This is a genomic window from Sporomusa sp. KB1, from assembly GCF_007830295.1.
In the GTDB taxonomy this organism is placed as follows: domain Bacteria; phylum Bacillota; class Negativicutes; order Sporomusales; family Sporomusaceae; genus Sporomusa.
Map to the genome: position 1 here is coordinate 925,982 of NZ_VLKC01000002.1, position 230,686 is coordinate 1,156,667.

The 230,686-nt window shown below is 44.1% G+C and carries 221 protein-coding genes, 2 pseudogenes, 3 riboswitches and 1 other annotated feature (2 of these 227 cut by a window edge); of the genes and pseudogenes, 28 read left to right on the forward strand and 195 right to left on the reverse strand.

Features of this window, described 5'->3' with window-relative positions; all coding sequences use genetic code 11:
* A protein-coding gene (gene hutH / locus SALPA_RS08065; RefSeq protein ID WP_145092088.1) for a histidine ammonia-lyase crosses the window boundary here: on the reverse strand, positions 1 to 53 show its beginning. The gene continues 1,477 nt to the left of window position 1, outside the view; only the first 53 of its 1,530 coding nucleotides appear in the window; its start codon is at positions 51 to 53; the stop codon falls past the left edge of the window.
* Positions 54 to 228: 175 nt separating this feature from the next.
* On the reverse strand, positions 229 to 1,653 hold the full coding sequence (gene ltrA / locus SALPA_RS08070; RefSeq protein ID WP_145092090.1) for a group II intron reverse transcriptase/maturase: 1,425 nt from the start codon (positions 1,651 to 1,653) through the stop codon (positions 229 to 231).
* Positions 1,654 to 1,895: 242 nt separating this feature from the next.
* Here ltrA and SALPA_RS30215 point away from each other — a divergent pair, with 242 nt between their 5' ends.
* Positions 1,896 to 2,102, forward strand: a complete 207-nt coding sequence (locus tag SALPA_RS30215) for a hypothetical protein (protein ID WP_145092092.1) — start codon at positions 1,896 to 1,898, stop codon at positions 2,100 to 2,102.
* A gap of 47 nt (positions 2,103 to 2,149) precedes the next feature.
* Here SALPA_RS30215 and SALPA_RS08085 read toward each other — a convergent pair whose 3' ends face one another.
* Entirely contained in the window at positions 2,150 to 2,647 is a 498-nt protein-coding gene (locus SALPA_RS08085) for a HutP family protein (RefSeq protein ID WP_304624547.1), read from the reverse strand.
* A gap of 365 nt (positions 2,648 to 3,012) precedes the next feature.
* Here SALPA_RS08085 and SALPA_RS08090 point away from each other — a divergent pair, with 365 nt between their 5' ends.
* From SALPA_RS08090 to SALPA_RS08100, 3 genes are all read left to right on the forward strand, one after another.
* Entirely contained in the window at positions 3,013 to 4,647 is a 1,635-nt protein-coding gene (locus tag SALPA_RS08090; protein WP_145092094.1) for a PAS domain-containing sensor histidine kinase, read from the forward strand.
* 169 nt (positions 4,648 to 4,816) lie between these two features.
* A complete protein-coding gene (locus SALPA_RS08095) occupies positions 4,817 to 5,938 on the forward strand; it encodes a GNAT family N-acetyltransferase (protein WP_145092096.1) in 1,122 nt (373 codons plus the stop codon).
* Positions 5,939 to 7,669, forward strand: a complete 1,731-nt coding sequence (locus SALPA_RS08100; protein WP_145092098.1) for a B12-binding domain-containing radical SAM protein — start codon at positions 5,939 to 5,941, stop codon at positions 7,667 to 7,669.
* Positions 7,670 to 7,829: 160 nt separating this feature from the next.
* Here SALPA_RS08100 and SALPA_RS08105 read toward each other — a convergent pair whose 3' ends face one another.
* The 9 genes from SALPA_RS08105 to SALPA_RS08135 all read right to left on the reverse strand — a co-directional run bounded on the left by SALPA_RS08105 (position 7,830) and on the right by SALPA_RS08135 (position 12,400).
* A complete protein-coding gene (locus SALPA_RS08105; RefSeq protein ID WP_145092100.1) occupies positions 7,830 to 8,459 on the reverse strand; it encodes a flavodoxin family protein in 630 nt (209 codons plus the stop codon).
* 80 nt (positions 8,460 to 8,539) lie between these two features.
* Positions 8,540 to 9,220: a type 1 glutamine amidotransferase domain-containing protein gene (locus SALPA_RS08110; protein ID WP_145092102.1), complete on the reverse strand. Its 681-nt coding sequence runs from the start codon at positions 9,218 to 9,220 to the stop codon at positions 8,540 to 8,542.
* A gap of 63 nt (positions 9,221 to 9,283) precedes the next feature.
* Complete coding sequence (locus SALPA_RS08115; RefSeq protein ID WP_145092106.1) at positions 9,284 to 9,643, reverse strand: cupin domain-containing protein; 360 nt, start codon at positions 9,641 to 9,643, stop codon at positions 9,284 to 9,286.
* Positions 9,644 to 9,684: 41 nt separating this feature from the next.
* Positions 9,685 to 10,116 (reverse strand): Lrp/AsnC family transcriptional regulator, encoded by a 432-nt coding sequence (locus SALPA_RS08120; RefSeq protein WP_145092109.1) that lies wholly within the window; start codon positions 10,114 to 10,116, stop codon positions 9,685 to 9,687.
* A 238-nt stretch (positions 10,117 to 10,354) separates the two neighbouring features.
* Positions 10,355 to 10,525 carry a hypothetical protein gene (locus SALPA_RS28875; RefSeq protein ID WP_186450972.1) on the reverse strand — a complete coding sequence of 57 codons (171 nt, stop codon included), beginning with the start codon at positions 10,523 to 10,525 and terminating at the stop codon, positions 10,355 to 10,357.
* A complete protein-coding gene (locus SALPA_RS31415; RefSeq protein ID WP_255451011.1) occupies positions 10,506 to 10,628 on the reverse strand; it encodes a hypothetical protein in 123 nt (40 codons plus the stop codon). The genes SALPA_RS28875 and SALPA_RS31415 overlap by 20 nt, the downstream gene beginning before the upstream one ends.
* Positions 10,629 to 10,641: 13 nt before the next feature.
* Positions 10,642 to 11,256 (reverse strand): flavin reductase family protein, encoded by a 615-nt coding sequence (locus SALPA_RS08125; protein ID WP_255451012.1) that lies wholly within the window; start codon positions 11,254 to 11,256, stop codon positions 10,642 to 10,644.
* A 211-nt stretch (positions 11,257 to 11,467) separates the two neighbouring features.
* On the reverse strand, positions 11,468 to 11,656 hold the full coding sequence (gene dmpI / locus SALPA_RS08130; protein ID WP_145092115.1) for a 4-oxalocrotonate tautomerase DmpI: 189 nt from the start codon (positions 11,654 to 11,656) through the stop codon (positions 11,468 to 11,470).
* Positions 11,657 to 11,854: 198 nt separating this feature from the next.
* Entirely contained in the window at positions 11,855 to 12,400 is a 546-nt protein-coding gene (locus SALPA_RS08135) for a flavodoxin family protein (RefSeq protein WP_145092118.1), read from the reverse strand.
* A gap of 455 nt (positions 12,401 to 12,855) precedes the next feature.
* On the opposite strand from SALPA_RS08135, the gene SALPA_RS08140 reads away from it, so the two are divergent.
* Complete coding sequence (locus SALPA_RS08140; RefSeq protein ID WP_145092120.1) at positions 12,856 to 13,491, forward strand: LysE family translocator; 636 nt, start codon at positions 12,856 to 12,858, stop codon at positions 13,489 to 13,491.
* 51 nt (positions 13,492 to 13,542) lie between these two features.
* On the opposite strand, the gene SALPA_RS08145 is transcribed toward SALPA_RS08140, so the two are convergent.
* The 29 genes from SALPA_RS08145 to SALPA_RS08275 all read right to left on the reverse strand — a co-directional run bounded on the left by SALPA_RS08145 (position 13,543) and on the right by SALPA_RS08275 (position 39,969).
* Positions 13,543 to 14,394 (reverse strand): DUF2889 domain-containing protein, encoded by an 852-nt coding sequence (locus SALPA_RS08145; RefSeq protein ID WP_186450973.1) that lies wholly within the window; start codon positions 14,392 to 14,394, stop codon positions 13,543 to 13,545.
* Between the two features lie 83 nt (positions 14,395 to 14,477).
* Positions 14,478 to 15,719, reverse strand: a complete 1,242-nt coding sequence (locus SALPA_RS08150) for a DUF1343 domain-containing protein (RefSeq protein WP_255451015.1) — start codon at positions 15,717 to 15,719, stop codon at positions 14,478 to 14,480.
* A gap of 34 nt (positions 15,720 to 15,753) precedes the next feature.
* Entirely contained in the window at positions 15,754 to 16,020 is a 267-nt protein-coding gene (locus SALPA_RS08155; protein WP_145092126.1) for an HPr family phosphocarrier protein, read from the reverse strand.
* 44 nt (positions 16,021 to 16,064) lie between these two features.
* Positions 16,065 to 16,814, reverse strand: a complete 750-nt coding sequence (locus tag SALPA_RS08160) for a carbohydrate deacetylase (RefSeq protein ID WP_145092129.1) — start codon at positions 16,812 to 16,814, stop codon at positions 16,065 to 16,067.
* Positions 16,815 to 16,836: 22 nt separating this feature from the next.
* Complete coding sequence (locus tag SALPA_RS08165) at positions 16,837 to 18,150, reverse strand: 6-phospho-beta-glucosidase (RefSeq protein WP_145092133.1); 1,314 nt, start codon at positions 18,148 to 18,150, stop codon at positions 16,837 to 16,839.
* The gene (locus SALPA_RS08170; RefSeq protein WP_145092136.1) at positions 18,138 to 18,479 is read right to left on the reverse strand and encodes a PTS lactose/cellobiose transporter subunit IIA; all 342 of its coding nucleotides are present in this window, start codon (positions 18,477 to 18,479) and stop codon (positions 18,138 to 18,140) included. The genes SALPA_RS08165 and SALPA_RS08170 overlap by 13 nt, the downstream gene beginning before the upstream one ends.
* Positions 18,476 to 19,744: a PTS sugar transporter subunit IIC gene (locus SALPA_RS08175; RefSeq protein WP_145092139.1), complete on the reverse strand. Its 1,269-nt coding sequence runs from the start codon at positions 19,742 to 19,744 to the stop codon at positions 18,476 to 18,478. Before SALPA_RS08175 ends, SALPA_RS08170 begins: the two co-directional genes overlap by 4 nt.
* Positions 19,745 to 19,756: 12 nt before the next feature.
* A complete protein-coding gene (locus SALPA_RS08180; RefSeq protein WP_145092142.1) occupies positions 19,757 to 20,062 on the reverse strand; it encodes a PTS sugar transporter subunit IIB in 306 nt (101 codons plus the stop codon).
* On the reverse strand, positions 20,059 to 21,021 hold the full coding sequence (gene murQ, locus SALPA_RS08185) for an N-acetylmuramic acid 6-phosphate etherase (protein WP_255451019.1): 963 nt from the start codon (positions 21,019 to 21,021) through the stop codon (positions 20,059 to 20,061). The genes SALPA_RS08180 and murQ overlap by 4 nt, the downstream gene beginning before the upstream one ends.
* Positions 21,000 to 21,923 (reverse strand): BadF/BadG/BcrA/BcrD ATPase family protein, encoded by a 924-nt coding sequence (locus SALPA_RS08190; protein ID WP_186450974.1) that lies wholly within the window; start codon positions 21,921 to 21,923, stop codon positions 21,000 to 21,002. The genes murQ and SALPA_RS08190 overlap by 22 nt, the downstream gene beginning before the upstream one ends.
* A 160-nt stretch (positions 21,924 to 22,083) precedes the next feature.
* On the reverse strand, positions 22,084 to 22,542 hold the full coding sequence (locus SALPA_RS08195; protein WP_145092147.1) for a chemotaxis protein CheX: 459 nt from the start codon (positions 22,540 to 22,542) through the stop codon (positions 22,084 to 22,086).
* Complete coding sequence (locus SALPA_RS08200; RefSeq protein ID WP_145092150.1) at positions 22,539 to 22,961, reverse strand: bacteriohemerythrin; 423 nt, start codon at positions 22,959 to 22,961, stop codon at positions 22,539 to 22,541. The genes SALPA_RS08195 and SALPA_RS08200 overlap by 4 nt, the downstream gene beginning before the upstream one ends.
* Before the next feature lie 239 nt (positions 22,962 to 23,200).
* Positions 23,201 to 23,365: a hypothetical protein gene (locus SALPA_RS30220; RefSeq protein ID WP_222427911.1), complete on the reverse strand. Its 165-nt coding sequence runs from the start codon at positions 23,363 to 23,365 to the stop codon at positions 23,201 to 23,203.
* 368 nt (positions 23,366 to 23,733) lie between these two features.
* The gene (locus SALPA_RS08205; protein ID WP_145092153.1) at positions 23,734 to 24,090 is read right to left on the reverse strand and encodes a hypothetical protein; all 357 of its coding nucleotides are present in this window, start codon (positions 24,088 to 24,090) and stop codon (positions 23,734 to 23,736) included.
* A gap of 15 nt (positions 24,091 to 24,105) precedes the next feature.
* A complete protein-coding gene (gene murI, locus SALPA_RS08210; protein ID WP_145092156.1) occupies positions 24,106 to 24,957 on the reverse strand; it encodes a glutamate racemase in 852 nt (283 codons plus the stop codon).
* Positions 24,958 to 25,146: 189 nt separating this feature from the next.
* On the reverse strand, positions 25,147 to 25,485 hold the full coding sequence (locus tag SALPA_RS08215) for a DUF3870 domain-containing protein (RefSeq protein WP_186450976.1): 339 nt from the start codon (positions 25,483 to 25,485) through the stop codon (positions 25,147 to 25,149).
* 67 nt (positions 25,486 to 25,552) lie between these two features.
* A complete protein-coding gene (locus SALPA_RS08220; RefSeq protein ID WP_145092162.1) occupies positions 25,553 to 26,815 on the reverse strand; it encodes a dicarboxylate/amino acid:cation symporter in 1,263 nt (420 codons plus the stop codon).
* A gap of 112 nt (positions 26,816 to 26,927) precedes the next feature.
* Entirely contained in the window at positions 26,928 to 28,190 is a 1,263-nt protein-coding gene (glyA, locus tag SALPA_RS08225; protein WP_145101817.1) for a serine hydroxymethyltransferase, read from the reverse strand.
* Between the two features lie 264 nt (positions 28,191 to 28,454).
* Positions 28,455 to 28,796, reverse strand: a complete 342-nt coding sequence (locus SALPA_RS08230) for a DUF3870 domain-containing protein (RefSeq protein WP_145092165.1) — start codon at positions 28,794 to 28,796, stop codon at positions 28,455 to 28,457.
* A gap of 62 nt (positions 28,797 to 28,858) precedes the next feature.
* Complete coding sequence (locus SALPA_RS31420) at positions 28,859 to 28,981, reverse strand: hypothetical protein (protein ID WP_255451023.1); 123 nt, start codon at positions 28,979 to 28,981, stop codon at positions 28,859 to 28,861.
* A gap of 364 nt (positions 28,982 to 29,345) precedes the next feature.
* Positions 29,346 to 29,810: a hypothetical protein gene (locus SALPA_RS08235; RefSeq protein WP_145092168.1), complete on the reverse strand. Its 465-nt coding sequence runs from the start codon at positions 29,808 to 29,810 to the stop codon at positions 29,346 to 29,348.
* Positions 29,810 to 30,304 carry a hypothetical protein gene (locus SALPA_RS08240; protein ID WP_145092171.1) on the reverse strand — a complete coding sequence of 165 codons (495 nt, stop codon included), beginning with the start codon at positions 30,302 to 30,304 and terminating at the stop codon, positions 29,810 to 29,812. Before SALPA_RS08240 ends, SALPA_RS08235 begins: the two co-directional genes overlap by 1 nt.
* 310 nt (positions 30,305 to 30,614) lie before the next feature.
* Positions 30,615 to 32,582, reverse strand: a complete 1,968-nt coding sequence (locus SALPA_RS08245; RefSeq protein WP_145092174.1) for a methyl-accepting chemotaxis protein — start codon at positions 32,580 to 32,582, stop codon at positions 30,615 to 30,617.
* Positions 32,583 to 32,888: 306 nt separating this feature from the next.
* Positions 32,889 to 34,220 (reverse strand): gluconate:H+ symporter, encoded by a 1,332-nt coding sequence (locus SALPA_RS08250; protein WP_145092178.1) that lies wholly within the window; start codon positions 34,218 to 34,220, stop codon positions 32,889 to 32,891.
* A gap of 63 nt (positions 34,221 to 34,283) precedes the next feature.
* Positions 34,284 to 35,636: a D-serine ammonia-lyase gene (locus SALPA_RS08255; RefSeq protein ID WP_145092181.1), complete on the reverse strand. Its 1,353-nt coding sequence runs from the start codon at positions 35,634 to 35,636 to the stop codon at positions 34,284 to 34,286.
* A gap of 100 nt (positions 35,637 to 35,736) precedes the next feature.
* On the reverse strand, positions 35,737 to 36,111 hold the full coding sequence (locus SALPA_RS08260; protein ID WP_145092184.1) for a RidA family protein: 375 nt from the start codon (positions 36,109 to 36,111) through the stop codon (positions 35,737 to 35,739).
* A gap of 168 nt (positions 36,112 to 36,279) precedes the next feature.
* Positions 36,280 to 37,536 carry a serine hydroxymethyltransferase gene (gene glyA / locus SALPA_RS08265; protein ID WP_145092187.1) on the reverse strand — a complete coding sequence of 419 codons (1,257 nt, stop codon included), beginning with the start codon at positions 37,534 to 37,536 and terminating at the stop codon, positions 36,280 to 36,282.
* A gap of 247 nt (positions 37,537 to 37,783) precedes the next feature.
* The gene (locus SALPA_RS08270; RefSeq protein ID WP_145092190.1) at positions 37,784 to 38,473 is read right to left on the reverse strand and encodes a response regulator; all 690 of its coding nucleotides are present in this window, start codon (positions 38,471 to 38,473) and stop codon (positions 37,784 to 37,786) included.
* Positions 38,470 to 39,969: a histidine kinase gene (locus SALPA_RS08275; protein WP_145092193.1), complete on the reverse strand. Its 1,500-nt coding sequence runs from the start codon at positions 39,967 to 39,969 to the stop codon at positions 38,470 to 38,472. Before SALPA_RS08275 ends, SALPA_RS08270 begins: the two co-directional genes overlap by 4 nt.
* A gap of 431 nt (positions 39,970 to 40,400) precedes the next feature.
* On the opposite strand from SALPA_RS08275, the gene SALPA_RS08285 reads away from it, so the two are divergent.
* The 4 genes from SALPA_RS08285 (at position 40,401) to SALPA_RS08295 (ending at position 42,806) form a co-directional block, all read left to right on the forward strand.
* Positions 40,401 to 41,324, forward strand: a complete 924-nt coding sequence (locus SALPA_RS08285) for a LysR family transcriptional regulator (RefSeq protein ID WP_145092196.1) — start codon at positions 40,401 to 40,403, stop codon at positions 41,322 to 41,324.
* Between the two features lie 180 nt (positions 41,325 to 41,504).
* Complete coding sequence (locus SALPA_RS28880) at positions 41,505 to 41,666, forward strand: hypothetical protein (RefSeq protein WP_186450977.1); 162 nt, start codon at positions 41,505 to 41,507, stop codon at positions 41,664 to 41,666.
* 36 nt (positions 41,667 to 41,702) lie between these two features.
* A complete protein-coding gene (locus SALPA_RS08290) occupies positions 41,703 to 42,107 on the forward strand; it encodes a CidA/LrgA family protein (RefSeq protein ID WP_255451027.1) in 405 nt (134 codons plus the stop codon).
* Between the two features lie 3 nt (positions 42,108 to 42,110).
* Positions 42,111 to 42,806 carry an LrgB family protein gene (locus SALPA_RS08295; protein WP_145092200.1) on the forward strand — a complete coding sequence of 232 codons (696 nt, stop codon included), beginning with the start codon at positions 42,111 to 42,113 and terminating at the stop codon, positions 42,804 to 42,806.
* Positions 42,807 to 43,263: 457 nt separating this feature from the next.
* Here SALPA_RS08295 and SALPA_RS08300 read toward each other — a convergent pair whose 3' ends face one another.
* The 18 genes from SALPA_RS08300 to SALPA_RS08385 form a co-directional block, all read right to left on the reverse strand.
* Entirely contained in the window at positions 43,264 to 45,342 is a 2,079-nt protein-coding gene (locus SALPA_RS08300; RefSeq protein ID WP_186450978.1) for a methyl-accepting chemotaxis protein, read from the reverse strand.
* Positions 45,343 to 45,531: 189 nt separating this feature from the next.
* Positions 45,532 to 46,983, reverse strand: a complete 1,452-nt coding sequence (locus SALPA_RS08305; protein WP_145092205.1) for an aspartate/glutamate racemase family protein — start codon at positions 46,981 to 46,983, stop codon at positions 45,532 to 45,534.
* A gap of 208 nt (positions 46,984 to 47,191) precedes the next feature.
* Complete coding sequence (locus SALPA_RS08310) at positions 47,192 to 48,460, reverse strand: dicarboxylate/amino acid:cation symporter (RefSeq protein ID WP_145092208.1); 1,269 nt, start codon at positions 48,458 to 48,460, stop codon at positions 47,192 to 47,194.
* A gap of 296 nt (positions 48,461 to 48,756) precedes the next feature.
* The gene (locus SALPA_RS08315) at positions 48,757 to 49,668 is read right to left on the reverse strand and encodes a LysR family transcriptional regulator (protein WP_145092211.1); all 912 of its coding nucleotides are present in this window, start codon (positions 49,666 to 49,668) and stop codon (positions 48,757 to 48,759) included.
* A gap of 167 nt (positions 49,669 to 49,835) precedes the next feature.
* Positions 49,836 to 51,116 carry a serine hydroxymethyltransferase gene (glyA, locus tag SALPA_RS08320; RefSeq protein WP_255451030.1) on the reverse strand — a complete coding sequence of 427 codons (1,281 nt, stop codon included), beginning with the start codon at positions 51,114 to 51,116 and terminating at the stop codon, positions 49,836 to 49,838.
* A 289-nt stretch (positions 51,117 to 51,405) separates the two neighbouring features.
* Positions 51,406 to 52,818, reverse strand: a complete 1,413-nt coding sequence (locus SALPA_RS08325) for an aspartate ammonia-lyase (protein ID WP_145092213.1) — start codon at positions 52,816 to 52,818, stop codon at positions 51,406 to 51,408.
* A gap of 62 nt (positions 52,819 to 52,880) precedes the next feature.
* Positions 52,881 to 54,107, reverse strand: coding sequence for an NADP-dependent malic enzyme (locus tag SALPA_RS08330; protein WP_145092216.1), 1,227 nt, complete (start codon positions 54,105 to 54,107; stop codon positions 52,881 to 52,883).
* A gap of 263 nt (positions 54,108 to 54,370) precedes the next feature.
* On the reverse strand, positions 54,371 to 55,723 hold the full coding sequence (accC, locus tag SALPA_RS08335) for an acetyl-CoA carboxylase biotin carboxylase subunit (protein ID WP_145092220.1): 1,353 nt from the start codon (positions 55,721 to 55,723) through the stop codon (positions 54,371 to 54,373).
* Positions 55,724 to 55,773: 50 nt separating this feature from the next.
* The gene (accB, locus tag SALPA_RS08340; RefSeq protein WP_145092223.1) at positions 55,774 to 56,223 is read right to left on the reverse strand and encodes an acetyl-CoA carboxylase biotin carboxyl carrier protein; all 450 of its coding nucleotides are present in this window, start codon (positions 56,221 to 56,223) and stop codon (positions 55,774 to 55,776) included.
* Positions 56,224 to 56,284: 61 nt separating this feature from the next.
* Positions 56,285 to 57,292 carry a biotin-dependent carboxyltransferase family protein gene (locus SALPA_RS08345; protein ID WP_145092227.1) on the reverse strand — a complete coding sequence of 336 codons (1,008 nt, stop codon included), beginning with the start codon at positions 57,290 to 57,292 and terminating at the stop codon, positions 56,285 to 56,287.
* Positions 57,289 to 58,047: a 5-oxoprolinase subunit PxpB gene (pxpB, locus tag SALPA_RS08350; protein ID WP_255451033.1), complete on the reverse strand. Its 759-nt coding sequence runs from the start codon at positions 58,045 to 58,047 to the stop codon at positions 57,289 to 57,291. The genes SALPA_RS08345 and pxpB (SALPA_RS08350) overlap by 4 nt, the downstream gene beginning before the upstream one ends.
* A gap of 50 nt (positions 58,048 to 58,097) precedes the next feature.
* A complete protein-coding gene (locus tag SALPA_RS08355) occupies positions 58,098 to 58,889 on the reverse strand; it encodes a putative hydro-lyase (protein WP_145092230.1) in 792 nt (263 codons plus the stop codon).
* Between the two features lie 30 nt (positions 58,890 to 58,919).
* A complete protein-coding gene (pxpA, locus tag SALPA_RS08360) occupies positions 58,920 to 59,684 on the reverse strand; it encodes a 5-oxoprolinase subunit PxpA (RefSeq protein ID WP_145092232.1) in 765 nt (254 codons plus the stop codon).
* A gap of 54 nt (positions 59,685 to 59,738) precedes the next feature.
* Complete coding sequence (locus tag SALPA_RS08365) at positions 59,739 to 60,932, reverse strand: NRAMP family divalent metal transporter (protein ID WP_145092235.1); 1,194 nt, start codon at positions 60,930 to 60,932, stop codon at positions 59,739 to 59,741.
* Positions 60,933 to 61,200: 268 nt separating this feature from the next.
* Positions 61,201 to 62,142, reverse strand: a complete 942-nt coding sequence (locus tag SALPA_RS08370) for a biotin-dependent carboxyltransferase family protein (protein ID WP_145092238.1) — start codon at positions 62,140 to 62,142, stop codon at positions 61,201 to 61,203.
* Entirely contained in the window at positions 62,142 to 62,897 is a 756-nt protein-coding gene (pxpB, locus tag SALPA_RS08375; RefSeq protein WP_145092240.1) for a 5-oxoprolinase subunit PxpB, read from the reverse strand. Before pxpB (SALPA_RS08375) ends, SALPA_RS08370 begins: the two co-directional genes overlap by 1 nt.
* Positions 62,898 to 62,941: 44 nt before the next feature.
* The gene (locus SALPA_RS08380) at positions 62,942 to 63,838 is read right to left on the reverse strand and encodes a LysR family transcriptional regulator (protein ID WP_255451036.1); all 897 of its coding nucleotides are present in this window, start codon (positions 63,836 to 63,838) and stop codon (positions 62,942 to 62,944) included.
* A gap of 172 nt (positions 63,839 to 64,010) precedes the next feature.
* Positions 64,011 to 64,478 carry a protease inhibitor I42 family protein gene (locus tag SALPA_RS08385; RefSeq protein ID WP_186450979.1) on the reverse strand — a complete coding sequence of 156 codons (468 nt, stop codon included), beginning with the start codon at positions 64,476 to 64,478 and terminating at the stop codon, positions 64,011 to 64,013.
* 295 nt (positions 64,479 to 64,773) lie between these two features.
* Here SALPA_RS08385 and SALPA_RS08390 point away from each other — a divergent pair, with 295 nt between their 5' ends.
* Positions 64,774 to 65,322: an NADH peroxidase gene (locus SALPA_RS08390; protein ID WP_145092249.1), complete on the forward strand. Its 549-nt coding sequence runs from the start codon at positions 64,774 to 64,776 to the stop codon at positions 65,320 to 65,322.
* 70 nt (positions 65,323 to 65,392) lie between these two features.
* On the opposite strand, the gene dapA is transcribed toward SALPA_RS08390, so the two are convergent.
* The 16 genes from dapA to SALPA_RS08465 all read right to left on the reverse strand — a co-directional run bounded on the left by dapA (position 65,393) and on the right by SALPA_RS08465 (position 83,128).
* A complete protein-coding gene (gene dapA / locus SALPA_RS08395) occupies positions 65,393 to 66,274 on the reverse strand; it encodes a 4-hydroxy-tetrahydrodipicolinate synthase (protein ID WP_145092253.1) in 882 nt (293 codons plus the stop codon).
* Between the two features lie 383 nt (positions 66,275 to 66,657).
* The gene (locus SALPA_RS08400; protein ID WP_145092256.1) at positions 66,658 to 68,439 is read right to left on the reverse strand and encodes a carbon starvation protein A; all 1,782 of its coding nucleotides are present in this window, start codon (positions 68,437 to 68,439) and stop codon (positions 66,658 to 66,660) included.
* A gap of 18 nt (positions 68,440 to 68,457) precedes the next feature.
* Positions 68,458 to 68,724: a 4Fe-4S binding protein gene (locus SALPA_RS08405; protein ID WP_145092259.1), complete on the reverse strand. Its 267-nt coding sequence runs from the start codon at positions 68,722 to 68,724 to the stop codon at positions 68,458 to 68,460.
* Between the two features lie 184 nt (positions 68,725 to 68,908).
* On the reverse strand, positions 68,909 to 71,869 hold the full coding sequence (locus SALPA_RS08410) for a hypothetical protein (RefSeq protein ID WP_145092262.1): 2,961 nt from the start codon (positions 71,867 to 71,869) through the stop codon (positions 68,909 to 68,911).
* Positions 71,870 to 72,010: 141 nt separating this feature from the next.
* Positions 72,011 to 72,175, reverse strand: a complete 165-nt coding sequence (locus SALPA_RS28885) for a hypothetical protein (protein WP_186450980.1) — start codon at positions 72,173 to 72,175, stop codon at positions 72,011 to 72,013.
* A gap of 128 nt (positions 72,176 to 72,303) precedes the next feature.
* Positions 72,304 to 72,510, reverse strand: a complete 207-nt coding sequence (locus SALPA_RS08415; RefSeq protein WP_021169725.1) for a twin-arginine translocase TatA/TatE family subunit — start codon at positions 72,508 to 72,510, stop codon at positions 72,304 to 72,306.
* Positions 72,511 to 72,589: 79 nt separating this feature from the next.
* Positions 72,590 to 74,065: a methyl-accepting chemotaxis protein gene (locus SALPA_RS08420; protein ID WP_145092265.1), complete on the reverse strand. Its 1,476-nt coding sequence runs from the start codon at positions 74,063 to 74,065 to the stop codon at positions 72,590 to 72,592.
* A 368-nt stretch (positions 74,066 to 74,433) separates the two neighbouring features.
* Positions 74,434 to 75,132 carry a DUF5714 domain-containing protein gene (locus tag SALPA_RS08425; RefSeq protein ID WP_222427913.1) on the reverse strand — a complete coding sequence of 233 codons (699 nt, stop codon included), beginning with the start codon at positions 75,130 to 75,132 and terminating at the stop codon, positions 74,434 to 74,436.
* Positions 75,133 to 75,273: 141 nt separating this feature from the next.
* Entirely contained in the window at positions 75,274 to 76,305 is a 1,032-nt protein-coding gene (locus tag SALPA_RS08430) for a 4Fe-4S dicluster domain-containing protein (RefSeq protein WP_145092271.1), read from the reverse strand.
* Positions 76,306 to 76,358: 53 nt separating this feature from the next.
* The gene (gene nrfD, locus SALPA_RS08435; protein WP_145092274.1) at positions 76,359 to 77,384 is read right to left on the reverse strand and encodes an NrfD/PsrC family molybdoenzyme membrane anchor subunit; all 1,026 of its coding nucleotides are present in this window, start codon (positions 77,382 to 77,384) and stop codon (positions 76,359 to 76,361) included.
* Entirely contained in the window at positions 77,384 to 77,953 is a 570-nt protein-coding gene (locus SALPA_RS08440; protein ID WP_145092277.1) for a 4Fe-4S dicluster domain-containing protein, read from the reverse strand. Before SALPA_RS08440 ends, nrfD begins: the two co-directional genes overlap by 1 nt.
* Positions 77,954 to 77,966: 13 nt before the next feature.
* A complete protein-coding gene (phsA, locus tag SALPA_RS08445; protein ID WP_145092280.1) occupies positions 77,967 to 80,267 on the reverse strand; it encodes a thiosulfate reductase PhsA in 2,301 nt (766 codons plus the stop codon).
* A 20-nt stretch (positions 80,268 to 80,287) separates the two neighbouring features.
* Complete coding sequence (locus SALPA_RS08450; RefSeq protein WP_222427914.1) at positions 80,288 to 81,223, reverse strand: SPFH domain-containing protein; 936 nt, start codon at positions 81,221 to 81,223, stop codon at positions 80,288 to 80,290.
* A 19-nt stretch (positions 81,224 to 81,242) separates the two neighbouring features.
* Complete coding sequence (locus SALPA_RS08455) at positions 81,243 to 81,617, reverse strand: GntR family transcriptional regulator (RefSeq protein WP_145092283.1); 375 nt, start codon at positions 81,615 to 81,617, stop codon at positions 81,243 to 81,245.
* 252 nt (positions 81,618 to 81,869) lie between these two features.
* Positions 81,870 to 82,631: a 4Fe-4S binding protein gene (locus SALPA_RS08460; protein WP_145092287.1), complete on the reverse strand. Its 762-nt coding sequence runs from the start codon at positions 82,629 to 82,631 to the stop codon at positions 81,870 to 81,872.
* A gap of 53 nt (positions 82,632 to 82,684) precedes the next feature.
* Entirely contained in the window at positions 82,685 to 83,128 is a 444-nt protein-coding gene (locus SALPA_RS08465) for a MarR family winged helix-turn-helix transcriptional regulator (RefSeq protein ID WP_145092289.1), read from the reverse strand.
* Positions 83,129 to 83,582: 454 nt separating this feature from the next.
* On the opposite strand from SALPA_RS08465, the gene SALPA_RS31425 reads away from it, so the two are divergent.
* Positions 83,583 to 85,559: a methyl-accepting chemotaxis protein gene (locus SALPA_RS31425; RefSeq protein WP_145092293.1), complete on the forward strand. Its 1,977-nt coding sequence runs from the start codon at positions 83,583 to 83,585 to the stop codon at positions 85,557 to 85,559.
* A 122-nt stretch (positions 85,560 to 85,681) separates the two neighbouring features.
* Here SALPA_RS31425 and SALPA_RS08475 read toward each other — a convergent pair whose 3' ends face one another.
* The 6 genes from SALPA_RS08475 to SALPA_RS08500 all read right to left on the reverse strand — a co-directional run bounded on the left by SALPA_RS08475 (position 85,682) and on the right by SALPA_RS08500 (position 92,916).
* Positions 85,682 to 86,380, reverse strand: coding sequence for an N-formylglutamate amidohydrolase (locus SALPA_RS08475; protein ID WP_145092295.1), 699 nt, complete (start codon positions 86,378 to 86,380; stop codon positions 85,682 to 85,684).
* A 68-nt stretch (positions 86,381 to 86,448) separates the two neighbouring features.
* Positions 86,449 to 88,194 carry an ABC transporter ATP-binding protein gene (locus tag SALPA_RS08480; RefSeq protein WP_145092298.1) on the reverse strand — a complete coding sequence of 582 codons (1,746 nt, stop codon included), beginning with the start codon at positions 88,192 to 88,194 and terminating at the stop codon, positions 86,449 to 86,451.
* Between the two features lie 15 nt (positions 88,195 to 88,209).
* On the reverse strand, positions 88,210 to 89,376 hold the full coding sequence (locus tag SALPA_RS08485) for a CCA tRNA nucleotidyltransferase (RefSeq protein WP_145092301.1): 1,167 nt from the start codon (positions 89,374 to 89,376) through the stop codon (positions 88,210 to 88,212).
* A gap of 126 nt (positions 89,377 to 89,502) precedes the next feature.
* The gene (thiE, locus tag SALPA_RS08490) at positions 89,503 to 90,132 is read right to left on the reverse strand and encodes a thiamine phosphate synthase (RefSeq protein WP_145092304.1); all 630 of its coding nucleotides are present in this window, start codon (positions 90,130 to 90,132) and stop codon (positions 89,503 to 89,505) included.
* Positions 90,125 to 90,937 carry a hydroxyethylthiazole kinase gene (thiM, locus tag SALPA_RS08495; protein ID WP_145092307.1) on the reverse strand — a complete coding sequence of 271 codons (813 nt, stop codon included), beginning with the start codon at positions 90,935 to 90,937 and terminating at the stop codon, positions 90,125 to 90,127. Before thiM ends, thiE begins: the two co-directional genes overlap by 8 nt.
* A 262-nt stretch (positions 90,938 to 91,199) precedes the next feature.
* A riboswitch (TPP riboswitch) is annotated at positions 91,200 to 91,314 on the reverse strand.
* Positions 91,273 to 92,916 (reverse strand): autotransporter outer membrane beta-barrel domain-containing protein, encoded by a 1,644-nt coding sequence (locus SALPA_RS08500; protein WP_186450981.1) that lies wholly within the window; start codon positions 92,914 to 92,916, stop codon positions 91,273 to 91,275. Its footprint overlaps the riboswitch before it by 42 nt.
* 340 nt (positions 92,917 to 93,256) lie before the next feature.
* Here SALPA_RS08500 and SALPA_RS08510 point away from each other — a divergent pair, with 340 nt between their 5' ends.
* Complete coding sequence (locus tag SALPA_RS08510) at positions 93,257 to 93,904, forward strand: dienelactone hydrolase family protein (RefSeq protein WP_145092309.1); 648 nt, start codon at positions 93,257 to 93,259, stop codon at positions 93,902 to 93,904.
* Positions 93,905 to 94,068: 164 nt separating this feature from the next.
* Here SALPA_RS08510 and SALPA_RS08515 read toward each other — a convergent pair whose 3' ends face one another.
* The 7 genes from SALPA_RS08515 to SALPA_RS08545 all read right to left on the reverse strand — a co-directional run bounded on the left by SALPA_RS08515 (position 94,069) and on the right by SALPA_RS08545 (position 102,919).
* Positions 94,069 to 94,614 carry a DJ-1 family glyoxalase III gene (locus SALPA_RS08515; RefSeq protein ID WP_145092312.1) on the reverse strand — a complete coding sequence of 182 codons (546 nt, stop codon included), beginning with the start codon at positions 94,612 to 94,614 and terminating at the stop codon, positions 94,069 to 94,071.
* Between the two features lie 134 nt (positions 94,615 to 94,748).
* On the reverse strand, positions 94,749 to 95,498 hold the full coding sequence (locus SALPA_RS08520) for a sulfite exporter TauE/SafE family protein (RefSeq protein WP_145092315.1): 750 nt from the start codon (positions 95,496 to 95,498) through the stop codon (positions 94,749 to 94,751).
* 766 nt (positions 95,499 to 96,264) lie between these two features.
* Positions 96,265 to 97,500 (reverse strand): Ger(x)C family spore germination protein, encoded by a 1,236-nt coding sequence (locus SALPA_RS08525; RefSeq protein WP_145092318.1) that lies wholly within the window; start codon positions 97,498 to 97,500, stop codon positions 96,265 to 96,267.
* Complete coding sequence (locus tag SALPA_RS08530) at positions 97,485 to 98,597, reverse strand: GerAB/ArcD/ProY family transporter (protein WP_145092320.1); 1,113 nt, start codon at positions 98,595 to 98,597, stop codon at positions 97,485 to 97,487. The genes SALPA_RS08525 and SALPA_RS08530 overlap by 16 nt, the downstream gene beginning before the upstream one ends.
* A complete protein-coding gene (locus tag SALPA_RS08535) occupies positions 98,597 to 100,246 on the reverse strand; it encodes a spore germination protein (protein WP_145092323.1) in 1,650 nt (549 codons plus the stop codon). The genes SALPA_RS08530 and SALPA_RS08535 overlap by 1 nt, the downstream gene beginning before the upstream one ends.
* 93 nt (positions 100,247 to 100,339) lie before the next feature.
* On the reverse strand, positions 100,340 to 101,287 hold the full coding sequence (locus tag SALPA_RS08540) for an alcohol dehydrogenase catalytic domain-containing protein (RefSeq protein WP_145092326.1): 948 nt from the start codon (positions 101,285 to 101,287) through the stop codon (positions 100,340 to 100,342).
* A gap of 63 nt (positions 101,288 to 101,350) precedes the next feature.
* A complete protein-coding gene (locus tag SALPA_RS08545) occupies positions 101,351 to 102,919 on the reverse strand; it encodes a DUF4127 family protein (protein WP_145092329.1) in 1,569 nt (522 codons plus the stop codon).
* 205 nt (positions 102,920 to 103,124) lie between these two features.
* Here SALPA_RS08545 and SALPA_RS08550 point away from each other — a divergent pair, with 205 nt between their 5' ends.
* Positions 103,125 to 103,631, forward strand: a complete 507-nt coding sequence (locus SALPA_RS08550; protein WP_222427915.1) for a hypothetical protein — start codon at positions 103,125 to 103,127, stop codon at positions 103,629 to 103,631.
* A 167-nt stretch (positions 103,632 to 103,798) separates the two neighbouring features.
* On the opposite strand, the gene SALPA_RS08555 is transcribed toward SALPA_RS08550, so the two are convergent.
* The 9 genes and pseudogenes from SALPA_RS08555 to SALPA_RS08590 all read right to left on the reverse strand — a co-directional run bounded on the left by SALPA_RS08555 (position 103,799) and on the right by SALPA_RS08590 (position 116,146).
* A complete protein-coding gene (locus SALPA_RS08555) occupies positions 103,799 to 105,028 on the reverse strand; it encodes an NADP-dependent malic enzyme (RefSeq protein ID WP_145092334.1) in 1,230 nt (409 codons plus the stop codon).
* A gap of 80 nt (positions 105,029 to 105,108) precedes the next feature.
* Positions 105,109 to 106,446: a 2-hydroxycarboxylate transporter family protein gene (locus SALPA_RS08560; RefSeq protein ID WP_304624548.1), complete on the reverse strand. Its 1,338-nt coding sequence runs from the start codon at positions 106,444 to 106,446 to the stop codon at positions 105,109 to 105,111.
* 120 nt (positions 106,447 to 106,566) lie between these two features.
* Entirely contained in the window at positions 106,567 to 107,271 is a 705-nt protein-coding gene (locus SALPA_RS08565; protein ID WP_145092337.1) for a response regulator, read from the reverse strand.
* Complete coding sequence (gene dcuS, locus SALPA_RS08570) at positions 107,264 to 108,874, reverse strand: DcuS/MalK family sensor histidine kinase (RefSeq protein WP_145092340.1); 1,611 nt, start codon at positions 108,872 to 108,874, stop codon at positions 107,264 to 107,266. The genes SALPA_RS08565 and dcuS overlap by 8 nt, the downstream gene beginning before the upstream one ends.
* Before the next feature lie 32 nt (positions 108,875 to 108,906).
* Positions 108,907 to 111,927, reverse strand: coding sequence for an EAL domain-containing protein (locus SALPA_RS08575; protein WP_222427916.1), 3,021 nt, complete (start codon positions 111,925 to 111,927; stop codon positions 108,907 to 108,909).
* A 399-nt stretch (positions 111,928 to 112,326) separates the two neighbouring features.
* Complete coding sequence (locus tag SALPA_RS31430; RefSeq protein ID WP_255451407.1) at positions 112,327 to 112,560, reverse strand: AraC family transcriptional regulator; 234 nt, start codon at positions 112,558 to 112,560, stop codon at positions 112,327 to 112,329.
* A 108-nt stretch (positions 112,561 to 112,668) separates the two neighbouring features.
* A pseudogene (locus SALPA_RS08580) lies at positions 112,669 to 114,315 on the reverse strand (2-isopropylmalate synthase); the annotation flags it as partial.
* Between the two features lie 162 nt (positions 114,316 to 114,477).
* Positions 114,478 to 114,705: a binding site (T-box leader), on the reverse strand.
* 438 nt (positions 114,706 to 115,143) lie between these two features.
* Positions 115,144 to 115,470, reverse strand: coding sequence for an AzlD domain-containing protein (locus SALPA_RS08585; protein WP_255451050.1), 327 nt, complete (start codon positions 115,468 to 115,470; stop codon positions 115,144 to 115,146).
* A complete protein-coding gene (locus SALPA_RS08590) occupies positions 115,457 to 116,146 on the reverse strand; it encodes an AzlC family ABC transporter permease (RefSeq protein WP_145092348.1) in 690 nt (229 codons plus the stop codon). The genes SALPA_RS08585 and SALPA_RS08590 overlap by 14 nt, the downstream gene beginning before the upstream one ends.
* Before the next feature lie 225 nt (positions 116,147 to 116,371).
* On the opposite strand from SALPA_RS08590, the gene SALPA_RS08595 reads away from it, so the two are divergent.
* Together SALPA_RS08595 and purB are read left to right on the forward strand one after the other, a co-directional pair.
* On the forward strand, positions 116,372 to 117,883 hold the full coding sequence (locus SALPA_RS08595; RefSeq protein WP_145092351.1) for a PLP-dependent aminotransferase family protein: 1,512 nt from the start codon (positions 116,372 to 116,374) through the stop codon (positions 117,881 to 117,883).
* A 213-nt stretch (positions 117,884 to 118,096) separates the two neighbouring features.
* Positions 118,097 to 119,455: an adenylosuccinate lyase gene (gene purB, locus SALPA_RS08600; RefSeq protein ID WP_145092354.1), complete on the forward strand. Its 1,359-nt coding sequence runs from the start codon at positions 118,097 to 118,099 to the stop codon at positions 119,453 to 119,455.
* A 232-nt stretch (positions 119,456 to 119,687) separates the two neighbouring features.
* Here purB and SALPA_RS08605 read toward each other — a convergent pair whose 3' ends face one another.
* The 7 genes from SALPA_RS08605 to SALPA_RS08635 all read right to left on the reverse strand — a co-directional run bounded on the left by SALPA_RS08605 (position 119,688) and on the right by SALPA_RS08635 (position 127,637).
* Positions 119,688 to 120,542: a UbiA-like polyprenyltransferase gene (locus SALPA_RS08605; protein ID WP_145092356.1), complete on the reverse strand. Its 855-nt coding sequence runs from the start codon at positions 120,540 to 120,542 to the stop codon at positions 119,688 to 119,690.
* A gap of 31 nt (positions 120,543 to 120,573) precedes the next feature.
* A complete protein-coding gene (fdhE, locus tag SALPA_RS08610) occupies positions 120,574 to 121,305 on the reverse strand; it encodes a formate dehydrogenase accessory protein FdhE (protein WP_186450982.1) in 732 nt (243 codons plus the stop codon).
* Entirely contained in the window at positions 121,302 to 121,970 is a 669-nt protein-coding gene (locus SALPA_RS08615) for a formate dehydrogenase subunit gamma (protein WP_186450983.1), read from the reverse strand. The genes fdhE and SALPA_RS08615 overlap by 4 nt, the downstream gene beginning before the upstream one ends.
* Positions 121,963 to 122,763, reverse strand: coding sequence for a 4Fe-4S dicluster domain-containing protein (locus tag SALPA_RS08620; protein WP_145092363.1), 801 nt, complete (start codon positions 122,761 to 122,763; stop codon positions 121,963 to 121,965). Before SALPA_RS08620 ends, SALPA_RS08615 begins: the two co-directional genes overlap by 8 nt.
* A 13-nt stretch (positions 122,764 to 122,776) precedes the next feature.
* Positions 122,777 to 125,764: a formate dehydrogenase-N subunit alpha gene (fdnG, locus tag SALPA_RS08625; protein WP_145101831.1), complete on the reverse strand. Its 2,988-nt coding sequence runs from the start codon at positions 125,762 to 125,764 to the stop codon at positions 122,777 to 122,779.
* Between the two features lie 162 nt (positions 125,765 to 125,926).
* Positions 125,927 to 126,124 (reverse strand): hypothetical protein, encoded by a 198-nt coding sequence (locus tag SALPA_RS08630; protein WP_145092366.1) that lies wholly within the window; start codon positions 126,122 to 126,124, stop codon positions 125,927 to 125,929.
* Positions 126,125 to 126,254: 130 nt separating this feature from the next.
* Positions 126,255 to 127,637 (reverse strand): amino acid permease, encoded by a 1,383-nt coding sequence (locus SALPA_RS08635; protein ID WP_145092369.1) that lies wholly within the window; start codon positions 127,635 to 127,637, stop codon positions 126,255 to 126,257.
* A 199-nt stretch (positions 127,638 to 127,836) separates the two neighbouring features.
* Positions 127,837 to 127,932, reverse strand: a riboswitch (glycine riboswitch).
* A 580-nt stretch (positions 127,933 to 128,512) separates the two neighbouring features.
* Between SALPA_RS08635 and SALPA_RS08640 the strand changes: the two genes are divergently transcribed.
* On the forward strand, positions 128,513 to 130,183 hold the full coding sequence (locus SALPA_RS08640) for an ABC transporter ATP-binding protein (RefSeq protein WP_255451055.1): 1,671 nt from the start codon (positions 128,513 to 128,515) through the stop codon (positions 130,181 to 130,183).
* A 672-nt stretch (positions 130,184 to 130,855) separates the two neighbouring features.
* On the opposite strand, the gene SALPA_RS08645 is transcribed toward SALPA_RS08640, so the two are convergent.
* Together SALPA_RS08645 and SALPA_RS08650 are read right to left on the reverse strand one after the other, a co-directional pair.
* The gene (locus SALPA_RS08645) at positions 130,856 to 131,299 is read right to left on the reverse strand and encodes a chemotaxis protein CheW (RefSeq protein ID WP_145092372.1); all 444 of its coding nucleotides are present in this window, start codon (positions 131,297 to 131,299) and stop codon (positions 130,856 to 130,858) included.
* 24 nt (positions 131,300 to 131,323) lie between these two features.
* A complete protein-coding gene (locus SALPA_RS08650) occupies positions 131,324 to 133,015 on the reverse strand; it encodes a methyl-accepting chemotaxis protein (RefSeq protein ID WP_370516701.1) in 1,692 nt (563 codons plus the stop codon).
* Positions 133,016 to 133,273: 258 nt separating this feature from the next.
* On the opposite strand from SALPA_RS08650, the gene SALPA_RS08655 reads away from it, so the two are divergent.
* Positions 133,274 to 133,714 (forward strand): tyrosine-type recombinase/integrase, encoded by a 441-nt coding sequence (locus tag SALPA_RS08655; RefSeq protein ID WP_255451057.1) that lies wholly within the window; start codon positions 133,274 to 133,276, stop codon positions 133,712 to 133,714.
* 555 nt (positions 133,715 to 134,269) lie between these two features.
* Here SALPA_RS08655 and SALPA_RS08660 read toward each other — a convergent pair.
* The 3 genes from SALPA_RS08660 to SALPA_RS08670 all read right to left on the reverse strand — a co-directional run bounded on the left by SALPA_RS08660 (position 134,270) and on the right by SALPA_RS08670 (position 138,534).
* Positions 134,270 to 136,306: a methyl-accepting chemotaxis protein gene (locus tag SALPA_RS08660; RefSeq protein ID WP_145092375.1), complete on the reverse strand. Its 2,037-nt coding sequence runs from the start codon at positions 136,304 to 136,306 to the stop codon at positions 134,270 to 134,272.
* A gap of 121 nt (positions 136,307 to 136,427) precedes the next feature.
* Positions 136,428 to 136,512, reverse strand: a riboswitch (cyclic di-GMP riboswitch).
* Positions 136,513 to 136,557: 45 nt separating this feature from the next.
* Complete coding sequence (locus tag SALPA_RS08665; protein WP_255451059.1) at positions 136,558 to 137,784, reverse strand: EAL and HDOD domain-containing protein; 1,227 nt, start codon at positions 137,782 to 137,784, stop codon at positions 136,558 to 136,560.
* A gap of 87 nt (positions 137,785 to 137,871) precedes the next feature.
* Positions 137,872 to 138,534, reverse strand: coding sequence for a GGDEF domain-containing protein (locus SALPA_RS08670; RefSeq protein WP_145092381.1), 663 nt, complete (start codon positions 138,532 to 138,534; stop codon positions 137,872 to 137,874).
* A 342-nt stretch (positions 138,535 to 138,876) separates the two neighbouring features.
* Here SALPA_RS08670 and SALPA_RS08675 point away from each other — a divergent pair, with 342 nt between their 5' ends.
* The 3 genes from SALPA_RS08675 to SALPA_RS08685 all read left to right on the forward strand — a co-directional run bounded on the left by SALPA_RS08675 (position 138,877) and on the right by SALPA_RS08685 (position 142,787).
* The gene (locus tag SALPA_RS08675) at positions 138,877 to 139,398 is read left to right on the forward strand and encodes a V4R domain-containing protein (protein ID WP_145092385.1); all 522 of its coding nucleotides are present in this window, start codon (positions 138,877 to 138,879) and stop codon (positions 139,396 to 139,398) included.
* 44 nt (positions 139,399 to 139,442) lie between these two features.
* Positions 139,443 to 141,044, forward strand: coding sequence for a PAS domain S-box protein (locus SALPA_RS08680; RefSeq protein WP_145092388.1), 1,602 nt, complete (start codon positions 139,443 to 139,445; stop codon positions 141,042 to 141,044).
* 414 nt (positions 141,045 to 141,458) lie between these two features.
* Complete coding sequence (locus tag SALPA_RS08685; protein ID WP_255451061.1) at positions 141,459 to 142,787, forward strand: FAD-binding oxidoreductase; 1,329 nt, start codon at positions 141,459 to 141,461, stop codon at positions 142,785 to 142,787.
* Positions 142,788 to 143,048: 261 nt separating this feature from the next.
* Here SALPA_RS08685 and katG read toward each other — a convergent pair whose 3' ends face one another.
* From katG to SALPA_RS08780, 21 genes and pseudogenes are all read right to left on the reverse strand, one after another.
* A complete protein-coding gene (katG, locus tag SALPA_RS08690; protein ID WP_145092394.1) occupies positions 143,049 to 145,244 on the reverse strand; it encodes a catalase/peroxidase HPI in 2,196 nt (731 codons plus the stop codon).
* A gap of 376 nt (positions 145,245 to 145,620) precedes the next feature.
* A complete protein-coding gene (locus SALPA_RS08695) occupies positions 145,621 to 146,304 on the reverse strand; it encodes an NAD(P)/FAD-dependent oxidoreductase (RefSeq protein ID WP_145092397.1) in 684 nt (227 codons plus the stop codon).
* A gap of 306 nt (positions 146,305 to 146,610) precedes the next feature.
* Positions 146,611 to 147,696, reverse strand: coding sequence for a glycerol dehydrogenase (locus SALPA_RS08700; protein ID WP_145092400.1), 1,086 nt, complete (start codon positions 147,694 to 147,696; stop codon positions 146,611 to 146,613).
* 183 nt (positions 147,697 to 147,879) lie between these two features.
* Entirely contained in the window at positions 147,880 to 149,895 is a 2,016-nt protein-coding gene (locus SALPA_RS08705; protein ID WP_145092403.1) for a Na+/H+ antiporter, read from the reverse strand.
* Positions 149,896 to 150,277: 382 nt separating this feature from the next.
* On the reverse strand, positions 150,278 to 150,424 hold the full coding sequence (locus SALPA_RS33190) for a reverse transcriptase N-terminal domain-containing protein (protein ID WP_145092405.1): 147 nt from the start codon (positions 150,422 to 150,424) through the stop codon (positions 150,278 to 150,280).
* A gap of 135 nt (positions 150,425 to 150,559) precedes the next feature.
* Positions 150,560 to 151,075, reverse strand: a pseudogene (locus SALPA_RS08715) (site-specific DNA-methyltransferase); the annotation flags it as partial.
* A 15-nt stretch (positions 151,076 to 151,090) separates the two neighbouring features.
* Positions 151,091 to 151,288 carry a hypothetical protein gene (locus SALPA_RS30235; RefSeq protein WP_222427920.1) on the reverse strand — a complete coding sequence of 66 codons (198 nt, stop codon included), beginning with the start codon at positions 151,286 to 151,288 and terminating at the stop codon, positions 151,091 to 151,093.
* A gap of 73 nt (positions 151,289 to 151,361) precedes the next feature.
* Positions 151,362 to 151,940 carry a hypothetical protein gene (locus tag SALPA_RS08720; RefSeq protein ID WP_255451064.1) on the reverse strand — a complete coding sequence of 193 codons (579 nt, stop codon included), beginning with the start codon at positions 151,938 to 151,940 and terminating at the stop codon, positions 151,362 to 151,364.
* Positions 151,937 to 152,494, reverse strand: a complete 558-nt coding sequence (locus tag SALPA_RS08725) for an N-acetylmuramoyl-L-alanine amidase (RefSeq protein ID WP_145092408.1) — start codon at positions 152,492 to 152,494, stop codon at positions 151,937 to 151,939. The genes SALPA_RS08720 and SALPA_RS08725 overlap by 4 nt, the downstream gene beginning before the upstream one ends.
* Entirely contained in the window at positions 152,487 to 152,831 is a 345-nt protein-coding gene (locus tag SALPA_RS08730) for a hypothetical protein (protein ID WP_145092409.1), read from the reverse strand. The genes SALPA_RS08725 and SALPA_RS08730 overlap by 8 nt, the downstream gene beginning before the upstream one ends.
* Positions 152,777 to 152,980 (reverse strand): hypothetical protein, encoded by a 204-nt coding sequence (locus tag SALPA_RS30240; RefSeq protein WP_222427921.1) that lies wholly within the window; start codon positions 152,978 to 152,980, stop codon positions 152,777 to 152,779. Before SALPA_RS30240 ends, SALPA_RS08730 begins: the two co-directional genes overlap by 55 nt.
* A gap of 60 nt (positions 152,981 to 153,040) precedes the next feature.
* The gene (locus SALPA_RS08735; protein WP_145092412.1) at positions 153,041 to 155,317 is read right to left on the reverse strand and encodes a hypothetical protein; all 2,277 of its coding nucleotides are present in this window, start codon (positions 155,315 to 155,317) and stop codon (positions 153,041 to 153,043) included.
* 9 nt (positions 155,318 to 155,326) lie between these two features.
* Positions 155,327 to 156,001, reverse strand: a complete 675-nt coding sequence (locus tag SALPA_RS08740) for a hypothetical protein (RefSeq protein WP_145092415.1) — start codon at positions 155,999 to 156,001, stop codon at positions 155,327 to 155,329.
* Positions 155,998 to 157,059, reverse strand: coding sequence for a baseplate J/gp47 family protein (locus SALPA_RS08745; protein WP_145092417.1), 1,062 nt, complete (start codon positions 157,057 to 157,059; stop codon positions 155,998 to 156,000). The genes SALPA_RS08740 and SALPA_RS08745 overlap by 4 nt, the downstream gene beginning before the upstream one ends.
* Complete coding sequence (locus SALPA_RS08750; protein WP_186450984.1) at positions 157,052 to 157,486, reverse strand: GPW/gp25 family protein; 435 nt, start codon at positions 157,484 to 157,486, stop codon at positions 157,052 to 157,054. The genes SALPA_RS08745 and SALPA_RS08750 overlap by 8 nt, the downstream gene beginning before the upstream one ends.
* 4 nt (positions 157,487 to 157,490) lie before the next feature.
* Positions 157,491 to 157,811, reverse strand: coding sequence for a PAAR domain-containing protein (locus SALPA_RS08755; protein WP_145092423.1), 321 nt, complete (start codon positions 157,809 to 157,811; stop codon positions 157,491 to 157,493).
* A gap of 9 nt (positions 157,812 to 157,820) precedes the next feature.
* A complete protein-coding gene (locus SALPA_RS08760) occupies positions 157,821 to 158,219 on the reverse strand; it encodes a phage baseplate assembly protein V (protein WP_145092426.1) in 399 nt (132 codons plus the stop codon).
* A 10-nt stretch (positions 158,220 to 158,229) separates the two neighbouring features.
* Positions 158,230 to 159,309: a phage late control D family protein gene (locus SALPA_RS08765; RefSeq protein WP_222427922.1), complete on the reverse strand. Its 1,080-nt coding sequence runs from the start codon at positions 159,307 to 159,309 to the stop codon at positions 158,230 to 158,232.
* A 4-nt stretch (positions 159,310 to 159,313) separates the two neighbouring features.
* Positions 159,314 to 160,369 carry a hypothetical protein gene (locus tag SALPA_RS08770; RefSeq protein WP_145092429.1) on the reverse strand — a complete coding sequence of 352 codons (1,056 nt, stop codon included), beginning with the start codon at positions 160,367 to 160,369 and terminating at the stop codon, positions 159,314 to 159,316.
* Positions 160,370 to 160,374: 5 nt separating this feature from the next.
* On the reverse strand, positions 160,375 to 162,426 hold the full coding sequence (locus tag SALPA_RS08775; protein ID WP_145092432.1) for a phage tail tape measure protein: 2,052 nt from the start codon (positions 162,424 to 162,426) through the stop codon (positions 160,375 to 160,377).
* Positions 162,427 to 162,526: 100 nt separating this feature from the next.
* Entirely contained in the window at positions 162,527 to 162,928 is a 402-nt protein-coding gene (locus SALPA_RS08780; protein ID WP_145092434.1) for a hypothetical protein, read from the reverse strand.
* Positions 162,929 to 162,989: 61 nt separating this feature from the next.
* On the opposite strand from SALPA_RS08780, the gene SALPA_RS08785 reads away from it, so the two are divergent.
* Positions 162,990 to 163,337 carry a hypothetical protein gene (locus SALPA_RS08785; protein WP_145092437.1) on the forward strand — a complete coding sequence of 116 codons (348 nt, stop codon included), beginning with the start codon at positions 162,990 to 162,992 and terminating at the stop codon, positions 163,335 to 163,337.
* 27 nt (positions 163,338 to 163,364) lie between these two features.
* Here SALPA_RS08785 and SALPA_RS08790 read toward each other — a convergent pair whose 3' ends face one another.
* The 36 genes from SALPA_RS08790 to SALPA_RS08960 all read right to left on the reverse strand — a co-directional run bounded on the left by SALPA_RS08790 (position 163,365) and on the right by SALPA_RS08960 (position 185,626).
* Positions 163,365 to 163,844 (reverse strand): phage tail tube protein, encoded by a 480-nt coding sequence (locus SALPA_RS08790; RefSeq protein ID WP_222427923.1) that lies wholly within the window; start codon positions 163,842 to 163,844, stop codon positions 163,365 to 163,367.
* 14 nt (positions 163,845 to 163,858) lie between these two features.
* On the reverse strand, positions 163,859 to 165,271 hold the full coding sequence (locus SALPA_RS08795; RefSeq protein ID WP_255451408.1) for a phage tail sheath subtilisin-like domain-containing protein: 1,413 nt from the start codon (positions 165,269 to 165,271) through the stop codon (positions 163,859 to 163,861).
* Between the two features lie 23 nt (positions 165,272 to 165,294).
* Positions 165,295 to 166,023 carry a hypothetical protein gene (locus tag SALPA_RS08800; RefSeq protein ID WP_145092442.1) on the reverse strand — a complete coding sequence of 243 codons (729 nt, stop codon included), beginning with the start codon at positions 166,021 to 166,023 and terminating at the stop codon, positions 165,295 to 165,297.
* Positions 166,020 to 166,631, reverse strand: a complete 612-nt coding sequence (locus SALPA_RS08805; protein WP_145092445.1) for a phage virion morphogenesis protein — start codon at positions 166,629 to 166,631, stop codon at positions 166,020 to 166,022. Before SALPA_RS08805 ends, SALPA_RS08800 begins: the two co-directional genes overlap by 4 nt.
* A complete protein-coding gene (locus SALPA_RS08810) occupies positions 166,625 to 167,059 on the reverse strand; it encodes a phage protein Gp36 family protein (protein ID WP_186450985.1) in 435 nt (144 codons plus the stop codon). The genes SALPA_RS08805 and SALPA_RS08810 overlap by 7 nt, the downstream gene beginning before the upstream one ends.
* A gap of 15 nt (positions 167,060 to 167,074) precedes the next feature.
* Positions 167,075 to 168,088 carry a major capsid protein gene (locus SALPA_RS08815; protein WP_145092450.1) on the reverse strand — a complete coding sequence of 338 codons (1,014 nt, stop codon included), beginning with the start codon at positions 168,086 to 168,088 and terminating at the stop codon, positions 167,075 to 167,077.
* Between the two features lie 24 nt (positions 168,089 to 168,112).
* Positions 168,113 to 168,475 carry a head decoration protein gene (locus SALPA_RS08820; RefSeq protein ID WP_145092453.1) on the reverse strand — a complete coding sequence of 121 codons (363 nt, stop codon included), beginning with the start codon at positions 168,473 to 168,475 and terminating at the stop codon, positions 168,113 to 168,115.
* Between the two features lie 49 nt (positions 168,476 to 168,524).
* Positions 168,525 to 169,529: a phage protease gene (locus tag SALPA_RS08825; protein WP_186450986.1), complete on the reverse strand. Its 1,005-nt coding sequence runs from the start codon at positions 169,527 to 169,529 to the stop codon at positions 168,525 to 168,527.
* A gap of 176 nt (positions 169,530 to 169,705) precedes the next feature.
* Positions 169,706 to 170,560 carry a minor capsid protein gene (locus SALPA_RS08830; RefSeq protein WP_222427924.1) on the reverse strand — a complete coding sequence of 285 codons (855 nt, stop codon included), beginning with the start codon at positions 170,558 to 170,560 and terminating at the stop codon, positions 169,706 to 169,708.
* On the reverse strand, positions 170,547 to 171,851 hold the full coding sequence (locus SALPA_RS08835; protein WP_145092461.1) for a DUF935 family protein: 1,305 nt from the start codon (positions 171,849 to 171,851) through the stop codon (positions 170,547 to 170,549). Before SALPA_RS08835 ends, SALPA_RS08830 begins: the two co-directional genes overlap by 14 nt.
* Before the next feature lie 9 nt (positions 171,852 to 171,860).
* A complete protein-coding gene (locus tag SALPA_RS08840; RefSeq protein ID WP_222427925.1) occupies positions 171,861 to 173,585 on the reverse strand; it encodes a hypothetical protein in 1,725 nt (574 codons plus the stop codon).
* Positions 173,572 to 173,721 carry a hypothetical protein gene (locus SALPA_RS28890; RefSeq protein ID WP_186450988.1) on the reverse strand — a complete coding sequence of 50 codons (150 nt, stop codon included), beginning with the start codon at positions 173,719 to 173,721 and terminating at the stop codon, positions 173,572 to 173,574. Before SALPA_RS28890 ends, SALPA_RS08840 begins: the two co-directional genes overlap by 14 nt.
* Positions 173,722 to 173,725: 4 nt before the next feature.
* Positions 173,726 to 174,304, reverse strand: coding sequence for a phage protein Gp27 family protein (locus SALPA_RS08845; RefSeq protein WP_145092467.1), 579 nt, complete (start codon positions 174,302 to 174,304; stop codon positions 173,726 to 173,728).
* A 6-nt stretch (positions 174,305 to 174,310) separates the two neighbouring features.
* Complete coding sequence (locus SALPA_RS08850; RefSeq protein WP_222427926.1) at positions 174,311 to 174,685, reverse strand: hypothetical protein; 375 nt, start codon at positions 174,683 to 174,685, stop codon at positions 174,311 to 174,313.
* The gene (locus SALPA_RS08855) at positions 174,633 to 174,971 is read right to left on the reverse strand and encodes a hypothetical protein (protein ID WP_145092474.1); all 339 of its coding nucleotides are present in this window, start codon (positions 174,969 to 174,971) and stop codon (positions 174,633 to 174,635) included. Before SALPA_RS08855 ends, SALPA_RS08850 begins: the two co-directional genes overlap by 53 nt.
* Position 174,972: 1 nt before the next feature.
* A complete protein-coding gene (locus SALPA_RS08860; protein WP_222427927.1) occupies positions 174,973 to 175,125 on the reverse strand; it encodes a hypothetical protein in 153 nt (50 codons plus the stop codon).
* A 154-nt stretch (positions 175,126 to 175,279) separates the two neighbouring features.
* Positions 175,280 to 175,846 carry a hypothetical protein gene (locus SALPA_RS08865; RefSeq protein ID WP_145092480.1) on the reverse strand — a complete coding sequence of 189 codons (567 nt, stop codon included), beginning with the start codon at positions 175,844 to 175,846 and terminating at the stop codon, positions 175,280 to 175,282.
* 43 nt (positions 175,847 to 175,889) lie between these two features.
* Positions 175,890 to 176,141, reverse strand: a complete 252-nt coding sequence (locus tag SALPA_RS08870) for a hypothetical protein (RefSeq protein ID WP_145092483.1) — start codon at positions 176,139 to 176,141, stop codon at positions 175,890 to 175,892.
* Positions 176,142 to 176,162: 21 nt separating this feature from the next.
* On the reverse strand, positions 176,163 to 176,381 hold the full coding sequence (locus SALPA_RS08875) for a hypothetical protein (protein ID WP_145092486.1): 219 nt from the start codon (positions 176,379 to 176,381) through the stop codon (positions 176,163 to 176,165).
* Complete coding sequence (locus SALPA_RS08880) at positions 176,353 to 176,796, reverse strand: regulatory protein GemA (RefSeq protein ID WP_145092489.1); 444 nt, start codon at positions 176,794 to 176,796, stop codon at positions 176,353 to 176,355. Before SALPA_RS08880 ends, SALPA_RS08875 begins: the two co-directional genes overlap by 29 nt.
* A 146-nt stretch (positions 176,797 to 176,942) precedes the next feature.
* Entirely contained in the window at positions 176,943 to 177,455 is a 513-nt protein-coding gene (locus tag SALPA_RS08885; RefSeq protein ID WP_222427928.1) for a hypothetical protein, read from the reverse strand.
* Positions 177,455 to 177,736 carry a hypothetical protein gene (locus tag SALPA_RS08890; protein ID WP_145092492.1) on the reverse strand — a complete coding sequence of 94 codons (282 nt, stop codon included), beginning with the start codon at positions 177,734 to 177,736 and terminating at the stop codon, positions 177,455 to 177,457. Before SALPA_RS08890 ends, SALPA_RS08885 begins: the two co-directional genes overlap by 1 nt.
* 11 nt (positions 177,737 to 177,747) lie before the next feature.
* Complete coding sequence (locus tag SALPA_RS08895) at positions 177,748 to 177,984, reverse strand: AbrB/MazE/SpoVT family DNA-binding domain-containing protein (RefSeq protein ID WP_145092495.1); 237 nt, start codon at positions 177,982 to 177,984, stop codon at positions 177,748 to 177,750.
* The gene (locus SALPA_RS08900) at positions 177,985 to 178,551 is read right to left on the reverse strand and encodes an ASCH domain-containing protein (RefSeq protein ID WP_145092498.1); all 567 of its coding nucleotides are present in this window, start codon (positions 178,549 to 178,551) and stop codon (positions 177,985 to 177,987) included.
* Entirely contained in the window at positions 178,548 to 178,841 is a 294-nt protein-coding gene (locus tag SALPA_RS08905; protein ID WP_145092501.1) for a hypothetical protein, read from the reverse strand. Before SALPA_RS08905 ends, SALPA_RS08900 begins: the two co-directional genes overlap by 4 nt.
* Before the next feature lie 2 nt (positions 178,842 to 178,843).
* Positions 178,844 to 179,449, reverse strand: a complete 606-nt coding sequence (locus tag SALPA_RS08910) for a hypothetical protein (protein WP_145092505.1) — start codon at positions 179,447 to 179,449, stop codon at positions 178,844 to 178,846.
* Between the two features lie 11 nt (positions 179,450 to 179,460).
* Positions 179,461 to 179,970 carry a hypothetical protein gene (locus tag SALPA_RS28895; RefSeq protein WP_186450989.1) on the reverse strand — a complete coding sequence of 170 codons (510 nt, stop codon included), beginning with the start codon at positions 179,968 to 179,970 and terminating at the stop codon, positions 179,461 to 179,463.
* A complete protein-coding gene (locus tag SALPA_RS08920; protein ID WP_222427929.1) occupies positions 179,955 to 180,206 on the reverse strand; it encodes a hypothetical protein in 252 nt (83 codons plus the stop codon). Before SALPA_RS08920 ends, SALPA_RS28895 begins: the two co-directional genes overlap by 16 nt.
* Positions 180,207 to 180,237: 31 nt before the next feature.
* Positions 180,238 to 181,308, reverse strand: a complete 1,071-nt coding sequence (locus SALPA_RS08925; protein ID WP_145092511.1) for an AAA family ATPase — start codon at positions 181,306 to 181,308, stop codon at positions 180,238 to 180,240.
* Between the two features lie 20 nt (positions 181,309 to 181,328).
* Positions 181,329 to 183,425 carry a Mu transposase C-terminal domain-containing protein gene (locus tag SALPA_RS08930; protein ID WP_145092514.1) on the reverse strand — a complete coding sequence of 699 codons (2,097 nt, stop codon included), beginning with the start codon at positions 183,423 to 183,425 and terminating at the stop codon, positions 181,329 to 181,331.
* Positions 183,426 to 183,466: 41 nt separating this feature from the next.
* Positions 183,467 to 183,754, reverse strand: coding sequence for a hypothetical protein (locus SALPA_RS08935; RefSeq protein ID WP_145092516.1), 288 nt, complete (start codon positions 183,752 to 183,754; stop codon positions 183,467 to 183,469).
* Positions 183,714 to 184,040 (reverse strand): hypothetical protein, encoded by a 327-nt coding sequence (locus SALPA_RS08940; protein ID WP_145092519.1) that lies wholly within the window; start codon positions 184,038 to 184,040, stop codon positions 183,714 to 183,716. Before SALPA_RS08940 ends, SALPA_RS08935 begins: the two co-directional genes overlap by 41 nt.
* Positions 184,027 to 184,551 (reverse strand): hypothetical protein, encoded by a 525-nt coding sequence (locus SALPA_RS08945; RefSeq protein WP_145092521.1) that lies wholly within the window; start codon positions 184,549 to 184,551, stop codon positions 184,027 to 184,029. Before SALPA_RS08945 ends, SALPA_RS08940 begins: the two co-directional genes overlap by 14 nt.
* Before the next feature lie 65 nt (positions 184,552 to 184,616).
* Complete coding sequence (locus tag SALPA_RS08950; RefSeq protein ID WP_145092524.1) at positions 184,617 to 185,201, reverse strand: hypothetical protein; 585 nt, start codon at positions 185,199 to 185,201, stop codon at positions 184,617 to 184,619.
* Complete coding sequence (locus SALPA_RS08955; protein WP_145092527.1) at positions 185,194 to 185,415, reverse strand: hypothetical protein; 222 nt, start codon at positions 185,413 to 185,415, stop codon at positions 185,194 to 185,196. The genes SALPA_RS08950 and SALPA_RS08955 overlap by 8 nt, the downstream gene beginning before the upstream one ends.
* Before the next feature lie 13 nt (positions 185,416 to 185,428).
* The gene (locus SALPA_RS08960; protein WP_145092530.1) at positions 185,429 to 185,626 is read right to left on the reverse strand and encodes a helix-turn-helix domain-containing protein; all 198 of its coding nucleotides are present in this window, start codon (positions 185,624 to 185,626) and stop codon (positions 185,429 to 185,431) included.
* Between the two features lie 273 nt (positions 185,627 to 185,899).
* On the opposite strand from SALPA_RS08960, the gene SALPA_RS08965 reads away from it, so the two are divergent.
* The 4 genes from SALPA_RS08965 (at position 185,900) to SALPA_RS08980 (ending at position 189,321) form a co-directional block, all read left to right on the forward strand.
* Positions 185,900 to 186,439: a helix-turn-helix domain-containing protein gene (locus tag SALPA_RS08965; RefSeq protein WP_145092533.1), complete on the forward strand. Its 540-nt coding sequence runs from the start codon at positions 185,900 to 185,902 to the stop codon at positions 186,437 to 186,439.
* Between the two features lie 78 nt (positions 186,440 to 186,517).
* The gene (locus tag SALPA_RS08970) at positions 186,518 to 187,576 is read left to right on the forward strand and encodes a nucleoid-associated protein (protein WP_145092536.1); all 1,059 of its coding nucleotides are present in this window, start codon (positions 186,518 to 186,520) and stop codon (positions 187,574 to 187,576) included.
* Positions 187,577 to 187,595: 19 nt separating this feature from the next.
* Positions 187,596 to 188,585, forward strand: a complete 990-nt coding sequence (locus tag SALPA_RS08975) for a GTP pyrophosphokinase family protein (protein ID WP_145092539.1) — start codon at positions 187,596 to 187,598, stop codon at positions 188,583 to 188,585.
* A 166-nt stretch (positions 188,586 to 188,751) separates the two neighbouring features.
* Entirely contained in the window at positions 188,752 to 189,321 is a 570-nt protein-coding gene (locus SALPA_RS08980) for a site-specific integrase (protein ID WP_145092542.1), read from the forward strand.
* 1,602 nt (positions 189,322 to 190,923) lie between these two features.
* Here the strand turns inward: SALPA_RS08980 and SALPA_RS08985 are convergent.
* The 23 genes from SALPA_RS08985 to SALPA_RS09100 form a co-directional block, all read right to left on the reverse strand.
* Positions 190,924 to 191,781, reverse strand: coding sequence for a sulfotransferase domain-containing protein (locus SALPA_RS08985; protein WP_222427930.1), 858 nt, complete (start codon positions 191,779 to 191,781; stop codon positions 190,924 to 190,926).
* Between the two features lie 28 nt (positions 191,782 to 191,809).
* Positions 191,810 to 193,720 (reverse strand): asparagine synthase-related protein, encoded by a 1,911-nt coding sequence (locus SALPA_RS08990; protein ID WP_145092548.1) that lies wholly within the window; start codon positions 193,718 to 193,720, stop codon positions 191,810 to 191,812.
* Positions 193,717 to 194,616 (reverse strand): hypothetical protein, encoded by a 900-nt coding sequence (locus SALPA_RS08995; protein ID WP_145092550.1) that lies wholly within the window; start codon positions 194,614 to 194,616, stop codon positions 193,717 to 193,719. Before SALPA_RS08995 ends, SALPA_RS08990 begins: the two co-directional genes overlap by 4 nt.
* A 54-nt stretch (positions 194,617 to 194,670) precedes the next feature.
* Positions 194,671 to 194,955 carry a lasso peptide biosynthesis PqqD family chaperone gene (locus SALPA_RS09000; RefSeq protein WP_145092553.1) on the reverse strand — a complete coding sequence of 95 codons (285 nt, stop codon included), beginning with the start codon at positions 194,953 to 194,955 and terminating at the stop codon, positions 194,671 to 194,673.
* 37 nt (positions 194,956 to 194,992) lie between these two features.
* Entirely contained in the window at positions 194,993 to 195,784 is a 792-nt protein-coding gene (locus tag SALPA_RS09005; RefSeq protein WP_145092556.1) for an aldolase, read from the reverse strand.
* Between the two features lie 134 nt (positions 195,785 to 195,918).
* On the reverse strand, positions 195,919 to 196,449 hold the full coding sequence (locus SALPA_RS09010) for a nucleotidyltransferase family protein (RefSeq protein ID WP_145092559.1): 531 nt from the start codon (positions 196,447 to 196,449) through the stop codon (positions 195,919 to 195,921).
* The gene (locus SALPA_RS09015) at positions 196,427 to 196,765 is read right to left on the reverse strand and encodes a nucleotidyltransferase family protein (RefSeq protein WP_186450991.1); all 339 of its coding nucleotides are present in this window, start codon (positions 196,763 to 196,765) and stop codon (positions 196,427 to 196,429) included. Before SALPA_RS09015 ends, SALPA_RS09010 begins: the two co-directional genes overlap by 23 nt.
* Positions 196,762 to 197,208 (reverse strand): lasso peptide biosynthesis B2 protein, encoded by a 447-nt coding sequence (locus SALPA_RS09020; protein ID WP_222427931.1) that lies wholly within the window; start codon positions 197,206 to 197,208, stop codon positions 196,762 to 196,764. Before SALPA_RS09020 ends, SALPA_RS09015 begins: the two co-directional genes overlap by 4 nt.
* A 333-nt stretch (positions 197,209 to 197,541) precedes the next feature.
* Positions 197,542 to 198,648 (reverse strand): HD domain-containing phosphohydrolase, encoded by a 1,107-nt coding sequence (locus tag SALPA_RS09025; protein ID WP_145092568.1) that lies wholly within the window; start codon positions 198,646 to 198,648, stop codon positions 197,542 to 197,544.
* 338 nt (positions 198,649 to 198,986) lie between these two features.
* Positions 198,987 to 199,616 carry a transposase gene (locus SALPA_RS09030; protein ID WP_255451080.1) on the reverse strand — a complete coding sequence of 210 codons (630 nt, stop codon included), beginning with the start codon at positions 199,614 to 199,616 and terminating at the stop codon, positions 198,987 to 198,989.
* A 707-nt stretch (positions 199,617 to 200,323) separates the two neighbouring features.
* A complete protein-coding gene (locus SALPA_RS09040) occupies positions 200,324 to 204,709 on the reverse strand; it encodes a metallophosphoesterase (protein WP_145092571.1) in 4,386 nt (1,461 codons plus the stop codon).
* A gap of 625 nt (positions 204,710 to 205,334) precedes the next feature.
* Positions 205,335 to 205,814 carry a 23S rRNA (pseudouridine(1915)-N(3))-methyltransferase RlmH gene (gene rlmH / locus SALPA_RS09045; protein ID WP_145092574.1) on the reverse strand — a complete coding sequence of 160 codons (480 nt, stop codon included), beginning with the start codon at positions 205,812 to 205,814 and terminating at the stop codon, positions 205,335 to 205,337.
* A 4-nt stretch (positions 205,815 to 205,818) separates the two neighbouring features.
* The gene (locus tag SALPA_RS09050) at positions 205,819 to 206,937 is read right to left on the reverse strand and encodes a S1C family serine protease (RefSeq protein WP_145092577.1); all 1,119 of its coding nucleotides are present in this window, start codon (positions 206,935 to 206,937) and stop codon (positions 205,819 to 205,821) included.
* An 11-nt stretch (positions 206,938 to 206,948) separates the two neighbouring features.
* Complete coding sequence (locus SALPA_RS09055) at positions 206,949 to 207,731, reverse strand: MBL fold metallo-hydrolase (protein ID WP_145092580.1); 783 nt, start codon at positions 207,729 to 207,731, stop codon at positions 206,949 to 206,951.
* A gap of 164 nt (positions 207,732 to 207,895) precedes the next feature.
* Positions 207,896 to 209,245, reverse strand: a complete 1,350-nt coding sequence (locus SALPA_RS09060) for a phosphomannomutase/phosphoglucomutase (RefSeq protein ID WP_145092583.1) — start codon at positions 209,243 to 209,245, stop codon at positions 207,896 to 207,898.
* 171 nt (positions 209,246 to 209,416) lie between these two features.
* Positions 209,417 to 210,793 (reverse strand): nickel-dependent hydrogenase large subunit, encoded by a 1,377-nt coding sequence (locus SALPA_RS09065; protein ID WP_145092586.1) that lies wholly within the window; start codon positions 210,791 to 210,793, stop codon positions 209,417 to 209,419.
* 6 nt (positions 210,794 to 210,799) lie between these two features.
* Positions 210,800 to 212,035 carry a hydrogenase small subunit gene (locus SALPA_RS09070; RefSeq protein WP_145092588.1) on the reverse strand — a complete coding sequence of 412 codons (1,236 nt, stop codon included), beginning with the start codon at positions 212,033 to 212,035 and terminating at the stop codon, positions 210,800 to 210,802.
* A gap of 180 nt (positions 212,036 to 212,215) precedes the next feature.
* Complete coding sequence (locus SALPA_RS09075; protein ID WP_255451084.1) at positions 212,216 to 213,097, reverse strand: collagenase; 882 nt, start codon at positions 213,095 to 213,097, stop codon at positions 212,216 to 212,218.
* 95 nt (positions 213,098 to 213,192) lie between these two features.
* Positions 213,193 to 213,861, reverse strand: a complete 669-nt coding sequence (gene deoC, locus SALPA_RS09080) for a deoxyribose-phosphate aldolase (RefSeq protein WP_186450992.1) — start codon at positions 213,859 to 213,861, stop codon at positions 213,193 to 213,195.
* 85 nt (positions 213,862 to 213,946) lie between these two features.
* Positions 213,947 to 214,378 carry a Fur family transcriptional regulator gene (locus SALPA_RS09085; protein ID WP_145092592.1) on the reverse strand — a complete coding sequence of 144 codons (432 nt, stop codon included), beginning with the start codon at positions 214,376 to 214,378 and terminating at the stop codon, positions 213,947 to 213,949.
* 203 nt (positions 214,379 to 214,581) lie between these two features.
* On the reverse strand, positions 214,582 to 214,890 hold the full coding sequence (locus SALPA_RS09090; protein ID WP_145092595.1) for a spore coat protein: 309 nt from the start codon (positions 214,888 to 214,890) through the stop codon (positions 214,582 to 214,584).
* A gap of 14 nt (positions 214,891 to 214,904) precedes the next feature.
* Positions 214,905 to 215,102, reverse strand: coding sequence for a ferritin-like domain-containing protein (locus SALPA_RS09095; protein ID WP_145092598.1), 198 nt, complete (start codon positions 215,100 to 215,102; stop codon positions 214,905 to 214,907).
* Between the two features lie 195 nt (positions 215,103 to 215,297).
* Positions 215,298 to 217,688: an MASE3 domain-containing protein gene (locus tag SALPA_RS09100; RefSeq protein ID WP_186450993.1), complete on the reverse strand. Its 2,391-nt coding sequence runs from the start codon at positions 217,686 to 217,688 to the stop codon at positions 215,298 to 215,300.
* Between the two features lie 187 nt (positions 217,689 to 217,875).
* On the opposite strand from SALPA_RS09100, the gene SALPA_RS09105 reads away from it, so the two are divergent.
* The gene (locus tag SALPA_RS09105) at positions 217,876 to 218,913 is read left to right on the forward strand and encodes an HD-GYP domain-containing protein (RefSeq protein ID WP_186450994.1); all 1,038 of its coding nucleotides are present in this window, start codon (positions 217,876 to 217,878) and stop codon (positions 218,911 to 218,913) included.
* Positions 218,914 to 218,948: 35 nt separating this feature from the next.
* Here SALPA_RS09105 and SALPA_RS09110 read toward each other — a convergent pair whose 3' ends face one another.
* Positions 218,949 to 220,277, reverse strand: coding sequence for an MATE family efflux transporter (locus SALPA_RS09110; protein ID WP_255451087.1), 1,329 nt, complete (start codon positions 220,275 to 220,277; stop codon positions 218,949 to 218,951).
* 179 nt (positions 220,278 to 220,456) lie between these two features.
* Here SALPA_RS09110 and SALPA_RS09115 point away from each other — a divergent pair, with 179 nt between their 5' ends.
* Positions 220,457 to 222,631, forward strand: coding sequence for a Tex family protein (locus SALPA_RS09115; protein ID WP_145092606.1), 2,175 nt, complete (start codon positions 220,457 to 220,459; stop codon positions 222,629 to 222,631).
* Between the two features lie 43 nt (positions 222,632 to 222,674).
* Here the strand turns inward: SALPA_RS09115 and SALPA_RS09120 are convergent, their stop codons facing one another.
* The 3 genes from SALPA_RS09120 to SALPA_RS09130 are packed head-to-tail and all read right to left on the reverse strand — an operon-like array spanning position 222,675 to position 225,870.
* A complete protein-coding gene (locus SALPA_RS09120) occupies positions 222,675 to 223,319 on the reverse strand; it encodes a cyclodeaminase/cyclohydrolase family protein (RefSeq protein WP_145092609.1) in 645 nt (214 codons plus the stop codon).
* Between the two features lie 47 nt (positions 223,320 to 223,366).
* A complete protein-coding gene (locus SALPA_RS09125) occupies positions 223,367 to 225,001 on the reverse strand; it encodes a DAK2 domain-containing protein (RefSeq protein WP_145092612.1) in 1,635 nt (544 codons plus the stop codon).
* Between the two features lie 23 nt (positions 225,002 to 225,024).
* On the reverse strand, positions 225,025 to 225,870 hold the full coding sequence (locus SALPA_RS09130; RefSeq protein WP_255451089.1) for a DegV family protein: 846 nt from the start codon (positions 225,868 to 225,870) through the stop codon (positions 225,025 to 225,027).
* Positions 225,871 to 226,063: 193 nt separating this feature from the next.
* Here SALPA_RS09130 and SALPA_RS09135 point away from each other — a divergent pair, with 193 nt between their 5' ends.
* Positions 226,064 to 228,199 (forward strand): cell division protein FtsA, encoded by a 2,136-nt coding sequence (locus tag SALPA_RS09135; RefSeq protein ID WP_145092615.1) that lies wholly within the window; start codon positions 226,064 to 226,066, stop codon positions 228,197 to 228,199.
* Between the two features lie 165 nt (positions 228,200 to 228,364).
* Here SALPA_RS09135 and SALPA_RS09140 read toward each other — a convergent pair whose 3' ends face one another.
* Together SALPA_RS09140 and hemL are read right to left on the reverse strand one after the other, a co-directional pair.
* On the reverse strand, positions 228,365 to 229,390 hold the full coding sequence (locus SALPA_RS09140; RefSeq protein WP_145092618.1) for a sensor domain-containing diguanylate cyclase: 1,026 nt from the start codon (positions 229,388 to 229,390) through the stop codon (positions 228,365 to 228,367).
* Positions 229,391 to 229,593: 203 nt separating this feature from the next.
* On the reverse strand, positions 229,594 to 230,686 hold the 3' portion of the coding sequence (hemL, locus tag SALPA_RS09145; RefSeq protein ID WP_145092621.1) for a glutamate-1-semialdehyde 2,1-aminomutase. The gene runs 221 nt beyond the window's last position; the window shows 1,093 of its 1,314 coding nt (coding positions 222–1,314); the start codon falls outside the window, past its right edge; it ends in the stop codon at positions 229,594 to 229,596.

A 230,686-nucleotide genomic window follows, 5' to 3' on the forward strand; every position in this document is an offset into this window, starting at 1 on the left:
GCCACCTTTACCACATCTGCCAATGTCAAAGAATATCCGTCTACTATTATCATTTTTTCCAGCCTCCTATTTAATTTGCGAATCAGTCTGCGAAATACCTGGCAATTTATTTATTATTCATAAGTAGTATCTCCTTTATTACTAATCGGGTAGGAAGCTGACCCTTAGTGAGTCAGCCGACCTCCCACAGAACCGTACGTACCGTTCGGTATACGGCTCCTCCTATGTTTACGCACAAACAGACTCGTAGTAATCAAGAAAATTGAAATATCCTGCCTTCTTAAGTCTCTCGGCAGAGATGGCTTTGGCAACAATCGGGTTACGGGCAACATGCCAGTACCCTTTTCTTATGTTTGCACCTTCCCATGCTACCCAGTCCACTATTCCCAGTTTCTTAAGCATAGCGTATCGCGTCCTTATCCTTTTCCACTGTTTCCAGACAACCATCCGGATACGTCTCCGTAACCACTGATCTGTTGTTTTCAGTAGATTCTTCATATCTGCAAGTTTAAAGTAGTTCACCCATCCAGTTACAAACTGTTTGAGTTTTTCCTTCCTCTGCTCATATCCCATTCCGTTGCTTCTTGATGTAATTTCGCGAATCCTCGCTTTCATCTTTATAATGCTTTTGGGGTGTACTCGCAGACCCACATTTCTGTTCTTGTTGATATAGAACGCGTAACCTAAGAATTTGACCTTGCCTACGTAGGCTACTGCTGTCTTTTCCTTGTTCACTTTGAGGAATAATTTCTTCTCTATGAACGGGATTAGATTTTCCAGTGTCCTTTGGGCCGCTCTTTTGCTTTTGCAGAAGATGAGCATATCGTCTGCATAACGGACGAACCTGTGCCCTCTTCGTTCAAGTTCCTCATCTAGCTCATTCAGAAGGATATTTCCACAAATTGGACTTAGAGGTCCCCCTTGCGGTACTCCTAGTTCCGTTTCCTCGAATCTGCCCACACGCGTAATAACTCCCGCTCTGAAATATTTATGAATTAGAGATATGACTCTCCCATCCTTTATACTCCGTGACAGTACCTCTATCAGCTTGCTTTGGTTCACAGTATCAAAAAATTGTTCCAAATCCATATCCACAACGTACTTATACCCGTCGCAAATATTATTCTGACATGCTTTGAGAGCATCATGGGTGCTTCTTCTTGGTCGGAATCCGTAGCTGTTGTTCGAGAACTTTGGCTCATAGATTGGCGTCAAAACCTGCGCTATTGCCTGCTGTATGACTCGGTCTACGGCTGTTGGTATTCCCAACTTTCTCATTTTCTTCCCGCCATCTTTGGGTATCTCCACCCTCAGTACAGGTTGAGGTCGGTATTTTCCGTCCTTGATGGTTTGCCGGATTTCCTCCCCGTTGTCTTTGAGATATGATAGAAGATCTTCCACCTGCATCCCATCGACTCCGCTTGCCCCTTTGTTCTTCTTAACCCGCTTGTATGCTTGGTTAAGATTATTTGGGGCAAGGATTTCTTCCAGCAGTCCACATTCTAGTCTGTTGGCATGGGTGCTGTTATTTTCAGTTATCCCTGAACCAGTAAGCGCTCCCGCATACTCTTTGTGCTCCGCACTATCCCTTTGCGGCCAACCACCTTTGTCACAGTGTTTTCTGCTATTGTTCCGATTCCTGGTAACATTCATTTACTAACACCTCCAAGGGTTCCGCCCTTCACAGTACCGTCGACGGTACTGCTAGTATGGCTTCATCTGACTCCTCACGACAAATCTTATTTCAACCGGCTTTCGCAAATATGCTTCCACCGTCCGTGAGGCCTCCCCGGGTAAGAACGCAGTCTTTCGCTCCATCTACCTGCCGCATTTACACAGACTGATTCCGTGTAGTTATTGGACTTCGACTTGTTTAGCAGCCTTATCCTCAATTTGTGCCTGATGCGGTTTCTGTTCGTCAGGCCAGAGATTTGCCGCCGCCTTCCTTCACACTCCATCTCACGATGGACGCACTTGGCCTTGGCTATACACTTCCCACTACCGGGCGTGTTCGGGACTTTCACCCGTTAGACTGCGCCCATGCCGGGCGCACTAAAAAGGGGGTAAACTCAGTACTGAGTTTACCCCCTTATGTCTCATAACTTTGGGCTAGCTTTATTATTACTGCTTTATTTTTTTATTAAGCTGATCAAATTGGATTCATCCCCAGGCCAAGCACTTCATGCTCAAAACCCTTCATGGGTGCACCCATATAACCGTACAAGGCAACCGCAATCCATTCCCCGTCATCAGCACAACCGACTGTCCTGGGTCCGCGGACTATGCTATATAACAAACCCGCGCTGCGCAACACATTACCTAAGCCTGCATTGCCCCGGCAGATACCCTGATAGGCTTCCAGAATACTGTGGTATAAAGCGTGTTCTTCCCGATAATTGCTGCTAATAAAGCCTTCGCGCTTTGCTGCTGTTTCGACAGCTGCAAAAATCTTAGCTGAATCCATCGATCCCACTTTGCTTTTATACACCTTGTAGCCTACTGGCAAACTCTGATCAAGCAACCTGACCTCTTCAGGTTCTGTTTGCAAGACTGATAACACTGCTATTTTTCCCAAACTCATCATTGAACGATATCCATACTTTCTCCCTATTTCTGCGGGCAAATTAGCACCTGCCGCTACACTCATATCTCTTATCTACGGAAGATATCTTAGTTGCATCATAAGTCAGCTCTTGGAAAAAGTCAAGGCTAACGTGAACCTATGCTTTCAAACTACTAGCCACCGCTTTTACATTTTCGCCTTTTTTATTGTGTACCAACATGTAATACAAAATAGGATGAACAGCAGCAATGGGCCAAATAAAAAAGAGCAAAACTCAAAATAGAGTTTTGCCCCCTACTATCTAATAGCTATAGGCATAGCAAATAGGAATATGATACAAATTTCGAACTTGTTATACCCAAGCAAGTGAAAATATGTAGAGGAATTCCGGGAAGTTTTCTAGAAGTTGTCGAAAGTGCTGAAAGTGAACGCACCTAGGAGGAATCTGCATGTCGCTTGATACGGCTATCACAACAAACATTATTGCTACTACCTTAATGGTATTAACCTATACCTACCTATTTATTCAATATAAGCAAAGTTATCTGGCAAAATGGGTGTTGGTATGGATCTTACAGGAGATCAGGCTGGTCTTTTTGGACAAACCTTTTGGCGAACAATTAATTGTACCATCCTTTCTCTATATTGGACTGTCTTTTGCCAACAGTCTGCTTATGATTGCAGGGACAGTAGGTTTTGCGGGCAGACGCTTATCAGCGAAGTGGCTGGTAACTGCCTTAGTATTTTCCACGCTTTCCTTTCTTGGTATTTTTCGGGGACTGACACCCAGTCTATACATGCTGCCTGGCGTAGCGTTTGTTGGCTCCGCCTACATCTATACCGGTTTTGTTATTTGGAATAGTTGTGCCCCTGGTATGGGAAAATGGCTAACCGCTTCGGCATTTATTCTTTTAGGAGTGCATGCTTTCGATATGCCATTCTTGTATAGCCTAGGTTGGTTTGCACCATGGGGCTATTTAATTGATGGTCTACTCAGATACGCTATCGCTATAGGAATTATCCTCGTCTATTTTGAAAAAACCAGGAATGAACTAGAACAATACTATCAGTTGCTTGCTAGAAATACCACAGATGTTATCTACCGATACAACTTCAATTCACCTGCAGGATTTGATTATATTAGTCCGGCCGTGACTCACCTGACAGGCTATCCTCCAGACTACTTCCGGACACTCCGGCAGGTTATGCGTATCATTCACCCCGATGACCGCGCTAAATTGAAGAAAATAGCAACTGTCCGCAGTCTCCCTGACGGCTTCGTGACTCTACGGGTAAGAGCAAGAAATGGGGATATCGTCTGGGCAGAACAAAAAAATTCATTAGTTGTTGATTCCACTGGCCGTCCCATAGCTGCGGAGGGCATTGTACGGGATATTACCAAGCGAATACTATTAGAAGAAGACGTATCGCGGCTTGACCGGCTAAATATTGTTGGCGAAATGGCTGCTAATTTTGCCCACGAAGTCCGCAATCCTCTGACTACCGTACGGGGTTATCTGCAGCTTCTGGGGAAGAAAAGTGAATTCAGCAATTATAAGGAGCAATTTACTCTTTTATTGGAAGAACTTGACCGCACCAATCAAATCATTACTGAATATCTATCTCTTAGCAAAAATAAAATCGTTGAAATGAAAAAAGGCGATTTGAACCATATTTTATTGGCACTCCATCCTTTAGTGCAGGCAACTGCAGTACCGTCGCAAGTCACCGTAAATTTAAACTTGGGAGATATTCCATTACTGTATATTGACGATAAAGAAATTAAGCAACTTATACTTAACCTCACCCGTAACGCTATTGAGGCAATGACATCAGGTGGAAAGCTGGAAATTAAGACATTGGCTAGCGAAGATAATACCATTCTTACTGTCACTGATCAGGGCAAGGGAATTCCCGGCCATGTCATGAACAACCTGGGTAAGCCCTTTCTTACGACTAAGGAAAATGGCACAGGCTTGGGAATGGCTATCTGCTATCGTATTTGTCTTAGACATAATGCTAAACTGGATATTAACACTGGGCCAGCTGGAACAACGATAAATGTAATATTCCCTAACAGCTAGCTCCTTACAACTGGAAAAAAGGCCGAAAGGTCTTTTTTTTATTCCTGCAGCCAGAGATAATTTCACGCTGGCAGCACCAAGAGGCAAGAGAAAGGCGGTGATTCTGTGGATCCTCCAATTAGAACCATATTCCCTTGATAAACAACAAAAAATAAGAGGTGAAGAAAGTATGCTAAATCAGCAATACTCCACGCAAACAAACCTGGATTGTGAACACGTCCAAATTAAAGATGCTGTCACAGACCAGGAACGACAGGCAATCTATCAATTTCGCTATAAGATTCAGGTTGAAGAAATGAAAAGATGTATCCCCGGGGCCGACCATGTAAAAAAGTGCATCTCTGAAGAAATGGATTCCTGGAGCCAGCTTGCATATGCAGAGTTAAATGGCCAAATAGTTGGTACTGCACGGGCTGTGATTGGTGGTGCCGAAGACTTTCCCGCAGAGTTGGGCCAGATATTTCAGTTAAAACGCTATCAAGAATTTGACCCGGCAAGTAAAAACATGTGTTTCGCCACTAAACTTATGGTTGATCCCCGCCTGCGCAAAACCCCGTTATCTTTCAGACTCATGGCTAAAGTCTATGAGTTGTCGCGTCAGCATAATGTTCAGTTTAGTTTCAGCGGTTCGAATCCTTATCTAATTCCGATGTACGAGCAACTAGGCTATCGCCAAATTGCTCCGGGCTTCCAGGATTCCGGATATGGATTTATTGTGCCGACATTACTGCTGACTGAAGACATTGACCACCTTAAAGCTGTGAAATCTCCGTATCTACGCCTGGCAAGAAAATTAATAAACTCTCCGGCAGCCAAACAATGGCTGGCAGTCAATTTGCCTGAGGCCTTCAAATATCCTGTCGGTATTCTTACAAGCAGGCAAGACCATTGGAATACCATTAAACAGTTAGTTGGTGACCCTGTTGCCAATCTGGAGGTTTTACGTGACCTAAATGACGAGGAAGCTGGCCAGCTCCTAAAAATTGGCACCCTTATCGAATGCAGCCGTGAGCACTATTTCATTCTACGGGGGGACGTCTGCAATGAGGTAAATATCCTTCTTTCCGGTCAAATGAGCGTGCTTAACGGCCAGGCTTTACCAATCAAACCTGGTGGCATTTTGGGAGACATCGGTATCATGGAGCAGACCCATCATCATGTTGATGTCATCGCGACTGAGCACTCGGTGATTTTGGTACTATCGCGTGCTCCTTTCGAAAAATTATGTCGTTCTTTTCCCGAGATTCCAGGAAAACTGCATTTTATCAACCAAAATAGGGAGGTTAAATAAATGAATAGCACACTTGAAATCCTGTTGGTTAACAGCTATGCACCCCGGCAGCGGGTTGTGTCCGATACCGCACTTGAAAACAGTCTGGCGATACTCAGAACCTACCTCGAATCAAAAGGTATTCTGGCAGAGGTTATCGACGATCAACGGATAACCTCTTTGGAAAAAAGAATACCTTCCGGGTGCGTGCTTCTCTTACGAGCAATGGTCAAACTGCAGCTAAAAACCTACCATAACAAGTTGCTTGGCCGCGGGCTGCTACTGGCAGCTTGGCCGCTTCACGCCTATACGCTGCATTGCAGACACGAATATATGCAAGCCAGGATTGAACAAATTGTCAAGGAGATAAAATCCAAAAATATCCCGTTACTGGGACTCAAGCTTTGGTACGGGGATGCTTTCAAATGGAGCTGCGACTTGGCAACTGCAGTCAGAAATCACTGCCCTGATACAACAATAATCGTTGGCGGACCACAGGTTAAGGTATATGGAGACTTAGTACTGCATGAACCTTGCTTTGATCTTGCCATCATGGGTCCTGGTGAAGAAATACTTGCCAAACTTGTTAGCCTGCGCCGCCAGAACCATTCTAAGAGCAAATTTCTTGACCAAGTGCAGACGACCTTTGGCGGGACTCTGCTCAAAACTGGTGGCTTTGCCGGTGACAAAGCGGAGCTTGTACAGAGTTTAGCCAGCCAGACAATCCCGGAATACCGGGATGCAGATCTTGAAGATAAAATTCACTTTCATACGATTGTCGACGGTGTTGGCTGCAGCTGGAATAGTTGTAATTTTTGCTCCCATACCCGCTGCACAGTTCCCTTTACCCCCCGGCCGGTAGCCGATATTATTACTGAAATAGAAACAATGCTGCAGCGTGGAATTGCTTTTTTTCGTTTTAGCAGCTCGGAAACCACTGTCGAGCATGGCCGGAATATTGCAGAAGCCATTCTGGCGCGTGGCCTTACTATCCGGTACTCCATGTTTATCCGCGCCGGCAAACCCAGTCAAGAGATGCTTACTGCCTATCGCCTTATGATTCAGGCGGGATTAAGAGCAGTATTTATGGGTGGTGAAACCGGGCATGATGATGTTAATCATCTGGTCATGAACAAAGGGGTAACAAAACAGGACATTGTCGGTACTATCGCGACGATTAGGCTGGCCTCAGATGCTGCCGGCTTACCGTGCCGTATCGGGCTGTCACTCATTTACCCTTGCCCGTTGCCTCCAGGAGTTGAGTTGAATGAAGTGTACAACGCCAATGTTGCTCTTATTGATGCAACTCTGCCTGATACTGTCATTGTTAATCCGCCGGGACCGTTTCCGGAAACAAGCTGGTATAGTAATCCTGAAAAATACGGTTTCACATTCGCGGAAGGAGCCACTGCTTTTGCGCAGAATTTCATGCGTTACGAATACTCTATTTATAAACCTGCCGAGCTATGGAAGGATATGGGGTTTGCTCTCAACACCATGGAAGGTAAGGCTTTGCTCAACGAGACAGGCAAGCTGCGAGCCTACGCGGCAAGCCTTGGTATCCCCACAGATATTTCGGATGAATACTTAATGATGACAGAGGCGATAGGACTTAGTTCTAAGGCCGATCTACTTCTCTTTAAACAGCGTACGCTTATTGACATCATGAGCGGCAGCACTGACTATACACGCGAGATTGCAGCAGCCATCAATAAAGCCAGCAGGCAAATTGCTGCAACAAATACACTTTAATACAGACCCGGGCTTTGCACTAGCCTGCTTTTTCTTAGGCTATCAGTTGCCACTATCACTCCCCGTATTGGACTTTCACCAAGAGTAAATGCCCAAATGCTGGGTGCACAGAAAAACGAGGCATGAACCACATTAAATGGTTCATGCCTCACTTATTTCACTATCGAATAAAGTTTGTAAGTATTTTATTTTCTCTTTCTGGTTCTTTTATCGTTTGTCGTCCATTTTCAACCAGTTTCATTAGCCAGGCCATGTTTTTCCCAAGCACTCTCATTATTTGTCTTCCTTCTTCATCTTCTAGAGCTTCACCTGGTCTCATCCCATGGATAACATTCCAGTAATTTGTGCTTGGCATAAGCATTTCAGCATAGTTAATATAATTATTTAGCTGGTTAAACGTAGTAACTCCACCTGATCGCCTAACAGCAACAACAGCCGCTCCTACCTTATGCCTTAAAAAACCTGTATTGGCAACATAGAATGCTCTATCCAAAAAGGACTTCATCGTTCCGCCTATAGCCGAGTAATGGACAGGCGAGCCTACTATTATACCATCTGCCATTTTCATTTTCTGTATCCATTCATTTACTTCATCATTATCAATTATACATTTCTCATTATTATTTTTTACACAGGCGTTACATGCAAGGCATCCTCTTATTGTTTTGTTTCCAACATGAACAATTTCGACTTCTATACCTTCCTTTTCAAGTTCCTCAGCGACCATTTTTATAGCATGATAGGTGTTTCCTTCCTTTTTAGGACTTCCATTAAATGCAACTACTTTCATAACAATTACCTCCTGTACAATTTATTTCAAATCTCTCTCTATTTTGTTTTAGAAACATTATATCAGTTGCTTTTGCAGAGTCAAATAACCGTCCCCCGACTCAGCGCTTCAAGAATTGCTTTTGCAAAACTATCGCTGGACTGAGGATTTTGCCCAGTAATCAGATTGCCGTCAACGACAACATAATCCCCCCAAGGATTTGTTGATACAAAGTCGGCTCCAAGTTCTCGTAATTTCGTTTCCAAGGCGAAAGGAACCATTTTGTCTCCTCCACCAATTCTCTCCTCTTCATTCGTAAATCCGGTCATCCTTCTCCCAGCAACCAAAGGTTTCCCATCAGTTGTCGTTGCGCTTATTAAGCCAGCAGGGCCATGACATACAGCAGCAATAATATAGTTGTGCGAATCAAAATAGTTTAAGATGTTAGCAAGAAGCGGATCACCTGCTAAATCGAACAAAAGTCCATGACCACCGGGCACTACTACAGCAGCATATTGTGTATAATCCACTTGTGAAAGCTTCACTGTAGACTGTAGAACTTTAGCAGCAGCACTCCATTCGGCAGGAACTCCTCCCTTTATACTATTGGGATCGATTGGGGTAACCCCTCCTAATGGGCTTGCTACCGCTACCCCATATCCAGCAGCACGAAAAATCAGATATGGTACAGCAAATTCTTCCATCCACAGTCCTATTTTATGAACCTTGTCGGAATAGTCCCTACTCGTAACAATCATTAAGATTTTTTGTGAAGGTTGCATATCATTTTTCTCCTTGAAATTAGGATTAATCTTTAGTTAGTTTTGCTATTTGGGCCTCACTATCTATATTCTATTCAAGTTTTCAACTGTCCTCTCGTTTACTATATTACCAGTATTCAAAGTAGTTTTAGGTTCGATAAGCATCACATGTACTTCGTGCTCTGCAATAGGAAGGTGCTCAACTCCTTGGGGAATAACAATCAGTTCACCTTCATCCAACACAACATCTTTATCTTTGAACTTTATTACTAGTCGTCCTTTTACAACAAAAAACATTTCATCCTCGTTGTCATGGTGATGCCAAACAAATTCTCCTTTTAATTTGGCCAGTTTTATATATGAATTATTTAACTCACCTACTATCTTCGGACTCCAATGTTCTGCAAAAAGACTAAATTTCTTAGAAAGAACTATTTTCTCCATAAATTACACTCCTTATTATATTTATGCAAAGCCTAGATTAATTATAAAATAGTATCAATAATAAAGGTTGTTGAAGTTTCTATTATCCCTTCAAATTGCCATATCCGATCAAGTATCTTTGTAGTATCTTCCGGCGTCGAAATTCTCGTTTTTATTAGTATGCACCAGTTCCCAACCAGTCGATGGCACTCCTCTATAACTATTCCAGGGATGTCCATAGTAGCTATCTCATTTGCAATTTGAGCAAAATAGCCTCCATTAATTTTTATAAATAGTAAGCATCGGATACACGGTCTAACTTTACGCCAATCAATTAACGCCTGATACCCAGTTATTATCCCCCCTTTTTCTAAATTCTCAATGCGCTTATGTATGGCTGGTCTAGACATATGTAATATTTTAGCAATTTCCTCATGACTAATCCTGCCACTTTGTTCCAATATCTTAACAATCTCAATATCGACACTATCCACAACGATCCCCCTTTATCTAATTGTAACATATTTAGCATTATTTTTATCTATAAGTAATTATTTCAACTAAATATTATACTAATAGTAAATAAATCTTGCTAATTATTTATTTTTGCTTAAATAGAACAAAAAAGTAGCAACAAAATAACTACTCTGCATTACGATTCGTAAAATCCTAAAATAATTATGGGCATAAAAAAATCTGAAGCTTTATCAAAAAACTTCAGATTTTGCTAATTTAATTATCAAAATAATTGACGCCGCGCCGGTATGCATAATCAAGCATCTTCTCCGCTAATTCCTCGTCAATCTTATTCTTGGGTTGATCTTTGAACGTTGGAAGTCGCATAGCACCAAAGCCCAGCATGGACAGTTTATCTCCATTTGTCTTAAAGACTCTTTTTGTCAATTGGCAGCGGCTCCGTCTCCTCCGCTTTTTTAGCACCATGATTCAAAAATGCCAAAAGCTCGTTGCGGTTCATGCCATAGGCAAGCCTTGCAAGTACATTCACCTTTCATTTCCCCCTAAAACATCTTCCCTTTTATCTCATTGCCGATAGAAAATGCCTGGGCAATTTGGTTCCCTACAGCATAGTAATTTCTACTGTCGGGAGCAAAAATTAAAGGTTTTATTTGTTCAATAATCGGCTGATCTACTTTTTCTTGTATGGTCTCATCAATTTTAGCATCCATGACCTCACCTATAAACTGAGTATGTAGGCCAAGCTCAATAATCTGTATAACTTTACACTCCAAATTAACTGGAAATTCCCTTATATAAGGGGCGTCAACAATATCACTTTTCACCGCTGAAAGACCAGTTTTAGCAAATTTATCTTCCTTATTTCTGGAGGCTATGCCAAAGTAATCGGCTTCTTTTACATAGTTTTCTGAAGGAATATTTATTGTGAAAGCCTTTTTTAGCATTAGGTTACTATAAGAATAAGTAGCTTTACGTAGTGAAATCGCGACACAAGGCGGAGACGAGCAGCAAATACCTCCCCAAGCAGCAGTCATGGCATTGGGATTGCCTTCATTGTCATAGGTACATACAACTAAAACTGGGGTAGGATAAACCAATGTTTTAGCACCCAAACTTTTTTTCATTAATTTCACCTCTAAGTTATTATCTGTACTCACCGATTTCTTTTTTCATACTTATCTACCAGTCCAAGCTGCCTTCAACCATATATTTTATTTTCATTTTCTCTTACGGAAATATAATCCCTTAGCAGTAAATTAATTGCTATTTGGTAGATTCACTTTGAAGTTAGCGTTGAGTAGCAAACTTGGAGCCACGAGTATGTAAATTTTTCCTTGACCAATTCAGGAGTACTGAAGTCTTCTTATATTACTTACCTTTTTCGGATAGTAGTACTCCACCGACCCCAATATTGTCGGTTTCATTTTCTTTCACAATTACAACATAAGCTTGTTCAGGGATATTCATAATACTGCTTGCAGATTTAGTTAAAGATGCAACTAATTCACGCTTCTGTTCTTTACTTAATCTAGCTGCTTCAATTGTGATTACTGGCATTTGTTTCACTCCTCATCATACGTTACTCAATATTTTTAAATTCCTGCTAATTGGAAAATCCAAGACATTCAAACTTAATGTTCCTTATATATACCCCACGGCCCCAAGTTTGGTCACTACACAGCTATAACAACTGATTAAGGCTAGAAGGGATTGAGTAGTGCGGTCAGTCCTTCTAGCGGCATTTACTTAGAAAAGTTAAATTTCCCCCCCCAATGCTTCAGCCCTCTTTAGTCCGTCGGTCTTCAGAATATCATCTTTATCATGAAGGCCCGGTACAATGATTATGCCGCTATCCTTCCAATTAAGAAATTCAGCAATTAGTTTATAGGACTTAACAATACCTTCGAACTTAGTTTCATCGTTAACACCTCCGCTGACTAGAAGCGCGCATTCTTTTATCTTCAATGTCCTTTTCGATATTAAATAAGAATAGAACTTGTCAATAGCAGCTTTCAATTGTGCCGGAAACGAGAACCAGTACATTGGTGTTGCGAATACAACCATATCGGCTTGTTCCAGAAGCGGCACAAGTTCATTAAAATCGTCCGAAACAGAACAAGCAGTACCTTTTTGGAAGCAATTTTTACAGTCTATACATCCCTTAATTTTTTTATCTGCGGTTGTATATTTTTCAGCCGTGTGTCCCGCCTGCCGGGCACCGGCAATAAATGCATCTGCCAACTTATCGGTATTGCCACCTTTTCTAGGGCTACCTGTTAAAACGAGTATATTTTTTGACATATATAGATTCCTCCCTTCATAAACTATCAATTTCTTCATTTTTCCCTGATTTGTCGCAGTATCTCACTTTAAACATTAAGTTTTGTTCATGGAATCGCTATCCGTACCATAATAATACATACTAATATCCCAACTTGCAAGTAAGCACTTTTTTGTGTTATAGTATCCATTTTTATACCGTACGTATAAAATCCGCTATTCACAGTATAATTCGCAAAATTTTGCGCGATGCCACACATACTTAATACTATTTTACGTTATGTCAAAAGCTATTCATGTTTCTTAGGGTATTGATAGTGTATAATAGTAACCGTGGTGGAATATGCTGGATATCCTTTAGAATTACGCTGGTTCATTCACTGTGGTTTAAAGTTAACCCTTTCCATCTGGAAAGTGAACTCGTTTCAGCATAGCTGAAACATTGGGATTCAGTAAAAAATCGGAGGCGAAAATTATTGGATGATCTTACCTATTGGCTACTATTCTTTTCAGCTTCACTAGCGATAAACATTTCACCAGGCCCTGATTTATTCTACATACTCTCCCGAACTATCGCTTGTGGTAAAAACGCAGGCATGGCTTCTTCGCTTGGCGTCGGCACCGGTGCTTTAGTACATGTGACTGCTGCCGCATTGGGGCTTTCTGCTATTCTTGCAACCTCAGCTATTGCCTTTTCTGTTGTAAAATACGTAGGAGCTGCCTATTTAATCTACTTAGGAATCAAAAATTTGCACAGCGCCGGAGCTATCCCGGCGTTATCTGCAGCAAAAATAGTAGAAATATCCTCATGGGCTGCATTTAAACAAGGAATGCTTGTTGATATTCTAAACCCAAAGGCTGCTATCTTCTTTATAGCTTTCTTACCGCAATTTATTCGTCCGGAAATAGGGGTTGTACCACTTCAGTTATTTGGACTAGGCATTCTTGTTATTTTAATGGGCTTTGTCGTCGAATTCTCTTTTATTTTTTTAGCTGCAAAAATCACTGGCTGTCTAAGGAGAAATCAGTCAATTAGCTCTTGGCTTGACCGTGCTTTAGGTTCGATTTTAATTGCTCTGGGAATACGATTGGCATTTGTGGAAAAAACGTAATAGCAGGTAAAAAACAAGGCATGAGCCGTATTGAAACGGTTCATGCCTTGTTTACTTACTGCCATTGCCTTGTGTTAAATTATCGTATTTATCGGCCTGATTTATTGTTAGCTTGATATGATCAAGTATGTCAAGCAGGTGGCTGCAGCCCAAGGGACCACCAATGTAGCGGCCAAGTTCTTTTTTTGTCAATTCATTTAATGATTTTCCGATCAGAGCATTCAGTTGACCAATACATGCAAGACAGCTTGAGTCCGGGTAGCGTAAAAACTGTCCGTCACAAGCCACAATAATGCCTTTGTCGAGAGTTACGAGTATGGATAATTCATGATAAAAGTCGGCAAGCGTGCCGCACACTTTTATTTGGCCAGAGTCATCACTGAAGATGGTGGCGTTCTTAGTACGGTTGAACAAGTAATCAGTCCAGCTGCGGTTGCCCTCAATGTAACCGGACCAACTTTGCGTCGATCTATCCATATGGGCAAAACGATAACAAGAGGTAGCCTGATTTTTCCGCCAGAAATGCTCCAACTCATCAAGGTTAGAATAACCTCTTTCTTTAAGAAGGCCAACTTCGCCCAACACAATACCGGCGATGCAGTCGGTCAAAAGATAGCGGGGCATTGGTCCTAAGGATTCAGTTGCAGCTCGCAACACCGGACCAACGTCAATATAAGCCTCAGCGCCACGCAGACCGACTACTTCGCCGCCATCATTCAGTTTTCCGCCAGGCGAATGGTAGATATCCCATCTGGCATCGGAAATCTTAAAGCTATTGGCTGATGCCCTGATTTTGGCGCTCGCATTCATAACGGTATCAACGAGATGACTTTGTGCTACTACTTCTTTCTCGCTGCTTCGTTGTACTGTTGTAAATATGTTGCAGTGAAAATTAAATTTCATTAAATTAACCTCCGTTTGCCGCTGGTGATACAATCCCGTTAGTAAGCTTATTATCAACAACCGCATAACCTTTTCAATAACTGCTACCGGTAAATATAATAGGCTTTTGCCATTTCTTTAAAAGCATTGGCTTCTTGCTCCCAACTCACTAGCAATTCATCTAATGTATACCTACCAAGTCGCAGTCCGTCATCACCGGTAATCAAGTCAATCATCGGTGCTCCCTTACCGCTGAAGGTATAAGCAAACTGGCCCTCACTTAGATCCTCAACAGTAAATAACAAGCTCAAGCCTGTCCTTACAGGCTTAAATGCCTTACGGTCAGTTACATGAAGTTGAACCCCACCGCACGTTTCACCGGAAAAGTTGCCAAAACGGGGAATATAGTACGCCGGACGGAAAACTACGCCCGGCAGTTTCATGGCGTTCATACGCTCAGCAAATTTCTCAGCGTCCAGCCAGGGAGCACCGACAAAGTCAAACGGTCTGGTTGTTCCTACGCCTTCCGATATATTGGTACCACCAAAGATACCTGTCGCCGGATAGGTTAGCGCAGTATCTGGTGTGGGAATATTAGGTGATGTCATTACCCACGGCAAGCCTGTTTCTTCAAAATACATCTCCCTGTTCCAGCCAGTCATTTCTACAACCGCCAAATCACAGCCAATCCCAAATTCCTGGTTAAATAGTCTCGCCAGCTCGCCTACAGTCATACCATGCCTGACAGGAATGGGGTACATCCCAATAAAGGATTCAAAACCATTTTTAATAAGACCACCTTCCACCGCTACTCCCCCGATCGGGTTGGGGCGATCAAACACCACAAAGGTCTTGCCATTTTCCTTAGCTGCTTGCATCGCGTAAGCCATAGTGTAGATATAAGTGTAAGAACGTGCGCCGACATCCTGAATATCGAAAGCAAGTACATCTATATTGTTGAGCATCTCTGGTGTTGGCTTTTTGGTAGCACCATATAAACTATATACAGGCAAACCAGTCTTAGCATCTGTAAGGCTGCCCACCTTGTCACCAGCAGGAACTGCGCCGCGAATGCCATGTTCCGGGGAGTATAAGGCTACCAGATTCGTTTTGGCTGCCAAAACATCAATCGAGCTCTGATACTGGCTGTTCATACCGGTAGCATTAGTGATAAGACCAACCCTTTTACCGGCAAAGAGCGCCAGGTGTTGATCAATATTGTCAATTCCCAGTTTAACCCTGTTTTTTTCCGGTTGTGAAGAACTGGCAAAGCCGGTAACACTTCCTATTAGTAATAGCGCGACCACCATGGCAGTCATCCATGTACTATACCGCTTATTTTTCAAGCCCTCTTCCCCCTTGCTTCCTACAATTTATTACTTAGTTTTCACCAAATCCGGATTTGATAAGAGCAATAACCGATTCCAGAACCTGGGCTTCCCCTTCACCATTTATCCTGACCACAATGATATCGTTTTGCTTAATTCCAGCGCTCATGATCGCAAGAATACTTTTAGCATTATAGGTTTTATCATCCTTTACCAACAGCACTTCACCGGGAAAGTCACTGGCTGTTTTCACCAACAAAGCCGCTGGTCGGGCGTGTAAACCTACCTTATTTACAATGGTTACAGTCTGTTCTAACATGAAAATTCTCCTTACTGTAATTTTTACCCCTACTGACAATATGCCTACAAAGCGTCAAACCCGACCAACCGGACGTTATTATTATTAATGAACTCTCGTATTTCCACCGATGTCATGACTGCCAATTCTTGTTCCCGCCATCGATTATAAGAGCTTATATCATAAAGCAGTTGATCCGGCTCAGCTGGGTGACACATAATCTCCAGTGTACCCTGTGGGTGACTTTGGATAATTTGTTTTAAATTATTCATATTCGCACCCTGCTCATAAAATTCAAGTGCAATGGCATCAGTAGTTGCAACACCTGCCTTGCTAATGGCTTGTTGAACAACCGCATTGCCTTGCCGCAGCGGTGTACCGAGCTGCTTTGCCAGTTCGATGGCTATTTCCAGCACCTCGGGATAGGTGTGGATATGATGGTGGCTGTCTAAATGAGTCAAGCCAAGTCCGGTAGCCAAGAATTTCTCAACCTGGGCATTTAATTCGCGCTTTATATCAGCGGTCTTCATAAAGGTTACCGCCTCAGCCGCCTTACGCCGGAACCGTCCCTGAGCATCTACCAGACTAGGAACTTGAGCCGCCGGTATAATTGGTTGGCCAAATGTAAGGTTTAGGTGAAGACCAACCCGCTTTACCCCATGCTGCTTAAGCTTTTCTACCGCATCCTGCGTATAGCTGGTGTTAACCATCAGGGTAGTTTCCGTAACAATCCCCGCAGTTAGTGCCTTGATAATCCCTTGGTTACAGCCGGGTGTTAACCCGAGGTCATCAGCATTTATTATTAAATCAAGCATATCTTATCCCCGCTTCCCCTAATCAATCTTTAAATTGCGGTAAATACGCCGCATGTAAGGACAGCAAATCAGCCAGCAGTTGTTTGGCTACCCTGACAGAGGGAATCAGCGGATGGTTAGCCAAAGCCTGCAGCGCTTTATTGCTATCCCCATGCACGCCAGCCTCTACAGCCAGCATTTCATAGGCCTTCACCTGTTGTACCAAGCCAGCAATCTCCGGCGGCAGCGTACCCACCGTTAACGGCATAGCACCATTTTTACTAATAACGCAGTTGGTTTCAATAACACAGTTGGTTGGCAAACCACTGATGGCTCCCTGATTTACAGTGTTTACTGTATGTATTTCCCGTTTGTCATTGTAGATGGCACTAATCAGAGATACCGCCGCATCTGAATAATAAGCACCGCCCCGTTTTTCCAGTTCTGCCGGTTTTTCCGCCAGTTCAGGATTCTGATATAGTTTGAATAAGCTTTCTTCAACAGCCTGAACTATCTCTGCTCTTGTCCCCGCCCCCCCTGCTGTCGCAGCGGCCTGCTCTTCGGCAAGAATCGAGTCTGTCATGTAGTAGTAGCGATGATAGGGACAAGGCACCATACCCAAAGATCGCAGGAAATCGCCGTCCCATTTGAGATCCGGGATATTTTTCATTGTGAGGGCCGCTCCATCCTGCATCTTTTCCAGAACACTAGCCGTAACATCAATACCTTTGTGCCATACCTTCCGTCCCCAGACCAGATGATTAAGGCCGGCGAAATCTATAAAAACATCGTTTGCATCGGCATCCAACAGTTTGGCAATCGTCATCTTCATATGAATAGGAACATTACATAAGCCAAGGCATTTTACCTTGGTATATTTTTGCACACTTTCGGTTATCAGACCTGCCGGATTAGTAAAGTTTATCAACCAAGCCTCAGGGCATATTTCCGTCATGTCGCGGCAAATATCCAGAATAACAGGAATCGTGCGCAACGCCTTGGCAAAGCCCCCGGGGCCAGTAGTTTCCTGTCCTAATACACCATATTGCAAAGGAAACCGTTCATCCCGGGCGCGCGCGGCCAGCCCCCCAACCCGAAACTGGGTAACCACAAAGTCAGCTCCTTGCAGCGCTGCCGCCCTGTCCATAGTAGTGGTAATTTTACTGTCCAATCCGACCCGGGCAACCATCCGGCGCGCCAAGGCAGCGACAATATCCAGTTTATGCTGCCCAGCCAAAATATCGACAAGACAGATTTCAGCAACAGGCAGTTCTGCCGCACGCCGGATAAAACCGTCAATCAATTCCGGCGTATAGCTGCTGCCGCCGCCAATAACAACAACTTTTAATCCTGACATGAGGTCGCCTCCAGCTTGGCAGAAAGCTGTCTGATGGTTTTGTGCATTTCGATCATACTCTCAATTAGATTTTTCTCGGACATTGCTGTCATCAAGTGATCTTGCGCATGTACAGTCAGCAGCGTAAGCTCCACTTTATTGCCCTGCGCTTCCTGTTGAATCATATCAGCCTGAACCCGGTGGGCAGCGCCTACTTCTTCCTCGGCTTGCTGTAGATGCTCGGCAGCCTTGATAAACTCTCCAGCCTGGGCGGCTCGCAGTGCATCATAAGCTTCAGCCCTGGCATTGCCGGCATGGAGAATAATTTTAAAAATTACTTCTTCTGTCATTTTAATTCCTCCTCCAGTTCCCCTGCCATGCCTTCTCTGCTGAGTTTGCGTTCATAGGCTCTGAGGAACGGATAATAAAGTGCAGCAGCAATTATAATGTTAACAAATACCAACACAATTGCCCGCCAGTCACCGCCTGTGGCAAGGTATGCCCCGACAGGTGCAGGCAGGGTCCAGGGTACAAGTATATAAGGCTTATTCACTAAGCCAATATCCATAACAAAATAAGTAAGAATCGCGATAGCGACCGGACTAAGCAGAAACGGTAAAAACAAAAGCGGATTAAGCATAATTGGGACCCCAAAGATAACTGGCTCATTGATATTGCAGATTCCCGGCAAAAAAGTGACCCGGCTCATACTTTTGAGATAAGGAGCTTTAGAAAAAAGCATAATCAGTACTAAACCGAGAGAAGCTCCTGAGCCGCCAATCCAAACAAACCACTGAAAAAAAGGCTCTGGCGCAATATTAGGAATAGGCTGCCCGGCAGCCGCGGCCGCGATATTCTGGTCAAGCAACACCAGCCACACCGGCCGGGCTACGCTGCCAACCACCGAATCACCATGAATACCGGTTGCCCAAAGCAAAGTTATAATAACAATGGGTACTAAGATCCCGGCTAACGTGTTGCCTGCCAGCACTAACGGCTGAAATAATTCCAATACAAAATGATGAATATCAAACCCGATAAAATCCCGCACGAACCAGACTGCCGGTATAATAACGGCTGCCGGTATGAGAGCCTCAAATGACTTGGCAACCGATTCCGGCACTCCGTCCGGCATCTTTATCGTTAGCTTGCGGGTCTTGGCAAACCGCAGCACCTCTACAGCAAAAATCGCCATGATAATAGCGACAAACATACTGCCGCCTCCGAGATTTTCCATTAGCAGTGCCATTCCCTTATCCGGGTAAGTAACCGGCACGCTTGTCAGTAAAAAGGCAGCCATTGCCAAAATTCCGCCTGACACTCCATCAAGTTTATATGATTTTGCAAGATGATACCCAATACTGTGACAAGCGTAAAGAGCCATCAATCCCATAGTTAACCGGAAAGGTATGAGGATTTGGCCTGTATAGGGTTTGATAGCCGCCGCCAGGGCCGGAAACGGGGGAAAAGCCAGGATCAAAAAGAAACTACCAACAATAATGAGTGGTATAGTAGAAATAATCCCATCACGCACTGCGCGAAGATGTCGCTGCTCTGACAGCTTGGTCATAACAGGTATCAGATATTTATCAAGCAGTGCAAAGAATTTGTGCATCTTCTCTCCTGCCTAACCCAATATCTTCTTAACTTCGGCTAAAATGATGGCTCCGCCCATCGGGTTATACCCTTGCGGCGGAATAATGGCCACAGGAACATTATATTCTGCCGCGGCCTCCTGGAAAAAGGCAGCACGGTGCCGCACCTGAGGCGCTACCAACGCTATATCCCAGCCATTTTTGAGCTCCTCGCCAAATTCACCACTGCCTACCGACTTAACAGTAACCACCTGACCCGTCTTAGCGGCTTCCTTTTCAATTGCTTTAACTACAATAGAACTCGACATGCCGCCAGAACATACCAATAATAACTTCATCTTTCCATCCTCTTTTCATCTATGATCGCCCTACGAATAAAACCACCAACTGCCGCCAGATAGCAGGAAGCCTGTACGGCAGAACAATCCCGTTTAATCATGACAATAGCTGTCTTGGGATTCATCCCTGCCTGAACAAGAATTTCGCCAGCCCGCTCACAGCTTACTCCTGTTGCCTGCGCGACAATCTGTTTGGCTCTTTCGACCAGTTTGGCATTAGTCGGCTTTACATCGACCATTAAATTGCCGTACACCTTTCCCAACCGAACCATGGTTGCCGTTGTCAGCATATTAAGTACCAGCTTCTGGGCCGTGCCAGCCTTCATCCGGGTAGATCCGGTGATTACCTCCGGCCCAACCAATGGAGTAATGGCAAGCTTAGCCACCTTGCCAATCTCCGAATTCGGAGTGCAGCTTATGGCGACCGTACAAGCGCCAACCGTATTGGCATATTTCAAGCCACCAAGGACATAAGGAGTTCTGCCGCTGGCTGCCAGACCAACAACCACATCCTTCGCTGTAAGTTTCACTAATTGCAATTGAATAACTGCGCCGCTAATCTCGTCTTCGGCTCCTTCTATCGCCTTTACCAGAGCTGTATCACCCCCGGCAATTAACCCGATTATCCGATCCGGCTCAACGCCAAAGGTCGGCGGACACTCGGCGGCGTCCAGTACGCCTAGCCGCCCGCTGGTTCCGGCGCCTATGTAAATCAATCGTCCGTCAGTTTGCAGTGCTGCTGCTATTTTATCAACCGCTAAGGCAATATGGGGTATTTCCTCTGCCACCGCCGCAGCCACTGTCTTGTCCTCCGCATTGATGGCTTCGAGCAATTGGCTTGTAGTCAGCTTATCCATATTCACCGTTTGCGGGTTGACCGCTTCGGTAAGCAAGTCTTCTATTTTTACACCCAATCTCATCGCCCCCAACCGAATTTTCAAACCTTGTTCTGCACCCATTCAAGCCCCAGCCGTACAGCCCCTTCTACCGGTTGGGTTTTACAAGCTACAAGGTTGGCCCTTTTAGCCAGAGCCTCTTCCAGCCGCTCACGAACCATCAGAATATTGGTTACTATGCCGCCATACATGCATACTTGCACTGGTTCTCCCCAACCAAAACCACGGGTGATAACCGATTCTACCAAGCTGGCAAGCGCATCGCCTGCTTGCTTTACTATCTCGATCGCCACTTGGTCTCCCTGCTTGGCTGCGTCTCCTACCACCTGGGCAAATGCTGCAATATTGCCTTTCGACGTTGATTGGTTATTAATATAGCCAATCATATCATTCCAGCTTGTTAGGCCTGCGTATTCCATTATCATGTCCATTAATACCGTAGCTTTATCGCGCCCCTCAGCAGCCCGAATCCCCCTTACTACTGCCTGACGGCCAATTGCATAGCCACTGCCTTCGTCACTGGCAAGGTGTCCCCAGCCACCGGCACGAATGACAGCGCCCTGCCTATTTATCCCATAAGCAATTGAGCCTGTCCCGGCAATCAAGACAATGCCTTCGGCTTTCCCTAAGCCCGCGACCAGCGCAATTTTGGCATCACTGTTTATCAGATAGTTGCAAGTTAGACCTAATCCTGCCAGTGCCCCTATAACAATATCCTTGTCTCTTATCCGATCAGCACCGGCCAATCCAAGGCTTACTACTAGTAAATCCACCTTCTTTAAATTAAGGCTAACGGCCAGTTCGTCAATGATACTAGCAATAACTGCCGTAAATTTGGCCACCCCGGTAATGTGGTAGTTGCTAGGCCCCTTTTCCACCCAGCCTAAAACCTTGCCGGTAACATCTGCAGCACAGCCTACGGTTTTAGTTCCGCCACCATCTATCCCTATAACCCATTGCATCATTATCACCTGACATAACATTTCTACTTCTCAGCAATATTTGACACAGACCACTTTCTTTCCTGTTACTTTGTTCGAAAAACAAAAAAATAACCGCTCCCCTACTAAGGTTTGCGATTATTTCAGTAAGCCAAATTTAGCATCGAGCATTTTAATTCATACCTTATTTCATTTCGTTAAGAGAAATACATATATTCATATCTCCTATATTGGTATGCAAGGGGATACTCAAGGTTTCATGAGAAAAATGCGCTGAAACAACGGCATCAGCTACAGCAATTTGCGGCGGCATAATATCACAACGATAATTAAGCTTTGATAGATAGCTTGCTGCATTACCGCTAATAATATTAGATATTTCCCCCATGGCCGAAGTAACAAAATCATCTAATTCCTTCAATTCCATGCCTGACATGATTTGCACAATATTTAATGTCGTATCTTGCGGAAATTGAAACAAAATGGAACCAGAAACATCACCTGTCACATTAATCCGGATATCTACCCCCTGGCTCCCACCAGCTACAGCCCCTGTTGCTCCCCGGCTTACTTCAATATCGAGCATAGCCTTAAAAACATCCGTAACAGCCTTAAAAACCGGATTGACATATTCTGCCTTCATATTCTTTCCAACCCCTGTTCTGTCACATATTGTGCCATCTTCTGGTCTGCCGCAACCACATGATTTATCAACCAAGCCAGCAGTCTGCCCGCCAGTATTTGCACAGCTTGCTCATGATAACCTGCATCCGCAAATTCTTTCGCCGCCTTTTGGATATCCGCCTTAAATGCCTCATGAATGTTATGGTGCTCTTCACAGTCTGGGTAACCTAATGTTTGTTGATACTGTTCTTCATAATTAAAATGTGTCACTACATACTCCTGCAGAAACACCATCGTATCTTTTACCTTTTCTATTTTTTCCTCCCAACGGCCTTCCTGACGAATAGCTTGCACAAAATCAGCAACACGGCTAAACAGTTCCTCATGTTGTTTATCAATAGTCGGAATTCCAATTTTATATTTTTCTTTCCATATCATAGGATATCCCCCTTGAAATCAATAATAATTGTTTGTTAGTCATTATAGTCTATTTTTCAAAAATAGTCTAGTTAAAATTACCAATAAGTCCTCAATGAGGAGAACTTATTTATCTATCGGTGGCTCATTAGTAAACCGATCCCTCTCCGCTCTTCATAAATAGGGAGATAAACCACTTTGAATGGCTCATCTCCCTATTTATCTTACTATTATTTTATCGACTTGTTGTTACGTTATTTCTAGCATACCGCTGTTTTAATTTTGACTAATAACCAACCATCCAGCTGTTGCACCTGCTGATTAGCAAAATTGGCCATATCGGTATTAATTTTCGCTGCAAGTTGATTTTTAGAATTCCAATAGCCAAAGCCAGAAACAACTACTAATAAAATACAGGTTAACACCAGAACATATGCTTATATTTTATTCATAAGCCATGTCTAATCCTCCAAATACTCTTTATTAGAATTTTTTGTTAAGATCGCTTTTACTGGATAAATCAGAATAATTACTGCCGTATTTTAAGACTATACTGACAGATTAGGCTGTATTAATTCCAAAAAAACGATAAACAGATAGACCGCAATTTACCCAGTATGCTCCATCTATTGTATAATATTTAGTCATTTTGGTGTTGAATCCCTGAACTGCTGCCGTAGATAAAAAACCTGGTCGAATTATGCGAACAAAACTAATAGACCTTCCATTAGTACCAAACTTTACACCAAATTGATAGGCGTCTGTCATCTCAAAAAATGCACCTTGCGAACTACTACCCGAACTGGGAGTCTGCTGTATGTTCTCTTTTGTATTTTTCATTATAAATGAATGATCCAATTATTGAAAAAATACCATTTCCAGGTATATTTATAGTTATTATATTATCGCTAAAAGCAATAATAATTCCATTCAACAGGCGATAGGCATTGCCTTGCTCACTCGCAGGAATCAGAGTATACGTTCCTGGAACGGGTGACTGTGAAACTGTCGTAATAGAAACAGCGTTATGAAACAACGCGGCACATGAACCATCAAATCCCGCCTCACCATCATACATTCTCTCTCTTCTGTTATTACACTCAAAAGCTATGTCTTTGCTAATTTTTCTTTCCCTTTCGTGTAAAATCATAAAAAGACCTCCGGCTCAGCCTAAATATGATGCATTAGCAGATAGATTATTGGCATAATATCTAGCCAACGGTGTAATATCCAAAAGACGAAATTCACATTTAGTTGTGTCAAAAAACTTACCTGTGATATCGCGGACCTGTTCGGGACGATTGGAGAAATACAAGTGGCTGGAGCCTTCGCCGTTGATTTTTAGCCCGTTGTTCTCTGCCAGATAATCCTGGACTTGGCGCGCCGTTTCTACCGCCGGATCAATGATGACCACTTCTTCGCCCATAACTTCCTGCAACAAGAGCGTAATATATGGATAGTGGGTACAAGCCAAAATTAGCGTATCGATATTTGCCTCTTTTAGTGGCGTTAAATAGTGATAAGCGGCTTGACGCAATTCGTCTCCTTCAAGGCTGCCGGCTTCAATCAGTTGGGCAAAGAGTGGACAGGCACGTGGAAATACAACGGCACGCGAGTCCAGCGCTAGGATATCGGCGCGGTGTTTGCCACTGGCTATCGTGGTTTCCGTGGCAATAACCCCAATACGCTTGGATTTACTGTCGCGAAGCGCTGGCACTGCACCCGTGTTGTTACCAATTAGTTCAAAGTTATAATTCTTAGAAAGCATAGCAGTTCCTAAGACAGTAATGGTATTGCAGGCCACAACGCCAACTTTGATACTACAAAGCGACATGAGTTGCATAATTTCATCTACAAAGTCGCAAATTTCTTCTTTGGTCCGGGAACCGTAAGGTGCACGAGCAGTATCGCCAAAGTAGATAATATTTTCTTTAGGCAGTAGCTGACGTAGTTCCTTGTACACGGTAAGTCCGCCAATGCCTGAATCAAAAATACCGATAGGTAAGTCTCTATGCATTTTATATTCCCTCACATCCGTCAAAATTGTTATAACACCAATAAGAATAGAGAGACCAAGAATAGTGAGCAAACTCACATATCTTGGTCTCACCTATCTAGGTAAAATGGAGAGCTTCCAAATACCAATAAATAAGACTTTATTTAATTTATCCGCAGAATTACATATTAGACTGAACGGTACAACTTCTCAGATTTCATTTTTCTTAATTATCATATACCGATTATGCGCGTCTTTCAGGGCGACAATCAATGTTTTTTGCACCAACCCAAAGAACCGTTGACGAATGTGCTGTACTATATCATCAATTCCTGTGACCAAGTTCTGGCCGACAAGCATTGACAGGATGAAATCCCCCGTCATATCCCGAACAGTATTACACGTCGCATCAACTATAATATCTGTTTTCTTGTCAACAACCATACTCAAAAAAAACATACTGTAGAGAATGGAAATGGCATCTTCCTTACTCGGTTTTGCCTGCCCGGTGATAAAAACTGTACTTGGCGCATATTCCACATTGCTCATTCCTATGTCAATCCCCTTTCTAAAAAATTCCGAGGAAATACTGACTCGCAATCCGCTATTTAATCGATCAAATAATGCTTGACTCGGCTTGGTCTGCATCATCAGACAAGCCCTTGCCAAATAACCTGTTGAGAACAATTGTACACGTGACATTGCCAAACACATTTATGACACACCGCACACCATCAATAAGCCTATCTACACCCGCGATAATGGCAATTCCCTCGACCGGAAGTCCTAAAGTAGTAAGGATTAGGGATATTACAACCAGCGATGCCGAGGGAACGTTAGCAGTGCCTTTATTAGCGATTACTGCGGTAATGAGAATGGTGATGAGGGTGGGGCCATCTAAGACTACACCATAAACATCGCAAAGAAAAGATACGGCTAAGGCTTGATAAAAAGCAGATCCATCTAAATTAAAACTGTATCCTAAAGGAATAGAAAATGCAGAAATTCGATAATTAATGCCCATTTCATCTAATGCTTCAAGAATAGATGGCAATGTAACCTCAGATGAACCAGTCGCAAAAGCCAATAGCAGCCCTGTTGATATCTTCTTAAAGGTATCTAATGGGTTGTAACCAAGGATAATAAGCAAAATGCAGAAGACACCAGTGAGAACCAGCAACCCCAGGTATGCTGCCATAACTAATTGGGCTAGTGCCATAACCATCTTCATTCCTTGCGTTGCAAAAAGCCAGGCCATAATGGCACCAGTGGCAAACGGTGCAAACGAGATTACCCCCATCGTCATTTTGAGCATTGTATCTAACAGTGCTTCAAGAATATCGGCAATTGGCTTAGCTCGTTCTTTAACTGCGGCCAAAGAAAGGCCAAATGCAATGCAAAAAACCAAAAAAGGAATAATTTTATGATTTGCTGCTACGCTTACTACGTTGTCAGGAATCATATCAAGAAAAAATTTTACCCAGTCAATCGAACCTGCTAAATTATTGGGTATGCTGCCGGTAGCTTCTATCGGCACACCAATGCCAGGGTGAATGAGTTGGTTAAGGCCGATTCCTACTGCCATGGCGATACCAGTGCCAAGATAAAACCAGCCAAAGGCAGTTAAACCCATTTTACCCAGTCGCTTAATATCAGCCCCCATTCGATAAGTTGCTAATGTAACGGCAGCAAATAGTAGTGGGATTATGACCATCTTTATGCCTTTAACAAAAGCTGTGCCGATAGGCTCTAGTAATTTACCAAAGCTTGGCCACATAGCACCTATAAAACTACCAACTATAAGCCCTACGATGATTTGAGCCCACAACGGAAAGCGCTCAGTTTTTCTAGACGAAGACTCTGCTGGTAACGCATTCATTTAGATCACTCCTTAATATTTTGTGGCTTATTCGCAAAATATACTACGAGAAACTAAAGTAGAAATCGCGATTCCTAGGTATTATTGCTCGAATCCATAAGAATCAAAATGCTTACCGTTCCTTAGGCAGCCATTCATCTGCAAAAAGCGGATATTTTGCAGCTATCTCGGCAACTTGCTTACGGATTTTTTCTAATATATCAGGCTGATTATGATTTTGCAAAGCTCTTCCTACAAGAACTCCGATGTCATACATTTCCTTTTCTTTTACACCGCGTGTAGTTAAAAATGGGCTGCCAATACGTATACCACTGGATATATTCGGCGGCAAAGGATCGAACGGTATCATGTTTTTATTTGTGACAATCCCCACCGAGTTCAATACGTCCTCTGCCTCTTTTCCTGATGGAATTAATGCAGTAACGTCAGCAACAATGAGATGCGTCTCTGTACCGCCGGTAATTAACCGCATTCCCTGCGATAAACAACCTTTGGCAAGTGCTTGTGCATTCCGGAGAACTTGCTTGCTATAAAGCTTAAATTCTTCTGACATGCACTCTTTGAAAAGTACTGCCCGCGCAGCAATCATATCCATTTTAGGCCCGCCCTGTATGTTAGGAAATACCGCTCTGTCAATCTTACCTGCTAATTCCTGCCGGCAAAGAATGACGCCACACCCCCGCGGCCCTCGCAATGTTTTTTGCGTCGAAAAGCTAACAACATCAGCATGCGGTACAGGCGATGGAATTACCCCGGCGGCTACTAAGCCGACATCATGCGCAATATCGACCCATAAAAATGCCCCAACCGATTTGGCAATAGCAGCAAAGCCAGCATAATCAATCAATCTTGGATAAGAAGAAGCACCGCATACGATGATTTTGGGTCTATGCTCTTCCGCGAGTTTTCTAACTTCCTCAAGATCAATACGTTCTGTTTCTTGATTTACGCCATATTGAACAACATTGTACATTTTTCCACTGACATGAAATGCTGCACCATGGCTTAAATGCCCGCCATGACTTAAACTCATGGATAAAATAGTATCACCTTGCTGCAAAAGCCCACGTAAAATAGAAATATTGCCAATAGTAGCATTCGCAGCTTGTAGATTAGCATGTTCACAACCAAATAGCAGTTTGAGTCTTTCTATCGCTAAATTCTCAACGTCATCGGCAAATTCACAACCGCCAACAAAACGCTTCCCTGGATAGCCTTCTGTATTCTTATTGGTAAAAACGCTGCCTTCCAGGAAAGTCGCCAGCGGAGAGGCATAGTTTTCTGATGCAATCAAACCAAGAGTATTTCTTTGTCTGTCTTCTTCTTTTTGAAGCAACTTTGCCATTAAGGGATCAAATCGTTTAAGCATATTCATCATTTTATCCTGTTCCATAAAGACACCTCTTTCAATTTTAATAGTTGTTACGGTAACTCTCTCCTTATCAACACGACTACGTATTTCCTTTGTATCTTTTCATAATCACCTCCTAACAACTCCTTGAAAATAAAAAGACCAAGAATAGTGAGATTTGCTCACACATCTTGGTCTTAAATATCTCAGTAAAATGAAGAACTTTCATCTACCAACAAATAAGACTTTATTAAATTTGTTTTTATTATAGCATATTAACTGAAAATTTCAATTATTTTGTTGGATAATATTTTTCTTAACCATCATGTACCGGTTGTGCGCGTCCTTCAAAGCAACAATCAATGTTTTTTGTACCAAGCCGAAAAAACGATGCTGGATATCCTGCACCATAGCATCAATTCCAGTTGCCAAGTTCTGTCCGACCAGTAATGATCGGATAAAATCCTGGGTCATGTTCCGGACAGAATTACACGTCGCATCTGCAATAATATCTGTCTCTATGTCGACGATAAAACTCACAAAAAATACATTGTAGACACTAGAAATGGCGTCTTCTTTACTTGGTTTTGCCTGACCGGTGATAAAAACTGTACTCGGCGCATATTCCATGTTGTTTTACCCCCTTTCCACTACTGCTTATTACAGCGCTAGACGCGCTACGTCTATCAGGCTTACTTCAGAATATTAACTTGCTCAAAATCATGCAATGGTATATCAATAACATGTTCCGCCAATCGTTTAGCTCGGTGGGTCGGCGGAAAAGCAGAAGCGTCGTACTGCCTGCTGGTCGGCATTGGCCAACAGATCCATATTTTTTAGAACTTATCTCCTAACGACGCCTAAAAATAAAGAGACCAAGAATAGTGAGACTTCCCCACACATCTTGGTCTTAATTATCTCGGTAAAATGAAGAACTTTCACATACCAATAAATAAGACTTTATTAAATTTATTTTATAATAGCACATTTGACTGAAAGTTACAATTGTTTTTTAGATGATATTTTTTTAAAAAATATCATCTCATTGTAAAAAAATGCAAATGCTGTACACCGTAATTTGGTGTACAGCATTTACGCTTTTTATAGTATCAAAAGATCTTATATCAACCACGCGAAATCTGAATTTGCGGGCGGCGAGGGCGGATTCGAGCACGGTCACTACTTTAGGAAATATTCTTTCAGTATTTTAGAATAGATCTTATCATCCATTAAAAAAGCATCATGACCGAATTTCGAACTAACAATTTTTTTGTCTACTTCAGTAAAATTACTAAGCCTGGACTCTGTTTCTTCAACTACCCACACTGGAAAAAGGATATCTTCCTCACATCCAACCAAAAGTACTTTTGGCACAGAAGGGCAATCGGCCAGCGGTAAGTTGTGAAAATTTAAATTGAAATTTCTCATAGCATGTAAAAAACACAAATAACTGCTACTATCAAATCTGGAGACAAACGAGTCTGCTTCTTCCTCTAGGAAGTGACTGAGTTGCCAATTTATATCGCCAATTTGATGCTCAACAAAAAATTTCTCTCCCACATAAGAAATGTTGGCTAGTTGTCGTGCCATATTTAATCCTTTGTCTCTTGGCAACATCCTAATTAACGCATCTTGAATATCCATTAAGCCTTGTCCAATAAATGATAGTGTAACACCTGCATTGAGACATACAGCCTGTTGAACCTTCTCCGGATGGGCTGCCACCCACTCAAGAACCACCATGCCGCCAAGGGATCAGCGTGCCATCTATCAATCTCCAGCTCTTCTTGCAGCTTTTGTTGGCAGAACACGATGTCGGCAATAGATGGCGAAGAAATATCTGGTGATCCAGTACTTCCAAAGCAACCACCAAGATTATTTGCACAAACAATAAAGTATTTGTTCGTGTCTAAAGGCTTACCCGGTCCTACCGCCCATTCCCACCATCCTGGAGTGTCATTAGCACTATGGGCAGCTACATGCGAACTGCCAGAAAAACCATAAATTGCCAGTAGTGCATTGTTCTTTGCTGAGTTAAGTTCCCCATACGTCTCGTATGCTAACGTTATTTGTGTGACATATTTAGAATACGTTACAGGTACTTTACTTGTTGTAAAATACTTGACAACACTAACCACAATGACTACATCTTCTCCTCTTCATCTGTGCTTCCTAAATCTGCTCATCTTTAATATGTCTGTTTATAAAATAAGCTTGATCACTGCTACCTGCTTCTTTTATACGTATTCCCAATATATTTTTCTTCACTTATTTGATTGTATCTACACCCATATATGACCTCAGCACCTCGGGTACTTTTCTACTTCGGTTTTGGTAACTAATCGCTTTTTAATGGAAATTCCCAATAAACTATTTATTAGGAATTTTGTCTGTATGGAATTTTTATGGTGTCTGACTCAATGCTTTCTTCAATAGAACACCGAATGGTTATATTTTAAAACGATTAATAATTTGCTTTAGATTTTCTGCCCGTTCTAATAACTTTTGAGCTTCCCCAGATATAGCTTGTACAGTGGCTGTTTGTTCTTCGGTAGCAGCAGCAACTTCTTCAGTCGCCGCTGCTAAGTTTGCAGAAACAACTTCTACCAGATTCATAGACTGCGATACAGCATTTGTATTGCTATTCACTTGTTGAGATTCAGTAGATATTTCCTGAATCTGTGCCACAAATTCATTAATGGACTGATTAATCGTATTGAGAAAGTGCCGGCTTAAATCAGCCGCTTTTTTTAATTCAATAGCCAGAGATGCACTTTGAACCGTTTCTTTGACTGCCTGCTCGGTACCTACTTGAATTTCGCAAATTAACTTAGCGATTTCCCGGCTTGAATTTCTTGCTTGTTCAGCTAATATTCGCACTTCATTGGCTACCACCGCAAAACCATATCCATGTTCACCAGCACGAGCTGCCTCAATAGCCGCATTGAGCGCCAATAGATTAGTCTGACCTGCGATACTGGTTATAACCTCAACAATTTGTCCAATTTGTTGAGATTTAGCGGACAAAACATTAATAGCTCGATTAACACTATTCATAGCTTGTTGATTGTTATCTATTAAGACTAGCTGATTTCCAATAGCTGCGCTCCCCATTTGCACCACTTCCCGCACCTGCTCAGATGTGCATTCGGAATTTGTGACATTTCGAGTAATAACTTGAATAGATCCAGTCATAGCCTTAATCATGTTGGCACTAGTACGAATAACATCTACCTGTTTCGTAGAATCCTGAGCCAATTCTATAATTGTGGTGGCAATTTTTTCTGTAGCTTGTCCAGCTTCAACTGTAGCATAGCGCATGTCTTCTGCAGCATTCGTAAGATACGAAGCCGTTCCGGTTATTTCTTGTACTAAATTACGAAGATTGTCTCCCATTTGCTTAAAGGACTTTGACAAAAAAGCAATTTCGTCATTCCCGTTGACCTCAGCGGACACAGTTAAGTCACCTTCCGCCATTTTTTGGGCATTATCAGTCAAAGCAATAATCGGAGCAGTAATTTTATGAGCCAGTATAGTAGAAAATATGCCCATAATGATTAAGCTAAGTAAGACAATTAGCAAATAAGTATTACGCAAAGTGTCAAGGTGTGTGTACACTTCCTTGTGAGTTACTGTAAAAGCTAATATCCATCCAGTACTAGGCACTTTATGAAATACCATTATGCGTTTTTCTTTATTTTCATCATATTCCAAATATCCGGAGTCTTGGTTAAGGAGTTTTTCTGCAATATTTCTCAATGACTCATTATCATTTATATTGGATGATATTAGCGTGTTATTAGGATGTGCTAAAATTACTCCCTTAGTATCGAGAAGAAAAACATAGCCTTTACCATCCATGGAAACATTTCTAATATTCTCTGTTAAGGTATCCAAAAAAATATCCACAACGACGACGCCGCGCAATGTGCCTTGCTCGTCCCTTAAAGGCAGTGCAGGACTTACGCAATAATTTTTTGTAGTAGCATCAATATACGGCTCGCTTATCGTTAGACCATTTTTCGTTACAGCTTCCTTATACCATCCTCTTTCTCGAGGATCATATCCGGGAGGCATTGGCAATCCTGATCCATGTAAGAAAGCTCCATTTTTTTCAAGACCGATACCTATTTCAGAAATACTTTTTTCTTCTTTGTTAAGCAGAAAGTAGGACATGGGTATATCGTCAACCGTTGTATTTTTAATCAAAAATGCTAAATCCTGTATCGTTTTAATTTTGACTAACAGCCAACCGTCCAGTTGAAGTACTTGCTGATTAGCAAAATTGGCCATATCGGTATTGATCTTTGCCGCAAGTTGATTTTTAGCATTCCAATAACCAAAGCCAGAAACAACTGCTAATAAGATACAGGTTAACAACAGAATATATGTTAATATTTTTTTTCGTAAATTCATGTCTCATCCTCCAATATATACTTAATATTAATTACTCAGCTTTCTTTTAATCTACTGACACATAAAAGCCTAACTTGCAGACTTATTATTAGTAAGCGCAAGCGAAGTAATCAAAGTAATATCAGATATCTCATGGTAGCCATCAATGCACATGCGGACTATTCTTAATACTAGACGTAAAATAAACAGACAGATTCAAAGTAACACCAATCAGCTTTGATCTGCCTATTTATTTTAGTCCATTCGTGTTCTTAATTAAATTGTAAATTAAGTTCTTACCCCTATACCTCTACAATGAGTGTGCTATTAGGAAACAATCTTGGCCAAAATCAGTATCCCACTTAATGCAACAACAGATGCAATGAGGCATGCGACAGTAAAACTCTTTAACATATCCGGCAACGATAAGCCTAAAAATTCTTTTATGAACCAAAAACTAGAATCGTTAACATGGCACCAGCCAATCGCTCCGGCGCCAATGGCCAGAACGACAATTTCCGGACTTAAACCAGGATAAACAGCCAGCAAGGGTGCCACTATGCCTGCTGAAGTGATCATGGCCACCGTGGCGGAACCGATGGCAAGATGCATAAGTGAAGCTACTAGCCAAGCTAAGATAATGGGATTCATATTAAGAGACATCAGGATTTTAGCGAACTCTTTTCCTAAACCACTGTCAGATAAAATGGCATTAAAAGCGCCGCCGCCGCCGATAATCAGCATGATACCTGCAATGGGACCAAAGCATTGTTCAGTTAAAGTCTGCAAGTTTTTCATGGTAAGACCGCGAGCAAGCCCTAATGTATAATAAGCAACAAACACGGAAATTAAAAGTGCCGTGATCGGATTGCCGATAAAAGTCACTACGGGCAAAATGGCGGCATCCTTGGCAAGATATAAGACACCGATAGTTTTGGCTACCATAATAAATAAAGGCAGGAGAATGGTAAATAGGGTAATGCCAAAGCCGGGCAGTTCCTCATTCGGGGTTGGCGCTTTCGCTTCGGCGATATTTGTGGTGCACTTGGTGCTGATATATTTAGACCAGATTGGGCCTGCAATAATAGCTGCGGGTGTGCCAATCAGCAGAGCATATATAATAACTTTGCCAACGTCTGCTCCCAAAGTTGCCGTAATAGCTGCTGCCGCCGGATGGGGAGGGACCATGCAATGTACTATCATCAACGATACAGCCAAAGGAATTCCCACGTACAAAAGCGGTAATTTAGCTTGTCTGGCAACAATGAAAACCAAGGGAAACAGCAAAACAAAACCCACTTCAAAAAAGACGGGGATGCCGGCTATTAACCCGACAATTGTCATAACCCAGGCGGCCCGGTTTTCTCCCAGTGTGGTAAGCAATGTCTGGGCCATGCGTTCGGCTCCGCCGGACACCTCCAACATTTTGCCCAAAATTGTGCCAAGACCCATAATTGTAGCGATAAAGCCCAGCGTTCCTCCCATTCCGTTTTCAATGGAAGTGGCAATTTGCGGCAAAGGCATACCTGTGCCTATCCCTACAAATATACACGCTATGATTAGGGCAACAAAAGCATGTATTTTAAATCGAACAGTAAGTAATACGATCAATAATACTGCGACTAATAATACCAGCATAAACATTGTGCTTGTATCCATTTTCTTAATCCTCCCTATATTTAAACGTGTTCTCTACGCATCCTAATGCAACCGGATATTACATTAGCTATTGGCACCTTTCTGATAGAAGTTATCCATGATGTCTTTGGGAACCATGCCGCCGCCTGTAGCCCAAAGAATATGGCTGGTATTTTTCATCTTCTGTTCGAGGCAATTGCGTTTTAAATACTCTTTGCCACCGGCAGAAGCAAATAACTGAACAGGGCCGATAAAGCCGGCGACTGCTGATGGTTCGACAAATATGCCTTCCGTATCCGCAAGATTTCTAAGGATGGGATATAGCCGTTCATCTTGAATGGTAAACACACCGCTAATATCTTTTTCCAGGGTTTTACCCACAAAGCCGGATGGACGGCCTACTGCCAGTCCGTCTGCGTCAGTAATATTATCAATACCGAACTGCTGTGCAGATACTTCATCATGTTTGCGAGTCATTAAGCCTAGTAACATGGCTGGCGAATGGGTTGGTTCTGCATAAAAACAATGTACATTGTCCCCAAAAACAGTACGCAATCCGAAAGTAATCCCGCCAGGAGCACCACCTACACCACAGGGTATATAAACAAAGAGCGGATGTTCCTGATCAACCGGTATCTTCATGTCCAATAGTTGCTTTTGAAGCCTTTTGGCTGCCACAGCATAACCCAGGAATAGAGTAGAAGAATTTTCGTCATCAACGAAATGACTTTTCGGGTCTTCTTGGGATTGCTGCCGACCAGCGGCTACAGCTTTTCCATAATCTGTATTGTGTTCAATAACGACTGCGCCTTTTTGCCGCAGTAAATCTTTTTTCCATTGCTTAGCATCTGATGACATATGCACAATAACTTTGAAACCTAAACGCGCACTCATGATACCAATGCTGAGTCCTAAATTGCCGGTTGACCCAACTACAATTGAGTAATTTGAAAATAGATTCCGAAATTTTTCTTCAGACAGAACTGAGTAATCATCGCTTAGTGACAGCATGTTGTGTTTGGTGGCGATTTCTTCAGCCACTTTCAATATTTCGTAAATTCCGCCGCGAGCCTTGACCGAACCGGAGATTGGTAGGTGGCTGTCGCACTTAAGATATAAAGTTCCCTCTATATCCTGCTTGTACATCTCTGTCAACTTTTGTTGCATTTGGGGGATAGGTACTAATTTAGATTCAATAATCCCATTTTTTTCTTGTATCTCTGGGAATACCTTTGCTAGATATGGAGCAAAACGAAGGAGCCTTTGTTCTGCAGCTTCAATATCAGTTATCCCCAGTTGCGTGTTAATAGTACGATTGTTACAGCTTTCAAGCTGTGAGTTTGCCCAAAAGACTTCTTCTGTTGCCATGATTTGTCCCAGCAAGGGACATTCTTGCTTCCATTCTTCGAGGGTTTTTCCCGCAATTTTTGTAGTCATTTTTTCCCTCCATTTTCTTTTCATTTATCAATAGTAAAATTTAAAAATTCCAAAGATTTAACCTACTCTTAATGGCGAGTTGAATCTTCGCCTCTATAGTTCATTTTTCTGCGATTAGTTCTATCTCTACTTTTGCTCCCTTAGGAATACCCGCAACTTGAATGCAGGAACGCGCAGGCTTGCTTGACTTAAAATAAGAACCATAGATATCATTTAAGCAAGTAAAGTCAGCAAGGTCAGACATAAAAATAGTTGTTTTTATAATATCTTCAAAACTGTATCCTGCTTCGTTCAAAATCGCCGAGATATTCTCCATAACCTGTTTTGCTTGTACGCCAAAATTGTCATTTATTTCACCTGTCTGTGGATTAATGCCAAGTTGCCCGGATACATACAAGCGGGAGTTGTTGACAATGCCTTGAGAATATGGCCCTATAGCGGCGGGAGCATTATCTGTCTTAATAAAGTTTCTCACAATACCGATCTCCTTGTTTTTATTTAACATTGCCTGCTATTCGATCTGTAAATTCGATTGTTTTATACTCTGTCTAGCGAAAGAAAGCCAAGAAGATGGCCAAGCTGTACCTTCTTCTTGGCTTTCAAAAAAAGTACCAAGTGCTGTATTAAATTGTCATACAATCAATTAGTCCTCAAATGCTCCTGCTGGATATAGAGGAAAATGTGCAATCAGTGCCTCAGCTTTTGCCTTACAGGCATCTAAGTTAGCCTGATCTTCCGGAGCCTTTGCAACTTGATTCATAATTGCTGCTATTTCTATAACTTCAGACTCCTTTAAACCACGTTGGGAGATAGAGGTCAAACCAATTCGAACGCCGCTTGTAATAGAGGGTTTTTCTGGATCAAATGGAATCATGTTTTTATTGACAGTGATACCAACATATTCGAGAGCATTCTGGAATAATTTTCCTGTAATACCTTTAGGTCGTAAATCAACCATGACAATGTGATTATCTGTGCCACCGCTGACAATACGAAAACCGTGTGAAGTTAATTCTTCAGCTAATTTTTTTGCATTAGCAACTACTTGTTCCATAATTGCACGAAATTCAGGGGTCGCCGCATAACGCAAAGAAAATGCTTTCGCTGCAATGGTTGCGAGGTGAATCGAACCTACCGTCCCCGGAAAAACACCTTTGTCTAAGGCCTTGGCATGTTCTGCCTTACACAATATGATACCGCTTCTTGGGCCACAAAAAGTCTTAGTTGTAGATGAAGAAACAAAGTCCGCATACGGAACTGGACTGGGAATAACACCTGCTGCTACCAAACCAGCGACATGAGCCATATCCACCATCAAATACGCGCCTACTTTTTTAGCGATTTTACTCATGCGCTCATAGTCAATCAAACGTGGATAGGAACTTGCACCTGCGATGATTAACTTAGGTTTGGTTTCTTCCGCCTTCTTTTCCAGAGCATCGTAATCGATCTGTTCAGTTTTGGGGTCTACACCATAGAATACATAGTTATAAACTTTGGAAAGAAAATTAACGGGGCTGCCATGAGTCAAATGACCGCCCTGATCAAGACGCATGCTTAAAACGATATCGCCTGGATTGAGTATTGCAGAGAACACGCCATAATTAGCAGTCGAGCCCGAATAGGTTTGCAGGTTAGCATGATCAGCACCAAATACTTTTTTGGCACGTTCAATTGCTAAGCTTTCAACACGATCAGCTTCTTGCGAGCCAGCCTGAAAACGAGCACCCGGATACCCTTCAGTGGTCTTGTTGGTAAAAATACTGCCACTTAATTCAAGCACCTCAAGGGGAGCCGTACTCTCTGAAGCAATCATCTCAATGTTATGCACCTGACGATTCAATTCAGCGGCAACAATGTCATATAATTCAGGATCAGTAACACGTGTAGTTTTTAACATAAATACACCTCTTTTTTCCTTGATGATTTGAAAAATTACTATATTCTGATTATAAATATAAACTGTAGACAAATATATTATCAAAATAGCACGATTTTTTATCGATATTGCTTATTTTCACAATTTATATTTTGAGAGGCTCTACTATGCTTTTTTCAAGACATTGCGTTTAATCAAACTTTTCTTTCCATAAAAAACAAATAAACTGCAACTAAATAGTTACAGTTTTCTTTGGCAATTTTATTTTTTATAAATCTTTATTTTGCTGAATAAACGTAGCAGGTGTCATTCCTGTATACATTTTAAAATACTTATAAAAATTATTCAAACTATCATATCCCGTACGCTCCGCTGTGTCTTTCACACTACAGCATTGTTCCATCAGCAATTTCTTTGCTTCCTTGATTCGTACTTGGTGTATATACGTAACAATGCTCAGGTCCATGTAACCTTTAAATAACCTTGCGATGTGACTAGGCGTGGTATAGAACATTTGTGCTAACTGTTCCAGAGAAATTTTTTGCGCATAGTTTAAATGGATGTACTCTAGTATTCCGTTAACTGTCGTATTTGATGTAAACTTCCAGCCAATGGCCCGATTAATCGCTTGCAGGAACTGCTTATACTCAATAGGTTTAAGTATAATATCACATGCACCGAGGCGTAAGGCCTGCTGTGCATATTGGAAAGATTCATAAGCAGTAATGATGATAAAGTGTGGCTCTGTCTCAGCCTTCATTACTTCAAAACCGTTCATAATCGGCATTTGAATATCAAGAAATATCAGTTCAGGATGCTCTTCTTTGATGAGTTTAACCGCTTGCCTTCCATCTGCCGCCGTCCCTACAATCTTGATTGGCAAACATTCTTTTTCGATGAAGTGGCAAATAATTGAAGCCACCGCCTGTTCATCATCGGCAATAATTGCTCGTATCATGTTTCTGCCTCCTCATACAGTTTGATTGGCACGCGAATAGAAACGCATGTTCCTTCTTTACAAACTGACCTAATATTCATGTTGAAATCTTCGCCATAAGCAGAGTGCAGTTTAGTATAAATCAAAGACAAGCCATGCCCAGTATTGCCCCTTATCCCTTTTGTCACTCGATTGAGCGTAACATTATCTAAAACTGTACCATTATTATATATAGAAATAACCGCACATTCTTCATATTTTTCCACCTGTATTCTAATACGCTTTTGCAAATCACAGTTACGAAATCCGTGGGTAAATGCATTTTCTACTATGGGCTGCAAGAAGTTAAATGGAACGGCAATATACCTCAATTCATCGTTTATATTGTATTCGATAGAAAGTGCTTGACCATAACGCAAACGTTGCAAGTTCAAATAGTTTTCCAGATATCCCAGTTCAGAATCAAGTGCTACAAAACGCAAGTTAGATTTCATAGTATAGCGAAACATCTTGGCAAGATCAATAATTGCGCCGTAAAGGTCATCTGAATTACTCTTCAATGCCATATTTGCCATAGAATTTAATGTATTAAACAAAAAATGATGGTTAATCTTAAGATTGGTAACAGTATCCTGTGCCACACGCAGATTCTCCGCGAGCTGTTCTTTGTGGTATACAGTTTGCGCAATTGCATTCTCCTTCTCTTGCAATTCCCGTCGTGCAGCATCAAACTCGCAAAAACTTGCAATGTTTTTCGCAACTTGCCTAAGTAGACGGCGAATCCCAATTGCAGTGCTTTGCGGTGTATCATATAAACCCTCAGGATGATCATGCTCTGAATCGGATAATAAAATATGACCTCCGCGAATTACACCAATGCACTTGTTTTTGTATATAATCGGAAAATGATAGACAGTCATACCGTGCGGACAGACAAATTGATCACATTTCAACTGTTTCGCACCTCGATAGATTTGCTGAAGCATACAAGCACAATCTGTTTGAGTTTTGTCTGGATTGCATTTCGTCATGCAAAAGTTGGGAAATACTCGGCTCTGCAACACAACTGACCAAGTTTCATCGTATATTGTGAATGGCGTATTGAGCGTTTCGATTAAATTCGTTCGTATTGCTTCTACAGCAGTGTATAAGTTGCTTGGTGTAACAATACTTTGTGTATTATATTTGTCGATGACAATCTGTGGTTCATAGTAAATGGGATTGGAAACTAACAATTCTCTGATAGGCACCGTACCCGTATTTATCGTTTCATGAGCAGTACCTGCCTCCATGTAAACGTACATTCCTTTATGAAGATGCATGATTTCATCGTTTATGGTATAAATACCTTCGCCGTCAAGTATATACAACAGTTGCTCGTCTGTATGCGTATGGCGGTATTGGTGCTTGTCTGGCAGGATTACAACGATTCCTACATTCATGGACTGCTTCGCGCTACTCTCCTCGTGCGTATACAGCCACTCAATATAACCCCACTCCGTTTTTTGAATTTTCATGCCTGCACCCCCTTTTTTAGCTTGAGCTTGTCATCATTGCCAGGATAAGAACAAGAAAAACAGATATTTACTATCCTTTACTAAGGATAACTTATATTCTTTTCAATAAGCAATACTATGATATGCCGCAACACATAATATCTAACAATAGTAGCTAGACCCATCCCTGATCCAAAACCGAGTTTGCAAATGTAATCAGGTGCGGTAGAATAACCAGACTGCATCACCAAACCTGTATCTGCAATGCCTGGTCCTGCATCTGAATGTCCGCTCGGGATAAATTGAAGCCTTCATATGGCCCTGGATTTAGTTATTTTCATTGACACGATCTATTTAATTTATATAGAATATATTATTCGCATTTGTTTTTTACATATGAAGTGTACCGGGCTGTAAAGCTCGCTGCCCGTGCGAAATGAGGAGCATTGATTATGGAAATCAGACATTTGGAGTGTTTTATGGCGGTGGCCCGCTGCGGGAATTTCACAAAAGCAGCCGAGCAAATTCATATCTCCCAACCGTCAATTAGTAAAATGATCAAAGAAATAGAAACGCAAATGAACATTGAATTGTTTTATCGTGATACCAAGCATGTGGAACTGACCGATGCCGGCATTGTCTTTTTGGAGCAAGCACAGCAAATTGTTGTGTTGTTTGATAACCTTACTACTAACATTGATGGTTTGTTAGCGGAAAAGTCGGGTAAAATCCGCATAGGTTTTCCGCCGATTACCAGTGTAACTATGTTCTCACAAGTGCTGGGGGTTTTTAAGAAAGAACATCCTAATATTGAATTTCAGTTGTTTGAGTTTGGTTCAATAACAATTGAAAAAAGTATTCAGGAGGGTGAATTGGATATCGGTATAGTATCGGCACCGGTTACCAATGAAGAATTATATGAGATGTTTTGGCTTACACGTGATTCGTTGGAAGTGGTCGTGCATCCCGAACATTCTTTGGCAGCCCGTTCAACAGTTGCTATATCCGATTTGGCGGAAGAATCCTTTGTGCTGTATAGCAAAGATTTCCGGCTGCATAACCAGATTATTGAACGTTGCCGTAGTGAAGGCTTTGACCCCAAAATCATGTTTGAAACTTCACAGTTAGAATTTATGATTCAAATCGTCGCTGCCAATGTGGGAATTGTCCTTTTGCCAACCCGCATTTGCCGTCAATTGGATAGCAGTCAGGTAGTCAGCAGGCCGTTGGCCGGAAAACCGATTCACTTGCAATTTGGAGTTATATGGAAAAAAGGCCGCTATCTTCCGCATTCCGCCCGTCAGTGGATTCAGTTTGCCCGTACTTTTTCTGGTTTTAAAGATATGGATATTGATATTATTGCAAATAAAAACTGAGGCTGCTCCTGCAGTCTCAGTTTTTATTGTTTTTACTAATTTTCACACTGATCAGAATTATACAGACTCATTCTCAATGAGAATAGGCCTATGCGTAACATATATTTCACTTGCACGAGCGATGACAGTACAATAAAACACAATACAAGAAATTGTGCGTAATTAAAGGAGGCTATCTATATGAGCACTGCAACTAAAACTGTACTGGGCCCAACAAATACTCAGGAGCAAGCTGAAACAAAGAAATATGACACTGATAACACCACTGTTGCTACGAAAAAACTTATTTCTCGTGATATTACCCGCGAAAAATGGTTCTGGGAAATTGCTGTTCCGTCTTAAGCAAACCATTTTCCATATTCTATGAAAATAGATTGTATGAAAACAGCTACAGTGCCGCCGGTATTTCTGGCAAAGGCCAAGATGCTTTTAAAAATTGTTGCCCAAATAAGTTTTTTAGTGGTAATCGCCTGGCTGGGCAATCTCATTTCCCGGAATATAGCCTGGGGAATACCGGGAAATATCCTTGGTATTGTCTTTTTGTTTATTGCCCTGGAATTACGAATTTTGCCGCTCAGCTGGGTTGAGTCCGGAGCCAGCCTATTAATTGCCGAATTAGTTCTTTTTTTTATTCCCTCAGCGGTTGCTGTTATTCAATTTGAGCCGCTACTGAAACAAAACGGGTTAGCGTTCTTTTTGGTTATTACCATTAGCACGCTAGGAGTTATGCTGGTAGTAGGGACTATAACAGAAACACTCATGCGCTATCGGGAAAAGAGGTAATCCATGTTTGCACTGATAAGTGTCTTTATAACAGTTATACTCTACAAGTTGGTGCAGCATTTTTATCACCGCTATTCATCAGTGTTTCTGCTGCCAATACTTAGTTGCCCAATTCTTCTAATTGCCGGCTTGAAGCTATTTGATATTTCCTACGATTTGTATGAGCCTGGAGCTTCTTGGTTAAGTTCTATGCTACAGCCAGCAACGGTAGCTCTGGCTGTGCCATTATATAAATACAGAAGAATCCTCCGGTTCTATTTGCCAGAATTTGTCGTTAGCATTGTTTGTGGTGCGGTTTTTGCCATGGTATCCTCACTGCTGATTTCAAAGCTATTACATTTAGATCCTCAGCTGATGGAGAGTCTTGCACCCCGCTCTATTACCACTCCGCTTGCTATTGATGTGTCCAGACAGCTTGGCGGAATTCCCTCGCTCACAGCCGCTTTTGTAATTTTCACAGGTATTACCGGCAGTATGCTGAGCCCCTTGGTTTTCCGCTGGCTGAAACATGTCAGCCCCATAACAAAAGGCTTAATTCTTGGTGTGTCCGCTCACGGAACAGGTACTGCCAAAGCACAGGAATATGGAAAAACGGAAACAGCCATTGCCAGTCTGGCAATGATATTCACAGGCATTATTACAACCCTTCTTGCCCCTGAGTTTGTACCGTTTCTATTGCAACTGATGGGTACAACCTAAAGTTTATACCTTAATCCCTAAATCAACGAGGCTTCCAATTACGCTAATTTTTTTAGCGCAATTGGGAAGAAACACGGGGAGAAGAAACACAGGGACAGGGATAATGTTTTAATTATTCAACTATCAACATAGAAACAGTGTCCCTGTCCCCGTGTTTTTTTCTAAATGCTGTACACCGTAATTCGGTGTACAGCATTTACGCTTTTTCGATTTTATATTACGCTCATTTTTCACATCTGACCTCCAGCAACGGCTACCTTATAGTAGCACAATCGAAATCATCCGATACTCTGCTTTTCTTGAACAATACCTTTCTTACTATTTTCAATTCTCAAAAAAGGACTTTGAATCGATAACAATTTTAGCCAGTCCCATTGGATCTGTAAAACGAATTTATGCCAATAAAAACCGCCGAAGCTACCCCTTTCGGTGTTACTTCGCAATAGTAAACTTCATATTAAACCTTAAACTTTCCAACAGCCTGAGCAAGCTTTTGAGCCATTTCCGCTAAGTTTTGGGTAGCACCTGTAACTTGACTTATCGACGCAGACTGCTCTTGTGAAGCTACCGAAACCGTTTCCATCTGTTCTGTGGTAGCCTGAAATATGGTACCAATCTCCTCAATATATGTTGTAATTTGATCACTATTTTCTGCAGTCTTTTCCATAGATGCAACTATTCCCAAAATATATTCTGAGAGTTCTCGAATATGCTTAGCAATATCCCTAAATGTTTGGCCTGCCGCATTTACGCTATCGATGCCATTTCCTACAGTGGCTATTTCAGAATTCATAGCTTGCACAGCTTTGTCAATGTTAACTTGATTTTCACTAATCAAAATACTAATTTGTTTAGCAGCTTGTTGAGACTGTTCGGCCAGTTTTCGTACTTCCTCGGCCACTACTGCAAATCCTTGGCCATGTTTACCAGCCCGTGCTGCTTCAATTGCAGCATTTAAAGCTAACAGGTTGGTTTGTCCAGCAATCCCCGAGATAACACTGACTATTTCACCAATACGTTGGGAACTCTTTGTAAGCTCACTTACCGTGCTTGTTACTTCTTCTGTGCTGGTACTTACATGACTCATTTGCTTAATAGCATGTTCGACTGTTTGTTGACCTGCAGACGTAGCCACTGTAGTTTTGTGCGCTACAGAGATTATGGCTTGAGACCGGCTAGCCGATTGTTGAATATCGTTGGATATATTATCTAGTGTCCGGGAAATCTCTTGTATCGTCGATCGTCGCTCCTGAATATTAGCAACCACAGCTCCAGCGGTTTTAGTTACCTGATTGGCCGCATGCATGGTTTCACTGCTGCTGGCGGTCAACTCTTGTGATGAAGCTGCTACTAATTCAGTAGACTCAGATATATCCTTTATTAAGACGCGTAAATCACCTACCATCTTGTTAAAGTTTCTAGCTACAATGCCAATCTCGTTAGAAGATTTAACGTCAACCAATTCGGTAAAATCGCCGTCCTTAATACGTTCTGTTGCACCCGCTATAGCAATAAGCGGACGGGTGAGTCTATTAGAAAACCAATATGTCACTATTGATGAAAGAAGCAACACTAAAAAACCTGCCAAAATATTTTGCTTCACTATACTATTTAGAAACGACAAAGCAGAGCTCTTTTTCTGAACCATAATTAAGCTCCATGGATCAGAAGTTCCTGGTAAAGGAACTGTACGGTAAGCGCAAACATACTCGTCACCATTAAGATCAGTATATTCACCAACCCCCACCTGACCTTCCAGAACCTTGTCAACAATACTTTTTAAATTAGAAGGAACTGTAAAGTCTACTTTCTCTACTTTATCATCGCCTTTTTCATCCTTAATAACGTTGCCCTGATTATCTTTTTGCAGCACTGTTTTCTTTTGCAGCTTATAGTTGTAAAGTTCCGAGACCTGCTGCTTATCAGGATGAGCTACAACTACACCATCGCCATCTAAAAGATAAGCATAACTACCTGGACCCGAATTATACTTTTCCACCATTTCCTGCAGTGTACTTGTTTCAATATCTGCATTCAATATGCCAATAAGGTTATTACCCATATACATACCTTGTATAGACGTAGTAACTGCTGTTTGCGACGAAGCCGAATAATACGATTTGGTTATGTATGGTTTTTTTTCTGCAATAAATTTTTTGAACCACCAACGGTCAGATCGATTACCTAAAGTACCACTAGACCTCGCAGTTTGATCACCCTTCATGTCATGGCTAACAAGTAATTGAAAAAAAGGGTATTTCTTCACTGTCGCTACTAATAGCTCCTTTTGTTTTTCAGGATTACCCTCTACTATAGCAGGGTGAACCGCTAGCTCAGTATTCAAATTGTAAGCATTTTGCAGAAATTGACTAATGTTAGCTGCCAACCCTTCTGCGACGACGGCATTAGTCTCTTTCATATGAGTTTCAAAGTTAGAAGAAACTAAGTAATAACTGATGCACATGAATACTCCAAGAGTAAGAATTACCATTGACCAGATCATTATGACGAGTTGATAACGTATAGATTTTAACATATTTCTATATCTCATCCTCTCACACTAACCCACGCCATGTCATATTAGCCAAATGTGACTATAGCGGATTAATTACTTATTTACCTGTATAGTAACGTGACTTATGGTTTGTGAAATAATCCAAATAAAAAAGCAACACCCTATAGACTATAAATAGTAAGTCAATAGGGCGCTGGCACAGAACAGACCTTACAGTTTACTATTTCTTAGACTGACACATTTCCGAGCAAGTATCTCTGTTGGATCCAGGACCGCTACGCTTTTATCAAGAATCTGGTAATCCGGGCTTTCTGACAAAAGTAACGGTAGTTCGGTACAGCCCAAAATTATTATCTCTGCCCCTTTTTGGACAAGATGTTCTACAGCCATTAGCAAATCAGTTTTACATACTCCAGCCGTATAACCAGCCTTGACCCCTTTTTCCCCATAAATAGCGTTCATAACTTTTGCTTGATACTCTTCTTCAGGTACCAGGATGCTAAATTCAGTTTTGGCCACTACCTCGTGATAGACTTTGCTCTTTATCGTACCATCGGTAGCAAGCAAACCTATTGTCTTTCTGTCATTATAGTATTTCTTGATATGCTCGACGGTCTCGTATAGCATATTAATAATCGGAATAGACAGGTAGGGTTGTATCCGTTTTACGAAAGCATGGGCCGTATTACACGGGATGGCGATAATATTAGCATCATTTGACTCCAATTTCTTACATGCTGAGTAAAGCGCAATCGTAGGGTCTGGACCATCTCCAATAAGATTTCTTGTACGATCAGGGATCTGCGGGTTATGTTCAACAACCATTTTAATATGCTCTTGATCCTTTTTGGCATCTGTATTGCGAATAATTTTATCCATAAAATCAACAGTTGCCGATGGCCCCACGCCACCAACAATACCAATTTTATAAGCCTTATCACTTGTTACGTCATTACTATCAATCGCATATTGAGCATAAACCTGATTGACATCAAAAATTGGCATTCCTCGTAACTGAAGTTCCTCAGTAACAAAAGCCAGTTCCGTAAAGCCCGGTACAATTAAATCGGCTCCCTGCTCAATAAGATCCTGGCATGCGTGGATTAGCAGTTCCAGCGAGTTACTCTGTTGATATAAACCTGATCTGATGCCAGTTTCACCATAAACCGCTTGCATTAGCTGTTTCTGGGCTTCCGGGTTCGGATACAACAATTCATAGTTTTCTGTGGCAAAATAATGCTCAAACAAGACCTGCTTCCGCACAAAATCAGAAGTAAGTATACCAAGTTTGCGCACCTTGCTGTATTTCCAGAATATATGGGTGTGCAGCGCTTCCATAATATTAATTACAGGAAGTTCGGTCTCAGAAACCAATTCATCAAAAAATGTATGACAAATAAAGCAAGGCAATATAACGGTGTTTACTTTCCTTCGTTCAAACTCCTTCAGCATATCAAATACGTATAATTTTCGGGCATTCAGGTTAGCGTTTTCATCGCCTGCTTTATCATTTTCGGCAAATGGATGTTGTTCAATGACAATCCCCACCAGATCCTTACTGTTGCGGTTAGGTATAGATTTGACTAGCTTATTATAAAAATCAGCACTAGCTAATGCTCCTAAACCACCGATAATCCCAAAACATTTTCTTTCACCTGTCATTTTAACCCCCACCCCATATGTTAGATAAATGATCGTTGTTTTGCAGAATAGTCAAGGGCAACAACCGAAAAGAGATGTGCAGCACTTGCTAGTAAGCGCTTGCTTTATCCTACAAATACTGCACACACACTTATTCAGAGATATGCTTACACATCGCTACCTTCGAGGCATTGTCTTGTCAAACTTAGTAATGTGAATTGACTATAGATCAGGCAGGTATTGATGAGTCTTTTTCCGCTTCCGGGATATCATCAACTATTCCTTTACCAGCAAACTTATGGAGCAAAAGGGCAGCAATTGTATTGCCAAATACATTGATACAAGTTCGTCCCATATCAATGAAACGGTCAACACCAGCTACTATGGCCATAGCTTCAATCGGTAATCCAATTGATGTGAGTATAACCGATAGAATTACCAAGGAAGCAGCCGTTACGTTCGCAGTCCCTTTATTAGCGATAAGGGTAGTTAATAGAATGGTCAGAATGGACGGGAGATCAAGGTTAAGTCCGTAGGCTTCCGCTAAGAAACATACAGTCAAGGATTGATAAAAAGCAGAACCATCAGTATTAAAACTGTATCCTAACGGTACAACGAAGGAAACAACTTTATTAGGAATCCCCATGCGTTGCAAAATTTGCATAAGCGAAGGAAGGGTTACTTCTGATGAGCAAGTAGTAAATGCAAGAAGAAGCGGTTCTGAGATTTGTTTGGTCGTTTCAATCGGTTTTAGTCCGATCATGTAAGTCATGATCCAGAAAGCGACCATTACAACCAACATACCAATGTAGAACACGCCGACAAGTTTTGCCATAGCGTAGAGAACACTGCCACCCTGGGTAGCAAATACCCAAGCCATAATTCCAGCAACTGCTATAGGAGAAAAAGCAATAATACCTTGAGTTAGCTTGAACATAGCTTCCATAATACTTTCCAGCAAATTAACAACAGGCTTTGCCTTTTCACCAATATTGGCCAATGAAACACCAAAGCAGATAGCGAAAAATAAAGTAGGAATAATTTTTTGATTGGCTGCTGACATAATCACATTATCGGGAATAAGATCAAGAAAAAACTGGGTCCAGTTAATGGCCTTAGCAAGATTTGCCGGAATATTGCCTGTGGCTTCTAAAGCAACCCCTGCTCCAGGATGGAATATTGCGTTTAGTGCAATACCAAGAACAATACACAAGCCGGTAGCCGTATAAAAATAGCCGAAGGACAAGAGTGCTAACCGACCAAGTTGTTTAAAATTAGACCCCATTTTATATATGCCCAGGGTAACAGACGCAAAGACTAATGGGATAACAATCATTTTTATCGCTTTAATGAAAGCTGTCCCTATAGGTTGGAGCGCTGCACCAATCGTAGGCCATACTAAGCCAATGACACAGCCGAGAACAAGTCCAATCATAATTTGTGCCCATAAGGGTATTTTGGATTTTTTGACAGATTTGCTTTTTTCAACATTTTCCATATTACCATGCATCTCCTTCTTCTCTTTTTTCTACAGAATGCAGTATTGCGAAAACTCCCCCCTTACCCGGCTACTGCCACAAGTAGATAGTATGCTGCAACTAATCACAGAATAATTCTACTATTCGAGATTAATCATAGCTGATAATTTACGGAAGGGGAAATCACTAATCGTTATGTCATAATAAAAAAGATTTATTTTATAAAAAAGAAAAAAGATTACGCTTTCCGGCAAGGATTACGCAATCTTCTTACAATTCATGATAATTTTATTCACTTTATACTTAGGAATAATTGCTATCCGCGCATAGATTCCAGATACTCTGCAATACCACTTTCAAGATTAGCCTTCTCACCAAATATGGAAAGGAGGGCTCGCATCGCCGGCGAAAGCACCTTATTTTTATGGAAAGCCAAGGAAATAACAACATGCAATTGCGGTGCATTAACAAACTCAATAAGTGTCCCATTTGCTAAAAAAGGAGCTACCAAAACATACGGCAGTACTCCAATTCCTAACCCATCAAGTACGGCGCGTAATATGGATGAAGCATCGCTATACTCCAAGCTAGGATTGACCTTCATTTCTTTCAATATCTCTTCATATTTGGACCTGTACACAGAGCCTGGACGAAAATTAATGAAAGGGTAACTGGCAATATCAATACAACCACCGCTGCCTGCCACTAATTCGCGCTGCGCCACCCATACAAGCCTTTCTTGAAATAAGGAAAACTGCATAAGTTGCTCATTAGAAATCTTGCTATTGACAATAATGAGATCAAAGGTATTATCCAAAAGAGCCTTGACAGTATCTGATAGGAATGTACGAATATCTACACTAATTATGCCTTTAATGGTCCGGCATTGAAATTCTCGTAAAACTGAAGGTAATACATAACTAGCCATATCTGTAGAAGAACCTATTTTAATTGGCTCCGCCCTGCTCGATTGAGGTTGTAAGGAAACATGCATCTCATCATAGACAGCTAATAATCTTTCTGCATATGCGACCAAGTCTTGTCCCGCACTATTTATAAGCACTCTCTTCTTGCCAACCCGGTCAAACAGCGACACACCAAAGTGCCCTTCTAACGTTCGTATCTGAGCGGTAATGGCTGGTTGAGTAAAATTAAGCTGTTCCGCGGCATGTGTAATGCTTCCTAGCTTTGCCACCAATAAAAAAGTCCTAAATAGTTGAATATCCACAGGTTGATCCCCCTAGTGAAGCTACTTATTATTTAGGATAAACTATATCTTTAAAAAATACCATAGTTTGTTTGAATGAATGTTATCACATTAACACAACATACAATAACAGCGGCACCTTGAAGCTTTGCAAGGTACCACTGCTATTGGTGTTAGTATAAATTGCTTTAATTGGCTTTAGGCATCCATTCATCGGCAAAGAGCGGATATCTTGCTGCCAAATCCGCTACTTTCTTGCGTATGTTATCTAATACACCAGCGTCATTATAATATCTCAAGGCTTGTCCTACGAGAGTTCCGACCTGGAACATTTCTTTCTCTTTCATACCACGAGTTGTCATGAACGGACTGCCAATTCGAATACCACTTGCCAAAGTAAGTGGCTGGGAATCAAATGGTATTCCATTTTTGTTACATATAATTCCGATAGAAGCCAATACTTCTTCCGCTTGTTTTCCTGTTGGAATCAAATTAGTAACGTCAACTACAACAAGATGTGTCTCAGTGCCACCAGCTACTAACCGCAGCCCCTCAGCTAAGCAGCCATTCGCTAAAGCTACAGCATTGGCAATTACCTGTTTGCCATAGCGTTTAAACTCCTTGGTCATACACTCTTTAAAAAGTACTGCACGGGCTGCGATCATATCCATTTTAGCAGCTCCTTGCAGCCCTGGAAATAACGCTCTGTCAATTTTACCAGCCAATTCTTTTTTGCATAAAATAATTCCTCCGCCACGAGGTCCCCTAAATGTTTTATGAGTTGATGAAGAAACAATGTCTGCATAGGGAACAGGCGATGGTATTGCGCCAGCAGCAACTAACCCCACATTATGAGCAAGGTCGACAAAAAATACGGCGCCTACTGATTTAGCAATCTCAGAAAATGCTGCATAATCAATTAAACGTGGATAAGAAGATGTCCCACAAATAATCATCTTCGGCTTATGCTCAATCGCTAATCTTCTTACCTCGTCCATGTCAATTTGTTCTGTTTCCCTATTAACCCCGTAATGTATGGCATTAAAAGTTTTGCCGCTGTAATGGAAGGAAGCACCGTGACTCAGATGTCCTCCATGACTTAATTCCATTGATAAGATCGTATCTCCCGGTTTTAGCACCGCATTCATTATTGCTACGTTTCCTACAGTAGCACTCATTGCTTGAACATTAGCATATTCACATTGAAAAAGTTCTTTCAGTCTTTCTATGGCCAAGTTCTCAACCCTGTCTACCAATTCGCATCCGGCAACAAAGCGTTTTCCAGGATAACCTTCCGCATTTTTGTTTGCCCAAATGCCACCTTCTAGGCAAGTGGAAAGCGGAGAGGCAAAATTTTCCGAGGCAATAATATTAATAGTTGACCGCTGCCGTTCTTCTTCTTGTTTAGCCAACATTGTCATTTCTAGATCAAATTTCCCAAGAACATTCATAATTTCTTCTCGTTCCATAAAAACACCTCATCTAGTATTTTTTTAAACTTATTCTGAATATAAAATCAATGTAAAACCAACTGTTCTGCCCTGCAGCGACAGAAAATAAAATATATCAGTTGGTTGAATAATAAGTCACTATATTCCCCGGGTGTCTATTTTGATAATAAACTAATTATATCGCAAAGGGAAATTAAGAGAATTTATGCGTATAATAAAATATCGTTATTTTACTATATACAACGCGTTAAAGATTTTTGCAGGCGGGTGGTGTGTTGGCAAAAGCGGAAGTCAAACGCTAGTTTTCTTAGCCAGCAGTTTTGAGATATTCTTTTCCGGCAATACCTGGTCTTGTCATTTCTGTTGGCGACAATATAACATCCAAATGCTCAGCTGAAATAATATCTTTGGCTAAAACGATTTCTTTTACGGGCTTACCACTCTTTTGTGCTTCTTTCGCAATCGCGGAAGCCAATTCATAGCCAATATGTGGCAATAGCGCAGTGATTGGACCAATGCTATTATCGACCAGTTCGCGGCAGCGTGCTTCATTGGCTTCAATACCTTGAATACATTTACTATTAAATATGTTAACTGCGTTGGTCATAATGGTTAGTGAGTTAAATAAGCTATAGGCTAGGACAGGTTCCATTACGTTTAACTCAAACTGTCCGGCTTCCACCGCTAAGCTGATTGCATGATCATTACCAATAACCTGAAAGGCAACCTGGTTAACCATTTCCGGAATAACTGGATTTACTTTTCCTGGCATTATCGATGATCCTGGCTGCATTGCTGGTAATGCAAGTTCATTTAGACCACATTTAGGACCGGAGGCCATCAACCGTAAATCGTTAGCAATCTTCGATAAAGATAATGCCGTGACTTTTAACACGCCTGAAAAAGCAGCCAAATCATCTGTATTTTGCGTCGCATCGACTAAATTTGATGCTGAAACAAAATTTTGACCGGTTAAATCTGAGATTTCCTGCACAACATATTGTATATATTCTATTTCAGCATTTAATCCTGTGCCAACTGCTGTGGCTCCCATATTAATGCTATGCAAGTTTCTTTGTTCATCACTGATTCGTCGAACAGCCCGTTTAAGCGCTTCAGCGTATGCTGCAAATTCCTGCCCCAGCGTTATCGGCACCGCATCCTGTAAGTGAGTGCGCCCCATTTTGATAATATCGTTAAACATTCCGGCTTTTTTTTCGAAGCTGCTAATCAGTGAATTCATTACTTCAACCAGATAAGCGGCCTTTTTAATTGTACAAATACGGATTGCCGTAGGAATAACATCATTCGTTGATTGCGCCATATTGACATGATTATTCGGCGAAATCAAATTCTGATTGCCTTTTTTATCCCCCAAAATCTCAAGCGCCCGATTGGCAATAACCTCATTGGCATTCATGTTCATTGAGGTACCGGCTCCTCCTTGAATACAGTCGACAACAAATTGTTCATGCCACTGCCCATCAATAATTTCCTGGGAAGCCTGCACGATAGCTACACCTATTTTATTTTGCATCCTCCCCGTTTTCATATTTGCTCTTGCAGCGGCAAGCTTCACAATAGCCAGCGCTTTGATAAAATCTTCGTTTAATTTATGTCCGGTAACCGCAAAATTATTTACGGCTCGAGTGGTTTGTATTCCATAATATACATCATCAGGCAATTCAATTTCTCCAAGAAAATCTCTTTCAATACGCACCTGCAACCCTCCACTTTATTTTACATAATTCAATAATGTTTTCAGTATTTTGTATACATGAATTAGCCTAGTTTAACGCGTTCTGCTGTTTTTTTTCGAATCTCTTCAGAGTCAACTTTAATTCGAGCTACCCCGGTCTCCATAGCGGCTTTGGCAACTGCTGCAGCGACAGCAGGCGCAACCCTCGGATCAAAAACATCCGGAACTATATAGTCTTCCCTAAGTTCGTTTTCGGGAATTAAATTGGCAATCGCGTAAACGGCGGCGATTTTCATTTCCTCGTTAATTTGACGGGCTCTCACATCAATGGCGCCGCGAAACATTCCGGGAAACACAGTTACATTATTAACCTGGTTAGGGGCATCTGAGCGCCCAGTTCCGGCAACTCTGGCGCCAGCGGCTTTGGCTTCATCATAGCTAATTTCTGGCACCGGATTTGCCATGGCAATGACAATTGGATCTTGGTTCATATTTTTTATCATCGCTGGAGTGATTGCTCCCGGAGCCGAAACAGCAATGATTGCATCGGCTTTCTTAGAAACCAATTCCAAGTTACCCTTTAGTTGAGTCAGATTAGTCACCTTAGCCAGCTCGGCTTGTACCCTGTTTAGGCCAGTCATACTTTTATGCAAGGCACCCTGAATATCAACCATAACAACATTTCTAGCGCCGGCATTAACTAGTAAACGGCCAATAGCCGTACCAGCGGCACCAGCACCGTTAACAATAATGTTTGCAGTAGCCAGTTCCTTTTTAACAAGACGCAGCGCGCCAATAAGCGCTGATACTGCGGCAATTGCTGTTCCATGCTGATCGTCATGGAACACAGGAATATCCATCTGTTCTTTCAGACGATCCTCAATGTCATAACATTTTGGTGAAGAATAATCCTCCAGGTTAATCCCTGAAAAAGAAGGTTGTAGCAGTTTTACTGTTTCAATAATTTTGTCCGGATCTTTTGTATTCAGACAAATAGGAACAGCATCAACATCACCAAACACTTTGAATAGTACTGCTTTTCCTTCCATGACAGGCATCGCCGCTTCCGGCCCAATATCTCCCAGTCCCAATACACGAGTACCATCAGAAATAACAGCAATCATATTGCCGCGGCAAGTAAGTTCAAACGATAAATCTTTGTCTGCTTGAATTTCTTTGCAAGGTTCAGCGACCCCCGGTGTGTAGGCCAAACTTAAATCACGACGAGTTTTGAGTTCCACCTTATTTCTTACTTCCAATTTACCACATTTTTCGCGATGCAGTTTAAGTGCGTCCTCTCTTAAATCCATATTCCTATTCCTCCAATAGCATCAGCAGTGCATAAAAGCTAATTTCATTATTATCATATAGCGAAAATAGTTTGATGGGAAATTAAGAGTCTTTATATAAATAATAAAAAGTCTTTATTTTTAGAATTTTTCATGAACATCTTCATCAGTGTCATTGGTAAACTCCCTCTATACTTATATAAAAAGCGAGGCCTGCTCCACTTAAAATGGTTCAGGCCTCGCTTTTTATGCTAACACATCAAAGTTGTTATCCCTGTGTCTGTCTACTCTTCCATTATATTGCAATAAGTTTCCAAAAAACCTGTTGTCACCTCACCCTTAACAAATAAGGGGTGATTCAGCAGTTTCTGATGAAAGGGAATGGTGGTATGCACGCCCTCAATAACAAATTCGCTAAGTGCCCGTTTCATCCGTTCAATGGCTTCCTGTCTGGTTTTACCCCAGACAATGGCTTTTGCCACCATAGAATCATAGAAAGGAGAGATATCATACCCAGGGTATACAGCACTGTCAATTCTGACACCAAACCCACCAGGCGGCAGATAGCGTCCTACCTTGCCGGGGCAAGGCATAAAGTTACAGGCTGGATTTTCTGCATTGACGCGGCATTCTATAGCCCAGCCATTTACCTGTACTTCTGCTTGCGAAAAGCTGAGACGGCAGCCTGCCGCCACGGCTAGCTGTTCCTTAATCAGATCAATGCCTGTAACCATTTCCGTTATGGCATGCTCAACCTGAATCCGGGTATTCATTTCAATAAAATAGAATTGACCATGTTTATCCAGCAGAAATTCTACCGTGCCTGCTCCCTGATAATGTACCGCCTTGGCAGCCTGCACGGCAACCTGCCCCATCTGCTGGCGCAGCCTTTCATCCAGAGCCGGTGACGGCGCTTCTTCCACCAGTTTTTGATGACGGCGCTGAATGGAGCAATCCCGTTCACCCAGATAGACAACATTGCCATAGCTATCGGCCATAATCTGCATTTCAACATGCCGGGGTTCTTCCAGATACTTTTCTAAATAAACACCGGGATCACCAAAAATAACTTCTACTTCCTTTTGCGCCTGACGAATGGCTTGGCTTAAATCTGCAGCATTATCAGCCACTCGCATGCCTTTGCCGCCGCCACCGGCGGTGGCCTTAACAATCACCGGATAGCCGATTATCTCTGCTACAGCGACTGCCGTTTCTATTTCTTCAATAATACCTTCTGTGCCGGGAATAATGGGAACGCCTGCCTTTTTCATAGTATCCCGGGCTGCTGCTTTTGCTCCCATTCTCCTGATAGCTTCCGGACTAGGGCCAATGAAGGTTATCCCCCAGGCGCTGCAAGCTGCGGCAAATTCCGCGTTCTCAGCTAAAAAACCGTAGCCCGGGTGAATGGCATCAGTCTGGGTAGCGGCAGCCACCGCAAGCAAATTAGCTACATTTAAATAGCTCTGCCTGGCAGCAGCCGGACCGATGCAATACGCTTCATCGGCTAGCTTGACATGCAGCGCCTGCGCATCAGCTTCCGAATAAACAGCGACAGTAGCAATTCCCATTTCACGACAGGCCCTAATAATCCGGACAGCAATTTCACCCCGGTTAGCAATTAGCACTTTTTTGAACATTTGTTTTCTCCTTTGTTCCTCTACCGATCTTGTTTGCTAAACCGAGGCTGCTATGGCTTTACCAAAAACAGCGGCTGACCATACTCCACGAAATCTCCGTCTTTCACCAATACCTTCACAACTTCGCCTGTTACACCAGCAGCTACTTCGTTAAATAATTTCATAGCCTCCAATATGCATACGATAGTATCCGGTTCTACTCTGTCGCCAATAGTTACAAACGGAGCGGCACCGGGTTCAGCGGCAGCATAAAAAGTTCCGACAGTTGGCGAGATAATCTCGCAGAAAACCGTTTCTTCCGGTTCGGGAGTTGGCGGTTTTGCTGTTTTCTGTGAAATAGGATTAGCTGAGGCCGGTACGGCAGCAGGCTGTAGCTGCTCAGGCAGAGCAGAATTTTTGGCAATAACCAGTTTTGATCCTTCATTATTCCATTCAAAGTGACTGATCGACGATTGTTCCACAGCCTTAATCAATTCTTTTATTTCAGCAATAGTAAACATCAATTTCACTCCTTGAGCATTCTTACTGCTAGGCAAACTTATCCTGCAATTTGGTATAGGCTTACATTAGCCGCAAGGCAATGGCTTGTTTTAGTTGCTGCAGATATCCTTCCCGTTCAAGATAAAGCTTCTGTGCCTCTTTGAGCGATATTTCCTGAAACTTGATTTGCGCTCCCGGCCTGGTCTGAGCAATAAGGGCAACATCTACCGCTGCAACCTGGGCTATCTTGGGATACCCCCCCGCGGTTTGCCTGTCTGCCAGCAGCACAATCGGGTTGCCATCAGGCGGCACCTGAATAGTTCCCAGCGCAACCGCCTCAGAAATCATTTCTAATGGCTCACTCAGCGTTAGCACCGGACCTGACAAACGGTATCCCATCCGGTCTGACTGTGTTGTAACCTGAAAAGGCTGACCAAAAAATTGCGCCTTACTTGCTGCTGTAAAATGCTCATACTGACTGCCACAGGTAACACGCACCGAAATAGGCTGAGCAATCTGGAGAATATGCTCCTTGGCTGCATACCAGGCTGTAGCGGCAAAAGCATGCCCCTGCAATTTAGCAGCTAACTGTTTACTTAACCGGTCAGCCTGCTCTGACAGGGAATTTTGGCCAACAAGCACATCATCCTGCTGTAACGCCCGCCCGTGAAAGCCGCCAATACCTGCCCGCAAATAGGTGCTTTTGCTGCCCATTACTACCGGAATATCATACCCTCCGGCCACAGCCAGATAAGAACGGCAGCCTGGCTTAGATCCTCTAAAAGCAAGCACACTGCCTTGTTTGACATAAACCGGTCGCCACATGGGCACTGCTGCGCCATTAATGGCCGGCGCCATATCGCCGCCGGTTATGGCCAGCAGCATATCCTGCTCCAGCCGCAGCGTCGGCCCCATTAGTGTCATTTCCAATGCACCCTGACCTTCCTCATTACCCACCAGGATATTGGCTACGCGCAATGCGTAGGAATCTATAGCGCCACTTACAATCACGCCGTACTTTTGAAAACCATATCTGCCCAGATCCTGAATGCTGGAAAGCAGGCCGGGGCGCAGCACAGTCATACTCATGGCCTGGCCTCCTCATATTCCTGATATTCAGCCAAAGAAATCGGCCGGAACCGGATGATATCGCCTGCCTGCAAGAGACTGGGACATGCCGCCAGAGGACGAAACAACGGCAACGGCGTGCGGCCAATCAACTGCCAGCCTCCAGGGGTTGTGATAGGATAGACACCGGTTTGCATACCGGCAATTCCTACAGAACCTGCCGGAATTTCCAGGCGCGGCGATGGCCGCCGGGGTGTGGCTATTTTTTCGGACATGCCGCCAAGATAAGGAAATCCAGGAGCGAATCCGATCATATACACAAGATACTGCCCCTGACTATGGATTTCAATTACTTTTTCCATTGTCAGGTTATTATGCTCTGCCACATAAGCTAGATCCGGGCCGAATTCACCACCATAACAGACAGGAATTTCCACGGTTCTGGGCACAGTTGCTACGCTATTGTCTAGTTTACTCAGTACTTTTACTAATAAATCAGCAAGAACTTCATAGGCCAGTGGTTCTGTTTGCTGGTAAAACTGTTCTTCGCATAATTGCTTTACTTGCGCCGGATTGAAAAACACGGTAACGCTGGAGTAAGCCGATACATATTCTAGCATTCCCGGCAACGGCTGCCGATCCAGATAATCGGCTAGTGTCTTTACTTTCTTATTTGTCTCAGGATTAATGCCTTTACCGAATTCCACCATAAGGGCTGCTTCGCCGACAGGCAGCAGTTGGTATTCAAGCACAGCCGTCTCTGTTTGTTGACTCACGAGTATCCACCTCTGTGTCTCTTGCTATATATAGCATGCTACAGCGTTACTTACAACACACTGAATTTTTCATCCTGTATATCGGTAATAAACATATGACCGGGAGCATGGGTAATCATCAACTCCGGTTTTATCTGCATAGCTACCGCTTGCGGCGTAACTCCGCAGGCCCAAAATACCGGGACTTCTCCGGCTTTAATCGTAACACGATCACCAAAGTCCGGCTTGTCAATATCATTTATCCCAATACCGGCCGGATTGCCAATATGAATAGGCGCACCATGAACTGACGGGAAGCGGGAGGTTATCTGAACAGCCCTCACAACATCCTTTTCCGGTATCGGCCGCATGCTCACCACTACCGGGCCTTCAAAACGGCCTGCTTGTATACAGGGAATATTGGTCTTATACATGGCCACATTACAATTCTCTTCGATGTGACGAACCGGAATACCGCTATTCATCAGCGGATGTTCAAACGTAAAGCTGCAACCGATAAGAAAAGCAACCATATCATCTTCCCAGTAAGTAAGAATATCTGTTACTTCATCTACCAATTCGCCGTGCCGGTAAATCCGGTATCTAGGAATATCTGTGCGGATATCTGCAGCAGGAGCTACCAGCCTGGGCACCGGCGAACCGGCTTCGGTGACATCAAGCACCGGACAGGGTTTCGGATTCCTCTGGCAAAATAAAAGAAAATCAAAAGCAATATCCTTCTTCAAAATGGCCAGATTGGCCTGGGTAAACCCCTTAGCCATTCCAGATGTTGGCTTAGCCCACTCATTCCGACGAATCATAGCCCGTACTTCTGCCGGACTCATATTTGCAAACTCACTCATTTTTCATCCCTCTTTACTATCCTATTGTTACTACTTATCACCCATAGCCTTGACATCAATCCCACCGTTAAGGAGATATTCCCGTATCTTCCGGGCAAATTCCAGCGCGTGTCTGCCATCACCATGAATACATACCGTATCGGCCTTGACGGCAATATCCCGGCCTTGTCGCGATAATACCTTGCCTTCCTTAATCATGCGGACAACTTGCTGCACGGCTTCTTCCTGATTGGTAATCAACGCATCCGGTTGTTTACGCGGAGTTAATGAACCATCCTGCTGATACGTACGGTCGGCAAATACCTCATGAGCTACCTGCAGACCAATTTTTTCTCCGGCAGCGACTAGTTCACTACCTGCAAGACCAAACAGAATTAAACCGGGATCTACCTTATAAACAGCTTCGGCAACAGCTGCTGACAGCGGTTTGCTTTTGGCCGCCATATTATAGAGAGCGCCATGCGGCTTAACATGCTGCATATTTGCTCCTTCAGCTTTGACAAAGGCCGTTAATGCACCAAGCTGGTACACTACCAGGTCATATGCCTCCTGGGGTGAAATATCCATTTGTCTCCGGCCAAAACCAGCCAAATCCGGCAAGCCAGGATGAGCACCAATCGCTACGCCATTTTTCAAGGCCAGCGTGACTGTTTTGCGCATAACCCCCGGATCACCGGCGTGAAAGCCGCAGGCAATATTTGCCGAGGTTACAAATGGCAGAATCTCTTCGTCCACGCCTAGTTTGTAAGCGCCAAAGCTCTCTCCCAAGTCACAGTTTAAGTCAACTCGGTACATATCGGTATACCTCCAAAGTTTTTTATAATCTATAGAATGTAAAACATCATATGATTACATTAAAAATTGATTAATAAATGTACGTACACTCATATATCCCATGATAGCAACAACAAGAAAACCGCTAACGGTCATCCATACAGGATGTCTGTATTCACCGACAATCTTTTTATTATGAGCCCCAACTAATATCGAAGCCAAAGCTAACGGTAATATAAACCCGTTAATTGTTCCCACGACCACAAGTACCTTAACCGGCTGGCCAACCATAACAAAAACAATTGTCGAAAAAATAATAAACCCAATGATGATTTTGTCATAATACTCATCAACTTTTTTGCTAAACGATTTTAAAAAGGATACAGACGTGTAAGCACAGCCAATAACCGAAGTCGTACCGGCTGACCATATTACAATACCAAATAATTTATAGCCTATGTCTCCTGCCGCAGCTTGGAAAACAGAAGCAGCCGGATTTGCCGGATCTATAAAATGGCCATGTACGATAACACCAAGAGCACCTAAGAAAAGCACTACACGCATAACACCGGTGATTAAAATACCGCTTATGGCGCTTCGCGTTGCCTGCGGAATAAATTTTATGCCCTTGATGCCAGCGTCCAAAAGCCGGTGTCCGCCGGAATAGGTTATATATCCGCCTACACTGCCGCCAATGAGTGTGATCAGCGCTACTATATCAATTTGATCAGGCGCAAAAGTTTTAACAACCGCTTCGCCTACTGGCGGCATAGCTGCTATGGCGACAAATACAGCCAAAAGAATCCTAACAATACCAAAGCTGCTTACGAAGCTGTCCATGATTTTGCCTATCTGCTTAAAACAGAAAATAGATAAGGCAATGATACCGCTAATGATGGCTCCTGCTTGAATTGATGTGCCAAACAAAACGTTGAGCCCCAGTGACGCTCCGGCGATATTGCCAATGTTGAAACATAAACCGCCCATTACAATTAAAATAGAAATAAAATAGCCTAACCCTGGCAGGACTGTATTCCCAATTTCCTGGCCACGCATACCGGAAGCAACGATAATTCTCCAAACATTGATCTGAACAAAAATATCAATTATTACCGACGCCAAGATTACAAACCCAAAACTGGCTCCCGTTTTTTGAGTGAACACAGTGGTTTGCATCAAAAATCCCGGACCAATTGCCGTGATGGCCATCAAAAAGATAGCGCCGAGATAGGACCCTTTAAATCTATTCTCTACTTTACTCTCACCCATTGCTGATCACACTCCTCAATTATTTGATAATAACCAAAATTCACATTTTTATTGGTTCCATAGTTCCCCCCTAGTTTTTTATCCTTTTTTCGCCTACTGAGAAATGAATTTCAGTTTAAAACAAAAAGACGCTCAAACAAAGTTACTCTTTGTTCGAAGCGCCTTTGCTTCCTGCGAAATTTGGTTTTTTTTATCATAACACCGAACTAACCGGATGTAAAATTGAAAAATTAAATAGGGACATTCGATTTTCCTGAAAGCTATTTTTTTAAGCTTTCAACGCTGTGGCAATAGCCTGATACAATTGCTGTTCTGCGTGGAGTGCAGCAATTGCTTCCGTTTCACTAACACAGCAAAATCGTATACTATCACCGGTCTTGGTCTGGGCGACCTTGGACAAATCGTTCCGAATCACATAGCCAAGCTTGGCAAATCCACCCGTAGTCTGGTGATCTGCCAGCATAATAAACGGCATACCATGCGAAGCAATCTGAATAGAGCCCTGATACACAGCATCAGAGATAATATCTGCTTTGCCGACAGGTAAAATCCGGGAGCCTGTCAACCGGTAACCAACCCTGTCAGCTTGCTTGGTAATTGTATATGGTTTAGCGAAAAAGGTAGCAATTGCTTCCTCAGAAAACATATCCTGCTGAGGCCCGAGCATCACTCTTATCAAAACCTTGTCACCATAGGACGGAATATATTCACCGGCAAGTGACTGTGGTCTGGCAGCACCTGCCCCTGCCTGCCCAGCATACAGGACATCGCCCTGCCGCAGCGTTCTCCCCTCATAGCCCCCAACGCCTGCTTTAACACAAGTAGACCGGCTGCCCAGTACCAGGGGAACATCGATTCCCCCCTGCACCGCTAAATAAGCCCGATAGCCGGTGACAGCCTCGCCAAATCGGAGTTCTCCGTTCCTGGGCACAAGAAAAGCCGACCAATTGGGAGCAGCAACACCATTTACCGTTACCCGCATATCTGCGCCGCCAACAGCCACCAGTCGCTCCTCATCAAACTTAAGCACCGCTCCCCAAGAGGTCATTTCCAGCACGGCCGCCTGTACCTCATTACCTGCCAATAAGTTGACTATGCGCCCGGCATACCGGTCCATTACCCCGGCTATCGGCAAACCATAAGCCTGGTAGCCCCATCGGCCCTCATCCTGTACTGTTGTAAAGAAACCTTGTTGAATAACAGTAATCACTACTCATCACTCTCACTGCCCTGACAAATTCGCGGAACATAAGTGCCTGCTGCTACTTCGCGGCGTATCGCAAAATACTCTTCCACGGTTATCGTATAAAACTGCAGATAATCTCCGGGAGAAAATAAAAAAGGCCGACTGCTCTTAGGATTAAAGGCCTTGACCGGCGTACGCCCAATCAGCCACCATTCTCCCGGACTTTCCACAGGATAAAGGCCTGTCTGACTGCCCCCAATCCCCACCGAGCCGGCCGGCACCTTAGCACGCGGCTTTTCCTGCCGTGGCACCGCAAGCTGCTCAGCCAAGCCGCCCAAATAAGGAAACCCCGGGGTAAACCCCAGCATATACACCAAATAGGGGGTTGCGGTATGAATACCGATAACCTCTGCTGCCGTCAGCCTGGTATAGCGTGCCACATATTCCAAATCAGGTCCCAGCACACCCCCGTAACAAACCGGCACATAAACTGTCTTGGCCTCTGTAGGCTGACTGCTTTGGGGATTCATTTCACACAGCATTTGGCTGATAAACCCGGACAACTCCTGCCTGGTTATTACCAAAGGATCAAAATATACCATAACAGTCCGGTAGGTGGGCACCACCTCAATAACACCAGGAAGCAAACTGCTGTTAAGCAGTCCGGCAAGCTGTTGCACCATCCTGTTAATAGCAGGCGAAATGTCTGGATCGAATTCGATTACCAACCCATGCTCACCCGCAACAAGCAGTCTGACATCAGGCATCCATTTATTCATAGCGACCTCCACTGGGTTTTGGATTTTCTCAGTTGGCAAGAAATTCACTTCAATAACCTCTCCTGAACAAGCTTATGAAAAGCTTGAATGGTAGAAGAAAGCCATTTATCCTTGTGGTAGGCAAGATATGCATTAATTTGGAATTCCGGTCCCAACCAGGGCAAAGCTACTAAGGTACCTGACGTAAGTTCATTCTGGACTGCCGCCTGGGGCAGGATCGTCAACCCGATATTGCTCATAACAAATTGCTTAATAACCTCAATCTGGCATATTTCCAGCACATTTCCCGGCCGGACAGCCGCTTTTTCCATACTCTCTTCCAATAAAGTCCGATAGCTACTACCGGAATCGGGAAAGATCAGTGTTTGTCCGCCCAGGTCGCTTACCTGCACCCCGGAAAACCTGCTGAAAACATGGTTGGGCGAGGCAGTTAAAACCACAGGCTCCGGCCATAACAATTTACTGACTAAGTCAGGCTCCTGTATTTTCTCTTCCAGGAAAAAAGCCACATCCATCATATTTTTTCGCAGCATATTGTAAAAATCACTTGAAATCCCTAGCTTCACCTTCAATTCCACCTCAGGATATACGGCAGCATATTCCTTAAGCAAATCCTGCAACCGGTATACACAGAGCGATTCCGGGATACCAATGATAATCGGCCCCCGCGGTATCGAAAAATCATCAAGCACGTTTTTAGCTTCCTCGGCCAGTTTGGTAATGCGCTCAGCATAATCATAGAGCCGCTCACCGTCACCGGTAAGCATTAGCTGATGACCAAACCGTTCAAACAAAACAGTGTTCAATTCTTTTTCTAAAAATTGAATATGCGTTGTTGCTGTAGACTGAGTATAGCCAAGAAATTGTGCAGCCTGTGAAAAATTACCAAACTTAACAATACTCATAAACGTCTTTAATTGTCGTATTTCCAAAAATACCACTCCAAAACAACCTACTTTGTCTATATTATACTCTATTTAACGCTTTCGACCACTTTTTTAAAAAAGTGGCCGAAACTCACTTGATCTTTCTAATGAGCCCGGCCATTTTATTCCACTATTAATACTTTCCCGGAATATACAGGTTTAGTTCTATACTGACAGTTCCATTAGGCTACTTGCTCTCCCGAACTGTCACCGCGATTGCCAGTGTCTTGGTTGCCAGTTTTCCCGCGTCCCAAGGCCGGGCAAAGCTAAAGTGGATGGTTTCTGTTCCCAACTCATCACCCGCCTTCAGTATATAAGTATCACGCAACGGTCCGCCACACAGGTTCTTGTCAGCTGACAGCGGTTGGGAATCCGCTGTTTGTTCTGCTCTGACCAGCATAGGTTCTCCCTCTAATTTCCATGAATAACCAGTTCCGGCGGCAGAAAGCAGTTCCACCCGAAACACTTCACCTGGCTGGAGAGCAAGCGCCATGTTAACAACTCCCTGACCCAAACTATCCACCTGTACTGTCAGCTTAACAGACTCTTCCCGGTAAGCCATACCTTCTGCCGACACACTACCAGCAAACAGTAACGGCAATACCATCATTACGAGTAACAGTTTAAACAGCAGTTTCTTTGAAAAGTCCCCCACAAGCATCTTCCTCCCTTAAATTCAGCACTATTTTGAAAAATATTACCCTAGGGCAAATTTAATCTGACCTGTACCATCTTTATTTCGGGTACTAACCTACTTTGCAGGTTAGTACCCGTTTCTCCGCGCTATATAAATTTTCCTGCTAGATTTTGCATAATCAATGGCCATCACAATGGTTTGCAAATCGAAACTATTGTTGAACACAGATTTTTTTAAAATTGGGTATTGTATTTCCTATTTTCTGTGTTATAATTATCCTATAATAATAATTATTGTTTGTGGAGGTAGATTTATGAAAAAGTTTGTCTGTACTATCTGTGGCTATGTTCACGAGGGCGACTTTGCCCCTGACGCTTGTCCCCAATGTAACGCACCTGCTACTAAGTTTGTTGAACAGTCCGCTGCTGGTTTGAATTGGGCTGATGAGCATAGAATCGGCGTAGCTGCTGGCGTAGATACCGAAATCCTCGAAGGTCTGAAATTGAATTTTATGGGAGAGTGCACCGAAGTCGGCATGTATCTGGCAATGAGCCGCCAAGCTGACCGTGAAGGTTACCCCGAGGTAGCTGAGGCTTATAAACGCATTGCCTTTGAAGAAGCCGAGCACGCCGCAAAATTTGCCGAATTGCTGGGTGAAGTCGTAAATCCTTCTACCCAAAAGAACCTTGAACTCCGGGTAGAAGCTGAATATGGTGCCTGTCAAGGCAAACTGACTATCGCCAAAAAAGCTAAAGAACTTGGCTTGGATGCTATTCATGATACTGTTCATGAAATGTGTAAAGATGAAGCACGTCATGGCGCCGCCTTTAAGGGATTACTAGACAGATATTTCGGGAAGTAGTATTTCGAAATAAAAATGAAAACACCTGCGAGTCCATCAAACGACTCGTAGGTGTTTTTTCTCTAAACTTCTACTTAATCAAGCCGTAGGCTTTCATTTCGCTGCGGAGAAGTTCCAGGTTATGGTCTTCAAGCTCTGTTAACGGCATGCGGCATTGACCGGCCGTAAAGCCCAGCAAATTTACAGCTGCTTTAACCGGGATAGGGTTTACTTCACTAAATAAGGCTTTTATGAGATTCAGTGTCTGAAGCTGCAACTTGATAGCACCCTTACAATCCCCCTCAAAGAACTTCGCAACCATATTGTGAGTATCCTGCGGGATAATATTAGCCATTACAGAAATAACACCTTGACCACCTAATGACAGTACAGGCAAAACACTATTGTCATCACCGGAATATACAAAGAAGTCCTCACCACACAAATTTACTACATCACCAACTTGACCGAGATTACATTCCTTAACGGCAATGATATTATCGATTTTAGCTAATGCTTCTATTGTCTCAGGATTTATGTTCAAATTAGTTCTGCTCGGCACATTATATAAAATTATTGGTATCGTAACACTATCAGCAATAAGCTTAAAATGCTTATATAAGCCTTTTTGTGTAGCTTTGTTATAGTAAGGAGTCACTGATAATAGTCCGTCAGCACCCACTGCTTCAGCTGCTTTCGATAATTCTATGGCATGGCGGGTATCATTACTTCCCGTGCCAGCAATAACCGGTACGCGCTTGTTGACTGTTTCTACCGCAAACTTAATAGTAGCAATATGCTCATCATCTGGCATGGTGGAGGCTTCGCCTGTAGTAGCACAGATTACAATGGCATCTGTGCCGTTTTGGATTTGAAACTCAATTAGCTTTGCTAATGATGGATAATCAACACCATTGTCAGTAAATGGAGTTACAATAGCTACTGCAGAGCCAGTAAATAATGGTTTTCTCATAAGTTAACCACCCTTTATTCATATTTGGTACATCAAATCATTAATACTTTGATTATATCCTATAAAACAACCAATTTCTATACAGATATCGCCTAAGTCGCTTTCTTTCTTAACAAAAATGTGATCATGCAGCGACTCAAGCTTGCCTTATATACATACAAACAGCACCTAATAAATACAATTGTCCTTATTTTTACCAAATCCGAATTTCAACTTTTAAAATTTATTTCACTACATTTAAATATTTAACCCATAAACCAAAAGAGACTACAGCCGGGTAGTCTCTTTTGGGCGTTCTTCCTTAATTAAAAATTATAGTTTGCACCAAAGCCCATACCGTTTGCTTTGATTCCCAAGTCATTATTCTCAAAGCTACGATACGCTTATCTTTTTACCGCCTCATTTCGAATAAACCTAGACCACTTAAAGCTGGAGTCAACCACCGTTATTATAACAGCCAAAATCATCAAAGCCATCAGAATTGCATTTGTCAGCATTCCCTTAGGCAGATAGGTATTAAAGATAGACATACTCCCGGCCGTAACTGTAGTAACAAACAAAAAAATCATTGGCACAAAAGTAACCAGTGCATAGCCTATGCTTTTGGTCTGTTTTAGGATGATGGTTGTGCCAATACACAGGGCAAGCGTTGCCAGCAGTTGATTAGCTACTCCGAAAATAGGCCATATTGTCGATATATTTCCGCCATAAAGCAGATAACCCCAAACAAATGATACCAGCCCACCGGTGATAATAACGCCCGGCCACCAGTTGACTTGCTCAAAGGGTCTATAAACCTTGCCAAATAAGTCTTGTACAATATACCGGGCCACCCTTGTACCGGCATCAATTGTTGTCAAAATAAATAAGGCTTCAAACATGATGGCAAATTGATACCAATAGGTCATCAAATGCCGTAAACCGGGAATACCGGCAAAGATAGCCGCCATCCCCACAGCCAGAGACACAGCCCCACCCGGCCTGTGGGCTACATCTTCACCGACCATCGTTGACAACTGGGGTAAATCTACGATGGTATACCCTTGGGAAGCCAGACTGGGAAAGACGGCAGCAGAAGTATTTATGGCAAAATAATCACCAGGCTGCAGCGCGGTGGCCGCAATCAATGCCATAACCCCAACAAAACATTCAGTCAACATAGCTCCGTACCCAATCATTAGGATGTCTCCCTCATTATCCACCAACTTAGGCGTAGTGCCTGAACCAATTAAAGCATGAAAACCAGAAACAGCACCGCAAGCAATGGTAATCATCAAAAAGGGCCACACCGGACCTGGAATAATCGGTCCGCCACCATTAGTAAACACAGTAAATGCCGGCATCTGAATCTCAGGTCTTACAATAAATATTCCTAAAGCCAGACCAGCAATTGTTCCAATTTTCAAATAAGAACTGAGGTAATCGCGTGGTGCCAGCAGAAACCAGACTGGTAGCGTTGCTGCAATAAAGCCGTATGCAGGCAACAGAAGTTTCAGCTGCGTTTCAGAAAAGGTGAATAAGGATGCCCAGGCAGAAGCTTTAATTACCGGACCAAGGACTACCCCCAGCAAGACAAGAGCGGTACCAATAAATGAGGCTTCACCAATATGGCCTGGCCGGAGATAACGCATGTATATTCCAATAAACATGGCAATCGGAATAGTTGCTGCAACCGTAAAGGTGCCCCAGGCATTTTTAAATAGGGCATTTACGATGACAATTGCCAGCCCCGCCATTGTCATAAGAATAATGACAAGAACCGCAAAGCTTGCGGCTGCCCCTGTCGTTTTTCCAACCTCATCTTTAGCAATTTCAGCAAGCGACCGTCCCTTGTGGCGAATTGACGCAAAAAGTACCACCATATCATGAACACCACCTGCGAGAACGGCCCCGATCAGCAGCCAAAGAAATCCGGGTGCATAACCATACTGGGCAGCTAGAGTGGGACCAACGAGCGGTCCTGCACCGGCAATGGCTGCAAAGTGATGTCCAAATACCACCCATTTGTTGGTAGGAATGTAGTCACGACCATCATTGAGTTCATGCGCCGGTGTTTCACGACTTGGATTAATTGCTAAAATTTTCGCCGCAATAAAGCAGCCGTAGAACCGGTATGCCAGGACAAGCACCAAAGCAGTAATAATAATCAATGTTAATGCATTCATACTAGTTAGTTCCTCCAGCTATTTTGATTTATGCCCAGAAATGGGCCATGCACCGCCGCCAAAAAAAGAGTCCGATTCGCGGTTGATACTGCGATACGGGTCTGTTTCATGTACTATCGCATTTGTTGGGCATACTTCAGCGCATAGTCCACAGCCTTTACAGACAGTATCATCTATACCATATTTTTCTTCTGCCGCGTAGATGGCTCCTTCTGGGCACACCTCCACACAGCGATTACATCGCTCACATTTATTGGTAATAAAGTATCTAATTAACTCTGCCATAAACGTACCTCCCTCTTTGCCATTAGCATGATACAAAATTACTATCTATATTCAGTTATCAGGTTCCATTCCGCTATTGTCATAAGGCTGTATATAGATTTACAACGATGAAATCGGCTTAATTCCCTGCTTAGCAAAGAATTAAGCCGATTTCACTTTAATAGCGCTAAAGTTAGCAAACACATTATCGCCCTCTTCTCAGAGCGGTTTTGAAAGTGGTAGTTATTTTACTGTATGCCTTGGGATTACGAGTACGCAACTTCTCCAGCCAGTATGTCAGTTTGGTATGACTCTCTTGCTTTCCTGCCAACCAAACCAGCAAACGGCTAAACCCAAACTCATATTCATCAACTTTAACATATACTGCCAAGAGTTTAAATACCATGCGATCAGAATGAATGGCAATTACTTTTTCCACAGCTTCTTCGGCCAGTATTTCGCGTATATAGCTATGCTCACTCAGCCTTAACATGGCATAAAACCAGGTAATACACTGTACTTCGTCAGCTAAATAGCCATTTAGCAGCTGGGCCTCTAGTTTTTCCAAAAACAGCCCCTGCAGATAAGCGGCTTGCACCGTTTTAAACCGTTGTTCGCCTTCAAGCAAATTAAGTACAAACTCCAGTTTTGGACAAAATGCATGTTGGTCAAAGTTCCAAACGTGACAAAAAATCCGATTATTAATCACATCATATATCCAGATCTCACCAAAGCGCAGACAGCTGTCTTGTTTACGCTGCGCATCATACATTATTGTTTTATACTCTTCCAGATCAGCAGTATACCATTCTTTAATCATCTCTTGGGCAATGCCTTTGGCGTCTTCATCTTCTATTTGGAACTGGCTCCTGAGCGCCAGTTCTTCCTGCTTGTTAGAGTAGCGAAAAACCGGCAGACTTTGTTCCCAGAGATTATCAACCGGTTGTTTACAGGTATCAATTAACTCATACTGTGCATTTACGGTGATCACAACTGCTCCATTGCGGGGGGTGACAGCAAACAGACCGCTACGAACTACTTTCCGCCCTTTATCAGTCAGTTCGTAGTTTCTAGTGCCGCCAGCCTCACATTCACTTAGCAATTGGCACCGGACAAGTTCACTAAGGGTATAGCTGACAACGACCTCTTCCACTCGTAACAAATTGCCAATACCTTGTTGACTACACAGCTCAGCCAGGCCGCAGGAAATACATTTCATAATAAACTCTTCGATGAGGTTATAGCGCCTGTATCCGTCAAGCCTAAATTCTACTGATATAAGCGCAACAGGCAGTTGCCATTCCCGCGTCTCCAATAGTACCAGTCCGGCTTGCTCAGCGATTATGTGTTGAGCGATATTCTCAACTTCTAAGGATTTTTTTCCTAAAAGTGCTGTCGCCGGAGTCGCTCCGCTTACTAGGTCAGTCATGCCAGCGTTACATTCAGGCTGGTAGTGAGCTTTCTGTATCCGGCTTATCCATTCCTTCAACAACAAAACCTTTATTTTATTATCAAAGCTCACGCTATTTGTCAACTGTGTTGAAATTGTTTTGATTCTTGAAGAAATGATATCTTGCTCACAAACTAATCTCTCCAGTTTACCACAGGCTACCGTTATTACATCTTCCAATTCGATCAGACGCTGGCGGTATTCCTGCAACCTATTTGTGTTATCTGTCCTTTGTTTCTCAATATCGTCACACCGCTGTGAGAGATCTTCCAAACTATTTTGCTGTTCTCGCTGGCGAGCCACTGCCACTATGTCATTTTCCTGCAATAAACCCTGCTCAGCAAGCACAGACTTCTGCTGTTGCAGCTTGTACTGAGCCTGCTCCAGCGTGTGCTCAATTTTTCCTAGACTTTGTTCCAGCTCAAGTACATCATCAACGACATTGGGGTCCATTCGCATTTTAAGATCTTGTGTTTCCTTACGGGAACTTAGCAGTTGTTTTGTTAAAGCCGCTAATTCCTCTTGGCACTGGATATAGGCATGTTCCAGTGAATATCCGCAATCCAGAAGCTGCCGGTAGCAAGCCTCATAAATCCGTTGCGTAAGATGACGGCATTCCAACAATACCTTATCAATTTCGGCAATTGTTTGTTCACGAAGAACAGCAGGTGAAACTGCCAATTCTTCCATAGACTTAGCCTTTACAAGCAAATCCAATAACGTTTTTTTCCACTGCGCACACAGACCGAGTTTAGCTAATATTCCCGGTGGTGTAACCCATAATAGATCATTGACTTCCTGGCGTAAGTGACTGATACTTTGATAATTAACCACCACACCCTTTGGATCTGACGGAAGATCACTTATCGTCAAACCATAGTCCTTCGCCGTATCGTTTAGGACGTAAGCTAGTTCACGTAATTGGTTTATTTTATCAAACTCCGTAGATTTAAGATCATATTGTCGTTGCTTAATAATATTGATTAGTTCCAATAAACGACTGATATCCTGATTCAGAAAGTGATTTACCGGTGCTTGCGCCTGGCACGCCACCTGCTGCACGACAGTTACAAAATCAGTGAGGTCTTGGTTGTACTGTGCTACAGCAATAATTTGCTCCTCGCGCTTACCGCTTAATAATACATAAGCATCTTGTTTGTGCTCAATAAGCAGCGACAAGGCATTAATCAGTTTTGTCTTTTCCGCTTCAATGCGCTGCAACTCAAGTTTCCGGGAAATTACAGTTGCTTGTAGCTTTGCATTCTGCTGTTCCAGGTCAGCCAGTTCAGCTAAATAGGTTAACTGTACAGTCACCTCTTCCCTTTTCACCAGGTTTTGGGCAATGACAGCTTCTGTCTCAAACTGGGCCGCAAACAACCGGTCTGCTTCCTTGTCAGCAGGTGCCGACCTTGGCAGACTAGTTTCCTGCTCGTTCACTATTTCCTGATACTCTGCTTGCAGAGCTTCATGCCGTGCTTTTAAAGTCTCACTGTCGCGTTGAACTTTATGCTCAAATTGAGCTAACTCCCGCCATTGTTCATCATCGCCGGTAATCTCGTCTGCGATAACAGTACATTCCGCTTTTATTTCATCCTGCCGTTTTGTGAGATTGGCAAGCTCCAGCTGCATGCTAACGGTTTCTTCCTGTTTTTTTTGCAGCTCAAGCAAGTCTCGTTGGCACCAAATCGCTATTTGACTTAAGTTTAAGGGTGCCATTCTATCTTCTTACCCATGTAACGTCCTCCAGTAAAACCTTTCTTACTATGTATATATTTTACACAAAGCTACCGGCTCCCCCTTCAAAAACAGCTAAAAACAAAAAAAATTCTAGATTAACTAGAATTTTTGGAGTCCCTATTAGCCCACAACAGCAACCAGCTTTTTATAAAATAGCAGCTTTGCTAATTTTACACTAACAGTTTGAAAGTTAGCTGGCACGTTGTCAGAGTAAAAGACAGTTATATCATCTACCGTCATCTTATAGTAAATTTGAATCTTTTCCGGATCTATTCCCAGTCGCACGGACGGGAGTTTGGCCTCGTGGCCACCCCCTCAGCAACTGCCAGGACGCCTGGCAACAGTAAGAGTAATCGCCTTATCCTTATTTTTTTTCATTATATAATCGCGGGCTGCTGGCTCAATAATTATATTCACTTTGTTTGTTCCGCCTTCTTTTCTACCGGCTCAGCCTTGATAGTGATCGTTTCGTCCTTCGCACCCTCACCGGCAAGGGCCCGCCGAAGCTCCGTCATCCCCTTACCAAGAGCCTTACCTGCTTCCGGCAACTTACCTGGTCCAAATACAAGCAGAGCAATAACTAGTATTACGCTCAGTTCAGCCATACCTAGATTAAACATAGTTCCACATCCCTTTGTTATTTTTTACCACTCAGGTCTTATTATGAACTGTGTATTCAAACCTATCAGCTTTTTGTGCTTATGCAAATTGCAGTACTTCTACTCCTACGTTAGAATTTCTTTCAATCGCCTTAATCGTATTATCTATATGAACAAATATCTCCTCTGATAGTTTTTTAGCTTGCATATATAAGTCATTAGCCTGTGCTAAATTATTACGATTAACCGCATCAATTACTTTTGTACCCATGCTATGCAATTCCTGATGTACCCCATCAATGGCCGACCATTCTTTGGCTATATCGGGATGAGTTATCGTAATAGCATGATAAAAATGTCCAAAGGCACATCTCTTAGAATTGGTCTGAATAGGATAAGGTTTCATTTCATCAACTATTCGTTTCAAATTCTTCATCCAATTGCCATGAGCTTCTTTTGCCTTTATAAGATTTTTTGTCAACTCGTCATTGGTAATAGCATTGATACCGCCATTTAATGATGATATCATATCTCTGATAATCTCACTAAGTTGATCGTCAATCTGGGATATTTCTTTCGCATTGACAGCACTTTCAGTAGCGTCAGCATGAATAATCTGTGTCATGCTATGCAGCTTTTCGGCATCTTGCGCTGATAAATTCATGGCTTGATTTACTTGTTTTGCGGCTTCTTTAATATCTTGCATGGAATCTGATATTTTATCCACATCATTAATTGTGTCTTTTAACATAAGTACATTTTCTTTTATTGTGCCTGATATTATATCAAGTTTTGCGTTCATGTTGCTTGTAGATTGCAGGGTATTATTCAGGCTTTCCCTGCTGCCGTTGGCTGCTTGGTGGATGTTATTAACAAAGACTCTCATATCATCTAAATTAGTTTTAGTACTATCGGCTAATTTTCTAATTTCATTAGCCACAACGGCAAATCCCCGGCCAAATTCCCCTGCACGAGCCGCTTCGATAGAAGCATTAAGAGCTAACAAATTAGTCTGTTCGGCAATGGCTTCCACGCCATTGACAATTTCGCTTACTTTCGCAGCCATGTCTACTAACTGTGCTATTTGCTCACTCATAGTAGTTGTATCTTGTACAACATTCTCTTTTAATGTATTAACTTCAGTTAATTGAACCATACTTTCATCATTCTTGCGAATTAAATTAGTAGAGGACTCCGATAATTGATTCATTGTCGCAGAAGTATGACCAATTGTCTCATTCACATCATTCATACTTGCCGTGATTTCCTCAACTATAGCAAGGTTTGATTCACTTAATGCCGACATATTTTGGGCAAAATCCATCAGTTCATAGGCAGAGTGTGTCATTTTAACATCAAATTCACTTAACGAGGATATAATACTTACCATTTGTTTAGAACTTACCGACATTTTCTTTTCACTTGCTAACAACTTATCAAAGTGCTTGAGTAGTGTTTGATGAATGGGGTAATCAACCGTAAGCTCTGCAACTACTTTTCCATTAAGCCGGTCTTCCACATTTTGAATTATACAAAGGGCTTCCTTGCAGGGTGCATTTTTTTTAAATAAATTCATAGCGATACTTCCTCCCTCACTATCCTAAGCATGCGCAGCAATAACAAAATTTATAAGATTTGAAATGTAAATTAGTAACGCCTGCACCTCTCTGTAAATATTAACTATTACTATTTTATTATTCCTACCAAAACATGAAATTCCTGCTATGTTGTGTAATTCGACAAAAATTTTCATTCGTGACTTCCGCCGTTATAATCAAGGAACATCTTGATATCAATCATACCCTCTAGCAGTTAAGCGCCGGGCTGTGCTATGATACCATATGCCGCATTACAACATCATCGACAATATAGGAAATGCTAATTTGTATCCTGGTAAATTAGTAACGCTGGTACGATGTACCAGCGAAAAGACAACCAAACAAATTATCGACTAAATTGACAGTAACTACCTTTACAGCCATGTGTAGTATCCCCCATATGGAAACAACGTGTATGGCTTATTGGTAATTTCACATGACAAAATTCTTTTAGTAATTCCACACCCACCAAAATTGCTGTCCGCACACTCTGCTTACAACACCCTGGACCGCCATTATTAGCGATCGCACTCAAAGCAGCATTCGCTGCCCTCATAGCCAAAGTCCGCTCCGTATCCTGCGCACAAGTAGCCTTATATAAAATACTAAAGAAGGCTCCCACACCCAGTCCGGCACCACAAGCTCCGTGATAAGCGCAGGTACAGCTGGGAATCTGCTTCATGCGTCGTATTCCTTCCTGAATATCTTGCTTTATCACAGTCTGCAGATCATTATTCTTCAGTACTATTTGCCCGTAATTTTTTGCAGCTGTTAACAGGGCTGCTGTTACGATGGCATGGTGCTCACCGCCAAGTGACGGCAACATTTCCCCCTTCAACAACACTTCAGCAATTTCCATTGGGTTTTTACTTGTCGTAGAAAAAACTGTTTTTTCGAGAAAACTGTAATAGCCAGCTCCATGACATTCTTCACACACGTAATGGCCATCGGGACAAAACACAGCTGTGGGAAAAGTTTCTCCGCAATAGTCGCAGCGCTTATCCACCGCAAGAGTTTGATAGGTTAATTCAGTACCGCAGACCATACAATTTTCGGAATGACGTTCCTCATGCAAACTTGCATGTTCACTCTCTGAGCTGCCTCAACAACGATTTTGCTCTTGACTGTCAACCATCTTGCAACCTCCTGTTATTTTTATTCTGATCGCATCCAGCTATCCACAATGCTAATAAATGGATTGCCGATAGGGCATCCTTGCTTGTGAACATTGCTCACACACCAACAAATTCCCAGCCGTTAAAACCTTCCCGCACTGGTTGCAACATTTTTTACTTGTTAGAACAACAGGCCGCTGACTGCCAATCAGCCTACCATTACTTAATTCAGGTGTTATCTGCAAAGCACCACGCGGACAAAGCAACATACATACTTTACACCCGACACATTTACTTTGGTTATGCAGCAGTTGACGTTGTCCGTCCGCTTCCGTGCTGGTAGTGGTTAATGCATCACTTTGACAGCCTCTGACACATATTCCGCACATATCACATTCATCATTCACTTTGCCGCCCCAAAACAATGGACTCAAATCCAGCGCTCCCCGCTGCTCCGGTCTTTGGGCGATACTCTCAATCAATAGTTCCCGATATGCTTTTCCCTGGTTTAAAGAAAGTGGTAGCAGTTCCAATAAAGTTTCTTTGGCCCGCGAGAAACAAAATGCAAATAATTCGCGGCGCTTAATCCTTACGTCTGCTTCGCTGTGCCTTAAAACCAGTTGTACCTTCGGTCTACCCAGCTTATGCAAAACAATGTTTGCTGTTTCGATTGTTTGTTTTACGGCGTCTGCTACACCGGGATTACATTTGTCACAACGATCATTATCGAGCCCGACAATCACCTGATCTGCTTTCATGCCAATATAGGCCAGCCCATAGGCATCTAACATTCCCAGACAATCTACGGCACTATCCAGTTGTTGTTTACTGCACACTATTTCAACCGTACCATTCTTTAGCTCCAGTTTGGGTGGTTTGTGTAAAACAGTAATGACACCAGCAGGGCAGGCCGCTGCACACAAACCACAACTGGTGCAACTGTCTGCTATGTTAATTGATACATCCCGGTTTGACAGTCCCACACTCACGCTCTGGTTAGGACACGCCGCTTGGCATTTTTGACAACTTGCCTTGCGGATTCGCTGGTTTAGGCACCTATTCTGATCAACCGTAACCTGCAGCGCACCTGCCGTCAATGTCATACTTTACCCCTCACATTCTGAGTAAATACGCCCACATATTCTTAGTTATACCATCAAATAAATATCTGGCCTGCATACACAATATATAACCGCAAAAGCGCGCTTCCAAGCATTACTAATGTGCAGTTAATCAGCAGTATTCCCATTGGTATTGCTTGCTGCGTTTCATAAGAATTCGTTCCCCCTGCTGTCAAACTAGCAGTATTGCCTGCTGATACGTTCAGCCCATGCAGCGAGGTAAGTGACACAATGATGGGTAAAACTAACCCCACTCCAACGACCCCAATCCAGAAGATATTTGCCCATATACCGGTAGTCAGCGCTTGTTTAGCAACCACCGCATATTGACCGCCCATGTTTACCAAACCAGTAAACATAACAAATAGGACAAATAATTCTACGGGTAGTAATTTGGTATCCAGAGATAACAGATACTGCATATTTCTTGCCTGCACCGACTCTTTAAACATTGTCGCCCCTAAGGCAATGCTTGCTCCGACACCTGCTGACATTCCGGAAATCAGGAATAAAAGCGGCAGCAAAGGAACATTAAGTAAGGGCTTTGCTCCCAAAGCTGAAAGCAAAAAGCCAGTATAGACGGCAATAGAGATAGCTACAAGGCACATCACCCATTCAAACCAGACCCCGCGGTTTTCAAACCATTCGATAATCGGAAGCAGTGGCTTGAAAAACCATTCTGTCAACTCACAATCAGCCAACCATTCTTTATATACAATGGCCGCAAAAAGTGTTGACATGCCGGAGTAAATCATCAGTAAAATTACGCCGATGGACATAACGGACTGCAATTGATAATGCAGCATCAACAACCAAAAAGACAGGGGTTTACTTAAATCTACAATTAGCAAGCCTTGTCCAAGCATAATGGTAATCGGGGCCAATAAAGCGCCAGCCTTCACTAACCCATCATACCTGCCGCCACTGTCATCTTTCCACTTAACCAGCAGCGCTGCAATGAATGCTCCCGCACTTAATCCAGCCAAAAACAAATATAAAGCAACAGGCCATTCCCACTGCACTGTATTATATTGGGCCATTGATCCCCATAACTGATCCATTATTGCCCACCTCCCCGTTTATTGGGAATAATACTAAGTTTCGGATGTGTTCCTAAATGTTCCTTTGGTTTCACTGTATATTGCTGCAGGGCCAGCCTGATTTCGCTTTTCGGATCATTTATATCACCAAAAACAAGTGCTCCTGTTGGGCAAATTGAGACACAGGCTGGTTTTTCCCCTTTTTGGACCCGGTTTTCATAACAGAATGTACATTTGTCGGCAGCACCGGTAACCGGATTAATAAACCTTGCTTGATACGGGCAAGCATTAATACAATACTTACAGCCAACACATTTTTTCGAATCTACCATATTGACGCCATCTTTATTCATATAAGAGGCTCCAGTTGGACACACCGGCACACACGGGGCCTTCTCACACATTACACAAGAGTGCCGTTCAAAATCCATCACAAGCTGCGGATACTCACCTTTGGGGCCATCAATACGAACCTGCAGCCGGTAGACATCGTCCGGAACTTTATTCTCAGCCCGGCAGGCTACCGAGCAAGACTGACAACCAATACATCGATTGCTATCAAAAAGCATGCCATAGCGTTTATCTGCCATACCACTATTCCTCCTATACCTTTCTGATTTGGACCCCGGCAGTATGAAGTGCAGCACCGCAAACCGGTGCCATTGCCGACGGCAACATCATGCCTGAATTAATGCCCTGGTTATAAGCCCGCTTTAAACCTGGTGACAACCGGCCAAACCCAAAATAGGTAAATACAGTGTCTGGCCGCACACCCTTGCTGATCAGCACAACCGCCTGTTGCTTACCAGACAGGGAAGTGACCTCAACGGTATCGCCTGCCTTCAAAATCATTTGTTTGGCAGTATCCGGATGAATCCAGAGCCGGCTTGCCGGCATTAATTCATGCAGCCAGGGAACATTATGCGTATGAGCATTAGTATGAATAGCCGCTTTGCCTTGAATAAAGTATAACTCATTATCTTCTTTTAATTTGCCTTGATGGTAAACTGGAACCCCTCTGCCAAATAGCTCCTGGGCCTCCGGGGAAAACAACTCAATTTTTTTGCTGGGAGTCTTTAAATTCAGCATCGGCCCGTCAATAATACCCTGCTCATTAACCTGGCTCATTGCTTCCGGATACTTGGTGACAAATTGAGCTACTGAATTTTTATCCCGCAAGAAGAGCGGTTTAATGCCAAAATTAACAACGCCTTTTTCCTTAGCCGTTTTAATTAAATCCTGGCGTCCACCCAGTTGGATAGCCCGCATGTCCCCCATGTCTTTCCAGGGAAAGTATTGTCCTAATCCTAACCGTTCTCCTAAATCCTTGAATATTTGCCAATGCGGTTTGGTATCATATACCGGTTCTACTACCTGCTGCCGAAGCGTATACGCCGGCGCACTACCGCCAGCATTATTAAAACCTTCATCCCGTTCCAGAAAACTGCTTTCTGGTAAAACCACATCGGCAAACCACGCGGTATCTGAAAGATTGACATCACAGACAACAAGCAAATCCAATTTCTTCAAGGCCTCGATAACCCGATTAGTATTGGACTGACTGATTACCGGATTATAGCGTAATACAAACCACCCCTTAATCGGATAAGGCTGTTCAGTAAGAATGGCTTCAGGAATAGCCTGTACAACGCCGTCGCTGGCAGGAACCATATAATTGGGCTGACCCTTTACCTGAGCCCCATCCACTCTGGGCTTTACGGGTTTCGGGTAAGAAGGAACCTTCGGTGTGCTCAGACCAGGAACTACACTTTTACCAACCAAACCATTAATTACTGCTGCCGATTTATCAAGGTATATTCCACCCGGCACTTCAAAGCTTCCTAATAATATGGTAGCAATGATTGAAGCCCGCCGAAGTTCGAATTCTTCCAGTGAAGTAGCTGTACGCCAGCCCCAGTCGATTATCGCTCTGGGTTTGGCCGCTGCCATCTCCCTGGCCATACGTTCAATATCTTGTTCCTCAATACCTGTTTCTTGAGCCGCCCAGGCCGGAGTAGCATTTACAACAGAGTCTCTTACTGCGGCAAACCCTTCCGTATATTTTTCAACAAATTCTTTATCATACAGGTTGTCCCTGATCAATACATGAATTATTGCAAGTACTAAGGCCAGATCTGTTCCTGGCTTGATGGCATACCACTCGTTGGCTTTTGCCGCAGTAACAGAAAACCGGGGATCTACCGAAACCAGTTTGCAGCCATTAGCCATGGCCTTTGTTACACCCCGTACCTGTGCCACATTTATGCCTTCAAAATAACTTCGTCCCAATGACAGTAAATACTTAGCATTACCGTAATCGAGCGACAGCGAATTTGTACCAAAAGTAGCTTCCTTAGCCACCGTTCGGGCTATTGGACAGGTTGATTCATGAGTAAAGGTATTGGGCGAACCATAGGCCTTTGCTAAGGTATCCATGTAGGCTTTATGCGGGCCGCCACGAGCAGCAAATGCCATGGACTCAGGTCCGTACTTATCTTTAATCTCCTGCATCTTTGCTACTATATAGGAATACGCCTCATCCCAAGACACCTCTTGCCATTTGCCTTCACCGCGCTCCCCAGTACGAATTAGCGGTTTTTTTACCCGCTCCGGATCGTACAACTGGGAAATTGCAGCGCCGCCCCGGGCACATATTGCCCCTCCCGTAGCTGCCCAGTCAGGATTGCCTGCAATATAAGTCACCTTGCCATTTTCAACTTTTGCCTGGATGGGGCAGCGCGAAGTACACATCTCACAAAAGCTGCGTACCAGTTCACTTGTTCCTGCCTTTGTTTCAGCTGAAACTTCAGAGACCAGCTTGGTCACTGAACCGGAAACGACAATCGCTGCGGCTGTTGCTCCTGATAACTTCAAAAAAGTTCGCCTCGTTAATTTTCTAACCATTTGCAACTTCCTCCTCTTCCTTACTCTTCACAACCCTGCTTATTGCTGTCTAACTTTTGGTTTAGTTGCGCCTGCATACCTAAACAGGCACCAATACCTGTGGTATCAGCAATTTGACTAGGAACTACCACTATCCCCCCTTGTTTTTTGAGACTTTCATACAAAACATTTAGTGACCTAAGTTGAAGTGCAATCGCATTGTCCCCATAAATTTTGGCTGCTTCAACAAAGCTGGCGGCAATTTCCTGCTCGACAGACCCAAGAATAATACGCGCCTTTCGCTCCCTGTCGGCTTGCGCTTCTCTGGACATAGCGTCTTGCAGCCCTTCAGGAATAATAACATCCCGAATTTCCACTGATTGAACTGTAACTCCCCAAGGCTCTGTTCGTTTATCAATCATTGCCTGCAATTCATAATCAATATTCTCCCTGCCAGCTAACATTTCCGAAAGCATAGTTCTGCCAATAACATCTCTAAGTGCAGTTTGGGCCGCCCATGAGACTGCCTCACGATAATTTTCCACTTCCAACGCCGCTTTTTCAGCATCCCAAACCATCCAAAACAGCACAGCATCTACATCGACTGGCACATTGTCCTTTGTTAACGTTTGTTCGGCATTAAAAGAAGTGGCGATAATCCGCTGATCAATCCAAAAAGATGTTGTATCAATAATTGGAATTGTAAAAAATATTCCCGGACCTGCCAGGCCATGAAACTTTCCCAGGCGTAACACAACTGCCTTTTCCCATTGTTGGGCAACCTTGACAGATTGTGATACAAAGAAGGCCAGGACAAAACCAATGATAATGATCGAATTATTGTCATTCATCAAACCATACACTACAGCAATCATTACAATCACTAGAAACATTGAAAATGGCAATGCACTCCGCAAAGGTTTCCGCTGCGCTTTAGTGGGTTTAATCATTTGCAACCGATTGGTATCATTTTTCATGTGATCCCTCCTCGTGTCTTTATTCCTTTTTAATTTTATGTTCTAAGTGGCACAACACTTCTTTGGCCTGATACCCTAAGGAATATGCGTCAGCTAACAGCCGTTCCAATAGTGCATCAAGCTGCCTTTCTTTCACCTCCGATTCAAAAGCTTCCGGCAAACCGCAGACAAATGTTCCTCTACCCTGCTGAGTTGAGATAATACCTTCCCTTTCCATTTCTGAATAGGCTCGCGCTACAGTATTACTATTAATACGAAGATCTACTGCCAACTGTCTCACCGTCGGTAACTGAGCTCCTGGTGGATATATGGCTTTGACAATAAGCGCTTTTATTTGTTCTTGTAATTGAATATATAAAGGCACGCCGCTCTTGGGATCTATTGCTGGCAACATTACTAACCCTCCTTTCGCAAAGATAACGTAGAAGAACAGCGTGGATATCACTACAAATAGTGATATCTGTTTTTGTTCTATAAAAAATCAAATAACCAAAACAATGTTTTATTGTATTAATTCATTAATACAATCATTAGCCATCGAAACAGAATCTCCTGCAATATACAATATTTATTTTTAAAAGCCGACAAAAATCCCGCCAAATCTATGCAGGAATTGGCGGGATTTTTATTCACTTTTAGGTTTGTTTTAAGATTGTCCTACCGGACATAGCTTCAAGCAGTTAAAACACATATACTGATTTCCTAAATAGGCTGATTGTTTCAACCGGGCATATTGCTCACTCATCAGCAGCTTTTTTTGTTCTTCCGGCGAACTGCCTAACCGCTGCAGCTGAAAACCAATATCAGCGACCAAACCATAGGGCTGAGAATGACCTAAGCATTTCATTACATCGGTTTTCCCTTCGTCATCCAACGCTCTTCCTGGGCAATTTTCCACACACAGATTACAATGAATACAAAAATCCTGTTCGCATTTTGGCGATGGTTGCAAGGGAAGATTCGTAATAATACTCGTATAGTGAACCCGTGTCCCAAACCGGGGATGAATAACAAGATTATGGCGACCAAACGTTCCTAAGCCAGCGGCAACGGCTGCATGACGCTGGGAAAAATCTGCTATCGCCGGCCTGTCACCATGAATTTCGAAGGGGTAGGATATTGGTATCGTAGCAACCTGCGCACCATATTTACGTTCCAAAAAGCGGGCAATCTGGTAACTCGAGAACCTTGAAAATGAACCCAAATCTAAATAACCATTCATGGCAGCACTCATACTAGGGCTTTCACAGCTTGACAAAACCTTAAATGCCAACACAATAAGTGATTTTGCAGCAGGCAGAAATTTCGTGATTTCGTAGGACTTGGGGCTGTGATAATCCTCGACACAGGCGAAACCAACGTCATCTACTCCTAACTCCAGAACATAATCTTTGATTTGTTTTTCCATTACCTTTCACTCCTCATTAATTTTATGTGTATATACACCAATGTTGCAAAAATTTATGGTACTAGCGCTTCTAGTTTTGAAACCAAATAGTTAAACTGCTCTACCTCTGTATCTCCCAGATATTCCTGCAACGCTGCCTGCGCTTCGTCCCATAATGTCGTCGCGGTACGTAATGCAGACTTTCCAGCCTCGGTCAGCATTATTTGCCGCGAACGAGGGTCCTCGCCAATATTGACTTTTATGAAGCCTGCTTCAATGAGCGGCTTCATATTGCGGTTCAGAGTAGTTCTGTCAATACGCATAAATTTAGCCAGTTCACTGATTGTAACCGGCTCCACCTGCTCAAGGTGCCGCAATAGCGAATACTGTGTAATTTTAATTCCGCTTGGTGCCAAAACCTTTTCATAAAATTCGGTGACTGCCCGTGAAGCTCGCCGTATATTAAGACATAGACAAGGACTGGGAATTTTAGGATAGCATCCAGCAATATGTTTCATTCTACCTACTAACACCTTTCAATCACAAGTTAAGTGTATACACACATATATTATTACTTATTATAGTATAACCTAATTCCTGTTGTGTCAATACTTCCATCCAGCGCTTTGGGGACCAGTCGATAATATATTGTACAATAAATTTATGATGCCCAGCAAAAAATTCCGGAGGTAATTTGGCATCAATTGTAAAATATTACTATATGTGCTTATTCGTGCGAAGGTTTCGACTATTTTAATCACCCAATATTTATGCCGCCCCCCTTCCTTTCGGGCGTAATGGTATTAACTTTTACCTGTCCAATTATCTGAATATAGTTTTTTTTCTTATTTTTGCTGCAAGTATTAATTACAGATAATCTTCCTGAGCTTAATCGGCGTGTGACTGAGAAAGGAGGCTTTATTCACTATCATTTTTTGAGAATTTAAATATACATAAAACGGAGGATACTTAATGAACATCAGAAAAAAGCTAACCTTATTACTCTTGCTAGCCAGTGCATTGCCACTACTTATTTTTATCGGTATTAATTTGAACAATTCTATCCAACTTGCCCAAGTAACAGCTATGTCGGAGAATTCCAAACGGGCGGAAATTGTTCAGGAGAAAGTAAATAGCTTTATTGATAAAAATATGTATGGTGTGAAAGTACTGGCGACAAATCCTACTATTCGTTCCTATGCTGCTCATGACCCTAAAGAGATTAAATCTATTCTTGTTGATGCTGCAAAAATATACACAGATTTTAATCCTATGGTCGTTACTAATTTTATCGGAACGCAAGTCGCAAGAATTGATGATGCACCACTGACAAATGTTGCCGACCGTAATTTTTTCAAATTGGCCATGCAGGGACAAGCAGAAGTAATCTCAGAAATTCTTGTCAGTAAAGACAATGGGCACCTTATCGCTGTACTGGCTGCGCCAATAAAAGATGCCGTGAGTGGTAATGTAGCAGGTGTTATCCAAGGAACGGTTGAACTTTCCGTGCTAAATGAATTTGTAAAGAGTCTATCTAGTGATAATGTTACTGTTTATATCCTGGATCGGGATGGAAAACTACTGGCCCATCCCACGAAAAATCTTCAGAAGCCGGAAGAACGTATTGATTTAACCAATTATAGCTTTGTAAAGAATGGTTTATCAGGACAAAGTGGCGCTGAAGAAGTTCTCATGGATGAGAAAAAAATGCTGGTAAGCTACGTTAAAGATGAAAAAACAGGTTGGCTGATCTGTACAGAAGTTCCTGACAGTGTTGTGAGTGCTCAAAGCCTAACAGCGGCTTTGAAGCTTTCTCTTATTGGTCTCATTTTGATCGTACTAACTGGGGCTGCAGCTTTTGTACTTGCTACTATCGCAACAAAGCCAATTCTCTCCCTCGTATCTGCTGCCAATCGTATTGCCGAAGGTGATTTAACAATTAAAAAGCTGGCAGTAACATCAACAGATGAACTAGGATTATTAGCGGAAGCTTTCAATACTATGGTTGTTAACCTAACTCAGCTTATCCGTAAGATACAGGGAAATGCTGAACTGGTTGCGGCTTCCTCGGAACAACTCAATGCAAGTTCCGAACAATCCGCGCAAGCAGCTAATCAAGTAGCTGCCTCCATAACTGAAGTAGCGCAAGGCGCAGATAAACAGCGGGTTGTTGTGGATTCAGCTTCTACGATAGTGACGCAAATGTCTGAGAATATTAGTCTTGTAGCAGCTAATGCTAATGCAGTTTCAGAGCAGTCAGCACTAACTGCGGGAACTGCCCAGGATGGTGGCAAGGCAATACAAAATGCTGTCAAACATATGTCTGAGCTTGAAACAACTGTAAACTCGTCCGCCAAGGTAGTAACTGAACTGGGAGAACGGTCTAAGGAAATCGGCCAGATTGTAAATACGATTTCCGGTATAGCCGGTCAAACCAATCTACTCGCGCTGAACGCAGCTATTGAAGCTGCACGGGCTGGTGAACAAGGACGTGGTTTCGCTGTAGTTGCTGAAGAAGTCCGGAAGCTGGCTGAACAGTCCCAAGTTGCAGCAAAACAGATTGCAGATCTGATTCGAGCCATTCAAAATGAGACCGACAAAGCAGTGCAGGCTATGGAGGACGGCACCAGCAAGGCTAAAATTGGTACAAGCGTGGTAAATGAAGCCGGTACCGCGTTCCAAAAGATAGTTGACATGATTGCCGAGCTTTCACATCAAGTCAGTGAAATATCAGTTGCTATTCAAAATACTGAGAACGGCAGCCAGCAAATTGTGTCGGCAGTCAGAGATATCGCAGCTTTGACAAACGCAGTAACCGGTGAAACACAAACAGTATCTGCAGCTACTGAGGAACAATCAGCAGCCATGCAGGAAATTGCTTCTTCCAGCCAAAGCCTTAGCAAAATGGCTTCCGAGCTGCAAGCAGCCATTGATAAATTTCGTACCTAAGCAAATTAAATGTAAGCGCAAACAAAAAACAAAAAAAAGCCACAACTCCCAATTTGAGTTGTGGCTTGTTTGGGTTTTTGGGGATGAATCTTATGGTTACACAAGACCCAGCCAGTGGCAACCTACCTGCTGGCTAATTCTTTGATGCTGGCCACCAAAGCGCCAAGCAGACGGTGAAACCCTTGCGGGTTTTGTGCGGGCACCCGGTATTGCTTGTTAATTTCCACCTGTACAGCGGGAATTTTCAGTTCACGGGCCACATAATTGGTTATGGTATTAAGACCTGTGGCAGCAAAATGTTCCTTGGAAATTCTGTCTAACCCGAACCCCCGAAAATTATGCTCCAGCGTTTCTACCAGCTTAGGGTTAGCTAAGAGAGTTTTTCCATGATTTGTGCCAAAATCTACATCGAATTCCTGCTCACGTGCTGCCCCGTGGATGTCTAGTACGAACTTCACCTTTTCCCGGCTACAAATCTCGGCAATTCTATCTTTGTAGATGCAGGGGTTATCGATGTTAGGATCGCCACCATAAAGCTTAGTTGTTGCAATCGCATGACAACCTGTCAATTTGCTTAAGAGGTATACAATAGAGCCTGTGAACTGATCTGACATCTTGATTTTTTTTTGCCGATAATGCCGAACAGCATGCGGCGCCGACACCAAAACAGGTAGTTTCCCCAGGGAAATCCAGAATGGTTCTTCCTGCTTGGGGTTAACGCTTTTATCTGTCTTATAGAAATGCACTCTTTCTATACTCACTGCTTCTTCATTACTACGTGCCCGGTTAAACTCTTGCAGAATATCTTCTTGTTGTCCCAAATAATTAACCCCCGTTTCTTTGTTGATAAGTGAAGCAATTTATGCAGCTCGTTATCGCTGCCCTCTCCCTAATCAATTATCTCTAATCCATCAAACTGCATGTTGTAGTACTTAGCATATAGACCATTCTGGGCCAGCAGCGTTTGGTGGTTGCCGCACTCTTGTATCTGCCCGTCGTTGATTACGATGATTTCGTCCGCATGACGAATGGTACTCAGGCGATGAGCGATAATAATTGTTGTCCTCTGCCTGGCCAGTTCTTCCAAGGCAGCTTGAATATGTCGTTCGCTCTCGTTATCAAGAGCTGAAGTCGCTTCGTCTAAAATCAAAATCGGCGGATTTTTTAAGAACACACGAGCAATCGCAATACGCTGCTTTTGACCGCCGGACAGACGAATTCCCCGCTCACCAACATAGGTATCATAGCCATCTTCCAGACTAGCAATAAAATCGTGAATATTAGCTTTCTGCGCAGCTGCAATAACCTCTTCTTCGGTCGCGTCCGGCCGCCCGTAAGCAATATTATCCCGTATGCTGCCGGCAAATAAATACACATCCTGCTGCACAATGCCAATGGCATTGCGCAAAGAGGTAAGCGTCAGGTCACGCACATCCTGCCCATCAATCAAAATCGAGCCTGCTGTCACATCATAGAAACGCGGCAGCAAGGAACAGATTGTTGTTTTACCACCACCGGACGGGCCCACAAGCGCAATGGTTTTTCCGGCTTCAACCGTAAAATCGACCTGATTAAGCACATCATTGTTCCCCTCATAAGCAAAGGATACGTGGCAGTACTTGATGCACCCTTTCACGTTGGTAAGGGGAATGGCCGCTTCCTTGTCCACAATTTCCGGCTGTGTTTGCAACACCTCAGCGAACCGTTTAAACCCGGCATAGCCTTTTTGAAATTGCTCGGTAAAGTTGAGCAACACATCCAGTGGATTGATGAAAATAGCGATATAAAGTGCATAAACCGCCAGGTCAGTGGCCGCTAACTGACCTTTGCCGATAAAATAGCCGCCACTTACCAGCACTACTACATACAGCAAACCTTCCAATAACCCGTTACCGGCATAGAAGCTGCCCATGATTTTGTACACGCTTTCTTTCGATTCGAGAAATTCAAGATTGCCGCGGCGAAATTTTTTCTGTTCGATCTCTTCATTGGCAAATGACTTGATCACGCGAATACCGGCAAGGCTATCCTGCACGAGGGCATTGACAGTGGCAATCCGTTTGCGGTTTTCCAAAAAGAGTATTTTCATGCGCTTATTCTTATAGTAGCTGAAAATAGTCATACTCACCGCGATACTAAATAAGATCAGCGTCATCGGTATATTAAGCATCAGCAGCAAAATGAAAGAACCAATCAGTTTAAGACAAGAGATAAAAATATTTTCCGGGCCGTGATGAGCTAATTCAGAGATATCAAATAGATCAGACACCAGTTTAGACATCATCTCGCCGGTATTGTTCTTATCATAATAGGAAAAAGAAAGACGCTGCAGGTGATCAAACAGATCTTGCCGCATATCGCTTTCCATCCTCGCACCCATCACATGCCCCCAAGTTGTAATGTAATATTGACAGGCATAACGGACGCCGTACAAGAGCATCATCCCCGCACCGACATAGCCGATAATAGTAATAAACTCCATTGTTTGCGCGATTAATAAATTTTTTGTCAGGTAATTGAGCACCTGCGGAAAAACCAGATCAATGGCCGAGACAATAATAGCACAAACCATATCAATATAAAAAAGTCGCCGATATGGCTTATAATAGTGCAAAAACCCAGTAAGAACAGACATCAGCAACACCTCTCCCTATGGAAAAATAAATCCATTATCTAACCTCATTTGTTCCCAAACTTCGGTAATGACCTTACTATGTTTTTGCCTCAGCCATTGACCAATATCTTTACCTTTTAATTCGGCAGGAACAACATCCTGCACCAGAGACAGGATTGCCTTAAACGGGCTCAAAGCCGGAATGTGTAATTTTATTGCCTGTGAAATAATATCAAATTCCTCTACAGTCAGCGAACCACGCCGCAGAGTATCCATTGCGGCTACAATTTTTTCCGGGCTCGGGACCGCCAGCAATGTCATGATTTTACCGGCAGTTACAGACGCAGTAAGCCAGTCACCAGGCAACGTCATGCGGCTGTTCCAGCGGAATAGACTTTGGTGGTCCATCGCAAAGCTCAGACTGACAAACCTTAGCTTTGGACTTGATGTAGCTTTGGCCACTGAATCCAGGCAATCCATTGCGATAACAAATTGGTCTGGGGGTAAGGCCGCTATTTCTTCAAACACACACAGCAGTAAATTGCACTGAAGCAAAACCTTAAAAAACCGTGCTGGGGCCGGGGCATCTTTCAAGACCTTTGTCAATTCGGCAAGCACCCGTTCGGCCGGTTCGCCGCCAAGCTCATCAGCAGCGACACTTGCAAGCGCCAGTGTATTTTCATCAATGGCGAAATCTAAACGCGCCGCTTGTCCTGCAAGCCGCAAGGCACGTATGGGATCATCAACAAAATGCTGACTAGTGGCACGAAGTATCTTGTTCTTGATATCCTGGATTCCATGGAAAGGATCAATCACTTCGCCAGTCAAACTATCTACGGCAATGGAATTCACGGTTGTATCACGCCGAAACAGATCTTCTTCAATGGTTATCTTAGGATTTGATGCAATCTTGAAGCCTTTATAGCCGCTGCCGACCTTTCGCTCCGTTCTGGCAAAGGCAACTTCACACGCTCTGCCATCGATAACCAGCCGAAAAACCGGAAAAGACTTGCCACATTCATCGGCTTCAGGGAAGACCTTTTTGAAGTTCTTCTTAACCATGCCAACTACGCAGAAATCAATATCTTTCGGTGCAATTCCTCTTACCATATCACGAACACAGCCGCCGACTCTATAAAGGCGTCCCCCATTCGCCAGAATGGTTTCCGCAAAAATTCGCTCTGTTACGACATTGCTACTCACCAGGATCGTCCCCCCTGATTATATTTTTTCATTTAATACCCAATACATACAAACCCCAGGCTCCAGTGCTGGAGCCTGGGGTTGTATGTATTGTCATTTCGTTACCAGGTGCAAGTTATCCTTGTACTACTCCTTCGTCAATTGATAAAGTTTACAAGCAGCGGCCTTAGGATCTGCTGCAGCAACAATGGCTGATACCACTGCCACCCCATCTACACCAGTATTCATGACATCACGGATATTACTCCCATTAATTCCGCCAATAGCGACAATAGGAATCTTTACCTTAGCTTTTATAGCTTCCAATTCTGCCAAACTGACACTATCGGCATCATCTTTGGTATTTGTAGGGAATACAGCTCCGATGCCAAGATAGTCAGCACCTTGGTCTTGCGCCAGCAAAGCTTCTGCCAGCGTTGCCGCAGATACACCAATAATCTTATCAGGCCCTAACAGTTTCCTTGCCACTACCACAGGTAGATCTTCCTGCCCAATATGAAGCCCAGCCGCATCTACCGCCAATGCAATATCTACCCGATCATTCACAATCAGCGGCACACCATATTTTTCCGTAGCACCTTTTATCACTAAAGCCACTTGATAAAATTCTGCTGAGGACAGATTCTTTTCTCTTACCTGCACCACCGTAACGCCACCCTGAATCGCTTGTTCCACAGTTTTTGCAAGATCTTTCTCTCCAAGCAAACCTCTATCTGTTACTAAGTATAATGAATAGTTACAATTCCTTTTATCCATTCGTAATTCTGCCACCTTTCTTTATGACTTCTGGCGTCAGCGACCATACTGCATCAAACAAGCGAACCCGAAAGCTTCCAATACCTTCCCCCACCTGTAACGATTGGTGCGCCAACTCACCAGCTAATCCCATGGTCATCACGCCGGCAACTGCTCCGGTAAACCAATCGTCTATTGCGCCACAGTAACAAGCAATCAAAGAAGTAGCCATACAACCTGTACCTGTTACCTGCGACAAGATAGCATGTCCATTATCAATACGACACACCCGTTCCCCGTGGGCAATAATATCCTGCTTACCAGTGATAGCAATTACGCAGCCAAGTTTCTGCGATAGCTGCCGCGCCACCTTTTCTCCGTCAACCTCGTCGGCAACAGAGTCAACACCCTTGATATCTGCAGCAACGCCGGCAATCATTTTCAGCTCCGACATATTGCCACGAATCACCGAAGGATAAACCTCCTGAATAATTCTCTTAGCCGTAGCTGTACGAAGAGCTGTAGCGCCCACCCCCACTGGGTCAAAAATAATGGGGATTTTTTTCTCCCTGGCTTTTTTGCCGACAGCTACCATGGATTCAATACTCCGGGAATTCAACGTTCCAATATTTAATACCAAAGCAGCCGCAAACGACACCATTTCTTCTACTTCCTCAATATCATCAGCCATAACCGGCGAAGCACCAATTGCCAAGGTTATATTGGCACAATCATTTACCGTAACATAGTTAGTAATATGATGCACTAATGGTTTCTTAGTCTTCAAGGCTAAGAGGCTATCTGATATTTTTTGCAGTATTTCCATTGTTTCGTAACCCCCCATGTTACTTTATATAGTAACGCCGTTATTATCATTACTGCTATGGTAACGCCTAGCACAAAGTCCAGCTTAATAAAAACCAAGTGGAACCAAAAGTCCGTCTGTTACAATCTCAGCAATGGATACAGCAGCACCAAACCACAAAAACAAGTAATGATTAAACCCCAATGTATGATTTTTATTCGACATTCAACATTCCACCCCTTTTTTTAAATAAAAAGCACACCCATAAGGATGCGTTTAAAATACAAAAAACTCTATACCATCCCTACGCTGGCATTACCCAGATCAGGTTAAAGGGTCATAGAACTCTTTTTCCTCTACCAATATCCCTTTAAGGACAGATTCCCCTGACAACCCCGCTTATCGCCAAATAGCTTGCTGAATTGTCCTTCTACATATAAATTGTCACTTAAACCGGCCTTCAGCCCCAAATTGATTTGATATAGATTGCTTCCAAGTCTGTTTTGGCTTTGCTCACCCGAAATATCGGCTACATTATCGCCCTTAAACTCATGGATATAATTTACCCCCAACAAGGTAGTCATTACTGTTCCGCTACTTTGCATTACCGCCTTGCGCAGTTGCAGGCCCAGCCGCCCTTGTAAGGAATCCGCTTTTTTTAGCGACACATTTGCCCCCACATTATCGGTAAAGTCTCCCTGATGAATACCAATATACGATAATTGCACTTGTGGTTCCAGTACCAAACCATGCTTCTGTTGAAAAGTCACACCATGCTCCAGCGAAGTAACAAATAGCCGTCCCGAATACTGCTGTTTAAGACCATACCCATAATAACCTGGCACATTGTTGGTAAAATCCAGGTTGCCATATAGTAAGGCTGCATTAAAATAACCGGAACGGCTGGCCTCCATTGGCATCCTGATTACAGAATAGAGGCCACCATAATTTCCTGTTATCTCATTCTTCACATTACTTGCCGTATTCCTTTGATTTGTTTCTCCATGTCCAGCAATGAAACCAACATACACTTTATTCTTTTCTCCAACAGCAGCCCCTTTAACTAGTTTTCCCCATCCTAACTGCAGACCTTTCGTCTGAGCATGATAGTTGGTTCCAGAACCATTCGTGTAGCTCGCATCATTGCCAAAAGGACTTACCCAAATATCATTATTTTCTTTCCCTGCTGCGACTTGAGAATTACGAAGCTCATACATATGTAGGTCTAAATCGTCAATAATCCCCCGGCTTAGGTTTTGCCCATTGGTAATTGCCGCACTATAACTTGATAGATAATTAGGCGCATATAAAGCATATACCAGCCAGGACATTGTATTTTCAGGTTGACCACTACGTTTCCAATACTGATAAGCTCCCCCACTACGATATTCACTTCCAGCAGCCATCGGCGATGCGGTACCGGCAATAAGCTCCGTTCCCTTTGGTACGGAAATCACATAAATATCCTGTAAATCAGAACCCCAGCCAGCCAATATCGCCTGTACATTGCGTGAATCTGCCACAGAATAGTATTTATCCGACCACCATGCACCTAAATAACCTTGGGTAATCTCATCTGATTTCAGATGATTGCCCCTGCGGACTAGTTTCATATCTTGCTCAGTTTCCACAATCCGAACCGCCGTATCAGTAATACCTGGCGTACTTGTAAACGAATAAAAATTACTATAGTAATTTTTGCTAGCAAAATTAGTAAACCCCGCAGCTAGTAAAATTTGTCTTTTTTGTTCCAATAAAGCATCAGTAACACCAGGAACAATATTCACCGCACTCTGGCCACTCACCGTTTGCGTCGGGCTGGTTCCTTGGGCCTGAATCTGGGCATCAATCGCAGCAAGCGCGCTATTCCAGTCCTTAACCTGCTGGGACTCGGCAGCAACTGGTGTGACGCTAAATAGCAATATTGCTACACTGATAACGGTGGTCGCGAATTGTTTCTGCCAATTTATGAAACTACTTTTATACGCTTGCATTAACATAGTCAGCTCCTTGCACTAGAATCTACCCCTGCTGTTTTTCCCCAAACAGGAAACCATCTGTAGTGTTACTCCCATCTAGCTCTAAATAATTTTGCCGTATACTATGAAAGCAATCGAACTTCTAGTGTAAAGAATTTTTGACTTGTCTTCTCTGAATATTTTCCGCTATTTCCTCGTAACATGATGTCGTAAATCTGTACTTTGCTTTTTTGTGTGTCAATGGACCTGTCCCCCACGACATTTCAACAAATGTTGAAAATAAGAGTTGAATAGCTTGTAACGCTTGTCGGTATAGTAATAGTAGCAAGATAAACTACTTGACTGTTTGGAGGTATAATTTTTGAGTATAACAGAAGAAATAGTACACATTCCGGCAGATACGGCTTTACTTGAAGGAGAACTTAGAGTACCCGCTAACGCGCAGGGAATTGTACTTTTCGCCCACGGCAGCGGCAGCAGCCGTCACAGTCCTCGCAACAATTATGTTGCACGTATATTAAATAATAATGAACTAGCAACTTTGCTTATGGACTTATTAACACCTGAAGAAGATAGAAATTATGACACAAGGTTTGACATTGAGCTACTTACGCAACGGCTAATCATAGCTACCGATTGGATACGAAATAAAATACAAACTCAGCGTCTGCCGATAGGCTATTTTGGGGCAAGCACCGGTGCTGCAGCGGCCTTGCAGGCCTCAGCTATGCAAACTTCTGTCGGAGCGGTGGTATCCCGTGGCGGTCGACCTGACTTAGCAGGGGACGGCTTAAACCGAGTAATCGCTCCTGTTTTGCTTCTTGTTGGCAGTCATGATTTTGGCGTAATCGAACTGAATGAAAAAGCCTTTAACCAATTACAATCAACTAAGAAGCTCATCCTCGTACCAGGCGCTACTCATTTATTTGAAGAAGCTGGAACCCTGGAGCAAGTGGCCAACCATGCCGCTGATTGGTTTAAAATATATCTGGCTTCAGCAAAGTGTTAGACAATTTTTGTCCACACGCTGCGAGTAGGTTTTTAAAGCAAATACTTATTCGGGCAAAGCTAACTATGCATTATTACTTCCTTTAAATGCACAAAAATCCTGCCAAATTCATACAAAATTTGGCAGGATTTTCACCAGGTTCTTCCTTCCAGATAAGGCTTTAGTCAGATAATCATTTCTTGCCTTATGGTAGTTGCTAATTCTAACCCCTTCAAGACTTCTACTATTGTTAGTGCAAAGTGCGGAGAAGTACCCGGTCCACGTGAAGTAATTATATTACCATCAATTATTGTGCTGTCTGGCACGCTTGTATCTGCACCTTGTAAATGCTGCTCAAGCCCTGGATAACAAGTAGCTGATTTCCCTTTGAGAAGCCCTAATTTACCTAAAATAGCCGGAGCTGCACATATTGCTGCAACCCATTTTCCCTGTTCCGCAGCTCTTACTAGCTGTTCATTTAAACCAACATGTTTGTCCATAGTCTGCGTTCCTTGCAATCCCCCCGGAAGTATTATCATGTCAACATCCGAATAATCAACACTCTCATATAACACATCCGCTATAACCGTAATATTATGTGCACCGGTTACTTCCCTTTTCCCCATAATAGAAACCATTTGAATAGTAATATCTGCTCTGCGTAAAATATCAACGACACTAATTGCTTCTATCTCCTCAAATCCATCCGCTAAATGCAATACTGCTTTCATTTCCATACATCCTTTCATTATTCGCTATTCGCTGAAACATTAATTATATTCCCGCCTCTAAGGCAACATTACATCTATCTAAAGCTGCTATGTAGTATTAGTAAATTTTCCTTTTTTATGTTTGAAGACATTTACTATGCTCCATGGGCTTTCACAAAAAGTCCAATGGCTAGTCCAAAGCCAAGGATAATAATGCAAATTCGCAATAACTTTTCATTTACCCGCTTCAATGCGTAAGCTCCAACCTGGCCGCCTGCAATAGAGGCAACTGAGGCCACCATAACTTGCGTCCACGCAACATCCCGGGAAAAAAGAAAAATCAAAACAGCGGAAGCGTTCATTACTCCAGCCAATACATTCTTGGTTGCTCCTGCCTTGCGCACATTCAAACCTGCAATTGTCAAGGCAGCCAACATTAAAATGCCAATGCCCCCGCCAAAATATCCACCGTAGATGGAAATAGCAAATTGCATGGCTAAGGAACTACCAGGCCCTAAGGGCTTTGAATTTTCGTTTGTTTTCCGGAAAAAGCTTCCCCATAAGAAAACAAATGTAGCAAATAAAACCAACCATGGTACCAAAAATTCGAAAATCGAAACAGGCGTCAGCAGCAAAAGAAAAGCACCAAAAACACCGCCAATCAAACTAACGCCAAACAAAACCTTAAATGATAGTTGGGGTAAACCTGAAACATTCTTTCGGCCGGCTAACCCTGTTGTAACCTGACCCGGAAAAAGTGCGACAGTCGATGTAATATTGGCCGCCCGCGCATCCAATCCCGTAAACATCAGTGCTGGAAAAGTAAGGAATGATCCTCCGCCAGCTAACGCATTTTGAACACCTGCACAAAAAGCTGCAATAAAAAGAACAACAAATGTTATCATAAATTAAGTACCACCTTCATTACCCATCTTTCAACGAACAAGCTTTTTGATATCGTATTTATTCGAGAATTATAGCAATGTTGGCATTCCCCCCCATAATTAGGTTGGGCCAATAAAATCCATCGGCCACTTGTCTTTACAACTACTTCTATAATACGATCTTCCTGCCTCTAATCCTGCTCTTAAATGCCTTTGCTCTCTCTATTTTATTAATGCCAATTCATTCAATTCGCTTAAGGTCGTCCTCTGACCAAGAACAATCATACTATCACCGGCACTTATAACTTATGTTCCCGATGGATGGAAGTGATAATGTTAAACGATCTAAATACATACTATCTCACCCCCCCTTACTTTAGCGTACTGCCTATCGTCTTAGTTTACCAATACATTCACTATACGTCAAAAAATCCTTCCAGTAATATTTTGGAAGGATTTACCTTTAATGTCATAAGCGACCTGCTGGGGAGAATCTCATAAAAAATCAACCAAATTGCAATAATAACTAAAACTATCTACAGGAGAAACTATGACAAGCTTTGACCTTTATACAGCCTATCAGCGCATCATATACATTATCTTACATTATTGTTCCTTCTGGACAATACTAACTTGTATACTATCAGCCAGTATTTCATGGCGCCTTTTCACAATATTACACACGCAAAATTCAAGTACAAATGATACCTTCCTTGCCTGGTGGACAACAGCAGCCTGGGGTAGCGCAGCCATACTGTTTTTCCTTGTTGGTCTTCTGTTTACCTAACTAATCATGCTCGCCAACTCCACGAATGCTTACATTGACTGAGATGATCAACGGGATTGTTGGGTAAATATCTTCCCATTGATCCTTAATTTTTTTCCATTCAAAAGGGTGATACCCTTTAAATCTAGCCTTCACGTTGGGAATATCAACACCTAGCTGCTGTTGAAACTTCCAAGTATCCCGAACGTTTTGGGCAACTTCTTGGGCAACTTCCTGTTCTACGCTGTGCAAAAATGCCAGATCATGCATATCATGCTTGGTTTTACAATTACTTTCCCCAAGATTGCCCTGCATCGTAACATCTAGAGTGAAATAGATAGTATCCCCTTCGATATGCGGGGTAAGCTTTGTATCGTGCTGAAACAACTCATAGACAATCTCCTGCTCCGGATCATCAGAGCACTTGACAGGGATAACTGCCGACTTTTCTGTGCCATACATAAACTTAAACCCCCTGGTAATATACTCATCAGCATATCCCATTAGGGTGTCATGTTTAAATAAGGCTAACCCACCTAATTTGGGCAGATTATCAATATAGTCCAGCCGTGGTATTGTGTAGTCAGCATCATTATCCATGGCTTGGGTAATATAACCTATATCGGCTTTGGACCCAGCTACATGAACGTTTTTCCTATGGTTTCTAATCAGACCGTTCAGATACGTTCCTCCAGGCTCTCCTGTTGGCGGATTATACTGGGCGATTGCTTTGGCTTCCCCGGGGGTAATGAATATTTTTGTGCGTGAACGCATTTCCGGATCGCGGCGAAAAAAATCAAGAATTGGTCGTAACCCGTTCTTCTTTACAGCAGCCTCGCTGATGACAATGGCAGAAAGATGCTCAAAGTATATGCTCTTACTGCTCTGGCCGAGCATGTCCCGTACCATTTCAAACATGGGCTTGCCTGTGTCTGAGATAACAAAAGTTTTTTCGCCTTGTGTTCCGCCTCCTTTGCTTTCGCTTTTGACAAGTTTCAGGATCTGAAGACTAAGCATGTATTCTTTTGTACCTTGTTTCTGCACAAAGGTCTGCGTTTGGGCTATGTGTTTTTCGGACTCTGATTTTTTTACTATATCGGCATCATCAATCGCGGCGATCAAAACAAAATTACGATCTTGCATTTCTTTGGCATCCCAACACCCTGTTGTAAGCAGGCAAGCGCAAATGCCAATTCCTACTGCGACACTTCGCCAGGCTATAGTAGCAACATTTTCTTGCTTTATTTTATTGAGCATTGTGGATTACTGCCTTTCTTCCGCCAGACTAAAAATAATAGTATCGGAATGATAACAAAAGAAAAGAACAAGGCAATATACATACTAAAATTCCGGAATGTCTCCTGCCGCGCTGGAGTATCAACAAAGCTGCTAACCCAAAAAATCAGAGGCAAGAAGACCGGAATAAATGTCCGGTGATCTTTGTATTTTAAATATTTCCGGCAACCTTCTGCTACAACGAAATAATTTAGAACCATCGAGATATACGTTACTGGCATAAAGTACATAATCATATAGTTTTCCAACCTCTCTATAAAGGTTCCCGGCAGTTCTATACTCTTCATTGCATAAATTACCGGATCTTGGACATTTGCAATGGTTTTAGCCGTGATACTGCCGACTAGTGCAATGGCACCCACGACATATATCAGGATAATCACCAGAAATCCCCACCCGACAGTTCGAGCAAAACTTACTTTCCCGCGGCTTGCCAATGGCAAGAGCACCAGCAATGACTCATACCCTGCATAATAGTCGGTGTGATAGGGAATCCCCTGCAATATCCCGATAAAGTTATCTGACCAAAACGGCAACAGATTTAACGGTTCAAAATTGAACCAAATAAGACTATAAAAAATATAAAGCATCGGCACTGCCAAAATCAAAATCTGAATTACCCGTAGAATAGTTCCCCACTCCTGCATGGCACAATAAACTACAGCCAGCAATAGAACAAGCACTAAAAATTCCGGTGGAGTCTGGTCAAACAGAAATACAGAACTCAATGTAGTAAGCGCTGTTGCGCAATTGATGATATCAAGCAGTAGTACTGCAATAAAAACAAGAAAAATGACAGCTCCAAACCTTTTACCAACCAAACGGGGAGTATATTCACCAATTGTTTCTTCTGGAAACTGCTCTCCAAGACAAATCATTAAATAAGCTGCTGCATAAAAAAACAATCCTGCCAGTGCCGTACTCAGCCATAAGAATTGTTCCGAATAATGTACAATAATAGTTGTTGCGGAGAGAAGGCGGGCGGTAAGCAAACTAGAAGTAGTAACCATTCCCAACTGCCAAGGTGACATTTTCCCTTTTGCCTCAAAATTCGCCATCAATCCTCAACACCTTGTCTAGTCCTATCTTGAGGTCCAAGTCTTTTGGGACGGGACGTTAAAAATTTGGCAGGCAAGCGTACCAACCCATCCTTCCAATCTGCTATAAGGGTGATGTCAAAAAGATCTCCCAGATAAGATTCGCCGTAAGAACGTAACGAACAGAGAAAAACAATTAGCAAAATAAAAGAAATAACAACTCCGTACAGCCCTAACATCGACGCTGCGATAAGGACAGGAACTCGGAAAAAGCGCAAAGCCATGCCAAAGGTATAGGATGGCATGCTGAAGGAGGCTAGACCTGTAAGAGCAATTACGACAACCAATAATGCATTGACTAATGCTGCTTCTACAACTGTCGTACCGATGACCAATGCCCCTACAACACCTGCGGCCGCAGCCAGCTTTTGCGGCAACCGGATAATGGCCTCCTGGAAGATTTCCAATAGTCCTTCCATCAGGAGCACCTCCAATAATGCTGGAAACGGGGTTCTAGCCCTGAGCTCAGCAATGGCAAAAGCCAGCCCGGGTGGCAGCATACCTGGGTGGTAAGACACTATACTTACATAAAGCGCCGGCAAAAAAATAGCAATCAAAGCTGAAAGGTAACGGGTAAATCGCATTATGCTCGCCACAGCAGGTCGCTGGGTATAATCATCGACAGTCTGCAAAAAATCCTGCAGTGATACCGGAAGTATCATAACGGCCGGGGAATTATCAACAATAATGCTTATTCTGCCTTCATATAGACCGGCAACAGTTTTGTCAGGCCTTTCGGTAGATAAAACCTGGGGAAAGGGATTCCAAACCCGGTTGCTCAAAAATTCTTCGATATTGGCTGCAAGAATCACCCTATCAATGTAAATCGACAATAGTTGATTTCGAACCGCATCTACCAATTCAGGCTTTACAATGTCATCGACATATAACAAGGCAACTGAAGTTTGTGTTCTGGAGCCAATTTCAAATATTTCAACTTTTAAATCCGGATCCTTTGTCCGACGCCTTACCAAAGCGATGTTGTCGCTAAGTGTTTCATTAAAGGCATCATGAGGCCCTTTTGAGACATCTTCGTTTTCAGCCTTACTGATTTGTCTTTTTTCATATTTGGCAGCATCAATGGACACTGCATCTGAAATACCATCAATTAATAAAAGTGGATTACCCTTAAGAATATTAGTAATTACTTCTGTAGGTTTCGTAACAACTGTAACATTCGCGGCAGTAATTAAGAGATTAGTAATTTCGGCTACGTCACCAAATGATTGGTTGCGTCCTAATCTGCCTGTTAAACATTCAATTACTGTCTTTTCTAGTTTATTTGTATCTGTTAGTCCGCCTAAATACACTAACAAGGCCTTCGCCTTGCCTGCTCGAAACGGGCGATACTTAACATCGTCACAGCGCGATAAGGCACTGCGCACTAACTGCTCATTAATTTCAATATTGTTCGTGAAAATGAATGGTTGTCCAGCCGGAGCTGCAACTTTACGCAGGTCTTTTGCTGCAACGCTGATTGCGGACTCAATATCTTTACTTAGCTGAACGTGTTTTTGTAACTCCCCCAGCCTTTGACGAGCTTCGCTAATTGAAGTATTAGGCTGTACAGCAGATAGCTTATTAAACCTAAATCGCAGTGATTTCTCCATACCTAATCCCCCTTAGTGATACCGTGAATAGTTTCTCCTAAAGTGGAAAAAACATGTAATAGCGATAATTACATGTTTTTGGTAAGACAATCTTTATTCAACAATTTTAAATACACTTTTTAATGCGTTCTGATCAGCAAATGCTGCTTGGTATTCTTCCAATGTATACACGCCACCAAGCAAGCCTTCCGTAGAGACCAGTTTCTTATCCAGCAATCTGAGAGTTGCATCCATGGGACCGCAACGGGATCCCACTAACGTGATTTCATTTACTACCCATAAAGTCGGATTTAATAATGCCTGGTCGTGATAAGTACTTTTCAGCACCACTTTTCCCATTGGTTTTACTATATTTTGCGCATAGCTTAGGCCAGACTGATTTCCTGTAGCATCTACTACTACATCAAAATAACTCGCATAATCAACCTGGGAAATTAACTGGACCCGCGCCTTGTTTTTTAACAAAAACAAGGACTTTTCATTTCTGCCTAAGATAGTTAAATCACAGCCGGTAAGGCTGAGTACCTGCCCGATCAGCTGTCCAAGCTTGCCACTTCCCACAATGGCTACCTTATGAGTTGGCCTGATATGGCATTGGTTGGTAATTTCCAGCGCAGCAGCCAGCGGTTCAGCAAACACCGCTTCTAAATCAGCAACACCATCAGGAACCAGATGCAGATTTGCCAGCGGTAAAGTAATATATTGAGCAAAGGCTCCATCCTTGTTAGTAATACCTAGTACTCTACGGTTTTTACAGTGGTTATTGTAGCCTTGACGACAGTGCTTGCATTCTCCGCAACCCAGGTTAATTTCGCCAACTACGCGTTTACCAATATAAGTTGGATCCTCTGCTTCTTCCACTACTCCCACAAACTCGTGTCCTAAAATTCCTTGAAAACCTTTATAACCCTTAATGATTTCTTTATCTGTATTACAGATAGCTCCATAATGGATTTTAATTAGAGCTTCCCCTTTTTCTCTCCTAGGCTGAGGATAATCCTCAATAAAGGTTAGTACCTCATCAAAATACAAACACTTCATTTTCGCATCTCCTTTTAGTGCATTGTCATACACCTTGCTGCTCTCAATTAACATTTTTAGTAGCTAACCTTTGGGAAACTCATATAATTCTATCTTTACTTCGAACATCCGGTTCCAGGGAAAGGCAAGTTTGAAATTATTCAATGGATACTCTGGAAAATTAGCGGCGGCGAAAGCCCGCAGCCGCCGCTCGGTCTCGAGTGTCAACTGGGGAGTTAGCTTATCAAGATAAGACCAGTTGCCGCCAAGTGGGAAGAGCACTTCTGTCCCTACCGCGCCCCGGACATTGGCCTGATAAGCCCAGTCATCCAAAAATCTCACTGCAAGAAGCCTGTTCTTGTCCACTGGTGCCATCTCCCTGGCCAACATTCCCTGGCCAATTGCATAGCCGATAGTATTGCTCGCCGTGTTCCAACCCGAGTAGGACTCCAGCTTAAACAGCAGTCCGCGTTTGCGCAACTCGGACATGAAGGCGTTATCCGCGCCGTTGGCAAAAGCAATATCTGCCACAGCCAGTCGGTGCCCGAATGCCGCCTCACGCGCGGCATCCGCCGCCAAAGCGACAGGTGCCGCCCTAAACCGGCCATGGTTAAAGGTGCTATCTGCCTCATGGGTAACACCATCCTCAGGCGTATTTATCGCCAGCGTCAGGTCGGCCAGCTTTGAATTCAGCGGTATGCCGCCAGCAGCAAAGATATGGGCGTTGATGGTCTGTCCGACCGCGACGTCCTCATAGGAAGGCACCGTGTCCCGGCCGGCACCGGGAGCAAACAATACCCGCACTATTGGCGTGCGAACTGTAGCATTATTGATTGCCCGCGTTACCATTAGCATTCCAATCTCATCAGCTCCAGGGAAAGAGGCGTATCTGCTCATCGGAAGTTCAGTCGTCTCTGCAGCCAGATGGCGAGACTCCATATGTGACTGGGAATAAGGCGAACAATCATCTCTCCCCATCAACAAATAAGCGAAGGTATCATTTTTAGCGTAATCAATTAAACGCCGGTTAGCATTGAAGTTTTTTCCCCTCCGGGCATACCAGTCGGTCAATATTGCTTGCGGCACCTTGTCCAGCAAGCCACGTAGCTCGCTTTTGTCACGAGGCTTCAAACCACGAGTCTCAGCCTGATCACGCAAGGCGGTAATCCGAAAAATACTTGGCCCATATACTTGGTAGTAGGGCGGTTCTTCTCCGCCTTCGCCAGATTTAGGCGTGCGCATAATGGTAGAGAAAATATATATACTCATTGCCGGATTAAGAGCTTTTAACTTGGCGAAATTAGTTAGCCTGTCCTCAATAACATTCATGGCAATGTTATGTGTGCGCGAGCCGACTAGGTTACCATACAAGAGAGAATCGGCTGATACCACCACCCTGTCGGCAATGAGGGCATGATCAAATAGCCACCTCCACAGGCCATCCGGATCGCCCGGCTCATTGCGGCTACCTAGCAGGACTGCTGGCGGTACCACAATATCAACGCCGGCTGCCTTAACCGTGTCGACAACATAATCCAGATTAACCGGACGATCATCCATTGGTATATAAACTATAGTCTGAGCGCTGACAGGAGTGGCAGCCAACCAAAATACAGCTACCACCGCCAGCAGAAGAAATTTGTATTTGCTCATAGCATCCTCCCTCTAGCATAACAGCCATAACTCAACTACGTGAGTTATAACTGTTTTCTATTTGGAAGAGATTAAGTCCTGCTATATATTTACATAAATAATTTTCATCTCCCACCGCTACGTTCTCCGGATCACTGGGAACGACGAATTTCATGGTCAAATCAACTAGTAAGAAGTAAGAAAATAGTAAATAACTATTAAGAAATTGTTAGAAAATGGCGATGCTTATTTTAGAAATATTTATCATCTTATAAGGGAGATGGCAATAAACATGAGTATGTCTGGTATCTCATCATTAACTAATCAAACCATGTGCGGGCGAACGGAAAGTCATTCGAATAAGGATGGACATAGTAATTCGGCAGGGTGGAAATATGTCACCATAACAGAAGGAGACACAGTATATACCTATATAGTCATCGGAGAAAATATGAAGATTCTGATTGGCAAAGCTCCTGCCGCCAATGATAAGGATGAAGATAAAGATAAAACGACTGCGGATGATAAGACAAATGCGTTAGGGCAAAATGCTAGTAATAAAATGAATGCTGATCAGGCTACTTTTTTAACAGACACCCGAATGCTTGCCTTAACCGGGAATTATCAAAAAAAATTACGGGAAATAATGAAAAACCTGGAAGATCACATTGGATGCGCCAAGGTTGATGAAGTTGAGACTCAGTCACACGGACAGGTCCTTGGACACAACTGACTTCGCACCATTTCCCAGTTTAGACCCAGCTCGGCCGCAATCCCTCTTAGAGGCAGATTAGACTTAGCCAGCAGAAGCTTGACCTGTCTGTGACATTAAAAATAACCCCATAGGGAAGCCCTTAAGCGGCTCTCTATGGGGTTATTTTTCTTAGATTTACAATATTTCTAAAATCCAAGGTTAATACGGGCAGTGGTCTTTGCTCTTATCAGCTCAGGATCAACCTGAACCCGTGCCACACCTGTTTGCATTGCCATACGGGCAACAGCAGCTGCGACTGCTGGAGAAACCCGTGAATCAAATGCATCTGGTACAACATAATCCTCTCTCAATTCATTTTGGGGAATCAAATCAGCAATTGCATAAGCTGCGGCAATTTTCATTTCTTCATTAATTTGACGTGCACGTACATCAATCGCGCCACGGAAAACGCCGGGGAAAACCATTACATTATTAACTTGATTAGGCGCATCTGAGCGGCCTGTACCCGCAACCTTGGCCCCAGCAGCCTTGGCTTCGGCATAACTTATTTCCGGTTCAGGATTCGCCATAGCTATAACGATCGCATCTGAGTTCATGTTACCGATAATTTCTTTAGTAAATGCTCCCTGTGCCGAAACACCAATAATAACATCTGCACCTTGGGCCATGTCGTGTAGATTTCCCTGTTGTTTTTGGGGATTAGTTACTTTGGTCAGTTGCTCCTGAATCCGATTCAGTCCAGTCAAACCTTCATATAAAGCCCCGTTAATATCTACCACAATAACATTTTTCGCGCCGGCGTTCACGATTAAACGTGCAATCGCAGTACCGGCGGCACCTGCCCCATTCACAATAATTTTTGCAATCGCCAAATCTTTCTTAACCAGACGCAGAGCGTTAATAACAGCAGATAGGGCTGCTATAGCTGTACCGTGCTGATCATCATGGAAAACCGGAATGTCCATTTGTGCTTTCAGCGCATCCTCAATATCATAACATTTTGGCGAAGACAAATCCTCTAAATTAATTCCGGCGAAAGTCGGCTGCAGCAACCGTACTGTCTCAATAATCTTGTCAGGATCTTTGGTATCAAGACAAATGGGAACAGCATCAACATCACCAAACACTTTGAATAAAACAGACTTACCTTCCATTACCGGCATGGCTGCTTCCGGTCCTATGTCTCCCAAACCAAGCACCCTGGTTCCGTCGCTCACAACAGCCACCATATTCCCCCGGCAAGTATATTCAAATGATAAATCCTTATTCATCTTAATATCTTTACAAGGTTCTGCCACACCCGGGGTATAGGCTAAACTCAAGTCTCGCCTGGAAGCTAGAGGCACTTTGCTGGTTACAGCCAGTTTACCCTGGTACTTTTTGTGTAGTTCAATTGCATCTTCTCTAATGCTCATTCATCTTCACACTCCATTTTTATAGGTTTATCCGGTGATTAACCTTCAGCTGGGGTTACTCTCATCTGAAGGTTTCTACTTTATAGTGACATTTTCATTAGTATTGTAGCTAATACTATCATACAAGCGCCACCAATTCTTGTTGATATCTGGGCAAATGGCATTAATTCCATTCTATTGGAAGCCGAAAGAATAGCAACGTCACCAGTTCCACCTAAACCGCTATGACAGCCTGTCACTAGAGCTGATTCGATGGGATACATATTCAAATATTTACCGATAAAAAATCCCGATGAGATCATCGCCAGAACGGTGGATGCGCAGATTGCAATATAGGCGGGGTCTGTTAAAACTTCCACAACATCTTTCCACGGAGTGAATAAAACGCCTAAGCCGACTAATAACGGCCAAGTGAGGCTGGCCGAAATAAAACGATACATGTGATACGCGCCCTGTTCCATTTTAGCTGGCATGACATTTAAATACTTAACAATTGCGGCGGAAAAAATCATGATAATGGCACCTGGAATTCCGATAAACGTTTCAGAAAACTTGCCCCAGATAAAGAAGCTGCAAGCAATCAGCAAGCCGGCTCCCATCAGCGGAAATTCTATCGGTTTCTCAGTATTTTGGGCCGTTAACAATTCTTTATCATTGCCTGTTTTAACAAGCAGCCCATTGCCAGTAAGTTCAGGGCGCTTTTCACCCAAGCGCTTCAAGTAGCCTGCTACCATTATGGCAACAATATTTCCCAGCATAGCTGCCGGAATAAGCTGGGGAATAAAAACTTCCTGGGACTTACCGAGTATTTCCGAGTACGCAATAGAGAGAGGAATGATACCTTCACCAATACCACCGCCGACAATGGGTATTATGATATAAAAGAAGGTTCGATGAATGCTGTAACCAAATAACGTACCAACTAACAACCCTGCAGCAATTGCAGCAAGAGTCCCAACAACTAGCGGAATGAACATCCGCACAAATCCCTGAATCAAAACTTTGCGATTCATACCAAGAATACTACCTGCCACCAAACAAGAAATATATAAATACAGGAAATTAGACCCTTTCATTAAAGCGGTGATTGAATTCATGGCAGAAGGATTAATAAGCTTGTAAAAAACCATAATGGAGGGAATAAATATTGAAAGAATCGCTGGTCCGCCAATGTCTTTTAGAACCGGAACCTTTTGTCCCACGTCGCCTAAAAGAATGCCCATAATCATGATGACCGCGAAGCCACCGATCATGTCAGTTGGCAGTTTCCCGTAAATTGATGCTGTGTAGATGATTAGCGCTAGTAAGAGATACAGCGGAAAAGGAATTACGCCAACCTTCAAACTGAGTACTCTCTTAAATCCGGTTTCTGTTGCCTGCCCTGACATCATTGTTTCATTCATCTTTTGACTTCTCACAGATTACACCTCCTAGTTATTTGTCTCAATACTAACCGGTAGGTGATAAAATGAAAATCTTATGCAATTTCTTAAAATATTTAGTAAGTAAAGTAAGTAAAAACCGGCCTTGCGGCCGGTTCAGATATAACGCTTTATCACATTACTTTCGGGATTGATACATCGATATTTGTACACAGGTCTTCCTACAGTTCCATATATAACTTCCATACTTAAAACATCTATCTGCTTCAAAAATTCGAGATACTTACGCATTGATACGCGCGATATGCCAACGTTGTTTGCCATTTCCTCGGTGGTAAATGCCTGGCCTTTAGTAGCTCGTATAATTTCCCATACGGCCTTAAGCGTATTGCGGCACAGGCCTTTGGTTAACTCCGTTTGTCTTTGTTGCTCTCTGCCCAGAATACGCCGATCAAGTTCAGCCTGATTCATGACATCCCGTTTTCTCATAAATAAGGACTGATTGCGATAATCGGAGAGAGCGGTATTTAACCGTTCAAACTCAAAAGGTTTTATCAAATAATCTACCACACCATTACGCAGCACTTTTTTAATCGTGTGTATATCGCTTGCAGCCGAGACTACAATCACATCAATGTCCTGTTCCTGCTCCCTGATCTTATCCAATAACTCCAAACCATTCATCCCCGGCATAAAGATGTCCAGCAAAACAAGGTCAATTTCATGCTTTTCGAGCAAAATTAAAGCTTCATTTACATTACGGGCTATAGCGATTAATATAAATCCGGTTATCTGTTCAAGATAACGCCGGTTTAATTCAGCCACCATCGGGTCGTCCTCGACAATTAATACTTTAATCATTTTGCTCACCTTTACTCTGGTATGGTATATGTACAACAAACTGCATACCCTGTCCCACCTCTGAAAGCACCTCAATCGTCCCGCCCAGTCTTTTCATACTGCTTTGAACCAACGATAATCCTAGCCCACGATTACCGCCCTTAGTCGAATATCCTTTTACAAATAACTGCTGCCGCTGAATTTCATTCACTCCCGGCCCAGTATCACTAACCATTATATGCAAAATTCCTGCATCATATATGCACTCCACACGGACACACTTTTCGGGTGAATTGGCCACTGCCTCCAATGCATTATTAACAAGGTTGCCTACCACCGTGATTAGTTCGTGGATTATAGCTGTGTCCTCAGGCTCAGGCAAAAAGCTTTCTTCAGAAAAAACCAAATCCACACCAACTTCTCTGGCATGGCTAAGCTTTCCTAACAAAAAGCCTGCTAATACCGGGTCTTTTATACGTCGCACGATAGATCCGACTTCACTCTGATACTGATGCGCAATCCCATTGATATAGTCAGCAAGCTGGTCATAGCATTGTAAGCGTACCATACCGAGAATGACATGCAGTTTATTCATAAATTCATGGGCTTGAGCCCTAAGCGCTTCTGCATAATTGCGCACCCCGGTAAGCTGTTCCGCAAGTTGGCGAAACTCCGTCTCGTCACGAAACGTGGCAATAGCTCCCACTATCTCTTTGTCCACACAAACTGGAACCCGGTTAGTTAATAGCGTAATCCCCTGCAGATCTTGCTGTTGATCAAGTTCTGCCTGTCCGGTCCTTAATACATCTTGCAATCGTGTATTGGGTACAAATGACTCCACATTTTTACCCAACGGATCTCCCTGAATTCCCGCCCGCTGCAACAACCGCATAGCTTCACCATTTACCAGTGTGATACATGCATTTGTATCCACAGCGATAATGCCTTCGCGAACAGACTGCAACATGGCACTGCGTTCCTCCATCAATTTAGCAATAACATTTGGCTCCAACCCAAACAGAGTCTTTTTTATACTTTGTGCCAAAAGAATTGCACCTGCTACCCCCACCAGCAAACCAAACACCATTGCATAGTAGATAAAAATTCGGCTATTCTCTACCGCAAGCTGCACACTGTTAAGTAAAATACCAACTGCAACAGCCCCGACCTGCTTTCCATCACGAGTTATAATTGGGGCGAAAGCCCGCAGCGAAGGCCCTAGGGTTCCGGCCCCAAAAGAGGTATATTCCTGCCCGGCAAGGGCGGCTGTTTCGTCACCGCCAACAAACTTTTGCCCAACCTTAGTTTCATCAGGATGGGATTTCCGGATACTGTTCATATCTATAACAACGATAAACTCGACATTTGTGATATTACGAATCTCTTCCGTAAAAGACTGTATTTCTGTTTCATCCCGTTGACCGGACAAAGCATCAAGCACCACCTGAGAACGTGCAACAATCCTGGCAATATCCCTGGCCTTTTCGTCTAGTGCCTTCTGCGTACTGGAAGATACATTAGCACTGATTAATATATTGGTTACAAGCAAAGCCACAGCAACTACACCACAAACAAGCACTGTGATTTTAGTCTGCAAACCAATAACAGGTTTATTGGCCTTCAAAAGCTCATCCCCTATCAAATTCTCTCATTGTTTTACTGCATCCCTTGCGCCAATTCGATGGCGGCCTCCTCCGTAAGCGGTTTACCGAAAATATACCCTTGTATACGATCACATCTGTACTCCGACAATATTTTTAGCTGCTTCTCAGTCTCCACACCTTCTGCTACTAGGGTGAGGCCCAAAGTATGGCCTAAATTAATAATTGCCCCCACTACATGCAGCTGTGCTTGATCATTAATAATCTCGTCTATAAACGATTTATCAATTTTTAGTACCCCTACCGGTAAACTCCTTAAATAAGTTAATGATGAGTAACCAGTACCAAAATCGTCTAGCGAAAGTATTACTCCGAGCTCTCGCAATTGACATAGCTTGAGAATAGCATCATTCACCGATTCAATAAAAACACTCTCGGTAATTTCAATTTCAATCTGCCCCGGCTCTATACCTGCATTCTCAATGCAACTGCGAACCTTGTCCACAAAGTTATCTGATACCAACTGCCGCGGGGAAATATTCACCGCTACGTTAATATTTCCTTTCCCCAGGTCTGATAATCGCCTGGCAAAACGGCAAGCCTCTGTAAATACCCATTCACCGATAGGCACGATAAGACCAGTTTGTTCAGCTAAAGGAATAAAGCGGTCAGGCGGCATGAAACCGTGGTCAGCACTGTTCCACCGCACCAGAGCCTCGAAGCCAACCAGATACTCTCCCGCTGAAGCAAACTGAGGCTGGTAGTGCAGCGAAAACTCTCCACGTTCCAACCCTCGTCGCAAACCATTTGTTAACACCATTTTTGCATTGGTCTCTTGGAGCAATACCGGCTCGTAAAAACGCCAACAGTTCTTCCCCGCTTTTTTAGCAGCATACATAGCAATATCAGCTTTTTTAAGGAGATCTTCCGCCATGCTGCCATCATCAGGATAAACTACAACCCCAACACTGGCTGATAAATGTACCCTTTCAAAAGCTACCCGGTATTCCTTACAGAGTTCACGAATAACATTACCAGCAATTTTAGCTGCTCTATCCCGGTTAGTTTCCCTTGGCACGACAACAATAAATTCGTCGCCGCCTATACGAGATATAAATGCCCCTTCTCCGACTGCCGCCACAAGATACTGGCTTACTGTAACAAGAACATCATCACCAAACGAATGCCCAAAATTATCATTTATTTCTTTGAATTCGTCTATATCAATAAACAAAATAACACCAGATGACTGACCGAGATGAGCCCTCTCCATCATTGCCTTTAGATACAAATTCAAATTCACGCGATTAGGTAAACCTGTCAATGTGTCATGAAATGCAATCTCACTAATCCTCTTCTGTGCAGTATCCTGTTCTAAGGCCACAGACGCCAGATCAGCAAACTGATGCAGGTTGGCTAAATCCTCCGCTTTAATAGACGTAGCGACTTCACGCCAACTTATTGTAAGAATTCCGCTTACTTTACCGGCTTGTTTCAGAGGAACTGCGATCACACTACTTGTTGAAGGGTTTAATGCTTTATCAAAACTCCGCTTAGGATGGGCACGATAATCGGCAATGTAAAAAATCTTACCTGTAGAATAAACCTGCCCCTGAATCCCTAAATTGCCCGGTTGTGACTGCATAATCTGCGCTCTGTCGATTCCAATGCCGTAATGGATATAAAAATTTTTTCCGCTATCATCGAACAAACCAATATAACCTGCTACAGCATTAAGCAGTTTTATTGCATTATGCAGAATCGTTTCCAGGATATCTTCCCTTTCACCGCCTTGCCGCTGTGTTAAAAGACCGGTTATCGCTCTGTATTGCCGTTCACGTAGTATTAGATTTTCCTCAGTTTGACGCCTAGCTAAATTTTCATCATTCAGACGCTGATTTGTATCCTCCAGTATTTCATTCATGGCTGCCATTTCTTGATTGGCAGCCGCCAATTGAGCCGTCCGTGCCTCAACCAGGCTTTGTAAGCGCTCGCGATGTTGGCGCAATTCATATACCATCTGGTTAAAATTCGTAGCCAAGATGCCAAATTCATTAGCAGAGCTAACCGTTAGCTCTACAGCCAAATCACCCTCTTTAATCTGGTTAGTAGCGTGCACTATATCTATGAGAGGATTAGTCAGTCTACGTGAGAACCACATTGTTAAAAATGCCGAAAATACAATAACCAATATTCCAACAAGAGTAGCATTTAATGTTACGTAATCCATAAAGGCCATAATAGTTCTTTTTTCCTGTACTACAATCAAGCTCCAGGATTTGGACTTTCCCGGTATGGAAATAGCCCTGTATGCACACATATACTTCTCGCCATTAGTGTCGATGTATTCTCCGGCGCCAATCTCGCCTGCTGTAACCTTAGCGGCAATAGTTTGCAAGGAGGGCGCCAGTTCAAAGGGAATTTCCTCGGTAACTTCGTTATTTTTGTCGTCTCTTAGTGGTATGCCAGCCAAATCTCTCAATAATACTTTTTTCTTCATTGTTTTATAGTTATACAGTTCAGCAGCCTGTTGCCTATCTGGATGAGCTATCACTACCCCTTCTCCATCTAAAAGGCAGGCATAACTTTCCCCACCCGAACTATAGTTCTCTACCATCTGCTGCAATTGCTTTATTTCGATATCTGCCAATAAAATTCCGTATAACTTACCCTGTGAATATATCCCCTGAATAATTGATGTTACCGGAGAGTCAGAAAATACGGAGTAATAGCTTTGGGAAATATACGGTTGTCTTTCCGCAATAAATTTTTTAAACCACCACCGCTCAGATCTGTTGACCAAAGAACCACTCGTTTTAGCCGTTTGGTCTCCATTAAGGTCTTGGATAGTCAAAACCTGGTAAAATGGGTACTTTCTTTTAATCTCTGTTAATAATTGATATTGTTTTTTGGGATCCATGTTTTCCAAATCAGGATATTCAGCTATTAATTGGTTGACATTATATGCATTCTGCATAAACTGAGCGATATTAAAGGCCAAGCTTTCTGTCGTAGCCTGAAGGCTATATTGCATCTTGCTTTCATAATCTTCTGATATCAAAGAGTAACTAATCATTAGTGTAGAAACCATCGCAAGTAATATTAGTGAACATATAATTAAGGTCAATTGATGGCGAATTGAAAACTGCATATAATAATTACACCCCTAAATTAAAACCATACGTTCTGCCTTTCGAATAAAAATTACTCTAATTTTTAATTGCTGAGAAGCGAAGTGTATCCCTTTGCCCGCCTTTCTATGTATATGGGAATTTTCAAATTTCTTGTAATTATATCTTATCACACCAGATTTTTAAATAGTAGTGCCATTCCCCTATGTCATTATGAATTTAAATATAAAAGGGGCTGTGGAAAAACTTAGCGATAAGTTTTATCCACAGCCCCACTTTATATGGATTTTGCTAATAAAGATAGTACAACAAAAGACCGCTCACATAAGCTGCTATCACTGCGCCTACTTCTTGTTACGAAATTGAACTGGTGTCATTCCATGTTTTTTCTTAAATAATCTATTGAAATGTTCCACGTTCTGATAACCTACGCTATCAGCAATCTTTTCAACTGTCATGTTTCCATTTTTCAAAAAAGTACAAGCCTTTTTCATCCGGACATTTCTAACGATTTCGCCAAATGTCCCCCCTGATTTTTCCTTAATATATTTTGATAGATACGGGATTGACAAATGCATCTGGTCAGAAAGTTCCTCTAACGTAACTGTTAAGTAATTTGTTTGGATGTAATTTATGATTTCATTAATTCTTTCATCCCTGCATTTATCCTCCGCCTGTATTTCGTCTAATTGATTGACAGCTACCACAAGGGCATTAATCGAAGAATTAATAATATCGTCATCAATTCCAACACCCCAATATAACTTGTTGTTGCAGCTAACTCCAACATAGGAAACCGCCTTGGAGGACGAACCTTTTGAATGGGCATGTTCTTCATAAATGGCTAACTCATAATGAATGTCAAAATATTGTTTAATCGCATTGCTGACAGCATCCAGGCGTCCATTCCCATTTCCAACAATCGTTCTAACCTGTCCGTTATGATTTATAGTAACTTGGGCCATAATACCATCCATTTGTTTAAAACGAAATTCCTCTATGTGAAAATACGGAGTGTTATTCATATATTTATCTTCAAATATTTGGTATACCCACTCTGGTGATAATTCTTTGTGTTCCCTGTCAGAAACACCCTTCACAGTGTAGCCGACATCCTCTTTCATCTTAGCAGGAATAGACATTCCATAATTTTCTTTCAGAATGTAGCCAATACCGCCCTTCCCTGACTGGCTGTTAATTCTGATAACATCTGAATCATATTCCCTCCCGACATCCTTAGGATCAATGGGAAGGTATGGCACTGACCATTGATCGGTTTTCCTTTCGTTCCTGTAATCCATCCCCTTGGCAATCGCATCTTGATGGGACCCAGAGAAGGCGGTAAATACCAGTTCGCCTGCATATGGCTGGCGAGCATGCACTTGCATTCTAGTTAAATTCTCATATTTCTGGCATATTTCCGGCATATTGCTAAAGTCAAGTTTAGGATCAACACCATGTGAAAATAGGTTCATTGCCAACGTGATAATGTCAACATTTCCTGTTCTCTCTCCGTTTCCAAATAGCGTCCCTTCAATTCTATCGGCACCCGCAAGCATTCCCAATTCGGCATCACAAACGCCACAGCCCCTATCATTGTGAGGATGTAAGCACAAAATAACGGAATCTCTGTATTTTAGATTCTTATTCATAAACTCCACTTGACTAGCAAATACGTGAGGCATTGCATTTTCTACCGTTGTTGGCAAATTGATAATCGCTTTCTTATCAGGAGTCGGTTTCCATACATCCAGTACCGCATTACATATTTCCAATGCATAATCCACTTCCGTTCCAGGAAAACTCTCTGGACTGTACTGGAATGAAAAATTACCAGTTGTCTCTTCTGCCAAATTCTTTAATAACTCTGCACCATCAACAGCAATCTGCTTGATTTCTTCCTTACTTTTTCTAAACACCTGCTCCCGCTGAGCAACAGATGTAGAATTATACAAATGAATTACGGCGTGGGGGGCTCCCTTAACAGCCTCAAAGGTTTTTTTAATAATATGTTCCCGGGCCTGTGTCAATACCTGAATGGTTACATCTTCTGGTATCATGTTTCTTTCTATTAATGCCCTTAAGAAGTTATATTCCGTATCTGATGCCGCCGGGAAGCCCACCTCAATTTCCTTGAAGCCGATGTCTATCAGCATCTGAAAAAATTCTATTTTTTCCTCCAAACTCATTGGTTCGATAAGCGCTTGATTTCCGTCTCTTAAATCAACACTGCACCAGATTGGGGGGGCACTGATATGATCTTTCCTAACCCAGTCATAGGATACTTGGGGTGGCATAAAATATGCCCTTTCATATTTTTCAAAATTTTTCATAATATTCTCCCTTCTTTCACCGCCTGCAGCATATGAAAAGACTTGGCTTGTGCAAAGTCCTTTTGGACGCCGGCAGAAGCCTTCGTCGTTCAATCCAGGGAAAGTTAACCTTTCCCCTCTGGATAAAAAAATCTTTCGTCTCTATAATCCATTACAATGGATTATAGAGACGAAAGACAAGCTCCCGCGGTACCACTCTATTTTATGATCACCATACACTCATCGGCACTATTAATGCCTATCCCGATAACGGAGGACTTCCGTCATGACCTACTAGTATTTCAGCCAGAAGCTCCAAGGCGAGTTCACCACATTTCTCATACTGTTTTGCATCATCCAACAGCTTTCTGAAATCAATTTGTGGATACTATTCCTCTTCATATCAAATACTTTATTAAACTATCCAATAATTAAATTCACTTCAATAATTATAGTAACATTTTCGCATGCTCTCTAATCCTAATTGAATAGTAACATATATCTTCTGTCTTGCGTAGTGATAAAATTAATCATTTTTCTTGATCTTTTTTATTCTTTCACTATTTATCATAAAAGAAAGAGGAAGAACGGCAAATTTTTTAAGGATATGCCCCCTCTATACAGAGTTTACCATTTGCTTCTCTGCGTGTCAAGGAACCTACCCCTGCGACACCAGGACTAAAAGGGCACTTTTTGTTTTCTCAATTTGTTCATATAAAAATTTTATTTCCCCTAAAACAATAAACTCCCGCCAAATTTTTACAAAAATTTGGCGGGAGTTTATTCGCTATTACCAATGGTACGGCTCCCGACATCATTGCTAACGGCAAATTCTTAAGTTTGCACAGATCAAATCCCAAAACTGCGTATTGCTAGCATAGCGACCATACCACCGCCCATAGTCACCAGGGGCGGTTGACGAAAGTAGGCTAAAAGCGTTGCTATTGTGCCGGCAATAAGATAACTATTCCCTGTTGAAATTTCAATGTAACCTTGTGGCGCAAAAAGTGTCGGAGCAATTAAAGCAGTAAGTATCGCCGTTGGTACATGCTTCAAGAATCGTTTAAGACGTTGGGAGATGCCTGCACTGCCAAAAATCGCAAAGCTAGCAAACCGCGTAAAGAAAGTAGCAATAGCCATAGCAACAATGGTGATAACAGCTTCAGTTCTCATCATTTTCAGCCCCCTCCAAAATTCCACCAGCCACAGCCGCAGTCAAGCAGGCAATAATGATATACCATTTTCCTGGGATGGTGACCGCCGCCATTATGCTAACCCCAGCGGCAACCAGACATACCAACACGTTAAGTTTGTCAGTAAGGCGCGGAATTAATAATGCCAAAAAGGTTGCCGGCATGACAAAGTCCAGTCCCCACGAGAGTGGGTCACTGATGTGGCTGCCAAGAAGTATTCCTCCAGCAGTTGATACAGCCCATGTAACATATCCAGTCAAATTACTTCCTAGTTGGAAAGCAGCACTATAGCCGTTTGCTTGTGCACGACTAATCGTTACCGCATAAGTCTCGTCAGCCATACCAAATGAGAGGAGAGCTTTCTGGGGCAATGATAATCCAGTCATATAAGGAGCAAGCGACATCCCCATTAACAGATGACGAAGGTTTATCAACAACGCGGTTAGAGCAATCATTGCCATCCCAGCCCCTTCCGCAAACATGGGCAGACTGATAAACTGGGCTGCCCCGGCAAAGACCAACAGCGACATTAACAACGTCTCTCCTGGCGTAAGTCCGATGGATTGAGCAACGATGCCATAAGCAAGCCCGAACGGAAATACCCCCACCATGATGGGAAGGGTGTCTTTAATTCCTTCGAAGAATTCCTTTGTTTTCATTGATGTCTCCTCCGTCCAGCTTGTTTAAACTATTGATAAGGGCAACTTAATCGCTCTTATCTCCCACTTGCACCCTCACAAGTAGACACGGGGAGTTTTAGAGCGAGTTAGTCATCAGATAATTTATAGCGTTTTACTTATCATAGTCAGCAGGAATACAATTGTAAATATCCAATATATCAATAAAAGAATACCAATTACTATTTTTTAAGGAGAATACGTTAAGTGGATATTACCAAAATGCTAAGTGGAGTTCGGATTGACCCCAAAGCGTCAGCACCCATATATTTGCAAATTGCTAATAGCTTAGCAGCCAAAATTAAAGAGTGCACACTTCCAGTTGGCACTAAGTTACTACCAGAACGCGAACTCGCCAGCCTGCTTGCGGTAAGTCGCACAACGATAATCAATGCCTATCGGTTGCTGGAAGAACGCGGTTTAGTAGCAACACGGATCGGCAGCGGAACCTATGTGGCAAATTTGAACATCGCTGATCAGCAAACCAACGATATGCCATGGGGACAGCTATTTAGCCCCCACTACAAATCGCCATTATCTTCTTTACTTCGTTCGTTAGTCGCCACCCCAACGGCCGATGAAACTATTTCTTTTGCCGCAGGCATGCCAGACCCAGCCCTTTATGACCTTAAAATTATTGAAAAAGCCCTCATTAATGACAATCCCGGCTTAGATGCAATAGACTATGGCCACATACCAATTGAAGGATACCCACCCCTTAGACGCTCCATGGCAACCTGGCAAACCGCCCAAGGCATATGCTCCACCCCTGATAATATTCTCATTGTGTCCGGCTCACAGCAAGGACTCTATCTCATTGTTAAGGCCCTCATAGAGCCAGGAGATTATGTTATCGTGGAGTCACCTACATATCTTGGGGCTATTCAGGTGCTAGAAGCTGCCGGAGCCCGCATTTTATGCCTGCCCCAATCTAACGCCCTCGATTTAGGAGTGCTTGAGGACTTTCTAATACGCTATCGCCCTAAGCTTTTCTATACGATCCCCACCTTCCAGAATCCCACAGGGTGGGTCATGTCGCGTCACCATCGTCAGGAGTTAATCCGTATAGCCGCGCGCTACCGCCTCGCCATTGTGGAAGATGACCCATATAGTCAGCTATATTACGGACAACAGCCTCCACCTTCTCTCAAAAGTCTTGACACCTATGGCGGAGTAATTTATCTAGGGACATTCTCCAAAATCCTTTTCCCTGGGCTGCGAACCGGCTGGGTAAACGCCGCTCCTCAAGTCATTAATCGCCTGGCTCAGGAAAAACAATATATCGATCTCCACAGCAATAACCTTTCCCAAATCATTATTCATGCTTGCCTAGAACAAGATTACCTAACAGCTCATCTATCGTTCGTTCGAGGAGAATATAAAAAACGTCGCGATACACTTGCGGGAGCTATCAGGCAATACTGTAGCACCGATTTAGATTTTGAACTGCCAGAGGGCGGGTTTTATCTTTGGTGCAACGTCCGTCCCCCTGCCGCTCCAGCTGAACTCCTTCGCCGCTCTGCTGCTGCAGGCGTCACTTTTGTACCTGGCGAAGCGTTCTATCTTAACAATACCGAAAGTCGCCAGATCCGTCTCTGCTTTGTAACACACAGTGAGGATCGATTAAAAGAAGGTATTCGACGACTAGCAAAAATTCTCACGTCAGGTGCTGCCAACACTATATTTTCCTCAAGAACAGCTGCTCGCCCTCTCATTTAGTAGTGCGGGTTCCTTTGCCCTGCTAATTTACTGCTTAAAAGTACTGGCACCGCGATAATTGCCAGTACTTTTTCTCCTCAATTTGCCCCTGTATCTTGTAAGAATTTGCTTTAGAACGTGGCATTTTAAGGCTGTAATGTAGTATACTAGTCATAGATTATTGACAACAATTTCATAAATGCTGTTATTTTGAAAGAATGATGAGGGATAAATATGAGTATTAAATCACTTACACCGCTGGAAGGGCGGTATGGCGCCATTACCCAGCCCTTGGGCGACTATTTTTCGGAATGGGCTTTAATAAAATACCGTATTCATGTGGAAGTGGAGTGGCTCATTGCCATGGCGGGCAATCCTGCTTTTGCTGAAATCCGCCAATTCACTTCAGAGGAAACTGCTTTTTTGCGCACCATTGTCCAAAATTTTGATGAACCGGCCGCGCTGCGGATTAAAGAAATTGAACGCACTACCAATCACGATGTAAAGGCGGTTGAATATTTTCTCCGTGAGGCTTTAGGCGCCATGTCACTGGCTGATGTACTGGAATTTATCCATTTCTCCTGTACATCAGAAGATATTAACAACCTTTCCTATGCGCTGATGCTTAAGCACGGCATCGAAGATGTCTGGCTGCCGGCAGCCAAAACTCTGGTGCAGACCGTTACGGCTATGGCGGAAGAAGAAATAGCTATACCCATGCTGGCCCATACCCATGGACAAGCAGCCTCGCCTACAACTGTAGGCAAAGAACTGGCCGTGTTTGTCTACCGCTGGAACCGCCAGTTAAAACAAATTCAGTCCCAGGAATATCTGGGGAAATTCAACGGCGCCGTCGGCAACTTCAATGCACACAGCATTGCCTATCCGGAAGTAGACTGGGAAGCTGTTTCCCGTTCTTTTGTCGAAGGCCTGGGATTGACCTACAACCCGCTGACAACCCAGATCGAATCCCATGACTATGTGGCCGAATCGTTCCATGCGCTTACGCGATTCAACAATATTCTTCTGGATTTTGACCGCGACATGTGGCTTTATATTTCCCTTGGCTACTTCAAGCAAAAAGCGATTGCTGGTGAAGTTGGCTCTTCTACCATGCCGCATAAAGTAAATCCCATCGACTTTGAAAATTCGGAAGCAAACCTAGGTCTGAGCAACGCAGTGCTTGATCATCTGGCCAATAAGCTGCCTATCTCCCGTCTGCAACGTGACCTCAGCGACTCTTCGGCTCAGCGCAATATTGGCACAGGCATTGCCCATTCCCATATTGCGATTACTTATACTTTAAAAGGTCTTAGAAAAACAGTAGTCAATAAAGAAGCCCTTGCCGCCGATCTAAACCATGCTTGGGAAGTTTTGTCCGAAGCAGTGCAAACAGTGATGCGCAAACACGGCCATGCCAATTCCTATGATAAACTAAAAGCCATTACCCGCGGCAAAGGCATCAGCGAAGAAGACATCAAAGCCTTTATCGAAAGTGTAGAATTGCCGGAAGCAGATAAAAAACGCCTGCTGGCCTTGACACCGTCACAGTATATCGGTGTGGCCGCTTCCTTGGTAAAACATATAAAATAAAACAAAACCTGCAGAAAACCGACCTCGCTTGGGTCGGTTTTCTTTGCTCACTTGACAACAAAGATAATATATAGTGTTCATGAGCTTATACCTATAAGAAGTGCTCCCCTCTCAGTAGTAGGTTTTTATTACTTAACCTATCACTTTAAGGGGAGCATATCAATTACGCAGGGGTTGAGTTTTTTTCGTTGATACCTAAAATTAACAGCTAGCAAATAGTTTAGTATCCCTGCTACCTTGTCCCAATTTCCAGAGCGGTAGCAATAAACATAACCATGCTTAATGTACCGTTTAAATAGAAAAAAGCTACATTGATTCTAGATAGATTTATCGGTGAAATAATCTGGTGTTGTTTATATAGCATATAGGCAGCAACCACTAAACCGATCCAATAAATCAAGCCTAAATTCAGGATCATGCCGGTAATAATGAAACAAATTGACGCCGCCAGATGGATAAATGCTGAAATCGTTAACGCAGTCTTGATCCCAAAATAAGCGGGAATAGAATGTAAGCCTATGGCTCGATCAAATGCGACATCGTCGCAGGCGTAAATAATATCAAACCCAGCCACCCACAAGGCCACTGCGACACTTAACAACACGGCGCCAAGCGTGACCTCATTAGTCAAAGCGATCCAGGCACTTAGCGGCGCAAGCCCAATAGCCAAGCCAAGCACAAAATGAGAAAGCCAAGTAAACCGCTTTGTATAAGAGTAGAAAACAAAGATTAACAAAATTGCCGGCGAAATGATAAACGCTAATGTACTTAACATATAGGCTGCAAGCTCAAATACAGCGGCGGCAATTAGCGTAAAAAACCAAGCCTCCCAGACTTTTATCAAGCCTTGAGGCAAAGCACGGTTCCGCGTACGTGGATTTTCCGCATCAATAAAGCGATCAATAATTCGATTAAGGCCCATCGCCGTAGTTCTGCCGCCGACCATTGCCAATGTAATCCAAAACAGATTCCAAGCGTTTGGCACCTTCCCATCAGCCAAAAGCGCGGCAACATAGGCGAACGGTAGCGCAAAAACAGTGTGCTCAAACTTAACCATTGTTAAGAAAATCCTTAGCTTTGCAAACATATATTTCTCTTCCCTCTGTAATAGTATAAGTCTATGAGCTGAGGCAGTTGTCAGCCGCCAGCCATTTTTGCACAGCATAATCAAGCGGCAATATTGCCAAAACAGTTTCGCGCCATTCCGGCTCGGCGGCAAGCACCCGCAAGTCGGCAGTTTTTAAATAGCCGCGGCAGGTGTTGCAGACCGAAACTAACCAACCAGGGAAACCATCGGTTGTTAGCCTTTTCATGTGATCTGGTCTATCTTCATGGCAAAAGCAGCAGCCAATTCGTTTATAACTCCAGTGGGTAAAACAGCCGCCACAAACCAGGGTCCGTTTACCAGAGTCTTTCTCCAGACAGGCAAAACTGGCGCCATCGCCGCAGACCGGGCAGCGCGCCCCTACCCACTGGGCAACAGGGGCAGCTTTGGTAATGGCTTGCGCCATATGAGCCAAAGCTGCCTGGCAAGCCAGATGCAGATAGACATTAGCGTTTTCTGCATTAATACCACAGGTCTCCCAAAAGCCGTTTACAGCTTGCTCTTGCCAATAGGCAGTGACGACCTGTAACGCTTGTCCCTGCGCAAGCGTTTTAGGTCCATGTACTCTAAGAACCGCCACAAGCAACTCAGCCGCCGATGCGTATGGCAAATCCGGCATCGTCAAAGCCGCTTCTCCGTTTGACACCCGCGTTAAGTAACGCTCTTCTACCTTAACTGATGGCAATGACTCAACAGACTTTTCTAAAGTAACTAAGATGGGTCTAAGTGCATCAGAACTAATCACTGACCATTCTCCTTTGTCGTTTCTTGGGTTACTTCGCGATACCATAATGCATGATGAGTTTTGGCAAAAGTACGGGTGATTGTCCCATATATCATCCCATGGATTGATTCTTTGGAACCGGGGTGTAACAAACCAAGATACATATGAGCAATAATTACAGCAGTCATACCAAGGGCGGCTAAGTCATGCAGTGGATACGCCCAGCGGATGACCTCCAAGGGAATAGCTTCGGCAAACCACATCATAAAACCCGTTATTGTCAGTATCGTACCGACCACTAGAACCATCAGTGAATTGATTTTTTGTCCAGCGTTAAACCGGCCTTGCTCCGGCAGTTCAGGATGCCCCCCCATAAATTCCTGAGCAAATCCCTGCAAAAATTTTATATCGCTTTTCTGGAAGAAAGTAATTTCCTTTAGCCAGCGAATAAAACTCGTGCGATCACCAATAAAGAAAATAAGCAGTGAAACAAATCCAAAGACAATACCTGCACCCCTGTGGATAATCTGTGCTCCCTCAACTCCGCCTGTCAATGCGGTAATAAAGTGAAACTTCGGCGAAAAAACAACAAGCCCAGTTAGTAATAAGACAAAAAAGCTAAGTGTGTGAACCCAATGTGTTACCCGTTCGCCAATACTAAAGCGCTGAATGCGGTCATTATCCATTTTTACCAACCCCCTGATCGCGTGATTTGCCGGTGCTCTTCTCATCATCTTTCTTCCTGGTTTTAATAAACGAAATGGCAGTTGTCAGTAAGGCGCCAGCGATAGCGATCTCACCGAAAGGACGAAGCACCTGTTTCCAGGCATGTACCGAAACCGGTACATGTGGTTCATCTGGCAAACCATAGAACTTAGGTTCACGCAATAATATATAGGTAAAATTAATCCCTTGCAGATTAGGAGCACTATATAAATTTGCCTTGGGATACAGTGGCTGGAGTGCCTTGAACCGCGCCTCGGCTAATGCCATAATATCTTCCCGTTTTCCGTAGACCAACGCTTCCGGCTGGCATGTTTGCACACAGGCTGGTGCCAACCCGTTGCCAACACGGTCAGGGCAACCGGTACATTTATATGATTTGTGGGTAATTGGATCTACCCGTGGTACATGAAAGGTACAATTTGTTACACAAAAACCACAGCCAATACATTTATTGTGATCAATCACAACAAATCCCAATTCGTTATGAGATATCGCATCATGGTTACAGGCCTGCAAACAAGCTGCTTCCCCACAATGCATACACTGTTCTTTCCTAAACAGCCATTGCATTTTATTGTTTTCGTACACTTCATCGAAAGAGATAAATGTCCAGGTTTTTGGCGTAAGTTGATCATGTGTTTGATAGCTGCTGGTAAACGTTGTTTTTTCCGCAGGCAGTGTGTTCCATTGCTTACAGGCTACTGAACATGCCTGACAGGCTGTGCATTTGGAAGCATCATATAACACGCTCATTCTTTCCGACACCTTACTTCACCTTCCTTACGTTGACTAGCTGTGCTTTGAATTCAGGTGTTCCCGCTGCCGGATCAAAAACAGCATGGGTTAGATTATTCACGCTCGGTCCGGTACCTAACCCAGCATAACCCCAGCCAAACGGCATACCCACAGTGTGCGTTTCTTGGCCATTAATCACCAGGGGTTGGATGCGGTCGGTTACCATCGCCTTGACCTGAAGGACGCCACGGGCCGAGGACAATTCAACAACTTCGCCGTTAGTCACGCCGAGTTTAGAAGCCATGGCCTTCCCCATCTCAAGGAAAGGTTCAGGCATAAACTCCACCAGCCAGGGCAAGTTCCGCGTCAGTGAGCCGCTGCAAAAATGTTCGGTGCCAGACGTATAGGTGGTCAGGACAAAGGGGAATTCTTCCTTGCCGCCCAACTGTTGCTTCTCCTTAATGGCTTGCCGCACTTTTGCCAAAGGATTGATTTGAACTTTCGGATGCAAAACATTGATTGTTGGACTTTCAATAGGTTCATAGAACTCCGGCAACGGCCCGTCAGGATTAATTCCGGCCAGCGTTGCCGGCAGATTGGTTCCTGGTTTCATATTTTTGAACGGAGCCGTAAACAGCCGGGCCATTTGATCGGCATTCATCCTAAATGCGGTCTTGCCTTGTGGGGTATCAGGACCCTTAGAGCGATCAGAAACATCGGGAACGTCGTTGCCAACCCACTGGCTCTTAGCCAGATCCCACCAAACAAGCTGACGGGTTGAATCAAGTGGCTGACCTTGCCGGTCGCATGAAGCACGGTTATATAGAATCCGAATATTTGCCGGCCAAGCATATGTCCATTGGGGGAATAGGCCCAACCCGCCCGGATCTTTTCCATCACGCCGTTTGGCCAGGTTACCGTTCCCATAAACACCGGAGTAAATCCAGCAACCTGAAGAAACCTGTCCGTCCTCACCGGCAAGATACTCTCCCAACGACCCCAGCAATTTCCCAGTTGTCATGTTATAACCGTTGATTTCCTGCAGTACTTTTTCGGGGTCTGCTTCGTGTCCGTAATCCCAAACAGAATGAAGAATCGGCGCATCTTTCGGATCGGTACTGCCTGCGTACAACGAGCGAACCTTACGGAAGATTGAATCGAAAATATCAAGATCGGCTCTACAAGTCCCCTCCGGTTTGAGTGCTGCCGCTTTCCATTGTATCCAACGACCACTGTTGGTTAAACTGCCGGCTTTTTCGTAAGAAAAGGCGACCGGCAGGAAAATAACTTCGGTTTTTATTTCGGCAGAATTTACACCAGGCGCTTTCCAAAACGAAGCTGTCTCAGTTTCGAAGAAGTCACTAACTACCATCATCTCCAGCTTAGCTAACCCCGATTGTACCACCGCATTATTAGGAATACTCACCCGTGGATTAATCCCGATATTAAATAACAGTTTAAATTGCCCCTTGGACATATCTTCGGTCATCGGAATATAGCTGGTGGCTTTACCTGTCGGAATACGCGGCAAATAGCCATATGCATAATCATTGTCGGCAGTGGCTTTCTCGCCGTACCAGGCTTTTTGCAAAGAGATCAAATGTTTAAGATTGGTTGATCCATATTTCATGCCATAAGTAGTTGTGTCTTTGTCCTCTTCCATCGGCGTAGGAAGATAGCCAGGCAGAGTTGTCGATAAATTAGAGAAGTCGGTAGAACCTTGCACATTAGGCTCGCCACGCAGAGCGTTGACGCCGCCGCCGGCAACCCCAATATTGCCTAACAACAGTTGAATAATGGCATAACAGCGAATTCCCTGGGTAGCCGTGGTGTGTTGCGTCATTCCCAGTGCATACATAATCGTACCAATACCATTCTTAGTGATTATATCGGCAATTTGTTTAATGGCTTCAGCAGGAATCCCGCTGATGGCAGACCCGGTTTCTAAGGTATACCGGCTATAATGTTGTTTCATCAAACTGAATACAGTCCCTGGTTCTTCCAGTGAAGCGGCTTTAACCGGCTGCCCCTGCTCATCCAGCACATATGACCAACTGTCGGTAGCATAACTTCCTTTTGTGCTGTCATAGCCGGAGAAAAGGCCATCCTTGAACTCATAGGCCGAATTAATCTTACATAAAGCATTGGTGAAATTAACAAGATATTCTTTATTGTATAAACTATTTTGCAGGATATAATTAATAATCGCACCTAAGTAAGCAATATCAGTTCCCGGTCGTATTTGGGCAAAAAGGTTAGCCTTGGCGGCAGTCCTTGTAAACCGGGGATCGACAACAATAATCTTTGCGCCCTTTTCCTGTGCCCGTAATAAATATTTCATTGCAATTGGGTGGTTTTCTGCCGCGTTAGAACCGGCAATTAGAAACCATTTTGCATTTTCCAAATCCGTCCAGGAGTTGGTCATCGCACCTCGTCCAAATGAAGGTGACAAACTTGCCACCGTAGGAGCATGTCAAACACGTGCCTGATGTTCGTTATAATTACTACCGATCGTACGGATAAATTTAGTCATCAAATAGCATTCTTCATTATCCAGCTCAGCCGATCCTAATAAACCGATAGCATCTGTGCTGTTGGTTGCAGGCAGCCAAGTGCTATCCCGTACTTCCTTGATCTTTCCAGCAATCTTATCAAAAGCTGTTTCCCATGATATTTCCTGCCAGTCCTTCTTCCCGGGCGCACGATAAAGCGGCTTGGTAATTCTGCGAGCATTACCCCGTACCTGCCCCAAAGCCGCTCCCTTAGGACAGAGCGTCCCCTTATTTGTCGGGTGATCCGGATCACCTTCAACATTAACGAGGTTTCCGTCCCGTACATGAACAATCACACCACAACCGCCAGAGCAGAAATGACAGATGCTAGGGTATTCAGTAGCATCATGTAATTTCAATGTATAACCAGTTGCTTTAGCCTTCTTGGTATCGAAATGTAAACCAGTACTCAATATTGAAACAGTTGAAACAGACAGTTTAAGAAATTGTCTACGGGAAAAGTCCATCATAGAACCTCCTTTGTTTTCTAATGAAAAAAGTTATCTATAAATCCCCTTTTTTTGTGAGTATGGATTTTCTTCGCCATTAATGACTAAAAATCCTGTAATTTTTTGTTAGTTTTTATTCTTTTTATTTATTTTAGATTGTAATCTGGCATTTTTATCAATTCATTCATCAGTAACCTCTGTATTTAAAGTCCTGGTTAAGTCGGCTTCGACCGCATAGGCGACCACCTGTATATCAAATTGCTTATAAAAGGTCAGTTTAGGGTCGCAAATAATGGTAAACGGCAGAAAATCCTCATTATAGTAGCCGAATGACCTTGGAATAGCGTTTGAAATAAAAATCAGGCATGGGTTGCCCAAATTCGACAAACTCCTTGTGCTTAAATACCTTTGTTGCTTTTTTGAGTAAAATCATTTATTTGGTGGAGCTACCCGAAACATTTCAAAAATCCATAGCAAAAAACCCGCGAAATTCGCGGGTTCAAAGTCACTATACTAGATTGCTTTCGGCCTCTTCTTCATCTTCAATTTTTGATTTAAATATCTTGTAAATCACCCCCAGCATTATAAACCATACAGGTGTTACAAATAGGGCTACACGAGTTTCCTCATTGAGTGCTAATGTAACTAAAACAAAAGCAAAAAATGCTAAAATTATATAGTTAACAATTGGGTACAGTGGCATTTTGAATGTGCTCTTAGCAGCAAGTTCAGGATTAGTCTTGCGATATTTTAAATGGCAGATGTCTATAATTGCCCAAATGAAGATAAAGCAGAATGTCGATATACTTGTAATAAGTACAAATACCCCTTCCGGCATAATATAGTTCAGAATAACCGAAATCAAGACGACAATTGCAGAGAACACTGTAGCATTAGAAGGTACTTGATTGGAAGTTAATTTTTTCATTGACTCAGGTGCATTATTTTCTTTAGCCAGAGAGTAAACCATGCGGCTTGTACTGAAGATGCCGCTGTTACAAGCGGATGCGGCGGATGTCAGAACAACGAAATTCACAATACTTGCTGCTGCTGCAATTCCCACTGCGGAAAAGACCTGTACAAATGGGCTCTTATCGGGACTAATTGAAGTCCATGGATATATGCTCATAATAACAAGAAGTGCACCGATATAGAAAATAATAATTCGAATTGGAATATTGTTAATAGCCTTTGGAATAACACGTTTTGGATTTTCAGTTTCACCAGCGGTTAAACCAACTAATTCGATTCCAGTAAATGCAAACACAACCATTTGGAAAGAAAGGATAAAACCACTTACCCCATTGGGGAGCCAGCCGCCATAACTCCAAAGGTTAGCAAAGCCAGATGCACCCGCATCTGTAGAAAATCCTTTAATAATCATAAATGTACCAATTACAATCAGTGCTAGAATTGCAACCACTTTAATCAAGGCAAACCAAAATTCCATCTCACCGAATAACCTTACTGCTGTAAGGTTCATAATTAGTAAAATCACAAGAATTATAAGGCTTGGAACCCATTGCGCTATATTCGGGAACCAGTATTGTATATATAGACCAGCAGCAGTTACGTCAGCCATGGCAAGTGAAATCCAGCAAAACCAGTAGGTCCATCCGGTAATAAATGCTGCTCCGTTTCCTAGATAATCACGGACAAAATCTACAAAGGAATGGTAGTTCAAATTAGAAAGCAATAATTCCCCCAGGGCACGCATAACAAAAAAACAGATTACCCCTGTTATCATATACGCAAATAAAATAGATGGACCTGCCAAGTGAATGGACCTGCCTGCACCTAGAAATAATCCCGTACCAATCGCACCGCCAATTGCAAGTAATTGCACATGACGATTTTTTAGTCCTCTCGATAAATTTTGATTTTCTGACATATATATGCCGCCTTTCTAACTGTTACTGTTTTTTAATCTGCGGTACTGCAATCTCAAGTTCTAAACGTACTATTTGGTCATTGAGATATGCCTTTCTATTGAATTGACTGACTCCCCCCAAAAAAATTTAATAAATACCGTCCTCCAAAAATACAGAAAGAGGCCAAATTATAAAATCTGGCCTCAAAAATTAAAACAGCTAATCTGCTCTGTCCTTTTACCTGAGAGATTCACTGATTTAAAATAAATCAGCTTGCTCCTTCGGTGCTCTATTGAGCTCTCCAGAGTTTCGTCCAATAACGGTCCTTTTGCCTGAAAGCATAACATCTTCGGCGGATTATAAAATCTCTCTCCCATTATCTTCATACGAATTCGATATTAACTTAGTAGTACATTTACATACTTTACCCTCTATTATTATAAATGTCAACGGGGAACAAACATTTATATATTCTGTATGTAACTAAAGTACAATAAATTTCGCAAATTGAATTAAGGCAAAAAGGAGGACATTCTGCGTTGTTTGCGGGAGAAGACAAGGGGATGGGGGTATCGTCCTACTCTTTTTTAATATTTTCTGCCAACTCCATTTACTATGGAAATTTTACCATATTGGTTTTCTTTATTTTTATCAGGACACTTCCTCCATCCCCCTGGGTTATATGGAGCTACCCAAACATTAGGCGTAATGATTACTGTACCAGCGTTTGTTGTTTCACTTTTCACCAAACGTTCAAGACACGAATAGCAGTTGTTTTACCAGAGACTAACAAAGGATATTCAAACTAAATAAAGGCAAAACTAAGATTTTAAGCGAGGTGATAGATACGCCACTATATTTGCGGGTATTACGTTACATCAAGCCATATAATATTGTGATAGCTACTGCACTGGTTTGTTCGGTTTTAGCCTCAGCAGTAAATCTGTATATACCCCAAATTATTGGGAACGTCATTGATGAGGTGCTAGCAACAAAGGACACCACGACCCTTAACTTAATCACCGCCAGTGCCATCGTCTTAATCATATTGCAAGGTATCTTTATGTATGGGCAAACGTATCTTATGGCATACGCTGGCCAAAAGATAGTTATTGATATCAGAATGGCGATCTATCGGCATTTACAGCAGTTATCGCTGCTGTTTTTCGAAACCCGCCCAATAGGTACAGTTATGAGTTACATTACGAATGATGTAGCTGCTCTACAGGTTGCTTTAGTTAATAACATAGTCGATTTTGTAAGTAACGCGATAATGTTAGTTGGATCGATAATATTTTTGGTCTATATTGACTGGAAACTCTCGTTGCTGATGTTTGTCACCTTCCCATTCATCTTATACACCATTAATATATCCGGCAATAAATTAAGAACAAAGAGTCGAACTTTACAGGAACGAGCCGCCGATATTACTGCCTTTCTTCAGGAAACCGTCTTAGCGATAAGAGTTATAAAGTCGTTTTCCCGTGAGAGCTACGAATTAGAACGATTTGCCCACGAAAACAACCGCAATTTTCAGGCACAAATGAAAATTGTTCAGGTGATGGCCATAATCACCCCTATTATTAATATTCTCTCAACTATTGGTATTACCGCAATTATTTGGTTCGGCGGGCACGAAGTAATCAATGGCAGTCTAACTTCTGGCTCTCTTATATCCTTCCTTATATATGCTACCAATTTACCCACCCCTGTGAAACGTCTTAGCAATGTATATGGGGATATCCAACGTGCAATGGCAGCCGCACAACGTATATTTGAAGTCATTGATACAGAACCTGAAGTAAATGTAAGAGGAGCTAAAGACCTACCCTCTATAGATGGATACGTGACCTTTAACAATGTTACGTTTGAATATGAACAGGGCAAGACGGTTCTAACTGACATTTATCTTGAAGCCAATCCAGGAGAATTAATTGCTTTGGTTGGACCGAGTGGCGCCGGAAAAACGACAATTGCAAATCTGATACCCAGGTTTTACGATCCTACAGAGGGTTCAATTACTATTGACAATACCGATATTAGAACAGTTACCTTACAGTCTCTTCGCGAACAAATTGGTATTGTACCACAGGAAACAATGCTGTTTAACGGTACAATATATCAAAACATTGTATACGGGAATTTAGACGCTTCCAAGGAAGACGTAATTGCTGCAGCCAAGGTGGCAAATGCTCACGAATTCATTATGGAAATGCCCAAAGGTTATGGCACTCCGATTGGCGAACGGGGAGCACAACTGTCCGGCGGTCAACGGCAACGCATTGCGATAGCCAGAGCTGTATTAAAGAATCCAAGGATACTCATTCTTGACGAAGCTACATCAGCACTGGACACTGAGAGTGAAGCGCTCGTGCAGCAGGCACTGGATAGACTAATGATTGGGCGAACATCGTTTGTTATTGCTCACCGTTTGTCTACCGTTCAACGTGCCAATCTGATAATAGTCATGGAAAAAGGAAAGATTGTGGAGTATGGCGACCATGATGCATTAGTTAAGGCCGATGGATTATATAGTAAGTTATATCGTATCCAATTCAATTCCTAAAATCTAAGCTCTGTTTGTTCCCAAAGCATCCGTTAAAAGAAACATTTGAGGACGGCAGGCCAATGTCATTAGTTTAACTTACACAATTTTGCACAGAACGTTTTTTGTTAACCGGATATTTGTTTTTCCTCGAAGGCTCTCTTCGAGGAAAGCTTCTGTTCGGCCGTATGGGGACAAGATTTTTTTGTTATATTCTTCATGGCTTGATCAAATAAGATTGTCCGTTTTACAAGGTCGTCTTCATAGAAACCTCCATTTCGCCGCTACCGCTGTCGACACAAATAGTAATGAAAAATGGTGTACGGCTTTCACCACTTTGTTATAATAATTTTGAGGAAAAGATATATTACAAAACACGGGGACAGGGAGAATGTTTTAATTATTCAACTATCAACGTAGAAACGGTGTCCCTGCCCCCTGTGTATCCCTCCTGTATCCTCCTCTTAGTTCCAGGCTGGTTTTCTGCTTGCCATAATTAAAACCTCCAAGTTGATGCTTCTATATTTACACCAACTTGGAGGTTTACACAGTTTTTGGGATAGTCTCAAAACCGCGATCATCTAAAAAAAGTGAACCTTAATGATTATGAACTCACAATTTTGCAAAGGAATCTTAAAGCATTACTCACATACCAAATTGCTAGTTTCTGAACCAGAATCAATATGTAAAATCTCACCCAACATTTTGCAGTAATTCTTTCTCTTCCTTGCTGAACAATTTATCCATATCGAGAATTATCATTAGACGCTCCCCCTGTTTACCAATACCACGGAGTAACTCGCCCATTTGAGTCACTGTCGGGGCAGGTTCAATAGCGTTTTCTTCAAGCAGTAACACCTCTGTAACCTCATCCACTACTACCCCGACTTCCAGGCCTAATGATTCTATGATGACCACTTGTTTATCTCTGGCCTTCCCTTGTACCAAGCCGAAGCGTTTTGCTAAATCCATCACTGGAATCACCTTACTTCTAAGGTTAATGATCCCTTCCATATGCTCTGGTGTGTTGGGCAATTTATTTGCTCCGCTGTAACGGATAATTTCCTTCACTTGGGCTATAGAAACAGCGTACTTCTCGCTTCCCAACTTAAAGGCCACCAGTTGCTCCGACGCCATTTTGTCCATCTCCTTTTGCTCATGTTACACACGGAATTTGGTCACTGCGGTCTGCAAAGCTTGTGCTAGTTGGGCCAGAGCTTGGCTGGAAGTTGCGATCTCCTCCATTGAGGCCAGTTGTTCTTCAGTGGCTGCTGAAACGCCCTGGGACTCGCCCGCCGATTTTTTACTAAGATCATCAATCTTTTTGACCGAACCAACAATTTGCTGGCTTTCGGTAGCCATTTGCTGAATAGCCGCTGAAATTTCCTTGACTTGGTCAGACACTTGACCCACCACATCCATAATTTCTCTAAATGCGATTCCAGCGGCATTGACCACCTCAGTCCCTGTCTTAACTTCCTGTGTACCTTCGTTCATAGCTACAACAGCTTTATCTGTTTCACCCTGGATTTCGCCGATTAGTTCAGCAATCTTCCGGGCTGCCTCCTGAGACTGCTCGGCCAGTTTTCGCACTTCTTCCGCCACTACCGCAAATCCCTTGCCTTGTTCTCCTGCCCGAGCAGCTTCAATCGCGGCATTTAAGGCCAGCAAGTTCGTCTGCCCAGCAATGCCCGAGATAGTGTCCACGATCTGGCCAATTTCCTTGGAACGCTCGCCCAACTTGGCTACAACCTGGGCAGAAGTGTTAACGGTATTTTCGATTTGGGTCATCTGCTTGACCGCTTGTTCCACCTCTTTGTCGCCATTTTTAGCTTTGTCGGATGCCTTAGCTGAGTGATCAGCCAGCTGATTAGCGTTGGCGGCTATCTGTTGAATACCTGCCGACATTTGCTCTACTACGGCAGAAGCATCATTGGCCGCTTCCATTTGTGCAGTGGCCCCTGCAGCCACATCAGTGATAGACGAAGCAATTTGGTTGCTCGCTTGGGCCGATTGTTCGGAGTTAGCGGTGAGTTCCTCGCTAGAGGCTGCCACCTGTTCAGCGTTGACGGTTACCTGCTTAATCAGATTCTTTAGTTGTAGAACCATCGTATTAAAAGCCGACGCTAGTTGGCCGATCTCGTCCTGGCGATCTACCTTCACTTGCTCGGTCAAGTCGCCATCTGCCACCTTTTTTGCCACCACAACCAATTCGTTGACTGGTCGGGATATGCTACGAGCAGCCAAGAAACCAATAATTATGCCCAAAATGGTGGCAAGCAAGGCTGCTAATATGGCTGCCGTTCTAGTATGATTTGCGTTGTCTACAGCCTGATTCAATGCATCAGTAATTTGTTTGTTTCGAAAATTTTGGTACTCATCCAGTTTATCATTCAACGCCTTAGCTGCTGGCGCCAGATCGTTTATCATAGCCTGACGTGCTTCATCGTCTTTACCGGCTTGGATCAGAGCAACAACTTTTTTTTCGGCAATCTCTGAATACTTGTCATCAATAGCCTTTACTTCGATACTTAAACGTTTCCCTTCCGCTGTGATGGAAGTTGTAATGAGTTCGTCTTCAATTTTTGTATTTTCGTCGACCGCCTTCTTGTAGTCGCTCAATTGCTGCGGGTTTTTGGTGATAAAATATCCGCGTATGTTGCTTATCTCGTCAGAAGCATTGTTGTTGATTTTATTGGTATTCAGTAGGCGCGGCAGCTCCTGATTATTGACGTTCTCCACCAGCTTTGCTACGTCATTGACCTTCCATATGGTGTAGGAAAATCCCACTACAGCTACCACAACAACTAGTAAAAAATAAATAATCATTTTTGTCGCTAAATTCATTTTCATATTTTCCCGCCTCTATTCCTGGACAGAAACGGACTCGCCTCCTTTATTTGTGAAATTGCAATCCAACAATAAAAACATCATTCTACAAGCAAAGCACCTCCTGAATTCGTTTGCCACTGTTGAACGACTTTTAACGTCATTCAACAGAAATGCACTTAAGTAACACAATTGTATTATGTTACTTGTTTTCTGAGCATTAAAGTAACATAATATATAATAACTGCATAATAAGAAACATTATTGAGGATGTGATAAACAATGAAATATGTAGAGCCGATTCGCAACAAACAACAAATTGATGCAGTAAAAAATTATTTAAAAAACCGAAATTTACGTGATTGTCTTCTTTTTGTTCTAGGTATTAATAGCGGGTTACGGATTTCGGATTTATTGTCATTGAAAATAAGTGATGTGAAAACAAAAGATAGAATTGTAATTCGAGAAAAGAAAACAGGCAAAATAAAAGATTTTCCTCTTTCTAATACATGTGAGAAAGCTATAAATGAGTACCTTACAAATATTAATCGCGAAAACGGATGGCTTTTTAAAAGTAAAAAAAGCGAGCAACCTATTACTCGCGTACAAGCTTATAGAATCATGAATCAAGCAGCACAAGCTGTAGGTATTAAAGAAGCAATTGGAACACATACATTACGAAAAACTTTGGCTATTGGGCTTATAAAGGCGGCGCAGATGTGACTAGAATTCAAAAGCTACTTAATCATTCAGCGCCTAGTGTAACATTGGCTTACATTGGAATTACAAAAGATGAATTAGATAATATTTATATAAATCTAAATCTATAAAATCATAGCAAAATTTGACAAAAAAAGAAGGAAAAAGAAAAATAATGGCGTAATTATATATTGGGTTTATTTAATAAACAAGTAACATAATACAATTGTGTTACTTAAACAAATTCCATATCAAAAAAAACCAGCAAAATCAAGGGTTTTGAGATATACAAAAATTACTTTTCCAAAAATCATTTGAACCTAAATCGACAAAAAAAGCTAGATGGGACGGGAGTGTAAAATTAAGTGTGTAAGTTCGAAAGAACTTATGCACTTAATTTTTTTATGTGGAGTGTGATAAAATGCCATATAACGAAGGATGGTAAACAATGACAGATGTGACAAAAGGACGGTGGTTGTGTCTTTATATAAGACAATACCACCGTCCCTTGTATCCTGCGCCCTTCCCCAAAACAGTTTGCTTATGTGCTCGCTAGCTAGCTCATCTTCTAGCGTTATCTCACACTTGAAACTTTACTACAGTTGCTTGTAAGTCACTAGCCAAAATTGCCAAACTCTGACTAGATGAAGCAATTTGTTCCATAGATGCTGATTGTTCTTCTGTTGCAGCTGATACAGTTTGAGATTCAGCCGCCGCACGTTTACTCACTTCATCTATTTCCCTAATGCTGACAACTAGTATTTTGTTACCGCCAACCATTTGATTGATAGCTGTAGAAATATCTTTAATTTGATCGGAAATCTGAAGGACAGACTCGACAATATTCTTAAATGTCTCACCAGTGGCATCAACAAGATCAATACCTGTTCGGATGCCTTCGGCTCTGGCTTGTGATGCAGTGACAGCGTGGCTCATGTTAAGTTGATTTTGCTTGATGAGCAAATCGATTTTTTGTGTAGCCTGGTTTGACTCTTCTGCTAGCTTCCGAACCTCTTCAGCAACTACTGCGAAGCCACGCCCATATTCTCCTGCCCGTGCTGCTTCAATAGCTGCATTTAGTGCCAGCAGATTGGTTTGTTTTGCAATATTTGAAATTAAGGTAACAATTTCACTGATTTCCTGGGAACCTTTACTCAATTCCTCAATAGCAGTTTCAAGACTAGCCGAACCTCTGCCGATTTCATTCATCTGTTCCACAGTCCGATCTACCGTTTGACGCCCTTGCTCCGCTTCCTGTGACGCAGTAAGAGCAACTACAGAAGCTTCTTGCGCTGCGATCAAAATCGTCTCTGTTTTTTTCGCCATTTCTTGCGCAATAGCAGAAATCTGATTTGCAGATATTGCTTGTTTTTCTGCTCCTGCAGCAATTTCGGTTATAGAGCCAGCCACCTGATTTGCTGCTTCGGCCGACTGCTGGGCACTAGCGGTTAATTCTTCACTTGAAGCAGCAAGCTGCTCTGCTCGTGAGAGGACGCTTGATACAAGAACACGCAGATTACTACGCATTGTCTGAAATCCTTGTGCCAGTTGCCCAATTTCATCATGAGATGAAACACTATTTGTTAATTGTTCTCTTAGGTCACCGCTTGCCAACAGCATACATTCATCACGAATCAATGTAATAGGTCTTGCTATACGCTTGCTCATAGTGATAATAAATAAAATGGCCAAAATGATGAATATTAGAGACCCTAATAGCATTGCATGCGCTAATGATGTTGATTTCTGTGTGGCTTCAGCTTCTGGAGCTGTTACAATAATAACCCATCGTTGATTTCCAAGCAGCTGGATAGGAGTAAACACTCCTATTCGAGTAATACCATCTGCAAACTTGTATATACCTCGCACTTGCTTTCCTGTCTCGATGCTGGCTTTGAATAGACTAATTAAATGATCATCAAGTTCAGATTCTTTCATTTTAAGTTCAGGATTAATCTTTTTTTCAGTAAAGTTCAGCTTTCCAACGACTTCAGGCAGCCTCGGGTGTATAATGACAGTGCCAAGATCATCTGTAACTGCTCCATATCCAGTATCTTGAAACTGCAAGTCTTTGATTAAGCTGGTAAGCCTCTCCATTGAAATTGCTCCTGTTAATACGCCAGTCAATTGTCCATTATGAATTACTGGCACAGCGACATTTATACTTACTTTACCAGTAGTCCTGGAAAGCAAAATCTCTGAAACAACCGGTTTTCTTGTAGTAATGGCTTGTTTGAAGTACTTTCGATCACCCAGTTGGACAGTTGTACCATCAGGACGTAGTGCAGAACCATCTGTCGAAATATATGTTACATTATCCAGAGAACTCAAGGTCCTCGCACATTCACCTAAAGCCTCTACTAATTGTTGTTTATCAACAGGGTTATAGATGCTTTTATTAGTTGAAAATGATTCCAATTGAAGGACAGCTTTTTCAACGTAAGTCTCTACACGTTTGGAATAATCGTTGCCAACCGCCAATGCGGTTTCATCAACGCTATGACTAATGGCTTGCTGTGACAGATAGTAGCTAATTCCAGACAATACTGTAAATGAAAGTAAAATAAAAGGTGCTAAAATAATGAGTAGTTTAATTTTCATACTTGCAATTTTCATTTTTGTCAGCTCTCCTATGCTTATATATTTTTTCGACCTTAAACCGCTTATCCCCAATTAAGATACGTTATTAGCTTTACTAAGTTAAATAAAATAAAAAACTGCCTGTCATGTACAATATACATGCAACCTGGCAGTCATGAACAAGAGTTTGTAGACCCATGGCTTTGCGTCCCTATTTTTCAATAGGTTTGCTTTTACAGGTTATCCCGATTTTCTCAAAATAGGTACAGCACATTTGAAAATTAAGGTTAACTAACCATAAGTAAATCGTGAGCCCATCTCAGGGAATCTCGATATGCTTTCAAAACATCCCGCTCTTGAATTCCTAGTTCACCAACATAACTAGAATGTACTTCCCACTCGCCTGCTTCATAGCTTTTAATTAATTTGTATAACAAATAAAATTGATTATGTTCTTTTTCGAGAAGAGCCTGCTTAATCTCTTCCTCCAAAGATATTTCCTCAAGTATATCTTGCAATGAACGATCAAGCAAAGCATCAATATGCGAAAACAGCCCCATAAGAAATGCATTGGCTGCTTTTTGATGTGGCATTGTAACTGATGCTAAGGTTTCTGCAAATCGTGCTCGAATAAGAGATCCCAATATTAATTCTCCTGGTTTATCAGTTGCGACATTCTTTAGCGCGATTAAAGATATCCATTTAGTTAATTCTATTTGGCCTAGAAGTGTTAATGCTTGCCGTAAAGAAGAAATCCTATTTCTAAAACCGAACATCGGAGAATTAATAAATTTTAACAATTTGTAAGATAAAGAAACATCTCGTTTTATAATGTCCTCAATTTTATTAAATTCCAATTCAGGCCTATTAATTTCTTGTAAAATATGTAAGTGATTCACCTTATATTCAGGAAGACTTTTGCAGGACATCACTAGTGGTTTGCTGAAAAAGAAACCTTGGAAATAAGAAAATCCATCCTGTAATGCAAGTTGGAACTCCTCGTGAGTTTCAACTTTTTCAGCTAAAAATTTAACTGGATATTTCTGCAAACGTTGAATTAACTCCAATCGCTCCTTGCGAGATGTACTCAAAAAATCCACTTTAATAATGTCAGCTAATTCAATTAGTGGCTCATATACAGGTTGAAATACAAAATCATCTAATACTAACAAATAGCCTTTGCTTTTAAGCTTTTTACAGGCATCGATAATATTCGCGTCAGGAAAGACATCCTCTAATATCTCCACAACAATCATTTCCGGAGGCAAGAGTGAGGGTATATTATTTATAATTGAATTCGCTGTAAAATTTACAAACGCCCTTTTTCCACCAGTTAAAGTCTCCATCCCCAAAAGTAAAAAGCTATTGTTTATTACGTCAGTTGTCGCCTGATCGCCGTCTAATGCCTCGTAAGCATTGGTAAAACCACTACGAAATAATAACTCATATGCAACAACATTTTGTTTTCTGTTGAAGATCGGCTGACGCGCTACATATACCTCTTCATACCCCATTATAAATCCTCACTTTCTCACACTCTATCGGGCTATATTCTCTTTTCTACAATTCCTAACGTTCTATTGCTATAATCTATCCAAATTCTAAAACTCATTTAGAATAATAACTGAGTTTTTGTGAGCCTTTGCCATATATAAAGCTTGATCCGCTTTGATAAGAAGATTTTTTGAATCTTGCTCAGGTTCTAATGAGACTATTCCTGCACTAATTGTAAGACCATAAGGGTTTTGAAGGCGGTGTTCAACCTTATAGCGAATTCGTTCTATGATAGCGGTAGTGTCTTCTAAAGAAGTCTCAGAAAAAATTATTGCAAATTCGTCTCCACCCCATCGAGTAACAACATCTGAACTCCGCGTATTTTTTTTTAGAATGGTTGCGAGGTCGATTAATAATCCATCGCCTATCATGTGACCATAAATATCGTTTACTGCTTTAAAGTTATCCGCATCAATCATAGCAATACATAACGATGAATTCCTTTTAGCGGCTTTCAGCTCTGCTTCTGTCAGTTGTAAATAAAAATATCTTCTATTCCATAAACCTGTTAAAAAATCAGTGTGAGCACTTAAGTTTAGCTTGTTGATTAACTTGCCATTTATAAGTCCCACTATCATCAGAATAGTTGAGATGATCATCCAGTACAACCAAGCATAACGAATTTGATATACCGTAATCAAATAATAACCTGATATACCGACAATTGCCCCAAGTACCGCCAGTATGATTGGGGCATAGTTATAAAACACTTATAGCTTACACCCTTTCATTTTCTTTAAATTTTCAAAGTCAATTACAGCAAATATAACATTTACCAGTTATGGAATGCAGTCTACTATCCATAGTAGTAACAATAACCAGTTTTTGAAAAGAGCATAGTTTTTACATAATTTAGTGAATAACTTAATTATAGCCCTATCTGATAAAGGGTACAATCGACTATACATGAAAACTCTACTACCAAAAAATGACCGTTCACTATCCTATGAGGATAGTGCCGCTCTTAATTCAAAAAAATTATGCAGGAAATATAGTGAATCTATCGAATATGGTATTAATTTCATCATTTCTATTACAAAAGGAGAGATACTGTGAACCGAAAATATGAATTCAACTGGAATTTATTAGGAAATATTTCAGAAGGTCGGCCTAATTTGGGACCCTTGGTTAGCACTGAAGTTTACCGCTTGATGCAATTTTGTTTTCGCGATATTCTAGAGAATAACTACGGCACAGAAGCGGCAGATCGATTATTTTATGAGGCTGGCCTCTTAGCCGGGAAACACTTTTATCAAAATACTATGAATAAAGTTGAAAACTTTAGCGATTTCATTAAATCGTTGCAATTAATCCTCGCAGATAAGGGCATTGGTATATTACGTATTGAGGAGGCCGATCATGAGCAAGGTAAATTTGTTCTAAGCATATCTGAAGATTTGGATTGCTCAGGTTTACCTGAGCTTGATTACGAAATTTGTGTGTATGACGAAGGTTTTATCTCCGGCCTTTTGGAAAGTTTCACTGGTGAAAAGTTCAAAGTCAAAGAAGTCGACTGCTGGTGTACCGGCGACCGTACTTGCCGTTTTGTAGCTGAGTTAATTAAAGAAAATTAGAAATTCCCCAACATTAAGTTTCTTTGACAGGAGGACTATCTTTTTTGGATCAGGAAGAAAAAAGTGATATTAATGAGCTAATAGGATTAATAAACTCTATTTTATATACTAAGGCTCTCCCTCCAAACATCACCGAGTATACCGACAAATACTTATCTTTCGGAAAATTAGTAAACGATTTGTTAGCTATTCGCAAATTTACATATGAGTTGTCTAATGGTGAATTAACCCACTCTCTCGAACTACGCGGCTATTGGCCAGGGGCACTGAAAGCTTTGCAATCAAATCTTCGTCATTTGGCTTGGCAGACCAGTATGGTTGCTTCAGGCGACTACAGTCAGCGCGTTGATTTTATGGGAAGCTTTTCTACTTCATTTAATTCAATGATTATACGCTTGAATGAACTAACAGAAAATGAAAAACAACATATTGCTGAACTTGAAAAGAATCAGCTAATTATAAAAGAGAGCGAACGAAAGTATAAACTGCTGGCAGATAATACCGATGATGTAATCTGGTTACTAAATGATAAACTGAAAATCCATTATATCAGTCCCTCAATTGAGAAATTATTAGGTTATACTTCGGAAGAGTTAGAGGGTAAAAAAATTACTGAAACTCCGCTCTCCTTCTTGCAAGCTTTGTGTGAAGATAATACATCATTTCTCAAGACTGATAAAAAGCATGAACCTCTTATCATTGAATGGAATCAGCTCGGAAAAAATAGAAAAATGATTTGGACAGAGTCTTTAGTAACTATTGTCCAAAGTAACGAAGGCGATTTTATTGGATTTCTGGGGGTAACGAGAGACATTAGTGAGCGAAGAAAAACTGAAGGTCTTTTACACCAGGCCTACGAGCGAAAGAAAAAAAATGATTTTTTTAGCCTAATTATAAATCGAAATTATACTGACGACTCTGAAATTAAAGATTTAGCTCTGCAAAGCAAGATATATATCCCTAAATATTTTTCCCTCCTTTTTCTTGTAATTACTAATATATGTTTTGAGGAAGACACTCGCAAACAACAAACTATTGATGCATTGATAGACCTTCTTAATAAAAAAGAAGACACTATTGCTTGGGAAACTGCTAACGGGATTGGAATTGTATGGTCTATTACTAAAAATACTACTGATATTAATCGTAATAATAGAGAAATAGAAGAAGCTGGAGTTTATATAAAATATATATCGGCATATTTTCCCGATATTGAAATAAATATCGGAATAGCGAATTATTTAGATGGCTGGGCTGACTTTTCCAAACGATTAAAGAATGCGGAAACAGCAATAAAAATCAGCAAACAGATTTGGCCGGATCAAAAAGTTTGTCATTATGAAAACTGTGGGATTTATCAGGTTCTTGCACCATTTACTATTTCGAATGATGCACAGGCATATGTAAACAAAATGATTGGTTCTCTAATCCAGCACGACATAAACTCTGGAACTGAATTAGTTGGTACACTTGAAAAAATTCTATCTGGCTTAAGTTTTAAAGAAATAGGCACACAAATGTTTTTGCACCATAAAACTATACAACTAAGAAAACAACGTATTGAGCAAATATTAAACATTTCTCTTGACTCTTATGAAACACGAATGGCTCTCTCTACAGCTCTTCAGTTAATGAAACTTTTATAAATTTCAGTCCGACTCTGCTGCCTAATACTTTAATGCCAGCCCGTCTTTCGGCTAATAATCCTCACCAATAATGAAATTGCTGTAATAAACAGGAGACAGCAACTATGTTTGATAGGATTTTTCCCGAAAACAACTTCCCAGTCCGTTTTCATGTATATTCTACTGACTTCTTTTGAAAAAAGGGACATTATAAATATAAATTTAGCCCAAAAAATACACTCCCAAAGATCATAAATCTTTGGGAGATGTGACAAAGGGACGGTGGTTGTGTCTTTATATAAGACAACACCACCGTCCCCTTTGCATCCTGCTGCCAGATTAGTTATCAGGACTCTAAACAGGTTTCTTAGGGCTAAGCAAAGTAACAAAATATATTTTATTAACATAAAATAATACGAGAGAATAAAAAAGTAGGTGAATAACTTGAGCTACACAGGGCTAACAGGAAAGGTTGTAGTACCAGGGCAGCCCGAGTATGAGCAAGCCAGACAAGAATATAACATAGCTATAAACAAATACCCTTGTGCTATCGTCTATTGCTTTAACGCTTGCGATATAGCCAATGCAATACTTTGGTCACGAAAACAAGGAGTCAAACTGCGAATCCGATCCGGCAGACATAATTATGAAGGTTATTCTACTGGGAATCGCAAATTAGTGATAGACACTACCTTAATGAACGATATAAAAGTAAATACTGACGATGACACCGTTGACATACAAGCCGGAGTAAGATTAGGGTATTTATATGAAAGGCTCTATCAATGTGGTTACACATTCCCGGGGGGAACTTGTCCGTCTGTAGGCATATCCGGGCTGGTTTTGGGAGGCGGAATAGGGTTATCTACCCGTTATTTGGGTCTTACGGCAGATAGTCTATTGGAAGCAGAAATGGTTGATGCCGAAGGTAATCAGCTAATGGTAAACGACTGCTGTAATCCAGGGCTATTTTGGGCACTAAGGGGAGCAGGCGGTGGGAATTTCGGGGTTGTAACCAGGTATAAATTCCGGTTAAAAAATGTTGACAAAATAACGCTAATTCAGTTGAGATGGGATAATGATAAATCAGCCAGACTTGAATTCCTGCGGGTATGGCAGAAATGGCTGCTAAATTTGGACCGCAGGATTAGTGCATTTGGTGGAATATACAAACTGGGAGCATGGATGAACTCATTCTTTTACGGATGTCCGGAGGAAGCCAGACAAATTTTAGGGCCCTTACTGGAGATACCCGGGATAACCCTTGAAAATATAGAGTATGTAGATTTCATAGATGCAGTAAAAACAATAGGGGAAATCTATCCCGAACGAGAAGCATTTAAGGCTACGGGTAGATTCGTGCACAGGCACTTTTCACAGAGTGAACTAGTAAAATTTATAGATATTATAGATAAAGCACCGGCTAACAATACAAATTCTTCCATCCGGGTATACTCGTTAGGGGGAGCCGTTAGAAATGTGGAAGTAAACGAAACAGCCTTTTTTGACAGGCAAGCCAATTATATAATTGCTATAACCTCGTCTTGGGAAAGCAAAAAAGAAGCATCGCTCCACAAAAAATGGGTAACAACAGGTTTTGACTATATTTATACGGTAACTTTGGGCTCATATATTAACTTCCCCTACAACAATTTGCCAAATTATGAACAGGCATACTATGGAGCACATGTACGAAGACTGCAGCGTATCAAGAAAGAATATGATCCCTATAATATTTTCAGCTTTCCTCAAAGTATTTTGTAAAAACAACTATGAGTGATGGTATAACACGGATTAATCGAATCTATCAAACTAGTAACCCCAGCATCTGGGACAACGCACCTGTCCCTTTGTCCCACCCGAATTGAACCAAACAGCCGGACAATTGATATCTTGTCCGGCTGTTGTATAAGCTGCTTATAGCTTCCATGAAGCCCTTAAACCATCTGTCAATTCATGGCCTATCGCTTCTTTAAATTATCCGATTTTAGAAGTCAGGATACCTCCGAAGACTTCCTCCCAAAATTAACAAAGGTCGAAGCGGTCAAGGTTCATCACTTTGTTCCACACCGCTATAAAGTCATGCAGGAATTTCTCCTGAGAATCCGCACTACCATAGACTTCCGCAATGGCCCTTAGTTGGGAGTTCGAGCCAAATATAAGGTCGACACGGGTGGCAGTCCACTTTAGTTCACCTGTTGAGCGATCACGACCTTCAAACACGTTGGCTTCTTCTGCTATGGCCTTCCACGTGGTGCGCATGTCGAGCAGATTTAAAAAGAAGTCGTTAGTAAGCACCTCTGGCCGCTTAGTGAAAACGCCATGTGGGGACTGTCCGAAGTTTGCATTCAAGACGCGCATACCGCCAATGAGAACCGTCATCTCAGGCGCGGTCAATGTCAGCAATTGTGCCCGATCAAGCAGCATTTCCTCTGCTGATACGGAATATTTTGCTTTTAGGTAGTTACGGAAGCCATCCGCCTTCGGCTCCATCACCGCAAATGAATGAACTTCGGTCTGTTCCTGCGATGCATCCATGCGTCCTGGTTTAAACGAAGCAGACACATTGCTGCCGGCATTTTTTGCGGCCTGCTCGATGGCTGCACAACCACCCAGAACAATCAGATCGGCCAGGGAAACTTTCTTTTGCCCTTCCTGCTCGCTATTGAACTCTATCTGAATTTTTTCCAGGCTCTGAAGGACAATGCCAAGCTGCGTCGGCTGATTGACTTCCCAATCCTTCTGTGGCATCAGACGGATACGTGCCCCATTTGCCCCGCCACGCAGGTCGGAGCCGCGGAATGTGGCTGCAGACGCCCAGGCTGTTGAAACCAACTGGGAAATCGACAAACCGGACGCAAGAATCTTGGCCTTGAGTTCTGCAATATCCTGCTCGTTAATCAGTTCATGGTCAACTGCGGGCACCGGATCCTGCCAAATCAGTTCTTCCGCAGGCACCTCCGGTCCGAGATAGCGGCAACGAGGTCCCATGTCGCGGTGGGTGAGCTTGAACCATGCCCGCGCAAAGGCGTCCTTGAATTCTTCAGGATTCTGCAGGTAGTGTCGCGCGATAGGTTCGTAGACCGGATCGAAGCGAAGGGAGAGATCCGCTGTGGTCATCATCGGGCGGAGCTTCTTCGCTGGGTTGTGGGCATCAACCACCATGTCTTCTTCTTCCACGTCCTTAGCCAACCACTGATGCGCGCCGGCCGGGCTCTTGACTAACTCCCACTCGTATTTGAACAGTACCTTCAAATAACCCATGTCCCATTTGGTCGGATTCGGCTTCCAAGCGCCCTCAATGCCGCCGCCGATCGTATCGCCGCCTTTGCCGCTCTTGAAGCTGCTCTTCCAGCCAAGACCCTGTTCCTCAATACCGGCGGCCTCGGGTTCAGGCCCCACATGGGTCGCAGGCCCAGCACCATGGCATTTACCGAATGTATGGCCTCCGGCGACAAGCGCAACCGTCTCTTCATCGTTCATGGCCATTCGGGCGAAAGTGTCTCGCACGTCACGACCTGAGGCGACTGGATCAGGGTTGCCGTTCGGGCCTTCCGGGTTCACATAAATCAATCCCATTTGTACGGCAGCGAGCGGATTCTCGAGGTCCCGGTCGCCGGAATAACGCTGATCACCAAGCCACTCACCCTCAGAACCCCAATAAATGTCTTCTTCCGGCTCCCAAACGTCCACACGTCCGCCACCAAAACCGAACGTATCCAGCCCCATTGACTCCAGCGCGCAGTTGCCGGCCAAAATCATGAGATCGGCCCAGGATATCTTTCTGCCATATTTCTGCTTGATTGGCCAAAGTAAGCGGCGTGCTTTGTCGAGGTTCACATTGTCAGGCCAGCTGTTGAGGGGCGCAAGACGTTGGGAACCTGACCTTGCCCCGCCACGCCCGTCGTTGAGGCGGTACGTGCCTGCACTATGCCATGCCATCCTTATAAAGAGTGGTCCGTAGTGACCGTAATCGGCCGGCCACCAATCCTGAGAATCAGTCATCAACGCATAAAGGTCTTTCTTCATTGCTTCAAGGTCCAGATTCTTGAACTCTTCAGCGTAGTTGAAAGACTCGTCCATTGGATTGGAAAGCGAGGACTGCTGGTGCAAAATCTTAAGGTTCAACTGGTTCGGCCACCAATCCCGGTTTGAAGTGCCACCTCCAGCGATGGCCTTTCTGGTCATACCTGTTACTGGGCATTTGCTTTCTGCACTCATGAAATCATCTCCTTCTTAAATTTTCTGTTTTGGTAAGGCACCCGGAACAACGTTTCAGCGGCAATTGTATTTTTGGTAAATATTATGTAATCCAACTATCCGCTATGCAGTTTCACCAATGACTGGTAGCATAAATAACCCTCTTGATCTAATATTTGATGTATAGTTCCCTAAGTTTTCATAAAACTCCTTCAATGCTTTTAATTTTATTAAAAATGAATATAAATCTCACATCATTATTTCCAATTATCTTTATGTAAGCTTTGCCGCATAATAAATTAAGCATAAGCTTGCCGTTCCGGCAACTTATGCTTAATTCACAATAACATAACTATTAGTTTATCTTTTGATTGGTGGAGGCGAACCTTGCTATTTCTTAATTGGATAAATCCTGTTTGACCTTTTCAAATCCGAAACGGTCAATTAGATTTCCTAGGCGTTCATAACTCTTTGCATGTTCTTTATAATAATTAATAATCTTATCAACCAACGGCAAAACATCCTCTTGCGGCACATTTTCAGCTAATATATTTGCCAGCCGTGGTTTGATGCCGGCATTACCGCCAATCATGATTGTGTATCCTTTCGGGGTACCCATAATTCCTAAATCCCTGACCGATGGTTCACTACAAGAATTCGCACAGCCAGCAACACTCATTTTAAATTTAGATGGTAAATCCATACCATGATATTTTTCATCCAGCTCAAAACCTAATGTTACAGCATCCTGTTGGGCCCGTTTACAGAAATGGGTTGCCGGACAAATTTTTATGCTGCGTACGCACAAACCAATAGCATGTCCTTTTTTCATGCCCAGCTCTCCCCACACCTGGTCAATCTTATCTTCCTCAATGCCGACAATGGCAATGCGCTGCGCACTTGTAAGTTTTAAAGCCTGGGCACCATACTTTTCCGCCACATCCACAATTTTACGCATCAGATTGAAATCTAAAATAACCCCTCCGGGTATATGCGGTGCCACAGCATAGGTTCTTTTGTCCCGTTGCAATACAGCACCTTTTTCCAACATATCACGTTTTGTCTCTTGTCTTATTTCCATAATATCTCCTCCATGATAAAATGTTGACGCGTACAGTATCTCCCAATACTATTTTGTACAAAAATAATTTTAAAAAACATCCCCTATCTATCTGAGTACGAAAGTAATGAAGCCCTTGGCACCTCCGATTGGAAGGCGCAAGGGCTAAAAATAAATAAGCTGCCCCCGATAAAATTTCGAGAGCAGCTGCATACGGCATAAGTTTTTTTAAGGGGTCCCACTTTAAGGGTTCAGACTACAAGGTAGTCTGTTTTTTTATTGGCATCAGGTAACCGCAGACAGCTCCCATTTGCCAAGCGGGAACTATTATAAAAAGGTTTTTCCCAATGTATCAGCTGCCAATAATGCATTATACAGTTCTTCCGGAGTCACATCCCCAAGCATATTATGAATGGATTCCCCTGGCATACATGCTTTTTCTGCAGCAATGTGAACTCTTTTTACATCCTTGACGCCGACTTGCGCTAAAGTTACAGGTAAGCCAACAGATATACAGAATTCAATTACTTCCGCAATTTCTTCCATAGGAGCGTTTTCAATAATCAACTGCGCTATCGTGCCAAATGCCACTAAATCTCCGTGCATAGTTGATTCACATTCTTCTAAAGCGGTAAAGCCGTTATATACAGAATGGGAGACCGCCAGGCCACCATTATCTGCTCCCACACCGCTTAAATAGGTATTTGCCTCAATGATATTTTCCACTGCCGGAGTTAAAATACCCTGTTCAACTGCCAATTTTGCTTTATAGCCATCCGCAAAAAGTGTTTCATAGCAAAGCTTGCAAAGAGCCATTGCTGATTTAGTGATTCCCCCATTTTCGAGGCTGGGCGAATTTGTTTTTAAGCAGGCTCTTGCTTCAAAATAGGTGCCTAAAGCATCTCCCATTCCTGCCACTAAAAATTTTACCGGTGCTGCGGCAATAATGGAAGAATCTACAATGACTGCCTCCGGATTTTTCGGATAAAAAATATATTTGCAAAATGAGCCGTCATCGTTGTAAATTACAGAAAGGCCTGTGCAGGGAGCATCGGTAGCTGCTACTGTAGGCATAACTACCACCGGCAAATTTTCATAATATGCGGTAGCTTTGGCAGTGTCTATGGCACTTCCGCCGCCAATTGCACATACAACTTGAATTTTATTTTCTTTTACAATTCTTCTCATTCTTTCAATTTCGCCCGTAGAACTGATCCCGTTAAACACTTCAAACATAATTTTAACAGTTTTGTTTTCAAAGCTTTTTTCAATTTTTGGCTTGGCTATTTTGTAGCCGCTGCGGCTACACACAAACAAAAAAGAAGATCCCAAATCTTTGGTGTTTTCATAGGCTTCAAACAAAGCATCTTTTCCCTGTACATACTTAGCAGGTGCTCTCATTAATTTCAACATAACAGCATCGTCTCCTAGAAATTTATTTTGTGTAAAAATTCACGTATAAACAAACAGTAACTCACGATTTACTTACTTGTATTTTAGCACTCTTTCCCCCTGATTTTTAATGAAAAAATTAGCAAATTGCACTTGCTAAGTATTGCGGTGATTTTATATTATCCTTTTCCCTGTCGCTTAGAGTTATTCAACATATTCGTACAGCACAACACTTTCGATATTATTGACAAATCTTCTTAGCTCTTTTGCCTGTTGCTTGGTAATTTCTCCAGCCTCAAACATTTTGATGATTTCTGAGCGTTCTATGTCTATTACCATCATGCGCAGGTCTTCTTTTTGCTGTTTTTTCTCTTCACTGCTTTGTCTAGCCGGCTTCTCCAGTCGCACAATCATTCGTTTATAGTCTTGCATGACCGAATAAACCATATTGGCCCGATCATCTTTCTGGGCATAACTTTCCAAAAAATCATAAGTGGCCTGCAGTGCCTTTAGCTGGATGTCATCGCTGATACGTAATTTAGCGGCAGCCAAAGCCCCGGCCGTTTTACCGGAACTTCCCCTGTAACGCCTCCAGTTTCTGATCATCCTGCCAATAAGATACACTAACCCGGAGTTTATATTGGCGGAAAGAGCTTCTTCCCGGCGGTCAAGCGATTTTTCAAATGACTCAAATACCGCTTCACTCATCTCATGCTGGGCCATGACAGCATGTATATATTCTCTTTCTTTTCTCAATGCCATTAACCGTATTTCGGATGTCTTTATGTCATGCGGCATTTCTTCTGATCGGAGATGCCTGAGCCTGATCTTATATTCATCAATCAATTCATAAGCTGCGAATCGATTTTCATCATTCATTTCCAGTCGAATTTGTTTAATCGCTTCCAGCAGAATTTTCCTTTTCGGTTCGCCTAACTCTATTTCCTCCCCTGCCTCTGTTACGCTGGCTTCTCTTTTGCTCAAAACTGGCAAAAACAGTGTTGCCACGATTAAAGTGAAAAGAATGACACCGGCAGCGAGAAAGAGAATGAGCGACCGCTGCGGAAATTCATCTCCATTCGCTAAAAAATAGGGTATGGAAAGAACGCCTGCCATAGTAACGGCGCCCCGGACTCCGGTCAGACTGATCATCAAATTCGTCTGGAAATCAGGCTTAACAACATTTTTCGCTTTACTGGTATAATAATCAACATAAAAAAATAGATAGGACCAGATAAAGCGGATGCCTAAAATAACCGCTCCGATTACGACCGCATGGCCGATGATCCGGTAGTTGTTTAGATTCGGATCTGCCACTGCTTCAGCCATTGATGAAGGAATGTTTAATCCTAATAATAGGAATACCACTCCATTTAGCACAAACAAAACGATGGACCAGATGTTCTCTGTCAATACCTGCTCTTCCGCAATCATGGTTTCCGTCTGTTCTCTCACCAGGGCATGAACAATCCCGGCTGCTACTACACCAATCACGCCGGAAGCGTGCAAAAAATCTTCCGTAATAAGATAGATGGCAAATGGCGTCAGTATCTGCAGCAGCGAATGAAAGGTTACGTCGACGATGCCTTGTCTGCGTAGCGCAAACCGTAGCCAGACTATCAGAAAGCCCAGAGTCAGGCCTGCTATCGCCCCTGCCAAAAATTTGTAAGAAAAGTTCAGAATTGCCTCATTCAGTAAAAAATAGCCTGTTACGACTGCCGTTATTGCGTAATTGAAGGCAACTAGTCCTGATGCATCATTGATTAAAGATTCTCCCCGTACGAGCGACAATACCTTCTGGGGAATGTGGATACGTTTGGCAATCCCGTTCACAGCCACAGGATCCGTGGGTGATAAAATAGCCGCCAAGGCAAAGGCCGCAGTTAGCGGAATGCCGGGTATTATCCAGTGAATAAAGTAGCCGCCGCCTAACGTTGTTAAAATAACTAGAATAATAGCATTACCTAGGATCGGTAACCGCATTTCCCACAATTCCTCCCGTGGAAAACGACTTCCGTCGTTATATAACAACGGCGCGACGAACAGAAGCAAAAAACTTTCCGTTTCTATTTTAAATGAAATATCCTTAAGTATAACTGCAAGCACGATGCCAGTAGCGATTTGAGTAAGTGCTGTCGGCACCGACGGAACGTAATGGCTGACGATATTGGAAAATAGCAGGCAGAAAAGCAACAGCAATATTGTTATTAATATATCCATTTCTGTTCTCCATTCCTATACACGGGATAGCCCAAAGGCCAGCTCCATTTGCTCATCCATTTCCAGAAAATTTCGCAAACGGCCTTTTCATATCTGCCTCTATAAGCAATGCGCCCTTATTTACAAAATCTCTATGCAAACTGGCCCTAACTGACTGGGTAACACTCTTTTATCTACATCTATTATAACAAAATTCACCACTCTATCATACATTTTAAGTCGAGCCATTCATACGTTGCTCTTTCCAAATAGAGCAACTACCCTTTTTGCATGCTTTGCCGTGTGACAAAAACCAGCTAACTGAAGTCAAGCCCTAAACTAAAAAAATCTTATACTTTTTCTTCCCTTGGTTATCTTGTGTTACTCTCCTTGTGGCAAGCAGTCAGGCATACCAGGATTTCATTAGAAGTCTTTGCAGTTTGTGGACCGTATTTCCATCGCCACGCTCAGAGGCTTGGTAAATGCGCTTTTGGAGCTTAAAGACTACCCTTTTAACTTTCTTCCAGGGTATGGTCTTCCATTCATACATCGGTTTTGATGTAGCTGCGCAAACTATTTGCGAAAAAGTCTCACACTTTTTGCGAAAACTTTCCTATATTATATACAGAAATAGCCGCCATAAAGGCGGCTATTTTTCGTAGTGCAAATACCATGCTCTCCTTCTTTACGCGGTGCACAATAATCGTTTCTGCGCTATATGAACATTATAACTTTCTTTTTCAATCCCAATAAAATGTCTATTTAATTTTTGAGCTGCTACTAACGTGGTTCCCGACCCGGCAAAGGGATCAAGAATAATGCTCTCTTCTGGAACAATCTGAATTAGATTTTCCATTAATTCAGTCGGCTTACCGGTTAAATGGAACTTATCTTTCTGTTTAACCGAAATCCTAAAGCACCCTGGCCATGGGCCACCATGCACTGCTTTAGGACAATTCCCTTTCGTTCCCCATAAAACATATTCACATTGATGCCTAAAGTATCCTTTATGGGGTGCCCGACTGCCTTCCGTCTTATCCCAAGCCACCGTTCCACGCCAGATAATATTTCCAAACTGCAGCGCATCGCTAGCCATTGGCAGTTGCCTCCAGTCGGAGAACATTAAAAAATAGCCGCCTGGCTTGAGAATACGATGACACTCCGAAATCCACATTGTGCACCAGTGCAGCCATGACCGTGCATCTCTATTGTCCCCTCAAAAGCTAGGGCGGTTAACTATTTTATTATTTGATTGTTGATATTTTTCAACAGGGTCTTTTGAGCGTTCCGCATGAGACAGTCCACCACTTGAATAAGGTGGATCTGTAATAACTGCTTCAACACTATTTCCTGGAATTTTACTGAGAATATCAAGGCAATCTCCCTGTAGTATCTGATTAATAAATTCTTTCATGCATCCTCCTTATATACGAACATTTGTTTCAGTATAACTCCGACGCATGAATGATGTCAAAGCAAAATAATATTTACTTCGTCAATAGATACGAACCGACTACAGTACCAATAATCCACTCAATCCGCTCCTTTTTCCGAGCGGATTTTTCTTTGTCCATTTCTTTTTGGTGCACTTTGGCCTGCTTCTCAAGCTCCTGGTTTGCTATCAGCCTAGCCTGGGCATTGGCCATATCAGTAACGTCAATTTTAGTAGTAGACATTGTAGAAAATCTGAGTTCACCATTTTCACCGATTTTTACATCAGGTTGCCCGGTCAAATTTGGGACCTCTGTTTCTTGTCCATTCACAATCGCGATAACTTTTCCTTGTCTCTCCACGAATTGCAAAACAGCACCTTGGGTGCTGGGAGTCTGAACAACTACCTCCCGGATTGTTTCAGTATTTGTGTGGACTACTTGAGGGGGTAAAGTGATTGTCTGGGTCTGTGGAGCAGTTTCTTTTTGCGCTTGATCGATTATTTGTTGCTTCCACTGTTGGTATTCCTGGTGGCCGAAATACAATAGGGCCAGCACAGCGGCCAGCCCTATCAGGTATTTCCAGTTTGATTTTAAGAAAGTAATAGCACTCTGTTTGACTCCGTCAATATTCATGATGCCACCTGCCAATCCGTAACGCCGCGAGCAATTGCAGCAGCAAATTTTCTTTTTCCTTCCAAACTTGCCAGAATAGCCTCTTCAGCCGGGTTCGAAATGAAAGCCAGTTCCACAAGCACCGCTGGCGCATCAGTGTGTATAAGCACGTACAGCCCGGCCTCTTTGTCAACGTCGCCATCACTCCAGTCGGATCGCACCGGAAGCTGTGGAAAGTCTCCTGTCATTTGATCCATGATGAGTGACGCTAGACCATCTGCCCTGGTAAGACCACGGCTGGTGTATATCTCCATGCCGGTAGACGTTTCAGAAAATGAGTTACAATGGATGCTTACAACAGCATCAGCGCCCCAGTCATTGGCCTGGTCACAAATGTCCTGCAGGCTGTCAGACTGGTACACCATGACTTCACAACCGGCAGCACGGAGATAATCTGCTGCAATATTACCAACGTCAAATGTAACGTCACTTTCGCGCAGTCCGGACGGGCCGACCGCTCCCGGATCAGGGGTGCCATTAGGCGCATGACCTTGATTGATAAAAATTTTAGACATTCTTCTTTTCCTCCTTGTGCAGGTCCGGCGTATCCGTAGCCTGCTGTATTTTTCGAATCGCTGCCACTTCAGCGTCAATTAGCCAACCTATCAGTACCTTAGGTACGATAATCCTGCGCCAGCCTAAAATATCCATGACTGCTTGAATTGCTGCCGCTCGTTTTTCGTGGTTCTCCATGTCGTCAGCGTGCCGATCCAGCTCATAGATAATTTTTTGCAGGCCGTCTTTGGCCTTGCCTGTCGGCAGTCCACGATACACTATGTGAATGACCAGTACCAGAACTAAAGCCGCCAGGATAGTCCCAGCGGCCGCAATGGCGATTTGAAATTCTGACATATTATTGATATCCCCCTTTCCAAAATGATGAAATAAGCCTGTACAGCTCCGCCGACTAGACCACCGACTAAGCCAGCAGCAGCATAAATCCCGGCAATCATCCCCACCCCCAAAATATAGGCATAAAAATAACCGCTCATTAGCGGCATGGTTCGCGCGACATATAATCACCCCAAATAAAAATAGAGCCTTATCGGCTTTACTTATCATTAATATTTGCCTGTAATTTTCAGTATAGAATCCGTATTAATATTTACCCCGTTATCAGAAGATACTACTATCTGAAATTTAACATCCTTGCCGTGAGAAAAAGAATAGCTGCGCGAAAAGAAATGGTTTAATGCTGTCCCTGCCTCCAGTATAACGGTGTCTGCTAAAATGGTTGACCACGTTGAATATGGCGCATACGAAGTGCAGAGATAAACATTTACCCTGGTTTTTAATGATGCGCTTATATTTTGCATCACAAGGTAATAGTTAAGGGTAATAAAGTCATGTATAGGAGTAGTGAACACACCATCAGTTACTAACTCATTATATTGGGCGTATAATATTGAACCGCCTGTAGCCCATAAAAGCGTCCATTCAGCAGTAATGTTTGTTACTGCTGTCGCATGTTTTTCCACATAAAACGCGGGTTGATTATACTTGTCTGCACTATTTCCATCAGGCAAGCGATTGCCAATCACTTGTAGTTTACTAGCAGTACCATTGTAACCATGATAAAAAACGACATTATCTCCATTGATAAAATTGTCTGCTATTTTATTGTAGCCGCCACCCTCGGCGTATACATTGTTATAGCTTAAATGACTGCCGCCCACAATAAATATGCCCTTGCTATCTTTGATGTGAATATCGCCATAATAAAAATGGCATCCATTAAAGGTGTGACCATTTTTTACCCCATCTGTTTCAAGAGCATACCGCGTATTGTGGTTAAATGTACAGCCCGTAAATGATCCATGAGCATCATTACCACCGGCAATCACGCGACAGCCATCAACATTGTCATTAAACATTGAATTGGCAATGTGAGCGTTACCCGATGCAATGCTTACCCCAATTTTTCCTTTTGTGGCAGTAAGGGACGAAACTTGCACATATTCAGCACCGGACAAACATTCAAGATTGCAGTAGTTGTAGTCTACTTCACCGCCCAACACCTTAACTGAATGCCCGTGCACAGGTGACGCACCAAGACTTAAAATTTGAATTCCCTTACTGTCAAACCCTCTAATCTTTGGATTAGTAATCCAAACGTCCGAACTAGATGCTATAACAATTCCTTTTCTCGTTCCTTCCGTCGACGCAGTTGTATATCCAGTAACATTGCCACCGTACAAGTTTGGCTTATCAATGATTACACCGGATACCCCCCCGCTAATGGTAAATAGCACACCAGCAGCACCAGCGGCTTGCGTGATAACACCATAATAAAATTCCATTTTTAAATTAGTTGGAACAACAAGATTGGTTGCGGTGAAATTTCCCATTGTGACCATTAATACCGAATTATTAGCCGCACACCAATCCATAGCCTCTTGAATCTTAGTTGTTTCATCACCGCTACCAATACACCAAATGCGAATATCTGCTTTTGGTAACTTCGCTTTAATATCCCCAAGTTTCGCCACATTTTTATAATTTGAAAAACTAATTGGGATTACTTCCCACGTAACAGTTCCGTCAACTATTGTTTGCCCAATCGCTGGCCAAGATGGTTCTATCGTACCACTTGTACCGCCGACTGTGCACTCCATGTAGGCGTAGTTAACGGCAGAAGCTGAGTAGCGAATGTCGCCAACGGCGTAGGTGTAGGTGGGCTGCCAAAGATTTATTCCTATTTTGCCTAAATCCGGCTTGTTTTTTAAATTACCATAGTCAATCAGTGCCCCATCAATACCACCGCTATGAGTATGCGTAATAAGATTTTTCAATGTCGGCCTTTCATCTAAAATATCGCTCTGCAATATTGAAGTAGTATTGGCACGCACCGTAACTTGCGCTAGGCTCACCCAGTCATTCGGCACAGTAGGGGCTGCAGGACTGGAGGCGGCAACACCGGGAACTACCATAAAATCAATGCTTCCAGCCACTCGCGTCATCACTGTTTTTTGCGTGACCTGCCGGGAAACCGTATCAGCCATTACGTTCCGTGTTTCTGGCATGTCAGGCAACTCCCTATACTGTGCACAAATACGATCAATCCGGTTATAGCTGGGATGTGCCGCCGTGACCGTGAGCGCCGGGTCAAGATTGACGGTGAGCTGCCCCTGCTGACCGGACTGGTATATGCGCCCCGGCTTTACATAGACCGTCATATTGGGCACTGACTGGGCAGTGACTTCCAATCCTAAAACTGCCGTATTCTGATTAAAAAAGTCATAGATAAACAGCTTAAATGCGTCACTGATGTATCCTGATTGCCTAATAAAATCCTCCATAAGGATTTCCGAGAATGGACTGAAATTCACCTTGTCCACGCGATCACCTCACTGTAAAAATTCAACAAACACCTGGGTACCGGCAGGCTGTACGAGATGCACTGCGGTCAGTACATCATCACGGGTCAAGGCCCGTTTGGTATCGACCGTTGATGAAAAGAAAAAACTGCGTCCATAAAAGGCGGCGGCATTAAAATAGCTCAGCCCGGCTCCGCCGCGATAATCACCAGCCAGGCGCACCCGCACATAACCGGTATAGGAGGTATCTTCCAAGGTTCCTAGCCGCGCGCAATACACTCCGCTTCCATCAGTAGCCGCCGCCGTGTCCTCTTCCTGTTTCGGCACATAAAAAAAGCCGGCATTCCAGTACGCCGTGTCACGAATTGGCTCAAATATTTCTACCGGGTAACGTCCAGCTATGGTCTTTACCGCCTGCCGAATTGCTTTTCGGATTACCCGAACGCGAAATAGCGTCAGGATAAGCCGTGCCCGGAAAGCTTCATCCGATTCCAATGTTTGCCGCCTAAGCCGGGCAAGATCCCACGCCCAGCGGTCCAACCATTCACCTGTAGCCGTCATGAGGTATATTTGATCTACCATATAATTGATGCCATTTTCCACAGCATCAATTACCTGCTGTATCGCATAGGCGAGTGTGTATAATATCGTACCTGGATGAATGGCGTCTTCCCCAAACCAAGTTAAATAACGGAGAATCTTCATACGATCACAACCTTTTCGCTGGTTGTTCTCAGAAGTTCGTCTTCTGCCGGCATAATATCCTCAATTGGGGCAATTACCCGAACGTTCTCCACGCCATCAATTGCACGGGCCAGATAGATTAAGTCAGACAAATACAAAGGTTGCGCCATTTTTAAAGCATTCACATATTTTACAATGGCGCTTCGAACATCCAGTTTTAATTCATCAGCATTTATTACATCGGTATAACAAATCACCTGCACCTGGGCCGTGAAATCCCGCAGCTTAGCTGTATCGACAATATAATGTACCGTAAATGCCCGGTAATCTTCTAATACAGCCCGAACGGACTGCAGCAGGGTTTCATTAGCCACACCACTGCCGTCGTCAATGTAGATGGTAAACCAACCTTTGGACGGATAATTCTCTTTAAGAGTAACCGACTTAACACCCTTGACAGTAGAGGCGGCATAAGCAATGGCCGGACCGGTGCCACGGCTCAGGGAATCAAAATAATCCGGTACCCGGTTGACATAGTCTTCATCACTTTCAATATCTGCGCCGCCGCCCATGAGCTTGATCTTGCCCCATTCCAAGCCGCTGATTGCAATTCCGGACTGCTTCAGCACCGTGCCTGCCGGCAGATTGTAGTCGCTGCCTACATCAGCGGCCTGGGCTTCGATATCCACCGTGCTGTCGCCTATGTTCAAGATGGCGTCTTTTTGCGTAATGTACTGCAATTCGCCAGATTCGTCCTGAAAGATGGTTCCGGCTGATATGAGTATACTCAACGGTGACGGCGAGTCACGTCCAGCGGTAATCAGGCCGTAGGCAGCGCTGCCCTCAATGCGCGGCATCCCAAAATCATTCAATCGCCGGTCAATCCACTCCCCTTGCGAGGTACTGAGAAAAAAACGGTACACAAAAAACTGCAGCTGATACCATACTTCTTCGGTAATGGCCGCCACAGCTTCCAGGATGGTTCTAAGCGCCGAGCCGACATTGAAGTCGGTGAGCTTACCGCCTTCGCCTACGAATGTAAATAAATCTTTGAGTATATCCTGAAACTTTTTAAACACTGCCTGTCACCTCTTCAGGTGCATAATCCCATATCAGGTTATCCTGCCGGCCGTCTATCACCTGGTACACAATGGTGAAAATCACATAGCGCTCTTGCTGTACCGCCTCATAAGTCACACTGACAACGCTGCTCCGTGGATCATCATTAATGGCTTCCCGGATGGTGGCCACAGCCTCCAAATACCAGGTATCCGTCATTAAATCGGACAGGATATCCCAAATACCGCAGCCATATTTCGGGTGTGCCCATAGCTCTCCCTTGCGGGTATTTAGACGCTTGGTGAGCGCTTGGCGCACCGTGCTTACATCATCAATACGCGCAACATCACCGGTCTGCGATTGTTTAAGATCGCTGCTGCCGGTTGATGTTAATAAACTCAGACTGCCATCCAGTGCAATATCTACACCCAGTTTCGAATTCGCCAAACTTTCACCCCCCAATAAAAACATTCGGCGAAGCGGACGTATGACTGCCGGGCTGTCCGCAGATCTGACAGGTAGTCGCGTCACCGATCCGGGTAGCAGGGTGACCGTTGATCATTACAGTAGCGGACCCGGCGACACTTTCAAAAATCCCGCCATGCGGACAATTGGTCGGTCCGCTATCGCCTTTTCGGTGCAGCGGCAGGCCATTTACAAATACATTTGGGCTGGCTTCCTGATTGGTACCGGACCGCCCATGCGGACAACAAGGCAAACCGGGATTGCAAATACCGGTCGTGCCGTCCCCGCGCCGTGTAACTGCTGGCATACAATCACCTCAGTTAATATTTACTTTAACGCCATTAAGAGTTAAGACCCCTTTGGCTTCGAGAAGCACATTGCCGGCCTGGTCAAAGCGGAGAACAGACCCCGACTCGTGCACCAGCGTCAGGTTATCACCTTCTGCCGGTGCCGGATCGCACTCCTCGGAATAAAGGCGGCAGACAACAATCCCATTGTTTAAGTCCCCATTCGGAAAATCAACCAGCACTTCATTGCCGACATGCGGTCTAGCCCATAGTCCCCATCCGGCCCCAACATACTGACTGCCCACCCGGATAAAATCCGTCTCAATACCAAGCAGCGGCAAAAATACTTTTACCCGATAGTTTTCATTCACACTAGTAACAATGCCGCACTGTGGGAAAACATCCTGACGCGGCTGCTTTCGGTTCATAGCTTTCCTCCTACATCGTCCGTTCCTGGTAGTTGTATAAATCCTTCCGGTATTGTGCAGCGCTGTCCGGGCGCTGCGAGGTTAAAGCAGCTTCTGTGAAAAATCCGCTCGATTTTGATAAACTATGTCGGACTCTTTCAATGTAATAGCTTGTATCGAAGCGGCCACAACCTTTCACTGACACCATCTTCTCCGGCATCATAAGGGGAGAACCAGCAACCTTGACCGGCTCAGCCGTAACTACCACCCGTGACCATTCTTTCAGACGTTTTTCGGCAATTTGGTCGGCCAATTCTTTGGTCTTGGCCTTCGGATCATAAATAACCCGTTTTTTCTCTCCATATTTGTCTATAAGCTCCTGGTTTTTGGCCTCACCTTCAACCAGACCTTTCTTTTTTCCCAGCCAGTGCCGGACAACTACGTAGTTAATGACACCAACCAGTGAATCATCCAGTTGTATCGCCAAAGCGTTGGACTTGGCTTGCTGTCGGTAATTAATTTCAGCAATAATCGTATCATCAAGCTCGCTGCGCGGCCCAAAATATAACGTCTTATTACGCTTGACATAACAGACGAAACCCTCACGGTCAGCCAGTTCCTGCAATATTTCCCATTCCTTACGGTCTTTGTACATATCCTTTTCGATTATAATTTCAGTTGGCGTTACCTGTGGAGTTAAGCCATGTTTTTCGGCCAGCATAGTGGCAATCTGTGCTGCCGTTCGTTCAGCAAAGGCAACGGAGAACTCGGTATCAATGAGCCTGGCCGAATAGTCCCGGCCTACCAGTTGCACCGTCATCTGCTCACCAAAATAAGGCCGTACCCCGTCAATTTTGCCGGTAAAAACATGGGTAAGTTGATCCTTGGTCCAATGATACGGATCAGCCACCGAACCCAGCCAAAAAGAAATCTCCTGCTCTTTCCGCAAGTAATCGGAAAGCAGGAGATCATTCCTTAAGGTACAGTCAAAGGTATCGGCTGCCACATAGAGCGATAGTTCCAGATTTAAATTGAGGATATCCGACCATTTAACGGCCAATGGTTCATTCGTATCCGGGTCAATCACTTCAATCCAACAGCGATGACTCACGCTATCACCTCTCGTTAACTTTCAAATAGTCCGACGATGCTGCCGGCAGCTGCGCCATTTGTTCATCAAGCAACGTCTGCAGTTCGGCTAGGTTAGTTGTATCCGGCACCCGGATTGTCTTAGTACCTGCCGGAATAATACTGCTCGGCAGACGGTTGATCTGAGCCAGTATAATCCACTGGTGCGGGCTTCCCAGTACATCGGTAGCAATAGAACGCAGCGTGTCACCCGGTAAAACTGTCCGCAAGGCAAGCTGCTGAATCAATTCTTCGGTGCGTGGACTTAGGCTCTGTTGCTGAGCCAAGGCCACCAGCTCCTGGGCTAATGGAATTGTAGTTTGTACCTTTTGCAAGGCTTGTTTCAGTTCCTGCCGGTTGGCCGGCGTCGATACCCTGCCCACCGAATTATTGACAGTTGCCGTCGTTTTATCAAAGGCATATTTAACATCTTTAATCTGCTGTTTCATATTGGCTATTGGGCTTTTGACCGCTTTCATCACGCTCAGATAGTTTTTTCGGGCAGTATACAGGCTTTCCTGTACACTTTGCGCCGCTTTTGATACGTTATTGACAACTTTCATGGCCTTGTTAATATCGTCTTTGAGCTTTTCCAAACCGGTCTTGGCTTTGGTGATTTTATTGGTTTTGGCTTTTTGCTGCGGGTCTTTTTTGTCATAGTCCGACTCTAGCCGTACCAGTTCAATGTCATAGCGAACCTTATCGGCTCGATAATACTGGTAGGAATAGCTTTTGATCAGCACCCGGCAGGAGATGTCTTCAAACAGAAAGAGGAAGCCGCTTTTTTCATCACCGGTGTCGATATTTTTTACGCTGTCATAGTACTCCTGCAGCGCCTGCGCCTGCTCATAGGCAATTTTTCCATTAGTATCGGTGCCGTAGAAGATACCATTCCAGCGGACGGTGCGTTCCTCCCGGCCCATGTCCTGATACCGTGGCCGGTCACCGGGAACATCATATTTCACCTGTACCCGTAGGCCGGTGAAGTCAATTTTGCGCTCCGGGGGAATGGTGATTTTAATATCACCTAAAACAATTTCCATTGCCATCACCAACTAAATTTAGGATTATAGTCATCACCTTTATATTTACCCGGCAAATCCAGATCGGCAACAAAACGGTTGGCATCATTCGTAGTCGGCACGTTGACACTAACATTGTTTGTCACATTATTAGTATTACTGCGATTGCCGCCGCCAACGAAAGGAGTATTGCCTCCTCCGGGCCAGTCAGGGTTTAAGTCCACGCCCCGGATCGACCCGTTAAAGGCAAGGCGCTGCGATAACCCCAGGGCTTCCCGGACCCGGTCAATAAACCCACCAGCCCGTTCCATCGCGGAACTGATCCAGCCGGTAATATTGTTCCATGTCCGTCTTCCCCAGTCACCGACTGCATTCCATACGTTGATGCATTTATCGCGGAAGCCCATAAAGTTGGTATTCCAGGCCCAAATCGCGGCCGCAATAATAGCCGTTACCCCGAGGATGATCCAGCCTACCGGTCCCATGGCAATTAGCCAGCCGGCACCGATACGTCCAGCCGCCACTATCCACTGAACGACAAACCGGCTGACCCAGCCGCTGATCTTGCCCAGCCAAGGAAAAGCCCATTGGGCACCTTTCCAAAGCGATTCAAAGACTCCTCCGCCCATCGACCGGAAGTAAGAAAAAGCATCCCGCAACCCGACAAGCCGAATGACCAGCCTGCCGATCCAGCCCGCGACTCCCATAACATCACCGGCGAAACCGAGTGTAAATGCTCTTAAAAGTAAAAACACCATGGAACCCATTTTCAACATTCCCAGTGTGGTAAGTATCCACATGATACCTTTTACCACCGCCGGATTGGCTTCCGACCAGGCGCGTGTTTTATTGATCGCTTCGGTAACTCCATCTAGGCGCTCTGAAACAAAACTTCCAATAGGATTACCGGATTCAGCAGAGAAGTTCGAAAGGCTGCCCATCATGTTTTCGAATCTTCCCCATAAATTACTACTCTGTGTCGCAATTCGATCTCTAAGAGGCATAGCCTTTGCTATGTTTTCCCCAACATCTTCCCAACTTCCCTTACCACCTTGCATGATCGCCATAGCCGCACGCCCACCTTGTTCACCAAAAATCTTATGGAGATATTTTAATTGATCATCCGGTCGCAAGTCCTTCAGTGACACTCGCATAATGTCAATGACTTCCTGCATTTTTTTGATTTTTCCGGTCGTGGCATCAAAAAAGACACTTCGGCCAGATTCAGTTAACCAGCCCAGACTCTCCATATATAAGCGCTGTTGTTTAGTCTGCGGAATTAGTCGCTGCAGCATGTCGGCATAGTTTGTACCTGCCGTACTGCCGTCCAGCCCGCGATTATTTAGTACGGCTAACGCCTGGGCCGTTTCAGTAACAGATTGACCCAGCTGCGCTGCCGCTCCAGCAGAATATTTAAAACCCTCCTGCAAGGAACTGATACTGGCGGTAGAAGCCCCATCGACTCTATTAATCATGTCCGCGACATCCTTCATTTGCTGACCCGTCAACTGATAAGCGTTTGAAACTTTCACCATCGCTTCAGCCGATTGTTCAATAGGCACTTTACCAGCCTGCGCCAAATAGATTGCAGCCTCACTAAGGCCAGTATATGTGTCTTTTAGACTTGCACCGCCTTTAATTAGTGTAGTCATGCCGTCATAGGATTCCCGTGTAGTAAAACGGGTTAAATCCCCTAAACGTTTTGCCTCAACTGACGCCTTTTGCAAATCTTCCTGCATTTGAAGTATTGGAATACTCGAATCATAGGCTGCAATTTTTAAATCAGTAAAACTATCTTCCACCTTGGCAAAATCGGTAACTGTCTTGATCACAGGAGCAAGAAGGGCCGCTCCTTCAGCCCCTTGTTCCATTGCCGCAGAACGAGCATTTTGCGCCTGATTGCGATACTGCTTGGCAGTTTCCTCAATCCGTTTAACACGAATGGTTACATCAATTTCCTGATTCAAGGTACCCAATTGTTGCTTAAAGCTTTGCACCTGACGCATGGCGCTTTGTACTCCCGGCCCCATACAGTTGACGGCCTCTAACATCATAGCTACCGTAAAGGAAACATTCACCGATTTCACCCACCCGCATTATTTTCTTGATCTTCTCTTTCTTTATCGCACGCCCATTCCAGCGTCATAAATAATGCTTCCCGTTCGATGTCACTGAAACTTAGCCACTCACGGTAGCTGCAGGCATGGCCGTACTTTGCAACTTGGATGAATCGGTAGAGGTCAGTTTGCTCAACAAAAAACTTGCTGCTTCCTTCACCTTGTTTTTCCGTTCCTCCGTCATACCAAACAGTTCTTGTCGCACCGCCATATAATAGTCCAAATCACTACTCGACATATCTTCAAACATGCTCCGGTAATCGCCATTGACGGCCACGCCATTCTCTTCCACGATGCACTTCACCGCCAGGATGCTGTCAATAAGCAGCGTGGCGGATGCCATATTGTCAATCGTCATCTTTTGCGCCTGAATCACATTAGCCCGGTCACGCCCCCGGCCTTCGCGAAAACTAATTGTTTTGCCGCTGGGTAATTCCAGCGGTCCAAATATTTGATTATCCATAACAGGAACACTCCTTTTAAAATAGAATTAATAATTAGAATTATATGGAGGTGATTTCCATTTGAAGAAATTTGTTATTTTATTGATTTTATCCTTATTTCTTTTGGGTTGCGGATCTTCCGAGCCAGCTAAGCCATCCGTACAGGTTGGCGGTAATGCTATAATCGCTGTTGATTCTTTTTCGGGAACAACTGAAGAAAATGAGACAGAACTGATCCGGTATGCAAATGCAAAAAATGAAGATGCAATTAGACGGATGTTAACTGATGGGCGAGCTTTCCTTGTCGATAAAGGAGATAAAGTTACAGTCATAGAACGTGGACCAATGAAAACCAAAATCGAAATGCTGTCAGGTCCATATAAAGGATCAAGAGGATATATTGCATCAGAACATGTAAAAGCGGAATGAGACAGGTCAAAAACCTGCCTCATTTTTTTATGCTTCCGAGATTCCTTCAGCCTTGAAATTCATATCTTTCTCCACCACGCCCTTACCGGCCTTGATGGCAATATTCAGCTCATTGAACTTACAATCCTCCAGCTTGATTCGGCCTAACAGACCTTTCGTCGGCGCATCTACCGTGGCCGTGATGGTAAACCGGAGACTGCTCAACGTGCTTTGTCCGCGCCGGATCGATGACTGCCCATAGAGCCGGCTGATAATATCCAGGCTCACCCAGCCACGCTTCAGCTTGCCGGTGATTTTTATATCACCGTCCAGCAGCATTGCTGTCCGACTGCCGGTTAACCAGTACTCCTCATCTTCGTCCTGGATTTTAAATTCCATTTCCTGATATTCACCAACGAATTCGGGGCCGTTCGGCCCCATAACACTGATGGATATGTCAAAGCCCTGTACCGGCCTTTGATCGTTGAAACGCTGCAAGTCAAATTGATCAAACTTAAATTTTTCCAATGCCTATTCACCTCCTACGCAGTGGCGCTCGGCAGCTCGCGTTTGATTTTCATGATAATAAAATCAGCCGCATATAGCGGCTTCCAGCGGACGATGAACGTCAAAATCCGAGCAATAATGTTTTCATCGGGATTGGTCTGGCTGTTGCAAAGCGTCGGTAAATATCCCTTGATAAACCCAAGCTTCTGCTGGGTGCGCAGGTAAGCATCAGCCTGAGTGGCAATTGCATCCCATAGAGGCGTGTCATGATCTTCTGATATGGCCCACTGCATGGAATTGTATAATTCCATTTCCATCTTATCCTGCTGACGCCGGATATTCGTTTGATTCCAGGCCGTATCCGAGGATAGAGTCACACCGTTTCTTACCCTGAAACCCCGGTTCGGCACTAGGGTTATAGGGCTTATCCTGGCCAGTGTAAGCACTTTGACTTCCGCATACTTAAAATCATTCTCTAATTTTCTGATACCTAAAATCTGTTTATTAGATGGGGACTTGCACGGGTTTAATGCAGCCAGGCGGCCGGCATAGTAGCCATCTGGCGCGACAAATATATCGTCATCCGTCTCATCGGCCGGTGTCACCCATGGATAGGTAAATATCCCCCGACCGTCAGCAGTATCCAGCGTTTGCGTCTGTACACAAACCGCATCCACGCCAAATCCAGGCGGAGAATTCAGAATTGGAATTCTCAGACCTTCCTCAATATCGCAGTTTTCTGCCCAGGCAATGAGTGCCTGGTGTATCGACGAACTATATTGCTGCGCGCAGAGCGCCAGGCCGCACTGCACCGGCTCCAGCGCTTTCAAGCCGGTACGCTTGCCGCTCTCCGTGATTGTACCAATATAGTCTTCGTCTGTGACCGCTGCGCCGTCATTGCCGCCTGTCAGAGGAACGTCGGCTATAACCTTGGGAAGCTTGGTTGCCCCGGTCGCCTTTGTCAACGTTACTACATTCTTGCTCAGCGGCAAACGGTCCAGACTTACCGACTTAAATGTATCGGTATTTTCTCCATCGGTTACGATGATATCTACCTTAGTCCCGTTGGCAACCACTGTAGCTTTCAGGTCATCTCCCCAAACGCCGACACTGATTGCCGTAATAACAATGCTATCTGCCGGCGTGGCTTGATCATCCTTTAGTGTCACACTGGCTGCCTTTGCGCCTTCGCCCACGATACGGACAATACGCAAATCATTAGCGCCATTGTCAAAGCAACCCTTTACCGACTTAGGTCCAGTCAGGCCAGGCTTGTCTATGCCAAAAATCTTGGTGTATTGTATATCATCGCCAATAGTAGTCGGCGTATTGACCGGCCCTTTTTTAAATGTTCCCACTATACCAATGCCTGCCAGGCTCAGTTGTTGTACTGACCTTGTGCCGACATCGGACTCATCCACCTGCATACTGGGAACAATAAATTCCATAGCCAAAACACTTCAACTCCTTTCTATGAAATATCCACGGTTTCCCCGTTAACATCCAAAACAATCTTACTAACTTTGACCGCCTCATTGTCTGCGTCAAACTGCCAGGTTACAGACTGCAATATACCAGTTTCCGGTCCATGTCCTGCCAGCCACTCAATGCCGCTGCCGTCCTCCGCAAGCCGGTAATCGACACCCAGCAAATAGCCCGGAATGTCAACAATCGAAACAACCGGCGTAATCGGCAGCGGCGACACCGTCCCCGGCCCGGTCATAATGACTGCCATAGTAAAGGTCCGGTAAGGGGAAAGGCGCTCGGCGTAAAAGGTTGCATCAAACGAAATAACGGCGATATGCAAGTCCTTATGCTCATCCGCCGTTACATATTGCGTTTTACCGACAAAGCTGGAATCAATTAACCCATCCATCGTATAATTGGCCGCCAGGCACCGCCGGATATTGCCAGCAAACTGCTGGATTTGGCGTTCTCCATATTCCAGGCGCTGTTCGTCACTGCGCCGATCGGCGGCAGACAGTTCCTTGTTATCCACCGATGCATATATTTTCAGGCTGGCCTTGCCTTCATCCAGGGAACGCGTATACTCTGAATACGCTTCCTCCTCGCAGCCCACGCTGACCGTCCGTTTCGGTCCAGGGATTAGACCGTTCACCTTATGCCAGTAGCGCACATTCAAAAGGCTTGGCTCTTTTTTCAGAACTTCAACCGTTTTATCAATAATAGTCTCAATCAACGCGGTATCATCTCCCCACTTACGGCATCAAGAGCAATTCGGGCCAGCAGCGGGACTTCACCAGGCGGCACGTTTAGGTAATCCCGTTTGGGAATCGTGACGCTTTGGAGCTTTAGTAGCCGGTTGCCGCAGGGCACCAGCAAAGCGCCGGCTTTTTTCGGGCGAATCACGCCGCCCAGTGCGTGAATCCGGGCATACGGCTTGGCACCTGTCGGTCCGGCAAGCACCTTGCCATCCTCAGCCGCATAATTCATGGAGTCTTTCAGTTCTCCTGACCCAGACAGAATTTTATTACCCATGGCTTTCAGAGATTCCCGGCGCAGGATTGACGCCCGGCCTTTGGTTTTCGCATTCTGATAGCGCTTAGTCCCTTTGGCCCGATCCTGGGCGCTGATCGCCAGGTTAGCTTGCGTGATCGGGCTGCGCGGTTTCCATTTAGTAGGTCTACCTTCGGCTTCGAAATTGCGGTCAATGATTCCCACCATGGCCGCACCCAGTTTTTGCATGACCGGCTTTAGCCGCCGGCCCCGTGCTTCCATGGAACGCAGGACATTAGAAATAGTCTCTATTCCCTTGGTTTCGACTTTGATTTCAATCCGGTCTACCATCGCCCCAGCACCTTTTCCATTTCGCTTGGCCGGGGCGTAGTCGTGCGCATAGCCGGTCTAGCCAGTTCTGCCGGCTCGACAGGGGGAGGGGGCGCATACGCAACGCCCTCCATCCCGTCCAGCAGTGCATTATCCAAAATATCCTGCAAATCGGCTTCAGCTCGCTTGATTAGCACCTCGGCCAGATACGGCTCATTTTTTTCAGCGCGGTTGGAATAGTCCTTTTCAATGGCAAAGCCGGCGGCAAAGCAGGTGGCTATACTGCAAATAATAGGCGGTACAGGGTCTGTAAAGGGAACCTTGTACCGCTTTCTTAATTTGGTGTCGATCCGGGCCTGCGCATCAGCAATTGCTTGCGAAACATCAAAATCCGGTTCGTTATCCAGTCTTGACTTTCCTAAAACTAACTCGGCTGTTGTGTATGCCACCAGAATCACCTCAAATTAAAATACTTTACCCCGGCGGATATAATCAGGGTGGAAGAGACGCGGCAAGCCGTAAATTCCGACCGTCACATCCACATAGGGATTTTCCTCTTCGCTCGATTTATCTTTAATTATGGTAAATTTGCCGGGCTGCGGTTTATCCAGACCACCATTGTGCAGGCTGATTGTGCTGCCAAAGTCCATAACCTTTTCGCTAGGATAATCCCCATATGCAACAATATCGCCATCCGCCAAGAAAGGCTGGAAAGTGTCATTATCATCCAGATAACCTTCATCATAAATAACGAAATCAACATTCGGGAAGAGCAGTTTTAAGGCCCCATCCGCATTCAGCGGACTTAAATACCCGCTGAAGGACGATTGTTTCAACAGATCAACAAACTTTGTGCTTTGAATGGCATATCCAGCCGTGATGCTGTTCATGTAGATAGTCCTTGCCTTGGCTCCGGTCCCGCGATAACCCTGGATCAGAGCGGTTATAAAACCGACCGGGTCACTGGTGGCCGTAGCCGTCCATTTTTTCTGCACGTCCGCCGAAATATCCACTACATTGGGCATGTTGAACACTACAGTAAACTTTACATTGTTTTCATCAATCTCAATTGCATTTTTAGTGAGCATTTTCCAGATCAGCCACTCTACCCGCACATCCAGCCGGGTATCTTGCTGCAGCGCCAACTGCATTACCGCTTCCCTCGCAGCGCGCTCATTCAGTGTGCCGGCTTTGCGCATGTTGAGCAGCTTTTCTTCATCTAGTCGGCCTTTATCCTTCCAGTAGGCCGTCCCTGAGCGCTTGGTTTCCTGTTTCGGCGTCTGCACCGATTTGGGATTCGTCCCTATTTTATGGGCGCTGGTCATGCCTTTGGCTGGGTACAGCACGTCATACTCAATTTCCGATGCATAGACCGGCACAATCGGACAAATCACTTTGCCGATAAACTTACTTGTATCACTTACACGGTTTCGCACAACGTGCGTTAATTCGCGTGTCGAAGGAAAAGAAAATTTCATGTCATCACTCCTCAAAAATCAGATTTAAATAATGATAATCCCGTCCACCGCGCGAGCGAACAGATCAACAAGGGCACCGGCATCCAGTCCCTGCAGCTTGTCTTCATAAAAGATGCCCTTGATATAGGCGGTAGCCACTAACGCCTCTGTGCTGGCAGGAACGGCTTCCCCTAAAATTACCTTGGCTGTTTCTGTGCCGTTGCTTTTGGCGTTATCGTAGGGATCATACTGCTTGTTTGCCGTAATTTGTCCCATCACAGTGCCGGCCGGCACCTCTGTAGTCTGAGGCGCAACCGTTATCGCAATGGATACTTCCTGTCCAACAATCGCCCGGATTTCCACCATTTCATAGACGGCAATCGTTTGTGTTCCCGGAATCATAACCATACTTCATTCTTCCTTTCGCAAATAAAATAACACCCCGTAATGAGGTGCTTTAAATCTTATACTTGCCGTCGGCAGTTATCGTGCCGCCCAGGGCGATAATATCAGCATCGCAGGCGAGTTTGATTTTGTCGGCATCATCACCGGTGGACTGCGTACCACGCTGGCCCATCGGAATGCGGTGCGCTTCCGGCAGCGCCAGCAGCATTTGGCGCATGGCCTCCGCCTGGCTGATGTCTTTAACCGTGCCGGCATCATCGGCTAACTTCAAGACCACTTGACCTGCATCCGAGGAAGCCAGCGTTTTCCAATTGTCAACCATGACCGGCGGAATCCCCAGGCTGACCAATTCAGTCGCTTGTTTGTCAACTTCAGCCAGCAACCGGGCCTGTTCGGCAATCTGCGTTTGTTGCTGGGCCAGCGTGAGCTGATCGGTCAGCAATTTATTCATATCCGCCAACTGCTTTTGTGTCTCCTCCTGTTGTTTTTTCATTCCTTCATTTTCAGCCTTCTGACCGGTAATAAAGTTTTTCAGCATTTCAATAAACTGTTTAACCATTTCTTCCACTTTTCGTGCCCCCTTGTCGTTTTCTTCAGGTTCGCTAAAATCCAGATAAAATAGATCCGGCAGATTGGCCAACAACGTGGCCTCCGGCAATTTCGTCAAAAACGGCTCATTAGTCAGTGCAATCGCCGACAACAGCGCCCCGACCGGATTACCGGTTTCTTTGTCAATGCCGTTGGGAGTGAATTCCGCCGAGGAAAACCGGAACCGCTTGCTGCGGATGTTCTCCGCTGCCGTCTCGCTGGTAGGCTCCACAATAGCGCAAAGCACATTGCCTTCCTGAACAATCTGCTTCACCCAGCCCTCTGCCGGCGCATCGCCGAAAGTAGGCTTGCCGCCTTTATCGTGCCCCAGGCGAATAAAAGGCTCTTTTCCCAGCACGTTGTCTTTGAAATTCCGCAAGATATCATCAAACGTCTGCTGGGTGATCTTGATTTTTTCATATACGGGATGCACCCATTCTCCCAGACGTAAAAACGGAATTTTTAACATTTGCATGTCTCCTATCACCCCCTTTCCGCACATTCATAAAAAATAGCCGTTCATGACGACTGACGAAAGAATCCATGTAGTGTTATTTCGCGTTATAACAGCGTTATTAGCCGCGAACACACCTCCGCAGGTATTCTTGTTAGAGCAGGGGGTATAAAGCTCAAAATCAGGCAATTTTACGCGGCCACTTTCCATCCCTTGGGCAAAGGTGCAACTTTCGACCAATCAGTACTTGACGGCGTGATATATTCCGGCTGGTATTTGCTAAACAGCGGTGACAACACTGATCGGCAGCGCCCATGCAGCGGCGGTATATTGGCGGACAGTTCCGCACTGCCCATGCGCAGCACCAAACCATGACGGCTGCGACACTGGGCGCTGGTCCGATTATCCAAGGTAGCGCTGAAACGGAGATAATCCACGTCAGCATCATGAAACCCTGCCAGCCTGCCCCGGTTATAGACATAGGTGCTTTCGGTCGTGGTAATGAGTTCCGCCCGGCGCACATTCACCTTGGCCAGGTTGCTCATGGCCGCAATAGTCTCCTTGCGGGAACCGTTTTGCAAATGCTGTAGCATGATCTTTCTGACTTCCTGCCACAACTGACCTTCCACATCACCGGCCAGCATGTTCTCGCGGGCTTCCAGTGCTGTCAGCGCCGCCGTCGGGTCTAACCAGAACGTTTCCGGGTCGATCCCCAGCGGCCCAGCCAGATGAATATCCCGCAAGAACCAGGGCTGCCAGCTTTGTGAGAGTTTCACGGACGCAAAACGGCGGTGTAAGTCTTGAACCAAGATAGCCGCGTGCGCCTGCCCGGTCGCCAGGACATCCTGACTATACCCGGCCAGCAGCCGCCCTAACTGACCAGTAGCATAAAACGGCATACCGACAATTTGCTGCATCGTATAGCTTTTCTCCAGCAGTTGCTCGGCACTGGTCATGACCTGCTCTAAATACTGTTCATACCGCCGTAGAAAAGCATGATCCTGCTCATCCAGCCGCTTGATAAGCTCCCGCTCATTCACCGGCATCACCCGCCAACGGGTCACCAATATCACCGCTGCGGGTGTAGTTGGCATATTCCGTCTTCACTTTATCCTTAAAAGTCTCCGCCCTGGTCACAACCTTCCGCTGGGGCAGGCCAACGCGTGCCCGTACTGCGTCAAAGTCACTCTGTAATTGCGGGTCCAAATAACCGGAATTAGTGAGCCGTTCAAAAATCTCGGCCAGCAGCTTGCCGTCCTCTTCATTAAGCTTGCGCTCCGCAAAGGAACCATAATTTTTCTGTCGGCCAAAATTATATTCTATCAGCGGCCTAATAAGCTGCTCCAGTAATGTCTCTGTAAAATTGGTTAAAATACCCGAAGTCATAATGTTGTAAATCTGAAAATGACTTTGCCCTAATGAGTAACTTCCCGACCGTTGTCCTTCATCCAGCAGTAGGGAGGGGGCCAACACGCCACGGGCAATCATTTTGTTGAAATATCCGAGCGCCTGAGCGAAGGCTTCCCCGATCCCGCTGCCGCCATTGCCATGCACATTTATTTTCGGCTCCTGGCCATCCGATCCATAGCGTAAAGCAATGCCCGTCCCATTTTGAATGTTAGCCAGCAGCCGTACCGCATAGATAAGCTGCGATATCTCGCTGTCCGGGTTATCTGGGTCCTGGATATCCTCATCCGGTACAATGGCCGAAGTGAACGGCGTGCCAAACCGGTCCAACGCCCGCGCCATCATCTTCAGCACCGGGTCCTTTAACAGCCAGTTTTTACGCACTGGCTTCAAGATGCCGCGGCCATAATGATTTCCAAACCGTTTCCGATAGGTATATAAAATAGCTTTTTCCGCCGGGATGTCGACTGGTGACCCGTCAAACCAGCGCCATTGCTTAAGTCCCAAATATTGCCCGGTGCCCCGGTCAACCCGGATCAGCACCGTCTTAGGATGGTATGTCACCAGGCGCTGCAAATACAGCCGGCTGCCTTCCGGCCGCCATACGATTTCGGTGCCGGAGTAGCCCGCCCACAGCGCCGTCAAAATTTCCTCACAGGCAGTATAGAGATTGCCTTCCATCACTTCAAAGTTTTCTTTTACAAATTGAGTGATATCTGGATCGTCGTGCTGGTATTCGCCGATTTTTAGGAGAATAGACATCGTCAGGAACAAGATGGCAATTTCCACCGTTTCATCGGTATCAATCATGCGTTCATATTCCTCAACCGGCACTGTATCCATATTAGCAATGCAGTCGTCAAACAAAAACAGAGAAGTATCCAGTTGGGAACCGATCTGCCCCACCTGGGGTTTATATATACTCAACATTTCACCCCCTTACCATGTAATATCGGCCGTCGCCGTTGTTCCTGCTACAGCCCCCGGCAAATCACCGCCCTGGCTGCTGCCGCAGTTGGCGCTCATATCAACCGCCATTTCCAGCGCGTCCGGGCCGTCCTTTTTACCCTTGGGATAGCTTTCTAGCTGAGAGCGCAGCAAAGTGTGCTGCTCATGGATTTTTACATACCCGTTGTTGACGCTGGGCTGCATTCCTTCTAACCGCACATTTTTGGGCAGATTGCGGTGGAACGGCTTGATCGGCAGATGCAGCCGGCGCTTCATAGCCCGTTTAAAGGCTTCGGTAGCAAAAAATGCCTGAAACTGCACATCCTCAATGCCCACTACCTTAAACCGCAGTCCCTGGTTCATGAACCACTCCGCCGTAACAAACATAGCCTCAATGGTAACATCCGGCGACCGGCGCGCAATATCGGCCACTACCGAGTACATCTGTCCGGTTTCTCGGTCCGTCCCCAGCACGATGATGGCCGAGAAATCCGACTTTTCTGTTTTACCCATACTGGGGTCAACCACCATAACGAGGAGCAAATTTTTCAGCGGTGGCCGGTCATCATCATGGTAGAGGACCGGCTTAAAAAATTTATCCTCACTGGATTTCGGGTCATTCTGCAGTTCCGACCAGAAGGATTCCTCGCCGTCGACCACGCGGGCCACCATGATAGAATAATAGCCGTCCGGAAAATTCGGATTGCCGTTTTCCCAAAGGACCTTGGTCCCCCGCAGCATTTCTTTCCGGTTGCGCTCGAAAAAGGCGCGGGCATCCGCTTCATGGGCTGGGTTCTGCAGATTAACGAAAATCCGTTTCCATTCATCCCATAGGTCTTCCCGTTCGGCGAAAGAGATAACCGCCCGATACACTTTAATATCATAGCCAGGAGACTGTGTAAGTTCTGAAAGCAAGGAATCATCGTCGATAATCGTTCCAATAACAAAAAAATCAGTGTAGGCCGCTCCAGCGCGCCGCACTGCTCTTTTGTACCACTTTTTCAACTTTTTCCGCTGATCTACCGTTGCCGTATTTTCATCATTTTCCAAATCATCAATAATGATTAGATCAGGCCGCCTTTCCTTATTACGGCGACCACGCACCTTCATCCCGGCACCAAGAGCTTTAACGATTACTCCAGTAGACGTGACAATTTTGCTTTCCTGCCACACCTTTCCTTTCAAATCCCCGAAGTCCTCACGAATGCGCTCATTATTCTCTAACGCATCTTTGATATTTGTAATAAAGTCCTCGGCTTGATCCCCGGAGTCAGATAAGATTAAAATAAACTTTTTCTTTTTATAGACAATCGTCCAATTAGGAAAAATGAAGTCCCATAAAGTTGTTTTAGCATGACCACGGGGCGCAACCCGCAAAACACTAGATCCGCCGCCTTTGTTAATCACATCCCGGAAATCCTCGCACCATGCCTGATGAAATCCCGGCATTTCCCCCGGTATATAGTCCGGGAAGTAGGCGCGGGCGAAGTATTCCGGCTCCCGTTCAGCCAGCAGTTTGCGAATACCGGCGGGGCCGAAGATGGGAGCTTTTTGCTCATTGATGAGCTTGACTAAATCCGGGTGCAGGTCTACATACTGATGAAGAAGCTCAATTTCCCAGGCTTCCGCCTCGCGCGCTGTTTCCTGGCCAACCAGGCGCTGAAGCACAGTGCCTGTAGGTTTGGAGTCAGGCGGCCTTTTTCTATTCGTCGCCATGGCTTAACGGTACAAACGGCAATAGTCCATGAATTAGGTGCGCAGTTCCATGTCTTATATGATGCCAGGCAATACGACAGTTGCCCCGGAAATGAGCAGTGTAAGCATCCCATTTATTGCGAAGTTTTTTAAGCATAATTTCACCCCTGTCCTGCCGTTAATTCCGTTCGTACGGTTTCCAATTTGGCTGCCAGCACAGTCAGCACATCAGGCATGCCAGCAAGCTCCACTCTAAGTTCTCCCATAATCCTGTCGACGGCAGCGCCTACACCCTGGTTATATTGTAGCTTGAACTTTTCCCGGTTCACGCCGCTGCGGGAGAGCGTGCCGATCAGCCGCCCGGCCTGCGCCAACGACATTTCCTCAAAGTCCTCTTCATCAGCAGTCGCCACTTTTTGCAACAGCCCCTGCAGCATGACCTGCTCCGCTGCTTCCGCGATATCGGTTCCCGGTCGGTCCCGCAGAACGTCCACCAAAACTTTCACCTGCTCGCGGGCTTTAATCACTCGTTCAGCCACTTGGGACATGGAATTATGATAGCGGCAGATGGAGGACTTGCCGATACGCTCACCGGCATCAAATACAGCCTGGGCGATATCTTCGTATCCATACCCCTCGGCCAGCATCCGGTCCACCATATCCCGGCACTGCAGCTTCTCTACCAGATAATGACGCCGCTTAATTTCACGCTGTTGCTTTTCCTGTTTCTCTTCACTCATAGGCCATTACTCCCTGGGGATAATGATACCGGGGTCCTCTTCAATGGAATGCTCCAACAAATCAATTCCCTTGGCTTTGAGCCTTACTGTCAGCACAGGATTCTCCGCTTTTTCAAAGCATGTGTCCTGTGTTTCAATATAGCCTTTATCCACCAAATACTGTAGCTGCGATTCCAGGAAAGATTCCGTCATGGGCAATCCGCGTTGAATAAGACATATATCAATGACATGCGCCGGTACTGGCTGGGGTTGACCAATATTCAAGACTTTTAAAATAGTTCCCCGTGCTAACTTTTTATGGGTAACATCAAACATCTGATTCACTTCCTTAACAGTCACTTTTTTCGGACCGGGATAAGGCCCGGTCCAGTTTATGTTCAAAACTGGCCATCATACGAATATAATCATCCCGCAACACATAGGTAAAAGGCATTTTGTTGCGCATATCGTCGATCTCCCGTCTAAGACTGGCAGTATCGGCTTTTAGTTCGGTTTTCAATACTGCATTTTCTACTTTTAACTCAGCTTTTAACTCACTGAGTTCTTTTTTTCGGTCGTTAATGTCCTGCCGGATCTGGGAATGGGTTATTTTTGCAAAATATACTGCTGCGCCGGCCAGTGCACCAATGATCCCCTGTACAAGCCAGGTAATAATTTTTTCTTCCAAGTTATCTTACTACCACCTTTCCGCCTCTGGCCCGGAGTGCGCCATTATGCCCGCGTTCGTAAGCTTCGCGCCGCATCAACCGGCGGATTTCATTTTGTGTCAGATGCTCCGTGCCTTGCTTGTTTTTTGTTTTATCCTGCTCCTTACTCTCCAAATTCCAACACCTCACTTTTTTCGAAATAGAAAAGACCGCAGCCAATAGGCGCGGTCTTACATTGTTTGACATGATTTTATGCTATTATTCTACCACCATTTTTAGCGGCCTGCCGGAACAAAAACGGAAGTCTTTTTGTCTCAAAAATCGCAGTTTAGCCAATAAAATTGAACCGTTCATCCGATTTTTCCTTTTTGGCACGTGTACCAAAAATACCAACTGCAATATCTTCCACCGCTTTTTCCAAGAGAGAGCGACACCAGCGTTCCGTATAATTCAGTTTCGTCTGAATCTCTTCCCAGGATTCCTCATTCATATAGCGCAGCTCAACCAGTTTTTTCAGTTCCGGCTTCAGACTCATCTTGGCCCGATTTATTTTTCTGATTAGGTTCTCCAGTTTTCTGATTTCCCGTTCAATGCCTTTAATTTCTTGGTTCAGCAACCGTTTTTTCTCGCACATGGCTTCCGGTTGCGTCAACTTGGCAGCAGGCCCGCCGGTAAACAGGCTGATTTGCCCGCCATAGGAGGAAATAGGAGGGGCGGCATCTTCGGCAGCAGCAAGCTCATTCTTTTTATCGAAAAGCGTGTCTTTTAGGTTATCGACGGCAGCGAGCAGGCCATTCCAGCTTTCCAAGTATCCTTCCGTCACACAAATATAGTCGTTATATCCATCAACAGCCCTCATATAGCCCGGTTTTTTTTTATTTATCTTCCGTTCCACGTCGCGCCTCCCCCCGTAAGCCTCCGTTCAAAGCTTCGACTGACTAACCATGTAGTGATCGGGCTCGCTCCAAATTTTTATAGCGTTTCTTTTGTTTGTTCTTTGTACCAAATAACTTGTTTAATAGTCTTTCATTAAACCAAAACTTCCCCAGTGTGCCGCAAATCTGAACTTTTGATGAAATCTCAACCTCCGGTATACTTTCAATTGGATTAAAACCAAATTCCATAGCTTCTAAAATACCGACCATAGATTTAGTTCCTGCTTGACTCACGATATAGATCTTTGCATCCATTTCCTGGTCTCCCATAACTACTTATCCCCTCTTAACAATCGGCGTCCAGCCTAACGGCTGCCGCGCATCTTTCGTAAACTGCAGCACGATCTCCATGTTATCCGGTATTCGGTCCCCCGGCACTGCTTTATAAAACTGCCCGGTATACACAATCGTAAACATTCCGGCAATACTGGCATTGGCATCCGCCAGGCCGTCTTTAATGGCCTGTTTAACCGTGGCCCGCTGTCTGGTTATCAAAGAGATCAGCCCCTTTCGGCGTCTCGCCCTTGGGCTGCCGGGCGATCATATCTTTCAGAGCTTCAATCAGGTTATGCGCCTGTGCCTTGGTCAACCATTCGCGCCGATCCACGCGCAGCCGCTTCTGGATGAATGCCTGTAGCCGTTTTGCATTACCAGCCCAGCCAAGTTCTTTTTCAAGCTGACCGATTTTCCAGTCCTGCTGCGGCGTCATTTTGTTATTATCCCGTTTTTGCCCCTTGTCCCCGGACTTGCCGCCCAGCCGCGCAATAATCCGGTCAACCTGGGCATTAGTGAGAGCTGACAGACTGGGACGGCCGGACACATCTTCCGCTATTTTTCTCAAATCATCTTCATCAAGCCTCTGGCGAATGGCTAAACCAAACAGCATTCGAATCTGCCCTGCATTTGCCATATAAATTCTCCCCTTTAGGCCGCGTCAGTATCGTCACTCTCCGACTCGGCATCATAATTGAGTCCAATACTAAGGCTTTCCTCAATGAATACGCACTTTTTCAATTCATCCCGGTTAATCTTGTCCAGATCAAAGAACCGTTCGATTTATTCCAGATTTTTGGCTTCCCGAATCGCATCCAGTTCCTCTTCACGGGCACCGGTCACGCCCAGACTTGCTAAAACCTCTTTATCCTTCCGGTATTCACCCTTGAGCTTCTTTTTAGCAACCTTGATTTTCTTGGCATCCAGCCCCATACCGGCCAGAATCCCGTCAAGATCATGCTGCCGGAAATCACCTTTAACCAAAGCAATGAGCGCATCTTTAAACCGACCGTCCACTTTATATTTGACTTCTTCTTCCCGTTTTACCTTATCCCTAACCAAATTCCCTACCACAGCCACCAGTCGGTCAAAGTTATCAATTTCAAACTTTTCTTTGTACATGGCTTCGCAGTTGCCGGCCGTGCCAAATAACTGCAGGTGTTTGAGACTCTTGTTCTCCATATCCGTCAGTGCCGCTGTCTGCAACTCGGCCTTAATACTGTCCAATTCCTTTTTTTGTTCCCGTATCGCCCGGTCCAGTACAATGGCCCGGTCAACCTTTTCCGTAAGGCTCATTACATTACCCCCAGTCTGTCCGCAAGTAGAGATGAAATAACTAGATTTTGTTCATCTTGGGTAAGCGTCTTTAAAAAGGCTACGGCAAATTCCAACCTGAAGTTAGTTGGGGTCATCTCTCTCACAAAAACTGTCGAGCCTTCATTAATCGCGATAATGACACCTTTTGTTCCGTCATAACTTTCAATAAAGGTATCGCCGTTTACTTCTACAGCCAGTTGAACTACTTTAGGCGCTTTATCTATCACAGTTGGTGATATTTCACTCGTTTTTGTATGCATTACCTTGCACCTCACAATCCGCTAACGGTGTCGCGGCAGGATTTGCATGCAAACCGGCCTTTATGGACTTTTAAATTTTCGTCTGATCCGCAGAATACGCAGGCACCGACTACACGTTTCAGTACGATATCCCCATTGTCAACCACTTTGATGTTCAGCTTTTCGCCCTCTTCGATCCCTAATTCCCGTCTGAGGGCAGAGGGGAGGGTGACTCCCCCGCTGCGGTTAATTTTTTTATTAAATTCCATTTAAATTGCCTCCTCATAATCATAGTTCCATTCCCAAAGCCGCTGCATGCCCTTGGACGGCACTGGCTCGATCCGGCGCACGTTGGCGAGTATCCAGGCGTAGCGTGGTTCTTTCTTAAATCCGCCATTTGGGTAATACCCGAACATTGTCTCAGGATATCGAATGCGGATAAAATCTTCCGCTTTAGGCTCTTTAATACCGTCAGGATATGCATAATAAAACTTACTTTGCTCATCATTAACGCCAGGTTGCCAGTTTAAATCATGTCCATAGCCATTGACGACATAGACCTCAACCAGATCAGCTATGGCAATCACAGCGCCAACCGGCAATAACTTTGTTCTGCCGTATCCATTTAACATTAGCTCTTGTTTCGTCATATTCGGCCATAACGCGGAGTGAAAGGGTTCTCGGTAAGTAATTTCTCGCCTGTCCATTGTCCACCCCTTCCCTGCATGAATCGCAATCGGCCCCCGGTATTTCGTCACCCAGTTCCGCGTCTCAATTCGTTTAGCGCCGTAGGCTATTAACGACGCCCACGGCTGCAGGATGGTTAACGCCTTCATTGACTTCCCCCTTTGCTGCTTCCTGTCTCAAGTCCCCAGGCAAATCCCGCCTTTTCGGGCTTCAGTCCCGCTGCTTTCATTTCTCTATCCGACATAATCACATAACCGCGCTTTCCCGCAATCGTTGCTTTAAATACATAGGTTGGAGTTCGCCTCACATGCTCCAACGCTTGACCATACGTGGTATGTTTACCGGATCTGACTTCAGACATAAATCGGCGGCTTTGCTGTTTTGAATGAATATCCCACGCCCGCTTAGCAGTTTTCTCATAGTCTGTTTGAAACTCCATGCTTAGCCATTATTCCGCTTCGGGAGGCATTCTTTTATATAGACCAGAAACTGCACGCCGTTCGTTAAGCAGACCGAAAACTCATCGTCCGCAATCTGCCTAAGTTCTCGAATCCCTAGGAAGGAAGGGACAAAGTCCCCAGGCTTCAGTACCGGAGCACTGGGAGAGACAGGAGGAGAAGGCTGCTTCGTCTGGTACCAGGCTCCTGCTGGCAATTCCGCCTGGCTCTTTGCTTTGGCCGCTTCGATGGCCGGCTGCAGATATTCCGGCGGCATTACATCCCACCGCTTGCCGCTGTAGCTATGCCGGAGTTCAAAAAGAGCCTGCTCCTGATCGTCAATCGTTCCGCTAAACTGGGTAACCGTTATTTTATACGCCGTGGTCCGGCTGCGTTCAACCGCAATGCAGTAGTCATTCTTTTGCAAAACAAATACCACATGGCCAATATCCTCAATTTCCTCCGGCTGGGGCAGGTAAGTGGCTGTTTTTTTGCCCCCATTGTCCCGGCATAAAATACGGGCAAACCCTTTTGTTTTCCCGGCTGCACCCGTTTCCGCCACGGCAGGCAACCCGGTCTTGGTCCTTGTAACAGTAAGTAAATATTCCATATCTCGCCCTCCTAATCAACTGATTTCCAATATCGAATTTCTAACGTATCGCCGGGAAAAACCGACTTCCGGGGCATTCCATTTTGTTCCCGTTCCCCAAACACCCGGTCATAGTTTAATTCATAGATGCCTTCCATGAATTCCCGGATATCCCGGTCAGGCGTTATATATTGGGCAGCAACATTCCATAGATTCTCCCCGTCAACTACCACATGGTTAACAATAACCAATTCTTTTTTCTGCGGTTCATAGTTGGCCCCGCAGCTGACCAGCGTCAACGTTAGCAGGGCAAGGATAAGAACCGCGCTCACCAAATGGAACCAATACTGCTTTTTGCTGTTTCGTCTCACTTTTTGCAGAGTGCTGACTGCAGGCGGCCTGTCCTGGCGAATATCCAGGCAGGGTTTCAGGCAAAAAGTGAATCCATCGCAGTTCCGGCAGCACCGCTGGTCCCGGTATACGGTGCAAAGACCGCCGCGACATTCCTGATAATCGGTGTCATAAATCACACACTCCGGCATGTTGTCAGCCCCCTCGCCGCTATTCTATTTTTACGATTCCGGTGCTTATCAGTACGCCTGCGCCGACCTATAGATTGTTTTTTCTGTTTTTTAGTACGCTTACGCTGTTTCTCATAACAAAACCGGTCCTCCCGGCACACCGGCACCATCCTAGCCATCCGGTTGCCAATGCTCCATGTCCATTCACCCGGTCCGCAAATAGCGCCGCACCGGCGGCAGACTTTGGCATCCTCCACCGCCGGTTGCCTTTGTGCGCGCCTTTGCATTTTAGCCTTTAACCGAGAGAACCGCATTTTCAAGAGACGATGACCGGAGGATGCTTTCCGTAATCAGCTTGTCCCCTAACGCTTCCAGTACAATAGCCAGCATCGTCCGCACGACCCGGATACCCCCTTTGCCGCTCCGGCGCTGCATAATGTTTATGAGGTATTCCCGCGCGCCGGTAGTAAGGTTGAAGCCTTCCAGCATTTTTATCGCTTCGTCCCGGTTTGGCATTTTGACTTGCTGATAAGCGCCAAAGCGGTTATGGATACGGGAGAGCTTCCGGTCATCGGAGGCAATTTGCAGGATGTATTCCGAAAGATCTTCATTGCCGATCAATACAATACCAATCTTGCCGGTGTTGTCCAGAATAGACCGGAGTGCCTCCAGCTTCATCTTGGAACTGATCTGATCCGCTTCATCAATAATAATGAGCCGCGGCCGCTCGGCCAGTTCCGCGCAGATTCTTTCAAGCAACACATCTGAATCACCATTGGACCATACGCCAATGCCTTTGGCGATCCGGCGCAAAATGGCTTTCCGGGTCATGCAACCATTCGCCGTAATGAAGATAGCCCGATCCTGGTTGCCCGGTTCCTCTACCCAGTATTTTGCTGCCGATGTTTTCCCGCAGCCGCTCGGGCCTACAATCATGCCAAAATTCCGGTGTTTCAACGTGTTGTCCAGTACAAACCAGGTTCGCTTCCAGGCATCGGTAATCACCACATTCATTTGGCCAATTCGCGTAAAAAATTCGGGCTGATCATCAGGAAGCTTCATCTCACTGTCCCAGATTCCGATACGCCGGAAATATTCCTCCAGCTTCCCCAAAAATTCCTCGCTGGGCGCATAGGTGTCATCGGTCAGAAACCGGCGCAGCGTAGATTCTCCCGCGCCTACTTCATGGGCAACCGTCTTGTTTTTTGTCCCATTTTCCTTGATCAGCCGCCACAGCAGCACCCGTTCTTTTCTCCAGCCGGTCATATCCGGCACGGCTGCCAGCAGTTCATCCTGCACTACGGTATTCTTTATATCCGGCTGCATGTCCGAATTTTTTGCTATCGCTAACTCCGCCATAAATTTTCTCCTCCCCGTGTTTACCCATATTTACGATTCATAATCATTCCAACCAAGTCGATGCTTTCCGGCTTGTCCCCGGTTGGAGCCATATCCGCTTTCTTATCTTTCCCTGTTGCCTTCTCGCTTTTAGCCTTAGCCGCCTGGCGGCCAGCCTGATCCAGCGGGGTAATGGCCGGCAATAAGCCTTCTGATGACGCGGCCGGCGCATCCACAGACCGTTGGCCGGCGGAAACCCGCTCGGCAATAACGTCCTCCAGTTCCTGATAATCCTGTTCGGTTTCCGCCAGGCGCTGCCGCAGCCGCTGCTTTTGTTCCTTTTTTCGTTTTTGCAGCTTTTTGATATCATCCTGACATGCGCCATAACGCATGTATTCCAGATTGGTTGCCATACAAATAAAGCCGCCGTTTTTGGTGTAGACATCAATTTCCCCGATATGAGCCGGATCAAAGCGGATGATTACATACTGGCCGGCCAATGCATCCAGCTTTTCATGCCAGTAATAGCGTTTGAAACGTTTGATGCCTTCTTTGTAAACCAGCGCTTCTTCCTTGACGCAGCGCAAAATGTCCAGTGTCCGGGGATCGGGCCAGCCGGGATTGAGTTTAGGACCGGCCAGATGTTTTGCCAGTGGTTTCTCATGGATGCCGGAATGCACGTTTTCCAGGTAGGTATGATAGATCCAGTCGGCAAACCGAGAGGAAAACTCTACTAAATCCAATAGTTTTCCTGCCTCACACAATTTGTATTCATCAAACCCGTCCGGCCTTTCTGATGGTTTAGACCCGCACCAGCCTGGCTGCTCCCGGCTGAACTGCATGGCGACGGTGCCAAAGAACCGTTCAATATGTGCTTTGGCCTGCGGATGGTAGGGGGTGGCAAATACCACCTTTACGCCGAGGTAGGCGCATAAATCCAGGGATTCCCTTGACATCTCGAAATCTTTGCTGGCCAGTCCTTTTTTGAGCTTGGATTTATAATCCTCGCCGTTGTCAATGTACAGAGTTTCCGGTATGCCGCCCATTTCCAGCACTTCTTCAACCGGCTGGCCGTCTTTTATCACTGTCCGCTTTTTTGGCCTCATCATATTCGCCAGCGCCAGACCAATAGTCTGGCCGTTGGCTTGTACAGAGACTGTCCAGCCCACCGGGCAGCGGCTTTTTACATCCAGCCACATGGTTACCCAGGGCCGTACCGGCCTGCCGCCGTATTCAATGAAGTCATCAAATTTGTGATGATCGCCCATGACAATCTGCATGACGCGATCCGGCTCCTGCCGGACACCATGCGGGGCAAACTGCCTGCGCCAGGCTTCTTCCCCGCGCCGGGTATAACAGCACACATCCGGTTCGATCTGCTCTAGATGCTCAATAAACCGGAAGACCGTCGCTCGCGATGGTTCCGGCAGATTGAGTTGTCTGCACAGCGCGCAGGTTTTCCGATAGGCGGCGGCAGCTTTTGGCTCGCCTGGCGCTTGGTAAAACTTGCGGATCAAAGTCTCCACTTCCGCGCTTATAGCCCGGAACTCTTTGCCGGCTGTCACGGTAGGCCGCTGCCGCATCAGGCCATATACGCCGCTTTGCTTTTCCTTTTCAATCCAGCGGTATATAGTGGCCACGTTTTTGCCGGTTTCCTCCGCAAGAGCCTTCATTCGTTCGGTCACATGCTCGCGGGACTCCATAATGTCCAGAGCCTTTTTTACGATGTATTGCCGCTGTCGTGCCTTGTCCATTTCCAGGTTATACACCTCCTCGCCCACGGTATCCCGGTAAGCGGCAGGATTTATTGTTTCATTCTCATCCATTACTGCGCCGGTGCGCTTGCCGCGCTTGCCGCTCCTGCCTCGGCCCAGCGCTAATGTAGTTTGTTCCTTTTCCCAATTCCGGTCTGTTTCAATCAGTACGGCTGCCTCTTGTCGCTTTAGCCAGATACTTTTCGCCGGTGTGGATAGGGATAGGGGATCGACCAGCCATTGCTGGCCACCGGGTCCGCCTTTATTCGTCTTAACTTTTTTTGCCATTATCTGACCATTACTGATCAGCTCTCTTATTCGTTGCTGTGAAACTTTTTCAAGTTCCGCCGCTTCCGCGACGGGAATCCAGGCTTTTTCCCCCACATCACCCCTCCTTTCACCGGTCGCTCCGGTTACTTAGATTGCTATTCCTGTGTCATTTCCCGTAATGCGGCCGCCATTCCCAGGGCATGTCCGTTATCATCCCGGACGGCAAGGCCCTCATAGAAAGGTATCAGCCATTCCAGGTCCGTCTCCGGCAGGCTTTGCCAGAGCGGATGCTGCCGCGCATAGACATAACCAGAAACTACACTGGCTATATCTAGCTGAATATTGGACGCTCTGACGGTCGCTATGGTATACTGAAGATGCTGATTTTTATGTTTAGCGGCCTCATTTGGGCTGCTTTCTTTTTTTGTGGTTATCTGGAACATGTTTGCTCTGCTCCTTTCTGGCCTGCAGTTCGAGCCGCTTATCAATGGCGGCCACAACCTCTGCCGCATGAAAGATCACTAGCACCTTTACCAGCTCATTTTTTATTGGCATTTCCTTTATAATCTCTTTTATAACTTCTCCTCTGGGTCCGTAGTCCCACAAACGCCGATAAAAACCTTTGGAGCGCGACATTTTGAAGACTACATGGGCTGTTTCGCCTCTCTCCGCAATCGCAAGCAAGCATTCACGGTACACATAGTTTAACTGCGCTCTAGTCAATGCCACTTATTTCACACCTCCCATCTCGCTCCCGATAGAGCATATAGGTTCTCATTTGCCGTTTACGCGCCAGTAACTGGCGTCTTATCCCGTCAATGCGCTCCAATTCCGATTCCAGCTCCAGCATGATCACTTCTTCACTTTTCCGAACTGTACAGCCACTGGCCTGGGCAATCGCCTCCAACACCCGGTAATCCCCGGTTACCCGGCAGAACGCTGGCGCATATTCCAAAGGAAAACGGTGTTCTTTGGCGGCAGCCGTCCAGGCATTAAGCTGATGGACGCTGATCTCGGTTCCCGTATACCAGGACATCCTGTCGGCAATTTCCTGCCGGCTCACAGACACATGCTGCAGAGTTTCTACCAATGAGGTACGTACATGCTGGCGTAAATTCAGTGAGCCTTGCCCTGGGTTTATCGTTTGATCGAAACCCGCAGCCTCTTCCAACACATCAGAATCGAAGATCGAAAGCTGCCGGCAGTCCCGACTGTCTAAATTCTGTCTTCTTTTAGCCATTGCGCCTCTCCATAACAAAGGTTATACTGGATACATAAATAATGTTAATCTTTTACATAAGTTAACTAATTAAGATATCCCGAAAGGGGGGAGTGAACTGTTTTTCGTTTTCCTGGATATTCCGATACCAAAAAGCGGTTAAGAAGTTTCGTTCCTGTCTCCAGCGGCATGAGGATATGTTTGCGTTCTACGATGACCGGTTCTCCGTTTTTAACCTGTTCAAACAGCTTGGCATCCGGCAAGATGCTAAGTTGACGCTCGGTAATACAAACGTAATTACCATGTTTGCCTGTCGGGTTCTCTGACCAGAACACGCCGGCAGTACCAGTTCCAAGATAAAGGCCGGTGAATTCGAGGGGAACAAAACTCTTTTGCATGACTTTTTGGTACAAATCACCAATATTCTTGCCAACAGGGGTGGTATGCGCCTGAAAACCGTTAATTGCTTCAGCCTGCACATGCCATACGCTATTTTCCCGGATACGGAATTCTTTCTTGATCCGTTCCATGTTGCAGGCATCAACCGGCAGCAAGAATATACCATCAGTAACCAATCGGAAGGCTCCATCTTCATATACGGCTACGCGGCCCCATTCCCGTATCGCCTGCACCAGATATTCCAAGTGAATTGCATCCTTTTTGTTACTCATTGCATACAAGCCCGCGCTCGGCCGCAAATCTTGCCAGGTCCTTTTCTGCCTCAGCCAGCGTTTTCCGAATGGGAAGCCTGGCGGAAACGTAGCGTCTATTGGCCATCGCCCCTTTCTGGTACACGGTGCAGAAGCTGCAGTGAGTCTGATCTACACAACTGGCAAAGATCACTCGCCCGTCGGGAAGTTGGTAACCGCCCATCCTGTTTTCCATACGATTTCTCCTTTCAGGCCGCCTGTTCCGGCCAAACTTCTTCTACTTGCCGGCCAATCTTTTCGGCAATAGCCTGACGAATTTTTGCAGACACGGTATGTCCTTGAATGGTTCTGGATACTGCCGCCTGGCTTACTCCAAGGCAGCTCGCAATTTCTGTGATTTTTACTCCGTTATAGACCAACATGGCCTTGATTTCACACGGCGACATCGCCTCGCCTCCTTTCCGGGCCTGTCCCCAGGTCTTGCACACCGGGACAGTCTGTAAATTTTAGGTTATATTTATAACTTCAAGATAATTGCCTTAAATTCTCACCTCCTTTCCATATCTGCCCTAGCCTGGCACACTGGGACAGTCTGCTATATAAAGTTATATAAATAACTCATTAATCTCATTTTAGTATTTATAAGTACTAATGTCAATCATTTTCAAGTATCTATAAATACTTTTAATACTTATTAATTCTTAAGGGTGATGTTGTCTATGTCTGATAAAAGAAAATATACTGATGTAGGATCACGACTACGTGAAATTAGAGAAAAATTTAATTCCCCTAAAATTAGCCAAGCAGCCTTTGGTGAGAGGTACAGTGTCTCTCAGGCATATGTTAAAAATTTAGAAAACGGCTCGAAGCCAAGTCTTGAGTTTTTACTTAATGTTGCTGAAGACTATGACGTCTCTTTAGATTGGTTACTTCTTGGCCGTAGTCTTGATAAAATTGTACAAGCCCCTGGACGCGTTAACCGTGAAAAGAAAGAAAATGAGATTAGCGGCACCATTCACACATCTTCTCACAGTACTTTGATGAGAAACATTGAAATGTCATTAGATGAAGACCCAGCCTTTGCCGAATGGATTGATATTCTGCTAAAACTTAGCCCAGATGCCCGAGCCATGCTGCTCAATTTTAACCGTCCTAATCTAACTAGCACTGGTGCCACAACTAACCCCAACACAGCCCTGTCGACCTCACCGAATACCGGCGAAGACGAACAGGCCGCCGCAAAAAGTGATATTGCTTGATTTTGTCTCAATAAATGCAAAAAGCAGTATGCTTTTTCGCATACTGCATTAAAAATCATACGTGAAGGAGCAAAAGCCATGATTGATTTTTCTTTAATGTCCATTGATAAAATCATCATCCACAACATTCCAAATGCGCTCAAAGGAACAGCTCCAACCTTCAGTACGGAATTACTCGAACTAGATCAACAAGCACTTGATGTACTAGCAACTCGTATTACCACCGTAATGGGGAGAGGCTCAAACTGTGTTGAGATGCAACTAAGCGACACCACAGATGTTTCTGCAGCCCACCAGTTTATTAGTATTATGACCGATCCTTCTGATGCTACATTTATTTCTAAAACATCTTCTCTTGCGCAAAAGCTTTACCAGGCCCAGTCTAATAATCGAATTCCCGATGGTATTCTTGTTTGCATAAACGGGCGGACCGGAGCATCGCAGCAGCAATTTGTAGCTGCGATCAAAGCAGAAAGCCAGAGCGGATTTCATGTATCTTCTATTAGCAGCGTACAATTTTTAGCTGATCTATTTCTGACTGAAGCTCAGCGTTTATACAAAATTGGGTTCTGTGTTCGCACTACTATAAACCCACCAACAACAAATGACCTATCAATGTATGTTTTTGATCAAAACGCTATTCACAGCGGAACTGTAGCAATGGCAAACTATTTTTCCCAAGCTTTCCTAGGCTGCAAGATGATGGAAAATGCCGCTCGGCAAACAGAAGTTTTCTACGAAACAACAAAAGATTTTATTATGAAAAACCCCTCATTTGACGATGAAAAGAAAGTGGATCTTACCAATTCGTTACATACTTACTTAAAAAATGATCAATCGACTATTATAAACGGGCAGTTATTTGCCAACACTTATTTTGAAGATCCCGAAATAATTGACCAATACAATGCACGCCTTACTAAAGAACATTTCCCGTCAGCCTCTGTGACAAAGGATACTTCTCGGATAAAGAGAAAACTTAAGTTTCGGCGGATGAAATTTAATAGCGGCATCAGAATTAGTTTCCCCCCTAACTCCTCTGAAGAAAATATGGATGACTTTTTGCTTGTAGATAGCTATAATAAAGCCACAGACTTTACTACTGTTAAAATCAAAGGACGTATTGAAAGCCAGTAATTGAAAGGAGGGTCCCCTCGTGAATGAAACGGAATTCCGAAGTCGGTACGATCAAGAAGTACCCATATTTCTAGCGTGGGGACAATTCGTTCAAAACCAGATTGTTAATACTTTAAAAGAGACAGTTGACACTAGCATATTCCTAAAAATTCCGCCTCAAGAGCCACGTATCAAATCAATAGATTCCATACTAGCCAAAGCCTTTCATCGCAATAAAAATTACTCCTCTCCTTATGACGATATTACCGATAAAGTTGGCATTCGCTTTGTTGTACTTCTTACAATTGATACAGCAAAAATTGGTGAAATTATTGAATCCTTTAACGGTAATCTTTGGCGTGCATCAAAAGATAAAGACTATGAGGAACAACGCAAGGAGTCGCCTGAACACTTCACTTACGAATCTCTTCATTATGTAGTATTCAACTTAAAAGAAACTGAATATCTTGGCGTAACTATTCCGCCTGGTGTACCTTGTGAGATTCAAATTCGAACTCTATTACAACATGCTTATGCTGAAATGTCCCATGACACCATTTATAAACCCCAAGTCAAGGCTGATCCGCTGGTAAAACGCTTCATGGCACGCAGCATGGCTTTAGTAGAATCGGCGGATCATTTTTTTCTAGACGCCATGCAGGAAATAGATAAACAAAGTCAAACACATCGACAATGGACTGATATATGTGCACACTATTACACTTGGCAGCAGGGCGTTGAATTTGATACCCATGCAAATACCTTTTTAATAGATCAATTAATCCCCATATTGAAGGATACCTCCGTTCAGGATGTTGCTACATACCTTCAACAGAACAAAGTACAATTTAACACTATTATACTTAGAAAAATAGAAATATCCTGGATTTACCGACAGCCTGCCGTACTGCTAGTTTATTATCTTATTGCGCATAGGAATACTGTACTTCAAAGAAATTGGCCTTTGACTGACGATATCTTGCATTCTCTTTTATCTGATATGGGGGTCGCACCTCTTCCAATTAAATGAAACACAATTACATTGTGTTTCATTCGCAAAAACACTGCCCGCCCTTGTCTCATCTGGCTTTACAGCCTTTCGTCCAGACCGGCGGGCATTTACATTACTATTGAATGAAACATAATTATAATATATACTTAGTTGTGTTAAGATAAATTTGGAAGGAGTTTTGACCATGAATCTTGTCGAACCCATCCGCGACCGCGCCAAAATTGAAGCCATGAAAACCTATCTTAAAGGAAAGAACCTACGGGACTATGCTCTTTTTTGCCTTGGCATTAACAGTGGTCTGCGAGTGTCTGATTTACTGGCGTTGAAAGTTGCAGACGTGACTGAGGGAAAGAACGGAAAGAGGAAAATTAAATCCCGTATCGAAATCATAGAAAAAAAGACTGGGAAAACCAAAGATTTCCCGCTTGCCTCCGCTGCTCAGAAAGTATTTGAGGAATATCTCGCTGCAGTTAGTCCAAAGGAATGGCTCTTTCCCTCGCGGATCGGGCACGGCCCCCTGGATCGCGTGCAGGCATGGCGTATCCTCTCCGAAGCGGCCCAGGCAATTGGCATCCCCGGCCGGATCGGAACGCACACGCTACGAAAAACCTTCGGGTACTGGGCATTCAAGCAAGGCTATGACATTACCCGTATTCAAAAACTGCTCAATCATTCCTCGCCAGGCGTCACATTAGCCTATATCGGTATAACCAAGGACGAATTGGACGATGTTTATCTGAATCTTAATCTCTAGCTTGCCGCGCCCGCTACAAAAACAAAGAAGCCTGTGGATAACCTTATCAGGTTACCCACAGGACTATGTCTACTGAAATATGTATAAATTTTCTTTTTACAACCGATTCCTATACAAAATTACAACTGGAAATCAATTTTCCTTTTACTATTTCAAAATGTCTCTAAATCCTTATAAACACTAACCTTATGGCCATTACTTGCGAACTTGCAAACTTGCGAACCTCTACTTGCGAACCTAAACAAGGCTTTTCAGTCTTAAAACCTCTGTTGAACACCAAATTCAATACTACAAGCCTACATCAATAACAGCCTGTAACGCTGTAATATCAATAGTTTTAAGTGTTATAACAGCACTCTGAATTCTGTTATAACACTGTCTTGTACATATGGACATAAAGAAAAAACGTTTTCTGCGGTCTAGTTTCTCGCAAAAAACGTGAGATTTTATATAAATCAATTATTTTTTTCCAGGTCCCTGTAACCCTTACCATTACTGGGTATCCCGGTCATTTTCTATCAATCCCGGGTATTCCCGGTTTCTCTTATTTTCTGTGAGACTCTACATTTGATGCCGTGTTCATAACTTGTTGACTTCTACTCAAACTTTACCTTCCAGATTACCGGGGCTACGTCAGCCTATCCACCGGCTTTCCCGGTAGCCTTTGCTTCTTAGCCCATCCCTCTTTCAAGCGGTATACGGCTGACTACCTACTCCGGCTAGTTATATTTACCCGGAGAACCCTTGAAAGTTATTCCATTCCTGATACTTGTTTTGCGTAAACGTCAGAGCCGCAAGTTTCCCCACTCCCGCCTCCCCTCCATCCCAATGAGTGGCTTTTGCCACTTAAGTTTCGAAGGAACGGGTCGCACGATACGGTTCTCCGTATCGTGTATAGCGGTGCAGAAAAGGGCAATGAGTTCCGCCCTCATTGCCCTCAAGATTTTGATACTATATTCAATAGCGGTCCTTCCTGCATACTGTCCCTATCTGGACAGAGGCATCTCAGAGACGGTTTGAAATCACTGCTTAAAACAGGGGGTTTTCAGTGTTTTTGAACCGTCTCTTTGATGCTACCCTCGATGCTACAGCAATGATAGCTACAGCTTTGATAAACGCTCTGCCGCCCGGGTAATGATTCGTCCTGTCATAGCCATGGGATCCTTGCCTCTAGCCTCTCTAATATCAATAGACCAGCCAGACCAAGCAAGGGAATGAGCAAGAACACGCCGCCCCCTTCGATAAGGCCAAGGAAAACCATCAGCGCAAGGTTGACAAGAAGCTTCCTCCTACTGAAGGCATACAGTTCTTGAATATAAGCGAGAAGCGTGTTCATACTCGTTCCTTCCGGTTGTCGTAATTTTATGATAACAGAAAATCGCAGTCGCATACTGCTTCCAGGTTTACATGCAAGAGGGATCCCCTCTTACATGTATGCCTGGATTGCTTGACCTTAAGAAAGGGAACTAGATCCGCCCCCATCGCCGCCAAGACCGACATCGTTTTCTGTTTTATCAGCCACTGAGAGCTGTCTCAAAACCGGAGCATGCCAAACCTCTTTCTCTTCCATTTCATCACCTCCCTTCAACCAACATGGAAGTATTATCCTGACACCCGGCCATCTTCATCCAGATAACCGAAACGTCGCATAACTCTGTGATGGTCACGAATGACTTGCTCTATCTGTCCCGGCGTCAGGGAATCGCGCCAGCCGCCGCTTCGGCCTTCCCGAAAAAAAGCGCTGTGGCTTGATTGCACTTCTACAAAACCGCCCTGTTGCTCCTGTCTTTGCAATAACTTGAAATCGGAAAACTTCACGGCCTGGTCAATGCTTTCTGCATCCCAGGGCAGGCCAGCAAACCGCGCCAGTTCTGTAAATGTTTCCAAAGGCTTAGCCTTCATGTCCTCATATCGTACCACATGCACCGCCATTTCCGGCGCATCAACCCAGCTTGCCACGTTGGTGCTCCAGTCCAGAAGGCGCTGATGTAAAACTGTCGCACCCGACGCGGCTGATATGCTCAGGAAACTGTCCGTTCTGCCCATTATCCTAACAATTTTGTCAATACTTTTCATCAGATGAAAAGAGAAAGAAACAGCTACATCCAGCGGATTACGGATAATATAAATGGCTTTGGAAACCTCAGGCGGAAAAAGCGGTTGCCCGCCAGGCAAGTAGGTGTAAGCATCATGACACTTTATAAAAACCGGTTCCGGCGAATTGGCTGCCAGAAATCTGTATACCGCCGGGCGCAAGCAGTCAACCTCCGCAACAGTCAGGTCACTGGAGTCCAGTCCGGTAATATCATCGAAGAAATATCGATTGTAAGATGTCAGATTAGTATATAGAGAATTGATATGCACAGGTGAATTACCGGCAGCCAGCAGATTAGAAAGAAAAATCCGCAACCAGGTGTTGCCGGATTTAGGATAGGAAGCTAACCAAATGATGCCGCTCATCAGTGTCTCCTTTGCTTTGATATGTTTCTTATTTAAAAGTATTTAGAAAGGCCAGCAGAAAAACCCCCTGCGGAACCATATGCATGGCAGAAAATTCGTCCGGTGTGCTGCAGCGGTTAGTCTGCATGGAGTACTTAAGCATGCTCTCCAGCCTGTCCGTATCAACGATTTCCTGTGCTAAAGGCGTCTTGACCATAGCCTGCAGCAGCGCTTGCACTTTGCCTCTTTGCCAGTTGTAGCGGTCATGATAATCCACGGAAAACGGCTCCTTGGTTGTGCGGAAGCGAATGGCGTCAGGTAAAATTCCCGCCATTCCGGCCCGGATCATATACCGCTTATAGCCATTGTTTACCTTCATAGTTCCGGGTAGGGCCAGGCAGAATTCAATGACTCGTTTATCTAAAAAAGGCATACTCAATGCCACTTTTTCATAGCCGGAAAAAGCCAGGCCTGTTCTAGCCTGTCGCACAAAGTTGATGCTCTTCACTTGATTCTTCCGGTGATCCGGCAAAACCTCCCCCAGGGTATATGACAACAATTGATATTCCCGCATAGTCTTGTGGTCCAGTTGCTGCCTGACAAAGTCCGGCCTGAGTACCGTCCCCTGCCCTACCATCACTAGATCAAATCGGGGCTTATACCGCCTGAGCCACCAGCCCGGCAGCAGCGGCCACAGTACCTCCGACTTAATCAACCCCAGGCAGCCGCGTTGTTCCACCCGCCCTCTGGCCACTACCTCCCGCAGCAGGGACGGCCACTGGCCCTTACGGAAAAGCTCGGCATAGTAGCCATAACCATGAAAGGTTGGCCCCATTTCGCCGCCCACACCGTCCAAAATCACTCTGACTCCTTTGCTGGCCGCCGCCGCAGCAAAAGCGGTATATAGATAATGCCTGGACGTATAGACCGGTTTCTCGCCAGACCAGATCAGGCGTTCCAGATCATCAAAAGGCCCGCGCCAGGCGTCGCTGATATATTCGATAGACAACGCAGGGCGCCCCTGCAGGAGATCAATATATTCGCGCTCGTCCCGGACATTGCCGCCATAGCTATCTGGCAGCACTGCTGAAAAGGCGGTTAAGGAGCGTCCCTCTCCGGCCAGTAACCTGGCAGCAGTACCGGTAATCGCTGATGAATCAAGTCCGCCGCTGAACAACGACGCCACGGGAAAAGCACTGCGCAGCCTGGCGGCTACAGCCTGGAAAAATACGTCGCGGAAAGCTTCGACATATTCGGCTTCGGTTTTTAGATTGAGCCTGTTATCATAGTCAGGCTCCCAGTACTCGGTTTTATGAATGCCGTTGGCTGTTATGGTCATCACGGTGGCACCGGGCATCAGGAAAATTCCTTCAAAGTAGGTGCTTTCTCTCTCAACACCAAATAGGGAAAGGGTGGCCAGCTTCCGCAGATTGGGCCGGCGGTCAATTCCCGGAATGGTATGGATAGCCCGTATTTCCGTGGCAAAGGCAAAACAGCGGGAAGGCCGGAAATGATAATACAGCGGCTTATTGCACATATGGTCAGTCACACAGACCATTTCCCGCCGCTTCTCATCCCAAATAACAAAGACAAACTCCCCCAGCAGTTGCTTGGGACACTCTTTGCCCCATTTTTCATAACTTTTCAGAATCAGCATACTGTCGGGTATTCCCGGCTGTTGGTCAAGGGGAATATTCAGTTTGGCACACAGCTCCTCCCGGTTGTCAAGCCGCGCATCAGCTGTGATGGCCAGGCCGGAGGCAGGCTCACAGTACGGCAGTTTCTCGCCCAGGGATTCGGGCGTAATACAAAATAACTGCTGGCCAAGACCGGCAGGCCCGTCCTGCCATGTACCGTTTCCATCCGGTCCGCGGTGGGAAAGGGAAGCCGTCATCCCTTGCAGGACGTTGTTCGCCAGCGGACTGCCGTCTGTGTTAAAGATACCGCATATCGCACTCATATACCTAAATCCCTCTCGATACAGGCCGTCATTGCTTCTAAACTAGCTCCCGTCTTAGGACGGCTCAACCGGCATACCGCAACGGCCCGGGCCACTGTCGCACACTGCTGCAAAGACAGCGCTTTCCTCTGCCCTGCCAGCAGGCGGCTCCGGTATCGATTCTGCAGCAGTATCTCCAGCTTATTCATACCCTCTGTTTCTTGCAGGCCAAGACCTTCCAGGCCGTGGGTTTGTAAATTGTATATCCGGTACAGGGGCAAAGCTTCCGGGCCAAAATGTTCCTGCAGGGGCAGCTCATACTTCTCTAATCTAGACCGGACTCGCTGCAAGCTCCCGGCATTCTCACCGATTGATGCGACGGCATCGGCCCAGAGCTTAAGCCGGGGTAAACCGGGAATGATTTCCGGCAGCCCGGCAGGCGTAAACCTGACTGCACATAAATCGTCTGCCAGAACCTGACAGCCTTTTTTATAAAAAGCCGCTGCCAGCGTAGATTTGCCGATTGCCGGATTACCGCTAAACACGACCGCCTGTTGGGCAAACACTACCGCCGCACCGCGCAAGACCAAATAGCCTCGTTGTAGCAGCAACGCGCCAAATACCGGTCCAAGCAAAAAGGTTTGCACATCATCTATAGCCGCATCGCCGCATGGCTCTACAACTATTTCTTTGCCGGCAACGGCCAGAAAATGAGCAACCTGGTCAACCTTCAGCAAAAAGCGGTCATGATCAGCCTGAAAGCATACTCCTTTATCCACAGTCTGATTGAGCTCCCGGGGCACCGGGCCGTAGCGAATTGTAACATCAGCCACACTCGCGGCCACTGCCGGCAAAGCCGGCAGTTCAATCCCGGACGCGATTGTCAAGCCGTAGGCGGTATAAAGATATTGTTGCATATGTAATTACGATCTCCTCCTGGACTTTATCCGTGCCGAAAACGGCCTGATAGCTCAGGCAATATTTAATAATCCGGCCGCATACATTTGATTTAATAACACCAGCACATCAGCCTCGCATTGCTGCTGCGCCACCTCATACTCGTCCATCAGCACAGATACGATCGACGTCATGGGCTGCGGCTGTTCCATCAGATCCCAAATACGGCTGCCGATACTGTCAAGCCCATAATATAGGCCTTTTTCAATGTCAAGCATTACTTTTTCACCCTCCAAATCCGTCGCTACCAGCCCGGCAGCCCGCATAACAACAGTACTTGCCGTAATTTTGTTTTCCATAAATACCTATCCCCTTTAAAATAATCTGGTGCACTAATTACCCCATGGCCTGCAGCACAAGCCGCTTCTGCTCGTCAATCGAAAAAACTCCCTCCGGCCGGCATAAACGGAAAACCTCTATCTGTCCGGCAGTTTTTGCACACTGCCGGAAATGATCTTCCTGTCGCCCCAGGCCGGCAAGCCGCTTCACCCGGTACGTATTGTTAATCAGTACAGCCAGTTTTTCGGCAGCATGGAGTCTGTTCAAACTGACTGCGGCATAGGGCCCGGGCTTAATTTCACAGATACCAGCCAACGGCAGCGACGCCGGACAAAACATGTGCTGCACAGGAACAGCATATTTATCCATATCAGCCATAACCCTCGCAAAATCACGGGTATTCAGCCCGAACCCCTCCAAACTGTCCCGCCACAGCTTCTGTTGCGGATATCCCGGATGGACAAAAGGCTGCTCTTCGTCAAAACCAATTGCGGCAACATCATCGGTTAGCAAACCATAGCCACTGGTGCCAAAAGCTGCTATTAATGTTGATTTTCCGGCCCCGGATACGCCTGTAAAGATGACTGCCCGTCCGTTTAGGGCGACCGCACTCCCATGGAGCGGCAGAATACCGCGCTGCATAAGCAGCACACCTAAAGTTGTGCCCAACAGAAAAAGCCGGATAGCCCGCTCTTCCGCCTGTGGTGCTGGCTCAATAATAATTGAATTACCGTTAGCAGCATAAAAATTGGCTACACCCGGGATAAAAAGCAAAAACTGATTTTCCCCAACCTGGGCATATTTATTTTTTTGCCTGGCCCCTGCCAGTTCAGATGGAGTTTTGCCCAAAAGGATAGTAACCTCCGGCTTCTCATCTGTCGTGGCAAGCTCCGGCAGCGCTAGTTCGGAGTAAATGCTAATACCAAAAGCCTTGTAAAAAATAGTATCATCCTTTCTTCAACCATACCTTCACTATTGCACAATCAGCCTCTATACCGCCGCTCCAGCCAGGTAAACGGCCGGATCAAGTAATATAACCAATACAAACCGTCCGGCAGCGGAAAACGCAGGATATCGCTTTCCGCCGCACCGAAATGGCTCAGCACAAATTGCAGCTTATTTTGCCAGCCTGTCCGCAGGGCAACCTGGTATTCCTTGTCACGGTAGTAAAGAGTCTGCGCCCAAGTAACAGTACTGGGGTCATACTGAATATCACAAAAAAAAGGAACCACCAGTTCAACCAAGCGCGAGGGCTTCACAGCTCCAGGAAACACTGGCAAAACCGACGGTGGTATGGGTACTCCCAATAACCGGTGGGCTAAAAACACAGCCTGCTGCAATACATGCCGCATGCCGTAGCCGTCCGCCAGCCTGATAACCTTGGCCCAATCGAGCAGACCGTCTTGCATAAAAACGGCTATATCGCACAGCCAGCGTAACCGAAACCAGGAATGATAGGCACCATGCTGCACCAAGAAAAGAAACCATTCTTCATCGGCAAACACCGGCTGCATGCGGCAGTTGCATGCCAATATAACCGATTTGCCAGTGTAGTTCAAGATAAAGCCCGGTCTCCTGATGAATATAACAAAAATGCCGGCTGTTGCGCAGACAAATCTGCCAGCGTCTGGGAGTCATCGGATAAGCAGGGTGCTTGCGCCGGTAACCGTGCGCGAATAACAGCTCATCCGCTCTTGCCAGATCTGCCGCCTGCACCAGCAGGTCTATATCCCGCGACATCCTGGCGGCCGGGTCGCCATACAGGCGCAAGGCCAGCACCGCCCCCTTTAATACAGTCGTCTGGATACCGTGGGTTGCCAGCAGCTTCACCAGTCACCATCACTAAACTTACCTACTACAACAAAACGCTCCCGCCCCTGGCTGCCGGTAAGGATAGTGTTGCCACACCGCAACCAGGCATGGGCAATCAACGCATTGCTTGCATCCTTGCCTACTCCCAGATACAGCGTATTGGTAATCCCCTGTCTGCGCAGCAACAGCTTGGCAGCCAAGGCCTGCACAAGGCACTTACTCTGCCATGGGGTATACCGGCTTACCCGTTCTACCATCCGGCCAACCTGTTGTGCTTTATGCTGGCTGGCCTTGTCTACTTCCAATTGAGATTCCGTCATTTGCGTCCCCAGCATCGGCTGCAGCCAGCGAAATGGTAATATTAACAAAGCAAACCGTATTATCGCTGTCAAGCCTACCACAGTAATAAACAATCGTTGCTCGGCCCACGAAAGGCGTACAAATTGTTGTATCTTTTTCATTATTAGTGAGCTATCCCCGAATTCGCTAATTTTAGAGTTTTGCCGTATAGTAATTCGTCATTACTATATAAAATCCTGCAGCATACACCCAAAAAATGTATACTGCTTATTAACTTATGTCAATCATCTTTTATCATCAACTTTATGAGTTATCACACCGTAACAGCAAAAAAGACCAAACAGCTTCTCATTGCTGCTTAGTCTACATCATTGCAATAGTAGTAGGTACCACTTTGTTTATCAGTAAAATAAAGAAATCCTGCAAGATCTTGTTTTCTTGCAGGTAGGAGGACGGAGACGTTTGGGTTCTGATTTAGTTTGTCCGTTTCTTGTTTACTCTGGAATTCGATAATCTTTTTCTTTCATTAATCGTACAAGGGAATCAACAACCTCAGGATCATATAATACCCCCTTATTCAATATGAGTTCTGCCAGGGCGGCATCTATTCCTAATGCAGGCCGGTAAGGTCTGTGAGATGTCATGGCCTCAAACACATCAGCCACAGCAATAATCTTGGCCTCAGGTAAAATATTCTCTGTCTTCAATCCATGCGGATAACCACTGCCATCTATACGTTCGTGATGCTGGCAAATGATTTGCGCGATTGGCATCAGAAAATTTACATCTTTAAGAATATCATAACTCATTTCGGCATGGGTCTGAATTAAACTAAATTCTTGAGGAGTAAGTTGTGAAGGCTTACTTAGCAGTTCTCCTGGAATTCCGATTTTCCCTATGTCATGAACAATAGCGGCACGCCGCAAAGTTTCGCAGCGTTTTTTATCCCAGCCTAACTCACAAGCAATATCAAAGGAGAGTATACCCACTCGCCGTTGATGTCCGGATGTGTAAGGGTCTTTCAATTCCACCATTTTAGCTACAGTCAATAGCGTTCCATCAATACCCTCTTCTAGCAGTCTTGCCTGTCTGGCTATATTCTCCTGATAGCCAATATTATCTATGGCAATAGCCGCCGTATCGGCTAGTACCTGCAATACCTGAATTTGTTCCGGCGTGGGGCTATAGATTTTGGACCAGTAACACCCAATCGCCCCGATTGGATTATTAGTTTTGATGGGTACCATGGCTAGGCTTCGTACGAAAGTCTTCCGGTATGCATCAATAGGAATACGATTATCTTTATAAATATCCTCAATGATGGCAGGCTGCCGGTTCTGCATAACCCAGCCGCTGATACAAATTTTCATTGGGAAACGGAGTCCCTTCCACAGCGGCGTAATGGCATCTTCTTCTGCGTAATAACAAGAATCTCCATCACGCAAAACGAAAGTCGCCCCATCTGAACCTGTAAGTTCGCGCACTGAATGTCGGACAATATCCATAACAGCTTCTAAGTCGTGTGTGGCAGAAAGCTGCTGCACCACTTTCAGTAATTGTTCCATTATCCGCAGCGTATAAGCGCAGGTATTTTGATTCATAACGCATGCTCCTTTCGGCAAGTTTCATCACAATGTCATGGTGTTTTTTACCGGAGGGATGTCAGGTGACGGAGTTGCTTGGGTAAAGGTACTCACTGTTCACTTTTTGTTGCAATTTATTATTTAAAATACCTATTTCTCACAAATATACAAAAATCCTGCAAGATTTATTTTCTTGCAGGTGGGAGACCAGGGATTGGACACTAAGGGACGTTCCCGTTTTGTCAACATTTTGCTACAACGCCACGCGATATTCCAGTTGCCCTCTCAATTTGGCGAATCGATAAGCATTCTTTTTCTTTTAACCGCCTAAGTAATGCATCTCTTTCCGGCTTAGACTATGCCGATACTTCATGGGGTTCCCTTCCCTCTGTACACTGCAATATCCTGCGTCGTATTTCTTCCTCTGATAAATTTTTCTTTCCAGACACATCAAAATCGTCGTTTGTGATAATCTGATGTAATCTTAACCACTCATCTCTTCCAAACATTTTCAAAGAAAAGGACGTATCCGTCAAGTTTCCACCCTGCACATAATCATTATAACTGCTAAACCTATACTCTTCAGGTTTTTTGACTATTCCAGCCTTAATGGGATTCTGGTGTATATAGCACATCAATAGAACAAAGTATTCGTCAATTTCTACTGGCACACTTTTATACCTACTAGCAATTAATGCACCGCTTCGCTCATACTTCCGATTAAAATACATTACATACTTCGTTAAAAGTCTTTTCATTATTACTGAAATATCACCTATTTGCTTTTCCCTCATAAGTAAATGGACATGATTACTCATCAAGCAATAGGCATGTAACTCAAATAACATCTCTGCTTTTAATTGCTTCAAGCTTTCAATAAAATATAAAAAGTCGCTCTCTTCCTCAAATAAATGCTGTCTATTAATACCTCGAAAGACTACATGGTAATAGCCTGTAGTACTCATCTTTCTTGCCTGTCTTCCCATTCCATCACCTCTTTTTTTATCTTATCATTTTTATGACAAAAAGGGAACGTCCCCCGTGTCTTTATTAAAACGAAAAGATGTGATGTTATTGAATAAAAGTAAGCTTGCCAGACGAATGGGCTGTAATCGTAGAACTATTGATAAATACGGACTCTGTTTCAAACTGCTCAGACCCATTTCAGCTCATAGAAACTTTCTCACTCTTTTTATTGAAACAATGTCCTTCTCCCGTGTTTTTCTTTCGCAGGATCGAATCAGGAGAACCGTCCCCATGATGCTTCTGTATCAAGCCAGCAGAAAAAAGACGGCGTAAACTCGGCTAAAAATTGAACATTAACATGGCCTTATTAAATAATGTTCGCATTTTTTGAAGGTTTGTTTGCTATACCTTTTTTTAGTACAAGATTTTTTTAGTTTAGGGCTTGACTTCAGTTAGCTGGTCTTTGTATCCCTTCGACAACGCTGTTTATACTTTCATGCAGAAAAAAGAAGCTGAAGGAAAGCCAGTTAAAGTAGCAAAAATCGCAGGTTAAACAAATTTCTTCGGATTTATTATGCTAGAGTGAAAGAAACTCTCTCAGATTAGGTGTTCATCATACCGAATTTCACTGTCTTTCAGGACGGCTTTTTTATTATGCCTTTTTTTACCTTATTTTAGTAATGCCTCTTGACAATGCTTTACAGGTTTAACTAGCTGGTCTTTGTCCCTACTTTTTACTTATGCCGCTTTTTTTTATTGTGGTAATTTTATTTAAAAACAACCACTCTGGAATATCCCATTCACGCTTTGCTTTTGTCATACGATCAGCAGAAGTTAGTCCATCTGGATCAATTAAAAGCTGATGACGAACGAGCCAACCAATAACCAAATGAGCTTCTGCATCATCTTTTAATCTTAAATCAAGCCACCATTCCACATCTTCTTGTAACAAAATCTCCATAGATGCAATAATATTATCTGCTTTCGTCCAATCAACCTTACACTCAAAACCTGAAGCTAAACAAAGTGCCTGGTTTATTAATGCATATGGTTCTTTTTCTTTTAATCCTTCAATTAGCAAATTTTGTATCGGTGGGCATGATACATTATCAACAAATTCTCCCCTGCGTTTCATATAAGCTATATTAATTCCTGCAACACTGGAACCACTAGTAAATGCGTTTAAAAACATCTTGGTGGCATCATCATACATCCCTTGATCATAATAAAAAATGCCTAATTTACATTGCGCCGGTGTATAATATGCTCTTGCTGCCCGCTCTAAAAAACTTATAGCTGCCGGAATATTTTGAGCAAGGACTTCCCCTGAAAGCAATGCATCTCCCATTGCATACATTGCGGGAAGATAGCCACTATCAATGGCGGAATTAAGAAGACGTTCTCCCTCAGAAACATTCTGTTTAATTACATCTCCATAAAGGTAGCAACTACCCAAATACAGCATTGATGGTTCATCACCATGAGCTATTGCTTTAAGCAATAGCTGAATGCCTTGTTGTTTATTTCTGGTTAGATATTTACCTTCTAACAGTAAACCTCCTAAATACCTCATTGCATCAATATATCCTTTTTCAATAGCAGTCAATAGAAGTCTTTTTCCTTCATTAACATTTCTCTTTAAAAACTTACCTTCGATGAGATACTCTGCTAGTTCTATTCTAGCAGCGTCACTATCACCAGCTATTGCTTTTCGCAGCCATATTTCACCTGCTTTAACGTTAGGCTTGACCCCTTTTCCTGTTATCAGCCTTCTTCCCAAAGAAACCTGTGCTTCCTCGCTCTTTTTGGCCGCTTTTCTTAATAGTTCCTCGCCCTCTATATGTTCATCATCAGTCATTTTATTATCTAGTAGTATTTCCGAAAGATCTATGGACGATTTTATGTCCCCAGCACAAGATGCCTTTCTGAAGATCTCAATCCCCTTCTCTTTGTCAACCTCTACTCCAACACCCTGGATCAATCGTTTGGCAAGATTCCGCATAGCTGAGATACTCCCTGAATCTATGACTTCATATAATAGTTGTAATCCTTCCTGAATATTCTCTGCCAATCCCCTCCCATCAATTAATCGATTTGCCAGTTCAATTATGGCTCTCTCATTGCCTGCGTTAGCCGCTTCTCGAAGTAATCTTTCGCCCTTTACAATGTCTCTTTCCAACCCATCTCCATCCAAATGACGTACGGCTAAATGAAAAGTTGCATCACCTTCTCCTGCTAATGCTGCCTTTTCCAGCCATTGCAAACCCTCTATTGCATCCTTCGCAATAGCGTCGCCATCAATTAAGTGATGTCCCAAAAGCATCATAGCCAATTTGCAATCTTTCTCAGCTGCTTCCCTTATCCAGAATTCACCAGAAAGAACATCCTTTTCGCCATTCATTTCGTGAAGTAAGCTTAAGCCAAGTAGTGCCATAGCATTCTCATCTCCAATTGTAGCTGCGGCCTTCAAACATTTTAAAGAAAATTCCGAAGAAGACATTTCCAATGCAAACGCTATTAGGATATCTGCCCTCTTATTTTCAATTAATACATCGAATATACCACTAGTCGTCTGAAAAATTAATTTACTAATTTTTTCCCGATTAGTCCAGTATAGAAGAAAGTCAACAACCATCTTGCACCTTACATCTTCATCTTGTACTATCCAATTAAGTATTGCCTTCATGTGTTCATTTAGTTCTCGCTGACTACAATGCCTGTCACGAACATATTCTCCAAATATTTGTAAACTCAGTTTTATCTTACCAATATTTAGCCCATCTATTTGCGACGCTACATTGCGCAATTCTTTTCGCAATAACTGAAGCTCAATAGTTTGTTCAAATCTCTTTATTAGATAAGCTTGAACTAGACCTAAATCTAAAGAACAAACAGGTTCAAAGATAGCTAATAAAAATAATATCTCCCTAAGTACATCCTGTCCTTTATCGTTTACCGCCGACCATAAGTTCGCTCTGTTTTCCAAAACAATATCTGCCTTTTCATCAACAGAAACTACTGAAAAATCGCCACCATTGGCCTTCACTTTTTGTGCAACATCAATTACAAGCAATGGCCAGCCACCAGTTTTCCTCATAACAATATCATTAAATTTTCTATGTTCATCACTTTCATAGTCATCTACACCTGTTATTAAGGGGATTTCGTCCCTGGATAGAGCGTCTAATTTAATCGGCTTATAGTCCTTCAAATAATCTTTAACCCATATATCTGCATCTGTTCCTAATCTAACAGTGAGCAAAGTTGAGACATTATTTGGCATTCGTTCTGGTAGAACTTCTAATGCTTCAGAATTCATTTCATCCAAAGCATCAATAATTAAGTATACTCTGCCAATTTCATTAACAAGCTTTTCCATCAACAAATAGATTTCTTTACGATATACCGCACAGATATTATTGTGCTTCTCAAGCTTGGTACTTAACCGCCCTGCCATATGGTAGTCCATTTTTAAAGGCGATGTTGTTGAAGAAAAACTATTGCTATACGAATTATTTATACTAATTACAGTTTCACTATTTGATGATAACCCGTCATAATAATTCTTATCTTCACCTAAACATAATGAAGATTTAATTGGTTCAATCAACAAGGTATTTGCTTGTGCCAATAATAAACGGAGTATCTGTTTTGGTTCCTTTACAACTTTTCCACTGATAAAAAGAAATGACGGAAGCCATGGAGCTTCTTCATTCATCGTATGTGCATATTTCTCACAATCCTTTTCGAAAAATGATTCAGTAAGTGCAGCACAAACAGCAGATTTTCCTTTTGCTTCAGACCCAGTTAAAAGAATATATTCACCAGTTTTAAATTCTTCCATTAATCTTTTAATTTTTTGTATTAAATCATCACGTCCACTAAAATACTGTAAGTGTCCGCTTCTTTCACTTTCCATAAGTTTGATTATATCACTCTCGTAAGGTTCAAAACCGCTTCTATTTGTTATACCCTTATAAGTAGGTTTCAAGGATTTCTTCGAAGCTTTAGTCTCAAAATCACTGCTTAATTCTACAGCCCTTTGTTGATTACGAACAATCTGCAACTTTCTTTTAGGGGGATTAAAGTTTGCAATCTTAAACTTTTCATAAATGTTTCGCTGCTCTGGATTTAGATCTGGCTTCCAGCACCCTATCCCTGAAAGATAAACTTGATTACAATCAAAGAATCTCTTATAGAGATATATCTCATTATCAATAATATTAATCACCTGGTAACGACGACAATTTGCAGGTAATGCTTCACTATCTAATCCTGCACTACCAGTTGCCAAAATACTTATTGGCATATCCCCTTCTCCTGTAAGTCCTTTCTGTGGAACATGTCGATGCCCGTGCAATATAAGATGATAAGATTCTTTTAAGAATAAAGGTAATAAATCATCCCTATCCTTTAGATTTTCTTCATCATAGTTTGATCCGCGCTGAAAATTATGATGCAAAACAGCGATACGAAGAAGAGATTTCTCCCTATCAAGCTCACCCGCTTCCAATGTTGCTTTACGTAGTTGTTCAACTGTAATATTCCCATAATGCGGATCACATTCGCTTTCATCAATACAAGAATTAAGCCCCACAAATATGACTCCGTGCTCTGGATAATAGAAATTTACAAATAGACGTTCTTCAGAAAAACCAAACTGATGATCATTCTCTTTCCATTGTGCTTTTTCATAAAAACCATTAAAGAAATCTGCATAATGTTCAAATTTTGCATAATATGGAGGATTAAATGTTATATTTTTTGCTTGAGCAGTCAAACGGGATGCTTCACAAAGTTTCCTATTAATGTCATGATTACCTGGAACCATCACTATATATCGCCTATCTAAATTCAAATGCCGACAAATACCTACTATAAATTCTTCCGCCTGCTTATATTCCTCTTGAAGACTCCACTCAGCGATATCTCCAGTTATAACAATAAAATTTGGTACAATGCCATCCTCAGCAAGTATATTAAGATCATCAATTAATTTTTGTAATTCAGAGTTATAATTTTCATCTGCATAAAGAGGCTGCCGCTGTCCGACTTTATTTACATGATGCCTTCCAAATTGTAAATCTGATAAATGTAAAATGGTAATCTTCATATATTTCACCCTATCTCTACAAGAATTCTTTCAGCTACGTTCAATAGTACTAAAAGCTATATCTGATCATTGAAATATGCACATTAACAGATGTTAGCAATTTAGTTCTGAATTATATTTCATACAAAAATCATTTTTTCCTATCAAAAATAGAAAGCTCCTAAAAGTTTCACTTTTAATCTTCGTATTAAGTCCTTATTAATTGTCTATTGGCTTATTTTTTAATGTAATAATTGTTCCCAGTGCACATAATCGATAAGTTTAACTGAAAAAAAGCCACTATGTTAGTAAACTATACCTATTTATTAAAATGGAAAATCTTTGGTCAACAAAGAACAATTAGTGTACAGAAAAATATAATTTTATTTTCCTTTTCTATTATTCTTCCTAACGGAGCGGGGAATTCGCGCTCTTACGGGAATGTCGCAGTTCTGTTAGAAAGCTAATTTATATATATGGTATAACAATTTAGTTGCTGTTAGCATTAACATTATGGCGAACAAGACATTTTTTGGTTCAATAGAATGACTTTTACTATTCCTAAATTCATTGATAACCTATTCCTCAGAAAAACAAAAAACTCCTGCCAAATTCTACAAAAATCTGACAGGGAGTTTTTTCGCCCTTACCAATGATACGGTTCACCCCTACTAATCTTAAACGCCCGATAAATCTGCTCCACCAGGAGCAGCCGGATCATCTGATGGGTAAACGTCATTTTCGAAAACGACAATCTTTCCTTTGCTGCCGCTGCGACCTCAGCTGACAACCCAAAGGCTCCGCCGATTATAAAGGTAATATCGCTCTGCCCGCCTAGTGCCAAACTGTCAAACCTGGCCGACAATTGCTCTGATGACATGGCCTGTCCGGCCACATCAAGTACAATTAGGTAACTTCCTGGACGAACAGCTTTTAAAAGGCGCTCACCCTCACGGGTGAGCGCTTGTATTTTTTCGGCTGATGAGGGATTGTCCGGCATTCGTTCTTCGGCAAATTCCACAATATCAAGCTTACAGTAGGGTGGAAGACGCTTCAAGAACTCTTGAATACCAGCAGTTAGATATTTTTCTTTGATTTTACCGATAGCAGCGATGGTGATCTTCATACTATTATTGTCCTGGCATTTCTTCGAGAAGGACATTGATAGTCTCGCGTTGGTCATTTCTTTTCAAAACTACTTCCACTGTGCTGCCTACCTGTTGACTATCCAGCACAGCTCTGAGTTCAGTTACACTGTTGGTTTCAGCGCCAGCAACTTTAAGAATGACATCACCTTCACGGATGCCCGCTTTATAGGCTGGACCTGAGGGAGATGCTTTGGCAATATAAACGCCTTTATCCAGTTTAAGTTCATAGCCGTATTTAGCAGCAGAAGCTTGGTCTAATGCCCCTACACCCAGATAAGCTCTGACTACCCGGCCTTTGTCGATCAGTGATTGCAAAATGGGACGGGCACTGTTAATGGGAATGGCAAAACCAATGCCTTCCACACCGGAAAGAGCAATTTTGGCACTGTTAATGCCAATTACCACACCATCTGCGTTGACAAGAGCTCCCCCGGAATTACCAGGGTTAATAGCAGCATCGGTTTGAATAAGTTTGAAGCGCCGTTCGCCAATATCAAGGGAGCGGTTAAGGGCGCTGATTACACCGGCAGTTACACTGCCTTTAAATTCAAGGCCGAGCGGATTGCCGATGGCAATCGCCGGTTCTCCTACCATAAGGGCATCAGAATCACCCAGCGTAGCTACTGGCAAATCCTGAGCTTCCACTTTGACAACAGCCAAATCAGTTGCTTGATCGACACCAATAACCTTGCCGTCCAGGGTGCGGCCATCAGCCAGAGATACTGATATTTCCTGGGCATTTTCTACTACATGGTTATTTGTAGCGATGTAGCCCTGCGCATCAAAGATAACCCCTGAGCCGGTTCCCTGTTCCACTAATACTTTGCGGTTGCTAAAAAAGTCGCGGGCAAGACCTTTGGTGGTAATGCCGACAACAGCCGGACCCACTGATTGTGCAGCCCTGACAATGGGGGTGTTACGTGCTTCTGATACCTGTGCCTGAGCCGTAGGCGGTTGCAGGGCTTGAAAGGACGAGCCGTTATTCGGTTTCGGAGCTTTTTCGGTAACATTGCCAGCGCAGCCTACCACTAGAATAGCCCCAATAATCATACTAATTAACGATACTGCAATATAGGGAGTCAATTTTTTGAACCAGTTCATGCTATCGCCTCCTATTGGTGTTCATATATTCCTGATATTTGTTCAGGATAGGTAAGATTCAATGATATTTCTTGGTCCAGTTTGCAGCCCTCTTGGGTTAATATATTCGCTACTGTCTCTTTTGCCAGTTCCGGTCGATTATTCTCCCGGCTGAGATGCGCCAAAAAAACGTTAGTGTGGGCTTTGCGGTTAAGCCGCGCCAGCGTCCAGCCCGCATCAGTGTTGGCTAAATGGCCGCGATTGCTCATAATACGTTTTTTCAAATGCCAGGGATAACTGCCGTTTTGCAACATATCAATATCATGGTTTGCTTCTAAAACTAATATATCAGATAATGACAACGCGGCTTTGACTGTCGGTGTAACAAACCCAAGGTCAGTAGCAATACCGACTTTGAGGCTGCCCGCCTGCAGGCGAAATCCGACAGGATCAGCGGCATCATGCGAAATTGCAAAGGGTTCGACTTTTACTTTGCCAATATCCAGACTGTCCGAAAGTTCCCGGCAGCAGTTATCAGGCAGTACTTCCCGGCAATACATGGACTGCCAGGTATCAGGACGGGTGTAGGCCGGCAGATGGTATTTTTTCAGCAGTGTCGTCAACCCCTTGACATGATCGCGATGTTCATGGGTAATGAGCACACCATCAAGTTCTTCAATTTTGGTGCCAAGTGTGTCAAGTGACTGTTTGATACGCCTAGTGCTGATACCAGCATCCACCAATAGTTTGGTGTTTTCCATTTCAATAAATATAGCATTACCACTACTGCCGCTAGCCAAAACATGAATTTGCATAATTACCTCTTTTACCCAATATCCTTAGTACAACTAGATATATATTCGACTTAGGCACTAATAAATCCTTTTTCATCTCATAAATTTGACTTCATTATGACAATAACAACTCCTCGCAACACAATGCTTCCTGGTTAGTGGCGACTACGGTTCGCAATACCACTTTATACGCATTCGACAGGCAATTTTTCCATGACCGCTTCCCGGAGTTCAGCAGGCAAGGCAGCCAGCAGCGTTGCGGTGATTTCCTTTAGCCGTTTAGGTGTTTTAGCCTCAAACCGTAAGGTAAATAGGGGCTCTGTCACCGAGGCGCGAATCATGCCCCAGCCATCGGCAAATTCAATGCGCACACCATCAATCCGGTTGGGTGTATAAGCAGTAAGTCTGCCAGCAACCTGATCCAGCACGGCTTCTTTATCAGGCCCCAGATAGGTAACCCGGATATCCGGTGTCAATAGGTAGTTAGGAATAGCGTCAACCTGCGCGGCTAAGCTTCCATGTTCGGCCACTAATTCACATATTTTTAATCCTGAGAACATGCCATCATCATACCCCAGTTCGCGAAAAAAGAAATGTCCGCTGATTTCGCCGGCAAATAATGCCTGTTCCTCAATAAAAGCAGTCTTACTAAAAGTGTGCCCAGCACGAGCCATGATGGGCCGTCCGCCCGCCTTGGCAACCTCTTCCGGCACGACCATAGAGCACTTGGCGTCATAAATAATAGCACCTGTCCGACTTGCAAGATACTGTCTGGCCATTAACACCATAATATCGTCATTATCAAGCGGGCGGCCATTCTCATCAACAACGCCCACTCTGTCACCATCTCCGTCAAATCCTATCCCTACCGTTGCCCCATGCGTACGCACCGCTTCACCGAGGGCTGCCAGATTTTCCGGCAGCGCCGGATTGGGCGGCCTATGCGGAAACCGTCCATCTGGTATGCAATTGAGCTCAATTACTTCATATCCCAGCCTATGAAATAGCTTGGGGGCAATGGTAGCCGTAGCACCATTACCAGCATCAATAACTACCTTCAATTTGCCAGCCCGTGCTTTGCTAGCCGTATATTCTATGTATTCCTCGACAACAGGACGCTGCATTACCTCGCCGGCGCCATGCGTCCGGGCGTTTACTTCCACCAACTGGCCAATATGAGCTATCTCTGCCTCGCTGACTGGTTTAGGGCCAAGCACCAGTTTAAAACCATTATACTGGGCCGGATTATGGGAAGCTGTTACCATAACGCCGCCACTTGCCCCGGTAGTTTGTAGTGCATAGTAAAATACCGGTGTTGCCACTGTACCGATATCAACCACCTGACAGCCAGACTCAGCCAAACCTTCGATCATAATCTGTTGCAGTGCGGGCGTAGATAAGCGAATATCACCACCCACCACCACTTTTTGTCCAGCAAGCATAACCCCTACAGCTAACGCAATTCGTCTGGTCATCGCATCAGTCAAGTCCTTACCTGCCACGCCGCGAATATCACAAGCTTTAAATATGCTCATACTTGTCCCCCCCTCTGGCTATGTAAAAGACTTGGCATGAAGCCAAGTCTTTTAGTTTCTGGTAATATTGTATCACGCCCTCAGGCTGGCTTCAACTACTCACCATTTCCCAGCTGGCTGGAAACCCGATATGCCAGGTATTAAACGCGATTTCAGCAATGTTGGCAAATACTAATGTTCCAGCATATGTACGGCGCAAGTAAAGCACGGATCAAATGACCGTATCACTCGTCCGGCTTCGATAAGGTTAGTACCATCAGCCACTGGCGTGCCGATGAGTGCCTGCTCAACTGGGCCACGAATACCCTGGTTGTCGCGTGGTGAAAAGCTCCAAGTCGTCGGCGTTACAACTTGGTAATGAGTCACCTTATTATGCCGGTATTCCATCCAATGCCCCAGTGACCCCCGCATAGCATCTGTCAAACCTACGCCTGCCCCTGCTTCAGGTGGCGTAAACTGCTGACAACTGGGCGTATCAGGCACAATCTCGTTAAGCCAGCCTTGGGCAAGCCGGCATATTTTGAGTGTCTCCTTAGCCCTGGCTACCAAGCGATCCATAACCGACACTCCTCGCCGATAATCGCCGTTAATAAACCCTCTGGCCAGTGGCCCCCCCTCAACCGGCAACGCTTGATAGCGCGGCGCTTTGATCCAGGAATACGCATCAGGCTTGTCCCTGTTTGGGATGGTGCGGCCTTCTGGCACAGTTCGCCGCTCTTGTTCGTCTTTATACCAGCTATAACGGATTTCCTCAGCAATATGATTGACATCCAGTTGTTCGAGCCGGCCTTGGTTTACTATGAGGCCGGGCTTAAACGCCCGCTCGCCAGTTACCGGAGCGGGAAACATGCCGAAGGACATAAAGTTGCCATAACCGGTCCCAATGCTATAGTAGTCTTTATAATAGTCGGCAATAACCATAACATCGTTGATAAAAAAATTTTCCACCCATTCTGTTAGTTCCTGCAATATGCTGCTGTATGCCATTAACCGTTCTACTGAGGCCTGCTCGGTAACCCCGGTGGGCATAATGGTTTGCTGCATCGGTGCCTTAGCCCCAAATACAGCCATGGCCTCATGGGCCCGCATAGACTGTAATACCGCTTCTTTGGCATGCTGCAAAAGTTCAGCATTTACCTTGGGCGGCAGACGAAAGTCGGCTTGCGGCCGGGGTATGTACGGCGGCATATCTGGCCCTTTTACATAGTCATATAATACCAAGATATAAAAATGACGCAGATGATTCTGAATGATGTCAGCCGCAAATATAAGGTTGGTTAGCTGCTGACCAGTAGGCGTGGGAACAACGCCGAATGCCTGTTGCTGTGCCATACTGGCGACAACAGCGTGAGCACCGGAGCAAATTCCGCAAATACGTTGGGTGAATAGCGCCGCATCCCGCGGGTCACGGCCTGTCAACATGTTTTCAAACCCTCTGAATAAGTGCGCTCCCAGCCACGCATCTACGATTTGGCCATTTTGTACCTCGACATCAGCTCGTAGCGGCTCATGAATACGGGTTACGGGGAAAATTGTCTGCATAGCCATGGCGGACTACCTCCTGTGTTTTTGCCCTGGACGAAAGAAGTCAACGACTTTCTGCCGCAAAGTTCTGGGTAGTTTACGTTTAACCTCACTCCGTTGCAGGCTTTTGCTTTCACTAATGAGCGCGTTTTGTTGCCGAATTAGATCATCAAGCTCTTGCTTAAGTTGCTCTATATTTTCTGGTGGGTCAGATTCATGGGGTTTAGTGCCATCAAGCCAGTGCTTGCCTATTCGCTTGGCGACAACACCGGTAATAAGGTGGGCACCGACAGCCGCTACTCCCAGGCCAGCTGCTGCAGCGCCAAATTTCTTAACATTGAGTGCTCCCAGGGGTGTTTGCACATCAGGCAGATGATTATAAAAGGGCATGGAACTATCGGGAAAACCTGGGTTGGCGCAGCCGATGCAAGGTGCTCCCGCTCTAACCGGCCAGTTGACATAGTGATTCCATTGCCGTCTCGGACAGTCAGCATGCGTAATCGGCCCTTTGCAGCCCACCTTATATAAGCAGCCACTTTCGCCAGGGAAAGAGGCAAAAATTCCGTCTTCGAATTGCTGGCGGCGCTGGCACAAGTCGTGAATGGTCTGTCCAAAAAACAGCTTCGGCCGGTTATAGCTGTCCAGTTCAGGTAAGCCGTACATAATAAGATGACTGAAAGTGCCTGTCATCCAGTCTGCGTTTGCAGGACAGCCCGGGACATTGATAACTGGCTGTTTGATTACTTCCCATACTCCCTTTGCCCCTCCCGGATTGGGATAAGCCGCTGCTGGGCCGCCAAAACAAGCACAGGTTCCGACAGCTATAATATGTTTGGCCTTAGGCGCTATTTCCTGCAGGGCCGCTATGCCGGTAACCATCTGATTACCACGCATAAAAACATGATTATACCGGCCATTATCGGCTGTCATAACTGCGCCTTCGATTACCAGCCAGAACTTACCCGCATCTTTTTCCACTGTATCCAGCATCATCTGTACGGCCTCTGAACCTTGAGCCGCGTTGAGCAGCCAGTTATAACGCATATCTACCATATCGGTAAGCACTTGATGAAAGGTTGGATTAACAGCATTATCAAGAGAAATGGAATTGCCGGTGCAAGATCCAAGTTCCAGCCAAATTACAGGCGGTTTGGTTAGCTTACCCTCAGCAAATGCATGGCGCATAAGAGGCACTATCTGATCGGTTAGACTGGCGGTCAACACCGTAGCGGTACATAATTTGAGAAATTCTCGCCTGGTAAGCATTGACTTCCTCCTTGGCAGACAATTCTTTACTGCACTTATACATTCAGCATGTTAAAGATCTACAGAGGAGTTGTATACACCCCCTGTAAATTTCTTTAATGCGGAATATATCGCAACGTTAATTTTCCCACATCTGGTTTATCTATGTAGAAAAAGGGATATGCCTATGCGGCACATCCCTTAATTGGCGATTTTGCTATATTCTTTCATATGGCCTTTAGCCCAAAGATTAACCATGGTTTCATAAGTGGCGTAATCCATACCAAGCGATTTCTCAATCGCTTTATTAACCTTTTCACCAGCTTTAAGGTAACCCAATACTTGACTAAGTTTCGCCTCACCATGAACTTCGGCAATATAGCGAACTGCTGCCAGCGATTGGCGATAAGCCAGCGCTTGATTGGACAACCCGTCGAAATCACCGTCAAGTTCGTTCATAGAATATAACTTTCCTGCTAAACGATTATTCGCAGTCACCCATTCATAGTTATTAACCTTATATTCAACATATTGGGCTAAACCCTCAGTAAACCAGCGGGTATAGTTGCCTCTGGCCAAATGATCCAGAACCAGGTGGGTATATTCGTGCGCCAGCGGCCCGGTAGTAATAAACTCCTCGACCGACTGACTATTTTTAAGCCATGCCTTAGGTGACAAAATCTGAATAACCCCGCCCCAATAAAAACCCATGGCATTTGATTCTCCGGCCCAACCGAAAGCCGTTTTCATAGCTTGACGGTCAGGATAGATCAGAATAAGCGCTTTGCCTTTAGGAGCATACTTGAGCGTTGCCGTCACCGGCTCATAAGCCGCTTCCGCCGCCGTTGCCACCATGGCAACCATGTCGGCATCACTTTCCGTATAGCGAATAACAAAATGCGGCGTTTCCTGGGCCAGCATGTCTTTGGTCTGATAATTAATTTTAAGAGCAACTGCCTGCCGTGCCAGAGGATACAGCCACAGTTGCGGATGAATTGGTACCATACTGACAAACAGACCAGCCAAAACCAGGCCAACAACTGCCGGCACACCGCCGGGAATCATTTGCATAAATGTACGCATGATTTTCTGTCCTCCTTTTTGAGCAAGTAAAGGACATTATATCATGCGTACAAGTTTACTTCTACAGGTTTTTTATGTAAATAAGAATCTTGTTTTTACTTCTCTTTCTGGCTAATTGGTGGAACACTACCCACTATTGCTATGCCGGCGCTTGTTCCCAGACGGGTAGCTCCGGCAGCGATAAGTTGCTTAGCCTGTTCCAGGGTACGAATCCCACCTGAGGCCTTAATTCCGATTTTGTCACCAATAACCTGTTTGAGCAAGTGAATATCTTCTACTGTGGCACCGCCCGGGCCAAACCCTGTTGAGGTTTTGACAAACTGAGCCCCTGCTTCCATCACAGCCTGACAAGCACGACATTTTTCGTCATCGGTTAACAAACCGGTCTCAATAATGACCTTGACTACAGCACCGTCAGCGACTTCGACCACCTGTTTTATGTCATCTGTTACGGCTTCCCATAACCCCGCCTTGGCTGCACCGATATGTATAACCATATCCAGTTCATTGGCCTTGCGCAGTACTGCCTCTTTGGCCTCTGCTGCCTTAGCGCTGGTGAAGGTAGCCCCCAGCGGAAATCCAATAACAGTGGCCGTTTTCACACCTGTACCGGCCAGACAATGGGCCGCCAAATCCACATAGATAGGGTTTACGCACACAGCAGCAAACTTATACTGCTCTGCTTCCTCACATAATTTGATAATGTCCTCTACTGTAGCTCCTGGCTTAAGCAAAGTATGATCAATATAACTTGCCAAATTCATATTCATAACCTACCTTAAAATTAAATAGCGAAAAGACTGCCTAAATCCGGCAATCTTTTCGTAAATCTGTTCTTTTATTGGGCGGCTAACTTACTGCAGCAGCTGCGCTCTGGCACTTGGGGCAAACACCATAAAAGTAAAACTGTTGACCTTGGATAGTATAATTAGTTGTAGCTGAAACCTGATCAATAAATCCGGCAGAGTCTATTCCGAATAGGTCATCCACCCGTCCACAACTCATACAACGGATATGTGGGTGATTGCTTGTATTGGCGTCATAGCGAAAACTATCTTCGCCAACATTAAGTACCTGTACCAGTTCCAAGGTTTTTAAAATCTCGATTGTTTTGTACACAGTTGCCAAACTCATTGTAGGATACACTGGCTGAAGCTCATTGTAAATCATTTCCGCACTGGGATGAGCTTTGGTAGCAACTAAAACACTATAAATCGCCAGCCTCTGCGGCGTAACTTTGAACCCCTTATCCCGCAATAAGGATGTAACACAAATTTCCACAAAATTCCCCTACCCTTACTACAAATTACCACTGGAAAATAGTTATTGAATAGTTCTTTTTTTATTTTACATCGTAATAATTAAGGCGTCAAGAAATTTTTATGAAAATAATTTTTATACACTAAAAAGGGTAGAATCTTGCATAAAAATACAAAATTCTACCCTTATATATTCCCTGCTTCTACTCAGAATTTTGCAGAATACTACTGCCCTTGACTAAACTTGGATTGAACTTGCGCAATGTCCTGGGGACTGGCATTTTTAACGTTGTAATAGCCTTTTTGCTGCATTAAATCATAAATTTGTTTTTCTTGATTATGGACATCACCAAGAATGGTCAAATAATCCCGGCGGAGAGTATCACTAGAGGACTCCAGGGCAAATGTATTAACAGCGGAGGCTGTAAGCTTTGCTTCATTAAGAGCAATCTGCAATAGCTCGCGTTCAGAAAGACTAACACCTTGACCACTCATACCGCTTTGTGTGGTTTGTTGCTGGCCCATTTGTGCCATAGTATCACCTCAATTTATTGTAAATTTTGGCCTGCGTTTAAATGTTTGCTCATAGTTTGCAAATGTTGCTGACTCTTCTGAGAAGCTTGTTGGAAAAGCTGTTTAGTCTGAGTATCCTGTACACTGCTGGCAAAATAGTTCATTGTTTTAGTACAGTTTTGTTCCATACTCAGAAAATCTTCAAGATGCATCAATTCTTTGGATGATAGCACACATATCCCCCCTTTGCGGTTTATCTGCTAACTAAGTTGCTCTATCACTCCCGCCGGGAGTTAAGAGCAACTTAGTCCCGGGATAAGTTCGACTAAACTCTAGCTGGGGTTAACCCCTCACTAAAGCTAAGGCTAACTTTATCACCCATAGAATGTGCACAAATTCCAGTTATTATTCCAGTTTTGGATATTTTATTAACTTTGCTTATGACACTCCACGCAATTGCGGCCTTGCTGTTTCGCGCGATAAAGCGCCTGATCGGCAGCATCAATCAACTCTGTTTTTGGTTCGGCCCAGTTGCTGCAACTTTCAAAAGTGGCTACCCCTAAACTGATGGTAATAGTAATTATTGCATCATCAACCTCAAAGCTCGTATTCTTAATATAATTCCGAAAGCTCTCAGCTAATCCTATTGCTTCTTCCAGGCAGGTTTCTGGCAAGACCACCGCAAATTCCTCGCCACCATACCGTGCAAGCATATCAGTTGGGCGAAAACCTTCTTTAATTAAAACTCCCATTCGCTGCAAGATAACGTCGCCAGCCAAATGCCCCCACGTGTCATTGACTTTCTTGAAAAAGTCGATATCCAGCATAATCAGGCTTAACGGCCGATGATAATTTAGGGTACGACTAATCTCACGCTCTAGCACCACTTCAAGCTGACGGCGATTGGCCAGCCGAGTCAGAGGGTCAGTCAGAGCCATAGCTTGGAAATGATCATACAGATAAGCCCGTTCAAGGCCGATGGCAGTCTGACTGGCAATGGTACTAAGCACAAGATCTTTACTTGGTGGAATCTCTTGCATCGGATCATTCCAACCCAGCACAATCAACCCCTGCAGCTTGCCACTTGCCAGGAGCGGCAAAATATTAAGACGCCGCGACAAGAGTACCGACATAGTAATAAGTCCCCGTTGCGTCTCCTCATAGGCAGTACCGTCATCCATATTACTAAGCCCACTCCACGGCCACGTCATTTTACCGTCAGAAAATACATGCTGCAAATGATCAATCTCCCGTTGTTCAAAACCAGTGGCAAACACCGGCTCGGTATGAATGCCATCATCCCGATAGTGCATGATAAAAGCCACGGCCACATCGGCGGCAAACAAATTATAGAGTTTGTCGGTTACTCGGGTCAAAATAGTGGCCGGAGATTTCTGAATAGCCAACTCTTTGACAATATCATAAAGTAGACTGAGTTCCGCAAAACTTTCCACCGTGGTCGCATACGCCCTGGCATTCTTAATGGCTTCACCGGCATGATGGGAAAAAACACTCAAAAATTGGGCATCATGCTGAGAAAAATCCTTTTCTTTACGGGAAAAAATCTCCAGCACACCAATAACATTGCCATTATGCCTGATTGGTGCACCCACCATCGACTTTAGCCCAGCCAGGCTGACAGCCTCGATAATCCATTCTGGATACTGACTAATATAATCAACAACAAGCGGTTTTTTCTCGGTAAATACTTTGCCCATAAAGCTTCTTTCAGGGTTGATTTTATCTGGTGGTTTAAAGCTGCTAATATAAGCCATTATTTTTAGCGTTTTATCTTCTGCTAGTGCTAAATAGACATGGTCGCATTGAAACACTGTCCCAGTAGCAGACACAACCTGCTGGAGCATCCCCTCCAAATCATGCTTGCTGGCTAATGTAGCACCTAGCTGGATGAAGGCTTGCTGCAGAATGCGTTCACTGTCTTTGGTTTCTTTATACAAAGTCATATTCTTGGCGACCATAGACCTGAGTGAACGGTTAAGACGCGCAATACGCATATAGGGACGCACAATAGAGGTCTGTAGCAAAGATCGCAGCACACAATAATAGCCCATGATTTTGTACATATGTCCAAGAAAGTTGAAACTGTCATAAGCATTATCATATAAGGTAAACGCCATCCCGGAAGCCAAGCTGCATACCAGACTGACCCGCAGCAAAAATACAGCCTGCTGCGACGGATTACGGTGGCCATACATATAGATAGCCAGAATATTAAGCAGCATAGTCGTATATTCCAAAGCAAGCTTCGCCAAGGTTTGCCCTTGCTTCGGTATAAACATAGGAATCAGGGAATGCTCAAATAGTACTACCAACACTATGCAGGCAGTAGTCATGGTAATTGTCACTGTCAGAAGGTACAACCGGTGAAATACAGGGTTTTTACTGTGGCGCGGAATATAGGCAGCAGCCAGCAATCCCACACCAGCCAACATTCTGCTGATAATCCAAAATAACGAGGCCTTATTTTCGCTATTTAAGGTGATAAAATCAGGCATTCCTTTATAAGACAGTAAATGAGCAAGGTCCAGCAAGCCTACAGCCAAAAAAATCATAGCAATTAGCAGATCACGACTGTTTTTGGTTTGTGGCCAACCATACCACACTACAATAAATACACTTATCCCGATTGCTATACAAATTATTTCACTAATTGAATGGATGATAAGATAGAGCTCATTATCATAAACAATATAAAAAAACTTAGGCAACCAGGATACTATTCCTAAGATACCGATCAGTACTGACGTAAGGGCAAATAATTGTAGGTTAGCTTTAATAGAATTAATTAACGACGACACTTTTATCCCGTCCCTCCAACAAGGCAACTATTACCAACCATGTTACTAACATAATATGCCGCAATAAACAACAGTGTTCCTTATGTCAATATCAGACTAAAGTCCTAGATAACTAAGCGAAATACATATTTCTTTTCTAATTTTATTTATGTATAATAATGGTAGTCATAATAAGGAGGACTACCTTATGCTTATTAATGAAATAAAAGCCGGTATGGTACTGGCACGCGATATAATTGATGATAATGGAACTTTGCTGCTAGAAAAGGGCATTGCCCTTACTGAATACTATATTACCCGGCTTACGCAGTTGGGAGTAACCAATATTCCTATTTTTGATCCTTATGCAGCTGAGCTAAAAAAGCCCAATGTAATTGCCCCGGAAGTCCGCGAAGAACTTACTCTGTGCTTCCGTTCGCTATTTTGTAAAAAAGCTCAGGATATACTGGATTCCAGCCTGCGAACCATGTATTTGAAACAAATTCGACAAACGGTTGGCAAGGTTATTAATGAGACTGAACGAAATCTGGGACAGATTGTCAATGTGCAAGTACGCCAGCCTAATGAAACTGAAACCGACCATGCCATCAATGTATGCCTTATGTCAATAGCCACCGGTCTTTATATTAAGCTGCCGCGCCCAGTCATTATGGATTTGGCGTTGGGAGCACTTTTTCATGATCTGGGTAAAGTAGTTATGCCTGCTATTGATGGTTCGGTAGTCGACCCAGGACGCTTGCATCCTGTTTATGGTCAGCAACTTCTCATCAAAAACAAGGTTGGGGGCATCATATCCCGTATTGCGGCTGAACATCATGAGCGTTATGATGGCCAAGGCTATCCTTCTGGTTTGGCTGGAAAAGAAATTCATCCATTGTCACGGTTAGTGACAATTGCTAATTACTTTGATAACACTCTGGCTGCTGCCGCTAAAACCGGCGAGTCACGCAGCACTATTATGATAAATATGCTGGCAAATGCCAATGCCCTGTTTGATATGTATCTGTTACGGGCCTTTTTCCATACTACGCCTCTTTATCCGGTTGGCTGTCTGGTCAGACTAAATACCAATCAAAAAGCTTACGTCATAAAAAACAAAGTACGCTTTGCACCTACCCCAACAGTACAGATTGCCGAGCGGAACACCCGGGCAAACAGTCAGGGTCAAATTATCGATTTGGCCACAAGACCCCAACTCACTATTGTTGATGTAATTGCCGAATAAATAACGAACGTCACGCAAAAGCAGCGTGACGTTCGTTATTTAGCCCATTTCCTCGAGTCAAACCGCCACCACAAAATGGCACCTCGAATCAGAAAATCACCTGCCGTAATGTACCAGGCAGCCGTAATGTCATAACCCCAAACACAAATAAACAAATACACTAATGGCAGACGTATCAGCCACACTCCCATGGTCGTAACATACATCGGCCACCGTGTATCCCCTGCCCCTCTCAAAGCTCCCCCTAACACAAAACAGATAGCCAGTGTCGGCTGCTCCAGTACGGCAATCATCACACACAGTGTGCCCCAATGGGTAACCTGTGGATCATCAATAAACAAAGTAGTCAGTTCCCTGGCAAAAATAAATATAATTACCCCGGCAGCAGTCATACTCAACCAGGCAATTTTATTTGTTAGCCAGGCAAATTGTATGGCCCGGTGGGGCATACCTTTGCCTAAATACTGACCAACCAGAGTCATGGATGCCACTGAAAATCCAAAACCCGGCAAAAATGACATCGACTCAATCTGCGTGGCAATCTGGTGAGCGGCAAATTGCATTGAGCCCACACCGGCCAACATAAACGTAAACACCATCCGGCCACTTTGCATTGCCAGCTGTTCTAAAGCGGCCGGTACACTAATGTCCATAATGCGAGCAATTACCTTGCTGCGAACTACCAGCACATGCCGCCAGGATAGCTGCACCTTTTGCTGACGATTAAGAACAAGCAAGACCACTAAGGCGCCTGTCAATTGCGCTACGCCCATGCCCCAGGCAGCACCATAAGGACCCATAGCCGGTAAACCGTGTCCAAAAACAAGTGCATAGGCAATACCAATTGCTGAAATATTGCTAACCAGCGTGATATAAAAAGCGGTCTGTGTTTTTCCCATCCCCCGCAAGGCGGCAGTCCCAATAGACATAATTAAGAACAAAGGCGTAAACATAAATGCAATTTTAACCAGCGAGCCAGCCAGTCCGATCACCTCTGGCTCAGCCGCTGTCAAGTTTAGCACAAACTCGGCTGCAAACCAGCCGATGGCAGCTACCCCTGTCCCCAAAACCGCCCCCAGGAGAATAGCCTGCCCAATAATATTCCTGGCTTCCTGCCAGTTACCGGCCCCTGTTTCCCGGGCTACAATTGCGGCAGCACCTGTACCGGCGGCAGCAAACACCATTGCTGTGGAAAATTGCAGCATTGTCGCCAAACCGACCGCAGCTAAGGGCACCGCGCCAAGCCGGCCTACCATGGCTGTCAGCAGCACACCAACAGCCATGATCCCAGCACCTTCCAAAATCACCGGCCAGACCAATTTTATAATTTGCCGCCGCATATAGTCTCCAATTGAAACAATCACTATCGCATCGTCCCCTTAGTCCCTGCAAAGAAATTAAACTAGCTATTCTATCAATTTTTACTATTTCTTCACCCCGGAAAAATAGTCCTTTTTCTGCAGCAACTAGTGTCATTATATTGTGCTTGCAGTGAAAACTGCTTATAATAAATAATACTAAACTAAATAAAGCTGGTGAACAAATGCTAATTACCGATATCCCCGCGATTATTGCGCGTGAGCTAACCGTAAAACCCCATCAGGTAACCGCTACCATAAACCTATTAGACGACAGCAATACCGTCCCGTTCATTGCCCGTTACCGCAAAGAAGCCACCGGTGAGCTTAACGAAGAACATATCCGTACCATTGAAGAACGTACTCAATATCTCCGCAATCTTATCAAGCGACAGGAAGAAATTCTTGCCAGCATTGAATCGCAGGACAAATTAACCCCTGAACTAACCCAGGCTATTCAGTCAGCCACCAAACTGCAAGAACTGGAAGATCTGTATCTGCCCTACAGGCCCAAAAAACGGACCCGGGCGCAAATTGCCCGGGAAAAGGGCCTCGAACCGTTGGCAACACTAATTCTGGCTCAACAACAAACTACCGGCAATGTCCTGGACATAGCGGCTGAGTACATCAATGAAGAGCATGAAATTACTACTGCCGAGCTAGCGCTAAGCGGTGCCCAGGATATCATTGCTGAAACAGTCAGTGAGCGAGCCGATATCCGCGCCCTGCTCCGCAAAGAGCTGTGGCAAAAGGCCGAAATCGCTACCCAGCTTGTTGTCGAAGAAACAGAAGCCAAGGAGTTCCTGACCTACAAGGACTACCACGAACCAATCAATCGCATGCCGTCCCACCGGATCTTAGCAGTCAACCGCGGCGAGACTAAAGGCACCCTTAAAGTAACCCTCGCCACCGACCAGGAAGCTAATATCCGGCTAATTGGCAACAAGCTGCTTAGCGGCAACTCCATTTTCAGCCAGGTTATTACTGATGCCCTTACTGATGGCTACAAACGCTTGCTATTTCCGACACTGGAACGGGAACTCCGTACCCTCTTAACTGAAAACGCTGAAAAGCAGGCCATCCGCGTATTTGGCCTCAATCTGCGTCCCTTACTACTGCAAGCGCCACTAGCAGGCCATACGGTAATGGGTCTTGACCCTGGCTACCGTACCGGCTGCAAACTGGCAGTGGTCAGCCCGACTGGCGCTGTGCTGGCAACCAGCACACTTTACCTCACCATGAGTCAACACCAGCGCCAGGAAGCCGCGGCCAAAGTACTGGATCTTATCCACACACATGGAGTTACGCTGATTTCCATTGGCAACGGCACCGCCTCCTATGAAACTGAGGAATTTGCCGCCAACCTGATCAGCACTCACAATCTGAACGTCCACTACATTATTGCCAATGAAGCCGGGGCGTCAGTATACTCGGCCTCAAAACTGGCCAAAGAAGAACTGCCTGATCTGGATGTAACTATCCGCGGCGCAGTCTCCATTGCCCGCCGTATCCAAGATCCGCTGGCCGAACTGGTCAAAATCGATCCCAAATCTATTGGTGTTGGCCAATATCAGCATGATGTAAACCAGAAAGAACTTGGCGGTACTTTAACCAATGTAGTAGAATCCTGCGTTAACCATGTCGGCGTTGAGCTTAATACTGCCTCCCCGGCGCTTCTTACCTATGTCGCCGGTATCAATGCCAGTGTCGCCAAAAACATTGTTGCCTACCGCACCGAGAACGGCCAATTCAAAAGTCGTAAAGAACTGTTAAAGGTCGCCCGGCTAGGTAAAGCGGCTTTTACCCAATGTGCTGGTTTTTTACGTATTGCCCAGGCTGGTAACCCGCTGGATAACACCCCGGTTCACCCGGAATCCTATGAACTGGCCGCAGCCATCTTAAGTAAACTCGGCTTTACATTAAAGGATTTATTAGACAAAAATAGGTTGGCCGCCTTGCAGCAGGCAGCACCGGACGCTGATGTTGCCTGCCTGGCAGCCGAATTGAATGCCGGTGAGCCGACAGTCCGGGACATCCTGGCCGCCTTAGCCAAACCAGGGCGTGACCCGCGCGAGGATGTGCCACCACCCCAAACCCGAAAAAACATTGTCAAGCTCTCTGATATTACTCCTGGTACGCTGATCAAAGGTACTGTTCACAATGTGACCGATTTTGGCGTATTTGTTGATATCGGTATCAAGATTAATGGTCTAATCCACCGTTCAGAACTGAGCCACAAGTTTTTTCGCCATCCCACCGAGGTTGTCTCTGTGGGCGATATCATCGACGTAGTAGTCATTAATGTTGACGAAGAACGTAAGCGTATTGGTCTTAGCCTCAAACAAGTCCCTAAAAAGTAAAAAAATCCCTGTATCCGACAAAGATACAGGGATTTTTCGATAATTACCCCCGCAAAACAGTAAATGGCTCACTACGGTAGACCTTTTCTTCAATGGCTGCCTTAAGCTCATCACCGGTAGTTCTTAGCAGATAAATTTGCCCGGTAAGTCCGCTAACCAGCGTTTCCTCTTGAATTTCGCCCAAGTTTATGGCTGTACTTAGCAAACTAGCCGTAATACCGGCGTGAGCAGCAGCCACACCGGCCATTAAATCACTCACTACCATTTTATCCACTATACCAACAATGGCCTTCCCGATTTCCATTACTTCAAGACAGGCGCTGGCTGTTTCAATTGGCACTTCGGCAGCCTGCTTAAGGCCCTTTTGCACCGCCAGATTTCGCACCTTTTTTGTTTCAGGAGTTATTGCTGATAAATCAGTAGCCGCTAGTAATCCCTGAAGCGCTAACGCATCCCGGTCAATTAATATCGTAAGTTCAATATGAAGTCTGGTCAGATCAGCTTGTTTAGCGCTTAAAATCTCGTTATCCTCCACATGCTGGGGACTTTTTAAGGAATAATTTACGGCCATCTCTAATAATGCTGCCGCCATGAGTCCGTATAAGGCTGCCGTACTGCCTCCGCCTGGCGGTACTACATCAGAAGCCAATTTGGCGGCAAAATCATTGATACTTAATGAACTTAACATATCTATCGCGTCCCTTCGGTTTTAGCTTGTCAATATATTTCTACTTTTTACTCAACACTAACGATAAATTGATAATGCGGCTGCCCACCAAAATACACTTGTACTTCTATGCCTTTCAGCTCTTTACCAAGCTCTTCCGCTAATCTCTGAGCCTCTGTCGCGGCAAGCTCACCCCCGTAATACAGGCTAACCACACTGCTATCGGCCCCCACCAAATATAAGGCAAGTTGCTTTAAGGCACTGGCTATATTATCAGCCCACACGACTACACTGCCGTCAATCACTCCAATATAGGAGCCTTCCGGCACATTTTTACCGCCCACAGCCGAGTCACGCACAGACATGGTCAGGCTCCCTGATCTCACAGCTTCCCGGGCCTCAGTCATTCGCCGGATATTAGCCTCAAGCGGGCTGCCAGGATCAAAGGCAAGGGCAGCAGCAAATCCTTGCGGAATAGTAGTTGTTGGTACAATAGCCACCCGTTCACCCAATAATTTTTTGGCCTGCACCGCTGCCAGAACAATGTTTTTGTTGTTTGGCAAAATGATGTATTGTTCAGCCAGTCCATTGTGCACAGCTGTAATAAATTCTTCCACAGGCGGATTCATGGTCTGCCCGCCTGCGATAATAATATTGGCTCCAAGCTGCCGCATGATAGCACTCATGCCTTCGCCCGCAACCACGCTGATTATTGCTAACTTATCCCTATCTTGAGCCGGGGCTGCCGGCACCGCTGACAAAACCTCCCCCAGCTCAATGGTTTGGCGATGTTGATCTGCCATATTATCAATTTTGATATCATGGAGTGTCCCCCAGGCAATGGCTGATTCCAATACTGCTCCCGGGTGAGCGGTATGCATATGCACCTTTAGAATATCTTCACCTGGTGCAAGCACCAAAGATTCGCCCATTTGCTCTAACTGGCGCTTCACCTCCACTAGGCTCGCAGCAAACCGTTTAACAATAAACTCAGTGCAATAAGGGTGAGCAATAGTAATATCAGCAGTAATACCCGGCACAGTCAACGTACGTCCAAAATCAGCCTCAGGCCCGCTAAACCTTCCTTCCAGGCCCTCCAGGCAGCCAGTCAAAAAAACAATTAGTCCTTGACCGCCAGCATCTACCACGCCAGCTGCCTTCAGCGCCGGCAGCAATTCCGGAGTCCTTTTCAACTCTTCCCCGCCGGCATTAATTGCCGCTGTCAGGATATCCGAAAAGGTCGCATGATCCCGAACTGCTCGATAGGTGCCTTTGGCAATTCCTTTGGCAACAGTCAAGATAGTGCCTTCTACCGGCCTGGCAACAGCACGATAGGCATACAGCACCCCATATTGAAAGGCTTTGCCGACTTCAACAGAAGTGGCAGTATCTTTTCCTGACAGTCCTCTAGCAATACCACGCAGCAATTGTGACAAAATAACACCAGAATTACCTCTGGCTCCCATAATAGCACTGTCAGCCCCCCGGCGAGCCAAAGAACCAATCCCCTCATCAGGGGCTTCTGTCACGGCTTTGGCTACTGCCCCCAGCGTAAGCAGCATATTGGTTCCGGTATCGCCATCAGGAACAGGAAAGACATTCAGACCATTAATATATTCGTGTTTACGCATAAATGCACTATAAGCCCCGGCAATCATCCGGCGAAAATCTTTACCGTCAATTACCTCGCCCCTTGGCTGCATACTAGTATCCCCTTCCACAGTTCTTATACCTTGCTTTGAAAAATCAGTCCAATAACCCCGGGGCCCAAATGGGCACCCAATACTGACCCCAGTGCCGATCTAGATACAGGGATATCAGGATAGCGCTGGCGAATAGATGTCAGTATTTCTTCTACCACAGCCGGCTCATCCTCATATACTACGCCGATATATGCCAAACTATCCTCTTGAGAAAGTTCCTCCAGCATACGGGATATGGCGCGTGACTGGGTACGCACCTTATCAAGCACCTGCACCTTTGCTTCCCGTAACATAAGAATTGGCTTAATTCGCAATATAGAGCCAACCAAAGCCGCCGCTCCGCCAATGCGCCCACCCTTACGCAAATATTCCAGTGAGTCAACAATAAATAATGTACGAGTGGCAGCTGCCATGCGTTGTAGATATTCGGCGATTACTCCAGCTGACTCACCGGCTGCTGCCATCGCCAGCGCCGCCTCTGCCATTTTTACAGCGCCAATAGCACCTGTACAAGAGTCAATAACATAGATTTCCCGGCCTTTAAAATCTTTATTAGCTACCGCTCTGGCCCCATTAACAGTACCGCTTAAACCGCCCGCAAGACAAATCATAATAACCGGATGACCTTCAGCTGCTGGCGCAAAAGCTTGAACAAATTCACCCGGCGCGGGTTGTGAAGTTTGGGGATGTACCCCTTTTTCATTAACCAGCCGGAACAATTCTGCAGTAGTTAACTCCGGTTCGTTCCACTCGTCCTTACCGAGAATAATCTTTAACGGCACAACATGGAGATTGGTATGAGCTATCAGCATTTCTTCCGGGACATTGGCCGTACTGTCAATCACTATATGTATATCAATAACGTACACAACCCTTCTCCTACTCCTTTAACCTATATCTTACCAAATAATCCAGCGCAAATACACAAAAATATCGCTATGCCTTTTAGACCAAAATTTCAGCAAATTCCTAAATCTTACCGCAACTGACAGGAAGTCGGATAGTAAGCGGCGAAACTAACTATACTTATACTATTTATGAAGGAGGAAGAGAGCAGTAGCTATGAACAAACAACTCCTCTTTGCATTAGACATCGGAACCCGCAGCGTTGTCGGCCTTGTCGGCGAAATGGAAAATGGCCTAATAAAACTAGTAGCATCAGACCGGGAAGAGCATCATACCCGTGCCATGCTTGACGGTCAAATTCACGATGTTCAGGAAGTAGCAGAAGTACTAGCTTCTGTTAAAACGCGGCTGGAAGCCACTACTGGTGCACTAACCAAGGTAGCCGTAGCTGCTGCCGGGCGCGCTCTGTGCACGCTTAAAATCTCAGCAACCCTTGACACAGCTTCACACGGAGCTCTTACCATAGAGGATGAGCGCTCACTGGAGCTCGCTGCCATTCAAGCAGCCCAAGCTGAGCTGGCTACTTCAGGCGCTGTCCCTCAGCCGTCTGACTATTACTGTGTCGGTTATAGTGTCGTTAGCTTCAGCTTAGATGGTACCCGCATAAAAAGTCTGATAGGCCAGCGTGGTAAACAGTCTGCTATTGAAGCCATTGCTACCTTTTTGCCGCGACAGGTTATCGACTCTCTGCAGTCAGCCATTCAAACTGTAGGACTAGAAATGTCCACCCTCACACTGGAACCGATAGCCGCTATTAATGTACTTATTCCCACTACCATGCGCCATCTTAATCTGGTGCTTATTGATGTCGGTGCCGGTACCTCTGATGTTGCCATTACCCGTGACGGCTCTGTCATCGCCTATGGCATGGTACCTTTCGCCGGTGATGAAATCACTGAAGCTATATCACAGCAGTTCCTGCTTGATTTTAATGTTGCGGAAACAGTCAAACGCCAATCAGGTGGTAAAAATAAAAAAATTTCTTTTACCGATGTATTAGGTATATCGCAAAAGGTTTCCGCTAAAGACATTATTGCAGCCATGACTTCCAAGGTAGGAGAACTTGCACAGGCTCTTGCCGCTGAAATACTTGCACTCAATAATGAACGCCCGCAAGCAGTATTATTGGTTGGTGGCGGCGCGCTCACACCACTATTGCCTGAAGCCTTAGCACAAGCGCTTGATATTCCAACTGCTAAGATAGCCATTCGCTGTCCCGATTCGATTGAAGGTATTATCGGCATACCGGCAACCCTCTGCACCCCGGATTCAGTAACACCACTAGGAATTTTGAAGCTGGCTGGTGGACGCATGCTTAACTTTATTAATATTACGCTGAATGAACGGACAATCCGCTTATTTAATTTAAGCCGGTTAACAGTAGCCGATGCTTTGCTTGCTGCCGGTATTGACATCCGGGCATTACGTGGCCGCCCCGGCATGGGCTTGACCATTTCTGTCAATGGCGAAACCCGGTTTATTGCCGGTAGTCATGGTAATCCTGGCGAAATTCTGAAGAACGGTCAGCCCGCCAAGTTGAACGATGCGCTGCATGACCAAGATACGCTTGTGGTAAACCTCGGTACTAATGGAACAACACCAGCACCACTCCTGAAAGATATCGCAGTTGTGCCTGAGTCATTAACCGTTACCATTGACGGCAAGAAGTATCTGCTAGAGCAGCCAATAACAATAAACGGAACTCCCGCCACCCCAAACACTATACTATGTGACCGTGACCAGATTTGCATTAATCCTAAGCTTACACTCAAGCAGGCTCTACAACAACTAGCGCTTGAGCCCGTCCCTGCCGAATATGTCTATCAGGTTAACGGATCTGAGCGCTTGTATACAATCTGGCCCAAGTATACCATTAATAACGTCCTGGCAGGCCCTGATACGCTGCTAGTTTCTGGCAATGCCATTGAAATACTTAAGCTCTCACCGCCAACATTGGCCGATGTCCTGGGAATAACCAACCAGGATAGTAGCAACAACATTAAGGTTTTATTTAACGGTACGCCTTGCACTATCCCTATTCACCGTTACACTGTGCTGGTAGATGGACACCCGGCAGATATCAGCCTGCCTGCCATTTCCGGCAGCGCTATTGATTTTACTTCCTCAGACCTCCAGCCACTTATCAGTGACGTACTTCTTGCTGCCGATTTTGATCCCCTTAGCCTGCCAGTTACCGCCAGCGTAAATGTGCTCTTAAACGGCCTGCCCACAGAATTTACCGCCATCGTCAAAAACGGTGATAATGTAACCATCCAAATAATTGAAAAATAACAAGAATTGTGTAGCTCGTGCTGCCACTCTCCTTCGTATTGTCCTGGATTTGAACAAAAGGTAGAAAAATAGAAAAATTGCCACGCTACGCTCGCAATGGCTTGAGTAAACTGTTACTCTGGTCAGTCATTGCAGGCTTTAGTGTGGCAATCTATTTTTCGCTTGTTAAAATACCGCACATTGGTTACGTCCCTGCCGTTTGGCACGGTACAAAGCACTGTCAGCTTTACTGAAGGCATCTTGGCAGGCTACATTCGGACTCTTACGCGCTACCCCGATACTAATGGTAATTTTAACACGTCCCCCTTTATGGACGAAATCGCAATTGGCCACTTGAAAGCGCAGCCTTTCGGCAATCCTTAGACCTAATTCAAGAGAAGTACTCGGCAATACCAGCGCAAATTCCTCACCACCATAGCGAAAAGCCATATCCTTGCTCCGAATACTCATTTTTAACATCCTACCGACCATTTCCAAGACTTGATCACCAAATAAGTGGCCATAAGCATCATTTAATTGCTTAAAATGGTCAATATCAACAATCAGCAAAATATATTGCGAAATGTCAGCTGTCTTTTCCAAATAGGCCCGGTGATTTAACAAGCCTGTCAGCTGATCCGTATGCGCTAATTCATAATGATGAGCATTTTCTCGTATAAGTTCGGCGATCTGTCCCTGGTTTTCACACTGTGTTTCTACCACATTACACATATAAACAGCCGTTCCGGACAACAGGGCAAAACTAATTACATTGAATATTACATCAAGCCAAAAATCTACTGCCAGAGCATGGGTTGCAAAGAGCTGAGCAGTCACATAAACAAATGCAATTACCAGCGTCAAACGCATAGCCCGGTCGCGTCCCACCATGAGCACCATCCGCATTAACAGCAAATAGTATAAGATATTGCTGTACCTTGCTCCAACTACAGTAAGCCCAGCACACAGCATTAAATTGATAGCCAAATCACTCAAACGCGGCTTAGCCTGACGCCAGCATAAGAGCATGTTATAAAGAATGTATACACTGGCTAAGCCGGTAATCGCCGGCCACTGCGGCCCATGATTAAGCACGGCGGCTGTCAGAGAAAACAACACTGCAATAGCGCCCATTCGTCTGATAATCAGCTGTAGTTGTGTGGCAGGATCACCCCATATTTTTATTATATCCCCACCGTTGCTTGCACTCATGTTATTCAAACCCCTTTAAACACTAGGAGGAAATGTATGCTTCTTGTACAATAGTATCATATTTTCAGAATAAAAAGTAAGCTTTTCTTTTGCTGGATATCTTATAAAAAATTCTACAATTATTGTCATTTTCTTACAAAATATTCTATAAAAAAACAAAACAATCCCTGTAAAAATTATACACAGGGATTGTTTCTTATATTTTACTGTTTACTGACGTATTCAGCCACTCTCTTAAAGGCATTGCCACAGGCATAAATTGTCGCATTGATATCCTCTTGGGTATGAGCAGCAGACATAAATGAAGCCTCAAACTGAGAAGGAGCAAAATAAATACCCTGCTCCAGCATAGCGTGAAAGTAGACAGTAAACGCAGCTATATCTGAACATTTGGCACTCGCATAGTCGTAAACAGACTGCTCACTAAAAAACAGACCAAACATTGAGCCAGCTTGGTGAAATTGATAGGCAAAACCAAACTCCTTAGCTTTAGCCTGAATACCGGCACACAGCGCCGCTGTTTTGGCTGTGATTTTTTCGTAGAAGTCAGCATCCTGTGTCACTATCTGCAAAGTGGCAAGTCCGGCCGTCATCGCTAATGGATTACCGCTCAGTGTACCCGCTTGATATACTGGACCGGCCGGTGCAATCAGTTCCATGATATCCCGCCGACCACCATAGGCACCCACAGGCAGACCACCGCCAATTACCTTACCCAAACAGGTAAGATCAGGAGTAATATTATAGAGTTCCTGCGCCCCCCCATAAGCTACCCGGAAACCGGACATAACCTCATCGAAAATCAGCAGTGCGCCATACTGTTCGGTAATGGCACGTACTTTGTCCAGATACCCAGGTTTCGGCAGTACCAGTCCCATATTGCCAGGTACTGGTTCGATAATAACTGCCGCAATTTCTTCCCCTTGTTGTTCAAATAGATTGCTTAAACCCTGAACATCGTTATAATCAACCGTTATCGTATTACCGGCAATACTTTCCGGTACACCAGGGCTGTCAGGCACACCTAAGGTAGTTGCCCCTGAACCGGCCTTAACCAGCAGACTATCATGATGACCATGATAACAACCAGTGAACTTGACAATCTTACTGCGTTTGGTATATGCTCTGGCCACCCTTAGGACGCTCATTGTGGCTTCTGTACCTGAATTAACAAACCGAACAAGGTCCATGGAAGGAATGGCTTCCGTAATCAACCTGGCAAGTTCGGTCTCCAGGAGCGTGGGAGCGCCATAACTGGTGCCGCGTTCCAAGGCAACGCGCAGCTCAGCTGTTACC

What these genes read in the sequence shown, in the direction of transcription:
- ltrA (WP_145092090.1), bottom strand. Translation starts at nt 1,653, where the DNA reads ATGAATGTTACCAGGAATCGGAACAATAGCAGAAAACACTGTGACAAA.
- SALPA_RS08085 (WP_304624547.1), bottom strand. Translation starts at nt 2,647, where the DNA reads ATGAGTGTAGCGGCAGGTGCTAATTTGCCCGCAGAAATAGGGAGAAAG.
- SALPA_RS08090 (WP_145092094.1), top strand. Translation starts at nt 3,013, where the DNA reads ATGTCGCTTGATACGGCTATCACAACAAACATTATTGCTACTACCTTA.
- SALPA_RS08095 (WP_145092096.1), top strand. Translation starts at nt 4,817, where the DNA reads ATGCTAAATCAGCAATACTCCACGCAAACAAACCTGGATTGTGAACAC.
- SALPA_RS08100 (WP_145092098.1), top strand. Translation starts at nt 5,939, where the DNA reads ATGAATAGCACACTTGAAATCCTGTTGGTTAACAGCTATGCACCCCGG.
- SALPA_RS08105 (WP_145092100.1), bottom strand. Translation starts at nt 8,459, where the DNA reads ATGAAAGTAGTTGCATTTAATGGAAGTCCTAAAAAGGAAGGAAACACC.
- SALPA_RS08110 (WP_145092102.1), bottom strand. Translation starts at nt 9,220, where the DNA reads ATGCAACCTTCACAAAAAATCTTAATGATTGTTACGAGTAGGGACTAT.
- SALPA_RS08115 (WP_145092106.1), bottom strand. Translation starts at nt 9,643, where the DNA reads ATGGAGAAAATAGTTCTTTCTAAGAAATTTAGTCTTTTTGCAGAACAT.
- dmpI (WP_145092115.1), bottom strand. Translation starts at nt 11,656, where the DNA reads ATGCCAGTAATCACAATTGAAGCAGCTAGATTAAGTAAAGAACAGAAG.
- SALPA_RS08135 (WP_145092118.1), bottom strand. Translation starts at nt 12,400, where the DNA reads ATGTCAAAAAATATACTCGTTTTAACAGGTAGCCCTAGAAAAGGTGGC.
- SALPA_RS08145 (WP_186450973.1), bottom strand. Translation starts at nt 14,394, where the DNA reads ATGAAATTTAATTTTCACTGCAACATATTTACAACAGTACAACGAAGC.
- SALPA_RS08155 (WP_145092126.1), bottom strand. Translation starts at nt 16,020, where the DNA reads ATGTTAGAACAGACTGTAACCATTGTAAATAAGGTAGGTTTACACGCC.
- SALPA_RS08160 (WP_145092129.1), bottom strand. Translation starts at nt 16,814, where the DNA reads ATGCTTGATTTAATAATAAATGCTGATGACCTCGGGTTAACACCCGGC.
- SALPA_RS08165 (WP_145092133.1), bottom strand. Translation starts at nt 18,150, where the DNA reads ATGTCAGGATTAAAAGTTGTTGTTATTGGCGGCGGCAGCAGCTATACG.
- SALPA_RS08170 (WP_145092136.1), bottom strand. Translation starts at nt 18,479, where the DNA reads ATGACAGAAGAAGTAATTTTTAAAATTATTCTCCATGCCGGCAATGCC.
- SALPA_RS08175 (WP_145092139.1), bottom strand. Translation starts at nt 19,744, where the DNA reads ATGCACAAATTCTTTGCACTGCTTGATAAATATCTGATACCTGTTATG.
- SALPA_RS08180 (WP_145092142.1), bottom strand. Translation starts at nt 20,062, where the DNA reads ATGAAGTTATTATTGGTATGTTCTGGCGGCATGTCGAGTTCTATTGTA.
- murQ (WP_255451019.1), bottom strand. Translation starts at nt 21,021, where the DNA reads ATGGGTGCAGAACAAGGTTTGAAAATTCGGTTGGGGGCGATGAGATTG.
- SALPA_RS08190 (WP_186450974.1), bottom strand. Translation starts at nt 21,923, where the DNA reads ATGATGCAATGGGTTATAGGGATAGATGGTGGCGGAACTAAAACCGTA.
- SALPA_RS08195 (WP_145092147.1), bottom strand. Translation starts at nt 22,542, where the DNA reads ATGAAGGCAGAATATGTCAATCCGGTTTTTAAGGCTGTTACGGATGTT.
- SALPA_RS08200 (WP_145092150.1), bottom strand. Translation starts at nt 22,961, where the DNA reads ATGATATGGAAAGAAAAATATAAAATTGGAATTCCGACTATTGATAAA.
- SALPA_RS08205 (WP_145092153.1), bottom strand. Translation starts at nt 24,090, where the DNA reads ATGATTTTACACGAAAGGGAAAGAAAAATTAGCAAAGACATAGCTTTT.
- murI (WP_145092156.1), bottom strand. Translation starts at nt 24,957, where the DNA reads ATGCATAGAGACTTACCTATCGGTATTTTTGATTCAGGCATTGGCGGA.
- SALPA_RS08215 (WP_186450976.1), bottom strand. Translation starts at nt 25,485, where the DNA reads ATGAGCAATGTGGAATATGCGCCAAGTACAGTTTTTATCACCGGGCAG.
- SALPA_RS08220 (WP_145092162.1), bottom strand. Translation starts at nt 26,815, where the DNA reads ATGAATGCGTTACCAGCAGAGTCTTCGTCTAGAAAAACTGAGCGCTTT.
- glyA (WP_145101817.1), bottom strand. Translation starts at nt 28,190, where the DNA reads ATGAATATGCTTAAACGATTTGATCCCTTAATGGCAAAGTTGCTTCAA.
- SALPA_RS08230 (WP_145092165.1), bottom strand. Translation starts at nt 28,796, where the DNA reads ATGGAATATGCGCCGAGTACAGTTTTTATCACCGGTCAGGCAAAACCA.
- SALPA_RS31420 (WP_255451023.1), bottom strand. Translation starts at nt 28,981, where the DNA reads ATGCCGACCAGCAGGCAGTACGACGCTTCTGCTTTTCCGCCGACCCAC.
- SALPA_RS08235 (WP_145092168.1), bottom strand. Translation starts at nt 29,810, where the DNA reads ATGGATATTCAAGATGCGTTAATTAGGATGTTGCCAAGAGACAAAGGA.
- SALPA_RS08245 (WP_145092174.1), bottom strand. Translation starts at nt 32,582, where the DNA reads ATGAATTTACGAAAAAAAATATTAACATATATTCTGTTGTTAACCTGT.
- SALPA_RS08250 (WP_145092178.1), bottom strand. Translation starts at nt 34,220, where the DNA reads ATGGATACAAGCACAATGTTTATGCTGGTATTATTAGTCGCAGTATTA.
- SALPA_RS08255 (WP_145092181.1), bottom strand. Translation starts at nt 35,636, where the DNA reads ATGACTACAAAAATTGCGGGAAAAACCCTCGAAGAATGGAAGCAAGAA.
- glyA (WP_145092187.1), bottom strand. Translation starts at nt 37,536, where the DNA reads ATGTTAAAAACTACACGTGTTACTGATCCTGAATTATATGACATTGTT.
- SALPA_RS08270 (WP_145092190.1), bottom strand. Translation starts at nt 38,473, where the DNA reads ATGATACGAGCAATTATTGCCGATGATGAACAGGCGGTGGCTTCAATT.
- SALPA_RS08275 (WP_145092193.1), bottom strand. Translation starts at nt 39,969, where the DNA reads ATGAAAATTCAAAAAACGGAGTGGGGTTATATTGAGTGGCTGTATACG.
- SALPA_RS08285 (WP_145092196.1), top strand. Translation starts at nt 40,401, where the DNA reads ATGGAAATCAGACATTTGGAGTGTTTTATGGCGGTGGCCCGCTGCGGG.
- SALPA_RS28880 (WP_186450977.1), top strand. Translation starts at nt 41,505, where the DNA reads ATGAGCACTGCAACTAAAACTGTACTGGGCCCAACAAATACTCAGGAG.
- SALPA_RS08290 (WP_255451027.1), top strand. Translation starts at nt 41,703, where the DNA reads ATGAAAACAGCTACAGTGCCGCCGGTATTTCTGGCAAAGGCCAAGATG.
- SALPA_RS08295 (WP_145092200.1), top strand. Translation starts at nt 42,111, where the DNA reads ATGTTTGCACTGATAAGTGTCTTTATAACAGTTATACTCTACAAGTTG.
- SALPA_RS08300 (WP_186450978.1), bottom strand. Translation starts at nt 45,342, where the DNA reads ATGTTAAAATCTATACGTTATCAACTCGTCATAATGATCTGGTCAATG.
- SALPA_RS08305 (WP_145092205.1), bottom strand. Translation starts at nt 46,983, where the DNA reads ATGACAGGTGAAAGAAAATGTTTTGGGATTATCGGTGGTTTAGGAGCA.
- SALPA_RS08310 (WP_145092208.1), bottom strand. Translation starts at nt 48,460, where the DNA reads ATGGAAAATGTTGAAAAAAGCAAATCTGTCAAAAAATCCAAAATACCC.
- glyA (WP_255451030.1), bottom strand. Translation starts at nt 51,116, where the DNA reads ATGGAACGAGAAGAAATTATGAATGTTCTTGGGAAATTTGATCTAGAA.
- SALPA_RS08330 (WP_145092216.1), bottom strand. Translation starts at nt 54,107, where the DNA reads ATGGATTTAAGAGAGGACGCACTTAAACTGCATCGCGAAAAATGTGGT.
- accC (WP_145092220.1), bottom strand. Translation starts at nt 55,723, where the DNA reads ATGTTCAAAAAAGTGCTAATTGCTAACCGGGGTGAAATTGCTGTCCGG.
- accB (WP_145092223.1), bottom strand. Translation starts at nt 56,223, where the DNA reads ATGTTTACTATTGCTGAAATAAAAGAATTGATTAAGGCTGTGGAACAA.
- SALPA_RS08345 (WP_145092227.1), bottom strand. Translation starts at nt 57,292, where the DNA reads ATGAGTATGACTGTGCTGCGCCCCGGCCTGCTTTCCAGCATTCAGGAT.
- SALPA_RS08355 (WP_145092230.1), bottom strand. Translation starts at nt 58,889, where the DNA reads ATGAGTGAGTTTGCAAATATGAGTCCGGCAGAAGTACGGGCTATGATT.
- pxpA (WP_145092232.1), bottom strand. Translation starts at nt 59,684, where the DNA reads ATGTACCGAGTTGACTTAAACTGTGACTTGGGAGAGAGCTTTGGCGCT.
- SALPA_RS08365 (WP_145092235.1), bottom strand. Translation starts at nt 60,932, where the DNA reads ATGGGTGAGAGTAAAGTAGAGAATAGATTTAAAGGGTCCTATCTCGGC.
- pxpB (WP_145092240.1), bottom strand. Translation starts at nt 62,897, where the DNA reads ATGAATAAATGGATGCCTGATGTCAGACTGCTTGTTGCGGGTGAGCAT.
- SALPA_RS08390 (WP_145092249.1), top strand. Translation starts at nt 64,774, where the DNA reads ATGAAAAAGTTTGTCTGTACTATCTGTGGCTATGTTCACGAGGGCGAC.
- dapA (WP_145092253.1), bottom strand. Translation starts at nt 66,274, where the DNA reads ATGAGAAAACCATTATTTACTGGCTCTGCAGTAGCTATTGTAACTCCA.
- SALPA_RS08400 (WP_145092256.1), bottom strand. Translation starts at nt 68,439, where the DNA reads ATGAATGCATTAACATTGATTATTATTACTGCTTTGGTGCTTGTCCTG.
- SALPA_RS08405 (WP_145092259.1), bottom strand. Translation starts at nt 68,724, where the DNA reads ATGGCAGAGTTAATTAGATACTTTATTACCAATAAATGTGAGCGATGT.
- SALPA_RS08410 (WP_145092262.1), bottom strand. Translation starts at nt 71,869, where the DNA reads ATGGCACCCTTAAACTTAAGTCAAATAGCGATTTGGTGCCAACGAGAC.
- SALPA_RS08415 (WP_021169725.1), bottom strand. Translation starts at nt 72,510, where the DNA reads ATGTTTAATCTAGGTATGGCTGAACTGAGCGTAATACTAGTTATTGCT.
- SALPA_RS08420 (WP_145092265.1), bottom strand. Translation starts at nt 74,065, where the DNA reads ATGAATTTATTTAAAAAAAATGCACCCTGCAAGGAAGCCCTTTGTATA.
- SALPA_RS08425 (WP_222427913.1), bottom strand. Translation starts at nt 75,132, where the DNA reads ATGGTCTGCGGTACTGAATTAACCTATCAAACTCTTGCGGTGGATAAG.
- SALPA_RS08430 (WP_145092271.1), bottom strand. Translation starts at nt 76,305, where the DNA reads ATGACATTGACGGCAGGTGCGCTGCAGGTTACGGTTGATCAGAATAGG.
- nrfD (WP_145092274.1), bottom strand. Translation starts at nt 77,384, where the DNA reads ATGGATCAGTTATGGGGATCAATGGCCCAATATAATACAGTGCAGTGG.
- SALPA_RS08440 (WP_145092277.1), bottom strand. Translation starts at nt 77,953, where the DNA reads ATGGCAGATAAACGCTATGGCATGCTTTTTGATAGCAATCGATGTATT.
- phsA (WP_145092280.1), bottom strand. Translation starts at nt 80,267, where the DNA reads ATGGTTAGAAAATTAACGAGGCGAACTTTTTTGAAGTTATCAGGAGCA.
- SALPA_RS08450 (WP_222427914.1), bottom strand. Translation starts at nt 81,223, where the DNA reads ATGAAAAATGATACCAATCGGTTGCAAATGATTAAACCCACTAAAGCG.
- SALPA_RS08455 (WP_145092283.1), bottom strand. Translation starts at nt 81,617, where the DNA reads ATGTTGCCAGCAATAGATCCCAAGAGCGGCGTGCCTTTATATATTCAA.
- SALPA_RS08460 (WP_145092287.1), bottom strand. Translation starts at nt 82,631, where the DNA reads ATGGAAAAACAAATCAAAGATTATGTTCTGGAGTTAGGAGTAGATGAC.
- SALPA_RS08465 (WP_145092289.1), bottom strand. Translation starts at nt 83,128, where the DNA reads ATGAAACATATTGCTGGATGCTATCCTAAAATTCCCAGTCCTTGTCTA.
- SALPA_RS31425 (WP_145092293.1), top strand. Translation starts at nt 83,583, where the DNA reads ATGAACATCAGAAAAAAGCTAACCTTATTACTCTTGCTAGCCAGTGCA.
- SALPA_RS08480 (WP_145092298.1), bottom strand. Translation starts at nt 88,194, where the DNA reads ATGTCTGTTCTTACTGGGTTTTTGCACTATTATAAGCCATATCGGCGA.
- thiE (WP_145092304.1), bottom strand. Translation starts at nt 90,132, where the DNA reads ATGGATAAAAGGAATTGTAACTATTCATTATACTTAGTAACAGATAGA.
- thiM (WP_145092307.1), bottom strand. Translation starts at nt 90,937, where the DNA reads ATGGAAATACTGCAAAAAATATCAGATAGCCTCTTAGCCTTGAAGACT.
- SALPA_RS08500 (WP_186450981.1), bottom strand. Translation starts at nt 92,916, where the DNA reads ATGTTAATGCAAGCGTATAAAAGTAGTTTCATAAATTGGCAGAAACAA.
- SALPA_RS08515 (WP_145092312.1), bottom strand. Translation starts at nt 94,614, where the DNA reads ATGAAAGCAGTATTGCATTTAGCGGATGGATTTGAGGAGATAGAAGCA.
- SALPA_RS08520 (WP_145092315.1), bottom strand. Translation starts at nt 95,498, where the DNA reads ATGATAACATTTGTTGTTCTTTTTATTGCAGCTTTTTGTGCAGGTGTT.
- SALPA_RS08525 (WP_145092318.1), bottom strand. Translation starts at nt 97,500, where the DNA reads ATGCTCAATAAAATAAAGCAAGAAAATGTTGCTACTATAGCCTGGCGA.
- SALPA_RS08530 (WP_145092320.1), bottom strand. Translation starts at nt 98,597, where the DNA reads ATGGCGAATTTTGAGGCAAAAGGGAAAATGTCACCTTGGCAGTTGGGA.
- SALPA_RS08535 (WP_145092323.1), bottom strand. Translation starts at nt 100,246, where the DNA reads ATGGAGAAATCACTGCGATTTAGGTTTAATAAGCTATCTGCTGTACAG.
- SALPA_RS08540 (WP_145092326.1), bottom strand. Translation starts at nt 101,287, where the DNA reads ATGAAGTGTTTGTATTTTGATGAGGTACTAACCTTTATTGAGGATTAT.
- SALPA_RS08545 (WP_145092329.1), bottom strand. Translation starts at nt 102,919, where the DNA reads ATGAGCAAATACAAATTTCTTCTGCTGGCGGTGGTAGCTGTATTTTGG.
- SALPA_RS08555 (WP_145092334.1), bottom strand. Translation starts at nt 105,028, where the DNA reads ATGAGCATTAGAGAAGATGCAATTGAACTACACAAAAAGTACCAGGGT.
- SALPA_RS08565 (WP_145092337.1), bottom strand. Translation starts at nt 107,271, where the DNA reads ATGATTAAAGTATTAATTGTCGAGGACGACCCGATGGTGGCTGAATTA.
- SALPA_RS08575 (WP_222427916.1), bottom strand. Translation starts at nt 111,927, where the DNA reads ATGATTAGTTACTCTTTGATATCAGAAGATTATGAAAGCAAGATGCAA.
- SALPA_RS31430 (WP_255451407.1), bottom strand. Translation starts at nt 112,560, where the DNA reads ATGCATTTGTCAATCCCGTATCTATCAAAATATATTAAGGAAAAATCA.
- SALPA_RS08585 (WP_255451050.1), bottom strand. Translation starts at nt 115,470, where the DNA reads ATGATGAGAACTGAAGCTGTTATCACCATTGTTGCTATGGCTATTGCT.
- SALPA_RS08590 (WP_145092348.1), bottom strand. Translation starts at nt 116,146, where the DNA reads ATGAAAACAAAGGAATTCTTCGAAGGAATTAAAGACACCCTTCCCATC.
- purB (WP_145092354.1), top strand. Translation starts at nt 118,097, where the DNA reads ATGAGTATTAAATCACTTACACCGCTGGAAGGGCGGTATGGCGCCATT.
- SALPA_RS08605 (WP_145092356.1), bottom strand. Translation starts at nt 120,542, where the DNA reads ATGTTTGCAAAGCTAAGGATTTTCTTAACAATGGTTAAGTTTGAGCAC.
- SALPA_RS08615 (WP_186450983.1), bottom strand. Translation starts at nt 121,970, where the DNA reads ATGGATAATGACCGCATTCAGCGCTTTAGTATTGGCGAACGGGTAACA.
- SALPA_RS08620 (WP_145092363.1), bottom strand. Translation starts at nt 122,763, where the DNA reads ATGAGCGTGTTATATGATGCTTCCAAATGCACAGCCTGTCAGGCATGT.
- SALPA_RS08635 (WP_145092369.1), bottom strand. Translation starts at nt 127,637, where the DNA reads ATGTCAGAAAATCAAAATTTATCGAGAGGACTAAAAAATCGTCATGTG.
- SALPA_RS08645 (WP_145092372.1), bottom strand. Translation starts at nt 131,299, where the DNA reads ATGGCGTCGGAGCAACTGGTGGCCTTTAAGTTGGGAAGCGAGAAGTAC.
- SALPA_RS08650 (WP_370516701.1), bottom strand. Translation starts at nt 133,015, where the DNA reads ATGAAAATGAATTTAGCGACAAAAATGATTATTTATTTTTTACTAGTT.
- SALPA_RS08655 (WP_255451057.1), top strand. Translation starts at nt 133,274, where the DNA reads ATGAAATATGTAGAGCCGATTCGCAACAAACAACAAATTGATGCAGTA.
- SALPA_RS08660 (WP_145092375.1), bottom strand. Translation starts at nt 136,306, where the DNA reads ATGAAAATTGCAAGTATGAAAATTAAACTACTCATTATTTTAGCACCT.
- SALPA_RS08665 (WP_255451059.1), bottom strand. Translation starts at nt 137,784, where the DNA reads ATGGGGTATGAAGAGGTATATGTAGCGCGTCAGCCGATCTTCAACAGA.
- katG (WP_145092394.1), bottom strand. Translation starts at nt 145,244, where the DNA reads ATGAGTGCAGAAAGCAAATGCCCAGTAACAGGTATGACCAGAAAGGCC.
- SALPA_RS08695 (WP_145092397.1), bottom strand. Translation starts at nt 146,304, where the DNA reads ATGGAAATAAGACAAGAGACAAAACGTGATATGTTGGAAAAAGGTGCT.
- SALPA_RS08700 (WP_145092400.1), bottom strand. Translation starts at nt 147,696, where the DNA reads ATGTTGAAATTAATGAGAGCACCTGCTAAGTATGTACAGGGAAAAGAT.
- SALPA_RS08705 (WP_145092403.1), bottom strand. Translation starts at nt 149,895, where the DNA reads ATGGATATATTAATAACAATATTGCTGTTGCTTTTCTGCCTGCTATTT.
- SALPA_RS33190 (WP_145092405.1), bottom strand. Translation starts at nt 150,424, where the DNA reads ATGTATGAATGGAAGACCATACCCTGGAAGAAAGTTAAAAGGGTAGTC.
- SALPA_RS30235 (WP_222427920.1), bottom strand. Translation starts at nt 151,288, where the DNA reads ATGAAAGAATTTATTAATCAGATACTACAGGGAGATTGCCTTGATATT.
- SALPA_RS08720 (WP_255451064.1), bottom strand. Translation starts at nt 151,940, where the DNA reads ATGAATATTGACGGAGTCAAACAGAGTGCTATTACTTTCTTAAAATCA.
- SALPA_RS08725 (WP_145092408.1), bottom strand. Translation starts at nt 152,494, where the DNA reads ATGTCTAAAATTTTTATCAATCAAGGTCATGCGCCTAATGGCACCCCT.
- SALPA_RS08730 (WP_145092409.1), bottom strand. Translation starts at nt 152,831, where the DNA reads ATGTCAGAATTTCAAATCGCCATTGCGGCCGCTGGGACTATCCTGGCG.
- SALPA_RS30240 (WP_222427921.1), bottom strand. Translation starts at nt 152,980, where the DNA reads ATGCCGCTAATGAGCGGTTATTTTTATGCCTATATTTTGGGGGTGGGG.
- SALPA_RS08740 (WP_145092415.1), bottom strand. Translation starts at nt 156,001, where the DNA reads ATGAAGATTCTCCGTTATTTAACTTGGTTTGGGGAAGACGCCATTCAT.
- SALPA_RS08755 (WP_145092423.1), bottom strand. Translation starts at nt 157,811, where the DNA reads ATGCCAGCAGTTACACGGCGCGGGGACGGCACGACCGGTATTTGCAAT.
- SALPA_RS08760 (WP_145092426.1), bottom strand. Translation starts at nt 158,219, where the DNA reads ATGAACCGAAAGCAGCCGCGTCAGGATGTTTTCCCACAGTGCGGCATT.
- SALPA_RS08770 (WP_145092429.1), bottom strand. Translation starts at nt 160,369, where the DNA reads ATGGAAATTGTTTTAGGTGATATTAAAATCACCATTCCCCCGGAGCGC.
- SALPA_RS08780 (WP_145092434.1), bottom strand. Translation starts at nt 162,928, where the DNA reads ATGGATAATCAAATATTTGGACCGCTGGAATTACCCAGCGGCAAAACA.
- SALPA_RS08795 (WP_255451408.1), bottom strand. Translation starts at nt 165,271, where the DNA reads ATGGAATTTATTGTTCCCAGTATGCAGGTGGATGAGTCCGATGTCGGC.
- SALPA_RS08805 (WP_145092445.1), bottom strand. Translation starts at nt 166,631, where the DNA reads ATGGTAGACCGGATTGAAATCAAAGTCGAAACCAAGGGAATAGAGACT.
- SALPA_RS08815 (WP_145092450.1), bottom strand. Translation starts at nt 168,088, where the DNA reads ATGAAATTTTCTTTTCCTTCGACACGCGAATTAACGCACGTTGTGCGA.
- SALPA_RS08820 (WP_145092453.1), bottom strand. Translation starts at nt 168,475, where the DNA reads ATGGTTATGATTCCGGGAACACAAACGATTGCCGTCTATGAAATGGTG.
- SALPA_RS08825 (WP_186450986.1), bottom strand. Translation starts at nt 169,529, where the DNA reads ATGTTAAAAATTCCGTTTTTACGTCTGGGAGAATGGGTGCATCCCGTA.
- SALPA_RS08830 (WP_222427924.1), bottom strand. Translation starts at nt 170,560, where the DNA reads ATGCCGGTGAATGAGCGGGAGCTTATCAAGCGGCTGGATGAGCAGGAT.
- SALPA_RS08835 (WP_145092461.1), bottom strand. Translation starts at nt 171,851, where the DNA reads ATGTTGAGTATATATAAACCCCAGGTGGGGCAGATCGGTTCCCAACTG.
- SALPA_RS08840 (WP_222427925.1), bottom strand. Translation starts at nt 173,585, where the DNA reads ATGGCGACGAATAGAAAAAGGCCGCCTGACTCCAAACCTACAGGCACT.
- SALPA_RS28890 (WP_186450988.1), bottom strand. Translation starts at nt 173,721, where the DNA reads ATGCTTAAAAAACTTCGCAATAAATGGGATGCTTACACTGCTCATTTC.
- SALPA_RS08845 (WP_145092467.1), bottom strand. Translation starts at nt 174,304, where the DNA reads ATGAGTGAAGAGAAACAGGAAAAGCAACAGCGTGAAATTAAGCGGCGT.
- SALPA_RS08870 (WP_145092483.1), bottom strand. Translation starts at nt 176,141, where the DNA reads ATGGATGCAAAGATCTATATCGTGAGTCAAGCAGGAACTAAATCTATG.
- SALPA_RS08880 (WP_145092489.1), bottom strand. Translation starts at nt 176,796, where the DNA reads ATGGCAAATGCAGGGCAGATTCGAATGCTGTTTGGTTTAGCCATTCGC.
- SALPA_RS08885 (WP_222427928.1), bottom strand. Translation starts at nt 177,455, where the DNA reads ATGAGCCTTACGGAAAAGGTTGACCGGGCCATTGTACTGGACCGGGCG.
- SALPA_RS08890 (WP_145092492.1), bottom strand. Translation starts at nt 177,736, where the DNA reads ATGCATACAAAAACGAGTGAAATATCACCAACTGTGATAGATAAAGCG.
- SALPA_RS08895 (WP_145092495.1), bottom strand. Translation starts at nt 177,984, where the DNA reads ATGGAATTTAATAAAAAAATTAACCGCAGCGGGGGAGTCACCCTCCCC.
- SALPA_RS08900 (WP_145092498.1), bottom strand. Translation starts at nt 178,551, where the DNA reads ATGAAGGCGTTAACCATCCTGCAGCCGTGGGCGTCGTTAATAGCCTAC.
- SALPA_RS08905 (WP_145092501.1), bottom strand. Translation starts at nt 178,841, where the DNA reads ATGGAGTTTCAAACAGACTATGAGAAAACTGCTAAGCGGGCGTGGGAT.
- SALPA_RS08910 (WP_145092505.1), bottom strand. Translation starts at nt 179,449, where the DNA reads ATGGAATATTTACTTACTGTTACAAGGACCAAGACCGGGTTGCCTGCC.
- SALPA_RS28895 (WP_186450989.1), bottom strand. Translation starts at nt 179,970, where the DNA reads ATGCCGGAGTGTGTGATTTATGACACCGATTATCAGGAATGTCGCGGC.
- SALPA_RS08925 (WP_145092511.1), bottom strand. Translation starts at nt 181,308, where the DNA reads ATGGCGGAGTTAGCGATAGCAAAAAATTCGGACATGCAGCCGGATATA.
- SALPA_RS08935 (WP_145092516.1), bottom strand. Translation starts at nt 183,754, where the DNA reads ATGTTCCAGATAACCACAAAAAAAGAAAGCAGCCCAAATGAGGCCGCT.
- SALPA_RS08945 (WP_145092521.1), bottom strand. Translation starts at nt 184,551, where the DNA reads ATGGCTAAAAGAAGACAGAATTTAGACAGTCGGGACTGCCGGCAGCTT.
- SALPA_RS08950 (WP_145092524.1), bottom strand. Translation starts at nt 185,201, where the DNA reads ATGAGTAACAAAAAGGATGCAATTCACTTGGAATATCTGGTGCAGGCG.
- SALPA_RS08955 (WP_145092527.1), bottom strand. Translation starts at nt 185,415, where the DNA reads ATGGAAAACAGGATGGGCGGTTACCAACTTCCCGACGGGCGAGTGATC.
- SALPA_RS08960 (WP_145092530.1), bottom strand. Translation starts at nt 185,626, where the DNA reads ATGTCGCCGTGTGAAATCAAGGCCATGTTGGTCTATAACGGAGTAAAA.
- SALPA_RS08965 (WP_145092533.1), top strand. Translation starts at nt 185,900, where the DNA reads ATGTCTGATAAAAGAAAATATACTGATGTAGGATCACGACTACGTGAA.
- SALPA_RS08970 (WP_145092536.1), top strand. Translation starts at nt 186,518, where the DNA reads ATGATTGATTTTTCTTTAATGTCCATTGATAAAATCATCATCCACAAC.
- SALPA_RS08980 (WP_145092542.1), top strand. Translation starts at nt 188,752, where the DNA reads ATGAATCTTGTCGAACCCATCCGCGACCGCGCCAAAATTGAAGCCATG.
- SALPA_RS08985 (WP_222427930.1), bottom strand. Translation starts at nt 191,781, where the DNA reads ATGAGCGGCATCATTTGGTTAGCTTCCTATCCTAAATCCGGCAACACC.
- SALPA_RS08990 (WP_145092548.1), bottom strand. Translation starts at nt 193,720, where the DNA reads ATGAGTGCGATATGCGGTATCTTTAACACAGACGGCAGTCCGCTGGCG.
- SALPA_RS08995 (WP_145092550.1), bottom strand. Translation starts at nt 194,616, where the DNA reads ATGCAACAATATCTTTATACCGCCTACGGCTTGACAATCGCGTCCGGG.
- SALPA_RS09000 (WP_145092553.1), bottom strand. Translation starts at nt 194,955, where the DNA reads ATGGAAAACAAAATTACGGCAAGTACTGTTGTTATGCGGGCTGCCGGG.
- SALPA_RS09010 (WP_145092559.1), bottom strand. Translation starts at nt 196,449, where the DNA reads ATGCAGCCGGTGTTTGCCGATGAAGAATGGTTTCTTTTCTTGGTGCAG.
- SALPA_RS09020 (WP_222427931.1), bottom strand. Translation starts at nt 197,208, where the DNA reads ATGAAAAAGATACAACAATTTGTACGCCTTTCGTGGGCCGAGCAACGA.
- SALPA_RS09025 (WP_145092568.1), bottom strand. Translation starts at nt 198,648, where the DNA reads ATGAATCAAAATACCTGCGCTTATACGCTGCGGATAATGGAACAATTA.
- SALPA_RS09030 (WP_255451080.1), bottom strand. Translation starts at nt 199,616, where the DNA reads ATGGGAAGACAGGCAAGAAAGATGAGTACTACAGGCTATTACCATGTA.
- SALPA_RS09040 (WP_145092571.1), bottom strand. Translation starts at nt 204,709, where the DNA reads ATGAAGATTACCATTTTACATTTATCAGATTTACAATTTGGAAGGCAT.
- rlmH (WP_145092574.1), bottom strand. Translation starts at nt 205,814, where the DNA reads ATGAAGATCACCATCGCTGCTATCGGTAAAATCAAAGAAAAATATCTA.
- SALPA_RS09050 (WP_145092577.1), bottom strand. Translation starts at nt 206,937, where the DNA reads ATGAACTGGTTCAAAAAATTGACTCCCTATATTGCAGTATCGTTAATT.
- SALPA_RS09055 (WP_145092580.1), bottom strand. Translation starts at nt 207,731, where the DNA reads ATGCAAATTCATGTTTTGGCTAGCGGCAGTAGTGGTAATGCTATATTT.
- SALPA_RS09060 (WP_145092583.1), bottom strand. Translation starts at nt 209,245, where the DNA reads ATGAGCATATTTAAAGCTTGTGATATTCGCGGCGTGGCAGGTAAGGAC.
- SALPA_RS09065 (WP_145092586.1), bottom strand. Translation starts at nt 210,793, where the DNA reads ATGGCTATGCAGACAATTTTCCCCGTAACCCGTATTCATGAGCCGCTA.
- SALPA_RS09070 (WP_145092588.1), bottom strand. Translation starts at nt 212,035, where the DNA reads ATGCTTACCAGGCGAGAATTTCTCAAATTATGTACCGCTACGGTGTTG.
- SALPA_RS09075 (WP_255451084.1), bottom strand. Translation starts at nt 213,097, where the DNA reads ATGCGTACATTTATGCAAATGATTCCCGGCGGTGTGCCGGCAGTTGTT.
- deoC (WP_186450992.1), bottom strand. Translation starts at nt 213,861, where the DNA reads ATGAATTTGGCAAGTTATATTGATCATACTTTGCTTAAGCCAGGAGCT.
- SALPA_RS09090 (WP_145092595.1), bottom strand. Translation starts at nt 214,890, where the DNA reads ATGGCACAAATGGGCCAGCAACAAACCACACAAAGCGGTATGAGTGGT.
- SALPA_RS09105 (WP_186450994.1), top strand. Translation starts at nt 217,876, where the DNA reads ATGCTTATTAATGAAATAAAAGCCGGTATGGTACTGGCACGCGATATA.
- SALPA_RS09115 (WP_145092606.1), top strand. Translation starts at nt 220,457, where the DNA reads ATGCTAATTACCGATATCCCCGCGATTATTGCGCGTGAGCTAACCGTA.
- SALPA_RS09120 (WP_145092609.1), bottom strand. Translation starts at nt 223,319, where the DNA reads ATGTTAAGTTCATTAAGTATCAATGATTTTGCCGCCAAATTGGCTTCT.
- SALPA_RS09125 (WP_145092612.1), bottom strand. Translation starts at nt 225,001, where the DNA reads ATGCAGCCAAGGGGCGAGGTAATTGACGGTAAAGATTTTCGCCGGATG.
- SALPA_RS09135 (WP_145092615.1), top strand. Translation starts at nt 226,064, where the DNA reads ATGAACAAACAACTCCTCTTTGCATTAGACATCGGAACCCGCAGCGTT.
- SALPA_RS09140 (WP_145092618.1), bottom strand. Translation starts at nt 229,390, where the DNA reads ATGAGTGCAAGCAACGGTGGGGATATAATAAAAATATGGGGTGATCCT.